The 222,823-nt window shown below is 68.5% G+C and carries 210 protein-coding genes, 2 tRNA genes and 1 other RNA gene (2 of these 213 cut by a window edge); 107 read left to right on the forward strand and 106 right to left on the reverse strand.

Annotation, left to right across the window (positions count from 1 at the left end):
• Positions 1-1,224, reverse strand: partial view of an indolepyruvate oxidoreductase subunit beta family protein gene (locus ACAM42_RS09715; protein WP_369631868.1) — the 5' portion only. It extends 399 nt beyond the left edge of the window; 1,224 of the gene's 1,623 nt are visible here — the first part of the coding sequence; the start codon lies at positions 1,222-1,224; its stop codon lies off the left edge, out of view.
• A gap of 17 nt (positions 1,225-1,241) precedes the next feature.
• Positions 1,242-3,401: a thiamine pyrophosphate-dependent enzyme gene (locus ACAM42_RS09720; RefSeq protein ID WP_369631869.1), complete on the reverse strand. Its 2,160-nt coding sequence runs from the start codon at positions 3,399-3,401 to the stop codon at positions 1,242-1,244.
• Between the two features lie 87 nt (positions 3,402-3,488).
• Here ACAM42_RS09720 and ACAM42_RS09725 point away from each other — a divergent pair, with 87 nt between their 5' ends.
• The 11 genes from ACAM42_RS09725 (at position 3,489) to ACAM42_RS09775 (ending at position 17,955) form a co-directional block, all read left to right on the forward strand.
• Complete coding sequence (locus tag ACAM42_RS09725) at positions 3,489-4,403, forward strand: LysR family transcriptional regulator (protein WP_095744196.1); 915 nt, start codon at positions 3,489-3,491, stop codon at positions 4,401-4,403.
• 271 nt (positions 4,404-4,674) lie between these two features.
• Entirely contained in the window at positions 4,675-5,454 is a 780-nt protein-coding gene (locus ACAM42_RS09730; protein ID WP_369631870.1) for a TSUP family transporter, read from the forward strand.
• Between the two features lie 187 nt (positions 5,455-5,641).
• Positions 5,642-7,255, forward strand: coding sequence for a xanthine dehydrogenase small subunit (gene xdhA / locus ACAM42_RS09735; protein WP_369631871.1), 1,614 nt, complete (start codon positions 5,642-5,644; stop codon positions 7,253-7,255).
• A gap of 2 nt (positions 7,256-7,257) precedes the next feature.
• Positions 7,258-9,717, forward strand: a complete 2,460-nt coding sequence (xdhB, locus tag ACAM42_RS09740) for a xanthine dehydrogenase molybdopterin binding subunit (protein ID WP_369631872.1) — start codon at positions 7,258-7,260, stop codon at positions 9,715-9,717.
• 94 nt (positions 9,718-9,811) lie between these two features.
• The gene (locus ACAM42_RS09745) at positions 9,812-10,807 is read left to right on the forward strand and encodes a LysR family transcriptional regulator (RefSeq protein ID WP_159274497.1); all 996 of its coding nucleotides are present in this window, start codon (positions 9,812-9,814) and stop codon (positions 10,805-10,807) included.
• Between the two features lie 76 nt (positions 10,808-10,883).
• On the forward strand, positions 10,884-12,281 hold the full coding sequence (locus ACAM42_RS09750) for an NCS2 family permease (RefSeq protein WP_062477503.1): 1,398 nt from the start codon (positions 10,884-10,886) through the stop codon (positions 12,279-12,281).
• 365 nt (positions 12,282-12,646) lie between these two features.
• Positions 12,647-14,197, forward strand: a complete 1,551-nt coding sequence (locus tag ACAM42_RS09755; RefSeq protein WP_095946760.1) for an ABC transporter ATP-binding protein — start codon at positions 12,647-12,649, stop codon at positions 14,195-14,197.
• Positions 14,184-15,347 (forward strand): ABC transporter permease, encoded by a 1,164-nt coding sequence (locus tag ACAM42_RS09760; protein ID WP_062477508.1) that lies wholly within the window; start codon positions 14,184-14,186, stop codon positions 15,345-15,347. The genes ACAM42_RS09755 and ACAM42_RS09760 overlap by 14 nt, the downstream gene beginning before the upstream one ends.
• Positions 15,348-15,350: 3 nt before the next feature.
• Positions 15,351-16,271 carry an ABC transporter permease gene (locus ACAM42_RS09765; RefSeq protein WP_062477512.1) on the forward strand — a complete coding sequence of 307 codons (921 nt, stop codon included), beginning with the start codon at positions 15,351-15,353 and terminating at the stop codon, positions 16,269-16,271.
• Positions 16,272-16,323: 52 nt separating this feature from the next.
• The gene (locus ACAM42_RS09770) at positions 16,324-17,493 is read left to right on the forward strand and encodes a BMP family ABC transporter substrate-binding protein (protein ID WP_062477516.1); all 1,170 of its coding nucleotides are present in this window, start codon (positions 16,324-16,326) and stop codon (positions 17,491-17,493) included.
• Between the two features lie 84 nt (positions 17,494-17,577).
• Positions 17,578-17,955: a hypothetical protein gene (locus tag ACAM42_RS09775; RefSeq protein WP_369631873.1), complete on the forward strand. Its 378-nt coding sequence runs from the start codon at positions 17,578-17,580 to the stop codon at positions 17,953-17,955.
• A gap of 6 nt (positions 17,956-17,961) precedes the next feature.
• Here ACAM42_RS09775 and ACAM42_RS09780 read toward each other — a convergent pair whose 3' ends face one another.
• From ACAM42_RS09780 to fabA, 3 genes are all read right to left on the reverse strand, one after another.
• Positions 17,962-18,354: a nuclear transport factor 2 family protein gene (locus ACAM42_RS09780; protein WP_369631874.1), complete on the reverse strand. Its 393-nt coding sequence runs from the start codon at positions 18,352-18,354 to the stop codon at positions 17,962-17,964.
• Positions 18,355-18,459: 105 nt separating this feature from the next.
• Positions 18,460-19,680 carry a beta-ketoacyl-ACP synthase I gene (gene fabB / locus ACAM42_RS09785; protein WP_369631875.1) on the reverse strand — a complete coding sequence of 407 codons (1,221 nt, stop codon included), beginning with the start codon at positions 19,678-19,680 and terminating at the stop codon, positions 18,460-18,462.
• 10 nt (positions 19,681-19,690) lie between these two features.
• Positions 19,691-20,206, reverse strand: a complete 516-nt coding sequence (gene fabA / locus ACAM42_RS09790; RefSeq protein WP_056574156.1) for a 3-hydroxyacyl-[acyl-carrier-protein] dehydratase FabA — start codon at positions 20,204-20,206, stop codon at positions 19,691-19,693.
• 234 nt (positions 20,207-20,440) lie between these two features.
• Here fabA and ACAM42_RS09795 point away from each other — a divergent pair, with 234 nt between their 5' ends.
• Positions 20,441-21,508, forward strand: a complete 1,068-nt coding sequence (locus tag ACAM42_RS09795; protein WP_369631876.1) for an adenosine deaminase — start codon at positions 20,441-20,443, stop codon at positions 21,506-21,508.
• Here the strand turns inward: ACAM42_RS09795 and ACAM42_RS09800 are convergent.
• Positions 21,469-22,779 carry an MFS transporter gene (locus ACAM42_RS09800; RefSeq protein WP_369631877.1) on the reverse strand — a complete coding sequence of 437 codons (1,311 nt, stop codon included), beginning with the start codon at positions 22,777-22,779 and terminating at the stop codon, positions 21,469-21,471. The genes ACAM42_RS09795 and ACAM42_RS09800 overlap by 40 nt on opposite strands.
• Positions 22,780-22,885: 106 nt before the next feature.
• Here ACAM42_RS09800 and ACAM42_RS09805 point away from each other — a divergent pair, with 106 nt between their 5' ends.
• From ACAM42_RS09805 to ACAM42_RS09815, 3 genes are all read left to right on the forward strand, one after another.
• Positions 22,886-23,839 carry a LysR substrate-binding domain-containing protein gene (locus ACAM42_RS09805; protein WP_062477531.1) on the forward strand — a complete coding sequence of 318 codons (954 nt, stop codon included), beginning with the start codon at positions 22,886-22,888 and terminating at the stop codon, positions 23,837-23,839.
• An 88-nt stretch (positions 23,840-23,927) separates the two neighbouring features.
• Positions 23,928-24,737, forward strand: a complete 810-nt coding sequence (locus tag ACAM42_RS09810) for a helix-turn-helix domain-containing protein (RefSeq protein WP_369631878.1) — start codon at positions 23,928-23,930, stop codon at positions 24,735-24,737.
• Between the two features lie 121 nt (positions 24,738-24,858).
• A complete protein-coding gene (locus ACAM42_RS09815) occupies positions 24,859-27,420 on the forward strand; it encodes a penicillin acylase family protein (RefSeq protein ID WP_369631879.1) in 2,562 nt (853 codons plus the stop codon).
• Position 27,421: 1 nt separating this feature from the next.
• Here the strand turns inward: ACAM42_RS09815 and ACAM42_RS09820 are convergent, their stop codons facing one another.
• Positions 27,422-28,600 (reverse strand): MFS transporter, encoded by a 1,179-nt coding sequence (locus ACAM42_RS09820; RefSeq protein ID WP_369631880.1) that lies wholly within the window; start codon positions 28,598-28,600, stop codon positions 27,422-27,424.
• 262 nt (positions 28,601-28,862) lie between these two features.
• On the opposite strand from ACAM42_RS09820, the gene ACAM42_RS09825 reads away from it, so the two are divergent.
• Together ACAM42_RS09825 and ACAM42_RS09830 are read left to right on the forward strand one after the other, a co-directional pair.
• The gene (locus tag ACAM42_RS09825) at positions 28,863-29,810 is read left to right on the forward strand and encodes a GlxA family transcriptional regulator (protein ID WP_062477569.1); all 948 of its coding nucleotides are present in this window, start codon (positions 28,863-28,865) and stop codon (positions 29,808-29,810) included.
• A gap of 104 nt (positions 29,811-29,914) precedes the next feature.
• On the forward strand, positions 29,915-30,742 hold the full coding sequence (locus ACAM42_RS09830) for an SDR family NAD(P)-dependent oxidoreductase (protein WP_369631881.1): 828 nt from the start codon (positions 29,915-29,917) through the stop codon (positions 30,740-30,742).
• Between the two features lie 89 nt (positions 30,743-30,831).
• Here ACAM42_RS09830 and ACAM42_RS09835 read toward each other — a convergent pair whose 3' ends face one another.
• A complete protein-coding gene (locus tag ACAM42_RS09835) occupies positions 30,832-31,770 on the reverse strand; it encodes a hypothetical protein (RefSeq protein WP_369631882.1) in 939 nt (312 codons plus the stop codon).
• Here ACAM42_RS09835 and ACAM42_RS09840 point away from each other — a divergent pair.
• Together ACAM42_RS09840 and guaD are read left to right on the forward strand one after the other, a co-directional pair.
• Positions 31,769-32,884 carry a BMP family ABC transporter substrate-binding protein gene (locus ACAM42_RS09840; RefSeq protein ID WP_369631883.1) on the forward strand — a complete coding sequence of 372 codons (1,116 nt, stop codon included), beginning with the start codon at positions 31,769-31,771 and terminating at the stop codon, positions 32,882-32,884. The two genes, ACAM42_RS09835 and ACAM42_RS09840, sit on opposite strands and share 2 nt — an antisense overlap.
• Before the next feature lie 102 nt (positions 32,885-32,986).
• Positions 32,987-34,273 carry a guanine deaminase gene (guaD, locus tag ACAM42_RS09845; protein ID WP_369631884.1) on the forward strand — a complete coding sequence of 429 codons (1,287 nt, stop codon included), beginning with the start codon at positions 32,987-32,989 and terminating at the stop codon, positions 34,271-34,273.
• A gap of 18 nt (positions 34,274-34,291) precedes the next feature.
• Here guaD and ACAM42_RS09850 read toward each other — a convergent pair whose 3' ends face one another.
• Positions 34,292-35,566 (reverse strand): hypothetical protein, encoded by a 1,275-nt coding sequence (locus tag ACAM42_RS09850; protein ID WP_369631885.1) that lies wholly within the window; start codon positions 35,564-35,566, stop codon positions 34,292-34,294.
• Positions 35,567-35,660: 94 nt separating this feature from the next.
• Between ACAM42_RS09850 and dcd the strand changes: the two genes are divergently transcribed.
• The 3 genes from dcd (at position 35,661) to ACAM42_RS09865 (ending at position 38,827) form a co-directional block, all read left to right on the forward strand.
• Positions 35,661-36,227, forward strand: coding sequence for a dCTP deaminase (gene dcd / locus ACAM42_RS09855; protein ID WP_062477547.1), 567 nt, complete (start codon positions 35,661-35,663; stop codon positions 36,225-36,227).
• A 112-nt stretch (positions 36,228-36,339) separates the two neighbouring features.
• Positions 36,340-37,227, forward strand: a complete 888-nt coding sequence (locus ACAM42_RS09860) for a neutral zinc metallopeptidase (protein WP_062477550.1) — start codon at positions 36,340-36,342, stop codon at positions 37,225-37,227.
• A gap of 130 nt (positions 37,228-37,357) precedes the next feature.
• On the forward strand, positions 37,358-38,827 hold the full coding sequence (locus ACAM42_RS09865; protein WP_062477554.1) for a DEAD/DEAH box helicase: 1,470 nt from the start codon (positions 37,358-37,360) through the stop codon (positions 38,825-38,827).
• Between the two features lie 73 nt (positions 38,828-38,900).
• On the opposite strand, the gene ACAM42_RS09870 is transcribed toward ACAM42_RS09865, so the two are convergent.
• From ACAM42_RS09870 to ACAM42_RS09885, 4 genes are read right to left on the reverse strand one after another with little or no spacing between them, the layout of a single operon-like run.
• Positions 38,901-40,538, reverse strand: coding sequence for a rhodanese-related sulfurtransferase (locus ACAM42_RS09870; protein WP_369631886.1), 1,638 nt, complete (start codon positions 40,536-40,538; stop codon positions 38,901-38,903).
• On the reverse strand, positions 40,535-41,134 hold the full coding sequence (locus ACAM42_RS09875) for a cysteine dioxygenase (protein WP_369631887.1): 600 nt from the start codon (positions 41,132-41,134) through the stop codon (positions 40,535-40,537). The genes ACAM42_RS09870 and ACAM42_RS09875 overlap by 4 nt, the downstream gene beginning before the upstream one ends.
• Positions 41,131-42,102 (reverse strand): ABC transporter substrate-binding protein, encoded by a 972-nt coding sequence (locus ACAM42_RS09880; RefSeq protein WP_369631888.1) that lies wholly within the window; start codon positions 42,100-42,102, stop codon positions 41,131-41,133. Before ACAM42_RS09880 ends, ACAM42_RS09875 begins: the two co-directional genes overlap by 4 nt.
• Positions 42,099-43,352, reverse strand: coding sequence for an acyl-CoA dehydrogenase family protein (locus tag ACAM42_RS09885; protein WP_369631889.1), 1,254 nt, complete (start codon positions 43,350-43,352; stop codon positions 42,099-42,101). The genes ACAM42_RS09880 and ACAM42_RS09885 overlap by 4 nt, the downstream gene beginning before the upstream one ends.
• A 147-nt stretch (positions 43,353-43,499) precedes the next feature.
• On the opposite strand from ACAM42_RS09885, the gene ACAM42_RS09890 reads away from it, so the two are divergent.
• Genes ACAM42_RS09890 through ACAM42_RS09925 form a run of 8 tightly spaced genes read left to right on the forward strand, consistent with a single transcriptional unit; the run spans position 43,500 to position 51,496 of the window.
• Positions 43,500-44,498 (forward strand): ABC transporter substrate-binding protein, encoded by a 999-nt coding sequence (locus ACAM42_RS09890; protein ID WP_369631890.1) that lies wholly within the window; start codon positions 43,500-43,502, stop codon positions 44,496-44,498.
• Between the two features lie 33 nt (positions 44,499-44,531).
• Positions 44,532-45,641 (forward strand): LLM class flavin-dependent oxidoreductase, encoded by a 1,110-nt coding sequence (locus ACAM42_RS09895; RefSeq protein ID WP_369631891.1) that lies wholly within the window; start codon positions 44,532-44,534, stop codon positions 45,639-45,641.
• Between the two features lie 3 nt (positions 45,642-45,644).
• Positions 45,645-46,469 carry a class II aldolase/adducin family protein gene (locus ACAM42_RS09900; RefSeq protein ID WP_369631892.1) on the forward strand — a complete coding sequence of 275 codons (825 nt, stop codon included), beginning with the start codon at positions 45,645-45,647 and terminating at the stop codon, positions 46,467-46,469.
• A gap of 32 nt (positions 46,470-46,501) precedes the next feature.
• Positions 46,502-47,503, forward strand: coding sequence for an ABC transporter substrate-binding protein (locus tag ACAM42_RS09905; protein ID WP_062482528.1), 1,002 nt, complete (start codon positions 46,502-46,504; stop codon positions 47,501-47,503).
• Positions 47,500-48,567, forward strand: a complete 1,068-nt coding sequence (locus ACAM42_RS09910; protein WP_369631893.1) for an ABC transporter permease — start codon at positions 47,500-47,502, stop codon at positions 48,565-48,567. Before ACAM42_RS09905 ends, ACAM42_RS09910 begins: the two co-directional genes overlap by 4 nt.
• Positions 48,561-49,355, forward strand: a complete 795-nt coding sequence (locus ACAM42_RS09915) for an ABC transporter ATP-binding protein (RefSeq protein WP_159277948.1) — start codon at positions 48,561-48,563, stop codon at positions 49,353-49,355. The genes ACAM42_RS09910 and ACAM42_RS09915 overlap by 7 nt, the downstream gene beginning before the upstream one ends.
• A gap of 1 nt (position 49,356) precedes the next feature.
• Positions 49,357-50,499, forward strand: a complete 1,143-nt coding sequence (locus ACAM42_RS09920) for a cytochrome c (protein ID WP_369631894.1) — start codon at positions 49,357-49,359, stop codon at positions 50,497-50,499.
• A gap of 34 nt (positions 50,500-50,533) precedes the next feature.
• The gene (locus ACAM42_RS09925) at positions 50,534-51,496 is read left to right on the forward strand and encodes an ABC transporter substrate-binding protein (RefSeq protein WP_139701952.1); all 963 of its coding nucleotides are present in this window, start codon (positions 50,534-50,536) and stop codon (positions 51,494-51,496) included.
• Here the strand turns inward: ACAM42_RS09925 and ACAM42_RS09930 are convergent.
• A complete protein-coding gene (locus ACAM42_RS09930) occupies positions 51,493-52,530 on the reverse strand; it encodes an AraC family transcriptional regulator (RefSeq protein ID WP_369631895.1) in 1,038 nt (345 codons plus the stop codon). The two genes, ACAM42_RS09925 and ACAM42_RS09930, sit on opposite strands and share 4 nt — an antisense overlap.
• 238 nt (positions 52,531-52,768) lie before the next feature.
• Between ACAM42_RS09930 and ACAM42_RS09935 the strand changes: the two genes are divergently transcribed.
• Positions 52,769-53,284 carry a response regulator transcription factor gene (locus tag ACAM42_RS09935; protein WP_369631896.1) on the forward strand — a complete coding sequence of 172 codons (516 nt, stop codon included), beginning with the start codon at positions 52,769-52,771 and terminating at the stop codon, positions 53,282-53,284.
• A 2-nt stretch (positions 53,285-53,286) separates the two neighbouring features.
• On the opposite strand, the gene ACAM42_RS09940 is transcribed toward ACAM42_RS09935, so the two are convergent.
• The gene (locus ACAM42_RS09940) at positions 53,287-54,231 is read right to left on the reverse strand and encodes a LysR family transcriptional regulator (protein ID WP_369631897.1); all 945 of its coding nucleotides are present in this window, start codon (positions 54,229-54,231) and stop codon (positions 53,287-53,289) included.
• 128 nt (positions 54,232-54,359) lie between these two features.
• On the opposite strand from ACAM42_RS09940, the gene ACAM42_RS09945 reads away from it, so the two are divergent.
• Entirely contained in the window at positions 54,360-55,913 is a 1,554-nt protein-coding gene (locus ACAM42_RS09945) for a M20/M25/M40 family metallo-hydrolase (protein ID WP_369631898.1), read from the forward strand.
• Between the two features lie 24 nt (positions 55,914-55,937).
• On the opposite strand, the gene ACAM42_RS09950 is transcribed toward ACAM42_RS09945, so the two are convergent.
• Positions 55,938-56,789: a symmetrical bis(5'-nucleosyl)-tetraphosphatase gene (locus ACAM42_RS09950; protein WP_139701948.1), complete on the reverse strand. Its 852-nt coding sequence runs from the start codon at positions 56,787-56,789 to the stop codon at positions 55,938-55,940.
• 23 nt (positions 56,790-56,812) lie between these two features.
• Between ACAM42_RS09950 and ACAM42_RS09955 the strand changes: the two genes are divergently transcribed.
• From ACAM42_RS09955 to ACAM42_RS09980, 6 genes are all read left to right on the forward strand, one after another.
• Positions 56,813-58,123 (forward strand): hemolysin family protein, encoded by a 1,311-nt coding sequence (locus ACAM42_RS09955; protein ID WP_369631899.1) that lies wholly within the window; start codon positions 56,813-56,815, stop codon positions 58,121-58,123.
• 16 nt (positions 58,124-58,139) lie between these two features.
• Entirely contained in the window at positions 58,140-59,081 is a 942-nt protein-coding gene (locus tag ACAM42_RS09960; RefSeq protein WP_369631900.1) for a protein kinase family protein, read from the forward strand.
• Positions 59,082-59,122: 41 nt separating this feature from the next.
• Positions 59,123-60,094, forward strand: a complete 972-nt coding sequence (locus tag ACAM42_RS09965; protein WP_369631901.1) for a VWA domain-containing protein — start codon at positions 59,123-59,125, stop codon at positions 60,092-60,094.
• Between the two features lie 10 nt (positions 60,095-60,104).
• Positions 60,105-61,433 carry an adenylosuccinate synthetase gene (locus tag ACAM42_RS09970; protein WP_369631902.1) on the forward strand — a complete coding sequence of 443 codons (1,329 nt, stop codon included), beginning with the start codon at positions 60,105-60,107 and terminating at the stop codon, positions 61,431-61,433.
• 18 nt (positions 61,434-61,451) lie between these two features.
• The gene (locus ACAM42_RS09975) at positions 61,452-61,877 is read left to right on the forward strand and encodes a hypothetical protein (protein WP_369631903.1); all 426 of its coding nucleotides are present in this window, start codon (positions 61,452-61,454) and stop codon (positions 61,875-61,877) included.
• Positions 61,878-61,954: 77 nt separating this feature from the next.
• Positions 61,955-62,584 (forward strand): FABP family protein, encoded by a 630-nt coding sequence (locus ACAM42_RS09980; protein WP_369631904.1) that lies wholly within the window; start codon positions 61,955-61,957, stop codon positions 62,582-62,584.
• 6 nt (positions 62,585-62,590) lie between these two features.
• Here ACAM42_RS09980 and ACAM42_RS09985 read toward each other — a convergent pair whose 3' ends face one another.
• Positions 62,591-62,956, reverse strand: a complete 366-nt coding sequence (locus tag ACAM42_RS09985; protein ID WP_369631905.1) for a hypothetical protein — start codon at positions 62,954-62,956, stop codon at positions 62,591-62,593.
• Between the two features lie 99 nt (positions 62,957-63,055).
• Between ACAM42_RS09985 and ACAM42_RS09990 the strand changes: the two genes are divergently transcribed.
• Together ACAM42_RS09990 and ACAM42_RS09995 are read left to right on the forward strand one after the other, a co-directional pair.
• Positions 63,056-63,541, forward strand: a complete 486-nt coding sequence (locus ACAM42_RS09990; protein WP_369631906.1) for a DUF2165 family protein — start codon at positions 63,056-63,058, stop codon at positions 63,539-63,541.
• Between the two features lie 76 nt (positions 63,542-63,617).
• Positions 63,618-63,962, forward strand: coding sequence for a hypothetical protein (locus ACAM42_RS09995; protein WP_307637332.1), 345 nt, complete (start codon positions 63,618-63,620; stop codon positions 63,960-63,962).
• A gap of 4 nt (positions 63,963-63,966) precedes the next feature.
• Here ACAM42_RS09995 and ACAM42_RS10000 read toward each other — a convergent pair whose 3' ends face one another.
• Together ACAM42_RS10000 and ACAM42_RS10005 are read right to left on the reverse strand one after the other, a co-directional pair.
• On the reverse strand, positions 63,967-64,431 hold the full coding sequence (locus tag ACAM42_RS10000; RefSeq protein ID WP_369631907.1) for an N-acetyltransferase family protein: 465 nt from the start codon (positions 64,429-64,431) through the stop codon (positions 63,967-63,969).
• A gap of 4 nt (positions 64,432-64,435) precedes the next feature.
• Entirely contained in the window at positions 64,436-65,422 is a 987-nt protein-coding gene (locus tag ACAM42_RS10005) for a LysR substrate-binding domain-containing protein (protein ID WP_369631908.1), read from the reverse strand.
• Between the two features lie 353 nt (positions 65,423-65,775).
• Between ACAM42_RS10005 and ACAM42_RS10010 the strand changes: the two genes are divergently transcribed.
• Entirely contained in the window at positions 65,776-66,048 is a 273-nt protein-coding gene (locus ACAM42_RS10010) for a hypothetical protein (RefSeq protein ID WP_369631909.1), read from the forward strand.
• Positions 66,049-66,052: 4 nt separating this feature from the next.
• Here ACAM42_RS10010 and ACAM42_RS10015 read toward each other — a convergent pair whose 3' ends face one another.
• Positions 66,053-66,340, reverse strand: a complete 288-nt coding sequence (locus ACAM42_RS10015) for a helix-turn-helix domain-containing protein (RefSeq protein WP_369631910.1) — start codon at positions 66,338-66,340, stop codon at positions 66,053-66,055.
• A 303-nt stretch (positions 66,341-66,643) separates the two neighbouring features.
• On the opposite strand from ACAM42_RS10015, the gene ACAM42_RS10020 reads away from it, so the two are divergent.
• The 6 genes from ACAM42_RS10020 (at position 66,644) to ACAM42_RS10045 (ending at position 70,853) form a co-directional block, all read left to right on the forward strand.
• The gene (locus ACAM42_RS10020) at positions 66,644-67,201 is read left to right on the forward strand and encodes a hypothetical protein (protein WP_369631911.1); all 558 of its coding nucleotides are present in this window, start codon (positions 66,644-66,646) and stop codon (positions 67,199-67,201) included.
• A complete protein-coding gene (locus ACAM42_RS10025; protein ID WP_369631912.1) occupies positions 67,198-67,572 on the forward strand; it encodes a hypothetical protein in 375 nt (124 codons plus the stop codon). The genes ACAM42_RS10020 and ACAM42_RS10025 overlap by 4 nt, the downstream gene beginning before the upstream one ends.
• Before the next feature lie 31 nt (positions 67,573-67,603).
• Positions 67,604-68,182 (forward strand): dihydrofolate reductase family protein, encoded by a 579-nt coding sequence (locus ACAM42_RS10030; protein ID WP_369631913.1) that lies wholly within the window; start codon positions 67,604-67,606, stop codon positions 68,180-68,182.
• A 41-nt stretch (positions 68,183-68,223) separates the two neighbouring features.
• Positions 68,224-69,384, forward strand: a complete 1,161-nt coding sequence (locus ACAM42_RS10035; RefSeq protein ID WP_369631914.1) for an ABC transporter substrate-binding protein — start codon at positions 68,224-68,226, stop codon at positions 69,382-69,384.
• Positions 69,385-69,495: 111 nt separating this feature from the next.
• Positions 69,496-70,389 (forward strand): DMT family transporter, encoded by an 894-nt coding sequence (locus tag ACAM42_RS10040; protein WP_095744248.1) that lies wholly within the window; start codon positions 69,496-69,498, stop codon positions 70,387-70,389.
• Between the two features lie 44 nt (positions 70,390-70,433).
• Positions 70,434-70,853 (forward strand): hypothetical protein, encoded by a 420-nt coding sequence (locus ACAM42_RS10045; protein ID WP_369631915.1) that lies wholly within the window; start codon positions 70,434-70,436, stop codon positions 70,851-70,853.
• Positions 70,854-71,232: 379 nt separating this feature from the next.
• Here the strand turns inward: ACAM42_RS10045 and ACAM42_RS10050 are convergent, their stop codons facing one another.
• From ACAM42_RS10050 to ACAM42_RS10070, 5 genes are all read right to left on the reverse strand, one after another.
• The gene (locus tag ACAM42_RS10050; protein ID WP_369631916.1) at positions 71,233-71,616 is read right to left on the reverse strand and encodes a GFA family protein; all 384 of its coding nucleotides are present in this window, start codon (positions 71,614-71,616) and stop codon (positions 71,233-71,235) included.
• 178 nt (positions 71,617-71,794) lie between these two features.
• Positions 71,795-72,745 carry a hypothetical protein gene (locus tag ACAM42_RS10055; RefSeq protein WP_369631917.1) on the reverse strand — a complete coding sequence of 317 codons (951 nt, stop codon included), beginning with the start codon at positions 72,743-72,745 and terminating at the stop codon, positions 71,795-71,797.
• 180 nt (positions 72,746-72,925) lie between these two features.
• Positions 72,926-73,897 carry a Bug family tripartite tricarboxylate transporter substrate binding protein gene (locus tag ACAM42_RS10060; protein WP_369631918.1) on the reverse strand — a complete coding sequence of 324 codons (972 nt, stop codon included), beginning with the start codon at positions 73,895-73,897 and terminating at the stop codon, positions 72,926-72,928.
• A 48-nt stretch (positions 73,898-73,945) separates the two neighbouring features.
• Complete coding sequence (locus tag ACAM42_RS10065; RefSeq protein WP_369631919.1) at positions 73,946-74,896, reverse strand: 2Fe-2S iron-sulfur cluster-binding protein; 951 nt, start codon at positions 74,894-74,896, stop codon at positions 73,946-73,948.
• 3 nt (positions 74,897-74,899) lie between these two features.
• Positions 74,900-75,976 (reverse strand): Rieske 2Fe-2S domain-containing protein, encoded by a 1,077-nt coding sequence (locus ACAM42_RS10070; protein ID WP_369631920.1) that lies wholly within the window; start codon positions 75,974-75,976, stop codon positions 74,900-74,902.
• 108 nt (positions 75,977-76,084) lie between these two features.
• On the opposite strand from ACAM42_RS10070, the gene ACAM42_RS10075 reads away from it, so the two are divergent.
• From ACAM42_RS10075 to ACAM42_RS10090, 4 genes are all read left to right on the forward strand, one after another.
• The gene (locus ACAM42_RS10075; RefSeq protein ID WP_369631921.1) at positions 76,085-77,053 is read left to right on the forward strand and encodes a LysR family transcriptional regulator; all 969 of its coding nucleotides are present in this window, start codon (positions 76,085-76,087) and stop codon (positions 77,051-77,053) included.
• A 106-nt stretch (positions 77,054-77,159) separates the two neighbouring features.
• Positions 77,160-77,630, forward strand: coding sequence for a DUF4124 domain-containing protein (locus tag ACAM42_RS10080; RefSeq protein ID WP_369631922.1), 471 nt, complete (start codon positions 77,160-77,162; stop codon positions 77,628-77,630).
• Between the two features lie 37 nt (positions 77,631-77,667).
• Entirely contained in the window at positions 77,668-78,132 is a 465-nt protein-coding gene (locus ACAM42_RS10085; RefSeq protein ID WP_369631923.1) for a ribonuclease HI family protein, read from the forward strand.
• Positions 78,133-78,197: 65 nt separating this feature from the next.
• Positions 78,198-78,452, forward strand: a complete 255-nt coding sequence (locus tag ACAM42_RS10090) for a DUF3297 family protein (protein ID WP_062468964.1) — start codon at positions 78,198-78,200, stop codon at positions 78,450-78,452.
• Between the two features lie 40 nt (positions 78,453-78,492).
• On the opposite strand, the gene ACAM42_RS10095 is transcribed toward ACAM42_RS10090, so the two are convergent.
• The gene (locus ACAM42_RS10095; RefSeq protein WP_369631924.1) at positions 78,493-79,545 is read right to left on the reverse strand and encodes a DUF2272 domain-containing protein; all 1,053 of its coding nucleotides are present in this window, start codon (positions 79,543-79,545) and stop codon (positions 78,493-78,495) included.
• A 90-nt stretch (positions 79,546-79,635) separates the two neighbouring features.
• Between ACAM42_RS10095 and ACAM42_RS10100 the strand changes: the two genes are divergently transcribed.
• Complete coding sequence (locus ACAM42_RS10100; RefSeq protein WP_369631925.1) at positions 79,636-80,637, forward strand: alpha/beta hydrolase; 1,002 nt, start codon at positions 79,636-79,638, stop codon at positions 80,635-80,637.
• Positions 80,638-80,642: 5 nt separating this feature from the next.
• Here ACAM42_RS10100 and ACAM42_RS10105 read toward each other — a convergent pair whose 3' ends face one another.
• Together ACAM42_RS10105 and ACAM42_RS10110 are read right to left on the reverse strand one after the other, a co-directional pair.
• On the reverse strand, positions 80,643-80,927 hold the full coding sequence (locus ACAM42_RS10105) for a hypothetical protein (protein ID WP_062468955.1): 285 nt from the start codon (positions 80,925-80,927) through the stop codon (positions 80,643-80,645).
• 124 nt (positions 80,928-81,051) lie between these two features.
• Positions 81,052-81,127: transfer RNA gene (locus ACAM42_RS10110), tRNA-Lys, on the reverse strand.
• Between the two features lie 151 nt (positions 81,128-81,278).
• On the opposite strand from ACAM42_RS10110, the gene ACAM42_RS10115 reads away from it, so the two are divergent.
• Complete coding sequence (locus tag ACAM42_RS10115) at positions 81,279-81,986, forward strand: SDR family NAD(P)-dependent oxidoreductase (protein WP_095946812.1); 708 nt, start codon at positions 81,279-81,281, stop codon at positions 81,984-81,986.
• Positions 81,987-82,061: 75 nt separating this feature from the next.
• On the opposite strand, the gene ACAM42_RS10120 is transcribed toward ACAM42_RS10115, so the two are convergent.
• A tRNA-Ala gene (locus tag ACAM42_RS10120) sits at positions 82,062-82,137 on the reverse strand.
• An 88-nt stretch (positions 82,138-82,225) separates the two neighbouring features.
• Here ACAM42_RS10120 and ACAM42_RS10125 point away from each other — a divergent pair.
• Positions 82,226-83,092, forward strand: coding sequence for an alpha/beta hydrolase (locus ACAM42_RS10125; RefSeq protein WP_369631926.1), 867 nt, complete (start codon positions 82,226-82,228; stop codon positions 83,090-83,092).
• 35 nt (positions 83,093-83,127) lie between these two features.
• Here the strand turns inward: ACAM42_RS10125 and ACAM42_RS10130 are convergent, their stop codons facing one another.
• Complete coding sequence (locus ACAM42_RS10130) at positions 83,128-84,105, reverse strand: GMP reductase (protein ID WP_101492602.1); 978 nt, start codon at positions 84,103-84,105, stop codon at positions 83,128-83,130.
• 220 nt (positions 84,106-84,325) lie between these two features.
• Positions 84,326-84,931: an OmpW family protein gene (locus ACAM42_RS10135; protein ID WP_369632751.1), complete on the reverse strand. Its 606-nt coding sequence runs from the start codon at positions 84,929-84,931 to the stop codon at positions 84,326-84,328.
• Positions 84,932-85,178: 247 nt separating this feature from the next.
• On the opposite strand from ACAM42_RS10135, the gene ACAM42_RS10140 reads away from it, so the two are divergent.
• The gene (locus ACAM42_RS10140) at positions 85,179-87,632 is read left to right on the forward strand and encodes a UvrD-helicase domain-containing protein (RefSeq protein WP_369631927.1); all 2,454 of its coding nucleotides are present in this window, start codon (positions 85,179-85,181) and stop codon (positions 87,630-87,632) included.
• 45 nt (positions 87,633-87,677) lie between these two features.
• Here the strand turns inward: ACAM42_RS10140 and ACAM42_RS10145 are convergent, their stop codons facing one another.
• The 3 genes from ACAM42_RS10145 to ACAM42_RS10155 form a co-directional block, all read right to left on the reverse strand.
• The gene (locus ACAM42_RS10145; protein WP_062468943.1) at positions 87,678-88,508 is read right to left on the reverse strand and encodes a BPSS1780 family membrane protein; all 831 of its coding nucleotides are present in this window, start codon (positions 88,506-88,508) and stop codon (positions 87,678-87,680) included.
• Between the two features lie 172 nt (positions 88,509-88,680).
• Positions 88,681-89,730, reverse strand: coding sequence for a homoserine kinase (locus tag ACAM42_RS10150; RefSeq protein ID WP_369631928.1), 1,050 nt, complete (start codon positions 89,728-89,730; stop codon positions 88,681-88,683).
• Positions 89,731-89,803: 73 nt separating this feature from the next.
• Entirely contained in the window at positions 89,804-90,178 is a 375-nt protein-coding gene (locus tag ACAM42_RS10155) for a hypothetical protein (RefSeq protein ID WP_062468938.1), read from the reverse strand.
• A gap of 97 nt (positions 90,179-90,275) precedes the next feature.
• Between ACAM42_RS10155 and polA the strand changes: the two genes are divergently transcribed.
• From polA to ACAM42_RS10185, 6 genes are all read left to right on the forward strand, one after another.
• Positions 90,276-93,092 (forward strand): DNA polymerase I, encoded by a 2,817-nt coding sequence (polA, locus tag ACAM42_RS10160; RefSeq protein ID WP_369631929.1) that lies wholly within the window; start codon positions 90,276-90,278, stop codon positions 93,090-93,092.
• Between the two features lie 53 nt (positions 93,093-93,145).
• Positions 93,146-94,432 (forward strand): M20/M25/M40 family metallo-hydrolase, encoded by a 1,287-nt coding sequence (locus ACAM42_RS10165; RefSeq protein WP_095744265.1) that lies wholly within the window; start codon positions 93,146-93,148, stop codon positions 94,430-94,432.
• Positions 94,433-94,454: 22 nt separating this feature from the next.
• Complete coding sequence (locus tag ACAM42_RS10170) at positions 94,455-95,357, forward strand: LysR family transcriptional regulator (protein WP_062468929.1); 903 nt, start codon at positions 94,455-94,457, stop codon at positions 95,355-95,357.
• Between the two features lie 41 nt (positions 95,358-95,398).
• Entirely contained in the window at positions 95,399-95,758 is a 360-nt protein-coding gene (locus ACAM42_RS10175) for a hypothetical protein (protein ID WP_095946820.1), read from the forward strand.
• A gap of 117 nt (positions 95,759-95,875) precedes the next feature.
• Positions 95,876-98,041, forward strand: coding sequence for a TonB-dependent receptor (locus tag ACAM42_RS10180; protein ID WP_369631930.1), 2,166 nt, complete (start codon positions 95,876-95,878; stop codon positions 98,039-98,041).
• Between the two features lie 17 nt (positions 98,042-98,058).
• Positions 98,059-99,633 (forward strand): PepSY domain-containing protein, encoded by a 1,575-nt coding sequence (locus tag ACAM42_RS10185; protein ID WP_369631931.1) that lies wholly within the window; start codon positions 98,059-98,061, stop codon positions 99,631-99,633.
• Here the strand turns inward: ACAM42_RS10185 and ACAM42_RS10190 are convergent.
• Entirely contained in the window at positions 99,566-100,792 is a 1,227-nt protein-coding gene (locus ACAM42_RS10190; RefSeq protein ID WP_369631932.1) for a D-amino acid dehydrogenase, read from the reverse strand. The two genes, ACAM42_RS10185 and ACAM42_RS10190, sit on opposite strands and share 68 nt — an antisense overlap.
• A 201-nt stretch (positions 100,793-100,993) precedes the next feature.
• Between ACAM42_RS10190 and ACAM42_RS10195 the strand changes: the two genes are divergently transcribed.
• The 5 genes from ACAM42_RS10195 (at position 100,994) to ACAM42_RS10215 (ending at position 105,195) form a co-directional block, all read left to right on the forward strand.
• Positions 100,994-101,884 (forward strand): transporter substrate-binding domain-containing protein, encoded by an 891-nt coding sequence (locus ACAM42_RS10195; RefSeq protein WP_062468917.1) that lies wholly within the window; start codon positions 100,994-100,996, stop codon positions 101,882-101,884.
• Between the two features lie 29 nt (positions 101,885-101,913).
• Positions 101,914-102,654, forward strand: a complete 741-nt coding sequence (locus tag ACAM42_RS10200; RefSeq protein ID WP_369631933.1) for an aspartate/glutamate racemase family protein — start codon at positions 101,914-101,916, stop codon at positions 102,652-102,654.
• Between the two features lie 127 nt (positions 102,655-102,781).
• Complete coding sequence (locus tag ACAM42_RS10205; RefSeq protein ID WP_159277905.1) at positions 102,782-103,681, forward strand: dienelactone hydrolase family protein; 900 nt, start codon at positions 102,782-102,784, stop codon at positions 103,679-103,681.
• 112 nt (positions 103,682-103,793) lie between these two features.
• Complete coding sequence (locus tag ACAM42_RS10210; protein WP_369631934.1) at positions 103,794-104,687, forward strand: ZIP family metal transporter; 894 nt, start codon at positions 103,794-103,796, stop codon at positions 104,685-104,687.
• Between the two features lie 289 nt (positions 104,688-104,976).
• Positions 104,977-105,195: a hypothetical protein gene (locus ACAM42_RS10215; protein ID WP_062468907.1), complete on the forward strand. Its 219-nt coding sequence runs from the start codon at positions 104,977-104,979 to the stop codon at positions 105,193-105,195.
• Between the two features lie 19 nt (positions 105,196-105,214).
• Here the strand turns inward: ACAM42_RS10215 and ACAM42_RS10220 are convergent, their stop codons facing one another.
• The 14 genes from ACAM42_RS10220 to ACAM42_RS10285 form a co-directional block, all read right to left on the reverse strand.
• Entirely contained in the window at positions 105,215-106,600 is a 1,386-nt protein-coding gene (locus ACAM42_RS10220; RefSeq protein WP_369631935.1) for an amidase, read from the reverse strand.
• 64 nt (positions 106,601-106,664) lie between these two features.
• Complete coding sequence (locus tag ACAM42_RS10225; protein ID WP_369631936.1) at positions 106,665-108,248, reverse strand: dipeptide ABC transporter ATP-binding protein; 1,584 nt, start codon at positions 108,246-108,248, stop codon at positions 106,665-106,667.
• 2 nt (positions 108,249-108,250) lie between these two features.
• Positions 108,251-109,201 carry an ABC transporter permease gene (locus ACAM42_RS10230; protein ID WP_070061793.1) on the reverse strand — a complete coding sequence of 317 codons (951 nt, stop codon included), beginning with the start codon at positions 109,199-109,201 and terminating at the stop codon, positions 108,251-108,253.
• 21 nt (positions 109,202-109,222) lie between these two features.
• Positions 109,223-110,164, reverse strand: a complete 942-nt coding sequence (locus tag ACAM42_RS10235) for an ABC transporter permease (RefSeq protein ID WP_307694464.1) — start codon at positions 110,162-110,164, stop codon at positions 109,223-109,225.
• Between the two features lie 142 nt (positions 110,165-110,306).
• Positions 110,307-111,905: an ABC transporter substrate-binding protein gene (locus tag ACAM42_RS10240; RefSeq protein WP_369631937.1), complete on the reverse strand. Its 1,599-nt coding sequence runs from the start codon at positions 111,903-111,905 to the stop codon at positions 110,307-110,309.
• Between the two features lie 6 nt (positions 111,906-111,911).
• Positions 111,912-112,451, reverse strand: coding sequence for a MarR family winged helix-turn-helix transcriptional regulator (locus ACAM42_RS10245; RefSeq protein WP_369631938.1), 540 nt, complete (start codon positions 112,449-112,451; stop codon positions 111,912-111,914).
• A gap of 234 nt (positions 112,452-112,685) precedes the next feature.
• Positions 112,686-114,143, reverse strand: coding sequence for a D-aminoacylase (locus tag ACAM42_RS10250; RefSeq protein WP_354347527.1), 1,458 nt, complete (start codon positions 114,141-114,143; stop codon positions 112,686-112,688).
• 13 nt (positions 114,144-114,156) lie between these two features.
• Complete coding sequence (locus ACAM42_RS10255; protein WP_354347526.1) at positions 114,157-115,158, reverse strand: oligopeptide/dipeptide ABC transporter ATP-binding protein; 1,002 nt, start codon at positions 115,156-115,158, stop codon at positions 114,157-114,159.
• A complete protein-coding gene (locus tag ACAM42_RS10260) occupies positions 115,155-116,189 on the reverse strand; it encodes an ABC transporter ATP-binding protein (protein WP_070095027.1) in 1,035 nt (344 codons plus the stop codon). The genes ACAM42_RS10255 and ACAM42_RS10260 overlap by 4 nt, the downstream gene beginning before the upstream one ends.
• Before the next feature lie 13 nt (positions 116,190-116,202).
• Positions 116,203-117,117 carry an ABC transporter permease gene (locus tag ACAM42_RS10265; protein ID WP_369631939.1) on the reverse strand — a complete coding sequence of 305 codons (915 nt, stop codon included), beginning with the start codon at positions 117,115-117,117 and terminating at the stop codon, positions 116,203-116,205.
• A gap of 25 nt (positions 117,118-117,142) precedes the next feature.
• Positions 117,143-118,078 (reverse strand): ABC transporter permease, encoded by a 936-nt coding sequence (locus ACAM42_RS10270; RefSeq protein WP_319359998.1) that lies wholly within the window; start codon positions 118,076-118,078, stop codon positions 117,143-117,145.
• A gap of 15 nt (positions 118,079-118,093) precedes the next feature.
• Positions 118,094-119,671 (reverse strand): ABC transporter substrate-binding protein, encoded by a 1,578-nt coding sequence (locus ACAM42_RS10275; RefSeq protein WP_369631940.1) that lies wholly within the window; start codon positions 119,669-119,671, stop codon positions 118,094-118,096.
• Positions 119,672-119,720: 49 nt separating this feature from the next.
• On the reverse strand, positions 119,721-121,172 hold the full coding sequence (locus tag ACAM42_RS10280; protein ID WP_369631941.1) for a M81 family metallopeptidase: 1,452 nt from the start codon (positions 121,170-121,172) through the stop codon (positions 119,721-119,723).
• Between the two features lie 43 nt (positions 121,173-121,215).
• Positions 121,216-122,370, reverse strand: a complete 1,155-nt coding sequence (locus ACAM42_RS10285) for an NAD(P)/FAD-dependent oxidoreductase (protein WP_369631942.1) — start codon at positions 122,368-122,370, stop codon at positions 121,216-121,218.
• A 204-nt stretch (positions 122,371-122,574) separates the two neighbouring features.
• On the opposite strand from ACAM42_RS10285, the gene ACAM42_RS10290 reads away from it, so the two are divergent.
• Genes ACAM42_RS10290 through ACAM42_RS10300 form a run of 3 tightly spaced genes read left to right on the forward strand, consistent with a single transcriptional unit; the run spans position 122,575 to position 124,010 of the window.
• On the forward strand, positions 122,575-123,288 hold the full coding sequence (locus tag ACAM42_RS10290; RefSeq protein WP_369631943.1) for a helix-turn-helix domain-containing protein: 714 nt from the start codon (positions 122,575-122,577) through the stop codon (positions 123,286-123,288).
• A complete protein-coding gene (locus tag ACAM42_RS10295) occupies positions 123,285-123,605 on the forward strand; it encodes a hypothetical protein (RefSeq protein ID WP_369631944.1) in 321 nt (106 codons plus the stop codon). The genes ACAM42_RS10290 and ACAM42_RS10295 overlap by 4 nt, the downstream gene beginning before the upstream one ends.
• A gap of 54 nt (positions 123,606-123,659) precedes the next feature.
• Positions 123,660-124,010, forward strand: a complete 351-nt coding sequence (locus ACAM42_RS10300) for a DUF2200 domain-containing protein (RefSeq protein ID WP_307637381.1) — start codon at positions 123,660-123,662, stop codon at positions 124,008-124,010.
• An 18-nt stretch (positions 124,011-124,028) separates the two neighbouring features.
• Here ACAM42_RS10300 and ACAM42_RS10305 read toward each other — a convergent pair whose 3' ends face one another.
• From ACAM42_RS10305 to ACAM42_RS10340, 8 genes are all read right to left on the reverse strand, one after another.
• Positions 124,029-124,844: a class I SAM-dependent methyltransferase gene (locus tag ACAM42_RS10305; protein ID WP_369631945.1), complete on the reverse strand. Its 816-nt coding sequence runs from the start codon at positions 124,842-124,844 to the stop codon at positions 124,029-124,031.
• A gap of 205 nt (positions 124,845-125,049) precedes the next feature.
• Complete coding sequence (locus ACAM42_RS10310) at positions 125,050-125,415, reverse strand: DUF2845 domain-containing protein (protein WP_369631946.1); 366 nt, start codon at positions 125,413-125,415, stop codon at positions 125,050-125,052.
• Between the two features lie 44 nt (positions 125,416-125,459).
• On the reverse strand, positions 125,460-125,756 hold the full coding sequence (locus tag ACAM42_RS10315) for a hypothetical protein (RefSeq protein ID WP_307694450.1): 297 nt from the start codon (positions 125,754-125,756) through the stop codon (positions 125,460-125,462).
• Positions 125,757-125,888: 132 nt separating this feature from the next.
• Positions 125,889-126,347, reverse strand: coding sequence for a chromate resistance protein ChrB domain-containing protein (locus ACAM42_RS10320; protein ID WP_369631947.1), 459 nt, complete (start codon positions 126,345-126,347; stop codon positions 125,889-125,891).
• Positions 126,344-127,270, reverse strand: coding sequence for a Fe-Mn family superoxide dismutase (locus ACAM42_RS10325; protein ID WP_369631948.1), 927 nt, complete (start codon positions 127,268-127,270; stop codon positions 126,344-126,346). Before ACAM42_RS10325 ends, ACAM42_RS10320 begins: the two co-directional genes overlap by 4 nt.
• A 10-nt stretch (positions 127,271-127,280) precedes the next feature.
• Positions 127,281-128,654 carry a chromate efflux transporter gene (chrA, locus tag ACAM42_RS10330; RefSeq protein WP_369631949.1) on the reverse strand — a complete coding sequence of 458 codons (1,374 nt, stop codon included), beginning with the start codon at positions 128,652-128,654 and terminating at the stop codon, positions 127,281-127,283.
• Positions 128,655-128,824: 170 nt separating this feature from the next.
• A complete protein-coding gene (locus ACAM42_RS10335) occupies positions 128,825-129,265 on the reverse strand; it encodes a surface-adhesin E family protein (RefSeq protein ID WP_369631950.1) in 441 nt (146 codons plus the stop codon).
• A 74-nt stretch (positions 129,266-129,339) separates the two neighbouring features.
• The gene (locus ACAM42_RS10340; protein WP_369631951.1) at positions 129,340-130,104 is read right to left on the reverse strand and encodes a helix-turn-helix domain-containing protein; all 765 of its coding nucleotides are present in this window, start codon (positions 130,102-130,104) and stop codon (positions 129,340-129,342) included.
• A gap of 102 nt (positions 130,105-130,206) precedes the next feature.
• Between ACAM42_RS10340 and ACAM42_RS10345 the strand changes: the two genes are divergently transcribed.
• On the forward strand, positions 130,207-131,034 hold the full coding sequence (locus ACAM42_RS10345) for a sulfite exporter TauE/SafE family protein (protein WP_369631952.1): 828 nt from the start codon (positions 130,207-130,209) through the stop codon (positions 131,032-131,034).
• 20 nt (positions 131,035-131,054) lie between these two features.
• Here the strand turns inward: ACAM42_RS10345 and ACAM42_RS10350 are convergent, their stop codons facing one another.
• Together ACAM42_RS10350 and ACAM42_RS10355 are read right to left on the reverse strand one after the other, a co-directional pair.
• Positions 131,055-132,707, reverse strand: a complete 1,653-nt coding sequence (locus tag ACAM42_RS10350; RefSeq protein ID WP_369631953.1) for a hypothetical protein — start codon at positions 132,705-132,707, stop codon at positions 131,055-131,057.
• Between the two features lie 176 nt (positions 132,708-132,883).
• Positions 132,884-133,522 carry a class I SAM-dependent methyltransferase gene (locus ACAM42_RS10355; protein ID WP_369631954.1) on the reverse strand — a complete coding sequence of 213 codons (639 nt, stop codon included), beginning with the start codon at positions 133,520-133,522 and terminating at the stop codon, positions 132,884-132,886.
• 136 nt (positions 133,523-133,658) lie between these two features.
• Here ACAM42_RS10355 and ACAM42_RS10360 point away from each other — a divergent pair, with 136 nt between their 5' ends.
• Positions 133,659-134,930 (forward strand): M20/M25/M40 family metallo-hydrolase, encoded by a 1,272-nt coding sequence (locus ACAM42_RS10360; RefSeq protein WP_369631955.1) that lies wholly within the window; start codon positions 133,659-133,661, stop codon positions 134,928-134,930.
• A 40-nt stretch (positions 134,931-134,970) separates the two neighbouring features.
• Here ACAM42_RS10360 and ACAM42_RS10365 read toward each other — a convergent pair whose 3' ends face one another.
• The 8 genes from ACAM42_RS10365 to ACAM42_RS10400 all read right to left on the reverse strand — a co-directional run bounded on the left by ACAM42_RS10365 (position 134,971) and on the right by ACAM42_RS10400 (position 143,739).
• Positions 134,971-137,229, reverse strand: coding sequence for a DUF3300 domain-containing protein (locus tag ACAM42_RS10365; protein ID WP_369631956.1), 2,259 nt, complete (start codon positions 137,227-137,229; stop codon positions 134,971-134,973).
• 186 nt (positions 137,230-137,415) lie between these two features.
• Positions 137,416-138,042 (reverse strand): DUF3299 domain-containing protein, encoded by a 627-nt coding sequence (locus tag ACAM42_RS10370; protein ID WP_070061814.1) that lies wholly within the window; start codon positions 138,040-138,042, stop codon positions 137,416-137,418.
• Between the two features lie 2 nt (positions 138,043-138,044).
• On the reverse strand, positions 138,045-139,307 hold the full coding sequence (locus tag ACAM42_RS10375) for an FtsX-like permease family protein (protein WP_070061815.1): 1,263 nt from the start codon (positions 139,305-139,307) through the stop codon (positions 138,045-138,047).
• On the reverse strand, positions 139,304-140,050 hold the full coding sequence (locus ACAM42_RS10380) for an ABC transporter ATP-binding protein (protein ID WP_369631957.1): 747 nt from the start codon (positions 140,048-140,050) through the stop codon (positions 139,304-139,306). Before ACAM42_RS10380 ends, ACAM42_RS10375 begins: the two co-directional genes overlap by 4 nt.
• Before the next feature lie 4 nt (positions 140,051-140,054).
• Positions 140,055-140,645 (reverse strand): DUF2796 domain-containing protein, encoded by a 591-nt coding sequence (locus ACAM42_RS10385; protein WP_369631958.1) that lies wholly within the window; start codon positions 140,643-140,645, stop codon positions 140,055-140,057.
• On the reverse strand, positions 140,642-141,550 hold the full coding sequence (locus ACAM42_RS10390; RefSeq protein WP_062468825.1) for a sulfurtransferase: 909 nt from the start codon (positions 141,548-141,550) through the stop codon (positions 140,642-140,644). The genes ACAM42_RS10385 and ACAM42_RS10390 overlap by 4 nt, the downstream gene beginning before the upstream one ends.
• Before the next feature lie 53 nt (positions 141,551-141,603).
• Entirely contained in the window at positions 141,604-142,536 is a 933-nt protein-coding gene (locus ACAM42_RS10395) for a DMT family transporter (RefSeq protein WP_070061818.1), read from the reverse strand.
• A gap of 57 nt (positions 142,537-142,593) precedes the next feature.
• Entirely contained in the window at positions 142,594-143,739 is a 1,146-nt protein-coding gene (locus ACAM42_RS10400) for an aromatic ring-hydroxylating dioxygenase subunit alpha (RefSeq protein ID WP_369631959.1), read from the reverse strand.
• 273 nt (positions 143,740-144,012) lie between these two features.
• Between ACAM42_RS10400 and xseB the strand changes: the two genes are divergently transcribed.
• From xseB to ACAM42_RS10420, 4 genes are all read left to right on the forward strand, one after another.
• Positions 144,013-144,279 carry an exodeoxyribonuclease VII small subunit gene (gene xseB, locus ACAM42_RS10405; protein ID WP_062468817.1) on the forward strand — a complete coding sequence of 89 codons (267 nt, stop codon included), beginning with the start codon at positions 144,013-144,015 and terminating at the stop codon, positions 144,277-144,279.
• 11 nt (positions 144,280-144,290) lie between these two features.
• Positions 144,291-145,205, forward strand: coding sequence for a polyprenyl synthetase family protein (locus ACAM42_RS10410; RefSeq protein WP_159277878.1), 915 nt, complete (start codon positions 144,291-144,293; stop codon positions 145,203-145,205).
• Between the two features lie 22 nt (positions 145,206-145,227).
• Positions 145,228-147,072, forward strand: a complete 1,845-nt coding sequence (gene dxs / locus ACAM42_RS10415; RefSeq protein ID WP_369631960.1) for a 1-deoxy-D-xylulose-5-phosphate synthase — start codon at positions 145,228-145,230, stop codon at positions 147,070-147,072.
• Between the two features lie 130 nt (positions 147,073-147,202).
• Entirely contained in the window at positions 147,203-148,282 is a 1,080-nt protein-coding gene (locus ACAM42_RS10420) for a TRAP transporter substrate-binding protein (RefSeq protein ID WP_062468808.1), read from the forward strand.
• Between the two features lie 73 nt (positions 148,283-148,355).
• Here the strand turns inward: ACAM42_RS10420 and ACAM42_RS10425 are convergent, their stop codons facing one another.
• The 3 genes from ACAM42_RS10425 to ACAM42_RS10435 form a co-directional block, all read right to left on the reverse strand.
• Positions 148,356-148,877, reverse strand: a complete 522-nt coding sequence (locus tag ACAM42_RS10425; protein ID WP_369631961.1) for a hypothetical protein — start codon at positions 148,875-148,877, stop codon at positions 148,356-148,358.
• Positions 148,874-150,412 (reverse strand): TRAP transporter large permease subunit, encoded by a 1,539-nt coding sequence (locus ACAM42_RS10430; protein WP_062468805.1) that lies wholly within the window; start codon positions 150,410-150,412, stop codon positions 148,874-148,876. The genes ACAM42_RS10425 and ACAM42_RS10430 overlap by 4 nt, the downstream gene beginning before the upstream one ends.
• Positions 150,413-150,476: 64 nt before the next feature.
• Complete coding sequence (locus ACAM42_RS10435; RefSeq protein ID WP_070061823.1) at positions 150,477-151,016, reverse strand: TRAP transporter small permease subunit; 540 nt, start codon at positions 151,014-151,016, stop codon at positions 150,477-150,479.
• Between the two features lie 167 nt (positions 151,017-151,183).
• Between ACAM42_RS10435 and ACAM42_RS10440 the strand changes: the two genes are divergently transcribed.
• Positions 151,184-152,476: an SUMF1/EgtB/PvdO family nonheme iron enzyme gene (locus ACAM42_RS10440; RefSeq protein WP_070061824.1), complete on the forward strand. Its 1,293-nt coding sequence runs from the start codon at positions 151,184-151,186 to the stop codon at positions 152,474-152,476.
• Positions 152,477-152,482: 6 nt separating this feature from the next.
• Here ACAM42_RS10440 and ACAM42_RS10445 read toward each other — a convergent pair whose 3' ends face one another.
• From ACAM42_RS10445 to ACAM42_RS10465, 5 genes are all read right to left on the reverse strand, one after another.
• Positions 152,483-153,925, reverse strand: a complete 1,443-nt coding sequence (locus tag ACAM42_RS10445) for an MFS transporter (RefSeq protein WP_369631962.1) — start codon at positions 153,923-153,925, stop codon at positions 152,483-152,485.
• Between the two features lie 77 nt (positions 153,926-154,002).
• On the reverse strand, positions 154,003-155,133 hold the full coding sequence (locus ACAM42_RS10450; protein ID WP_307584858.1) for a 2-aminoethylphosphonate--pyruvate transaminase: 1,131 nt from the start codon (positions 155,131-155,133) through the stop codon (positions 154,003-154,005).
• A gap of 51 nt (positions 155,134-155,184) precedes the next feature.
• A complete protein-coding gene (locus tag ACAM42_RS10455; protein ID WP_369631963.1) occupies positions 155,185-156,909 on the reverse strand; it encodes a putative 2-aminoethylphosphonate ABC transporter permease subunit in 1,725 nt (574 codons plus the stop codon).
• Positions 156,906-158,048, reverse strand: a complete 1,143-nt coding sequence (locus ACAM42_RS10460) for a putative 2-aminoethylphosphonate ABC transporter ATP-binding protein (RefSeq protein WP_070061828.1) — start codon at positions 158,046-158,048, stop codon at positions 156,906-156,908. Before ACAM42_RS10460 ends, ACAM42_RS10455 begins: the two co-directional genes overlap by 4 nt.
• A gap of 77 nt (positions 158,049-158,125) precedes the next feature.
• Positions 158,126-159,157, reverse strand: a complete 1,032-nt coding sequence (locus tag ACAM42_RS10465) for a putative 2-aminoethylphosphonate ABC transporter substrate-binding protein (RefSeq protein ID WP_174543616.1) — start codon at positions 159,155-159,157, stop codon at positions 158,126-158,128.
• A 166-nt stretch (positions 159,158-159,323) separates the two neighbouring features.
• Between ACAM42_RS10465 and ACAM42_RS10470 the strand changes: the two genes are divergently transcribed.
• From ACAM42_RS10470 to ACAM42_RS10490, 5 genes are read left to right on the forward strand one after another with little or no spacing between them, the layout of a single operon-like run.
• Positions 159,324-160,070: a phosphonate utilization associated transcriptional regulator gene (locus tag ACAM42_RS10470; protein ID WP_070061830.1), complete on the forward strand. Its 747-nt coding sequence runs from the start codon at positions 159,324-159,326 to the stop codon at positions 160,068-160,070.
• 1 nt (position 160,071) lies between these two features.
• Positions 160,072-161,298 carry a phosphonoacetate hydrolase gene (gene phnA / locus ACAM42_RS10475; RefSeq protein WP_369631964.1) on the forward strand — a complete coding sequence of 409 codons (1,227 nt, stop codon included), beginning with the start codon at positions 160,072-160,074 and terminating at the stop codon, positions 161,296-161,298.
• 21 nt (positions 161,299-161,319) lie between these two features.
• The gene (gene phnY, locus ACAM42_RS10480) at positions 161,320-162,768 is read left to right on the forward strand and encodes a phosphonoacetaldehyde dehydrogenase (protein ID WP_369631965.1); all 1,449 of its coding nucleotides are present in this window, start codon (positions 161,320-161,322) and stop codon (positions 162,766-162,768) included.
• Between the two features lie 2 nt (positions 162,769-162,770).
• Positions 162,771-163,343, forward strand: a complete 573-nt coding sequence (locus ACAM42_RS10485) for a phosphonate degradation HD-domain oxygenase (RefSeq protein ID WP_369631966.1) — start codon at positions 162,771-162,773, stop codon at positions 163,341-163,343.
• 9 nt (positions 163,344-163,352) lie between these two features.
• Positions 163,353-164,741, forward strand: coding sequence for an FAD-dependent oxidoreductase (locus ACAM42_RS10490; RefSeq protein ID WP_369631967.1), 1,389 nt, complete (start codon positions 163,353-163,355; stop codon positions 164,739-164,741).
• An 18-nt stretch (positions 164,742-164,759) separates the two neighbouring features.
• Here the strand turns inward: ACAM42_RS10490 and ACAM42_RS10495 are convergent, their stop codons facing one another.
• Both ACAM42_RS10495 and ACAM42_RS10500 read right to left on the reverse strand, forming a co-directional pair.
• Positions 164,760-166,277 (reverse strand): CoA-acylating methylmalonate-semialdehyde dehydrogenase, encoded by a 1,518-nt coding sequence (locus ACAM42_RS10495; protein WP_369631968.1) that lies wholly within the window; start codon positions 166,275-166,277, stop codon positions 164,760-164,762.
• Positions 166,278-166,299: 22 nt separating this feature from the next.
• The gene (locus ACAM42_RS10500; RefSeq protein ID WP_095744314.1) at positions 166,300-167,655 is read right to left on the reverse strand and encodes an aspartate aminotransferase family protein; all 1,356 of its coding nucleotides are present in this window, start codon (positions 167,653-167,655) and stop codon (positions 166,300-166,302) included.
• Between the two features lie 106 nt (positions 167,656-167,761).
• Here ACAM42_RS10500 and ACAM42_RS10505 point away from each other — a divergent pair, with 106 nt between their 5' ends.
• Both ACAM42_RS10505 and ACAM42_RS10510 read left to right on the forward strand, forming a co-directional pair.
• Positions 167,762-168,742 (forward strand): LysR family transcriptional regulator, encoded by a 981-nt coding sequence (locus tag ACAM42_RS10505; RefSeq protein ID WP_369631969.1) that lies wholly within the window; start codon positions 167,762-167,764, stop codon positions 168,740-168,742.
• A gap of 20 nt (positions 168,743-168,762) precedes the next feature.
• Positions 168,763-169,221 (forward strand): GNAT family N-acetyltransferase, encoded by a 459-nt coding sequence (locus tag ACAM42_RS10510; RefSeq protein ID WP_153286170.1) that lies wholly within the window; start codon positions 168,763-168,765, stop codon positions 169,219-169,221.
• A 12-nt stretch (positions 169,222-169,233) separates the two neighbouring features.
• Here ACAM42_RS10510 and ACAM42_RS10515 read toward each other — a convergent pair whose 3' ends face one another.
• A complete protein-coding gene (locus ACAM42_RS10515) occupies positions 169,234-169,998 on the reverse strand; it encodes a FadR/GntR family transcriptional regulator (RefSeq protein ID WP_354347481.1) in 765 nt (254 codons plus the stop codon).
• A gap of 214 nt (positions 169,999-170,212) precedes the next feature.
• On the opposite strand from ACAM42_RS10515, the gene ACAM42_RS10520 reads away from it, so the two are divergent.
• The 9 genes from ACAM42_RS10520 to ACAM42_RS10560 all read left to right on the forward strand — a co-directional run bounded on the left by ACAM42_RS10520 (position 170,213) and on the right by ACAM42_RS10560 (position 179,202).
• The gene (locus tag ACAM42_RS10520; RefSeq protein WP_369631970.1) at positions 170,213-171,418 is read left to right on the forward strand and encodes an ABC transporter substrate-binding protein; all 1,206 of its coding nucleotides are present in this window, start codon (positions 170,213-170,215) and stop codon (positions 171,416-171,418) included.
• A gap of 88 nt (positions 171,419-171,506) precedes the next feature.
• Positions 171,507-172,367, forward strand: a complete 861-nt coding sequence (locus tag ACAM42_RS10525) for a branched-chain amino acid ABC transporter permease (protein WP_369631971.1) — start codon at positions 171,507-171,509, stop codon at positions 172,365-172,367.
• Positions 172,368-172,374: 7 nt separating this feature from the next.
• A complete protein-coding gene (locus tag ACAM42_RS10530) occupies positions 172,375-173,334 on the forward strand; it encodes a branched-chain amino acid ABC transporter permease (protein ID WP_062468748.1) in 960 nt (319 codons plus the stop codon).
• Positions 173,331-174,098: an ABC transporter ATP-binding protein gene (locus ACAM42_RS10535; RefSeq protein ID WP_095946861.1), complete on the forward strand. Its 768-nt coding sequence runs from the start codon at positions 173,331-173,333 to the stop codon at positions 174,096-174,098. The genes ACAM42_RS10530 and ACAM42_RS10535 overlap by 4 nt, the downstream gene beginning before the upstream one ends.
• Entirely contained in the window at positions 174,095-174,802 is a 708-nt protein-coding gene (locus ACAM42_RS10540; RefSeq protein ID WP_369631972.1) for an ABC transporter ATP-binding protein, read from the forward strand. Before ACAM42_RS10535 ends, ACAM42_RS10540 begins: the two co-directional genes overlap by 4 nt.
• A gap of 27 nt (positions 174,803-174,829) precedes the next feature.
• Positions 174,830-176,110 carry a Zn-dependent hydrolase gene (locus tag ACAM42_RS10545; protein WP_369631973.1) on the forward strand — a complete coding sequence of 427 codons (1,281 nt, stop codon included), beginning with the start codon at positions 174,830-174,832 and terminating at the stop codon, positions 176,108-176,110.
• Entirely contained in the window at positions 176,107-177,243 is a 1,137-nt protein-coding gene (locus tag ACAM42_RS10550; protein ID WP_369631974.1) for an ABC transporter substrate-binding protein, read from the forward strand. Before ACAM42_RS10545 ends, ACAM42_RS10550 begins: the two co-directional genes overlap by 4 nt.
• Positions 177,240-178,733: a M81 family metallopeptidase gene (locus ACAM42_RS10555; RefSeq protein WP_369631975.1), complete on the forward strand. Its 1,494-nt coding sequence runs from the start codon at positions 177,240-177,242 to the stop codon at positions 178,731-178,733. Before ACAM42_RS10550 ends, ACAM42_RS10555 begins: the two co-directional genes overlap by 4 nt.
• 91 nt (positions 178,734-178,824) lie before the next feature.
• Entirely contained in the window at positions 178,825-179,202 is a 378-nt protein-coding gene (locus tag ACAM42_RS10560) for a nuclear transport factor 2 family protein (protein ID WP_369631976.1), read from the forward strand.
• 13 nt (positions 179,203-179,215) lie between these two features.
• On the opposite strand, the gene ACAM42_RS10565 is transcribed toward ACAM42_RS10560, so the two are convergent.
• Positions 179,216-180,355 carry a helix-turn-helix domain-containing protein gene (locus tag ACAM42_RS10565; RefSeq protein WP_369632752.1) on the reverse strand — a complete coding sequence of 380 codons (1,140 nt, stop codon included), beginning with the start codon at positions 180,353-180,355 and terminating at the stop codon, positions 179,216-179,218.
• Between the two features lie 187 nt (positions 180,356-180,542).
• Here ACAM42_RS10565 and ACAM42_RS10570 point away from each other — a divergent pair, with 187 nt between their 5' ends.
• From ACAM42_RS10570 to ACAM42_RS10600, 7 genes are all read left to right on the forward strand, one after another.
• Positions 180,543-181,049, forward strand: a complete 507-nt coding sequence (locus ACAM42_RS10570; RefSeq protein ID WP_062468730.1) for a (2Fe-2S)-binding protein — start codon at positions 180,543-180,545, stop codon at positions 181,047-181,049.
• A 10-nt stretch (positions 181,050-181,059) separates the two neighbouring features.
• Positions 181,060-183,444, forward strand: a complete 2,385-nt coding sequence (locus ACAM42_RS10575; protein WP_369631977.1) for a xanthine dehydrogenase family protein molybdopterin-binding subunit — start codon at positions 181,060-181,062, stop codon at positions 183,442-183,444.
• A gap of 34 nt (positions 183,445-183,478) precedes the next feature.
• Positions 183,479-184,270, forward strand: a complete 792-nt coding sequence (locus tag ACAM42_RS10580) for a xanthine dehydrogenase family protein subunit M (protein ID WP_369631978.1) — start codon at positions 183,479-183,481, stop codon at positions 184,268-184,270.
• Positions 184,271-184,334: 64 nt separating this feature from the next.
• The gene (locus ACAM42_RS10585; protein ID WP_070063989.1) at positions 184,335-185,237 is read left to right on the forward strand and encodes a MoxR family ATPase; all 903 of its coding nucleotides are present in this window, start codon (positions 184,335-184,337) and stop codon (positions 185,235-185,237) included.
• 19 nt (positions 185,238-185,256) lie between these two features.
• Positions 185,257-186,471 carry a VWA domain-containing protein gene (locus tag ACAM42_RS10590; RefSeq protein WP_369631979.1) on the forward strand — a complete coding sequence of 405 codons (1,215 nt, stop codon included), beginning with the start codon at positions 185,257-185,259 and terminating at the stop codon, positions 186,469-186,471.
• A 34-nt stretch (positions 186,472-186,505) separates the two neighbouring features.
• Positions 186,506-187,171 (forward strand): CoxG family protein, encoded by a 666-nt coding sequence (locus tag ACAM42_RS10595; RefSeq protein WP_369631980.1) that lies wholly within the window; start codon positions 186,506-186,508, stop codon positions 187,169-187,171.
• Positions 187,172-187,187: 16 nt separating this feature from the next.
• A complete protein-coding gene (locus ACAM42_RS10600; RefSeq protein ID WP_062468715.1) occupies positions 187,188-188,210 on the forward strand; it encodes an XdhC family protein in 1,023 nt (340 codons plus the stop codon).
• A 20-nt stretch (positions 188,211-188,230) separates the two neighbouring features.
• Here the strand turns inward: ACAM42_RS10600 and ACAM42_RS10605 are convergent, their stop codons facing one another.
• From ACAM42_RS10605 to ACAM42_RS10630, 6 genes are all read right to left on the reverse strand, one after another.
• Entirely contained in the window at positions 188,231-189,022 is a 792-nt protein-coding gene (locus ACAM42_RS10605) for an ABC transporter ATP-binding protein (protein WP_369631981.1), read from the reverse strand.
• Positions 189,019-190,086 (reverse strand): dihydrodipicolinate synthase family protein, encoded by a 1,068-nt coding sequence (locus tag ACAM42_RS10610; protein WP_369631982.1) that lies wholly within the window; start codon positions 190,084-190,086, stop codon positions 189,019-189,021. The genes ACAM42_RS10605 and ACAM42_RS10610 overlap by 4 nt, the downstream gene beginning before the upstream one ends.
• 12 nt (positions 190,087-190,098) lie before the next feature.
• Positions 190,099-190,935 carry a GNAT family N-acetyltransferase gene (locus ACAM42_RS10615; RefSeq protein ID WP_369631983.1) on the reverse strand — a complete coding sequence of 279 codons (837 nt, stop codon included), beginning with the start codon at positions 190,933-190,935 and terminating at the stop codon, positions 190,099-190,101.
• A gap of 4 nt (positions 190,936-190,939) precedes the next feature.
• On the reverse strand, positions 190,940-191,989 hold the full coding sequence (locus ACAM42_RS10620) for an NAD-dependent epimerase/dehydratase family protein (RefSeq protein ID WP_369631984.1): 1,050 nt from the start codon (positions 191,987-191,989) through the stop codon (positions 190,940-190,942).
• Positions 191,986-192,798, reverse strand: a complete 813-nt coding sequence (locus ACAM42_RS10625) for an ABC transporter permease (protein WP_095946875.1) — start codon at positions 192,796-192,798, stop codon at positions 191,986-191,988. The genes ACAM42_RS10620 and ACAM42_RS10625 overlap by 4 nt, the downstream gene beginning before the upstream one ends.
• Before the next feature lie 83 nt (positions 192,799-192,881).
• Positions 192,882-193,571 carry a TetR family transcriptional regulator gene (locus ACAM42_RS10630; RefSeq protein WP_159277844.1) on the reverse strand — a complete coding sequence of 230 codons (690 nt, stop codon included), beginning with the start codon at positions 193,569-193,571 and terminating at the stop codon, positions 192,882-192,884.
• A 120-nt stretch (positions 193,572-193,691) separates the two neighbouring features.
• Between ACAM42_RS10630 and ACAM42_RS10635 the strand changes: the two genes are divergently transcribed.
• On the forward strand, positions 193,692-194,687 hold the full coding sequence (locus ACAM42_RS10635; RefSeq protein WP_167394993.1) for an ABC transporter substrate-binding protein: 996 nt from the start codon (positions 193,692-193,694) through the stop codon (positions 194,685-194,687).
• 24 nt (positions 194,688-194,711) lie between these two features.
• On the opposite strand, the gene mnhG is transcribed toward ACAM42_RS10635, so the two are convergent.
• From mnhG to gyrA, 21 genes are all read right to left on the reverse strand, one after another.
• Positions 194,712-195,062, reverse strand: coding sequence for a monovalent cation/H(+) antiporter subunit G (gene mnhG / locus ACAM42_RS10640; RefSeq protein WP_369631985.1), 351 nt, complete (start codon positions 195,060-195,062; stop codon positions 194,712-194,714).
• Positions 195,059-195,337 carry a K+/H+ antiporter subunit F gene (locus tag ACAM42_RS10645; RefSeq protein WP_062468691.1) on the reverse strand — a complete coding sequence of 93 codons (279 nt, stop codon included), beginning with the start codon at positions 195,335-195,337 and terminating at the stop codon, positions 195,059-195,061. Before ACAM42_RS10645 ends, mnhG begins: the two co-directional genes overlap by 4 nt.
• On the reverse strand, positions 195,334-195,825 hold the full coding sequence (locus tag ACAM42_RS10650; protein WP_062468688.1) for a Na+/H+ antiporter subunit E: 492 nt from the start codon (positions 195,823-195,825) through the stop codon (positions 195,334-195,336). Before ACAM42_RS10650 ends, ACAM42_RS10645 begins: the two co-directional genes overlap by 4 nt.
• Positions 195,822-197,528, reverse strand: a complete 1,707-nt coding sequence (locus ACAM42_RS10655) for a monovalent cation/H+ antiporter subunit D (protein WP_307694412.1) — start codon at positions 197,526-197,528, stop codon at positions 195,822-195,824. The genes ACAM42_RS10650 and ACAM42_RS10655 overlap by 4 nt, the downstream gene beginning before the upstream one ends.
• Positions 197,525-197,875: a Na+/H+ antiporter subunit C gene (locus ACAM42_RS10660; protein WP_056582686.1), complete on the reverse strand. Its 351-nt coding sequence runs from the start codon at positions 197,873-197,875 to the stop codon at positions 197,525-197,527. Before ACAM42_RS10660 ends, ACAM42_RS10655 begins: the two co-directional genes overlap by 4 nt.
• Positions 197,875-200,841: a monovalent cation/H+ antiporter subunit A gene (locus tag ACAM42_RS10665; protein ID WP_369631986.1), complete on the reverse strand. Its 2,967-nt coding sequence runs from the start codon at positions 200,839-200,841 to the stop codon at positions 197,875-197,877. The genes ACAM42_RS10660 and ACAM42_RS10665 overlap by 1 nt, the downstream gene beginning before the upstream one ends.
• 77 nt (positions 200,842-200,918) lie before the next feature.
• Positions 200,919-201,305: a fluoride efflux transporter CrcB gene (gene crcB / locus ACAM42_RS10670; RefSeq protein ID WP_062468679.1), complete on the reverse strand. Its 387-nt coding sequence runs from the start codon at positions 201,303-201,305 to the stop codon at positions 200,919-200,921.
• A gap of 25 nt (positions 201,306-201,330) precedes the next feature.
• A complete protein-coding gene (locus tag ACAM42_RS10675) occupies positions 201,331-202,644 on the reverse strand; it encodes a TRAP transporter large permease (RefSeq protein WP_175497132.1) in 1,314 nt (437 codons plus the stop codon).
• A 21-nt stretch (positions 202,645-202,665) separates the two neighbouring features.
• Complete coding sequence (locus ACAM42_RS10680; protein WP_062468676.1) at positions 202,666-203,199, reverse strand: TRAP transporter small permease; 534 nt, start codon at positions 203,197-203,199, stop codon at positions 202,666-202,668.
• A 3-nt stretch (positions 203,200-203,202) separates the two neighbouring features.
• Positions 203,203-204,171 carry a TRAP transporter substrate-binding protein gene (locus tag ACAM42_RS10685; protein ID WP_369631987.1) on the reverse strand — a complete coding sequence of 323 codons (969 nt, stop codon included), beginning with the start codon at positions 204,169-204,171 and terminating at the stop codon, positions 203,203-203,205.
• Between the two features lie 162 nt (positions 204,172-204,333).
• Positions 204,334-204,666 (reverse strand): helix-hairpin-helix domain-containing protein, encoded by a 333-nt coding sequence (locus ACAM42_RS10690; protein ID WP_062468671.1) that lies wholly within the window; start codon positions 204,664-204,666, stop codon positions 204,334-204,336.
• 137 nt (positions 204,667-204,803) lie between these two features.
• The gene (gene lapB / locus ACAM42_RS10695; RefSeq protein WP_307584920.1) at positions 204,804-205,982 is read right to left on the reverse strand and encodes a lipopolysaccharide assembly protein LapB; all 1,179 of its coding nucleotides are present in this window, start codon (positions 205,980-205,982) and stop codon (positions 204,804-204,806) included.
• The gene (locus tag ACAM42_RS10700; RefSeq protein ID WP_095744339.1) at positions 205,972-206,307 is read right to left on the reverse strand and encodes a lipopolysaccharide assembly LapA domain-containing protein; all 336 of its coding nucleotides are present in this window, start codon (positions 206,305-206,307) and stop codon (positions 205,972-205,974) included. Before ACAM42_RS10700 ends, lapB begins: the two co-directional genes overlap by 11 nt.
• Before the next feature lie 46 nt (positions 206,308-206,353).
• Positions 206,354-206,680: an integration host factor subunit beta gene (locus ACAM42_RS10705; RefSeq protein ID WP_056582668.1), complete on the reverse strand. Its 327-nt coding sequence runs from the start codon at positions 206,678-206,680 to the stop codon at positions 206,354-206,356.
• 80 nt (positions 206,681-206,760) lie between these two features.
• A complete protein-coding gene (gene rpsA, locus ACAM42_RS10710) occupies positions 206,761-208,449 on the reverse strand; it encodes a 30S ribosomal protein S1 (RefSeq protein ID WP_062468664.1) in 1,689 nt (562 codons plus the stop codon).
• Positions 208,450-208,681: 232 nt separating this feature from the next.
• A complete protein-coding gene (locus ACAM42_RS10715) occupies positions 208,682-210,700 on the reverse strand; it encodes a bifunctional 3-phosphoshikimate 1-carboxyvinyltransferase/cytidylate kinase (protein WP_369631988.1) in 2,019 nt (672 codons plus the stop codon).
• A 1-nt stretch (position 210,701) separates the two neighbouring features.
• On the reverse strand, positions 210,702-211,595 hold the full coding sequence (locus tag ACAM42_RS10720; RefSeq protein ID WP_307584929.1) for a prephenate dehydrogenase/arogenate dehydrogenase family protein: 894 nt from the start codon (positions 211,593-211,595) through the stop codon (positions 210,702-210,704).
• A gap of 18 nt (positions 211,596-211,613) precedes the next feature.
• On the reverse strand, positions 211,614-212,735 hold the full coding sequence (gene pheA / locus ACAM42_RS10725) for a prephenate dehydratase (RefSeq protein ID WP_369631989.1): 1,122 nt from the start codon (positions 212,733-212,735) through the stop codon (positions 211,614-211,616).
• A 24-nt stretch (positions 212,736-212,759) separates the two neighbouring features.
• Entirely contained in the window at positions 212,760-213,890 is a 1,131-nt protein-coding gene (serC, locus tag ACAM42_RS10730; protein WP_307584932.1) for a 3-phosphoserine/phosphohydroxythreonine transaminase, read from the reverse strand.
• A 6-nt stretch (positions 213,891-213,896) separates the two neighbouring features.
• Complete coding sequence (locus ACAM42_RS10735) at positions 213,897-214,484, reverse strand: DUF2059 domain-containing protein (RefSeq protein ID WP_235926701.1); 588 nt, start codon at positions 214,482-214,484, stop codon at positions 213,897-213,899.
• Positions 214,481-217,126: a DNA gyrase subunit A gene (gene gyrA, locus ACAM42_RS10740; RefSeq protein ID WP_062468652.1), complete on the reverse strand. Its 2,646-nt coding sequence runs from the start codon at positions 217,124-217,126 to the stop codon at positions 214,481-214,483. The genes ACAM42_RS10735 and gyrA overlap by 4 nt, the downstream gene beginning before the upstream one ends.
• A 224-nt stretch (positions 217,127-217,350) precedes the next feature.
• Between gyrA and ompA the strand changes: the two genes are divergently transcribed.
• The 7 genes from ompA to istB all read left to right on the forward strand — a co-directional run.
• Positions 217,351-218,001, forward strand: a complete 651-nt coding sequence (gene ompA, locus ACAM42_RS10745; RefSeq protein ID WP_062468651.1) for an outer membrane protein OmpA — start codon at positions 217,351-217,353, stop codon at positions 217,999-218,001.
• Between the two features lie 129 nt (positions 218,002-218,130).
• Positions 218,131-218,859: a bifunctional 2-polyprenyl-6-hydroxyphenol methylase/3-demethylubiquinol 3-O-methyltransferase UbiG gene (ubiG, locus tag ACAM42_RS10750; RefSeq protein WP_369631990.1), complete on the forward strand. Its 729-nt coding sequence runs from the start codon at positions 218,131-218,133 to the stop codon at positions 218,857-218,859.
• Positions 218,859-219,533, forward strand: coding sequence for an HAD family hydrolase (locus ACAM42_RS10755; RefSeq protein WP_369631991.1), 675 nt, complete (start codon positions 218,859-218,861; stop codon positions 219,531-219,533). The genes ubiG and ACAM42_RS10755 overlap by 1 nt, the downstream gene beginning before the upstream one ends.
• Before the next feature lie 12 nt (positions 219,534-219,545).
• Positions 219,546-219,930, forward strand: a transfer-messenger RNA (tmRNA) gene (ssrA, locus tag ACAM42_RS10760).
• Between the two features lie 203 nt (positions 219,931-220,133).
• Positions 220,134-220,709: a tyrosine-type recombinase/integrase gene (locus ACAM42_RS10765; protein ID WP_369631992.1), complete on the forward strand. Its 576-nt coding sequence runs from the start codon at positions 220,134-220,136 to the stop codon at positions 220,707-220,709.
• A gap of 94 nt (positions 220,710-220,803) precedes the next feature.
• Complete coding sequence (gene istA, locus ACAM42_RS10770; RefSeq protein ID WP_119558755.1) at positions 220,804-222,315, forward strand: IS21 family transposase; 1,512 nt, start codon at positions 220,804-220,806, stop codon at positions 222,313-222,315.
• On the forward strand, positions 222,308-222,823 hold the 5' portion of the coding sequence (gene istB / locus ACAM42_RS10775) for an IS21-like element helper ATPase IstB (RefSeq protein ID WP_119558754.1). 294 nt of this gene lie beyond the right edge of the window; 516 of the gene's 810 nt are visible here — the first part of the coding sequence; the start codon lies at positions 222,308-222,310; the stop codon falls past the right edge of the window. The genes istA and istB overlap by 8 nt, the downstream gene beginning before the upstream one ends.

Genomic DNA, 222,823 nt, shown 5'->3' on the forward strand with positions numbered 1-222,823 from the left:
CAGCCGCAGCGAGGCCATGCCCAGCACCGAGTGGCTGCCCACCTGCAGCGGCAGCGCCCAGGGTGCAAGCCCGCGCGACTGGCGGGCGCGGTCCCAGGCGGTCACGCGGCGCGCGAGCGACGGCGGCAGCAGCGCCGCGAACTCGGGCGCGCCGGGCTTGAAGTGGTCGAAGACCTTCACGAGGTCGTCGTCGCCCGCGCGCACTTCCTGGCGCACGCGCTGCGCGCGGCTGGCGCGGCCCTTCAGCGCGGCCACGCGCACGATGTCGTCGAAGGCCATCCACAGCGCCAGCCAGCGCGCCATCTCGCGTGTGACCGCGAAGCCCTGCGCGCCCGACGGGTCGGCGGCGCGCTCGGCCTCGAGCACCCGCGCGAGGCGCTCGGCGTACAGCGCGGCGTAGGTGTTGTCCTGGTAGTCGCGCACCCGCGCATGCCCGAGCGCGAGCATGTCGTGCACGGCCGGCGGAAAGCGGCGCGCCACGTCGTCGGGCAGGGCCTGCGGCGGCGGGGGCGCGTCGCGCGTGTCGTCGCCGGCCAGCACGCCCTGCACGAAGGCGGCCTGGGCGCGCGGCGCGCGCACGGCCTCGAAGGCGGCGGCAAAGCCGCGCAGGCTGGCGGCGGCCATCTTGCCGAGCTTGTCGGGCGCGGCTTCGTCGCCGCCGCGCACCGCGCGTTCGTAGGCCTCGCGCGGGAACGGGAACAGGCCGCTGCCCGCGATCGCGCCCAGCATCACGGCGCTGACCACCGTGCCGGCCTCGCGCGCCATGGCGCCCATGTCGAGCACGTGGTGCTCGCGGCTGAAAGCCTTGACCACGTCCAGCAGGCGCTGCGCGTCGGCGCGGCCGTCGCCGGGCACCATGCGCTCGGCCGTGGTGAGCACGCGCGCCGACGAGCTGATGACCAGCGTGCGCAGCGGCGCGCTCATGCCGTTGCCGATCTGGCGCGTGGTCTCCAGCAGTTCCGACGAGACGATCGCGTCGAGCGCGCCCGGCACCGGGCCCAGGCTGAACACCGGGCGCCGGCCGCCCAGCTGCGCCATCGGCACCGGGAACACTTCGAGGTAGTAGGTGGTGGCACCGGTGCGTTGCGCCACGCCGGGGATCGACGTGCTCTGCGCCGCGTAGCCCGCATGCCGCGCGGCGTCAACCAGCCATTCGGTGAGCACGCCGCCGCCTTCGCCGCCGAGGGCGCACACGAGCAGGGTGGTGGGACGGTTCTGTTCCATGTCTCTGTTCTTTCTTCTCATGCCGGGCGCAGGGCGCCGACGATCGCGCTGCGCAGGCCGTGCAGCAGGCGTTCGTGCCATTTCGGGTTCTGCACCACCTCGGCGCGGTAGAAGCTCGGGCACAGCGTGGCCGCATGCGCGTTGGCGCCGCACAGGCCGCAGCCCACGCAGCCGTCGATGACGACGGCCACCGGGTCGACCTTCAGCGGATCGGGGTTGTCCTTGAGCGTGAGCGTGGGGCAGCCCGACAGGCGGATGCAGGCGTGGTCGCCGTTGCACACGTCCTCGTCGACGCCGTACTTCACGCGCACCACGCGCTTGCCTTTTTTCAGCAGGCCGGCGATCCACGGCTTGATGCGGCGTTGGCGCTCCAGCTGGCACTCGCCCTCGGCGATCACCACCTTCAGGCCGTTGAAGTCGCTCGTGAGCGCCTCGGTGAGCGTCTTGCGCATGCGCTCCACGTCGTAGGTGGTGACGGTGCGCATCCACTGTACGCCCAGGCCCTTCAGCGTGGCCTCGATGGTCTGGTTCTTGTCGACCAGGCTCTGCTGCTTGTCGACGGCGCGCTCCTTGATCTCGTCGTCGGGCGTGGAGATGATGTCCTGCGTGCCGGTGGCCGAGGTGTAGCCGTTCTTGAAGATCAGCAGCACCGCGTCGTCGTCGTTGAACAGCGCGCTCTGCACGCCCGTGAGCAGGCCGTTGTGCCAGAAACCGCCGTCGCCCATGATCGACAGCGTGCGCCGGTTCATCATCGGCGCCACGCCCGCGCGGCTGGCCAGGCTCATGCCGTAGCCGAGGATCGAGTGGCCCATCGAGAACGGCTCGAAGGTGCCGAAGGCATGGCAGCCGATATCGGCCGCGATGTGCACCGGCCCGGTCTCCTGCTGCGCGAGCTTGAGGGCCGAGAACACCGGCCGCTCGGGGCAGCCGACGCAGAAGCTCGGCGGGCGGTTGGGCAGCGGTGCATCGAGCCGGCGCGCCACCGCCTCGCGGCGTTCGCGGTTGCCGGCCAGCCAGGCCTGCGCCGAGGCGGCGGCTTCGCTCGCGCCGAGGTAGCGCTCGGCAAAGGCCGCGAGGCCGCCCGACAGCACCTCCACGCCGTACTCGCCGGCCTGCGGCAGCAGGTCCTTGCCGTGCAGCGGCGTCTGGATGTCGCGCCGGCGCAGCAGCGTGGCGATGTCCTGCTCGATGTACTCGGGCTGGCCTTCCTCCACCACCAGCACCGCGCGCTTGCCGATGCAGAAGTCGGCCACCTGCTCGGGCACCAGCGGGTAGGTCACGTTGAGCACCAGGATCGGGATGTCGGTGTCGCCGAAGGCATCGGCCAGGCCCTGCTGCTGCAGGCTGCGGATGAGCGCGTTGTACAGCCCGCCCTGCACCACGATGCCCAGGTCGGGGTGGCGCCGGCCGGGCATCAGCTCGTTGAGGCCGTTCGCCACGATGTGGCGGCGCGCGGCCGGCATGCGCTCGTCGCCCTTGAGTTTTTCGTGGCGGAAGGTGACGGGCGGGTGCGCCAGCCGCATGTAGTCGAAGCCCGCGGGCTCGTCCATGAGCGCGCGCGTGGACACGGCGGGCGCGATGTTGTCCTTGCAGTCGAAGCTGCCGCGCACGTGGCAGGTGCGGATGCGCAGCTCCATCAGGCAGGGCATGTTCGAGGCCTCCGACAGCTGGAAGCCCTGCTCGACCATGCGCACCATCACGCCCAGGTCGGGCCGCGGGTCGAGCAGGCACATGCTCGACTTGAGCGCGTAGGCGTGCGTGCGCTCCTGGATCACGCTGGCGCCTTCGCCGTAGTCTTCGCCCACCACGATCAGCACGCCGCCGGTCACGCCGGGCGACGACAGGTTGGACAGCGCGTCGGCCGCCACGTTGGTGCCGACGATCGACTTCCAGGTCACGGCGCCGCGCAGCGGGTAGTGGATGGACGCGCCGAGCATCGCCGCCGCCGAGGCCTCGTTGGAGCAGGCCTCGACGTGCACGCCCAGCTCGTCCATGTAGGCCTTGCCCTGCACCATCACGTCCAGCAGGTGCGACACCGGCGCGCCCTGGTAGCCGCCGACGTAGGCCACGCCCGACTGCAGCAGGCCCTTGGTGATCGCGAGGATGCCCTCGCCGTGGAAAGTGTCGCCCGCGCCCAGGCGCAGCATTTCCACTTCCTTGCTGAATGAAACTTCCATCGTGTCTCGTGCTTCTTGTCGTGGGGAGAACGCGGGAGTGTGGGCGGGCCTGCGTCATACTTCAATGCAATGAGCCAGCTATCGAATATGAATGGCGTGCATATTGATTCGGTCGACCTCAACCTGCTGCGGTTGTTCGACGCCGTCTACCGCACCCGCAACGTGAGCCGCGCCGCCGAGGCGCTGGGCCTCACGCAGCCGGCGGCCAGCCACGGCCTCACGCGGCTGCGCCTGCTGCTGGGCGACGCGCTCTTCACGCGCAGCCTCGGCGGCGTGGCGCCCACGCCGCGCGCCGAGCGGCTGGCGGTGCCCGTGCAGTCGGCGCTGGCGATGCTGCAGCAGGCGCTGGCCGAGCCCGAACGCTTCGACCCGGCGGCCTCGCGCAAGCTCTTTCGCATCCACATGAGCGACATCGGCGAGGGCCGCTTCCTGCCCGCGCTGATGGCGCGGCTGCGCGAGCTGGCGCCGGGCGTGCGCGTGGAGACCATGCCTCTCGCGCCGGGCGAGATCGCCACCGCGCTGGACAGCGGCAGGGTCGACTTCGCCTTCGGCTTTTTGCCGCACGTGGAGGACACCCAGCGCACCCAGCTGCTGAAAGACCGCTACATCGTGCTGCTGCGCCACGACCACCCCTTCGTGAAGCGCCGGCGCAGCGGCCAGGCGCTGCTCGCCGCGCTGCACGAGCTCGACTACGTGGCCGTGCGCACCCATGCCGACACCCTGCGCATCCTGCAACTGCTGAACCTCGAAGACCGCCTGCGCCTGACGACCGAGCATTTCATGGTGCTGCCGGCCATCGTGCGCGCCACCGACCTGGCGGTGGTGATGCCGCGCAACATCGCGCGCGGCTTTGCGGCCGAGGGCGGCTACGCCATCGTCGAGCCGCCGTTTCCGCTGCGCGACTTCACCGTGTCGCTGCACTGGAGCAAGCGCTTCGAGGCCGACCCGGGCAACCGGTGGTTGCGGCAGGTGATCGTGGCCCTGTTCTCGGAGCGCGGCTGACCGCGACCGCCGAACACCCGCAGCGTGCCCCGTGCACAGGGCACTGGGTGCTTCCCGCAGCGAAATCAAGGAGGAGGGCGAAGCCCGGGGGACATTCGCGGAGGGAAGTACCCGGTGGCCTGGGCACGCGCCCGGACACACGCGTTATTCTCAAGCGTTCCCGCCTCGCGCCCTCGTCCCCCGATCCCCGTCCGAATGTCCGTCCCGCATCCCCTTTCCCCCGTCTCCCTCCACAGTCCAGCAAGCTTCGGCGCGCGCTGACGACACCCCGGTGCAAGCGATTCTTTCCGGCGCCGTCCCGGTCCTGATCTTCATGGCCTGCGTGGGCCTGGCCACCTACGCGCAGAACCTCACGGGCTTTGCGTTCAGCCTCATCCTGCTGGGCCTCGTGTCGGTGCTCGACATCGCCAGCGTGAACGACGCGGCCAATGCCGCGACCGTGCTGAGCCTCATCAACGCCTGGACCTATTTCCGCGCGCGCCCCGGCCCCGTGCCCTGGCAGCTGATGAAGCCCGCGCTCAACGGCAGCACCGTCGGCGTCATCGTCGGGCTCATGCTGCTCGTGTGGCTCAGCGGCAGCGCCGTGTCGTGGCTGCGGGGCCTGCTGGGCGTGTCGATCCTGATCTGCGCCGTGCTGCTGTTGCTGCAGGGCAAGCCGCTGCCGGCCGTGTCGGGCCGCACCAGCTTCGCCCTCATCGGCGGGCTCTCGGGCGTGCTGGGCGGGCTGTTCTCGGCCTCGGGCCCGCCCATCGTCTTTCACATGTACCGCCAGCCGCTGGACCGCGAACTCGTGCGCCGCGCGCTGCTGCTGATGTTCGCCTTCAACTCGCTCGTGCGGCTCGTCATCGTGGTGCCCACCGGCCACTTCTCGTGGCACTCGGCGCTGCTGGCCGGCTGCGCCATGCCCGTGGTCTACGCCGCGACGCGGCTGCACCATCGCCTGCCCAACAAGCTGCAGCCGCGCACCTTGCAATGGCTGGTCGCCGGGCTGCTTTTCGTGGCCGGCGTGACGCTGCTCGCCACCGCCTGGAGCGCGATCGCGCACGGCTGAGAAAACAGCCGGAAACCCTCGGTTTCCGGCGTGGCCCGGGAATTGCAACGTCAATCCAAGGGTTTCCCCGGACGTGGCATACCGACCCTCACATACGCGTTATGGGCGTGCCCGTATGCAAGACCCCACGCAAGCCGCTAACGTCCATGACTGGCCCACGACGGGCCGCCCACGAGCCTGAAAAAGCATGAGCACCGAGAGCAGCAGCAATCCGATTCAACCGATCCGCTTCTTCCATCGCGGAAAGATCGTCGACGTCAGCGGGGTCCATCCGACCCGCTCCGTGCTCGACTGGCTGCGCGAAGACGCGCGCTGCACCGGCACCAAGGAAGGCTGCAACGAAGGCGACTGCGGCGCCTGCACCGTCGTCATCGGCGAGCTGGCCACCGACGCCCACGCGCCCGGCGCGGTCGACGGCCTGCAGCTGCAGACCGTCAACGCCTGCATCCAGTTTTTGCCCACGCTGCACGGCAAGGCGCTGTTCACGGTCGAAGACCTCAAGGGCCAGTGCGCGTCGCAGTGCAAGCCCAAGGCCGAGGCCCCGGCCAAGCACGCCGTTCACCCGCTGCACCCTGTGCAGCAGGCCATGGTCGACTGCCACGGCTCGCAGTGCGGCTTCTGCACGCCGGGCTTCGTGATGTCGCTGTGGGCCACCTACGAACACCACCAGGCCGAGGGCACGCAGCCCACGCGCCAGCAGCTGGCCGACGACCTGTCGGGCAACCTGTGCCGCTGCACCGGCTACCGCCCCATCCTCGACGCCGGCCAGCGCATGTTCGACCTGCCGGCCGTGCGCCTGGACACCGCCCCCGTGGTGGCCGCGCTCACCGCGCTGAAAAACGACGGCCTGGACTACGCGGCCCCGCTGGGCGCCCGCATCGATCACTTCCACGCCCCCAAGACCCTGGCCCAGCTCGCCGCACTGCGCGTGCAGAAGCCGCGCGCCCAGCTGCTGGCCGGCTCGACCGACGTCGGCCTGTGGGTCAACAAGCAGTTCCGCGACCTCGGCGACATCATCTATGTCGGCGACGTGGCCGAGATGAAGACGGTCGAAGAGCGCGCCGACGAGCTCTACATCGGCGCCGGCGCCTCGCTCGAAGCCGCCTTCGGCGCGCTGGTCGAACGCGTGCCCAGCCTGGCCGACGTGTGGCTGCGCTTTGCCTCGCCGCCGATCCGCCACGCCGGCACCATGGGCGGCAACGTCGCCAACGGCTCGCCCATCGGCGACTCGCCGCCGGTGCTGATGTCGCTGGATGCCGAGATCGAGCTGCGCCGCGGCGACGTCGTGCGCCGCATGCCGCTGCCCGCGTTCTATCTCGACTACATGAAGAACGAGCTGCAGCCCGGCGAGTTCGTGCAGGGCCTGGCCGTGCCGCTGGCCGCCATGCGCCGCCAGGTGCGCGCCTACAAGATCAGCAAGCGCTTCGACTGCGACATCTCTGCGCTGTGCGCGGGCTTCGCCATCGAGCTGGAAGCCGGCAGCGACACGGTGAAGGCCGTGCGCCTGGCCTTCGGCGGCATGGCCGCCACCGTCAAGCGCGCCGCCAACGCCGAGGCCGCGCTCGTGGGCAAGCCCTGGACGCAGGCCAGCGTGGCCACCGCCAAGCTGGCGCTGGCGCAAGATTTCAAGCCGCTCTCGGACATGCGGGCCTCGGCCGACTACCGCCTGCAGGTGGCGCAGAACCTGATCCAGCGCCTGTGGCTCGAAACCCGCACACAGGACGCGCTGTCCATCGAAGAAACCAGCGTCTGGAGCGTGATGCCCCATGTCGTTGCCAAGGTTGCGGCGGAAGGACTCTGACCATGAACAAACCCATCGACGCCCGCCTGCTGCAGCCCGCCGAGGCCTTTGCCGACTACCTGAAGAACACCGCCGCCCGCATCGACGTGGGCGCCGAAGCGCTGGCGCACGGGCGCGGCATGCGCGTGGGCATCAGCCGCCCGCACGAGTCGGCGCACCTGCACGTGGCCGGCGAGGCGACCTACATCGACGACATTCCCGAACTCGCCGGCACGCTGCACTGCGCGCTGGGCCTGTCGCCGGCCGCCAACGGCCGCGTCACGGTGCTGTCGCTCGACGCCATCCGCGCCATGCCTGGCGTGGTCACGGTGCTCACCGCCGACGACATTCCCGGCACCAACGACTGCGGCTCGATCATTCACGACGACCCGATCCTGCTGCCCGTGAACGACGGCGGCCAGATCCGCTACCTCGGCCAGCCCGTGTTCGCCGTGATCGCCGAAACGCGCGATGCCGCGCGCCGCGCCGCCGCCAAGGCCAAGGACGCGCTGACCATCGAGGCGCAGCCGCCCGTCATCACGCCGCAGGACGCGCATGCGCGCGGCCAGTACGTGGTGCCGCCGATGCACATCGTGCGCAGCGGCGGGGCCGCCAACGGAGGCGACGAGGCCGCCGTGCGCGCCGCCATCGCGAAGGCGCCGCACCGCCACACCGCCACGCTCGACGTGGGCGGGCAGGAACAGTTCTACCTCGAAGGCCAGATCAGCTACGCCATCCCGAAGGAGGGCGGCACGCTGCACATCCACTGCTCGACGCAGCACCCCAGCGAGATGCAGCACCTGGTGGCGCACGCGCTGCACCTGTCCTCGAACGAGGTGCATGTGGAATGCCGGCGCATGGGCGGCGGCTTCGGCGGCAAGGAATCGCAGTCGGCGCTGTTCGCCTGCGTGGCGGCCATCGCGGCGCGCCAGCTCCAGCGCCCCGTGAAGCTGCGCCTGGACCGCGACGACGACTTCATGATCACCGGCCGGCGCCACTGCTTCTGGTACGAGTACGACGTGGGCTACGACGACGAGGGCCGCATCCTCGGCGCCGAGATCACGATGGTGTCGCGCGCCGGCCATTCGGCCGACCTGTCGGGCCCGGTGATGACGCGCGCGCTGTGCCACTTCGACAACGCCTACTGGCTGCCCAACGTGAGCATGCACGGCTTCTCGGGCAAGACCAACACGCAGAGCAACACCGCGTTCCGCGGCTTCGGCGGCCCGCAGGGCGCCATCGCCATCGAGAACATCATGGACTCGGTGGCGCGCGAACTGAAGCGCGACCCGCTCGACGTGCGGCGCGTCAACTTCTACGGCAAGGGCGAGAACAACGTCACGCCGTACCGCCAGACCGTGACCGACAACATCGTCCACGAACTCGTGGCCGAGCTGGAAGAAACCAGCGACTACCGCCTGCGCCGTGAAGAGATCGCCGCCTTCAACGCGAAGAGCCCGGTGCTCAAGCGCGGGCTGGCGCTGGCGCCGCTGAAGTTCGGCATCTCGTTCAACGTGAAGCACTTCAACCAGGCCGGCGCGCTGGTGCACGTGTACACCGACGGCTCGATCCTCGTGAACCACGGCGGCACCGAGATGGGCCAGGGCCTGAACACCAAGGTGGCGCAGGTGGTGGCGCACGAGCTGGGCGTGAGCTTCGAGCGCGTGCGCGTCACCGCGACCGACACGACCAAGGTGGCCAACACCTCGGCCACGGCGGCCTCGACCGGCGCCGACCTGAACGGCAAGGCCGCGCAGGATGCCGCCCGCCAGATCCGCGAACGCCTGGCTGCCTGCGCCGCCGAGCGCCATGGCGGCAACGCCGCCGACGTGCGCTTTGCCAACGACCAGGTCGAAGTGAACGGCCGCACGCTGGCCTTCAGCACCGTGGTGGGCGAGGCGTACCTCGACCGCAAGCAGCTGTGGTCCGACGGCTTCTACGCCACGCCCGGCCTGAGCTGGGACAAGGACAAGATGCAGGGCCGCCCGTTCTACTACTACGCCTACGGCGCGGCGGTGAGCGAGGTGGTGGTCGACACCCTCACCGGCGAATGGAAGCTGCTGCGCGCCGACATCCTGCACGACGCGGGCAAGTCGCTGAACCCGGCCGTGGACATCGGCCAGGTCGAGGGCGCCTTCATCCAGGGCATGGGCTGGCTCACGACCGAAGAACTGGTGTGGCACCCGGCGAGCGGCAAGCTCACCACGCACGCGCCCAGCACCTACAAGATCCCGACGGCCAACGACTGCCCGCCGGTGTTCAACGTGCGCCTGTTCGAGGGCCAGAACTTCGAGGACTCGATTCACCGCAGCAAGGCCGTGGGCGAACCGCCGCTGTTGCTGCCGTTCTCGGTGTTCTTCGCCATCCGCGATGCCGTGTCGGCCGCGGGCGGGCACCGGGTCGATCCGCCGCTGAAGGCGCCGGCCACGAGCGAATCCATCCTCCGCGCCCTGACCGCGGTGCAGGCAGCCTCTGGCGAATGAGCACCGGCCGTGCTCGCACGGTCCGAGCGTCCTTCCGTTCTCCAAATGTTGCGCTGTATAACTGTTCGCACAGACAAGAAAGGTGTGAACAGCCATGAGAGACCAGGCGCTTTTCGACAAGATCGACCTTCATCTGATTCGGGTGCTTCACACCGTGTTGACCGACCGCAGCGTCTCGCGCGCCGCCATCCGCCTGGGCATGTACCAGCCGGCCGTCTCGGCCGCGCTGAAGCGCCTGCGCGAGCTGTCGGGCGACCCGCTCTTGGTGCGCTCGGGCTCGGGCATGGTGCCCACCGACGCGGGGCTGCGCATGATCGAGCCCGCGGCCAGCATCCTGCGGGCGGCCGAGATGCTGTTCTCGGATGCACGGGGATTCGAGCCGCAGTCGGCGGCCACCACCTTCCGCATCGCGGCCAGCGACTACATGGACCCGCTGTTCCTGCCGATGCTGGTGGCGCAGGTCAAGCGCGAGGCGCCGCTGTGCCAGATCGAGATCCATGCGCTCTCGCCCGATTCGGACTACCACGGGCACCTCGCGCTCGGGCAGGTCGACCTGGTGATCGGCAACTGGCTCAAGCCGCCGGAAGACCTGCACATGGCGCGCCTCTTTGGCGACGAGGTGGTGTCGCTGGTCAACCAGGACCATCCGGCGGTGCGCCGCGGCTGGGACCTGGAGACCTGGCTGGCGGCCGAGCACATCGCGCCCACGCCCATGCACCCGGGCGGGCGCGGCATCATCGACCAGATGCTCGACGAGCTGGGCCGGCAGCGCAACATCACGGCGCGCTGCGCGCACTTCAGCCTCATTCCGGACATGGTGGCCTCGAGCCTGCTCGTGCTCACCACCGGGCGCCAGTACTGCGAGCGCTTTGCCGCACGGCTGCCCGTGAAGATCCTCGAGTGCCCGGCCGCGCTGCCGCGCCTCATGTACTACCAGCTCTGGCACGAACGCACGCATTCGTCGAGTTCCGCGCGCTGGCTGCGCGAATGCATCAAGGGCGTGGCGGCGTCGCTGCGGCCCGGCTTCGATGCCGCGCCTGCCGCCACTGCCCGAGCCCTGCCGGCTGAGCCGCTTTCCGATCCTCCCTGAGCCCTCCGTCGCGCCGGCGTCGCGACCGAGGCAACGATGAACGAACCGCCATATACAACAGCTGGAGACAAGCGAAATGAACAGGTATGAAGAGGTGCCCAAGGCCACCACTCCCCGGGCCGCCGGGGCCACCGAGGCGGCGCCGTTGCGTGCGGCCACCGCACCGGCCAACGCCGGTCTGCTGGAACGCTTTTTCAAGCTGACCGAGCACAACACCACCGTGCGCACCGAAGTCATCGCAGGGCTGACCACCTTCCTGACGATGGCCTACATCATCTTCGTGAACCCCTCAATCCTCGGGGACGCGGGCATGCCCAAGGGCGCGGTCTTCGTCGCCACCTGCCTGATCGCGGCCATCGGCACGCTGATCATGGGCCTGTACGCCAACTACCCGATCGCCATGGCGCCGGGCATGGGCCTGAACGCCTACTTCGCCTACGTGGTCGTGCTCGGCATGGGCTACACGTGGCAGACCGCGCTGGGCGCGGTGTTCATCTCGGGCTGCCTGTTCCTGATCGTGACGGTCACCGGGTTGCGGGAGCTGTTCATCGCGGGCATACCGCAGTCCTTGCGAACGGCGATCACCGTGGGCATCGGCATGTTCCTGGCGCTCATCGCGCTCAAGAGCGCGGGCGTGGTCGCGGCTTCGCCGGCCACCTTCGTCACGCTGGGCGACCTGCACTCGGCTCCCGTGATCCTGGCGACCATCGGCTTTCTCATGATCGTGGCGCTCGACCGGCTCAAGGTGCGCGGCGCCATCCTGATCGGCATCCTGACGGTGACGGTGCTGTCGTTCTTCTTCGGCGGCAACAAGTTCCACGGCGTGTTCGACGCACCGCCGTCCATCGCGCCCACCTTCATGCAGCTGGACATCCTGAGCGCGCTCAAGGGCGGCATCCTGAACGTGGTGCTGGTGTTCTTCCTGGTCGAGATGTTCGACGCCACCGGCACGCTGATGGGCGTGGCCAAGCGCGCCGGCCTGCTGGTGCCGGGCAAGATGGAGCGCATGAACAAGGCGCTGCTGGCCGACAGCGGCGCGATCTTCGCGGGCTCGCTGCTGGGCACCTCGAGCACCACGGCCTACGTGGAAAGCGCGGCCGGCGTGCAAGCCGGCGGCCGCACCGGCCTCACGGCCGTGGTGGTGGCGGTGCTGTTCCTGGCCTGCCTGATGATCTCGCCGCTGGCGGGCTCGGTGCCGGCCTACGCCACCGCACCGGCGCTGCTGTTCGTGGGCTGCCTGATGCTGCGCGACCTGGTCGAGCTCGACTGGGAAGACACCACCGAGGTGATCCCGGCGGCCGTCACGGCGCTGGCCATGCCCTTCACCTACTCGATCGCCAACGGCCTGGCCTTCGGCTTCATCACCTACGCCGTGCTCAAGCTGTGCACCGGCCGGGCACGGGAAGTGCATGCGATGGTGTGGGTGATCGCGGCGATCTTCCTGTTCAAGTTCGCCTACATCGGCGGACACTGAAGAACGCGCCGTCGGGCGCCGATGGTCGCGGGGACGCCCGGGCCTGTAAACACTGTGTTTTGGTGCCGCGTTGGCCGGCAAAGGGGCTGGATGCAAGGCGCCCGCGCGCAGCAAGGCTTCTGCCTTGCAAGCGCGGGCAACGCCGCAGGCAGCCCCTTTGCCGGCCAACCCGGAGGGAAGGCCTGCCAGGGCGGGCCACTCGGCGTTGCGCTCCTTGCGTGTGCGCATGCACACGCGGCGTCGCGCGCCTTGATTGGCCCGCCCTGGCAGGCCTTCGCGGCACCAAAACACAGTGTTTACAGGCCCTAAACTTATAGCTGTCCCCGCTTGTTGATGTTGAACGAGACAAACCCACGAAACCCGGCATGACAACCCCCAGACTCCAGCTGGCGCACATCACCAAGCGGTATCCCGCGGTGGTGGCCAACAGCGACATCTCCCTGGCCGTGCAGCCCGGCGAAATCCATGCCGTGCTCGGAGAGAACGGCGCGGGCAAATCGACCCTGATGAAGATCATCTACGGCTCGGTCAAGCCCGATGAAGGCACCGTCACCTTCGACGGCCAGGCGGTGAACCTGCGCAACCCGCAGCAGGCGCGCGCGCTGGGCATCAGCATGGTGTTCCAGCACTTCAGCCTGTTCGACACGCTCACCGTGGCCGAGAACGTCTGGCTGGGCCTGGACAAGTCGCTCGCGCTGGCCGAGGTGGCCCGCAGCATCACGGCCAAGGCGAGCGAGTACGGGCTGGACATCGACCCCTCGCGCCCCGTGCACACGCTGTCGGTGGGCGAGATGCAGCGGGTGGAGATCATCCGCGCGCTGCTCACCAACCCCAAGCTGCTGATCCTGGACGAGCCGACCTCGGTGCTCACGCCGCAGGCCGTGATCCGCCTGTTCGGCGTGCTGAACAAGCTGGCCTCGGAAGGCTGCAGCATCCTGTACATCAGCCACAAGCTGCACGAGATCCAGGAGCTGTGCACCGCCTGCACCGTGCTGCGCGGCGGCAAGGTCACGGGTGTGTGCAACCCGCGCAACGAGAGCACCGAATCGCTCTCGCGCCTCATGATCGGCAGCGAGCCGCCGCCGCTGCAGCACCGCCCGCTGCATGCCGGCGCGGTGGCGCTGCGCGTGCAGGGCCTGAAGCTGGCGCGCGAAGACCAGTTCGGCGTCGACCTGGACGGCATCTCGTTCGACGTGCGCGCGGGCGAGGTCGTCGGCATCGCCGGCGTCTCGGGCAACGGCCAGAAGGAACTGCTGTACACGCTCTCGGGCGAGGACGTGCGCGCCGAGCCTGCCATGGTGCGCGTGTTCGACCAGCCGGCCGGCCGGCTGCGCCCGCGCGCGCGGCGTGCGCTGGGCCTGCATTTCGTGCCCGAGGAACGGCTGGGGCGCGGTGCCGTGCCTACGCTGGGCCTGGCGCACAACCTGCTGCTCACGCGCAGCAACGCGGTGGGCAAGGGCGGCTGGATCCGCACCGCCGAGCTCGACAAGCAGGCGCGTTCCATCATCGATCGCTTCAAGGTGAAGGCCGGCGGCCCGGGCGCGGCGGCGCGCTCGCTGTCGGGCGGCAACCTGCAGAAGTTCATCGTCGGTCGCGAGATCGACGCCAACCCCAAGCTCTTCATCGTCTCGCAACCCACCTGGGGCGTGGACGTGGGCGCGGCCGCGCTCATCCACGCCGAGATCCTGGCGCTGCGCGACGCCGGCTGCGCCGTGCTCGTGATCAGCGAGGAGCTGGACGAGCTGTTCAACATCTGCGACCGGCTGCACGTGATCGCCAAGGGGCGGCTGTCGCCCTCGATCGACCGCGCCGCGGCCACGCTGCCGCAGATCGGCGAATGGATGAGCGGCCTGTGGCCGCAGGCGCAGCCCCACCAGAACAACAACAAGAAGGAGGGCGCGCATGCTCAAGCTTGAACCCCGCCCGGAGCTGTCGCGCTTCTGGAGCTATGGCTCGCCGATCCTGGCGCTCTTGATCACCGTGCTCATCGGCGTGGCGCTGTTCGCCGCGCTCGGCAAGGACCCGGTCAAGGGCCTGCAGGTGTTCTTCTACGAGCCGATCAAGAGCGGCTACGCCATCGGCGAGCTGATGGTGAAGGCCACGCCGCTGCTCATCATTGCGCTCGGCCTGGCCGTGTGCTTTCGCTCCAACGTCTGGAACATCGGCGCCGAAGGGCAGTTCGTCTGCGGCGCCATCGCGGCGGGCGGCGTGGCGCTCCTGGCCGACAAGAGCACCGGCAGCTGGATCGTCGTGGCCATTCTGCTGGCGGGCATTCTGGGCGGCATGGTGTGGGCGGGCATCGTCGCGTTCCTGCGCGACAAGTTCAACGCCAACGAAATCCTCGTGAGCCTGATGCTGGTCTACGTGGCCACGCTGATGCTGAGCTACCTGGTCTTCGGCCCCTGGAAAGACCCGCAGGGCTACAACTTTCCGCAGACCAAGACCTTCGAGGCGGTGACGCAGATCCCGCGGCTCATGAAGGGCTCGCGCGTGTCGATCGGGCTGATCATTGCGCTGGTCGGCGCGGGCGCGCTGTGGGTGTTTTTGTTCCGCACGCGCGCGGGCTTCGCGCAGCAGGTCGGCGGGCTGGCGCCCGCGGCGGCGCGCTATGCCGGCTTCTCGGCACGCCGCGCCGTGTGGATCGCGCTGCTCACCTCGGGCGGCGCGGCCGGCCTGGCGGGCGCGCTCGAAGTGGCGGGCCCCATCGGCCAGCTCACGCCTTATGTGCCCGCAGGCTACGGCTTCGCGGCCATCATCGTGGCCTTCGTCGGGCGGCTGCACCCGGTGGGCATGATCTTCTCGGCCATCCTGATGAGCATGTTCTACATCGGCGGCGAACTCGCGCAGTCGCGCCTGGGCCTGCCCAAGTCGCTCACCGGCGTGTTCCAGGGCTTGCTGCTGTTCACGCTGCTGGCCTGCGACACGCTCATCGCCTACCGCATCCGCCGCAAGGCCGGCGCCAAGGCCGCGACGCTGACCACGAGTTCGCTGCAGGTCAGCACGCCGATCACCGCGCCGACCGCGCCCGTTGCGCCGACCGCGCGTGCCACCGAAGGAGGGCTCTGAACCATGGAAAGCTACGCACTCCTGCTGGGCTCGACCCTGAGCGCGGGCACCGTGCTCGCCATCGCGGCGCTGGGCCTGTTGATCAACGAGAAGGCCGGCGTCGTCAACCTCGGCGCCGAGGGCATGATGCTGTGCGCCGCCATCGCGGGCTTCGCGACGGTGGTCATCACGCACAACCCCTGGCTTGGCTTTCTGGCTGGCATGGCGGCCGGCGCGCTGCTCGCGGCCTTCTTCGGCGTGCTCGTGATCTGGCTCAACACCAACCAGTACGCGACGGGGCTGGCGCTGAGCCTGTTCGGCGTCGGCTTCTCGGCCTTCGCGGGCATCAGCTTCGTGCAGGCCAAGCTGCCCGAGAGCACGCCCTTCGCCATTCCCGTGCTGGCCGACATCCCGCTGGCGGGCCCGGCGCTGTTCCGGCACCACCCGATGGTGTACGTGGCCGTGCTGTTGACCATCGGGCTCATCTGGTTTTTGTACCGCACCCGCGCCGGCCTCGTGCTGCGCTCGGTGGGCGAGTCGCCCGAGTCGGCGCATGCGCTGGGCTACCCGGTGCGGCGCATCCGCTTCCTGGCGGTGATCGCGGGCGGCGCGCTGTGCGGGCTGGCGGGCGCGTACCTGTCGACCGTGTACACGCCGCTGTGGGTCGAGGGCATGGTCGCCGGCCGCGGCTGGATCGCGCTGGCGCTCACCACCTTCGCCACCTGGCGCCCGGTCCGCGTGCTGCTCGGCGCCTACCTGTTCGGCGGCGTCTCGATGCTGGGCTTCCACCTGCAAAGCAGCGGCGTCGACGTGCCCTCGCAGTTCCTCAGCATGGCCCAGTACATCGCGCCGATCGTGGTGCTGGCGCTGATCTCGCGCAACCCCGCCTTCATCCGCATCAACATGCCGGCTTCGATGGGGAAACCGTTCTACCCCGGCTCATAATCGCGTTCTCGTTTTTTTGCCAACCCGTCCTTTTCTTCCGAGGATTTCGACAATGAATGATCTGAACAAGCGTTCCCTTCTCAAGCTCGCCGCCCTCACCGCGGTGGCTTCGGCGGCCCTCATCGGCTGCGGCAAGAAGGAAGAGGCGGCCGCCCCCGCAGCATCGCCGGCACCGGCCCCCGCGGCCGCCCCGGCTCCCGCACCGGCGGCCCCGCTGAACATCGCATTCGCCTATGTCGGTCCCGTGGGCGACGGCGGCTGGTCCTTCGCGCACGACAACGCCCGCAAGGCGCTCGAGAAGGAATTCGGCGACAAGATCAAGACCACCTTCGTCGAAAGCGTGCCCGAGTCGGCCGACGCCGAGCGCGTGTTCCGCGACTTCGTGGGCCAGGGCAACAAGCTGATCTTCGGCACCACCTTCGGCTACATGGAGCCCATGCTCAAGGTCGCCAACGACAGCAAGGACGTGAAGTTCGAGCATGCCACCGGCTACAAGACCGCCGAGAACATGCGCACCTACGACAGCCGCACCTACGAAGGCGCGTACATGGCCGGCGTGATCGCCGGTTCGATGACCAAGAGCAACACGCTGGGCGTGGTCGGCTCGGTGCCGATCCCTGAAGTGCTGCGCAACATCAACAGCTTCACGCTGGGCGCGCAGTCGGTCAACCCGAAGATCACGACCAAGGTCGTGTGGGTGAACGAGTGGTTCAGCCCGCCCAAGGAAACCGAAGCCGCCACCGCCCTCATCAACGGCGGCGCCGACGTGCTGTTCCAGAACACCGACTCGCCGGCCGTGCTCAAGACCGCCCAAGAGAAGGGCAAGCGCGCCTTCGGCTGGGACTCCGACATGACCGCCTACGGCCCGAAGGCCCACCTGGGCTCGGCCATCATCAACTGGGCGCCGTACTACATCAAGACCACCCAAGACGCGCTGGACGGCAAGTGGGCCACCGGCCAGACCTGGTGGGGCGTGAAGGAAGGCGCGATCGACATCGTCTCGATCGCCGAAGACGTGCCGGCCGAAGCCAAGGCCAAGGTCGAGGAAATCAAGAAGGGCCTGAAGGACGGCAGCTTCTCGATCTGGAAGGGCCCGATCGTCGGCCAGGACGGCAAGGAGCTGATCGCCAAGGACGCGGTCGCCGACGACAAGTTCCTGTCGGGCGTGAACTTCTACGTCAAGGGCGTGGAAGGCAAGGTGCCGGGCGGCGACAAGAAGTAATCATTGATCGATCGCTTCGGCGATTGCCACGAGAAGGGTCGTCTGCGGACGGCCCTTTTTTCATTCAGGAAAAGGATTCACACCATGAAGCTGCAGAGGGTCATGGCGGCGGGTGCGGCACTGTTGGCCGTGTCGATGTCGTTCGCTGCACCGCCGGCGTTCTCGAAAGAAGAGCAGCGCCTGCGCAAAGCCGTGGACGACGCGGAAATGTGCTTTCACTTCGCCGGCGAATTCAACGGCGACGGGTCGGCGCACGACAAGGAAGTGGCGCGCCAGCAGCGCCAGCATTGCGGCAAGGAAGGCCAGCAGCTGGTGCTGCGCGCCTACCGCAAGAACCCGCAGGACACGCGCCTCTACCCGGCGGTGCTGCGGCTGGACGGGCTGATGCCGGGGCTCACGTTGCCCGCGGCCGAGAAGGCCCGGCTGTGTGCCGTGGCCAGGACGGAACTGGCCTGCCCCTGAGCCGGCTTACTGCGTCGCCGCCTGCAGCTGCGCCGCCATCTTCTGATGGATCAGGTTCACCGCCTTCAGCGGCCGCAGCATCACCTTGAACTCGGTGATCCGGCCTTCGGCGTTCCACTTCATCATGTCCACGCCGTTGATGGCGATGCCGTCCAGTTCGAGTTCGAACTCGAGCACGGCGTCGGTCGGGCCCTGGAGTTCGCGCACGTAGCGGAAGCTCTCGTTGAAGAAGACCTGGAAGGCCGCGGCCAGGTACTGCTTGGTGATCGCCTTGCCGACCTGCGGCCGGTGCACCACGGGCGAGAGGAAGACGGCGTCGTCGGCCAACAGGGCATCGAGGCCCGCCACGTCGCGTGTCTTGACGAGCCGGTGCCAGGTGGAAAGGGTGTCGATCGCCATGGGTCTCCTCGCGCGGTGGATGGATGGAAGAACGGAAAACCCAGTCTAGCGAAGCGCCTGCGGGCCCGTCGTCGCGGGCGCGACGGGGCCTGGCAGGCGGCCGGGCTACGCGCCCTGCCAGCGCTTGAGCACCAGCGTGGCGTTGGTGCCGCCGAAGCCGAAGCTGTTGCTCATCACGGTGTCGACGGTGGCGTTCTCGCGCGTCGCAGTGAGGATCGGCATATCGGCCACTTCGGGGTCGAGCGCCTCGATGTTGGCCGAGCCGGCCATGAAGTGGCCTTCCATCATCAGCAGGCAGTAGATCGCCTCGTGCACGCCGGCGGCGCCCAGCGAGTGGCCCGACAGGCTCTTGGTGGAGCTGATGGCCGGCGCCTTGTCGCCGAAGACTTCGCGCACGCCCTTCATTTCCATGACGTCGCCGACGGGCGTCGAGGTGCCGTGGGTGTTCAGGTAGTCGATGGGCGTGTCGACGGTCGACAGCGCCATCTGCATGCAGCGCACGGCGCCTTCGCCGCTGGGCGCAACCATGTCGTAGCCGTCGGAGGTGGCGCCGTAGCCGACGATCTCGGCGTAGATCTTGGCGCCACGCGCCAGTGCATGGTCGAGCGACTCGACCACGACCATGCCGCCGCCGCCCGCGATGACGAAGCCGTCGCGCTCGGCGTCATAGGCACGCGAGGCCTTCTCGGGCGTGTCGTTGTACTTGGTGGACAGCGCGCCCATGGCGTCGAACAGAAACGACTGGGTCCAGTGTTCTTCTTCACCGCCGCCGGCGAACAAGATGTCCTGCTTGCCCATCTGGATCTGCTCCATGGCGTTGCCGATGCAGTGCGCGCTGGTGGCGCAGGCCGAGGCGATGGAGTAGTTCAGGCCCTTGATCTTGAAGGGCGTGGCCAGGCAGGCCGACACGGTGCTGCTCATGGTGCGCGTCACGCGGTAGGGGCCCACGCGCTTGACACCCTTTTCGCGCAGCAGGTCGAGCGCTTCCATCTGGTTCAGCGTGGAGGCGCCGCCCGAGCCGGCGATGAGGCCGGTGCGCGGGTTCGACACCTGCTCCTCGGTCAGGCCGGCATCGGCAATGGCGTCCTTCATGGCCAGGTAGGCGTAGGCCGCCGCATGGCCGACGAAGCGATAGAGCTTGCGGTCGATGAGGTCTTCGAGGGGAAGGTCGATGGAGCCGGCCACCTGGCTGCGCAGGCCCATTTCGGCGTAGGCCGGCTGGAACCGGATGCCGGGGCGGCTGGCGCGCAGGTTGGCGGAGACGGTCTCCTTGTCGTTGCCCAGGCACGAAACAATGCCCAGACCGGTGATGACGACGCGTCGCATGGCGAAACCCTCAGAAGTTGTCGGTGGAAGTGAACACGCCGACCCGCAGGCCCTCGGCGGTGTAGATCTGGCGGCCGTCGACGCTCACCGAGCCGTCGGCGATGGCCAGGTTCAGCTTGCCCTTGAGCACGCGCTTGATCTGGATGCTGTAGGTGACGAGCTTGGCGGTCGGCAGGACCTGGCCCGTGAACTTCACTTCGCCCGAGCCCAGGGCCCGGCCACGGCCCGGCAGGCCCTGCCAGCCGAGGAAAAAGCCCACCAGCTGCCACATGGCGTCCAGGCCCAGGCAGCCGGGCATGACCGGGTCGCCTTCGAAGTGGCAGGCGAAAAACCACAGGTCGGGCGTGATGTCGAGTTCGGCCGTGAGTTCGCCCTTGCCGTAGGTACCGCCCTCGGCGCTGATGTGGGTGATGCGGTCCACCATCAGCATGTTCGGGGCGGGCAGCTGTGCGTTGCCGGGGCCGAACAGTTCGCCGCGGCTGCAGCGCAGCAGGTCTTCGCGGGTGAAGGCGTTTTGTAGGGTCATGCGAGTCGATCAAGGACGGCGCCAGGGGCACGAATGCACGCTGCGCGCGGATTGGAGGGAACACGCCCGATGCCGGGCCTGCCGGGGTCCAAGCCTAGCGCATCCGCCATGGCCCGATTTGACCCAGATCAGTTTGGGGGAAATGGGGCTGGCAGCGTATACGTTTTCGGGGATGCCGCGCAGGGTGTCTGCCCTTATGCTGTGCGCGATCACAACGTCGATTTCCCACGCCCCATGACCGATTCCAGCCGCCCCCTCTTCGACCCCAGCTTCGCGCAGCGCATTCCCGCCGAACGCCTGCCCGAGCTGCTGCGTGCCATGCCCAAGGCCGAGCTGCACATGCACATCGAAGGCTCGCTCGAGCCCGAGCTGATCTTCGCGCTCGCGCAGCGAAACGGTGTCTCGATCCCGTATGCCAGCGTGGAAGACCTGCGCAAGGCCTACGCCTTCACCAACCTGCAGACCTTTCTCGACATCTACTACGCCGGCGCCAGCGTGCTGCTGAAAGAGCAGGATTTCTACGACATGGCCTGGGCCTACCTGGAGCGCGCCGCGGCCGACCAGGTGGTGCACACCGAGATGTTCTTCGACCCGCAGACGCACACGGCGCGCGGCGTGGCCATGGAAACGGTGGTCAACGGCCTGCACCGCGCCTGCGTCGATGCACTGCCCAAGCTGGGCGTGAGCGCCTCGCTCATCCTGTGCTTCCTGCGCCACCTGAGCGAGGAAGAGGCCTTCGAGACGCTGGAGCAGGCGCTGCCGTACCGCGACAAGTTCATCGGCGTGGGGCTCGACTCGAGCGAGGTCGGCCACCCGCCCGAGAAGTTCGCGCGCGTGTTCGCGCGCTGCCGCGAGCTGGGCTTCCATCTCGTCGCGCACGCGGGCGAAGAAGGCCCGCCGGCCTACGTGTGGAGCGCGCTCGACGTGCTGAAGGTCGAGCGCGTCGACCACGGCGTGCAAAGCGCGAAAGACCCGGCACTGATGAAGCGGCTGGCGCAGGACCGCATTCCGCTCACCGTGTGCCCGCTGTCGAACCTCAAGCTGTGCGTGTTCCCCGACCTGTCGCAGCACAACCTGGGCGCGCTGCTCGACGCGGGGCTGGTCGCCACCGTCAACTCGGACGACCCGGCCTACTTCGGCGGCTACATGAACCAGAACTTCACGCAGACCTTCGCCGCCACCGGCCTGGGCGTGCAACAGGCCTGGCAGCTCGCGGCGAACAGCTTCGAGGGCAGCTTCATCGACGCGGCCGCCAAGCGCGCCTACGTCGACCGGCTCAACGCCGTCTTCGCGACCTTCTGAGCCAGCTCGGCCGTGCAGGCGCCGGGATCGGCCTTGCGCGGCACGAGCAGCGGCATCGCCACCAGCGCACAGGCGCTGGCCGCCAGCCACACGACCGGCCAGCCCTGCAGCGCCAGCAGGTGCGGAATCGAGAAGGGCGTGACGAAACACACGAGGAACACGCTGGTGTTCGCCATGCCCAGCGCGGTGCCGGCGCGCGCCGCGCCGGCCAGCGTGGCCAGCTCGGTGTACGCCACGCCGTGCCAGGCCGACACGCACACGCCACTCACCGCCAGCAGCGCGATCAGCGCCAAGCGTAAAGACATGGACGGCGGCTCGGTGCCCGCCGCCATCACCAGCGCAGCCAAGCCTGCGAACAGCAGCACGCTGAGCGCGCTGCAGGCCCGCAGGTAGGCCGGACGGTTGCGCCGGCGGTCGGTCCAGCGGCCGCTCCACACGCGCATCGCCATCGCGCCGACCTGCACGAAGACCATGGCGGCGGTGATCGTGCCCAGGCCCACGTGGCCGAAGTCGTGCAGGAACACCGTGCCGAAGGACAGCACCGCGAACTGCGGCGCGCACAGGATGCCGATGCCGGCCACGATGCGCCACACGCGCACGTCGCGCAGCGGGCCGGTCTTCGGCGCCGGCGCTTCCACGTTCGCGTGACGGGGCGCCACGGGCGGCTCGTGCACCCAGGCCCAGCTCATCGCCGCGCTCAACGCGCACAGCAACGCGAGCAGGCCGTACAGCGCGGCAAAGCCGTAGTGCAGCGCCACGAAGGGCAGCACCAGTGCGCCGATGCCGCCGCCCATCGGCACGGCGGTCTGGCGGATGCTCATGGCCAGGCCGCGCTCGCCGGCGTCGAACCAGGTCATCACCGCGCGCCCGCTGGCGCCGTTCACGCTGCCGCCGAGCAGGCCCACCAGCAGCAGCCCTGCACCGAGCACGCCGAGGCCCGGCACATGGCCGGCGCCCGGCGCGGCCCACAGCGCCATCGCGACCAGCGCGATCGCCGTGCTGCCCAGCCCGGCCAGCAGCACGGGGCGGTCGCCCCAGCGGTCGGTCAGCAGGCCCCAGGGCAGCTCGCTCACGGCAATGCCCAGGCCCATGAGGCCGAGCACCAGGCCGAGCGCGGCGTTGTCGAGCTGGTAGCCGGTGCGCATGAGCACGGCGGTCATGGGAATGCCGCTGAAGGCGACCGAGAAGGCCGCGTTGGCGGCCACGCCGGCGGCGAGCACCTTCCAGCGGTGGCGGGGCGACAGCGGGGGGGAGGAGGGCGATTGGGTCATGTTGCAGCGCAGTGTCCGCCGCTGCAAAGGTTTTGAAAATCAGAAAATAATGAGCGGATCGTCCTGAAATTCAGGATGATTGAGAGACCTCATGCAAGGACCCGCGATGACCCAGGTGATGTTCGATCTCGACGTGCTGCGCACCTTCTCCACCGGCATGGCGCTCGGCAGCTACGCGCGCGCGGCCGACAAGCTGGGCCGCTCGACCTCGGCCGTGAGCGCGCAGCTCAAGAAGCTGGAGTCGCAGGCCGGCACCGTGCTGTTCCGCAAGGAAGGCCGCGGCCTCGCGCTCACCGACGCGGGCGAGACGCTGCTGGCCTACGCGCACCGCATGCTCGAGCTCAACGACGAGGCCAGCGCCGCCCTGCGTGGCGCCGACCTGCAGGGCTGGGTGCGGCTGGGACTGCAGGAAGACTTCGGCGAGACGCTGCTGCCGGCCGTGCTCGGCCGCTTCGCGCGCGCCCACCCCAAGGTGCGCATCGAGGCCTGCGTGGCGCGCAGCGGCGAGCTGCGCGAGCGGCTCGAGCTGGGCCAGCTCGACCTGGCGCTGGCCTGGGACGCGGGCGACCAGCCGCTGTCGCCGCATGCCGAGCGCGTGGCGCGGATGCCGCTGCTGTGGATCGGCCCCACGGCGCCCGAGCGCGTCGATGCGCCCTGGTGGACCGAGCGCGAGCACCGCGCGGGCGTTCGCGCCGTGAAGAGCAAGGAGCCGCTGCCGCTCATCATGCTGGACGCCCCGTGCCCGCTGCGCGAGATCGTCATCACCGCGCTCGACCGCGCCGGCCTGCCGTGGCGCCGCGCCTTCGGCAGCGCCAGCCTGGCGGCGCTGTGGGCCGCGACCTCGGCCGGCCTGGGCCTGACCGTGCGCACGCCGTTCGGCTTGCCTGCGCATGTGCGCGCGCTCGACCGCGCGGTGCTCTCGCTGCCGGCGCTGCCGCAGATCTCGCTCGTGCTGTACCGCGCGCAGGCCCGCGCCGAGGCCCCGGCGAGCCGGCTGGCCACGCTGCTGCTGGAGGCCGTGCGCCAGCATCTGCAGGTCGAGACCGTGCAACCCCGCTGAGCGCAGGCCCTTGCGCGGGCCGCCGCCGCGATGCGTGAGAATCCGCCGCTGGAGACAAGTACAAGAGACAAGACCCAAGCGAGACGGCATGACCACCACGCGGCACAACTCCCTGCACCTGTGGGACGACAGGTTCCTCTACATCACACCGGCGATCCAGTCGGGGCTCACGGCCCGTTCGTCGGCCACGCTGCTGGCCTCGGTGAGCGGCCATCCCTTCACGCTGGAGGCGGTCGACGGCACGCGCGTGCGCTGCACCGCCGCGCTGGTGGGGCCGCATGTGTCGCGCCGGCTCGACGTCGACGGCTGCGGGCTGCTGTCGCTCAACCTCGACCCGGCCTCCAGCGCCTACCGCATGCTCTCGCGGCACCTGGGCGGCCACGGCATCCAGCCGCTCGACGCGCGCCGCTTCGGCCGCGCGCGCGACGACTTCGAACCGGCGCAGCACGGCGCGCTGTCCGACCGGCGCCTGCAGGTGCTGAGTTCGAAGCTGGTCACGTCGATCACCGAGTGCCCCGAGCTGCAGGCCGTCATCGACCCGCGCATCGACCGCGTGCTGCAGGCCATCCGCACGCATGCGGGGCAGATCCCGCTGCGCGAGCTGTCGGCGCTGGCCTTTCTCTCGCCCGACCGGCTCACGCACCTGTTCGCGCAGCAGGTGGGCGTGTCGATCAAGCGCTATGCGCTGTGGACCAAGGTGCGCCGCACGGTGCAGCAGTTCACCGCGCGCCGCCCGCTGACCGACGTGGCGCTGGTCAGCGGCTTCACCGACGCGGCGCACATGAGCCGCACCTTCCAGCGCTACTTCGGCCTGTCGCCGTCCTTCCTGTCGAACCAGGTGCGCGTGACGGCCGACGAGCAGGCCTCGCACGCGTGGGGGCGCGGCCTCGCGCACTGAGGCGCCTTCGAAGGTCTCCGGGCGTGGCGCAGGACAGCGGCTGCGTTCAAGCCCCGGCACGCCGGCGTGCCTAAGCTGTGCGGTGCTCCATCAAGAGAGCGCCCATCCAACTGGAGACAGCATGAGACCTCGGAATTTCCTGCGCGGCGCAACGCCGCGATCACTCTGGCTTGCGCTCGTGGCTGCAGCCGCACTGACCGCCTGCGGTGGCGGCGGAGGCGGTGGCAGCAGCAGCTTTCCCTTCTTCCCCGGCACGGGCGGCAATCCGCCCGCAGAGAACAACGCCTACAAGGCCGAGATCCGCCGCACCACGATGGGCGTGCCGCACATCAAGGCCGCCGACTGGCCCGACCTGGGCTACGGCTACGGCTACGCGCAGGCCGAGGACAACCTGTGCACCATGGCCGACTCGTTCCTCACCTACCGCGGCGAGCGCTCGCAGTACTTCGGTGCCGACGCGAAGCTCGTGGCCAGCAGCACCATCGGCCTGCCGAAGAACATCGACGCCGACTTCTTCCACCGCCACGTCATCTCGTCCGACGTGCTGCAGCAGATGATCGGCGCGCAGGCCGACTACATGCAGCGACTGGTGGAGGGCTTCGCCGCCGGCTACAACCGCTACCTGCGCGACGCGAAGGCCGGCGGCAGCGCGCACGCGGCCTGCCGCACCGAAGCCTGGGTGAAGCCGATCACCGCCGAGGACATCTACCGCCGCATGTACGCGACCAACCTGGCGGGCGGCTACAGCAACTTCCTGGCGCACATCGCGAACGCGACCCCGCCCGTGCCCGCGGCGCCGACGAAGGTCGCGGTACGCAGCACCAGCAACAGCAAGAAGACAGCGCCGCCGCTGCAGCTCGCCGCGCGCGACCTCGCCGTGCCCTTGCAGGTCGGCGGCGAGGAGGGCGTGGGCAGCAACATGATCGGCTTCGGCACCGCCGCCACCGGCGACGCGAGCCCGCTGCTGTTCGGCAATCCGCACTGGTACTGGCGCGGGCCCGACCGCTTCTACCAGGCGCAGCTCACCATTCCGGGCAAGCTCAACGTGAGCGGCACCTCGTTCCTGGGCATTCCGGTGACGCTGATCGGCTTCAACGACAACATCGCGTGGAGCCACACGGTCTCGACCGCCAAGCGCTTCGGCTTCTACGAACTGCAGCTGGCCTCGAGCGACCCCACCAGCTACATGCGCGACGGCAACGCGGTGAAGATGCAGGCCCGCGAGATCACCGTGCAGGTGAAGCAGGCCGACGGCAGCGTGGTGCCGGTGACGCGCACGCTCTACAAGTCCGAGTACGGGCCGATCGTCAACCTGCAGTACCTCAGCGACAAGCTGCCGCCGTGGACCACCACCATGGCCTACGCGATGCGCGACATCAACGACCAGAACTTCCGCACCTTCCGCAACTGGCTGCGCTGGAGCCAGGCGAAGTCACTCGACGAGTTCATTGCCATCCAGCGCGAAGAAGCGGCCATTCCGTGGGTCAATACCGTGGCCGTGGGCCGGGGCAGCGCCAAGGCCTGGTACGCCGACATCGGTGCGGTGCCCAACGTGTCGGTGGACCAGGTGGCGACCTGTTCGAGCAAGAGCCCGATCGGCGCGGCACTGCAGGCCGTGCCGGCGCTGGCCCGCGTGCCGGTGCTCGACGGCTCGCGCAGCGCCTGCGACTGGCAGACCGATGCCGACTCGGCGCAGAAGGGCGCGCTGGGCGCCGCCCGCATGCCCAGCCTGCTGCGTGACGATTACGTGGCCAACATGAACGACAGCTACTGGCTGGCGAACCCGAAGGCGCCGCTCACCGGCTTCCCGGAGATCATGGGCCCGGCCGGCACCGACCCCGTGAGCTTCCGCACGCGCCTGGGCCATCTGCTCGCGCAGGGCCGCATCGACGGCACCGACAGCCACGGCGCGCGGGGCGCCACGCCCGACAGCGTGAAGCGCATGGTGCTGGACAGCCGCGCGCTGACGGCCGAGCTCTTCAAGATGCAGGCGCTGCCGCTGGTGTGCGCGAAGGCCACCATCAACGTCGCCACCGATCCGCTGACCAGCGAGGCCATCGGCCGCGACATCGATGTCTCTGCGGCCTGCAGCGCGCTGCAGGACTGGAACGGCATTGGCGTTGCGGGTGCGCGCGGCGCGCATGTGTGGGACGAGTTCTGGAACCGCGCCTCGCGCATTCCGGCGGCCGACCTGTACAGCGTGCCCTTCAACCCGGCCGACCCGGTCCGCACCCCGCGCGACCTGAAGCCCGCCGCCGCCCTCGCGCTGCAGCAGGCCTTCGGTGCCGCCGTGGCGCGCGTGCAGGCCAGCGGCTTCGCCGAGAACGCGGCGCGCGGCGACTACCTGTTCGCCACCCGCGGCGGCCAGAAGATCCCGCTGTACGGCGGCTGCGGCGGCCCGGGCTACTTCACCATCGCCTGTTCCGAGAACCGGCTCGACAAGGGTGGCTACACGATGGACGCCAACCCGAACGGCAACAGCTACATGCACATCGTGCGTTTCCCTGAAGGCGGCGTGGAGGCCCACACCTTCCTGACGTTCTCGCTGTCGGACGACCCGGCTTCGGCGCACAACGCCGACTACACCCGGGCCTACAGCGCGGGGCAGTGGCTGAAGGTGCCGTTCTCCGAAGCGGAGATCAAGGGCGACGCGGCCTACCGCAGCGCGGTCGTCAGCGAGTAGATCAGCGAGTAACGGGCGCCGTGGTGGACGCGGCGCGCTGTGCGAGCCAGTTCCACCCGGCGCCTGCGGCCATGAGCACGCAGGTGCCGAGGAACACGGCGCGCATGCCGACGTGCCCGCCCACGAAGCCGCCCAGCAGCGGGCCCGCCACCTGGCCCGCGTACTGCGCCGACGTCGAGTAGCCCAGCATGTTGCCGGCCACGCGCTCGGGCGCGTTGTGGCGGATCACGCTGGCAATGCACGGCAGCAGCCCGCCGAGCGACAGCCCCATCAGGAAGCGCAGCACCACCAGCTGCCAGCCCGCCGTGACGAAGGCCTGCGGAATCAGCAGCAGCGCCGACACCGCGAGGCACCCGACGATCACGTTCCAGTGCCCCACGCGGTCGGCCAGCTTGCCCAGCCGCGAGGCCGAGAGGATGCTGCCGAGCGCGGCGGCCGACATCACGAGGCCGGCCATCATCGTCACGCGCTGCGGGTCGTCGAGCAGCGTGGCGACGTAGACCGTGATGATCGGCTCGATCGACATGTTGGCCAGCATCAGCAGCATGCCGGTGAAGAGCATCGCGACCAGCGGGCGCTTGTCGGGCACGGCGGCCCAGCCGGTGTCGTCGGACGTGCCGCGCTGCTTCGCTGCGGAAGGCGCCTTCTTCTCTTCACGGATGAGAAAGGCCGTCGCGAGAAAGGCGATGAAGATCATCGCGCCCGCCGCGAAGAAGGTGTTGCGGATGCCGACCAGCGGCGGCAGCACCCCGCCCACCAGCGGCCCCACGAGGTTGCCCGCCATGATGGCCGACGACATCGTGCCCAGCGCCCAGCCGGTGCGGTCCTTGGGCGTCTGCGTGGCGACCAGCACCATCGAGCCCGAGGCGTACCCGCCGAGCAGCCCCGCCAGCAGCCGCAGGCCCACGAGCTGCCACACGTTGGCCGCCAGGCCGATCAGCGCCATCGCCACCGCCATGCCGAGGCTCGCTCGGATCAGCATCGGCTTGCGCCCGTAGCGGTCGGCCAGCCGGCCCCACAGCGGCGCGACCAGCGCGGCGCTCAGGAAGGTGGCGCCATAGGCCGCGCCCGACCACTGCACGATGGCCGCGTGGCCCTTCACGCCAAGCTGCTCGACGTACAGCGGCAGGAAGGGCAGCAGCAGCGTCATCGCGATGATGGTCGTGAAGGAGCCGAACATGCAGACGGCGAGGTTGCGCTGCCAGTGTGCGTGGGCGCCCGGTTCGGCTGTGGGGGCGCCTGTTGTCGTTGTCGTCGGGTTCGTCATGGTGGGGAACGCCCATTGTGGGACGACCCGCGCGGGCTGGCGCTTGCCGATTGGTGGGGGCACCCATCGCCGTGCGGGAAGGGCGCAGGCCGTATCCCTTCCGCTGGCGCGGTGGGACGGGTTGGTCTAGCCTTGTGTCTGCTGCTTCAAACAACCCTCTTTTCAGGACATGGCCATGAAACGCATCGGCATGCTCGTCTTCCCCGGTTTCCAGATCCTCGACCTCGCTGCCATTGCCGCGTTCGAGCTCGCGAACCTCCATGCCGGCAAGCAGGTCTACCAGGTCGAGCTGCTGTCGGAAGAGGGCGGCCCCGTGACCAGCTCGTCGGGCGTGGTCACCGACAGCAAGCGCTTCGGCACGGGGAAGTTCGACACGCTGGTGATGAGCGGCGCGCTCTTCATCGCGCCCACGTCCGAGAAGATGTGCCGCTTCCTGCGCGCGGGGCTGCGCAACGCGCGCCGCGTGACCAGCATCTGCACTGGCGCCTTCGGGCTGGCGGATGCGGGCCTGCTCGACGGACGCCGGGCGACCACGCACTGGTCCTTTGCGGGCGAGCTGCAGAAGCGCCATCCCGCCGTCAAGGTGCAGCCCGACCGCATCTTCATCAACGACGGGCCGGTGTGGACCTCGGCCGGCATGACGGCGGGCATCGACCTCGTGCTGGCCCTGGTGGAGGAAGACCTCGGCGTGGAGGCGGCACGGTTCGCGGCGAGGAAGCTGGTCGTGTACCACCGCCGCGCGGGCGGGCAGTCGCAGCATTCCGCGCTGCTCGAGCTGGCACCCAAGTCGGACCGCATCCAGAAGGCGCTGGTGCATGCGCGCGCCAACCTGCGCGAGACGCTGTCGGTGGACGAACTGGCCGAGGTCGCGCACCTCAGCCCGCGCCAGTTCAGCCGCGCCTTCAAGGCCGAGACCGGGCAGTCGCCGGCGCATGCGGTCGAGAACCTGCGCGTGGAGGCGGCGCGCGCGCTGATCGACGAGGGCAGCCTCGCGCTCGGCGTGGTCGCGCGCGAAACCGGCTTCGGCGACCCCGAGCGCATGCGCCGCGCCTTCCTGCGCACGCTGGGGCATCCGCCGCAGAGCGTGCGCCGCGTGGCCCGTCGGGAAGCCGCGACGGCTTGAGCTGCGCATGTCCTGAAAGGTGGCTTATATGACATTTACGCCATCGCCTTGCAGGAAGAGACTTCTCCCCACGGCCACACACCCGTGGCGACGAAGGAAACTCCATGACTGCAACCCAAGCAAATCCGAACAAGGGCACGGCCCTCATCACCGGCGCGTCGTCGGGCATCGGCGCCGTGTACGCGGACCGTCTCGCGCGGCGCGGCTTCGACCTGATCCTGGTGGCGCGCAACCGCGAGCGCCTTGCCGCGCTGGCCACGAAGCTCTCGGACGAGACCGGGCGCAAGGTCGAGGTTCTCCCGGCCGACCTGTCCGACCGGAAGGACATCGCGTCCGTGGAAGCCGTGCTGCGCACCCGCGGCGACATCACCCTGCTGGTGAACAACGCCGGCTTCGGCGCCGCCGGGCCGCTGCTCGGCTCGGACATCGACAAGATGGCGGACATGATCGAGCTCAACGTGAGCGCGCTCACGCGGCTCACCTATGCGGCCGTGCCCGGTTTCGTTGAACGCGGTGCCGGCACGCTGGTGAACATCGCCTCCATCGTGGCGATCTCGCCCGAGACGCTCAACGGCGTGTACGGCGGCACCAAGGCCTTCGTGCTGGCACTGAGCCAGTCGTTGCAGCACGAGCTGAAGGACAAGGGCGTGCGCGTGCAGGCGGTGCTGCCCGGTGCGACAGCCACCGAGTTCTGGGGCGTCGCAGGCGTGCCGATGGCGCACCTGCCCAAGGAGATCGTGATGACGGCGCAGGACATGGTCGATGCCGCCCTTGCGGGGCTCGACCAGGGCGAGCAGGTCACGATTCCGGCGTTGCCTGATCTGGCCGAGTGGGAGGCGTTCGATGCGGCGCGGCGTGCGATGTCGGGCAGGTTGTCGAGCACGGCGCCGGCGGCGCGCTATGGCGTCGGTGCCACCGCGCTACTGGCATGACGCCTGCGTTCGGTGGGTGAGGCCGTCGGTCGTGCACGAAGAAGACGTGCCCCGGGAACTCCGCCAGCCTGGCTTCACTTCAGAGGCGGTCAGAGCGGCCGCACCTGCCATGCGGAGTCCGGTCCGAAAAGCGCCCGGCACTGGGGGCATTCCTCAGAGAAGTACGGAATCTCCGCATTGCATGAGGGGCACACGCCGAGGCGGGTCGCGGGGTCGAAGGTGTCCGGCGCCGGCATGTCATCGGTGGGGAAGCCGGCGGAAGGAAACGAGAGCGGCGCGGCCGACGCAGGCGGCACGATCGGCGTCAGCAACCTCGCTTTCAGCGCGTCGCGTGTCTGCGCGTCCAGTCCTTCGCTGTCGGCATAGGCATCCACGACCTTGCGTCGTTTCTCGAGCCATTCCGGCTGGTGCTGGCGCCAGACGGCGAAGGCCTCGGCCAGTGCCATGCGCAGCACGGTTGGCGGCATGCCGCGGTAGAACAGGTGCAGTTCGCCGAGATGCGTGACGAAGGAAATGAAGCTCTGCAGGGTCGGTTGCGTCGTGGCGGAGATGTGTTCCCGCCCCGCCAGGCCTTGCGTGGTCTCGCCCGTTGTCGCGACTTCGCGGTTCTCGATCGTGAGCTCGGCCAGCTCGAAGTAGGGCAAGGGGATCGGATCGCGGTTCTTGGCCTTCACCATCACGCATTTCGTGCCGAAGGCCAGGGTGACGGTCTCGTTGGTGAAGAGGTCGTAGCCCGCCGCGTTGGCGACGATGCATGGCTCGAGCACGGGCGTTCGTGGCAGCGGCGTGAAGTCGAAATGCATGCTGAGGGTCATGGCTGGCAGGTTGTCATGTGGAGGCACGGATCGTAGTGAGTGCACGGCATTCCTGGCCGCCGCATCCGATGCGTCTGTGCGGCCGGATGCGTTCGCGTTTTGCGGCGGCCATGGCTGGCGGGAGGCCTCGGCACTAAAATCCGAACCCCGCAGCAGGGCGTCCCGGCCTGCTGCGGGGTTTTGCTTTTCCGGGGCCATGTAGAGGAACACCATGTACAAAAACCTCGCGGGCCGCGCCGTTCTGGCGCTGGCAGCCGCTTGCTTTTTATCTCCCGCCCTGTCCCAGACCGCGCCGCCGAAGCCACCTCCCGCCAAGGACGCGCTGAAGGTCGGCTTTGTCTACGTCACGCCGGTCACCGATGCCGGCTGGGTGCGCCAGCATGAAGAAGGCCGCAAGGCTGTCGAAGCGGCGCTGGGCTCCCGCGTGAACACCGTCTTCGTCGAGAACGTGCCCGAAGGCGCCGACGCCGAGCGCGTGATCCGCGACCTTGCGCAGCAGGGCAGCCAGCTGATCTTCACGCCCAGCTTCGGCTACATGGAGCCGACGCTGAAGGTCGCGAAGGACTTTCCCGGCGTGAAGTTCGAATCGATCACCGGCTACAAGACCGCGCCCAATGTGGCGACCGCCAACGCCCGCTACTACGAAGGCCGCTACCTCGCGGGCATCGCGGCCGGGCGCATGACGAAGACCAACATCGCGGGCTATGTGGCGGGCTTTCCGATTCCCGAGGTGCTGCAGGGCATCAACGCCTTCACGCTCGGCATGCGCTCGGTGAACCCGAAGGCCAAGGTGATCGTGGTGTGGCTCAACGAGTGGTTCGATCCGCCGAAGGAGCGCGACGCGGCCATGGCGCTGTTCAACCAGAACGCCGACGTGCTCGCCTTCCACACGGGCTCGACCGCCGTGATGGCCGCCGCGCAGGAGCGCGGCAAGATGGCCGTGGCCTACCACTCCGACATGCGCAAGATCGCGCCCGACGCGCAGATCGTCGCGGTCACGCACCAGTGGGGCGGCTACTACACGCAGCGCGCGAAGGCCGTGCTCGACGGCACCTGGAAGAGCGGCAACCTCTGGGGCGGCGTGAAGGAAGGAATGATCCGCGTCGGCGACTTCGGTACCAAGGTGCCCAAGGCCGTGCAGGACGAGGTGCTGGCGCGGCAGAAGGACATCGCGGCGGGCAAGCTGCAGCCGTTCCGCTCGGTGGCGGCCGATGTGCGCGACAACGAAGGCCGCGTCGCGATCGCCAAGGGCGCGCAGCTGAGCGACGAGCAGATCCTGCAGATGAACTGGCTGGCCGAGGGCGTGCAGGGGCGGGTGACGCGCTGAGCGCGGCCTTTGGCCCCGCCTGAAGAGAGCGTTGCGCGTATAGCACTCATACGCGCAGGGCAATTCCCGCCGTCCGGGGCTGGATTACCCTCCGCATCCACGATGAAAAAAGCCTACCGCGCCTCCCTCCTGCGATTCGACGCCGCCGGCCTGCCTGTCTTCGACGAGGACGGCCTGCTGGTCGTCGCCCCCGACAGCACCGGCCGCCAGCGCGTGCTCGACGCCGGCAGCCATGCCGACGTGTCGCCGCGCCATGCCGGCGCCCACACCACCCACCTGCCGGGCCGCATCCTGGCGCCGGGCTTCGTGGACATGCACGTGCATTACCCGCAGACCGACATCATCGGCGCGCCCGCCGCCGGCCTGCTGCCCTGGCTCGAGAACTACACCTTCCCGGCGGAAGCCAAGTTCGCCGACCCCGCCCATTCGCGCGTGGTGGCCGACGTGTTCTTCGACGAGCTGCTGCGCAACGGCGTGACCACCTCGCTGACCTTCGCGACCTCGCACGTCGCCTCGGTCGACGCCTTCTTCGAGAGCGCGCAGCGCCGCCAGCTGCGCATGATCACCGGCAAGGTGCTGCAGGACCGCAACTCGCCCGACGGCGTGCGCGACGACACCGAGCAGAGCCTGGTCGACACGGAGGCGCTGATCCGCAAGTGGCACAACGTCGATCGCCTGGGCTACGCCATCACGCCGCGCTTTGCACCCACCAGCACCGACGCGCAGATGCGCGGTGCCGGCGAGCTGGCCGCCAAATACGGCGACACCTGGATCCAGTCGCACGTGGCCGAGAACCGCGACGAGGTGAAATGGGCGCGCGAGCTGTACCCCAAGTCGCGCTCCTACCTGGACGTGTACGCCGACTTCGGCCTGCTGCGCGAGCGCGCCGTGTACGCCCACTGCATCTACCTGGACGACACCGACCGTGCGCTCATGCACGAGACGAAGACGGCCGCCGCCGTGAGCCCCACGAGCAACCTGTTCCTGGGCAGCGGCTTCTTCGACTTCGGCGCGGCCGACCGCCTCGAGCAACCCTACGGCCTGGCCAGCGACGTGGGCGGCGGCACCAGCTTCAGCCCCTTCCACACCATGCTGGCCGCGTACTACGTGGGTCGCGAGGGCCAGACCAAGACCGGCCTGAGCATCGCGCCCTCGCGGCTGTGGTGGCACCACACCGGCGGCGCCGCGCGCTCGCTGGGGCTCGACGGCGTGGTCGGCAACCTGCAGCCAGGCTGCGAGGCCGACTTCCTGGTGCTCAACCCGTCCGCCACGCCGCTCCTGGCGCGCAAGACCTCGCTGGCCAACAACCTCGAAGAGCTGTTGTTCGCGATGATCGTGCTGGGCGACGACCGGCTGGTCGAGCGCACGGTGATTTCGCAGGCGGGCTGAGCACGTCGATCCCGGCGTCTAGAACGTTCCGCAGGTTTCGGCCAACGGTGGATCGGTCGTATCGGACCGCGTAGCCGCGATGCGGCCGGCCGCGCTCTTGCAGGAAGCCAGGGCCCCGGCCTGTGACGGCGCATTGCTGCGTGCGATTTCCAACAGGTAGGTGTTGGCCACACCACGCCATGCTTCTTGCGGCCAGGAGGCGATGGCCCGAAAGAGTGTCGCCTCACCGTCCTTCCATACCTGTCCATTGCTCGAAGGACGAATGGCGTTGACCATGGCCATCTCGCGCATGCCTGGGGAGCACCATTCGAAGCGTCCATTCACCTGCGCGGAAATCGTTTCGACGAGGTCCATGCGACGCTGCGCGAGCGCGCGAACGAAAAGGTGGTAAAGGGCCTCGTCGCCAGCCCGCAGCGGTGGGCCCCGGTGCTTGGCCAGCACCGTCAGCATCTCGATGGGAACCGGGCCTTGCGGTGGGGCAATCTCGCCGGTCTCGCGCAGCGCGGAAATCTTCGACTGATCTTGCACGGACATGAGCCAGGTGGCGTCGTCGTCGTGCTCTGCCAGGCCGACGAAGCAGGTGGCATAGGTAGCGTCGATGCGCCTGCCGTGCCATGCCTGTTTTCTTTTTACATACTGCTGCGTGCGGTCAAGCAGGTGATCGAGGATGCGCCACCGGTTGGCTTTAAACGCAGTGTGCAGCCGATCCGGGGAGTCCAACGGAGCTATCCCGCACGAAAACTCATTCATCTGAGCCGGGGGAATGGCATTGACGAATGCTTGGCAGGTCGTGTCTGCTGTTTCGAGTGCGGCGGGATCGTCCGCTTCGATGGCCTCACGGATCGCGGCAAGGTGCTTTTGATGAGAAGTCTTCCATCGGGCAAGAGCCGCCGCGGCTCTTTCTGTTTCGTGCATCGTGTCGTGTTCTTGGAGTCGGTTCGACACCGCGCTGAGGCCCATGAACAACGCCACCGCGCAGAAGTACACGAGGGCCAGTGTCAGGGTCCGTTCCAGCGCGGCTCCCAGCAGCAGCACGAGACCAAATCCGCATGTGACGAAGCCGATCCCGTTCCAGAACGACCAGCTGGACGATCCACCAGAAGACCCGCCGCCATGGCCGCCGCAGCACCCGCCCGCGATCGCGCCTCCGATCGCTGCAACCAACGGGATGCCCAAGATGACCATGCCGGTCAGCAGCACCACCACGCCGAGCAATGCCTGCGACTTGCGCGAACTGGGAGCCTTCGACAAGGATGGAGTGCCGGAAAGAGGGGGCTGGTCTTCTGTGTTCATAGGCTGCTGAGCAGGATAGTCGCGAGCCATGCGCTCCAACCGTCGTGCCACAATTCGCATCATTTCCCCGTAGCAGCAGCATCAGCGAGCGCATATGAGCATCAAGAGCGACAAATGGATCCGGCGCATGGCCGAGAACGAAGGAATGATCGATCCCTTCGAACCGGGCCAGGTGCGCGAGAACGACGGCCACAAGATCATCAGCTACGGCACCTCGAGCTACGGCTACGACATCCGGTGCGCGCCCGAGTTCAAGGTCTTCACCAACATCCACAGCACGGTGGTCGACCCGAAGAACTTCGACGAGAAGAGCTTCGTCGACATGCACGGCGACTACTGCATCATTCCGCCCAACAGCTTCGCGCTGGCGCGCACCGTGGAGTACTTCCGCATCCCGCGCAACGTGCTCACCATCTGCCTGGGCAAGAGCACCTACGCGCGCTGCGGCATCATCGTCAACGTGACCCCGTTCGAGCCCGAATGGGAAGGCTACGTGACGCTGGAGTTCAGCAACACCACGCCGCTGCCCGCCAAGATCTACGCGGGCGAAGGCTGCGCGCAGGTGCTGTTCTTCGAGAGCGACGAGGTCTGCGAGACCAGCTACAAGGACCGCGGCGGCAAGTACCAGGGCCAGCGCGGCGTCACGCTGCCCAAGACCTGACAGCCTGATACAGGCATCCTGACCGCCGGTTACGTTCCGGGCGGCCGGGCCAAGTACCATCCTGCGACGTTCCGGCAAATACGCCGTTCAGCAAGCCGGCAAGGAGACTGCGATGAGATGGGAAGGCAACGAACAATCCGACAACGTCGAAGACCGCCGTGATGGTGGGGGGGGCGGCGGAGGCGGCGGCTTCATCGGTGGGCGCGGCATTGGCATCGGCACCATCGCGGTCGCGCTCATCGCCGGCTGGATCTTCGGCATCAACCCGCTCACCGTGCTGAGCCTGCTCAGCGGCGGCGGCGACCCGGTCCAGGTGCAGCAACAGCAGCAAGGCCCCGCGCCCAAGCCGCCCACCGGCGACCGCGAGGCGGCCTTCGTCTCCACCGTGCTGAAGAACACCGAGGTGGTCTGGACCGATCTCTTCCGCAAGAGTGGCGGCAATTACCAGGCGCCCCGGCTCGTGCTGTTCCGCGGCGCCACGCCCACGGCCTGTGGCACCGGGCAATCGGCCATGGGGCCGTTCTACTGCCCGGGCGACAAGAAGGTCTACATCGACCTGGCGTTCTACGACACCCTCAAGAACCAGCTCGGCGCGCCTGGCGAGTTCGCGCAGGCGTACGTCATCGCGCACGAGGTGGGCCACCACGTGCAGGACGAACTCGGCATCACCGCCAAGGTCGACGGCATGCGCGGGCGCCTGAGCCAGTCGCAGAACAACGCCGTCAGCGTGCGCGTCGAGCTGCAGGCCGACTGCTTCGCGGGCGTGTGGGCGCACCACTCGCAGGAGTCGAAGAAGTGGCTCGATCCGGGCGACATCGAGGCCGCCATGAACGCCGCGCAGAAGATCGGCGACGACGCCCTGCAGCGTTCCGCGGGCCGCGCCGTGGTGCCCGACAGCTTCACCCACGGCTCCAGTGCACAGCGCCAACGCTGGTTCGGCACGGGCTACCAGACGGGTGAAATGAAGTCCTGCGACACTTTCAATGCGCGCAATCTGTAAAGATTGTCTCGCGAGAGCCCCGGATTCATTGAGGTCTTTGCTATTGAATAAATAGCAATTCGGCCTGCGCGGATGTTGTCGTTTCGTTGTCACTGCCGTTTTTTGCGGCAGTGCGACAATAGAAGGCTCAATGACAATGTCCTTCTCCAATCTTTCGCTGGCAGAACCGCTGGCCCGCGCCGTGGCCGAAATGGGCTACGAGACCATGACGCCCATCCAGGCACAGGCCATTCCGGTCGTGCTTTCAGGCCAGGACGTGATGGGCGCCGCGCAGACCGGCACCGGCAAGACGGCGGCGTTTTCGCTGCCGCTGCTGCAGCGCATGCTCAAGCACGAAAACGCCTCCACCTCGCCCGCGCGGCATCCGGTGCGTGCGCTGGTGCTGCTGCCCACGCGTGAACTGGCCGACCAGGTCGCGCAACAGGTCAAGCTGTACGCCAAGTACACCAACCTGCGCAGCACGGTGGTGTTCGGCGGCATCGACATGAAGCCCCAGACGCTGGAGCTGAAGAAGGGCGTCGAAGTGCTCGTGGCCACGCCGGGCCGGCTGCTCGACCACATCGAGGCCAAGAACGCGGTGCTCAACCAGGTCGAATACGTCGTGCTCGACGAGGCCGACCGCATGCTCGACATCGGCTTCCTGCCCGACCTGCAGCGCATCCTGAGCTACCTGCCCAAGCAGCGCACCACGCTGCTGTTCTCGGCCACCTTCTCGCCCGAGATCAAGCGGCTGGCCAGCAGCTACCTGCAGAACCCGGTGACCATCGAAGTGGCGCGGCCGAACGAAACGGCCTCCACCGTCGAACAGCATTTCTACAGCGTCTCCGACGATGACAAGCGCCGTGCGCTCAAGCAGATCGTCAAGCAACGCGGCATTACGCAGGCCTTCGTGTTCGTCAACAGCAAGCTCGGCTGCGCGCGCCTCGCACGCTCGCTGGAGCGCGACGGTCTGCGTACCACCGCACTGCACGGCGACAAGAGCCAGGACGAACGCCTGAAGGCGCTCGCCTCGTTCAAGGCCGGTGAAGTCGACCTCTTGGTGTGCACCGACGTCGCGGCCCGCGGCCTGGACATCAAGGACGTGCCCGCCGTCTTCAACTTCGACATCCCGTTCAACGCCGAAGACTACGTGCACCGCATCGGCCGCACGGGCCGTGCCGGCGCCTCCGGCCTGGCCGTGAGCTTCGCCAGCGGCGGCAACGATGCGCGCCTGGTGGCCGACATCGAGAAGCTGATCAAGAAGAAGATCGAGCTCGAGCCTGTCGAGTTCGAGGAAGACCGCCCGCGCGGCCGCATCAACGACGGACGCCGTCACTGGCGTGAAGAAGGCGAAGCCGGCGACGCACGCGACGTGCTCGACCAGCCGCGCGAACGCCGCGAAGCCGACACCCGCCGCAGCATGAGCGGTGGCGGCCGCCCGCACCGCGCGCCGTCCGCGCCGCGCGATCCGTTCTTCGACAAGCCCTACGAATCCGGCGAGCGCGAAGCCGCACCGGCCTGGGAAGCGTCGGCCAAGGCCGCGCCCGCACGCGGCATCTCGAGCAACATCAAGAGCAAGCGCAAGGTCGCGGCACTGTTCAAGGCGGCCGAGCCGGGTTGAGCCGGGGTTGAGCGACAGTGAAAGTTAGAAAAGCCGGGCATGCCCGGCTTTTTTTCGTCTGTGCTCTGCGCGCTCAGGCCACGCGGAAGTGATGCGTGCCGTCGCGCCCCAGCTGCTCCACCAGTCCGAACTCCCAGTCCAGGTAGGCCTGCATGGCCTCGGCGGGTGCGTCGGTGCCCTCGTAGGGCCGGCGGTAGCGGTCGGTGCGGGCGGTGGCCAGGCGGGTCTCGCCGGTTTCGGCGGGCAGCCCGGCGGCGAACCAGGCGGTGTTGCCGCCCGTGAGCACCTGTACTTCCACGTCGCGCTGGCCGCGCGCGTCGAGCAGGGCGCGCAGGTCGGCTGCGGCGTAGCGCGCGAGCAGGCTGCTGCCGCAGGTCAGCACGTAGCGCGGCGCGGACGGAAGGGCCTGGCGGTTGATCGCCTGGGCGAGTTGCGCGCGGATCGCGTACCAGGCGCCGGGAATGTGCCGCTTCACGTAGTTGGCGCTCGTGGTCACGTCGATCACGGCAGTGGCGGGTTGCTGCTTCAGCAACTCGGCCAAGGCTTGGGGTGCGATCTCGGCGACCGTGGCCGCGACGGGCGGGTAGGCCGACGTCGGCGTGCCGGTTTCGCTGAGCGCGGCGGCTGGCGGCACCGCATCGGGCACGTACACCTCCCAGCCCATCTGCGCGAGCCATGAGGCGCTCATCGACGCGCGCACGCCGTCGTCGTCGGCCAGCACGATGCGTGCGCCGCGCACCGGCACCTGGTGATCGGTTTCCTGCACGAGCTGCCCGCCGGGCGCGCTCGCGAAGCCGGGCAGGTGGCCGGCGGTGTATTCCTCGGGCGTACGCACGTCGAAGCGGTACACGGTGCGGCCCGGGGCTTCGAGCGTGCCGAGCGCGTCGAGCGCGATGCGGCGCACGCCCGCGGCGTCGGCCACGCGGCGTGCGTCGGCCTGCGCCTGCGCGCGGTTCGCGTCCGACACCGTCGCCGGCGCCTGCCGGCCCGCGCCGTGGTCGAGCTCCTGGCCCGCGAGCTTCCAGCCGATGGTGCCGTTGCGCAGCGCCGCGACCGGGTTCGGGATGCCCGCGTTCACGAGCGACTGCGTGCCGATGATGCTGCGCGTGCGGCCTGCGCAGTTCACGATCACGCGCGTGGCCGGGTCGGGCGCGAGCTCGCGCACGCGCAGCACCAGCTCCGCGCCGGGCACGCTGGTGGCCGAGGGGATGCTCATGGTCTGGTATTCGTCGAAGCGGCGCGCGTCGAGCACGACCACGTCGGCGCGGCTGTCGATGAGCGTCTTCACCTCGGGCGCCGACAGCGACGGCGTGTGCCGCTCGTGCTCGACCAGCTCGCCGAAGGACTTGCTCGGCACGTTCACGTCGCGGAACAGCTCACCGCCCGCCGCGCGCCAGCCTTCGAGGCCGCCGTCGAGCAGGTGCACGTTCGTGTAGCCGAGCGCGGCGAAGGTGCGTGCCGCCAGCGGCGCGAGGTCGACACCGTCGTGCGCGCCGTACAGCACGATGAAGGTGTCGCGCCGCGGAATGCGTCGCCACGCTTCGATCTCGATGCGCGACAGCGGCAGGTTGGCGGCCCACAGCGGGTGCTCTTGTGCAAACGGGTCTTCCTCGCGCAGGTCGAGCAGCGCGGTCTCCTTGCGCGCGATCAGCCGTTCGCGCAGCGCGGCGAAGGGCAGCAGGGGAAAGGAGTCGGTCGTTGTCGTCGTCATGCGGCAGTGTTTCGGAGTTCGGCGGAGCGGTCCCACAGGTTGGGCAGCAGCGTGTTGGAGTAGCCGGAGACGAAGGGCTTGCGCCCGCCTTCGGCCGGATAGGTGTGGCGGCGCACGGCGCCGATGTTGGCGCCGTACACGTGGATGCTGATCGACACGCGGTCGGCGTGCGCGTTGTGCACGCGGTGCAGGTCGCCCACGGTGGGCGACACGGCCTCGACATGGCCCGCATCGAGCCGCACCGGCTCACCCTGGGGCCGCGGGGTGCCGTCGGCGTCGAGCGCGTAGGGCTGGCTGTACTCGGCGCCGCGCAGCATGCCGATGAGGCCCCACACCGTGTGGTCGTGGATCGGCGTGGCCTGGCCCGGACCCCAGACGAAGCTCACGACCGAGAAGCGCTCGGTGCTGTCGGCGTGCAGCAGGAACTGCTGGTAGTAGGTCGGGTCGGCCACGGCGAAGGCGTCGGGCAGCCAGTCGTCGCGCGCCACCAGCGTGCGCAGCAGCGCGCCGCCGTCGGACAGGATGCGCGGCTCGTCGGGCCGGCTGTCGAGCAGCCGGCCGAAGGCGCCGACGAAATCGCGCAGCGGAGCAATCATGCGGGGCGTTTCCAGAGTTGGGTGTCGGTGATCGCGCGCACATCCACGCGTGTGGGAAGGATACCGTCACGCGCCGAGCGGTCAGCCACAGTTTGCAGCGCGGCGATGTCGGCCTCGCTCACGGGTCGCCCCGCCACCGAGGCGCGCGCCGTGATGAGGCGCGCCGACGCGATCGGCAGCCGCGTGAGCTGGCTGTAGGCCTGCGCATAGGCCTCGGGGTTGGCCAGCGCCCAGTCGCCCGCGCGGGCGAGCCGCTCGAGGAACTGCACGATGGCCGCGCGCCGGGCCGGGTCGGCCAGCGAATGCTCGCTCGCGGTGATGAAGCCCAGCGCCGTGTTGATGCCGCGCCCGTCGCGCAGGATGCGCCCGCCCTGCAGCAGCGCGATGGCGTAGTAGGGGTCGAAGATGGCCCAGGCGTCGATCTGCTTCGAGGCGAACGCGGCGGCCGCGTCGGTGGGCAGCACGAACTTCACCGTGACCTCGTCGCGCCGCACGCCGGCCTCTTCGAGCGCGCCGTAGAGCTGGTACTGCGAGATGCTGCCGCGCGCCGACGACACGACCACCGTCTGGCCGCGCAGGTCGGCCACGCGGCGCAGCGGCGAGTCGGGCTGCACCACGATGCCCAGCGACTCGGCCTTGCCCACGCGCGTGGCGACGATCTTCAGCGGCGTCTTGCCGACGGCCGCCGCGAGCACGGGCAGGTCGCCGGCCATCGCGGTGTCGACCGCAGCGCTGCGCTGCGCCTCGAACAGCGGCGCAGCGCCCTGGAAGTTGGCCCAGCGGTAGGCAAAGGGTGCGTCGTCGAGGGCCTTGGAGGCCTCGAACAGCGAGCGCAGGCCGCCGGCCTGGTCGCCGAGCACCAGCGTGGCCCGGGGTTGCGCCACCGCGCGCAACGGGCCGGCCACGGCCAGCGACAGCGCGGCGCCTTGCGCGAGCCAGGCGCGGCGAGAAATTGGCAGCGCGCTCATGCGGCACCTCCCGATGCCTGCAACGCCCGCTGGCCCGCCGCGACCAGGATCGCGTCGTTCTGCGGCGTGTGGATGCGGCTGCACAGCACGTCGCGGTAGTGGCGTTCGAGCGGGTTCTGGCGCGTGAGGCCGTGGTTGCCGCTCAGCTGCAGCGCCAGTTCGACCACGCGGATGGCGTGCGTGGTCACGGTGTGCTTGAGCAGGCCGCTGTCGGTGGCGGGCGGCGTGTGACCGCTGTCGACCGCGGCGGCGGCGTCGTCGAGCAGCACGCGGTTGGTGCGCAGCAGCGCCTCGATCTCGCCCACCTGCTCCTGCACGCGCGGCAGGCTGGCCAGCGGCGCGCCCAGGCTGCCGGGTGCGCGCCGGTTCAGGAAGTCGACCAGCCAGTCGCGCGCGGCGCGCGCCACGGCGTCGTAGAGGCTGCCCAGCAGCACGACCATCCAGGCCTGCTGCGCCGCATGGGCGTCGATGTCGGTCTGGCTGCCGGCGCCGGGCGCCCAGTCGGCGGGCGCGCGCAGGTCGACGGCGTGGTCGGCGGCAATGGCGACGTCCTCGAACACCACCTCGTGGCTGCCCGAGGCGCGCAGGCCCAGGTGGTCCCAGCTCGCGATCACGCGGATGCCGGGCGCGTCGCGCGGCACCAGGAACACGCCGGTGCGCGGCGCGGCCTCGTCGGTGCGCGCCGCGGCCTCGTCGGTGCGCGCCCAGACGGCGAGCCACGACAGGCCCTCGATGCCGGTCGTGTAGAGCTTGTGGCCGTCGATGCGCCAGCCCTCGGGCGTGCGCCGCGCCACGGTGCCGGGCAGGCCGCCGCGCGCCGGCGAGCCCAGCGCGGGCTCCACGCGCAGCGCGTTGATGAGCGCGCCGTGCGCCACCGCGTCGCGCGCCACGCGCTCGCGCAGGTGCGCGGGCCAGCGGCTCTCGCGGCGCGCGAGCGACTGGTGCTGCAGGTAGGTCATGGTGAGGATCAGCGCGGTGGCGGGCTCGCCGCGCGCCACCGCCGCGATCACGCGGCGCGCCGTGGCCAGCGTGGCACCGCCGCCGCCGTATGCGGCGGGCGCGACGAGGCCGATCAGGCCGTGCGCCTGCAGCGCCTCGAAGTTCTGGCGCGGAAAGGCGCCGCTGCGGTCGTGGTCGGCCGCCGTGGACGCGAACTGGTCCGACAGGCGGGCCAGCACGGCCGGGTCGACGGAGGGCGGGGTGTCTGTGTCGGGAACGGCCGGCGCGCGGCGCAAGGGGAGTGCACTCATGGTGCCCGCACGGTAAAGGCCCGCTGCCAGCGCGCGAAGGATGCATCGCGCATATCCAAATTCGTTTTTCTGCGTTCGTTTTCGGGGCCCGCCTCGGTACGGTCTCGCTTCTCCTCGTGAGTGAGTGAAGAAGAAAGAACACAAGGCATGACACCCGATTTCCCGCTGGACCGACGCCGCTTGCTGCAGGCCGCCGCCGCATGGGGCGCGACGGCTTCGGGCGTGGCGCAGGCCGCCGCGCCCTCGCGCGACCTGTCGGGCGTGACCCTGCGCGTGGGCACCTACAAGGGCCTGTGGCGGCCGCTGCTCACGGCCTCGGGCCAGGCCGACACGCCTTACAAGATCGACTGGCGCGAGCTCAACAACGGCGTGCTGCACATCGAGGCCATCAACGGCGACGCGCTCGACCTGGGCTCGGGCAGCGAGATCCCGCCGGTGTTCGCGGCGCGGCAGAAGTCGAGCGTGCGGCTCGTGGCCGTGACGCACGAAGACCTCAACAACCAGGCCACGCTGGCGCGCAAAGATGCGCCGATCCGCAGCATCGCCGACCTCAAGGGCAAGCGCGTGGGCTACGTGCGCGCCACCACCTCGCACTACTACCTGGCCAAGCAGCTGGCAGAGGCGGGCCTGTCGTTCGCCGACATCCAGCCCGTGAGCCTCACGCCGGCCGACGGCCTCTCGGCCTTTGCGCGCGGCGACCTCGATGCCTGGGCCATCTACGGCTACAACGGCCAACTCGCGCGCACCCAGTACGGCGCGCGCACGCTCAAGACCGGCGTGGGCTACCTGTCGGGCAACTTCCCCATCTACGCCAACCCGCGCGCGCTCGACGACACGCTGCGCCGCGCGGCACTGGGCGACCTGCTGCAGCGCCTGCAGCGCGCGTTCGCCTGGATCAACGGCAACTTCCTGGCCTACGCCCGTGCGCAGTCGGCCGAGACGCGCGTGCCCGTGGGTGACCTGGTCGAGCTGTTCAACGGCCGCAGCGGCGACTACAGCCTCGGCCCCGTCACCGACGCCGTGGTGCGCAGCCACCAGGACGTGGCCGACACCTTCCAGAAGATCGGCGTGCTCGACGGCCCCGCCGACGTGAAGCCGCTGTGGGACCGCCGCTTCGAAAACCTGCTGCGGCTTCCTGCCGCCTGACCCCTTCATTCCATCCGCATCCACGAGGACACCATGAGCCAGAACGACGTTGAATTCATCGGCATGATCCAGGGCCAGAAGGTCTCGGAGATCCATGCCGCCAAGGGCCCGGCCATCGACCGCGACTACGTGCGCGCCTTCGCGCAGGCGCACGAGAACGCTGGCTTCGACCGCGTGCTGGTGCCGCACCACTCCACCAGCCCCGACGCCACGCTCACCGTGGCCTACGCGGCCTCGGTGACCGAGCGCATCCACTTCATGCTCGCGCACCGCCCGGGCTTCGTGGCGCCCACACTCGCGGCGCGCCAGTTCGCCTCGCTCGACCAGTTCAGCGGCGGGCGGCTCGGCGTGCACTACATCTCGGGCGGCTCCGACGAGGAGCAGAAGCGCGACGGCGACTGGCTCGACCACGACCAGCGCTACGCCCGCACCGACGAATACCTCGAGGTGCTGCACAAGGTGTGGACGGCCGAGAAACCCTTCGACCACGAAGGCGCGCACTACCGTTTCCAGAACGCGTTCTCCGAAGTGAAGCCGGTGCAGACGCGCCACGGCAAGCCGCACGTGCCCGTGTACTTCGGCGGCGCGTCGGAGGCCGCGATCCCGGTCGCGGGCAAGTACGCCGACGTGTACGCGCTGTGGGGCGAATCGCTCGACCAGGCGCGCGAGCTCACGTCGCGCGTGCGCGCCGAGGCCGCCAAGCATGGGCGCAGCGTGCGCTTCTCGGTGTCGTTCCGCCCGATCCTGGCGGACACCGAAGAGGCCGCATGGGCGCGCGCCGAGAACATCCTGGCGGAGACGAAACGCCTGCGCGTGGTGCAGGGCTACAACCGCGGCGGCCCGCAGCAAAGCGAAGGCGCCAAGCGCCTGCTGGCTGCGGCCGAGAAGGGCTCGCGCCTGGACAAGCGCCTGTGGACCGCGGTCGCGCAGGAGATCGGCGGGCGCTCCAACAGCACCGCGCTGGTTGGCACGCCCGAGCAGGTGGCCGATGCGCTGCTCGACTACTACGACCTGGGCGTGACCACCTTCTTGATCCGCGGCTTCGATCCGCTCGAGGACGCGACGGATTACGGCCGCGCGCTGATTCCGCGCACGCGCGAACTGGTCGCGCAGCGCCTGCAGTCGCAGCGCAAGGCGGCCTGAGCCATGAGCGCCGTCCTGTCCATCGACCGCCACGCGGCCCAACCGCTGAAGCTGCACGCGAACCCGCAGCAGAAGCACTGGTTCGACCCCATCCCGCCGCGCCCCACCGTGCAGGCCGAGCGCCGCCACCGGCAGGAGCGCCTGGCGGGCGCCTTCCGCCTGTTCGCGCGCTTCGGCTTTGCGCAGGGCCTGGCCGGCCACATCACGGCCCGCGACCCCGAGCTGACCGACCACTTCTGGGTCAACCCGCTGGGCGTGCACTTCTCGCGCATCAAGGTGTCCGACCTGCTGCTGGTCAATTCGAAAGGCGAGACGGTCGTCGGCGACCGGCCGCTCAACAAGGCCGCCTTCGCCATCCACGCCGCGATCCACGAGCACAACCCGAACATTGTGGCCGCCGCCCACACGCACTCGACCTACGGCAAGGCCTGGTCCACGCTGGGCCGCAAGCTCGACACGCTCACGCAGGACGCCTGCGTGTTCCACGACGACGTGGCGCTGTTCGACGACTTCACCGGCATGGTGGTCGACACCAGCGAGGGCGATCGCATCGCCCGCGCGCTGGGCGACAGGAAGGGCGCCATCCTCAAGAACCACGGCATCCTGACGGCCGGCCCCACCGTGGAGGCCGCCGCGTGGTGGTACATCGCGCTGGACAACGCCTGCCACACGCAGCTGCTGGCCGAGGCGGCAGGCACGCCGCAGCCGATCGACGAGGCCACCGCGCGCCACACGCACGGCCAGATCGGGGGGCCCGAAGGCGCGATCCATTCCTTCGACAGCCTGTACGAAGGCCTGGTCGAGGCCGAACCCGAACTCCTGCTTTGACGATGACGACGAACCCCCGGAGCCTTTCCCCGATGAACGCATCCCTTTCCCGCCGCAGCGTGCTGCGCACCGGCGCCGCCGCCGCCGTGGTCGCCTCGGGCGGCCTCATTGCCTCGCAGGCCTTCTCGCAGCAGGCGCGCAAGCTCACCTTCGCCTGGAACGCCGCCGCCTTCTGCCTCTCGCCCGTGGTGGTGGCGCAGGAGCGCGGCTACTTCGAGCGCAACGGCCTGCAGGTGGACCTCATCAACTACACGGGCTCGACCGACCAGCTGCTGGAGTCGCTGGCCACCGCCAAGGCCGACGCGGCCGTGGGCATGATCCATCGCTGGCTCAAGCCGCTCGAATCGGGCTTCGACGTGAAGATCGTCGGCAGCTCGCACGGCGGCTGCGTGCGCCTCGTGGGCGCCAAGGACGCGGGCGCCACCAGCCTGGCCAGCCTCAAGGGCAAGATCATCGGCGTGTCGGACATCGCGAGCCCGGGCAAGAACTTCTTCTCGATCCTGCTGGCCAAGAACGGCATCGACGCCGACCGCGACGTGACCTGGCGCCAGTACCCGGCCGACCTGCTCGACATCGCGGTGAAGAAGGGCGAGATCCACGCCATCGCCGACGGCGACCCGAACGTGTACCTCATCGAGAAGCGCAACCAGGGCACCTTCGTCGAGCTCGCGAGCAACCTCTCGGGCGAGTACAAGGACAAGGTCTGCTGCATCGTTGGCGCGCGCGGCGAGCTGGTGCGCAAGGACAAGGCGACCGTCGCCTCGCTGGTGCGCGCCATCGCGCAGGCCTCCGACTACGTGGCCGAGAACCCGAACGAATCGGCCAAGCTCTTCGCCAAGTACTCGCCCAAGGTTCCGGTCGAAGACCTGCGCGCGCTGCTGGGCACGCTCACGCACAACCACCACCCGCTGGGCCGCAAGTTGCGCGACGAGGTGGAGTTCTACGCGCGCGACTTCCGCGGCGTCGGCGTGCTCAAGAAGACCACCGACCCGGTGCGCTTCGCGGAGCACGTGTCCTTCGATCCGTTGGCATGAGCGCCGTCATCGACCGGGTGCTCGAGGCACCGCCACCGGCGCCGGGCAGTTGGCGCCGCCCCGGCATCGAGAAGGCCGCGCCGGCCGCCGTGTTCGCGCGCCCCGCCGAAGGCTTCTGGCGCACCGGCGCGCTCGCGAGCGCGGGCTGGGTCGCGCTGGGCCTGCTCACCGTCTACTGGCCCAACAAGGCCGTGGGCTTCAGCGACTGGGCCTACACCGACGAATTCGGCATCGCCGCCATCGCCATCGGCGCGCTGCTGCTGCTCGTGGCGTTGCTCGGCACGCGCGCGGGCCGCGTGGCACGCACGCTGCGCCCGGCCGGGCCGTGGCTGGTGGCGCTGCCGGTGCTGTTCGCCCTCTGGGAGATCGCCACCGCGAAGCTCGCGCTGCTGCCCACGCCGTTCTTCGCGCCGCCGCAGAGCCTCATCGAAACCTACATCGACGATTGGCGCCGCCTCGGCGAAAGCCTGGCGCATTCGGCGCGGCTGCTCGCCCACGGCTTCGTGCTGGGCGCGCTGGCGGGCTTTCTCACGGGCGTGACCATCGGCTGGTCGCGCATCGCGGGCTACTGGGTGCATCCGGTGCTGCGCTTCGTGGGGCCGGTGCCGGCCTCGGCGCTGCTGCCGCTGGCGTTCTTCTTCTTTCCGTCGAGCTACGCGGCGGCCGTGTTCCTCATCGCGCTGGCCACGGGCTTTCCGGTGGCGGTGCTGACGTGGTCGGGCGTGGCGGGGGTCAACCGCAACTACTACGACGTGGCGCGCACCATGGGCGCGAGCGAGCGCTTCCTGGTGCTGCGCGTGGCGATTCCCGCCGCGCTGCCGCAGGTGTTCGTGGGGCTGTTCATGGGCCTGGGCGCCGCGTTCTCGGTGCTGGTCACGGCCGAGATGATGGGCGTGAAGGCCGGGCTGGGCTTCTACCTCTCGTGGGCGCAGGGCTGGGCCTCGTACTCGAACATGTACGCCGCGCTGATCGTGATGGCGCTGCTGTGCTCGGGCCTGATCACGCTGCTGTTCAAGGTGCGCGACCGCGTGCTGTCGTGGCAGAAGGGGACCGTCAAATGGTAGCCACCGCGCAAGCCGAAGCGGGTGTGCGCCAGGCCGGCGCGCAGATCGACATTCAGGGCGTGAGCCACTGGTTCGATGTGCCGGCGGGTCCGCTGCAGGTGCTCGACGACATCGACCTCACGGTGAAGCCTGGCGAGTTCGTCGCGCTGCTCGGGCCGAGCGGTTGCGGCAAGTCGACGCTGCTGCGCCTCGTGGCCGGGCTGGAGCCCGCCACGGCCGGTCGCATCACGCAGGACGGCGCACCCATCGCGCGGCCCGACCCGTCGCGCATCGTCGTCTTCCAGGACCCGACGCTCTACCCCTGGCGCAGCGTGTGGGACAACGTGGCGCTCGGCCTGCAGGCGCGCGGCGTGCTCAAGGCGCAACGCGGGCGCGTTGACGAGGCGCTGAAGCTCGTCGGCCTCACCGACTTCGCCAAGGCCTTTCCGCACCAGCTCTCGGGCGGCATGGCGCAGCGCGTGGCGCTGGCGCGCGCGCTGGTCAACGACCCGCAACTGCTGGTGCTCGACGAACCGCTCGGCAAGCTCGACTCGCTCACGCGCATCGCCATGCAGAGCGAGCTGGTCAACCTGTGGCAGCGCGCGGGCTTCTCGGCGCTGCTGGTGACGCACGACGTGGAAGAGGCGCTGTTCCTCGCCAACCGCGTGATCGTGCTGAGCGACCGGCCGGCGCGCATCGCGGCGGAACTCGTGGTCGACCTGCCGTACCCGCGCCATCGTGGCCATGCGCGTCTTGCCGAACTTCGTCACGAGGCACTGCGCCACTTGGGGCTCGACGCCACCTGGTGACATGAACAGCACGCCCGAGGCCGATTGGCTCAACCTGCTGATCGGCCTGCTTCAGGGCGCTCAACTGCAATTGCTGCGTGTGCTCGACGCGCTCGGCCTTGCGCGCCATGTGCACGGCCAGCCGGCGTGGCCGTGGGCGCACCGGCTGTCGGGCGAGAACCTGCTGATCGACCTGGGGCAAGCGCGCAGCCTCGCGTGGACGCTGGCGTGCGTCGGCGTGGCTTTGCTGCTGCTGTTGATCGCGTTGCTCTGGCGGCGCCCGCGCTGGTACCTGCTCGCGCTGGTGCCGATGCTGCTGATCGCCGCGCCCTGGCCCCATGCGAACGTCGTGCTGGTGCCTGCGACGCCGGCGAGCTTCCACGCGTCGCCGACCGGCTTCACGGCCACATCGATCGCGCAAGGCCGCGTGCTCTACGCGCAGCACTGCGTGAGCTGCCACGGCACCGACGGCAAGGGAGAAGGGCCGCTGGCCGCGTCGCTGGCCGTGTGGCCGCCGAACCTCACGGGCCCGCTGCTGTGGCGCCGCGCCGATGGTGACCTGCTGTGGCGCGTGCTTCACGGCACCGCCACCATGCCCGGCTTCGGCGGCCCGCTCGACGCGGCCGATGCCTGGGCGCTCATCGACTACATGAAGGCGCAAGGCGCGGGCCAGAGCCTGCGTGCGCTGGGCCACTGGCCGCAACCCGTCGGCCTGCCCGACATGGCGGTGCGCTGCGGCGCGCAGGCGCCCCGGTCGCTCGCGCAGTGGCGCGGGCAGCGCGTGCGCGTCGTGGCGGGCGCGGTCGCGCCCAGCGAAGACCCGCGCCTGGTGACGGTGCAGCTGCTGCCGCCCGGGGCGAAGGCGGCGGGCGTCACCGCCGATTGCGTCGCCGATTCACCGGCCGCGTGGGAGGCGCTGGCGCTCATCGCGGGCACCGACCAGCTCGCAGGCATGCAGCTCATTGCCGACCGCGACGGCTGGCTGCGCGTGCGCGGCCTGCCGGGGCAGGCCGGCTGGTCCGACGACGACCTGCTGTGCCGCAGCGACAGCCCGCCGGCCGCCTTGGCGAAAGGTACCGTGTTGCCGCTCGACGGCCTGGGCGCGCTCATCGCCCGCATGGACGCCGAGCCGGTGCGCTTCGTCAAGGGCGGCTTCATCCACTGATTTCCTTTTCACTGCTTCTACGGAGAACGAACCCATGACCTCACACCTCGACCGATCGCGCCGCCAGCTGCTTGCCGGCGGCCTTGCCGCTGCCACGACCGCCACCTTGCCCGCCTTCGTGCGTGCACAAGGCCGCCCGGTGCTCAAGGCCGGCGACCAGAAGGGCGGGCTGCGCGCGTTGCTCGAAGCGGCGGGCGGGCTCGAAGGCCTGGGCTACGACATCCAGTGGTCGGAATTCCCGGCCGCCGCGCCGCTGGCCGAGGCGCTCAACGCGGGCGCGGTCGATTCGGGCCCGATCGGCGATGCGCCGCTGATCTTCGCGCTCGCGGCCGGCACGCGCGTCAAGGCCATCGGTGCGAACCGCTCGGACGCCTACGGCACGGCGGTGCTGGTGCGGCCCGATTCGCCGCTCAAGAGCGCTGCCGAGCTCAAGGGCAAGAGCGTCGCCACCAACCGCGGCTCCATCGGCCACTACGTCACGCTCAAGGCGATCACGGCGGCGGGCCTGAAGCCCGAGGACGTGAACATCCGTTTTCTTGCACCGGCCGATGCCAAGCTCGCGCTCACCCAAGGCTCGGTCGATGCCTGGGCCACCTGGGAGCCCTACACCGCGCTCGCCGAAATCAGCCGCCATGCGCGCGTGCTGGTCAGCGGACGCGGCCTGCTGCCGGGGCTGAGCTACCTCGCCGCGACCGACGCCGCCATTGCCGCCAAGCGGCCGGTGCTGCAGGACTTTCTGCAGCGCGTGGTGAAGGCGCAGCGCTGGTCGTACCGCAACGTCGATGCGTTCTCGGCCACGCTCGCACGCATCATCGGCATTCCGCCCGAGGCGGCGAAGCTGCAGTTCGAGCGCCGCCAGCAGCAGTGGATTCCCATCGACGCGCAGGTCATCGCCGACCAGCAGGGCACGGCCGATTTCTACCGGCAGGTGGGGCTCATCAAGCAGCCGCTCGACGTGAAGGGCACGTTCGACACGGGCTTCGGCACGGCGGCCTAGAACCGTCGTTCGAGTGCCTGCACGCGGAAGTCCTGCGGCGCGATGCCGTAGGCGCGGCGAAAGGCGCGGCTGAAGTCCGAGGCGCTGCGAAAGCCGGCGCCGTAGGCGATGTCGGTCACCATCACATGCGGGTAGCGCGCCAGGTCGCTCGCCGCCTGGCGCAGCCGCAGGCTGCGGATGTAGCTGCCCAGCCCGCCCTCGTGCTGGAACATGCGGTACAGCGTGGGGCGCGGCAGCTGCAGCGCGGCCAGCACGCTCTCGGGCGTGAGGTCGGCGCGGTGCAGGTGCGTCTGCACGTGGCGGCGCACCCGGTCGAACATGGCGGCGCGTGCCGCCGCGCGCGCGTTGCCGTCGAAGCCGGCCTGCTTGCCGAAGGCCGACACCACCAGCTGCGCGCCCGTGCGCACCGCGCTCTGCGCCGCCGCCGGCGTCATGCCGCCGATGTGGCGCGCCAGCGAGATCGCGTGCCCCGCCGCCAGCCGCGCCAGCGGCGTGGTACAGGCCAGCGTGCGCCCGTGCAGGGCCTCGGGATCGGGGAAGCTCTCCTGCACCAGCGTGCCGGGCACGAAGAAGGTGTGGACGCGGCAGTCGTGGCGCCGCATGCGCACCGGCTGGTTCATGTCCAGCGCGAGGATCGTGGGCGTGCCGGCGGGGGCGGGCGGCGGTTCGCCCTTGCGGCGTGCACCCGGCGTGGCCCGCACCCGCAGGTCGTCCACGCCGCCTTCCTCGAACACATGGAACACGAAGTCGCGCACGCTGTCGGTCGACACGCGGGCCAGCGAGCGCTCCAGCACCAGCGTGTCGGAGCGGCATTCGGTGAAGACCAGGCCGCCCACGTCGTAGCGGTCGATCGCGGCGTGGAAGGGGCGCTCGAGCGCGTCGCGCGAGGGCAGGGCGTCCATCACATGGCCGACGCGCGCGCGCCAGGCCAGGAACTGCCGGTCGGGCGGCTCTGCGTGCACGTCGAAATGGCTGTGCGCCACGCCCGGGGGACAGAGGGGGCGTTCGGGGGCCGTGGCGGCGCTGAGCGTCATAGGGCGAGGTCGGAGCGGCGCCAAGGGGCTGGAGGGTCCATGCCCGCCAAATAGTACTAACTAAGCGTTAAAAAATCACATATTTTGCGAAATTCTCCCAAGAACTGAGACGGAAGGTCAAGGCTGTTTACAAAGCGACCTCAGGCTCGCGAGAGGCGTCCTTGCATTGCATTTCGTGGCAGAGGGACGCCGGGTTTACTTTTTTCCCCCAGCGTTGATCGACCGAGCGAGCATTGACATGTCCAAAGGAAGCGCCGAGCTGCGTGCCATTTCGGAACTGGACGACGCACCGCCCTTGAGCCCCGCCGTGGCCGCGAACGCCGCGGCGCGGCTCTTTGCCCAGGCCAACCAACTGGAGCTGGCCAACCTGATGACGGCGGTCGAGCGCGGCGACGTGTGGGCGGCCGCGCGCACGGCGCGGCAGATCCTGTGCGACATCGAGGAGGCGGCCCTGGCGGCGCACGGGCTCGACAGGGCGCACGAAGAAACCGGCGACGAGGGCCTGCTCTCGCCGCGCGAACTCAAGGTGCTGGAACTCGTGGCCCAGGGCTGGAGCAACCGGCGCGTGGCCGAGGCGCTGCACCGCTCCGACAGCACGGTCGCCAGCCAGATCAAGAGCATCTACCGCAAGCTGTCGGTCCATTCGCGCACGCAGGCCGTGCACGAGGCCACGCGGCGCGGGCTGCTGCGCCCCTCGGGCGCGACGCAGCGCCGGGTGATCAGTTTCCCGGGGGCCGGGCCCGCGCGCGGCTGAGCTCAGGCGGCCTTGCGCGTGCGTGGCCTGGGCGTGCCGCCGGCCGCCGGCAACTGCTCGCGCAGGTAGGCCAGGAAGGTGCGCACCACCTCCGGCAGCGTGCGGTCGGCCAGCGTCTGCAGCTCGACCGAGCGTCCGCGCATGCCGGGCTCGCGGATCTCGGCCGCCACCAGCTCGCCGCGCTGCACGCGGTCGCGCACCGTGATCTCGCCCGTGATGGCCAGCCCGCCGCCCTGCAGCACGAAGTTGGCGAGCGCCTCGAAACGGTTGCTCACCAGCACGGGCTCGAACACGAGGCCGCGGTTGCTGCAGCCCACGTCGAACAGCTGGCGCACCGTGTTCTCGGGGCTGCCCAGCGCGATGGGAAAGGGATGCATCTGCGCCAGCGTCACGCTGCGCGACTTCGCCAGCGCATGGTCGGGCCGCATGATCGCGAACACTGACGCCGCCTGGCGATGCTCGACCCGGATGCCGCGCACCGCCGCGCGGCTGTAGGTCAGGCCGATGTCCGCCTCGCCGAGCAGCACGGCATCGCTCACCTGCGTCGGGCCGGTGGCATCGAGCCGGAAGCGCACGCCCGGGTACTGTTCGCGGAACGCCGCGATGGTGCGCGGCAGGAACTCGTTGGCGAAGCCCGAGGAACAGGCGATGCGCACCCGACCGCTCAGCGGCCCCTGCAGCGCCTGGATGTCCGACAGCACGCGCTCGGCCTCCAGTGCGCCGCGCAGCGCGTGCGCCGCCAGCAGCTCGCCCGCGGCGCTGGGCACCATGCCGCGCGGGCGGCGCTCGAACAGCGGCGCACCCACCAGGGTTTCGAGCGCGGCCACCTGGCGGCTGACGGCCGAGATGCTGACGTTCAGCCGCGCGGCCGCCTCGGTGAGCGAGCCCGTGCGGGCCACTTCGAGGAAGTAGCGCAGCGAGGTTTCCTGCAGGCGGCGGCTGGGCATGGGGTGACGTGAGGTTTGCACTGAATGCAAAGGTAGCTCAAGAAAATAGCAATTGTTGAAAAGGTGCCCGCTTTTTATGCTGCGCAGATCCCCGGTTCGCCGTCCTGCTCCCTTCTGCGCTGCCATCCATGTCCACCCCTTCCCCCCGCTCATCCCGTCGCCTGTTGGCGCTGCTCCCCACGGCCGTCCTGCTGCTGGGCCACGGCCTCGCGCAGTCCGCCGAACTCTCGCCGGCCCAGGCCGAGCGCCATGCGCAGGCCACCTACCGCGAGTACTTCGAGCTGCTGGCGCTGCCCAACGACGCCACCGTGCCGGAGGACATCCGCAAGAACGTCGACTGGCTGGAGCAGGCCTTCCGCAAGCGCGGCTTCACGACGAAGCAGCTGCCCAACAACGGCAAGCCGATGCTCTTCGCCGAGTTCCCGGGCAGCGACCCGGCGCGCAAGACGGTGCTGTTCTACATGCACCTCGATGGCCAGCCGGTGATCCCCGCGCAGTGGGCGCAAAAGAGCCCGTGGACGCCCGTGCTCAAGCGCAAGACGGACAAGGGCGAGTGGGAGGAGATCGATGCGGCGCCGCTCTTCAGCGGCCCGCTGGACCCCGAGTGGCGCGTGTTCGGCCGGGCCTCGGCCGACGACAAGGGCCCGATCATGATGCTGCTGGCGGCCATCGACGCCCTGAAGGCCGGCGGCGGCCAGCCGGCGGTCAACGTGAAGGTGATCCTCGACAGCGAGGAAGAAAAAGGCTCGCCGTCCATCAGCCAGGTCATGCAGGCGCACCGCGAGCTGCTGCGCAGCGACGCCATCGTGATCCACGACGGCCCCATGCACGCCACCAACCGTCCCACGCTGGTGTTCGGCAACCGCGGCGCGGCCGATGCGCGGCTCACCGTGTACGGCGCCAAGGTACCGCTGCACAGCGGGCACTACGGCAACTACGCGCCCAACCCGGCGCAGCGCCTGGCCAGCCTGCTGGCCACGATGAAGGACGACACGGGTCGCGTGACCGTGCCCGGCTACTACGACCGCGTGAAGATCGGCGAGGCCGAGCGCAAGATCATGGCCGCCGTGCCCGACGACGAGGCCGCGCTCAAGCGCCGCCTGGGCATCGCGCGCACCGACCGGGTCGGCGCCAACTACCAGGAGGCGATGCAGTACCCCTCGCTGAACGTGCGCGGCATGGCCTCGGCGGCCGTGGGCGACAAGGTGGCGAACATCGTGCCCGACAAGGCCGAGGCCGAGATGGACCTGCGCACCACGCCCGACTCCGACGCGCCCTACCTGGGCAAGCTGATCGAGGCGCACATCGTCAAGCAGGGCTACCACCTCGTGAAGGGCGCGCCGACCGACGAGGAGCGCGCCCGCTACGACAAGCTCGCCAGCTTCAGCTACCGCAGCGAGGGAGCCGACGCGGCGGGCTCGCCGATCAACTCACCGATCGGCCAGTGGGCCTACAAGGCGCTGACCGACACCTTCGGCACCACGCCCGAGCCGGTGCGCATCCGCATGATGGGCGGCACCGTGCCGACGGCGGAAATCGTGCGCGTGCTGCAGGTGCCGTTCGCGATCATTCCGCTGGTGAACGCCGACAACAACCAGCACGCGGCGAACGAGAACCTGCGCATGGGCAACTACGTGACCGGCGTGCAGACGGTCTACGCGTTGATGACGCACGGGTTCTGAGCCCCCGAACGGGGCGGGTGCTCGTCAGGCCCCCTTGCCGGGCTTCTGCGCCTGCTCGCATTCCACCTGGACCAGCTCGCGCTGGTCCAGCGTCGCGCCGAAGCGCACCGCACTGAGGCAGCCGCCCCACACGCAGCCCGTGTCGGTCGACAGCAGGTCGGGTCGCGAGAGCCAGCCCAGCGTCGACCAGTGGCCGAAGGCGACGGTGGCCGCGGCTGTCTTGCGGCCCGGCACGTCGAACCACGGCAGGTAGCCCTCGGGGCCGGGAATGGCGCCGTCCTTGCTCTCGAACTCCATCACGCCCTCGGGCGTGCAATAGCGCAGGCGCGTGAGCGCGTTGACGATCACGCGCAGCCGTGCGTGGCCCGTGAGCGCGTCGTCCCAGTGGTCGGGCGTGTTGCCGTACATCTCGTGCAGGAAGTCGCCCAGCGCGGGGCCGCGCAGCACCGACTCGACCTCCGACGCCAGCGCCAGCGTGTCGCCCACCGTCCACTGCGGCAGCACGCCGGCATGCACCATCAGCAGGTCGCCGCCGCCGATCTGCATGTGCAGCGCCATGTGCTGCTGGCGCAGCCAGTCGAGCATCGCCGCGCTGTCGGGTGCGGCCAGCAGGCCGGCCACGGTGTCCTTGCGGCCGCCCTTGCGCACGCCGTGCGCCACGCCCAGCAGGTGCAGGTCGTGGTTGCCCAGCAGGCTGCGCGCCGAGGCGCCGTAGCCCTGCAGGCGGCGCAGCACCGCGGCCGAATCGGGGCCCCGGTTGACCAGGTCGCCGAGCACCACGAGGGTGTCGCGGCTGGGAGAGAAATCGATCTTGTCGAGCAGCCGGCCCAGGGGGACATCGCAGCCCTGGACGTCGCCGATACAGTAAAGTGACATTCCCTCATTCTCTCCCCCCGTTCATGGATGTCTTCCTGCTGGCCTTGCTGACCACCCTCAATGCGGTGTTCGCAATGTCCGAAATGGCCCTTTCCACCAGCCGCCGCGCACGCCTCGCGGCCTTGGCCGAAACGGGGGACACCGGGGCGGAGGCCGCGCTGAAGCTGATGGAATCGCCCACGCAATTCCTCTCGACCGTGCAGATCGGCATCACCTCGATCGGCATGCTCAGCGGCATCGTGGGCGAGGCCGCCTTCGCGGCGCCGCTCGCCGTGTGGATGGAAGGCCTGGGCATGGGCGCCGGCACCTCCAGCATCGTGTCGACCGCGGTGGTGGTGACCTGCATCACCTTCTTCACCATCATCTTCGGCGAGCTGGTGCCCAAGCGCATCGGCCAGCTGTACCCCGAGCCGGTGGCGCGCTTCGTGTCGCGCCCCATGCGCGGGCTGGCCAAGGGCGCCAAGCCCTTCGTGTGGCTGCTGGCCGGCGCCACCGCCACCACGCTGAAGCTGCTGCGCATCGACGCCAACGCCGCGCGCTCGGTCACTGAAGAAGAAATCTCGGCCAGCCTTGAAGAAGGCGTGGACGCCGGCGTGATCGAGCAGCACGAGCACCAGATGGTGCGCAACGTGTTCCACCTGGACGACCGCCGCCTGTCGTCGCTCATGATCCCGCGCGCCGACATCGAATGGCTCGACGCCTCCAACACCGTGGCGCAGGCGCTGCAGAAGGTGGCGGACGCCGCGGCGCTCAATCTCGTGCATTCGTGGTACCCCGTGTGCCGCAACTCGCTGGACGACGTGGTCGGCGTGATCAGCGTGGCGCACCTGCTGCGCCTGGGTTCCGCCCACAAGGGCGTGCTCGGCCAGGAGGCCACGCCGGCCGTGTTCGTGCCCGAGACGCTCACCGGCATGGAGCTGCTCGAGCAGTTCCGCACGCGCGCCGGCCGGCTCGTGTTCGTGGTCGACGAGTACGGCGTGGTGCAGGGCCTCATGACCCCGCGCGACCTGCTCGAAGCCATCACCGGCGAGCTGCAACCCGGCATGCAGGCCGACGCCTGGGCCCACCAGCGCGCCGACGGCATGTGGGAGCTCGACGGCCTCATGCCCGTGTCGGAGCTGCGCGCGCGCCTGGGCATCCGCGAGCTGCCCGACGAAGAGCGCGGGCGCTACAACACCGTGGCCGGGCTGCTCATGTCCGTGTCGGGCCACCTGCCCGCCGTGGGCGAGCACATCGACTGCGCGGGCTGGTGCTTCGAGGTCGTGGCGCTCGAAGGGCGCCGCATCGACCGCGTGCTGGCGTCGCCGGACCCGGCCGCGCCGCAAGAAGACTGAAGAGGAGGGCGCGGCCATGCTGTCGCTGCTTGCACTGAGTTGCCCCCAATGCTCGGCCCCGCTGCCGCGCGCGGCGCGCTGGCGCACCGTCAATTGCGGCTACTGCGGCGCCACCATCACGCGCGGCACCGAGACCGTCGAGCGCGAGAGCTTTCGCGCCGCCTGGCGCCGCGCCAACGCGCCACAGCTGTCGGACACCGGTCGCCTCCTGCAATGGCGCGGCGCGCACTACCGCGTGCTCGAGCCGCTGGGCCAGGGCGAACACAGCGAGGTGCTGCTGGCCGAACGGCTGGGCGCCGTGCCCGAGCGCGTGACGATCAAGCTCGCGCGCGACGCGGCGGGCGACGCCGTGCTGGCGCGCGAGGCCGCCGTGCTGCAGGCGCTGCAAGCCCTGTCGGTGCCCGGCGCGGCCTACTTCACGCGGCGGCTGCCGCAGCCGCTGGGCCTGGGCGTGGCGCAAGGCCTGGGCGACGGCGAACGGCAGGCGCTCGTGCTGCGCCACCCGACCGGTTTCTGGGGCAGCCTGCAGGAAGTGCAGCAGGCCAATCCGCAAGGCATCGATGCGCGCCATGCCGTCTGGCTGTGGCGGCGCATGCTCGAGGTGCTGGCCTTCGTGCACGGCGCCGGCTGGACGCACCGCGCGCTCGCGCCCGCGCATGCGCTCGTGCATCCGCGCGACCACGGCGTGTTGCTCATCGGCTGGTCGCAGGCCAGGCAGGACGTGTCGGGCGGCGCCATCGGGCGCGACCTGATGGCGTCGGCGCACAGCGTGCGCGCGTTGCTGTCGGATGGTGCTGTGCCCGCACCGCTCGCCGCCTTGCTGCGCGAGTGCAGCGACGACGCCGTTGCCTGCGAACGCCTGGGCGCGCAGGGCATCGAGCAGGCGCTGTCGGCCGCCTCGCGCGAGGCCTTCGGGCCGCCGCGCTTCGTTCACTTCGACCCCGCGCCGGCCGGCTAGCCGCCAGCCTTTCACTTTTTCCCGCACGAAGGAGCACGTCCATGGGTTACGGAAATTACTCGCATGCCGCCCACGCAGCCATCGTGGCTGATCGCGCCGCCAAGTCCGGCAGCGAGGTTTTCACGCAGACCGCCACGCACGCGCTCATGAACCCGCAGGGGCTCAAGGTGCGCGAGTCGCGCGACAACGCCGACCACCCGAACTCGCTGGGCATCGCCTTCGCGCTCGACGTCACCGGCTCGATGGGCGACATCCCGCAGACCCTGGCGCGCCGCGAGCTGCCCACCTTCATGAAGCTGCTGACGGACTGCGGCGTGGCCGACCCCCAGCTCATGTTCATGGCCATCGGCGACGCCACCTCCGACCAGGCGCCATTGCAGGTGGGCCAGTTCGAATCGACCGCCAACCTCATGGACCAGTGGCTCACCTGGAGCTACCTCGAAGGCGGCGGCGGGGGCAGCGGCGAAGAAAGCTACGAGCTGGCCTTCTACGTCATGGCGCAGCACACCGACATGGACTGCTGGGTCAAGCGCAAGAAGCGCGGCTACCTGTTCGTCACGGGCGACGAGCTGCCGTACCCGGCCGTGTCGCGCCACCAGGTCGAAGGGCTCATCGGCGAGAAGCTCGACGAGGACATTCCGATCGAGGAGGTCATCGCCGCCGCGGCCGAGACCACGCACCTGTTCTTCCTGATCCCCGACGCACAGCGTCGCCGCCGCTGCGAGCCGCGCTGGCGCGAGCTGCTGGGCGACCATGTGATCTGCATGGACTCGCCCGACGACGCCTGCGCCGTGGCCGCCGGCATCGTCGCGCTCACCGAGAAGGCCGTGCCCAGCCTCGACGCGCTGGCCGGCGTGATGGCCGCGACCGGCATGGCCAAGGAGCGCGTGGGCGGCGTGCTGCATGCGCTGGACGGCTACGCCGCGCTGCTCGATCCGAACGCACCGCGTCGCGCCACGCCGGCCGCCGGCAACGGGGCGCGCAGCTCGTGGTGGAAGCGACTCTTCGGCTGACGGCCTGCCGTTGACTTCGACGCGCTACGTCTCGCTGCTCGGCCTCGGTTTCGGCGACTGCGGCAAGGGCCGCTTCACCGACTTCCTGTGCGGCGCCTGGGGCGCGCACACCGTGGTGCGCTTCAACGGCGGCGCGCAGGCCGGCCACAACGTGGTGCTGGCCGACGGCCGCCACCACACCTTCTCGCAGTTCGGCGCGGGCAGCTTCCATGCCGGCGTGGCGACCGTGCTTGCGAGCCCGGTGGTGGTGCATCCGACGGCGTTGCGCGTCGAGGCCGAGGTGCTGCAGCGCGCGGGTGTGCCCGACGCTTTTGCTCGCCTGTTCATCGACGCGCGCTGCCGCGTGACCACGCCTTTTCATCAGGCTGCTGGCCGCCTGCGCGAATGGGTGCGCGGCGCGGCCGCGCATGGCAGCTGCGGCGTCGGCGTGGGCGAGACCGTGCGGCAGGCGCTGGCCGCGCCGGAAACGACGCTGCACTACGGCGACCTTGTTCACCCCGCGCGCACGCTCGACAAGCTCGAGGCCTTGCGCCTCGCGCTGCACCGCGAGTTCGCGAACGTGCTGCCTTCGTCGGCCGAGGCCGCGCAAGAGCTGTCCGTGCTCGCCGACGCTTCACTCGCACAACGCTGGCTCGACGCCGTGCAGCCCTGCCTGCGTCAGTCGCCACCCGCGAGCGCCGACACCATCGGCGAACGGCTCGTGCGCGCCGGCACCGTGCTGTTCGAAGGCGCGCAGGGCGTGCTGCTCGACGAGTGGCGTGGCTTTCATCCGCACACGACCTGGAGCACCGTCTCCACCGCCGCCGTCGAGGCGGTGCTGCGCGATGCGGGCATCGCGGCGCCCGTGCAGCACCTGGGCGTGCTGCGCAGCCACCTCACGCGGCACGGCGCCGGCCCGCTGCCCACGCACGACCGCGCGCTCGATGCGCGGCTGGCCGAGCCGCACAACGCCGACGACGGCTGGCAGGGCGCGTTCCGCCGCGGCCACCCCGACGCGGTGCTGCTGCGCTACGCGCTCGCTGCCGCCGGGCCACTCGACGGGCTGCTCGCCAGCCACCTCGATGCGCTCGCGCACGCGGACCTGCGCTGGTGCACCGGTTACCGCAGCGCCGACGGGCACACGCTGTCGTCGCTGCCCCTGAGCGATGCGACCGACCTGGACCACCAGCACGCGCTCACCCGCCTGCTGGAGGGCGCCCAACCTTTGTACGAATCGCAATCCGTCGCCCACGCCCCCGAGTGGGTGCGGCGCGTGGAAGCCCTCAGCGGCCTGCCCGTGCGCTTCGGCGCGTTCGGCCCGGTGCGCGAGGCCGTCCGCGCGCGCGACCTGCTGCGTTGACCTGATGAGAAAGCCTGCGTGACCCCCAACGTCTTCCTGATCGCCGGCGCCGTGCTGAGCGCCATCGCCGCGCTCTTGCACATCTGCGTCATCTTCGGCGGCCCGGCTTGGTACCGCTTCTTCGGTGCGGGCGAGCGCATGGCCGCGAGCGCCGAGGCCGGCCACCTGTACCCCGTGGCCGTCACGCTGGTCATCGCCGGCATGCTGGGCGTGTGGGCCGCCTACGCGCTGGCAGGCGCCGGCGTGCTGCAGCCACTGCCGCTGCAGGCGCTGGTGCTGCCTGCCATCACCGCCGTGTACCTGCTGCGCGGCCTTGTCGCTGTCGCGATGTGGCTGTTCGACCGGCGCCGTCTCAGCGCTTTCTGGGTGTGGAGCTCGCTCGTGTGCTTCGTGTACGGCGTGGTGCACCTCGTCGGGCTCGTGCAGGTCTGGGACACGCTCTGACCACGACCCGCCACCGCACTCAAGCAGAATCCGAATCGAAGCAACCTCGTCCTGTTTTCCCTCCCACGATCGACACCATGACCACTCCCGAAGACATTTACACCGAACCCTCCGCCGATCCCGACACGCTCGCCAACCTGGGCCCGCTGCGGCCGCTGGCCGGCATCTGGGAGGGCACGAAGGGCGTCGACGTCAAGCCGAAGAAAGAGGGCCCGAAGACGCAGGTGTACGTCGAGCACTACGAGCTGCAGCCCATCGACGCGCAGACCAACGGCCCGCAGCTGCTGTACGGCCTGCGCTACCACACCTACATCCACAAGCCCGGCCTCACCAAGATGTACCACGACCAGGTCGGCTACTGGCTGTGGGAGCCGGCCACCAGCACCGTGTTCCTCACGCTGGCCATTCCGCGCGGACAGGTGGCCATGGCCAGCGGCCACGTGAAGCCCGGCGACACCGAGTTCACGCTCAGCGCCGAGCACGGCAGCCTGGTGAACGGCATCGTGTCGAACCCGTTCCTGGAGCGCGCCTTCACCACGCTGGCGTGGAACATCACGGTGAAGATCAACGCCGACGGCACCTGGTCGTACGACCAGGACACCGTGATGCAGATCCTGGGCCAGGCCGAGCCCTTCCACCACACCGACCGCAACACGCTCACGCGCGTCGGCGAGCCGGGGCTCAATCCGCTCGCGAAGATGGGCTGAGGCCGCTCAGTCTGCAGGCGGCTTCGGCGTGCGCAGGCGCCGCAGCCGCACCGTGAGCTCCTTCACCAGCTGAAGCTCCCCGCGCCGCTGCGCCACCTCCAGCGCCTGCGCGAACGAGGCTTCGGCCTTCGCTGCGTCGCCGAGCGCCAGCGCGAGCAGGCCCTGCAGCCGCCACGCGGCGGTGAACTCGGGGTCGAAGGCCAGCGCCTTCTCGACATGCATCAGCGCCGTGGGCGCGTCGTCGCGCCGGTGGTGCGCCAGCGCCAGGCTCATGCGCAGCAGGGCGCCGTCGCGGCCGGCGGCCAGCAGGCGCTCGAGCGCCTCGGGGGAGGGGCCGGGTGGGGTGGTGGTGGTGGTGGTGGTGGTGTTCATGGCATTCGTTCGACCTTCCTTGAGGGACTTTGAGCGCCGGCCGGCGGTTGCGTAAATATCAAAGAATAATCTTTGATATTTAAAAACGCAGGTGCCCCGATGAATCTCCCTACTTCCGTCTGGCTGTTCCAGTCTCTCCACGCGCTGGGCATGGCGCTGTGGCTTTCGATTGCCGTGCGCAACAACTGGCGTGGCTTTGCGGGCTCAGCGTTCGCGGTCGGCGGCACGATGTCGATGGCGCCGTTGCGCGTCGACCCTGCCATCGACACGCCCTTGCTCACGCGCGCCATCCGCTCGGTGGCGCTGCACCGCGCGGCGCTGTGCGTGGTGCTGGCGTTGCAGTTCGGCGCGGCGCTGGCGTTCTGGGCCGGCAGCGCGATGCTGGTGGCCGGCGGCGACCTGGCCGCCGCCCGGCCATGGCTCAACCTGGGGCTGGCCGGCTTTGCCGCTTTCCTGTTCGCGATGCACCTGGGCGGCCTGTGGTTCGGCTACTGGATACGGCAGGAGGGCCTGCAGCTCACGCACCTCGTGCTGCTCTTGTGGGTGCTGGCGGCGTTCTTCCTGTTCAACCTGTCATGGCATTGATGCCGCCTTCGTCCTACGCGCGCGGTGAGGCCACGCCCACAGCCCGTGCGTCGCGCTGCATCCACCATCGGTCTCCATGAACAGAGTGATTCTTGCGTTCCTGGGTGGGGTTGCCTGCGCCGCCGCCGTGGCGGCCATCGCGGAGCCTGTGAGAGTGCCCGTCGACAGCGACGACAAGGGCACGGCCTACATCGCGCCCAATGTGAACTCCACCGAAACCTCCGCCCGAACGAACGGCGCCACGGTCGGCGTGCAGCGCCCCGACGGCAGCGCCCTCGAAGCCGGCACCGACACGTCTGGCAAGCGGCCCACCTATTCGGTCGGTGCCAAGACCGGCGGCGACGTCTCCTTCTCGGGCGGCGCGCACTCGGACGGCAAGGCCAACACCGGCGTGAAGGCCGGCGTCACCATCAAGTACTGATCGGTCAGACCATCGTCGCGTAGACGATGAAGCCCTCGTGCTTCGCGACCTTGTCGTAGAGCGTGCGCCCGGCCGCGTTGGTCGTGTGCGTCTGCCAGTACACGCGGTGTGCACCCGCGCGTCGCACCTGTTCGTACACGCCCTCGATCAACTGCCGGCCCACGCCCTGGCCGCGTTCGGACGATTGCGTGAACAGATCCTGCAGGTAGCAGTTGGGCTCGATGCGCGTCGTGCTGCGGTGGAACAGGTAGTGCACCAGCCCCACCAGCTGCCCCTCGCGCTCGGCCACCAGCGCATGCACCGGCTCGTACGGATCGAAGAAGCGCTGCCACGTGACCTGCGTGATTGCCTCGGGCAGGGCCGTGGGGCCCTCGCGGCCGTAGAAGGCGTTGTAGCCGTCCCAGAGCGGCTTCCATGCGGCGAAGTCGTCGGGCGTGGGCGGGCGGATCAGGAGCGCGGGCGTGGTCATGAGGTCAGGGGGCCTTTCCGTTGGGTACGAGGGTTTTGCTTGCCGCGATGGCGGCGTTGGCGGGACAGGCCGGCAGCGCCACCGGCACCGCCGCGGGCATGGGTTCGGGCACCGGCCCCATCGACTTCTCGAGAAAGTCGAGCATCGCGCGCATCGCCGCGCTGTTGTGGCGGCGCTGCGAATACGCGGCATACAGCCAGTGCTCGTGCGGCATGTGGTCGCGCAGCACCGGCACCAGCGCGCCGCGTTCCAGGTGCGACTGCGCCAGCGGCTCGGGCACGTAGGCCACGCCCACGCCGCGCAGCGCCAGCTCGATCAGCGCCACAGCGTCGTTGGCCTCCATGCGGCTGTGCACCGCCACGTCGTGCGGCTGGCCGTCGGTTTCGAACGGCAGGTGCGTGGTAGGCATCGGCGAATAGCTCAGCACGTCGTGCCGGGCCATATCCTCGGGCACCTGCGGAATGCCGCGCTGCGCCCAGTAGGCGGGCGACGCGCACACCACCATGTCGAAGCGCACCAGCCGGCGCACGATCAGGTTCATGTCGTCGATGCGCCCGCCCGTCAGGTGGATGTCGATGCCTTCCTCGATCAGGTCGATGTCGTGGTTGGTGAAATTCAGGCTCACGTACACGTCGGGATAGAGCTTGATGAACTCCGCGATCACGTCCGAAAGCCAACCTGCGATGAGGCCGTGCGGCGCGCTCATGCGCAGGCGCCCGCGCGGGTGCGAGCCGTGCGCCTGCAGGTCGTTGAGCGTGTTCTCGGCCATCGTCACCAGCTCGGTGCTGCGCTCCAACAGCACCTCGCCCGCGTCGGTGAGGCTCAGGGAGCGGGTCGAGCGGTTGAGCAGGCGCACGCCGCTGCGCGCTTCGAGCTCGGCCACATAGCGGCTGACCGTCGCCTTGGACATGCCCAGCGAGAGAGCCGCGCGGGAGAAGCTGCGCCGGAACGCGACTTCGCGGAACGTTTTGATGAGATCGAGACCATCCATAGATCGGCGCATTGTTCCAGCATCGGGGGAGGGGGCACGGGTCGTAGGGGCATCCCGGTTTTGCGCTGCGAAGGGGGTGGGGGTGCGTGGCTATACTGCGGCCGTCACGTCAAAAACAGGCGTGGCCGGGATTGGCGTCCCGTGTAACTGCTGCGACGAAAGCCGCAGATTTCTCCGCAGAGACTCTGTGGCTTTGTCGTTCGTGCCTCTTTTTTTTGGCGGCTCGAGCAGGGAGCCGCGAGGCTCGCCGGTTTGCGCAAGCAGTTCCCGGTACGCCAACCTGTTCGAGCTGCCGCCCTCAATTGGCGTTGGGTGCGACGGTTGTTGCAAACCGAACTGCCTGGAGGCCACGCATGGCTCTCGCCCCCTCCGTCACAGCCGAATCGCTCGTCTTGCAGGCCTGCGATGACCTCGACAGCTTTCACATGGTGCGCCGCGCGTATGCGTGCATCGAGAAACTCATCGTGCCGCAACACGTGAACGACACCGACGATGTGTACCCGACGCGCACCGAACTCGGCGCGCTGGTGCGGCTGGTCAACGAAGAACTGCAGCGGCGCATCGAAACGGCGGAGACCACGCTGCAGTCGCTGCGTGCTGCCGTGGGCGATGCCCAGCGGGGCTGACGGTTCAGGCGGGGCGCTCGCCGTTCTCCACCGGCGGTTGCGGCTGTCGCTGTTGCAGCGTCGTCGAGATGCCGTAGAGCGCCAGCATGCCGAGCACGTGCCCGATGGCAACGCCCGGCTCCCCCGATTCGATCCGCGCGATCGTCTGGACATGAACGCCTAGGCGCGTGGCAGCGGCAGCCTGGCCCTCGCCAGCCGTTGTGCGCGCCAGCTTGGCAGCAGCACCGAACGCCTTGATCGCTTCGATCGCGTCGTCTCCGATGTCGGAAGAAATTCGTTTTCCTTGGGCCATGGGGTGATTGTCTCTGGTTGCCGGGGGGCGTCCGACGTGGGTAGGTACCATCGGCCAGGCGCAGGCATTGAATCCCCTGCATGAGCATCAAGGCCACCCATGCACTCACGAGCGATCTCTTTCGGTTTCGCATGCACGCTACTGACCTTCGGCGCTTCGTCCTTCGCGTGCTCGCCCCCCAGCGACCCGACCCTTCGAGCCGAATTCTTCGAGAGTCTCAAGGGCCGCTACAGATTCTGGGCAGTCGTTCTCGGAGAAGAGTCCGTCACGACAAAGGCTGGGCCCTTTCGGCCTGCGGCGACGATGACAGGTCTGCGCGTTCGGATCGTGGAAAGTGCCTACGCGGCGCTTCCCGTATCGAGAGAATTTACCTTCGTCGAAGCGGCGATGGGATCGGCTTGTGAGCCGGACTACCGCTCTCTTTCGATCCTCAAATACCCCGTCGGAACTGAGGTGCAGCTGGGCTCTGAGGACCTCGTTGGCATCCGTGTGTTGGGCTTCTCGCGTGCAGCAGCTCAGCAGTGCCCTGAGGCTGCTCCGGCCATGAACACAAAGACTCGCATCGACGGTGAGATTGAATGGGTCGCGATGCCAAAAGCCATACCAACTGGTTACAGCGGCTGTCGGTATTCGTGGTCTCGCTTCAACGGCAGCCGGGCTCCCATGACATCTGACTCCACCAGTCATTTCCTGAATGGACGTCTGCAATGGCTTCGAACGCCGGAGATGTTGTGTACCTACGAAGCCGGCGCCCTTGTCGCAGCGAAGTCATTCAGCGCGCATATCTGTCCAACGTCGGAAGCCATTGCGTCAGAACGTTGGCGGCTTAATGGAGCCGCAGCAAGCCTGAACAGCCCATGATCCTGGACGTCATCTCCCTCAGTCGATCGCTTGTCGACGAAGCATGGAACAACCCCGAAAAATGGGAAGCGAACCTTGCCTCTGCGCAAGCGTTGCTCTCGAAGGCGCTCGTTGAATCCCCTGGCAATGTCCTTGCCCTGACATGCTTGGGCGCAGTGCTTTCCGATCAAGGCAAGCACGAAGAGGCTGCATCCGCTCTGAAGCGTGCGATCGAATTCGGCTCCACCGACCGGAACACGTTCTTCAACCTCGGCGTGGCAACGATGAACTTCGGCTCACGCGCGAAAGCCATGTCTGCATTCCGTGGGGCCGAAGGGCTCCAGGCTTCGCCGCTGTCGTGGCCGGCATACTTTGATGCGCAGGCCCATTGAGCGCCCTCCCACCCCAAGCACGGAGACCCGCATGAGAACGCTGAAAATCATGGAGCACATCTCGCTGGATGGCGTGATCCAGACCTCGGGCGAAGACGGTTTTCCCTACGCGGACTGGACCGCGCCCTACCGCAGCCCCGCCGGCCGGGATGAGGTGCTCGCCGCGCATGGCGGGCGTTTCGACCTGCTGCTCGGGCGTCGCACCTACGACATGTGGTCGGACTACTGGCCGAAGGCGCCGAGCAGCGCGATGGCGGACGGCCTGAATGCGGCGACCAAGCATGTCGTGACCCACCGCCCCGAAAGCCTGGCATGGGGCCCGTTCGAAAGCGTGGGGCCGGACGTCGTCGAGGGCGTTCGCCGCATCAAGTCGCAGGCGGGCCCGAACCTGATCCTCTGGGGCAGTTCCTCGCTGACATCGACGCTGCTCGAGCACGGCCTGGTGGATGACGTCGTGCTGCTCGTCTATCCGGTGCTGCTGGGCGCGGGAAAGCGCTTCTTCGCACAGGGCACTCCACCACGCGCCTTCGAGCTTGTCACCACGAAAGCAATGCCATCGGGCATCCTCCTCAGCGCCTACAGGGTCGTCGGCCCTTTGAAGGCCGGGTAGTCGAACCGCGAAACATCGCGAGCGAAATCACAAGGAACATCTTGATCCACCGCATCCGCACGGCCCTCGTGGCCTGCACCTTGGGCGCCGCGGCATTGGCCGCTTCCGCGCAGGTCAAAATCGGCTTCATCGGCACGCTCTCCGGACCCGGGGCTGCGCTCGGGCAGGAACAGTACGACGGCTTCATGCTGGCGGTCGAGCAACGCCAAGGCATGCTCGGCGGTGTTCTCGTGGCGGTCCTCAAGGAAGACGACCAGCACAACCCCGAGCGCGGGGCGCAGCTGGTGCAGAGCCTGATCGAGAAGGACAAGGTGAGCTTCATCACGGGCGTGACCTTCTCCGACGTGATGATGGCCATGGCCAAACCGATGGCCCGGGCGGGCATGCTGTTCGTCGGCTCGAATGCCGGCCCTGCGCCGATCGCTGGCAAGCAGTGCAACACCCGGTTCGTCTTCGCCTCGTACCAGGACGAGTACCAGGCCGGGATCGTGGGACGCTACGCCGTCGACAAGGGCTACTGGAAGACGCTGTTCATTGCGCCCGACAACGCGTCGGGCAAGGACCAGCTGCGGGGCTTCAAGCGCTACTACTCGGGCGAGGTGGTGAGCGAAATCAACGTCAAGACCGACCAGGTCGATTACGCGGCGGCGCTGGCGCAGATCCAGCGCGTGGCGCCCGATGCGGTGGTGGCGTTCCTGCCGGGCGACATGGGCGTGAACTTCATCCAGCAGATGAACCGCTCGGGCCTGCTGAGCAAGGTGCCCTTGCTGACCATGGGCACGGTCGATGGCACGACGCTGCCGCTGCTCAAGGATGCTGCGCTCCATGTGCTGGCCGGCGCGGTCTGGGGCCCCGATCTGCCGAGCCCGACGAGCAAGGCTTTCGTTGCCGCCTTCGAGAAGAAGCACGGGCGCATCCCCTCGCAATACGCCGCGCAAGGTTTCGATGCGGCGCTCCTGATCGACAGTGCGCTGAAGGAGACGAAGGGCTCCGTCGCCGATCGCGGTGCCTTGCGCAACGCACTCAGCGAGGCCGACTTTTCGTCGGTGCGCAGCGGCTTCAAGTTTCTGCGCAACGGTTTCCCGGTGCAGGACGGGCACATCTTCGTGGTCGCGAAGGACGCGCAGGGGCGCGTGTCGCTCAAGCGGGTCGCCACGCCGCTGGAGGCGAATCCGGACGGGTACTGGAACGAGTGTCGATAGGCAGGGGCCGGCGGCATCAGGCCAAGCCCTCGACGCTCGCAGCGCCTATGCTCGGCGTTCAAGAACAAACCCCGTCCGTCCCGGCCACCGCCGCGAGACCACAGCCTGACCATGCACCCGACCGGAACCCTGCGCGGCATCGCCGCGATGCTGTTGGCCTGCGCCTTCTTCGCCTGCATGGACGCGCTGCTCAAGACCCTGGCCGGGCACTACCCGCCGGTGCAGGTGATGGCGCTGCGCGGTCTCACGGCGCTGCCGCTGGTGTGCCTGTACATCGCGTGGCGGCGCGAGGCGGCCGGCGTTTTCAACCGCCGGCTGCGCTGGCGCCTGCACCTGCTGCGCACCGCGCTGAACATGACGATGCTGGTGCTCTTCGTCCACGGCCTGAAGACCCTGGGCCTGGCCGAGGCCTACACGCTCACGTTCATCGCGCCGTTGCTGATGGTGCTCATCGCCGTGCCGATGCTGGGCGAATCGGTGCAGCCGCGGCACTGGATCGCCATCGGGCTGGGCTTCGTCGGCGTGGTGGTCGCGCTGCGGCCCGAGCAGGGGGCCTTCCTTTCGACGGGCGCGCTGGCGATCCTGGTGGCCGCCGTCTGCTATGCGCTGTCGAACATGCTGGGCCGGCTCATCAGCCGCACCGAGCCGAGCGCCGCGCTGGTCTTCTGGACCACGGCGGGCATGGCCGTCGGTGGCAGCCTGCTCGCGGCGCCGCAATGGGTGCCGCTGCAGGCCGAGCACGCGTGGGCGCTGGCGGGCCTGGCCCTCAGCGGCTTCCTGGGTCAGCTGGCTATCGCCGAGGCCTTCCGTCACGGCCAGGCCGCGGCGATTGCGCCCTTCGAATACAGCGCGCTCGCGTGGGCGCTCGTGATGGACTGGGTGTTCTGGCAGGCCGCACCCGATGCATGGACGCTGGGCGGCGGGGCGTTGATCGTTGCGAGCGGACTGTGGCTGGCGCGAAGCGAGGCGCCGAGGTCCGTACAGAAAAAGCAGAAGGCCGCCTGAGCCGCTAGAGTCGGCCAGAAGCAGCCACGTGCACAAGACTTCCAATGCCTCGAACCACTTCCGAGATCGCCCACGACATCGCCAACTTCGAACCTCCGGAGGACGGCAGCTGGCGCCACCTGGACTCGCTTCTGGATGAACTCTGGCGGGCGGGCAGTCCGGAGCAAGCCATGCCCGAAATGCTGAGCGTTTTCGAGCGCTACCCCGAGGAAGACGGCTACGGGGTCATGTGGACCATCGTTCACGGATTGGAGAGCTTGCCCAACTACCAGCCGGAGCTTCTTCGCTCCCTCGCGCGACAGCCCAGCGAACTCGGCATCGCCATGGTCGGGCGCATCCTGAACGCCGGCACGACAGAGATCGGCGGCGTTTCATTGCTGCAGACGCTGCACGATCTGGCGAACACGGCGGCCTCTTCGTACATCAGGGAAGAGGCGCTCCGTGTGGCGTCGCGACCGCGCTGAACGTCCCGTCGTGAGGTGCATCGGATAGCCGCTTATTCGCATCGTGCGCCGCGATGCTCCCACGCTGCCCGGCTTAGCGATCCAAGCCCATGACCACAGAGCCTCTTCCAATCACCCGGCCCGCCATCCTCTTCGTCGCATGCGCCGCGGCGGCGGGGTTCTTCTGGTGGGCGTTCTATGAGCGGTACTACAGGCACAGGGACTGCATTGAAGTATCCGCATCCAGCTGTATCGCGCCCGACGGCGCCAATCTGATCGGCGGGGGCGCCGTCTGGTCCGTGGTCGCAGGCCTCTTCACGGGCGCCTCGGTCTACTACCTGGGGGTCGTGCTTCGCCGTCGTCGGGCGAATGGCCGCTGATGGCCGGCTGAAGCGAGAGTTCAGGCCCCGCCGTCTTGTCGAGCCAATACGGGCGCCTCATGCCGCGAGGCCACTTCCGGCTGGCCATCGAGCGTGGCCCGCGCCTTGGCAAAGCAATCCACGTCGGCCGGCAAGGCCACGCCGCTTTGGGCGGAGCGGGTCCAGATGTGGCTCGTGAGTTCGACCGCGTTGGGATCGTCGTAGCACCCGCGCGAGATGGCGCGCACATCGGGCCAACGCTCGAAGGTCAGGCCCATCGTCGTGCCGCACGAGGGGCAGAAATGAACGAAGACCTGCTTGTGGCTGCCGTCCGATCGGTGCACGTACTGCCGCAGTTCGCCTTCGTTGAACTGCACGGCGTCCATCGGAAAAAGCGACTCGGCGTAGAAGGACGTGCCGGTCATGCGCTGGCAGAACGTGCAATGGCACGCGAACGTGCGCAGCGGCGGCTGGGTCGTGCTGAATCGGACCTTGCCGCAGAGGCAACCCCCTTCAAGTACAGCTGGCATACGGCACCCGGAAAAAAGAGGGGATTCTGCCCCCTCGACCGACGGCGCTCGACGCAGCTGCGCCAACCGCCGCTCAGGCCAGCCCCAGCTCCTTGGCCTCGGCTTCGTAGTGGGGGTACGACGCCTTCATCGTCGCGCCATTGAGGATCATCTCGGCCACGAGCGTGCGCGACGGCATCTCGTAGACCTTGGTGCGCACCCACACGGACTCGGTGCGCGCGCTTTCGCTCAGCGCGATGATCTCGCGCTCCAGTTCGTAGTCCTGGTCGACGAAGAGCGGGCCCTTGATGAGGCGGATTTCCTGTCCGGCGAACAGGCCCACGGCCGGCTTGCGGCCACTCAGTTGCGCCTCGGCGCTGGTGGACCCGAGCAGCACGCTGATCATCTCGGTCGGGATGATGGCCCGCCCCCACGGCGAGCGTTTGCCGCCTTCGGCCGTGTACCAGTCGCAGGGCTCGGTGATGACCTTGAGCTTGTCGGCGAGCGTGAAGGGGTAGTGGTCGCCCATGTGCTGGTCGAAGCCCATGCGGATCTTCTCGACGACGGCGCCGCGCTGGCCCACGCGCAGGTCGCGGTTGATGACCAGGCCCTGCGGCGGGCGCAGCTTGGCGATGCGCTGCGGCAGTTCGTGCGGGTGTTGAGCGGCATCGCCCACGGACGCGGTGCCGGTCAGCACCGGCGTGCCGTCGACCTTCTCGGCGCGCAGGCGCACGAAGGTGGCGCCAGGCGCGGGCAGGTCGACAAAGGCGCGCACCGACTCGCCCTCGACCACCATGTTCTGGTAGTGGGCGCTGATGCAGCCGGTCTCGAACCAGGCCGGTCCGAACACATGGAACAGCAGGGGATCGAACTGGCTGAAGTGCGTCGGCCCTTCGATCGGCCCGGCGCGCAGGCCCAGCGTTTCCGCCGTCGCGTCGTCGTGGATCGATTTGTGGTCGTCGTAGGTCTGGTCGGCCAGCATCTGGCGCGGCTGGCGCAGCGGGCCGCACAGGCCCAGGGCGGTGGTGGTGAAAGGCGAGGTCATGAGGGAGGGCTCCGTGTAGCCGGCGGCGGGCGCCAGTCGAGTTCGCGATGATGGCAAAGTCTCCGCGCCGCGCCTGTCGCCTAGGGAACGCCTGATGCGGCCGGCCACGCAGTCACTGGCGGTCGGCGCACGGCAGATGCATCGGTCGTCCTTGCATGACGGTCCGGGTGGCCACCTGCCTCATTGCGCCTCGACGCCCAGCTCGCGCATCCGCCTGGTGATCACGTTGAACTCCTCCTTGTACGACACCGCGAACTGCTCGGGCGTGCTGTTCATCACCTCGAAGCCCCGGCCCACGAACAGCTGGCTGACGTCGGGCGAGCCGACGATGGCGCGCACTTCACGGGCCAGCTTGTCGACGATGGGCTGTGGCGTCTTCGCCGGTGCCAGCAGCCCGATCCAGACGTTGGTGTCGTAGAGCGGGTCCTTGAAGCCCAGCTCGTTCATGGTCGGAACCTGCGGGAGCGTGGTGGAGCGCTGTCGTCCCAGCACGGCCAGCGGCACGACCTTGCCCGTTGGCACATGCTGCATCGCACTGGGCACCGACGACAGGCCGACGTCGATGGTGCCCGACAGCAGGTCGGTCACCACCGGCCCTTCGCCGCGCTGCGGCACATGCACCATGCCGGCACTCAGTCCGCGGTTGAGGCTCTCGCCGGCCAGGTGGCCCAGCCCGCCGACGCCCCAGGACCCGTAGCTCAGTTTCGCGCCGCCCTTGGCCACCTTGGCCTTCAGGTCTTCGATGCTCTTGATGCCGGTGCCGGGGTGCGTGGAAATCAGCGCCGGGCTGCGCACCACCTGCGTGACGCCGACGAAGTCCTTCTGCGGGTCGTAGGCCAGGGTCTTGAACAGCGCCGTGTTGTTGATCTGCGAATCGGTGATGGTCATCAGCAGCGTGTAGCCGTCGGGCTTGGCGCGGCCGACTTCGCCGGCGCCGATGGCGCCTGCCGCACCCGCCTTGTTGTCCACCACCACCGGCTGCCCCATCGATTTCGACAGGCGATCGCCCAGGGTGCGCGCCACGAAGTCGGTCGCGCCGCCGGCGGCGTAGGGCACGACGAGGCGGATCGGCCGCGAGGGGTAGCTCTCCTGCGCGGCGATGGGCAGCGCCAGGGTGATCGCTGCGCATGCGGCAGTCATTTTCTTGAACATGGTTGTCTCCAGTGGTGGGGTTGGGTTGTTGGTGTTGTGGGGGGAACGTCAGAGGTCGAGGACGAGCACGGCGCTGCGTGCGCGGGACACGCAGGGCAGGATGCAGGTGTGGCTGTCGCGCTCCTCGTCGCTGAGCACGAAGTCGCGGTGATCCGCCTCGCCCTCGAGCAGCGGCACCTCGCAGCTGCGACACATGCCTTCGCGGCACGAGAAGGGAATGCTGACGTTGGCGTCTTCCAGTGCATCGAGCAGGCTCTGCCGCGGTGCGACCTCGATCCTCTGACCGCTGCGATGCAGCACCACGGTGAAGGCGCCGGCCGGCGCTGCGGGCGTGGCGGGTTCCGGTGGTGCGAAGCGTTCGAAATGGGTGGCCGCCTTGTCGATGCCGACAACGCCTGCGGCCGCGCCGACCGCGTTCATCAGCCCTTCGGGGCCGCAGCAGTAGAGGTGGGCGCCCGGGGCCGCACCGGCCAGCCAGCCCGCCAGGTCGGGTGGCGTGCCCGCCGCTTCCTGGTCCACGTGCAGCTGCACGCGGTCATGGTGGCGCGCCAGCGTCCACGCATAGGCGGCACGGGCCCGCGTGCGCACGCAGTACAACAGCTTCCAGGGCCTGGCGTTGGCCTCGCACCAGAGGATCATGCTCAGGATGGGCGTGATGCCGATGCCCCCGGCCACGAACAGATGCTCGGTGGCGGCCGGGTCGATGCCGAACAGGGCGCGCGGCGCGCCCACCTCGAGCACATCGCCCACGGCAAGGCGCTGGTGAACGAAGGCCGAGCCGCCGCGCGAAGCTGGCGCCAGGCCCACACCGAGCACGTAGCGGTGGCGCTCCAGCGGCGAGTTGGCCAGCGAGTACTGGCGGCGGATGTCGCCGGGCAGCAGCAGGTCCACATGGGCGCCCGAGGTGAAGGGCGGCAGCGCGGTGCCGTTCTGCGCACGCAATTCCAAGCCGAGCACATCCTGCGCCTCTTGCGTGAGGCGGGTGACGAGGAGCTTCATGGCTCAGGCCTTGACGGGTTCGGGCGCTGCTGTGGAGGCAGGGCGGGCCGCGGCTTCTTCGAGCGCCTCTTCTTCCAGCCGACGCGAGACCATCCAGCGGAACTGGTTCAGCGCGGCGTCGATGCCGAAGGCCATCATCTTGAAGTCGGGTGCCAGCGCCAGGCTCTTTTGCTGCGCGGTGATGATGTCGCGGTCTTCGTCGAAGGCATCCACCACGGCCTGGTGGATCGAGTGCGTGACTTCGGGTTGGTCGATGGCGAAGTTGTGGGGATGCGCGAAGAAGTAGTGGGTGGAGTTTTCCGTCTCGGGCGTGATGGCCTGGCAGCCACGAAATTCGATCGCACCGTCGCGGTTGCCTTCGGCAGCGCCCTGGCCGGTGGGCGCCATGCCGGAGTCCATCAGCAGGATGGCCGGGATGGTGAAGTTGTAGATGTTCCATCGATCGACCCTGCTGCCCCAGTCCTTGACAGCCTGGGCGAACGGCGGCGGCTCGGTGTCGAGGGCCCACCGGGTGATGCGCACGCCGTTGTCGATGCGTTCGACCTTGGGCTGGGCGGCGGCGTAGTCCGCACTGCCTCCCAGCGTGGTCGGATGCACGAAGGGCAGGTGGGAGAAGTCCAGCAGGTTGTCGCAGATCAGCAGGTAGTTGACGTCGTAGTGGATGTAGCCGTCCAGGCTGCGCCAGTGCGGGTCGTCCAGCCATGGCGTGTCGGGGATCAGCGCCGGGTCGGCCTTGTCGGGGGCGCCCATCCAGATCCAGACCCAGCGGTGGCGTTGCACCACCGGGAAGGTGCGCACCCTGGCCTGGATGGGAATGCGCTTCTGGGCCGGCGCCTCGATGCACTGGCCCGAGGCGTCGAACTTCAGGCCGTGGTACATGCAGCGCACGCAGTCGCCTTCTCGCCGTCCCACCGACAGGGGCGCACCGCGGTGGCAGCAGCGGTCTTCCATGGCGACGATCTCGCCGTCGTCCTTGCGGTACATGAGAACGGGCACGCCGATGATGGTGCGGGCGAACAGGCCCTGCGGCGTGAGCTCGTTGTCCCAGGCAGCCACGTACCAGGTGTTTTTGATGAACATGGGGCGTCTCCTTTGTTGTTCGCCGCGTTCGGGTCACGGCATGGGCAGAGCGTAGGACGAGGGTTCCCATGTATCAATGTCATTTCAGTCATTCCTAGAATGCACAGCATGCATGCGGAAAACCTCGACCTGAATTTGCTGACGGTCTTCGACGCGATGTTTCGCGAGGCCAGTGTCACGAAGGCCGCGCAGGGCCTCGGGCTGACGCAGAGCGCGATGAGCCATGCGCTCAACCGGCTGCGTGCTTTCTTCGACGACCCCTTGTTCGTCAAGGTCGGCAGCCGCATGGAGCCCACGCGCAAGGCCGAGGGCATGCGCGCTGCGGTGGTGGAGGTGATGACCACCGTGCGCCAGCAGATCCTGGCGGGCGCCCGGTTCGAGCCCGCGCTGGCGCGACGCACCTTCACCCTGTGCATGACCGACATGGGCGAACTGGTGTTCCTGCCGCCGCTGCTCGAGCGCTTCAAGAAGGAGGCGCCCGGGTGCTCGCTGCGCACGCTGCAGGTGCCGCTCGAGCAGGTCGAAGGGCTGCTTGCGTCAGGCGAGGCCGACCTGGCGGTGGGGTCCATCCGTGCGGCGCCCGAGGGGCTGTTTCATCAGCGCCTGTTCCTGCACTCCTTCGTGACCATCGCCAGCGCGCGGAACAAGGACATCGGCGCCACCCTCACGCGCGAGCGCTTCGAGGCGATGCGGCACATCGTGGTCTCGCTCACCGGCCACTCGGCGGAGAGCTACGACAAGGTGCTGGAAGACCAGGGCATCCGCCGCACCGTGGCCGTGATGACGCCCCACTTCCTGATGGTTCCGCTCCTGATGGACCGGCACGCCGATCTGCTCGCGACCGTGCCGCGCGAACTGGCGGAGGTCTTCGCCCGCATGGGCACGGTGCGCATGTTCGAGCCGCCGGTGCCCGTGCCCCAGTTTCAACTCAACCAGCACTGGCATCCGCGCTTTCACCACGACCCTGCCGTGGTCTGGCTGCGCGATGTGATGAAACATACCTTCGAGCACTACCCGCGCATCACCACGCAGGCCGAGCCTCCGGCCAGGAAAAGTGCGCGAGCCAAGTCGCGTTGACGCGCCGGCCGGCATCGACTTTCCCTCTGCTGCGAACCTCATCCCCCACCCGTTTCTCCGTGCCCGCTTGTTCGAGCGGCCGCGCACTGTTACAAAGGGCGTCTCCATGCGCTCGCCCACCTTTCTTTTCGTTTCGCTGCTCTGGCTTGTCGTGGCCGCTCCGGCCGCGCAGGCGGAGGTGGTGCGTTGCACCGACGCCGACGGGCGCATCGTCTACACCGACGGCGCCTGCCCGCCGGGCACCAGGCAGTCGCGGCAGCTGCGCATCGACGAGCCGCCGCCTGCGCCGCCGCGTGCCTCCAGCGAGGAAGACACGCCGCGCCGGCCGGAGTACGCGGCACCGTCCGCGCCCCCGCCGCAGCCCGCGCCCTCGGGGCCGGCCATCATTCCGCGCTACCCGGTGGGCGAGGCGCCCGCGGCCGACCCGGGGCCGACCTACATCTGGGGCGGCGATCCGTACTACGGCCCGCCGCGACCGGGGTATCACCCCCGGCCGCCGCGTCCGCCGCGCGACCCGGGGCCGCCACCCGGCCAGCGGCCGTGCAATCTCGCGGGCATCAAGCGCAGCAACTGCTGAGCGCGTTCGTTCTTCTTCCTCTGCTTCCTGCTTCTTCATGACCGTTGCCGCGCCCGAGCGCCTTCCTCCGTGGGTCGTCCACTGCGACGGCAGCGCCATGCCGAACCCCGGGCGCATGGGCGTCGGCGTCGTTATCACGCAGCCCGACGGCACCCGCCACACCTTCTCGCAGGCCACGCACACCACGGGCTGCAACAACGAGGCCGAGCTGTGGGCGCTCACGCTCGCGCTGCGCGAACTGCAGGCGCGCGGCGCCACGGCGGTGCAGGCCTTCAGCGACAACAGCACGCTGGTCGAACAGTTGAGCGGCGCTGCCGACGTGCGGCCGATCGTGCGCATGGCGCCGCTGTTCGAGGAGGCGCGCACGCTGCTGCAGGGCTTCGACGAGGCGCGCGTGCAATGGATTCCGCGCCACCGCAACGCCGAGGCCGACGCGCTCGCGCGGGCCGCGCTGGGCTTCGGGCCGAAGCCGTCGCCCAAGGCCTGGAAGAAGCGGCGCTAGCGGCGCCCGCGAAGGGGCATGCGGCAGGTTCTATCATTCGGGTCGATTCAGACACCCGTTTCCCCATGACCGAAGAAGCCACCTCCAAGCCCACGCTGCCCGACCATCTCTCGACCGATCCGCGCAGCCCGCACCACATTCCCGCCGTGTTCGAGCACCCGATCGGCATCCGCTTCAACGGCAAGGACCGCCTGGACGTCGAGGAATATTGCATCAGCGAAGGCTGGATCAAGGTGCCCGCCGGCCGCACGCTGGACCGCAAGGGCTATCCGCTGCTGATCAAGCTCAAGGGCGCTGTCGAGGTGTACTACCGCGACTGACAGCCCGGGGGCACACACCCCCACCGTTCCTGTTTTTCTTTCAGCGCCACTGCAGCAGCAGCGACCACGGCTGGCGGCTCATGTGGTGATCGACGCATGCGTTGCCGCCCGCCGTGCAGCCTTCGGGCAGGTAGCTCGGGTCCAGCAGCCGCGTGCCGGGCGCAAAGGCCAGGCGCCGCAAGGTGACCGACTGCAGCACGTTGCCACCCACGGCATCGAAGCCCGCACCGTCCACACCCACCACCACATCGCAGTGCATCGGCAACGGTGCGCCACCCGTGGGGCGCCCGGCGAGCCACTCGCCGATCTTGCCGAAGCCGTCGAGCGCGGCACCGCGCGGGCCGCGTGCATGGCAGACCAGGTCGCCCGGGCGCGGCGGCGTGCGCATCAGGTCGCAGGCGCGCAGGGCTTGCGGTGTCGCGCGGCCCGCCGCCTCGTCGATGCCGGCCTGCCACGCGGCGCCGGCGTAGTCGACGTGGGCCTCGGAAAAGACGAACTCGTTGGCACCGAGCCCGGCCTCGCGCGCGACCCAGCTGATGAACGCGGCGGACCACGGCGTGTCGATCACCGCGACGCGCTGCAGGGCCACTTCGAGGGCGCGCTGGTCCGACGCGTCCAGCCCCTGGCCGGGGCCGACGCCCAGGCCTTGCAGGCGCGCGGCGCTCGCCTGGTTCAACGCGTCGGTCAACCGCGTGCGGTCGGCCGCGTGCGGGGCACCGAAGCGAACGAGCGAGGGCAACCGCTCGCTCGCCGGATCGACCGCGCGCCAGTAGCGCAGCACGCGTTGCCATGCGGGCAGCGCGTCTATCGGATAGCGCGTGTCTTCTGCTTCTGAATAGCCAGACTCGGTGAGTCGGCCTTCGGCGTCCATCGTCTGGCTGCCGAAGGCAACGTGCTCTTGTCGGGCCAGCGCGGCCATCGCGAGGGCACGGGGCGGCGGCGGAATGTAGGAGGCCGTGGCAAGGCAGCCGGACGCGGCCGATGCGAAGGTGGGCGCCGCCGCGAACGTCAGGGCTGCGCACAGCGTGCGCGCGGCGTGGCGCAGCGGCTGTGTGAGCGCGGAGGAGGGCGCGATGACGGGCGGTGGCGGCATGTGAGGCGAGCATAGCGGGGCACTGCCCGTGGCAAGCAGAATGCAGGGCGCTCCCTGAAGCGCCGGGCCGTCCGGCGCAGGCGCTCCACCGTGAAGCTCAAGACCATCCTGCTGCGGATCCTCGGCCTCATCGCCGGCCTCGTCGTCGTGGGCTATGCCGCGTTCCAGTGGAGCCCGTGGCCTTCGGTGCTGATGATCCGCTACGCCTTCGGCAAGGGCTCGGACGCCGCGTCGCAGTCGCTGCAGAAGCACGTGCCGCCCGGCATCGCGGCGGTGCTCGATCAGCACTACGACGAGGCCGATCCGGATGCCTACCTCGACGTGTTCCGTCCGGCCTCGGCGGGCGCCCAGCCCTTGCCCACCATCGTGTGGGTGCACGGCGGCGCCTGGGTCTCGGGCCACCGGCGCGACGTGGCGAACTACGCGCGCGTGCTGGCGGGGCAGGGCTTCACCGTGGTGGCCGTCGGCTATTCGATCGCGCCGGGCCAGGGCTATCCGGTGCCGGTGCGGCAGGTGAACACGGCGCTGGGTTATCTGGTGCGCGAGGCGGCGCGGCTGGGCGTGGACCCCGCGCGGCTCGTGCTGGCCGGCGACTCGGCGGGCGCGCACATCGTCGCGCAGGTTGCGAACGCCGTGGCCGTGCCGGGTTACGCGAAGGCCGTCGGTCTCACGCCCGTCATCGCGCGCGAGCAGCTGCGTGGTTTGCTGCTGCACTGCGGGGCCTACGACGCGGCGCAGGCCAAACTCGACGGTGCCTTCGGCGGCTTCCTGCGGACCGTGTTCTGGTCGTACAGCGGCAGCAAGGATTTCCAGAACGCGCCGGCCTTCGAGACCGCGTCGGTGCGCCGTTATGTGACCGAGGCTTTTCCGCCGTCGTTCATCACCGCGGGCAACGGCGATCCGCTCGAAGGGCAGTCGCGGTCGATGGCCGAAACATTGGCGGCGAAGGGCGTGCAGGTCGACAGCCTGTTCTTCCCCGCCGATCAAACGCCGGCGTTGCCGCACGAGTACCAGTTCAACCTCGACGATGCGCCGGGGCGGCTGGCGCTGGAGCGCTCGCTGCAGTTCTTGCGGCGCGTCATGGCGCCGTAGCTAGGTCAGCCCTGGGGCTTGCTCGGCAGGTCGCCTTCGCGCAGCTTGCGGCCGACCCACATCAGGCCGGTTTCATAGTCGGCGCTGCCGACCTGCACGCCGCCCACGGTGCGCAGCGCACCGGTGCCGTCGTCGGTGGCAGGACCTTCGCCCGTGAGGTCGCCGGGGACCAGCAGGCGGCCGTCTTTCAGGAAGTCGGCGATGCGCAACTGGCGCATGCCGCGGCCCCAATGCCAGTGCTGCTTGAGGTCGAAGGATTTCGGCGATGGCGCGGGTTTGGATTTCTTCACGGGATGTCGGGGAGAGGCTTGCGAAGGGTCGCGTCGGCGCGATCAAACGTACAAGTGAACGCACCATGAAAAAAGCCTGCTACCTTGTGGGTAGCAGGCTTTCCAGCGTTGCCGCGATGTTGGTTGGTGGGCCCTGAGTGACTCGAACACTCGACCTACGGATTAAGAGTCCGCTGCTCTACCAACTGAGCTAAGAGCCCTTGCTTTGAAAACCGTTAGTGTTTTCTGGCAAGACCACGAGTATATACCAATCTTTTTGGGACTTCAAAATTTTTCTGCACATTTGTACGAGAGCGTTAGGATGCGCGACCGTCGGGGCCCGACCCCATCCCTGTCAGAGGAGAAATTTCGATGAGCGATGCAAGCAACACCCCCCATGTCCTGATCACCGGCGCCGCGGGCGCGCTGGGCCGGGCCGTGGCCCAGCACTTTCTTGACCAGGGCGCGCGGCTCGCGCTGGTCGATCACCACGCCGGTCGCCTGGCCGAAGTCTTTCCGGGCCTGGACAACTCGCAGCACCTGCTGCTGGCCGGCGATGTGACCTCGGCGCCCGACATGGCGGCGCTCACCGGCCAGGTGCTGCAGGCCTTCGGCCGCGTCGATGCGCTGGTGCACATTGCCGGCGGCTTCGAGATGGGCGAGGCGACGCACGCACTCACGCGTGCGAGCTGGGACCGGATGATGAACCTCAACGCCTGGTCGTTCGTCGCCGTGACGCAGGCCGTGCTGCCCTCGATGATCGAGCGCCGCGCGGGCCGCATCGTCGCGGTGACGGCCAAGGTGGCTGCGCGCGGCCTGCCGGCGATGGCGGCGTACATCGCGTCGAAGAGCGCGCTGCAGCGGCTGGTGGAATCGATGGCGGCCGAGGCCGCGCCGCACGGCGTGAACATCAACAGCGTCGCGCCCAGCGTGCTCGACACGCCGGCCAACCGCCAGGCGATGCCCGATGCGAACCCGGCCGAGTGGGTTTCCACCTCGGTCGCGGCGCAGACCATCGGCTTCCTGGCATCGCCCGGCGCCGCGGCGCTGCACGGCCAGCACCTGACGCTCGACGCCTGATATTTCCCGGCCGCAGCGCACAGCTGCAAATGAAAAAGGCCTTGGCGATTGCCAAGGCCTTTTTGCTGGGTCGGTTGGTGGAGAGGAGGAGGATCGAACTCCCGACCTCCGCATTGCGAACGCGGCGCTCTCCCAGCTGAGCTACCCCCCCAACACAGCCCACATTTTATCCAGCCGCGCATTTCCATGCACGCGGCCGTGCCAAGATGCGCCCCGGAAAAACATGGAGCAAACACCGCATGGAAGCGCACGACCCCGCCTGGCTGGAAGGCATGTACAACAACCTGGCGCGGGTGAAGGACCACCCCGCGTACTTCGCGCGCTGGGGGCGCGATTCCGCCGCGGCGCGCGACACGCTGCCGTGCCGCATCGACGTGCCCTACGGCACCGGCCCGAACGAAACGCTCGACGTCTTCCCGGCGCCCGTGCCCGATGCGCCGGTGCTGGTCTTCATCCACGGCGGCTACTGGCGCGCGATGGACAAGAAGGACCACTCGTTCATCAGTCCCGCGTTCCACGACCGCGGCATCTGCGTGGTGCAGCCCAACTACGCGCTGTGCCCGGGCTCGGTCGACCAGCCGGTGACGGTGCCGGGCATCCTGCTGCAGATGGTGCGGGCGCTGGAATGGACCTGGCGCCATGTGGCGGCGCATGGCGGCGACCCGTCGCGCATCACCGTCGCCGGGCATTCCGCGGGCGGCCACATGGCGGCGGCGCTGCTGGCCTGCGACTGGAAGGCGGTGGCGCCCGATCTGCCGGCGCAGCTGGTGCGCAATGCGCTGTCGGTCTCGGGCCTGTTCGACCTGCGGCCGCTGCAGCGCACGCCCTTCCTCGAGCACACGCTGAAGCTCACCGATGCCGACGCGCGGCGCGCGAGCCCGGCGCTGTGGCCCGCGCCGGCGCGCGGCCAGCTCTATGCGGCGGTGGGGGGCAACGAGAGCGCGGAGTTCATCCGCCACAACGCGATGATCCGCGAGGCCTGGGGCCGCCACACCGTGCCGGTGTGCGAGGTGCTGCCAGGGCTCGACCACTTCGGCGTGGTCGATGCGCTGGCCGATCCGGCGCATGCGCTGCACCGCTACGCAGTGCAGCTGCTCGAGGCCTGAAAGAAAAGAGACGGGCGGAGGGCCGCCCGTCGCGCTCACATCAGCAGGTGTTCGCCGGCGTTGTCGCCGCCCAGCGTGACGTAGTTGACCTTGCGGATGTCCATCAGCGTGCGGCCGCCCGCGTAGCTGATCGAGCTCTGCACGTCCTGCTCCATCTCGACCAGCGTGTCGGCCAGCTTGCCCTTGATGGGCTCGAGGATGCGCTTGCCTTCGACGTGCTTGTACTCGCCCTTGTTGAAGTCGCTGGCCGAGCCGTAGTACTCCTTGAAGAGCGCGCCGTCGACGTCGACCGTCTTGCCTGGCGATTCTTCGTGGCCCGCGAACAGCGAGCCGATCATGACCATCGACGCGCCGAAGCGGATGCTCTTGGCGATGTCGCCGTGGTCGCGGATGCCGCCGTCGGCAATGATCGGCTTGGTGGCCACGCGCGCGCACCACTTGAGCGCCGACAGCTGCCAGCCGCCCGTGCCGAAGCCGGTCTTGAGCTTGGTGATGCAGACCTTGCCTGGGCCGATGCCGACCTTGGTGGCGTCGGCGCCCCAGTTCTCCAGGTCGATCACGGCTTCGGGCGTGCCGACGTTGCCGGCGATCACGAACGACTTCGGCAGCTTGGCCTTGAGGTAGCCGATCATGTTCTTCACGCTGTCGGCATGGCCGTGCGCGATGTCGATCGTGATGTATTCGGGCACGAGGCCCTGGGCCACCATCTGGTCGACCGTGTCGTAGTCGGGCTTCTTCACGCCCAGCGAGATCGAGGCGAACACGCCCTTGCCCTGCATGTCTTTCACGAACTGGATGTTGTCCAGGTCGAAGCGGTGCATCACGTAGAAGTAACCGTTCTGCGCGAGCCACAGGCAGATCGACTCGTCGACCACCGTTTTCATGTTGGCAGGCACCACCGGCAGGCGGAAGGTGCGTTCGCCCAGCGTGACGCTGGCGTCGCATTCCGAGCGGCTTTCCACGCGGCATTTGCGCGGCAGCAGAAGGATGTTGTCGTAATCGAAGATTTGCATGACCAGGCTCCAGAAAGGAATCGTTGAGTGGAACGAATGAGCGCTTGGTCCGGCCGGTTCTCGTGGTCGCGTCATGGAAATGACGGCCAAAAAAAACCGGACGCAAGAAACTTGGGCCCGGTGATTGATTTTACGGCCATGGCGGTGATGCGCAAGTTGCCGGGCCGTATTGACCCTATGGGTTGCTGCGTATACCCGACGACCGTGGTGCGGTTCTTCGTCAGAACCGGTAGCCGATGCCCACGCCGAACAGCCACGGGTCGACCTTCACGGTCGACAGCTGCACGCCGTTCATGTTCACGGCGCTGCGGATGCGCAGCTTCTTCACGTCGAGGTTGAGGTAGGTGTTCTTCGCCACCTCGATGTCGACGCCGGCGCCCAGCGCGAGGCCGAAGCTCTCGTTCTGCAGCTGCAGGCGCCCGACCGTCGGCACCTGCAGGTTGACGCTGCTCAGTCGCGTGTAGTTCAGGCCCGCGCCGATGTAGGGCCGGATCTTCGCGGTGGGCATGAAGTGGTACTGCAGCATCAGCGAGGGCGGCAGGTGCTTGAAGCTGCCGATGTCCACGGGCCCGCCCAGTGCGCTCTGCTGCACGGTGACCGTCTGCTTCTGCGGCACCGTCAGCACCAGTTCGGCGGCGATGTTCGGCGTGAAGAAGTAGGTGACGTCCAGCTCGGGAATGGTCTTGCTGTTGACCGTGATGGCGTCGGCCGGAATCGACAGGTCGGCCACCGGGGCCGAGTGGTTCGCCGGCTTCAGGTACACGGCGCGGGCGCGCACCAGCCAGTTGCCCTGAGTGTCCTGCGCTGCGGCCGGCAGGGCGACCATGGCGCCGAGCAGGGCGGCGAGGCAGGCGGGGGCGAATTTCTTGGGCATGTGTTCTCCAGTGACGGCCGGCGCGCAGGGCCGGCAACTGGAAGGCAGTCTCCCGTCGGACAGCGCCGTGCCGCTTGATCTGCCGCAAGCGCGGCAGGCCTGCCCAGGCCAGCGGGCCCTGCCTTGATCCAGGTCATGCCCGCAGGGGCAAGCGCGCTCGGCGAGGCCCTGGGCGGGGCAGCTTTCTACAATGGAGCCCATGCTCCCTCACGACCTGTTTTCCGGCGCGTCCGCAGCCGATACGGGCGGCCCTGCCTCGCCGTTGCTGAACAACCTCAACGCCGAGCAGCTTGCTGCCGTCACGCTGCCCGCGGGCAATGCCCTCATCCTCGCCGGTGCCGGCTCCGGCAAGACGCGGGTGCTCACCACCCGCATCGCCTGGCTGCTGCAGACGGGGCAGGTGTCCGCCGGCGGCATTCTGGCCGTCACCTTCACCAACAAGGCGGCCAAGGAAATGATGACGCGGCTGACCGCGATGCTGCCGGTGAACGTGCGCGGCATGTGGATCGGCACCTTCCACGGCCTGTGCAACCGCCTGCTGCGCGCGCACTGGAAGCTGGCCAACCTGCCCTCGACCTTCCAGATCCTCGACACACAAGACCAGCTCTCGGCCATCAAGCGCCTGATGAAGCAGTTCAACGTCGACGACGAGCGCTTTCCGGCCAAGCAGACCCAGTGGTTCATCGCCGGCGCCAAGGAAGACGGCCTGCGCCCCGGCGACATCGAGGCCCGCAGCGACGACGACCGCAAGAAGGTCGAGCTCTACCAGCTGTACGAAGAGCAGTGCCAGCGCGAAGGCGTGGTCGACTTCGGCGAGCTGATGCTGCGCAGCTACGAGCTGCTGCGCGACAACGAGCCCGTGCGCGAGCACTACCAGCGGCGCTTCCGCCACATCCTGGTCGACGAGTTCCAGGACACCAACCGCTTGCAGTACGCGTGGCTGAAGATGCTCGCGGGCCACACGGCGGCCGGCGGCCACTTCACGCCGGGCGAGCACAACAGCGTGATCGCCGTGGGCGACGACGACCAGAGCATCTACGCCTTCCGCGGCGCGCGCGTGGGCAACATGACCGACTTCGTGCGCGAGTTCGACGTGCGCCGCCAGATCGTCCTGGAGCAGAACTACCGCAGTTACAGCAACATCCTCGATTCGGCCAACGAGCTCATCAGCCACAACAAGAAGCGCCTGGGCAAGAACCTGCGCACTGACCAGGGGCCAGGCGAGCCGGTGCGCGTGTACGAATCGCCCACCGACCTCGCCGAGGCGCAGTGGATGGTCGAGGAAATGCGCCAGCTGGCGCGCGACGGCTTCGACCGCAAGGAAATGGCCGTGCTCTACCGCAGCAATGCGCAGAGCCGGGTGATTGAAACGGCGTTGTTCAACGCCTCGGTACCGTACCGCGTGTACGGCGGCCTGCGCTTCTTCGAACGCGCCGAAATCAAGCACGCGCTGGCCTACCTGCGCCTGCTCGAGAACAAGGACGACGACACCAGCTTCCTGCGCGTCGTCAACTTTCCGCCGCGCGGCATCGGCGCACGCACGCTCGAAAGCCTGCAGGACGCGGCGCGCGCCGCCGGGCGCTCGCTGCACGACGCGGTGAGCGCGGTCGGCGGCAAGGCCGGCTCGAACCTCACGGCCTTCGTCGCCAAGATCGACGTGCTGCGCGAGCAGACCCAGGGCGTGAGCCTGCGCGAGATCATCGAGCTGGTGCTCGACCACAGCGGCCTTGTCGAACACTACAAGGCCGACCGCGAAGGCGCCGACCGCATCGAGAACTTGGACGAACTCGTGAACGCGGCCGAGAGCTTCGTCACGCAGGAAGGCTTCGGCCGCGACGCCGTGGCGCTGCCGGTCGACGAGCTGCGCCAGTCGCCTGCCAGCCAGGGGCTCGACCCCAGCCGGCCGGTGCTCGACGAGCCGCTGGCGCCCGACGCCGAAACCGGCGAAACGCTGAGCCCGCTCGCGGCCTTCCTGACGCATGCGGCCCTCGAGTCGGGCGACAACCAGGCACAGGCCGGCCAGGACGCGGTGCAGCTCATGACCGTGCACGCCGCCAAGGGCCTGGAGTTCGATTGCGTGTTCATCACCGGCATGGAAGAGGGCCTGTTCCCGCACGAGAACTCGATGAGCGATTTCGAGAGCCTCGAGGAAGAACGGCGCCTGATGTACGTGGCGATCACGCGCGCCCGCAAGCGCCTGTACCTGAGCCATTCGCAGACGCGCATGCTGCACGGCCAGACCCGCTACAACGTCAAGAGCCGCTTCTTCGACGAGCTGCCGGAAGGCGCACTCAAGTGGCTCACGCCGAAGAACCAGGGCTTTGCGCCTTCGGCCTTCGGTTATGGCGGCGGCTACGGCAGCACGCGCGGCGGTGCCGGTGGCTACGGTGGTGGGGGAGGCGGCGGCAACCGTTACGGCGGAGGCGGTGGCAGCGCGAGCAAGGACACCTTCGCCAGCCCGCCCGTGCCGCCGCAGAAGACCGCGCCGTCGCACGGCCTGCGCTCAGGCATGCAGGTGTTCCACAACAAGTTCGGCGAGGGCACGGTGACCGCGCTCGAAGGCACCGGCGACGATGCGCGGGCACAGGTGAAGTTCGCGCGCCACGGGGTGAAGTGGCTGGCGCTGTCGGTGGCGAAGCTCACGCCGGTCTGAGGCCGGTGGTCCCGCTTGCCCGAAAGGGCAGCGGGCGATGCCCGCTCAGTTCGCGTCGAAGCTGTCCCGGAACGTGAACCAGGTCGAGGCCAGCGACATGGCCGCCAGCACCAGCGCGGTGCCGATCATCAGGATGTTGCCGATCGCCAGGGCTGCGCCGTCGGAGCCCATGGCGCCGACGCCGATCAGCACGGTGGCGAGCAGGCCGATGGCGATGCCCGCGAGCATGAACACGCCGAACCACGCCAGGCCGAACAGCGCGTAGGCGCCGAAGTTGCGGAAGAGCGCGACGATGCTGAAGAAGACGCTCTTCACCGGCTCCACGCGGTGCCAGTGCACCAGCGCCGGCGCATGCCACATGGCCAGCGACAGCGGCAGGTTCAGGCACATCAGCAGCGTGCGCGCCGTGAGGAACTCGCTGCTCTTCATGACCTCGGGCGTCACCGCTTCGTCGAACAGGTAGGCGCGCATGAGCTGGCCGCCGTCGACCAGCGCCGTCAGGGTGACGGCCAGCACGAAGTACACGGCCGAGATCACGCCCAGCACGACCAGCGAGCGCCATTCGGTGCGCATGGCGTCGAACACCGCGATGAACATGGCCGAGCCCGTGGGGCGGCCCAGGTCGCCCGCGTTGCCCAGGCCATCGGCGTTGTCGGTTGCTGCCACCGAGGTCGCGACCATCAGGCCGAGCGTCATGAAGGGCAACAGGATCGGCGCGAGCACGCTGCCGAGCAGCGGCAGCATCGACACCGTCGAGATCATCGCCATCAGCAGGAAGAACAGCGAGATGAAGGCCAACGGCTGGCGCCAGAAGGTCTTGAGTCCGAGGCGGACCCAGTCGAAGCCGGTGCGCGCCGGCACGAGGTGGAGTTTCATGTGGGGGGGTCAGAAGGTGTGAATGAATCCGGCGTGGCCGAGCAGGCCGCCCAGACGCGCCCAATCAAGGCGCAAAGCGCAGCCATAGCTTGGGCTATGGCGAGCATTTGCAACGCAGAGTGGGTGTGTCTGGGCGGGATGAGCGGGCATGGCGGGTTCGGTCACACCTTCTTTAGGCTGCCAGCGCCGGCTCTAAGACGTGGGCGATGGCGTGCGGGTGGGTGGCGCGCTCGCGCAGCACGCGCTCGAAGTGCGTCGGGTCGTGGGGCTTGAGCATGCTGGCCTCGCGCGGCAGGTGGAAGTCCCACAGGCGCGAGATCCAGAAGCGCAGCGCGGCGGCGCGCAGCATCGCGGGCAGCAGGGCGCGCTCTGAGGCGTTCAGCCTGCGCACGCTTTCATACGCGGCGAGCAGGGCATCGGCGCGGGCGGCGTCGTGCCGGCCGCTGGCCAGGTCGATGGCCCAGTCGTTCAGGCACACGGCCAGGTCGAACAGCCAGGTGTCGGTGCCGGCGAAGTAGAAGTCGAACACGCCCGTGAGGCGCGGCGGCGCATCGGGCTCGCCGCCGGTCGCGAACATCACGTTGTCGCGGAACATGTCGGCATGCACCGGGCCGCGCGGCAGCGCCGCGTAGGCCGACGATTCGGCGACATGGTTCTGGTAGGCCAGCTCGGCGCGCAGCAGCGCAGCCTGCGCCTCGTCCATGTAGGGCAGAACCACCGGGGCGGTTTCGTTCCACCAGGGCAGGCCGCGCAGGTTGGGCTGGATGCGCGGGTAGTCGCGCCCGGCCAGGTGCATGCGGGCCAGCATGGCGCCCAGTTCGCCGCAGTGGGCGGCGGTGGGGGCCAGCTCGCTGCGGCCCGAAAGCTTCTGCACCAGCGCCGCCGGCTTGCCGGCCACGCGGTGCAGCAGCTCGCAGGGCGCCTGCGCGGGGATCGACAGCGCATGGCCGGTCGGCGGCGCCACGGCCGGATCGGCCACGGGCGCGGGCACCGGCAGGCCGGCACCGGCCAGGTGCTTCGTGAGGCAAAGGTAGTACGGCAGCTGCTCGGCGCTCAGGCGCTCGAACAGCGTCAGCACGAATTCGCCCGACTCGGTGGTGGCGAAGTAGTTGGTGTTCTCGATGCCGCCCTCGATGCCGCGCAGCTCGCGCAGGGCGCCCATGCCAAGGCGCTGGACGAGCGCGTCTGCCTCGCCGAACTGGACTTCGGTAAAAACTGCCATGGCGATGCTCAGCGCCGGACGGCGGCTGCGGGAGAAAAGAGGGTTGCCGGGAAGGAGAACGACAGCGTCACGGTCAGAACTTCAGCACGTTCCAGACACGCGGGCCGTTGCCGCCGCTGTTCGCGTCGCCGGTCGTGCCGGGGCGGGCGCTGCCGCCGTCGTTGGGCAGCACTTCGTAACCGGGCATGTTCGACTTGGGCTTGACGTTGATGCTCTGCGTGCGGCCGCCGTAGCGCACCTCGTCGACCGAGGCGCCGCTGTCTTCCGTGTGGATGTGCTCGACCTTCTGGTTGCGCCGGCCGTCGGCCTGCTCCTGATTTTGTAGCGGTTCCGCCGGGGCCGGCTTGGCGGCGGGCGCGGCCGGCGCCTGCGCGAGGGCGGCAACGGGGGTGGCGAAAGCCAGCGCCAGCAGGATGCGGCGGGCGACCAGGAGTGGGGAGCTAGGCATGCACAGATTGTAGGCGTGCACCCGCTGGCGGCGTGTCGGCCGCCAGCCGACCCTGGCGTCGTTCCGGACGCCGGTCCGGGCACGGCAAAATGCCCCGATGACCGACAAGAAAACGCTGCTGCTCGTCGATGGCTCGAGCTACCTGTACCGGGCCTTCCACGCGATGCCCGATCTGCGCGCCGTGCCCGGCGACCCCAAGAGCCCGGCCACCGGGGCGATCCGGGGCATGATCAACATGATGACCGCGCTGCGCCGCGAGGTGCGCGCCGACTACGCGGCCTGCATCTTCGACGCCCCCGGCAAGACCTTCCGCGACGACTGGTACCCCGAGTACAAGGCCAACCGCTCGCCGATGCCCGACGACCTGCGCAGCCAGATCGACCCCATCCACGAAGTGGTCAAGCTGCTGGGTTGGCCGGTGCTCACGGTGCCCGACGTCGAGGCCGACGACGTGATCGGCACGCTCGCCAAGGTGGCGGCCGCGCAGGGCGTCGAGGTGATCGTGTCCAGCGGCGACAAGGACCTGAGCCAGCTGGTCGATGAGCACATCACCATCATCGACACGATGAACGGCAAGAAGCGCGACATCGCCGGCGTGACGGCCGAGTTCGGCGTGCCGCCCAATCTCATGGTCGACTACCAGACGCTCATCGGCGACACGGTCGACAACGTGCCCGGCGTGCCCAAGGTCGGTCCCAAGACCGCCGCCAAATGGCTGCTCGAATACGGCTCGCTCGATGCACTGGTCGAACGCGCCGCCGAAGTGAAGGGCGCCGCCGGCGAGAACCTGCGCCAGGCGCTCGACAAGCTGCCGCTGAGCAAGCGCCTCGTCACCATCCGCACCGACTGCGACCTGAACGGCTTTGTCGAAGGCCTGCCCTCGCTCGAAGGCCTGCCCGTCGGCGCGCCGCAGACGGCCGAGCTGAAGCCCTTCTACGAGAAGTTCGGTTTCAAGAGCCTGGTGAAGTCGCTCGAAGCCCAAGAGGTGCCGCCTGAGCTGATCGAAGAGAACGCCAAGAAGAAGGCCGCTTCGAAGGCCGACCGCGACCAGGGCGGCCTGTTCGACGAGCCTTCCGAGCTGGACGCGCAAGAGGCCGCCGCGCCCGCGAGCAACCTCAAGTACGACACCATCATGGAATGGGCGCAGTTCGACGCCTGGCTCGCCAAACTCGAGGCCGCCGAACTCACGGCCATCGACACCGAGACCACCTCGCTCGACGAAATGGTCGCGCAGATCGTGGGCATCAGCTTCAGCGTCACGCCGGGCGAAGCGGCCTACATTCCGCTCACGCACAACTACCCCGACGCGCCCGCGCAGCTGCCCATCGACGAGGTGCTCGCCAGGCTCAAGCCCTGGCTCGAGAACGCCGACAAGAAAAAGCTCGGCCAGCACATCAAGTACGACCGCCACGTGTTCGCCAACCACGGCATCGAGGTGCAGGGCTACGCGCACGACACCATGCTGCAAAGCTACGTGCTCGAAGTGAACAAGCCGCACGGCCTGTCGTCCCTGGCCGAGCGCCATCTGGGGCGCAGCGGCATTTCCTATGAAGACCTGTGCGGCAAGGGCGCGCACCAGATCTCGTTCAGCCAGGTCGACATCGCCAAGGCCGCCGAATACTCGTGCGAGGACAGCGACCAGACGCTCGACGTGCATCGCACGCTCTGGCCCCTGCTGCAGAAGGAAGAAAAGCTGGCCTACATCTACCAGCTCGAAATGGATTCGAGCGAGGCGCTGTACCGCATCGAACGCAACGGCGTGCTGATCGACGCGCCCACGCTGGCCGCGCAGAGCCACGACCTGGGCACGCGCATCATGGCGCTGGAGCAGGAGGCCTACGACATCGCGGGCCAGCCCTTCAACCTGGGTTCGCCCAAGCAGATCGGCGAGATCTTCTTCACCAAGCTGGGCCTGCCCGTGGTCAAGAAGACGCCGAGCGGCGCGCCCAGCACCGACGAAGAAGTGCTGGAGAAGCTGGCCGAAGACTATCCGCTGCCCGCCAAGATCCTCGAGCACCGCGGCCTCTCGAAGCTCAAGGGCACCTACACCGACAAGCTGGGCCAGCTGGCCAACCCGCGCACCGGCCGCGTGCACACGCACTACGCGCAGGCGGTGGCCGTCACGGGCCGCCTGAGCAGCAACGACCCGAACCTGCAGAACATCCCGATCCGCACGCCCGAAGGCCGGCGCGTGCGCGAGGCCTTCGTGGCGCCGGCGGGCAGCGTGATCGCCAGCGCCGACTACTCGCAGATCGAGCTGCGCATCATGGCCCACATCAGCGGCGACGAGTCGCTGCTGCGTGCCTTCACCGACGGCGTCGACGTGCACCGTGCCACGGCCGCCGAGGTGTTCGGCACCACGCCCGACCAGGTGTCGAGTGAGCAGCGCCGCTACGCCAAGGTCATCAACTTCGGGCTCATCTACGGCATGAGCAGCTTCGGCCTGGCGAAGAACCTGGGCATCGAGACCAAGGCCGCGGCCTCGTACATCGATCGCTACTTTGCGCGCTACCCGGGCGTGAAGACCTACATGGACCAGATCGTGGAGTTCGCGCGCGACAAGGGCTATGTCGAGACCGTGTTCGGCCGGCGCCTCTACCTGAGCGAGATCAACGGCGGCAACGGCCCCCGCAAGAAGGCGGCCGAGCGCCAGGCCATCAATGCGCCGATGCAGGGCACGGCGGCCGACCTCATCAAGCTCAGCATGGTCAAGGTACAGAACGTGCTTGACGAAGAGAAGCGCGCCACCAGGATGATCATGCAGGTGCACGACGAACTGGTGTTCGAAGTGCCCGAGGCCGAGGTCGAATGGGTGCGCACCGAAATCCCGCGCCTGATGGCCGGCGTGGCGGCGCTCAAGGTGCCGCTGCTCGCCGAGATCGGCGTCGGTCCCAACTGGGACAAGGCCCACTGATCCACATTCGCACGATCCCCAAGAGACAAACGACAGAAAGAAGAAACACGCCCATGAAACTCCAGCCCCGCACCTTCCTGCTCGCCGCCGTCTGCGCGGCCTTCCTCGGCACCGCTTCAGCTGCCCCTGATGCCCGCATCGCCGCGCTCGCCGCCAAGGAAAAGCCCGCCCTGCTCGAGACGCTGAAGGAGCTGGTCTCCATCGAGTCGGGCAGCCGCGACATCGAAGGCCTCGAGAAAATCTCCGACCTCATCGCCGCGAAGTTCAAGGCGCTGGGCGGCGAGGTCGAGCTGATCGACCCGAGCGCCGACGCCTACCGCATGGAAGACACGCCCGAGAAGATCGGCCGCGTGGTGCGCGCCACCTTCAAGGGCACGGGCACCAAGAAGATCATGCTCATCGCGCACATGGACACGGTCTACACCGTGGGCATGCTCAACAAGCAGCCGTTCCGCGTCGACGGCGACAAGGCCTACGGCCTGGGCATTGCCGACGACAAGCAGGGCGTGGCCGTCATCACGCACCTGGTGTCGATGCTGCAGGCGCTGAAGTTCAAGGACTACGGCACGCTCACCGTGCTGATCAACGGCGACGAGGAAATCAGCTCGCCGGGTTCGCGCGCCTTGCTCACCAAGCTGGGCGGCGAGCACGACGCCGTGCTGTCGTTCGAGGGCGCCTCCATCAAGGACGACAAGCTCTCGCTGGCCACCGCGGGCATCGCCTCGGTCACGCTGAACGTGGCGGGCAAGGCCTCGCACGCGGGCTCCGCGCCCGAGCTGGGCGTGAATGCGCTGTACGAGCTGTCGCACCAGATCCTGCAGATGCGCGACCTGTCCGACCCGTCCACGGGCCTGAAGATGAACTGGACCATCTCCAAGTCGGGCACCAACCGCAACGTGATCCCGGCCAGCGCCACGGCGGGCGCCGACGTGCGCGTGCTCAAGGTGGCCGACTACGACCGCATCGAGCAGCAGGTGAACGAGCGCGTGAAGAAGCAGCTGGTGCCCGAGGCCAAGGTCGAGCTGAAGTTCGAACGCCGCCGTCCGCCGCTCGAGGCCACCGACGCGTCGCGCGCGCTGGCCAAGCATGCGCAGGCGATCTACAAGGACGAGCTGGGCCGCCCGCTGGGCGCCGACGACAAGGCGGCCGGTGGCGGCACCGACGCGGCGTTCGCCTCGCTCAAGACCAAGGCGCCGGTCATCGAGCGCTTTGGCCTGCAGGGCTTCGGCGCGCACACGGCCGACGCGGAGTACGTGCTGATCGATTCGATCGAGCCGCGCCTCTATCTGGGTGTGCGCATGGTGATGGACATCGCCACCGGCAAGACCACCGTCCGCTGACCGCCACCGACCGCTGTCGGCCATGCGGCTGCGCCACATCGAGGTCTTCAACGCGATCATGCTCGCGGGCAGCGTGAGCGCGGCCGCGCGGCTGATCAACATCACGCAGCCGGCCGTGAGCCGCACGCTGCAGCATGCCGAGCTGCAACTGGGCTTTCCGCTGTTCCAGCGCGCCAAGGGGCGGCTCACGCCGACCACCGAGGCGCTCACGCTGTACCCGCACATCGAGCGGCTGTTTGCGCAGCTCGACGAGGTGCAGCGGCTGGCGGCGAACCTGCGCGCGGGCAACGACACGGGCGAGCTGCGCATCCTCAGCGTGCTCGCACTGAGCTACGAAATTTTGCCGCGCGCGCTCAAGGCCTTCCGCGAGATGCATCCGGGCTACGCGATCACGGTCGAGTCGCTGCACTCGCCGCAGATCATGTCGGCGCTGCTCTTGCAGGAGGCCGACGTGGGCTTCGCCTTCAGCCCCGCGGTGCATCCCTCGCTCACGCAGGAGACGCTGGCCGACAGCCGCATGGTGTGCGTCGCGCCCAAGGGCATGCTGCCGCGCGCGCTGGTGCGCAACGGCTCGGTGGCGCTGCACGACCTCATCGACCGCCCGGTGATCGGCCTGGACGGCCGCGACCCGGTCGGCACCAGCCTGAGCCAGGCCTGCCGGCAGGCGGGCGTGGGCTTCCAGCAGGCCGTGGTCACGGTGCAGACCTACCATGCGGCGCTGGCCATGGCGCACCACGGGCTGGGCGTGGCGTTGGTCGACGGCTGCACGGCGCGCTCGGCCGACCGCGCCAAGGTCGACGTGCTGACGCTGGAGCCGCACATTCCGGTGCCGGTGCGCGCGCTGCGCTTCGCGGGCCGGCCCGACTCGGTGGCCGTGCGCGGCATCACGCGCTGCATGCGCGAAGCCATCGAGCAGACCGCCTGAGAAAGATGCGGGGCATTCGCCTCGCGCCATAATCCGCGCCCATGCACGCCCTTCGAACCTTCTGCGCAATGCACCGACTGGTGCTGGCGTGGTTCATGGCGTCGCTGCTGGTCGCGGGCGCGTCGCCGCTCGTGAACCCGCAGGCGATGGAACTCGTGTGTTCCGCCGCGGGCACCGTCAAGCTCATCGTGCAGGGCGACGACGGCGCCACCGAAGTCGGCATGGCGGCCATGGACTGCCCGCTGTGCATGGTCTCCGGCCCGCCGCCTGCCACCGTGCAGGTGACGCTGCCCACGCCGCTGCCGCTGGGCCGCGCGCTGCAATCGATTCCCGCTGCCCGCCTTGCGGCAGCCACGGCCTCGCCGCTGCCGGCGCGCGGGCCGCCCACGCATCTCTCCTGAGCTTCGTCGTTCCTGCACCTGACGCCGCCTGAACGGGCCGCGCGGTGCGTTCCCGGTCGTAGTGCGGCCGGCGCTGTGCGCCTTTGTTTTCGCCAGCGTCGTCGCAAGAGAGATGCCATGCCCACCCTTTCCCGTGCCCCCGCCCTGGGGCTGCTTGCCCTGTTCGGCGCCGTCCATGCGCCTGTCCAAGCCCAGACCACCGTGTCTTCACTGCCTTTGATCGAAGTGGCCGACGACGCCCCGCGCCCCAACGGCCGGCTCGACCTCGACACGCCCGCCGACACCGCGAGTCGCCTGGGCCTCACGCCGCGCGAGACGCCGGCCTCCGTCACGGTGGTGAACCGCGCGGTGCTCGATGCGCGCGGCGCGCAGAACACGCAGGAGGCGCTGCGCGCCGTGCCCGGCGTGACCGCGCACGACGCGCCCGGCAACGTCGGCGTGAGCTACCGGGGCTTCGGCAGCAGCTCGATCGCGCAGCTGTTCAACGGCATCAACCTGCAGTATTCGATCGCGGCGCGCCCGGTCGACAGCTGGATCTACGACCGCGTCGAGGCCATCGGCGGCCCGTCGAGCTTCCTGTTCGGCTCGGGTGCGCTGGGCGGCTCGATCAACTACATCACCAAGGCGCCCGAGCGCAGCGACTTCGCCGAAGCGCAGCTGCGCCTGGGCACGCAGAACCTGAAGGAGGCTTCGTTCGGCCTGAACCGCCGCATCGCCGGCGACGGCGGCGCAGGCAGTCACTACGCGCGCATCGACGTGAACCACCGTGACGCCCACGGCTGGACCGACGGCACCAAGAGCAAGTCGACGCAGCTCGCGGCCTCGCTGCTGTCGGACTTCGGCGGCGGCCTGAAGCACACGCTGGCCTACGAATACCAGGACGAAGACGTCACGCGGCCCTACTGGGGCACGCCGGTGCTGAACCCGGCGGGCGGCGAGATGCGCATCGACCGCGGCATGCGCTTCAAGAACTACAACAGCGCCGACGGCCTCTACGCGCAGCGCGTGCAGTGGCTGCGCTCGGTCACCGAATGGCAGGCCAGCGACGCGCTGCAGTTCAAGAACACCTTCTACGCCTACGGCGCGCTGCGCGACTACCGCAACGTCGAGAACTACCGCTACAACGCACGCAACACGGCCGTCATCCGTTCGGGCGCCTTGCTGCAGCGGCACGACCAGGACGTGTGGGGCAACCGCGTCGAAGGCCTCTACAGGGGGCAGCTCGGCAGGCTGAAGAGCGACTGGTCCTTCGGGTTGGACTTCAGCGTGAATCGGCAGACGCGCTTTCCCAACAGCCTGCCCGGCACCGTGAGCACGGTGAACCCGTATGTCTTCGCCACCGAGCGCTTCTTCGACGTGCCGGGCATGACGCCGGGCTTTCGGCCCGACCGCGACAACAAGGTGCGGACCACCGCGCTGTATCTGGAGAACCGCACCGCGCTGCAGCCGTCGCTGCACCTCGTGACGGCGCTGCGCCACGAGCGCATCGACCTCGAACTGGTCAACCGCCGTACCGTGGACGCGGCGAACCCGGCCACCTTCCATCGTGGCTACAAGCCCACCACCGGCCGCATCGGCCTGGTGTGGGACTTCGCGCCCGGTGCCAACCTGTACGCGCAGTACGCCACCGCGGCCGATCCGCCGTCGGGCGTGCTCTCGACCGCCTCGTTCGCCGACGTGCGCAACAACAGCGAGCTCACCACCGGCCGGCAGGTCGAGGTCGGCACCAAGCTCGACTTCTGGCAGGGCAAGGGCACGGCCACGCTCGCGGCCTACAGCATCCGCCGCACCAACATCGCGACGCAAGACCCGGCCAACAGCACGCTCACGGTGCTCGTCGGCGAGCAGTCGTCCAAGGGCGTGGAGCTGGCGCTCGGGCTGCAGCCCACGCCGCAGTGGTCGCTGCAGGGCAACCTCACGTACGTCGATGCGCGCTACGAGCAGTTCCGCCAGGGCGGCGTGTCGCTCGCGGGCCGCACGCCGACCAACACGCCGGCGGTGGTCGCGAACCTCTGGGTGTCGTATGCCATCACGCCGCGCCTGCAGGCCACGGCGGGCGTGCGGCATGTGGGCAAGGTGTACGCCGATGCGGCCAACACGATGCACTGGCCCGGCTACACGCTGCTCGACCTCGGGCTGAGCTGGCAGGTGAACCGCAACGTCACGCTGGTGGGGCGCGTGCGCAACGCGACCGACCGCGTGTACGCCGCGAACGTCGGCGCCGGCTTCGCCTACCTCGGCGCGCCGCGCACGGCCGATGTGTCGGTGCGCGTGAGCTTCTGAACCCAGGGAGCGCCGCCATGCATGCCAAACGCTGGTTGTTCCTGGTCCACCGCTGGCTCGGCGTGGTCGTCTGCGCCTTCTTCGCGATGTGGTTCGTCTCGGGCGTGGTGATGATGTACGTGGGCTACCCCAAGCTCACCGAGGCCGAGCGTTTGCAGCACCTGCCGCCGCTCGATGCGAAGGCACCCTTGCTGGGCCCGCGGCAGGCGCTCGATGCGGCCGGTATCGCGGGGCCCTTGCAGGACCTGCGGCTGGCCGTGGCCAGCGGCGGGCAGGCGGTGTACCTCGCGGTGCCGGCGAGCGCGGTAGAACCCGGCGCGCGCCGGTCGCCGCCGGGGCGCGGCGTGGTCGTCGTCGATGCGCACACCGGCGCCGTGCTGCGCCAGGTCGACCGCGCCCGCGCGCTCGTGAGTGCGCAGGCCTATGGGGGCGAGGCCGTGGTGCTCCAGTACCGGGGCACCATCGACGAAGACGCCTTCACCCATTCGCGCGGGCTCGACGCGCACCGCCCGCTGCACGTGGTCGACCTGGCCGATGCGCAGGCCACGCGGCTGTACATCTCGGGCCGCACCGGCGAGGTGGTGCGCGATGCGCCGCGCGCCGAGCGGCTGTGGAACTACGCCGGCGCGTGGATCCACTGGCTGTATCCGCTGCGCGGCACGGGCCTGGACCGCTACTGGGCCGACATCGTCAACTGGCTGTCGATCGTCGGCATCGCCGTCACGCTCACGGGCACGGTGGTGGGCGTGATGCGCTGGCGCTTCCGGCGCACCTACAAGAGCGGCTCGCATTCGCCGTACCAGGGCTTCATGATGCGCTGGCATCACATCAGCGGGCTGCTGTTCGCGCTCGTCACGCTGACGTGGATCTTCAGCGGGCTGATGTCGATGAACCCCTGGCGTGTGTTCGACAGCGGGGCGCCGGCATTGCGCATGGCGGCGATGCAGGGTGGGCCGCTCGTTGTAGGCATGGGCGACGCGACGCCCGCCGCATTGCTGGCTTCAACGCGTGGCGACATCCGCGAACTGCGTTGGGTGCGCGCGGCAGGGCAGACGCTGGTGCTGGCCAGCACCGCCAGCGGCCGGCCGCTGGTGCGCAATGCGGTCAGCGCGCAGCCGCAACAGATCGACCCTGCGGTGCTGCGCACCGCCGTCGCGCAACTGCTGCCTGATCCGGTCGCGCGCATCGACGTGCTCACCGCCTACGACAGCCACTACTACACGCGCGACGCGCACACCATGACCGGCGGCAGCGAGAAGCCGCTGCCCGTCTGGCGCGTGGTGTTCGCCGACGCGCACGCCACCTGGGTCCACGTCGATCCGCAGACCGGCGCCGTGCTCGGTCGCAGCGACAGCACGCGCCGGTGGAGCCGCTGGCTGTTCGCGATGCTGCACAGCTGGGACTGGCTGCCGCTGCTCGCGCACCGTCCGCTGTGGGACGTGCTGCTGGTCGCGCTCAGCGCGGGCGGTGCGCTGCTGAGCCTGACCGGCGTGGTGATCGGCTGGCGGCGCCTGGGCCGCAAGCTCAGGAGTGCGGCGGGGCCGCGTCCAGCGCCTGCGCGATCCGCTGCGCCGAGCCGAAGGCCAGCGTGAAACCCAGCGCGCCGTGGCCGGTGTTGAACAGCATGTTCGACGGCGCATGCGGCAGCCGCCCGATGATCGGCAGGCCCTTCGGCGTGGCCGGGCGCATGCCGGTCCAGGGATGCAGCTCGGCCAGCCGGCTGGCGCGCGGGAACACGGCGCGCGTGGCGTCGGCCAGTGTCTCGATGCGCGTGGCCGGAATGCTTGCGTCGTGCCCCACGAGCTCGGCCATGCCGGCCACGCGCAGGCGCGAGCCGATGCGCGCGAAGACGACCTTGCGCGCGCTGTCGGTCACGTTCACGCGCGGCGCCGCGCCGGGGGCGGGATCGACGTCGACCGTGATGCTGTAGCCCTTGAGCGGATACACCGGCAGGTAGGCGCCGAGCGCGCGACCCAACTTGTGTGAGGCCGAGCCCAGCGCCATCACGAAGGCGTCGGCTTCGATGTCGCCTTCACTGGTCTGCACCGCCGCCACGCGACCTTCGCTGCGCGCGAAGCCGTGCACGTCTGCACCGAGCATGAAGCGCACGCCGCGCGCGCTCAGTGCGCGCATCAGCTCGGCGCACACCTTGAGGCAGTCGGCCGCGCACTCGCTCGGCGTGTGGACCGCACCCGCCATCTGGCCGCGGTAGTCCGCGAGCGCGGGCTCGATGGCCACGCACTCGTCGGGCGTGACGATGCGCTGCTCGCTGCCCAGGGTGCGCTGCAGTTCGACCTGCGCGCGCGCACCGGCCAGCGAGGCGGCGCTGGCATAGAGCACCAGTTTGCCGGTGGCGGAGAAATCGCAGTCGGGCGCGATGTCGGCCTGCATGGCCTCGAAGCCGGTGCGGCTCGCAGCGGCCAGCGCCAGCAGCTGCGCGGTGGTGTCGCGCGAGGTCGCGGCGTTGCATGCGGCCAGGAAGGCCAGGCCCCAGCGCCATTGCAGCGGGTCGAGCTGCGGGCGCAGCTTCAGCGGCGAAGTGGGGGAGAACAGCAGCTTGGGCAGCTGCGTCCAGATCGACGGATCGGCCAGCGGCTGCACGTACGAGTAGCTCAGCTGCGCGCCGTTGCCGCCGCTGGCGCCCGCGCCGGGCGCCGCGCGGTCGATCACCGTGACCTGGTGGCCCTGGCGCTCGAGTTGCCAGGCGGTCGCCAGGCCCACGATGCCGGCGCCGAGCACGCACACATGCATGGAGGCAACTTTCCGGAAGTGAAGAAGAAAGGGAACAGAAGAGACAGCGTGCGACTGTAGAGGCCCCTCGCCGTGCCCGGAAATGCCAAAAGAACCCAGCCCATAACCTTTGGGCATGACCCCGGGGTTAATTGGAATTGTCCCGATGTGTCACTCCTTCTTACACTGGCTGTCTGTTCAATCCAACCGATGAAGGCTCGAATGAAACTCTCCGTTTTGATGGCGTCCCTGGCTGCCGCGGTCCTCTTCACTGCACCGGCCGCGCAGGCTGCCGACACGCTCGCCAAGATCGCCGAGTCCGGCAAGATCTCGCTCGCCTACCGCGAGTCGTCGGTGCCCTTCAGCTACCTGGACGGCCCCAACAAGCCGATCGGGTTCTCGGTGGAACTCTCCAACGCCGTGGTCGAGGCGGTGAAGAAGAAGTTGAACAAGCCCAACCTGCAGGTCTCGCTGATGGCGGTCACCTCGCAGAACCGCATCCCGCTGATCACCAACGGCACCATCGACCTGGAGTGCGGCTCCACCACCAACAACACCGCGCGTGGCAAGGACGTGGCCTTTGCGGTGAACCACTTCTACACGGGCACGCGCCTGCTGACGAAGAAGTCCTCCAAGATCAAGGACTACGCCGACCTGGCGAAGAAGACCGTGGCCAGCACCACCGGCACCACCAACGCGCTGGTCATGCGCAAGTACAACACCGAGAAGAACCTCGACATGAACATCGTGCTCGGCAAGGACCACGCCGACGCGTTCCTGCTGGTCGAGAGCGACCGCGCCGTGGCCTTCGCCATGGACGACATCCTGCTGTTCGGCCTCATCGCCAACTCGAAGAACCCGGCCGACTACGAAGTGGTGGGCGAGTCGCTGCAGGTCGAGCCCTACGCCTGCATGCTGCCCAAGGACGATCCGGCCTTCAAGAAGCTGGTGGACGACACCTTCACCGCCATGATGAAGAGCGGCGAGTTCGAGAAGCTCTACACCAAGTGGTTCATGCAGCCGATCCCGCCGAAGAACGTGCCGCTGAACCTGCCGATGAGCGACCAGCTGAAGGAAAACCTGAAGGCCTTTAGCGACAAGCCAGCGACCTGATCGCACAGAGAGAGCGAAAGAGAAAAGACATGGTCGCAGCCACACAGGTCGTCGGCATCCTCGGGGGCATGGGCCCCGCGGCGGGCGCCGACTTCGTCCGGCTCTTCGTGCAGGCCTGCGCGCAGCAGATGCGTGCGCGCGGCGAGCCGGTGCGCGACCAGTCCTTTCCCGAGCACTGGCTGGCGCAGGTGCCGGTGCCCGACCGCACCGGCGCACTGGCCTCCGATGCGCAGGGCGCGCACCAGCCGCTCGAACCGATGCTGCAGGCGTTGGGCCGGCTGGCCGCGCTGGGCAGCCGCGCCGTGGCCATCGCCTGCAACACCGCGCATGCGTGGCACGCCAACCTGCAGGAACGCTTTCCGCAGGTCGAGCTGCTGCACATGGCGCGCGAGACCGCGCAGCACCTGGCTGCGCAGGGCGCGAGCGAGGTGGCGCTGATGGCCACCGAAGGCACCTACCGCGTGCGGCTGTACGAGCAGGCACTGGCCGAGGCCGGCCTGGGCTGCCATGTGCCGTCGGCCGACGAGCGCCAGACGATCATGCGCGGCATCTTCGACGGCGTGAAGGCCGGCAACCTGCCGCTGGCCGAACGCTGCTTCTCCGAGGTCGCGCTGCGGCTGGCCGAACGGCACGGCCCGGTCACGATCATCATGGGCTGCACCGAGGTGCCGCTGGGCCTGCAGGGCTCGGCCGCGGTGGCGGGGCTGCGCCTCGTCGACCCGGCCCAGGTGCTGGCCGGGGCGCTGGCACGGCGGGCCTACGGCACCTGACCGCAGCCCGAGGCAGTCCGGCTGCTTTACGGTCCGGTCACACGGCCCGGACCGATTTCGCCTACATTGCGGCGTGCGTTTTTCTACGCCACACCCCCTTGTCAGACGATTCAACCGGAGCCCGTGCATGACCTCCTTCGACGACAACCGTTCCGAATTCGATTCGCTGCGCCCCGGCGACAGCACCGAGCAGGGGGCCACGCGCCGCACCGCGCTCAAGGCCGCCCTCGGTGTCGGCTACGCCGCCGCCGTGCTGCCGGTGGCCGCGCAGACGGCCATCACCACCCCGGCCGACGGCCTGAAGGCCGGCCCCATCAAGTACACCGTCAACGGTTTCGGGGTGCCCGCCTATGCCGCGGCGCCGGCCGGCAAGACCGGGCTGCCCGTGGTGCTGGTGATCCAGGAGATCTTCGGCGTGCACGAGTACATCGCCGACACCTGCCGCCGCTTCGCCGAACTGGGCTACCTGGCCATCGCGCCCGAGCTGTATGCGCGCCAGGGCGATCCGCGCGGCTACACCGACATTCCCAAGCTGCAGGCCGACATCGTCACCAAGGTGCCCGACGCGCAGGTCATGGCCGACCTCGACGGCGCCCTGGCCTGGGCCAAGGCCAACGGCGGCGACACGAGCAAGGCCGGCATCACCGGCTTCTGCTGGGGCGGGCGCATCGTGTGGCTGTATGCGGCCACCGGCAAGGTCAAGGCCGGCGTGGCCTGGTACGGCCGGCTGGTCGGGCAGGCCAGCGAATTGCAGCCCAAGCATCCCGTCGACATCGCCGCCAGCCTGCAGGCGCCGGTACTCGGCCTGTACGGCGGAAAAGACCAGGGCATCCCCCTTGACACGGTTGATAAGATGAAAGCTGCTCTGGCCGGTGGGACTCCGGCGGCCAAGGCATCGAGCTTCGTCGTGTACCCCGAAGCAGGCCACGCGTTCCACGCCGACTACCGCCCCAGCTACCTCAAGAGCGCCGCGGACGACGGCTGGCAGCGTGCCACGGCCTGGTTCAAAGCCAATGGTGTCGCCTGACCGAAGACGGCGCCCGTAGCCACCCGCCGCCGAAGGCCGTCCGAAGTGACGGCCTTTCTCTTTTTATGAACGGAACAAGGCCGTACCGGCCGTCCCTCTTGCGCAAGCAGCTATGAATTTGATAGTAATTCTCGTGGCGACCCTGGTCGCCGGCATCGGAAGCGTCTGGCTCGCGGCCCTGCTGCTGCGCGTGGGCGTGCGCAGCGGCGGCGGCGGCGTGAACCCGCAGCACCTGCTGAGCCTGGCGGCCGGCGCGCTGCTGGCCACCGCCTTCATGCACCTGCTGCCCGAGGCCTTCGAAAGCCGCATCGAGCCCGCGCTGCTGTTCGCGGTGCTGCTGTTCGGGTTGGTGTTCTTCTTTTTGCTCGACAAGGCCGAGTTGTGGCACCACGGGCATGAGCACCACCATGGCGACGTCGCACCCGCCAAGGGCGAAGCGCACGATCACCACGGCCACGATCACGGTCATTCACATGGACACGCCCACCACCACCCACCCACCACGGGCGGCGGCGGCTGGGCCGTGCTCACCGGCGACAGCGTGCACTGCTTCGGCGACGGCATCCTGATCGCCTCGGCCTTCGTGGCCGACATCCGCCTGGGCCTCGTGGCCGCGCTGGCCGTGCTCGCGCACGAAGTGCCGCACCACATCGGCGACCTCGTCGTGCTGCGACAGAGTTCGGCCAATTCGCGCGCGGCGCTGGTGAAGGTGTCGCTCGCGGGCACGATGACCATGCTCGGCGGCATCGCGGGCTGGTGGCTGGTCGACCAGCTGCATGGCTGGCTGCCGTACTTCCTGGTGCTGGCGGGCAGCAGCTTCGTCTACGTGGCGCTGGCCGACCTGATCCCGCAGTTGCAGAAGCGCCTGCCCGCGCGCCAGACCGCGGCGCAGATCGCGTGGCTCGCCGCGGGCATCCTGCTGGTCACGCTCGTGAGCCGGCTGGCGCACGGCGAGCACGGCCACGATGAAGGACACGGCGAGCACGGCCACGTCCACAAAGACTAGAAGGTGTGAACGAACCCGCCATGTCCGCTCATCCCGCCCAGACACGCCCCCTCGGCGTTGCAAATGCTCGCCATAGCCCGAGCTATGGCTGCGCTTTGCGCCTTGAGGGGACGCGCCTGCGCGGGCTGCTCGGCCACGCCGGATTCATTCACACCTTCTGAGCACGCGTGCGTGCGGCCTCGGGAGACGGGAAACTTTCCGACACCGACGTCAGCCCGGCGATCCACCGCAAGGGGCAAAACAGGCGCACCATAGAGGGCCGTTTACTCATCTGCCGAGGAATTCGATCATGACGCCCCAAGCCGATGCCACCGCGCGCTCCGCCTCGTCGTCCGAAGACGACGATGACGACAGCACGCCTGCCGACGACTTCGACGAACTCGAAGCCGATGCGTCCGACGACCTGTCGGACGAAACGGGCATCGACCTCACCGATGCCAGCGAGCTCGATGCCGACAACGTGCCGGCCGACGAAGAGTTCGACCGCGTGATGAACGCGCCGGACTGATTCGCCTGACCCAGCCCGGTCAGGCCGGTTCAGGCCAGCGCGCCTGTGCCGGACGCACCGATTCGTAGAAGCGCGCCATCTGCAGCACGCCCAGGTCGTCGAAGCGACGCCCCGCGATCTGCAGGCCGATCGGCAGGCCATTTTTCGCATGGCCGCAGTTGATCGACGCGGCCGGTTGTTCCGACTGGTTGAACACCGACGTGAAGTGCGAGTCCTTCAGCAGGTTTTCCGAGCCGCTGTTGATGGCGTCCGCCGCGAACGGCAGCACCGGCGACACCGGCGACAGCACGTAGTCGAAGGGCTGCGTGGCCGCCACGGTGGCTGCGCGCAGCGCCTGCATGCGCGTGAAGGCGCGGAAGGTGTCTTCGGGCGTGAGCGAGGCCGCGAACTCCGCCGCCTGGTGGATGTAGCCGGCCGCGAGCTTCGCGCGCTCCGGCGGCATCGCGGCCAGGTCGACGCGGCAGCGCATCGTGAAGAAGTGGGCCATGCCCATGCGCATTTCGAGCGTGGTCCAGTCGGCCAGCGGCTCGACGATGGCGCCGGCCTGCTCGAACAGGCGGGCCGCGGCCAGCACCGCTTCTTTCACTTCCGCATCGATGGGCCAGCCGCCCATGGTCTCGGTCCACAGGCCGATGCGCAGGCCCTTCACGTTGCGCTCGAGCCGCTGCCACGCGAAGTCGTTCGGCGGCAGGCTCATGTAGTCGCGCGCGTCGGGGCGCGTTACCACCTGCATCAGCAGTGCGGCGTCGGCCACGGTGCGCGTCATCGGGCCGATCACGCGCGCGGCGGCGGGCGGGTCGACCGGGATGCGGCCGTGGCTGGGCTTGAGGCCGAACACGCCGCAGAAGCTGGCCGGAATGCGCACCGAGCCGCCGATGTCGGTGCCCAGGTGCAGCGGGCCGTAGCCCGCGGCGGCGGCGGCGCCGGCGCCCGAGCTCGAGCCGCCGGTGTTGCGCCCCAGGTCCCACGGGTTGCGCGTGAGCGCGTGGAAGCTCGAGGGCGCCGCGCCGAGAAAGCCGAAGTCGGGCATCGTCGTCTTGGTCACGATCACCGCGCCGGCTTCGCGCAGGCGTGCGGCGGCGGGGGCGTCGGCCGCGGCGGGCGCCAGCACGGTGGCTGCGCTGCCGATCGGCGTGGGCGTGCCGCGCGTGGCGATGTTCTCCTTGAGCGTGACCGGCACGCCGTCGAGATCGCCCTGCGGCTTGCCCTGGGCCCAGCGTGCCTCGGAGGCGCGCGCCGATGCCAGCGCGGCTTCGGCGTCCAGCCCGTAGGTGGCGTGGATGTGCGGCTCCCAGCGCTCGATGCGCGCAAGCACGGCCTGCGTCACCTCGACCGGCGACAAGGCGCGGTCACGGTAGTGTTCGAGCAACTGAAGGGCACTGAGTTCGTACAGGGGTGTGGTCATGTCTTCGTTTCTTCTTTGGGTGGTGGGATGAAGGTGGGTTGAAAGATGGAGAAGAGGACGGCGCTCAGCCGCCTCCGAACGCATAGCCCTGGCCCGGCGCCGCGGCCAGCAGCGTGCGCGTGTAGGCCTCGCGCGGCGACAGCAGCACGTCGTGCGCGCTGCCTTGCTCGACGATGCGGCCCTTGTGCATCACGATCAGGCGGTCGCAGATCTGGCTGGCCACGCGCAGGTCGTGGGTGATGAACAGGATGCCGATCGACAGCCGCTGCTGGATCTCCGCGAGCAGCTTCAGGATCTGGTCCTGCACCGACACGTCGAGCGCCGACACGGCTTCGTCGGCGATCAGCACGCGCGGCTCGCAGGCCAGCGCGCGTGCAATGCACAGCCGCTGGCGCTGGCCGCCCGAGAACTCGCTCGGGTAGCGGTGCAGCACCTCGGGCTGCAGCCGCACCAGCGCCATCAGCTCCTCGGCGCGCTGCCAGGCCCGGGCGTGCGGCACGCCGAAATTCACCGGCCCCTCGACGATCGACTGGCCCACCGTGCGGCGCGGGTTGAGCGAACGGTTCGGGTCCTGGAACACGACCTGCACCATGCGCCGGAACGCCGAGCGCTGCGCGCCGCGCGAGCCCTCGATGCCCGGCACGCGGATGTCGCCGTCGGTGGGTTCGATCAGCCGCGCGATGCAGCGCGCCACGGTCGACTTGCCCGAGCCCGATTCGCCCACGATGCCGACGGTCTCGCCCGCATGCAGCTTCAGCGACACGTCGGCCGCCGCGTGCACCGTGCGGCGCTTGCCGGGCCAGCTGCCCGTGCGGTAGACCTTGCCCACGCCGCGCGCGTCGAGCAGCGGCGCCTGGGCGTCGATGGGCGCGCGCAGCACGGGCGCCAGCCGCGGCACGGCGTCGAGCAGCATGCGCGTGTAGGCCTCCTTCGGGCGGCGCAGCACCTCGTCCTTCGGGCCGCTCTCGACCTGCCGGCCCAACTGCAGCACCACCACCTGGTCGGCGATGTCCGCCACCACGCCGAAGTCGTGCGTGATGAACAGCACGGCCGTGCCGTTCTCCTGCTGCATCTCGCGGATGAGCGACAGAATCTCGGCCTGCGTGGTCACGTCGAGCGCGGTGGTGGGCTCGTCGCAGATCAGCAGGGCCGGGCGCAGGATCAGCGCGATGGCGATCACGATGCGCTGGGGCTCGGGCAGCCGCACGCGCTCGAAGATGGCCAGCACGCGCTCGCGGCGCGCGGCGGCGCCCAGCGTCGTGTGCTCGGCCAGGATCTCGTCGACCTGCGCGCCGCAGCGCATCACGGGGTTGAGCGCGGTCATCGGCTCCTGGAACACCATCGCCATGCGCGCGCCGCGCAGGGCGCGCAGCCGCGCCGGGCTGGCCGCGAGCACGTCCTCGCCCTGCACCTCGATGCGCCCGGCCGAGGGCCGCAGCGACGCGGGCAGCAGGCCCATCGCGGCCTGCGCGATGACCGACTTGCCGGAGCCCGACTCGCCCAGCAGGCACACGACCTGGCCGGGCATGACGTCGAACGAGATGCCGTGCACCGCGTGTGCGCGGTCGGCGCCGGCGGGCAGGTCGATGGCAAGGTCGCGCACCACGAGGCAGGGCGCGGCGGAGGTTGTGGAAGAGGTGGATGTCATGCTCAGCCTCCGCGTGCCTTGAACTTGGGATCGAGCGCGTCGCGCAGGCCGTCGCCGAGCATGTTCACGGCCAGCACCGTGAGCGCCAGGAAGAGGCCGGGCAGCAGCACGGTCGAGGGGTGCGAGGTGAAGTGCGTGCGGCCTTCGGACATGATGTTCCCCCAGGTCGGCACCTCGGACGGCAGGCCGATGCCCAGGAAGGACATCACGGCCTCCACCAGCATCGCCGCCGCGCAGATGAAGGTGCCCTGCACGATCAGCGGCGCCACCGTGTTGGGCAGGATGTGGCGCAACATCAGCTTCCAGGTCGGCGTGTCGAGCGCGACGGCCGCTTCCACGTACGGCTCTTCGCGCACCGACAGCACCACCGAGCGCACCAGCCGCGCCACGCGCGGCGTCTCGGGCACCACGATGGCCAGGATCACCGTGAGCAGGCTGGGCCGCCACACGGCCACCAGCACGATCGCGAACAGGATGCCGGGGATGGCCATCATCCCGTCCATCACCCGCATGATCACGCCGTCCAGGCGCCGGAAGTAGCCCGCCACCATGCCCACCACGAGGCCGAACGCGACCGAGCCCAGCGCCACCGCCACGCCCACCGACAGCGAGATGCGCGCCCCGTAGGCCGTGCGGCTCCACAGGTCGCGGCCCATGCTGTCGGTGCCCAGCGGAAAGAAGCGATCGAAGCTGTCGCCCGCCAGCGTGGTGAACTCGGCGCGTGCGCCGGGCGGCAGGTGCGAGTTCGCGGGGTCCATCGCGTTGGGGTCGATGGTGCCGAGCCAGGGCGCGGCCACCGCCAGCAGCAGCATCGCGGCCAGCAGGACGCCGCCGATGCGCACGCCGCCGTTGGCGAGCAGGCGGCGCAGCAGCGAGCGGGCCGGGGCCCGGGGTGCGGCGGGAGGAACCGCGGCAGAGGCAGGCGCGTCGTCGCGCAGGGAGATCGAAGTCATGGCGGGGCTTTCGAAGGAAGGTCAGTACCGGATGCGCGGATCGAGCAGCAGGTAGCTCAGGTCCACCAGCAGGTTGACCACCACGTACACGAGCGAGAAGAAGAGGGTGATCGCCTGGATCAGCGGGTAGTCGCGCGAGAGCACGGCGTCCACCGTGAGCTGGCCCAGGCCGGGGATCGCGTAGATCGTCTCGGTGACCACCACGCCGCCGATCAGGCCCGCCACGCTCAGGCCGATGACGGTGGCGATCGGCACGGCCGCGTTGGCCAGCGCGTGGCGCAGCAGCATGCGCCACTCGGCGATGCCCTTGGCGCGCGCGGTGCGCACGTAGTCTTCGGTGAGCGCCTCCGACACCGCCGCGCGCGTGACCCGCGCGATGAGTGCCGCGTACATCACGGCCAGCGTGATGCAGGGCAGCGCCAGGTGGCGCAGCCACGGGCCCACGCCGTCGCCGATGCGCTGGTAGCCCTGTGAGGGCAGCCAGCCGAGCTGCATCGAGAACAGCCAGATCATCACGTAGCCGGCCACGAACACCGGCACCGAGAAGCCGAGCACCGAGGCGCCCATGATGAAGCGGTCGAGCCGGCCGCCGCGCCGCGAGGCCGCGAGCACGCCCAGCGGCACGGCGATCAGCACCGTGAGCACCACCGTCACCGCCGCCACCGAGAGCGTGGGTTCCAGGCGCTGGCCGATCAGGTCGGTCACGCGCATCCGGTAGAAGAACGAGTAGCCGAGGTCGCCGCGCAGCACCTGGCCGAGCCAGTGCACGAACTGCGTCACGATCGATGCGTCCAGGCCCAGCTGGGCGCGGATGCGTGCGATGTCCTGCGCGCTGGCCGCGTCGCCCGCGATGGCCGCCGCGGGGTCGCCGGGCGTCATGCGCAGCAGCAGGAAGACGATGACGGCCACGATCAGGAGCACGGGCGCGGTGGCCAGTCCGCGGCGCAACAGGAAGTGGAGCATGTGAATCAGGTCCTTGACGAGGGGCCGGGCGTGTGGCGCGGGCAAAGGAAGTCCCGCCCGGCTGCCGCGCAAGGCGCAGCCGGTCAGGGGTGGCGATCAGAAAGGGGAGAGGGGCGGGTGCGCGGGCCGGCCTATGTCGCGGTCATGGCGATGGCGCGGACGTCTTGCGCACGTTCCAGTACAGCACCGCCGGCGACGGCAGCAGGCCGGTGATGGTGCCGCGGCGCACGGCCGTGGGCGCCTTGCCTTCGCCGAGCGGGGCGAGCACGCCGTGTTCGAGCACGACCTGCTGGATCTGCGTGGCGATCTCCTTGCGCTGCGCGAGGTCGGCGGTGGCGATGAACTTCGTCTTCAGCGCCTCGAGCTCGGGCACCACGGGCCAGCCGAAGTAGCCCTGGTCGCCGTTGCCGGTCAGCGGGCTGTAGCCGATGGGGCTGCTCGCGTCCACGCCGCCCCAGAAGGTGATGAAGGCGTTCCAGCCGCCGTTCTCGGGCAGGTCTTTCTTGGCGCGCCGGGTCACGAGCGTGGCCCAGTCGGTGGTCTGCACGTCGACGTTGAAGCCCACCTGCTTGAGCAGCTGGCCGTACACCGCGGGCAGCTTGTTCAGCGCGGGCGCGTCGCCCGGCAGCAGGATCACCACGGGCTTGCCGTCGTAGCCCGATTCCTTGAGCAGCTTGCGCGCCTCTTCGAACTGCGGCTTGCCGGTGTAGAAGCCCGTCTTGTCGCTCGCGTAGAGCGAGCCGCACAGGTAGATCGACGCGCAGGGCTTGTAGAAATCGCGGAAGGTGACCTGCGCGCGCAGCATCGCCTCCTGGTTGATGGCCAGCATCGCGGCCTTCAGCGCCTTCGGGTTGTTGAAGGGCGGCACCTTGTGGTTGTAGAGCACGGTGAAGGGGCCCGCCGGCATCACGTCGACCAGCTCGATCTTGTCGTTGGTGCGCATGCCCGTGTAGCCCGACGAGGGCACGGTCTCGAGCATGTCGACCTCGCCGTTGAGCAGCGCATTGGCCTGCGTCTGCGGATCGCGCAGCATCACCCATTCGACGCGGTCCACGTGCACCACCTTGCCGCCGGCCAGGCCCGAGGCGGGTTCCTTGCGCGGCACGTAGGCGGTGTTCTTGCGGTAGATGACGCGGTCGCCCGGGCGGAAGTCTTCCTTGGCGAGCGTGAAGGGGCCGGAGCCCACCAGCTCGTCGATCTGCTTGTCGGCGGGCGTGTCGGCCACGCGCTTGGGCATGATGAACGGCACCAGCGGGTTGGGCTTGCCGAGCGCGTCGAGCACCACGCCGAAGGGCTGCCTGAACGTCATGCGAAAGCCGTTGGGACCGTCGGCGGCGATGCTGTCCATCGCCTCGTACATCTTCTGGCCCAGCGTGTCGCGCTTGGCCCAGCGCGCCAGCGAGGCGATCACGTCCTGCGAGGTGACCGGTGCGCCGTCGTGGAACTTCAGGCCCGGGCGCAGCGTGAAGCTCCACACCTTGTTGTCGGCGCTCGCGCTGTACTTGTCGACCATCTGCGGCTTGATGACGCCCTTCTCGTCCATCGCGAAGAGGGTGTCGTAGATCATCAGGCCGTGGTTGCGCGTGATGTTGGCGGTGGTCCAGATCGGGTCGACGATCTTCAAGTCCGACGAGGGCACGGTGCGAAGCACGGTCTGCGCGGACGCGGTGGCGGCCAAGCACAAAGCGAGCGCCGACAGGGAAGCCGCCGCGACGCGGCGCGGTGAAAAGTGGATTGCCATGGAGCCTTACTTCTTTCGGGAGGGAGCGGAAGACGCGGGAGAGGAGGACGGGGGCGATTCCTTGCTTTCGCGCAGCTGCACCAGCAGGAATTCGAAGATGTCGCGCGAGCCTTCTTCCGCGTCGATGAGCTTGTGCATGATGCGGCGCAGGTTCTCGATGTCGGCGACGCTCAGGCAGTCGAGAAAGCGCGCTTCCATCTCGTGCCCGATGGGCTCGGCGCGCAGCACCATGTCGATGCCGGCCGGGCTCAGGCACAGGCGGATCTGCCGCGCGTCCTCGGCGCCGATCTGGCGCTCGACCAGCTCGCGCTGCACCAGCGAACTCACCAGCTTGGAGACCAGCGTCTTCTCGATGGCGCAGGTCTGCACCAGCTGGCCCATGGTGATGCCGGGCGCGCCGCCGATCATCCGCAAGAGGCGCACGTCGCGGATCGACAGGCCGAGCTCGATCTCGTAGATGCGCGAGCCGCGGTCGCGCGTGCGCTGCGAGGCCAGGTCGAGCAGGACGTTGAGGTAGTCGTCTTTCAGGCGAAGCGGGGCGTGCATGGCGGGTTGGTAGAAGTCTTCAATAGTTGAAATGTTCAACTATGTGGACGAACTACGCAAGCTCCGGGCCAGCTGTCGAGGGAAATCCCCTAGGCACGCTCTGCCAGAGGGGAAAAGCGCAAGGGAGAAAGAAAAACCGGGCCTGCGAGGCCCGGCGTGTTCACCGATCCGGTGCTGCGCATGCACCAGGATGCGAAGGCGGGCGCCATGCAGGCGCCGCCGAGGTGCAACGTGTCAGGCCGCGTCCTGGCGCACGATCACCTGGCCGTTGCGCGCACCGCTGTGCACGCCGTGGCGCCACGTCACGGCGCCGTTCACGATCACCGCGTCGATGCCTTCGGCCGGCTCGGTCGGCGTTTCGTAGTTCGCGGTGTCGCGCACGGTGGCGGCATTGAAGACCACCACGTCGGCGTGGTGCCCGACCTTGAGCGCGCCGCGCTCGTGCAGGCCGAAGTTGCGCGCCGTGAGCCCCGTCATCTTCCACACCGCCGTCTCCAGCGGGAACAGGCCCACGTCGCGGCTGTAGTGCCCCAGCACGCGCGGGAAGGTGCCCCACAGGCGCGGGTGCGGCTTGTCGCCCAGCGGAATGCCGTCGGAGCCGATCATGGTTTCGTCGAAGGCGAGCACGCGTTGCACGTCGTCCTCGTCCATCATGAAATAGATGGCGCTGCCGGGCGACAGGCGCAGCGCGGCCTCTTCGCCCGACACGCCCCATTCGGCCGCGATGTCCTTCAGGTCGCGGCCCGCGCATTCGGGGTGCGGCACGCTGGAGGCGATGAGCACGCGGCCGTCCATCATTCCGCGGTCGGTGCGGATCATGGTGGAACCGGCCGTGTACGGGTAGCAGTCCAGGCCGATGCACTGGTGCTTCATCGCTTCCTGGATGAAGGGCAGCGTGACCTTGGTCTTGCCGAAGTTCTGCGTGTTCTGCACCTTGTGGTGCGACACCACCACGGGAATGTCGAGCGCGCGGCCGATGTGGAAGGTTTCTTCGAGCGACTCCATCACGCGGTCGCTCTCGTCGCGCATGTGCGTCACGTACAGCGCCTTGCGCGATGTGAGTGGGCGGCCGACCTCGATGATCTCCTCGGTCGTGGCCTTCACGGCCGGCGGGTAGAAGGTGCCTGTCGACAGGCCGATGGCGCCGGCCTGCATGGCTTCTTCGACCAGCGCCTGCATGGCGGCGATCTCCTTGTCGGTCGCGGGCCGGTCGAGGTCGGACATGGTCACGGCGCGCAGGGTCGAGTGGCCGACCATCGCCGCCACGTTGACCGACGAGGGCGTGGCGCGCAGCGCGTCGAGGTAGGCCGCAAACGTCGTGAAGCGGTCTTCCGGCGGCGTCTCGAGCAGGCTCAGCGGCATCGGCAGGTCCATGTCGGCGCGCAGCGGCGCGGCGCTGATGCCGCAGTTGCCCGCCACCACCGTGGTCACGCCCTGCGACACCTTGAAGGGCATCTGCGCGTGCGACAGCACGGCCTGGTCGTCGTGCGTGTGCGAGTCGATGAAGCCCGGCGCGACGATGCGGCCGGTGGCGTCGAGCGTCTGGTCGGCCGTGTGGCCCGCGAGCTTGCCGATGGCGGCGATGCGGCCATTGACGATGCCCACGTCGGCGTCGAAGCGCGGGGCCTTGGTGCCGTCGATCACGGTGCCGCCGTGGATCAAGAGGTCGTAGTGGGGTGTCTTGTCGGTCATGAGGGCAGTGCTTTCAACGGAAGTGGCAGGCGACCCAATGGCCGCCCTGGGAAGACGAAGGGCGCTCCGTCAGTTCGGGCGTCTTCTCCTTGCACACGGCCTGCGCCATCGGGCAGCGCGTGTGAAAGCGGCAGCCCGAGGGCGGGTTGGCCGGGCTCGGCGGATCGCCCTGCAGCAGCAGGCGGCGCGCCGGCGTGCGCGGGTTGGGCACGGGCACGGCCGACAGCAGGATCTCGGTGTATGGATGGCGAGGCGCCGAGAACAGCGTGTCGCGGTCGGCGATCTCCACGATGTGGCCGAGGTACATCACGGCCACGCGGTGGCTGATGTGGCGCACCACGGCGAGGTCGTGCGCCACGAACAGGTAGGCGATGCCGAACTCGGCCTGCAGGTCCATCAGCAGGTTGACCACTTGGGCCTGCACCGACACGTCGAGCGCTGACACCGGTTCGTCGCAGACGATGAGCTTGGGGTTCAGCGCCAGCGCGCGCGCAATGCCCAGGCGCTGCCGTTGGCCGCCCGAGAACTCGTGCGGAAACTTCTTCGCCGCCTCGGGCCGCAGGCCCACGCGCGAGAACAGCCACTGCACGCGCTCGCGCCGCTCGGCCACCGACACGTCGCCGAAGTTGCGCAGCGGCTCGGCCACGATGTCGCCGGCCGTGAGGCGCGGGTTCAGCGAGGCGTAGGGGTCCTGGAAGATGATCTGCAGGTCGCGCCGGCGCTGGCGCATCGCGTTCGCGGGCAGGGTCAGCAGCTCTTCGCCGTTCAGGCGCACCGAGCCCGAGGTGGGCTCGACCAGCCGCATCACCGACTTGGCCGTGGTGGTCTTGCCGCAGCCCGACTCGCCGACCAGCGACAGCGTCTCGCCGTGCCCGACGTTGAACGACACGCCGTCGACCGCCTGGATCGCCGGCTTGGCCGGGCGCAGCCAGCGTCGCGGCGAGGTGTAGTGCTTGCGCAGCTCGCGCACCTGCAGCAGCGGCGCCTTGGTGGATGGGGTCGTCGTTGTCGTCATGCGCTCACCTCGGCAGCCTCGTCGGTCCATTGTTCCTGCACCGCGAAGCAGGCGACCACATGTCCGTCGCCCTGCGTCGAGAGCGGCGGTGTCTCGCGGCGGCAGCGTTCGCGCGCCTGCGCGCAGCGCGCGGCGAAGGCGCAGCCGCGCCCCAGCTCGTGCGCGGCGGGCACCATGCCCGGAATCTCGTGCAGCCGCGCGCTCGACGTGCTCATGGCGGGCATCGAGGCCATCAGCGCGCGGGTGTAGGGGTGCAGCGGGCGGTCGAAGAGGTCGACCACGTCGGCTTCTTCCACCTTCTTGCCGGCGTACATGACGACGACGCGGTCGCAGCTCTCGGCCACCACGCCCAGGTCGTGCGTGATCATCACCACGCCCATGCCCAGCTCCTTCTGCAGCCGCTTGATGAGGTCGAGGATCTGCGCCTGGATGGTCACGTCGAGCGCGGTGGTGGGCTCGTCGGCGATCAGCACCTCGGGGTTGCAGGCCAGGGCCAGCGCGATCATCACGCGCTGGCGCATGCCGCCCGAGAGCTGGTGCGGGTACTCGTTCACGCGCCGCTCGGGCTCGGGGATCTGCACCAGGCGCAGCATCTCGACCGCGCGCTGCAGCGCCTCGGCGCGGCTGGCCTTCTGGTGCAGCTGCACCGTCTCGGCGATCTGCCGGCCCACGGTGAGCACCGGATTCAGCGAGGTCATCGGTTCCTGGAAGATCATCGAGATGCGGTTGCCGCGGATCTGCCGCATCTCGCGCTCGCTGAGCTGCATCAGGTCGGTGCCGCGCAGGCGCACCGCGCCCATGTGGCGACCGGGCGGCGTGGGCACCAGCCGCAGGATCGAGAGCGCCGTCACGCTCTTGCCGCAACCCGATTCGCCGACCACGCCGAGCGTGCGGCCCGCGCGCACGGTGTACGACACGCCGTCGACCGAGCGCACCGTGCCGGCGAGCGTGCTGAAGTAGGTGCGCAGGTTGTCGACCTCGAGCAAGGGCTCGCCGGGGGCGAGGGTGGCCTGGGACATGGGGATGGTCATGGCGCGTTCCTCTTCACAGCTGCCGCGCCAGGCGCGGGTCGAGCGCATCGCGCAGGCCGTCGCCGAGCAGGTTGATCGCCAGCACCGTGGCCGCCAGCAGCAGGCCCGGGTACAGGATGATGTGGAACGCCACGGTCACGAAGTTGCGGCCCTCGGCCATCATGTTGCCCCAGCTCGGCGTCTGCGAAGGCACGCCCACGCCGAGGAAGGACAGCGCGGCCTCGGTGAGCACGGCGGCGGCGGCCACGAAGGTGGCCTGCACCACCAGCGGCGCCACGATGTTCGGCAGCACGTGCCGCACGAGGATCACCGGCAGCCGCGTGCCGACCGCGTGCGCGGCCTCCACGAACAGCTGCTCGCGCAGCGTGAGCGCCAGCGAGCGCACCAGCCGCACCACGCGCGGAATCTCGGGCACGGTGATGGCGATGATCACCGTGGTGAGGCTGGCGCGCGTCACCGCCATGAGCGCGATCGCCAGCAGGATGCCGGGGATGGCCATGAGACCGTCCATCACCCGCATGATCGGGCCGTCGGCCCAGCGCACGAAGCCCGACACCAGGCCCAGCGCGATGCCGAAGAAGGTGGCGAGCACCGCCACCGAGGCGCCGACGATCATCGACACGCGACCGCCCCACACGGCGCGGCTGAACACGTCGCGGCCCAGCGCGTCGGTGCCGAACCAGTGCTCGGCCGAGGCCGGCTGCATGCGCGCCAGCGGGTCGATGTCCTGCGGGTCGTGGGTGGCGATCCAGGGGGCGCCGATGGACAGCGCGGCCACCGCGAGGAGCAGCAGCGCGCCGACGATCAGCGTCGGGTGCTTGCGCACCCAGCGCCAGCGTGGCGGTACGAAAGGGGCGTCTTCGGCGGAAGCGGCGGCATCGGCAGGCACCGGCGCATCGACCTCGCGCAAGGGCAGGGCAGTGGACATGGCGTCGTGGGGCTCGTTCTTTGTTCTAGTACTGGATGCGCGGATCGAACAGGCGGTAGCTCAGGTCGATCAGGAGGTTGATCAGCACGTACACGCCCGCCGACAGCAGCAGCACGCTCTGGATCACCGGGTAGTCGTGGCGCTGCACCGAATCGATCACCAGCCGGCCCACGCCCGGAATGGCGAACACCGTCTCGGTGACCACCACGCCGCCGATCAGGAGCGCAATGCCCGCGCCGATCGTCGTGGCGATGGGAATGGCCGCGTTGCGCAGCGCGTGGCCCAGCACCGGCAGCACGCCCAGGCCCTTGGCGCGCGCGGTGCGGATGTAGTCCTCGTGCAGCACCTCGAGCACGGTGGCGCGCGTCATGCGCGTCACCAGCGCGATGTACACCAGCGCCAGGTTCACACAGGGCAGCACCAGCGCGCGCAGCCAGGCGCCGGGGCCTTCGGAGAAGTTCACGTAGCCCTGCACCGGAAACCACGGCAGCTGCACCGCGAAGGTGTAGACCAGCAGGTAGCCGATGAGGAACACCGGCACCGAGAAGGCCAGCACCGCGAACAGCATCACGAGGCGGTCGATCCAGGTGCCCGCGCAGTAGGCCGCGAGCGTGCCCAGCGGCACGGCCGTCACCAGCGTGATGAGCATGGTCAGCGCCGCGATCGACACCGTGGGCTCCAGCCGCTGGCCGAGCAGCTGCGTCACCGGCACCTGCGTGAAGATCGAGGTGCCCAGGTCGCCCGTGAAGATCTTGCCGATCCACAGCCCGAACTGCTGCCACAGCGGCAGGTTCAGGCCGAGCGCGGCGCGCAGCTTGTCGATGTCCTCGGTGGTGGCGAGGTCGCCCGCGATGAGCGCGGCCGGGTCGCCGGGCGACAGGTGGATCAGCAGGAACACCACCACGGCCACCACCGCCATCACCGGCAGCGTGGAAAGAAAGCGTCGAACGATGTAGCCCATGGCGGTGCGCGTGGCTTACTTGTCGAGCATCCAGACGGTGGGCAGGCCGGCCCACATCTTGTCCAGCCCCTTGATGCTGGCGCGCGCCGCGAACGCGGCCGAGTACTGGCCCGCGTTGATGTACGGCACGGCTTCGTAGGCACGCGACTGGAAGGCGTCGAGCAGTTCCTTGCGCTTGGCCGGCACGGTTTCCTTCAGCCAGGCGGTGCGCAGCTCGTCGAGTTTCTTGTCGCAGGGCCAGCCGGGCAGCGTGTTGCCGCAGGCCGCGCCCAGGTAGGCGTTGCTGATGGGCGAATTCACGTCGAACTCGCCGGCCACCGTGACGTACATGTTCCAGCCGCCGGCGTCGGACGCATCGCGCTTGGCGCGACGCGCGCCGATCGAGGCCCAGTCCATGGTCTGCGCATCGACGTTCAGGCCGATGCTCTTCATGGTCTGCGCGGCCATCAGCGCCTCGGCATTGAGGTAGGGCACGTCGCTGGGCACCATCAGCACCACCTTCTCGCCCTTGTAGCCGGCGTCGGCGAGCATCTTCTTCGCCTTGGCGACGTCGGCCTTGCGGAAGGGTTCCGCGCCGGCCGAGGTGTCGTTGGGGCTGCCGCAGATGAACCAGGTGGCGCAGTAGGCCATGCGCATGTCCAGCGGGAAGCCCATGGCCGCGACGAAGCGTTCCTGGTTCACGGCCTGCAGCAGCGCCTGGCGCACCTTCGGGTTGTCGAAGGGCGGGTGCAGCTGGTTCATCACCAGGAAGCCCTGGTAGGCACCGCCGGAGCCGATCTTGATGTTGCTGTCGGTACGCAGCGGTGCGATGTAGTCGGGCGCCAGCTGCTCGATGTAGTCGACTTCGCCGCGCTTGAGCGCCGAGATCGCGCTGTTGGCGTCGGGCAGGTAGAGCCATTCGACGCGGTCGAGGCTGGTCTTCTTGCTGCCGGCCAGGCCGCTCGGCGGCTCGCTGCGCGCCACGTAGTTCGGGTTGCGCACGAACACCGTCTTGTTGCCCGGCACCCATTCGTCACGCTTGAAGATGAAGGGCCCCGAGCCGACGACCTCGGTGAGAGGCGCGGTGGCCGGCAGCTTGGCGATGCGCTCGGGCAGGATCACCGGCGGAAAGCCCGAGGGCTTGGCCAGCGCGTCGAGCACCATGCCGAAGGGCTCGTTGAGCGTGAGCGTGAAGTTGCGCGCGTCGGTGGCCTTCCACTCGGCACCCACGGCCGTCATGGCACGGCCCAGGCTGTCGCGCGCCGCCCAGCGCTGCAGCGAGGCCACGGCGTCGGCCGAGGTCACGGCGGCGCCGTCGGAGAACTTCAGGCCGGGGCGCAGCGTGAAGCTCCACTGCTTGCCGTCCTTGGAGGTCGTGTACTTCTCGACCATCTGCGGCTGCGGCTTGCCGGTGGCGTCCTGCGCGAACAGCGTGTCGTACACCATGTGGCCGAAGTTGCGCGAGATGTAGGCCGTGGTGAAGGTCGGGTCGAGGATCTTCAGGTCGGCATGCGCCACCACCTTGAGTGTCTTGGGCGGCGTCTGGGCGAGCGCGGGAAGGCTGGCGGCCGAAAGGGCCAGGGCAGCGAGGGCAGCAAGCGTTCGTCGGGTCATCGTCGGTTCTCCGGTCGGTGGGGCGAAACAAAAAAGAAGAAGAGGGAGTTCAGGCGGCGACGCCGATGGGCCACTTCGGCAGGCGAGCCTTGCGGTACGGCAGGGTGGTGAGGTCGAGCGTCACGGCGCCCGGTGCGCCGGCGTAGATCACGTGCTTGGCCACCTGCGAGTACGACGCGTAGAAGTGCTGCGACGACTTGACCACGACGATCTTCTTGGCCGCCAGGTCGCAGCCCAGCTGCGTGAACAGGTCGGTGCCCATGGCCTGGTTGCGCCGTGTGATCAGCACGATCTCGATGCCGTTCACCTCGACGAGCGCGCAGTCGCCCATGGCGGTGGGCGTGTTCGAAAGGCCCGTCATCACCAGGTCTTCCTTCAGCGCCTTCACGGTGCATTCAAGGTCGAGCGGATCGCCCGACAGCGGGCTGATCTTGCCGCCGATGCGCATCTGCAGTTTCGCGCCCACGCCGGCGTCGAAGGCGATGCGCACGGCGATCGGGTCCCACATCGGGCCCAGCGCGGCGTTGGTGATGCCGCGCTCCAGCATGCGGCGCAGGATGAAGGTGGAATCGCTCGCCGCGCCGCCGCCGGGGTTGTCGGCGCCGTCGGCCAGCACCACGGGGCCGCCGTCGAAGGCCAGGGCCTCGTCGAGCGAGTCGTCGATGCTGGGGTAGTTGACGGTGAGGCCGTCGCGCATGGCGATGACTTCGTCGGCCAGCTGCCGTGCGAGTGCATTCGCCTTCGCTTGGTCGCCGTCGGTGTAGACCAGCACCTTGGTGCCCATCTCGGGCACGTCGCCCCACGAGAAGCCGTGCGTGAGCGAGACCGAGAGCACGCCGTCCTTGCCTTCGAGCGCCTGCATGCGCTGCACGAAGCTGCGCGCCGGTTCGCGCGAGGTGTGCACGGTGACGATGATGTCGCAGTCGACCATCGCGACCACCGGCTTGACCTTGCCTTCGACGGCCGCGGCGCAGATGTCGACCAGCTCCAGCCCGCGTTCGAGCACGTCGGTGTGCGGGTACTCCTTGAAGGAGACCATCACGTTGGCGTTGTCCACCATGGCGGGCGTGAGGTGGTTGTGCGGGTCGAGTTCGGCGCCGATCACCACATCAGGGCCGACGATCTGGCGCACGCGCACCAGCATGTCGCCTTCGCAGTCGTCGTAGCCGTCGGCCACCATCGCGCCGTGCAGGCCGAGCAGCACCATGTCGACCGGCAGTGCGGCGCGCAGGTCGTTCAGCATCTCGTCGCGCAGGGTTTCGTAGGCGTGGCGCGTGGTGATGCCGCTGGGCTGCGCGCCCGCCACCATGCCTTCGAGCAGGGTCCAACCCTTTTCCTTGCCGCGGATGCGCGCGGCCCACAGCGGGCCCGAGTAGATCGTCAGCGCATCGGGATGCTGGCCGGCGGGAAAGTAGCCGCGGTCCTTGAAGGAAGCGATGCCGGTCGGCATCGGGCCGAAGGTGTTGGTTTCGGTCGCGAGGGAGGCACTGAAGACACGCATGGTGATTTCTCGTGGGGAGGATTTGTCGTGGGGAAGGAACGGATCAGCCGGCCGTGCGCAGGCGCTGCGGGCCGAGCATCTCGGCCGTGAGCCCGAAGCCCGCGATGCGCTCGGGCAGCGGCAGGCCGCGTGCCAGCGCGGCGCAGGCCTCGCCCATGGCGGCCGAGGTCTGGATGCCGTAGCCGCCTTGCGCCGCGACCCAGAAGAAGCCGGGCGCGTCGGGCGCGAAGCCGCCCACCAGGTCGCCGTCGGCCACGAAGGAGCGCAGGCCGGCCCAGGTGCGCGTGGGCCGGCGGATGGCGAGCGTGGTTGCCTCCTCGATGCGGTGCATGGCGATGGCGATGTCCATCTCTTCGGGCTGCACGTCCTGCGGCTCGACCGGGTCGGCGTTGGCCGGCGAGCCCAGCAACATGCCGGCGTCGGGCTTGATGTACCAGCCCTCGTCGGCGGCGAACACCATCGGCCAGTGCGCCACGCTCTGGCCCTCGGGCGGCGCGAAGATGAAGGCCGAGCGGCGGCGCGGCTCGATGCCCAGCGGACGCACGCCCGCCAGCTGCGCGATCGTGTCGACCCAGGCGCCCGCTGCGTTGAGCACCACGGGCGCTTCGTACACCGCGTTGCCGGCCGTCACGCACCAGCGGTCGCCCACGCGCTCCATGGCCGTGACGTCGGCGTCGCACACCAGCTTGCCGCCGGCCTGGCGCATGCCGCGCAGGTAGCCCTGGTGGATGGCGTGCACGTCCATGTCGGAGGCGTCGGGTTCGTACACCGCGCCGGCCACCTGCTCGGGGCGCAGCGCCGGCACCATCTCGCGCGCCTGCTCGCCGTCGAGGCGCTGGGCGCCGACGTTCATGGCGCGCAGCAGCTCCCAGTGCGCCTCGAGTTCGTGCAGGTGCTCGGTGCCCGCGACCATCATCGCGCCGCGCGGCGTGAGCAGCGGGTGCTCGGCAAAGCCTTCGGGCGGGTGCTCGAGGAAGGCGCGGCTGGCCATGGTGAGGGCACGCACCTGCGGCGTGCCGTAGCTCTCCATGAAGAGCGCGGCCGAACGGCCGGTGGAGTGGTAGCCCGGCTGGGCTTCGCGTTCGAGCAGGATCACGCGGGCATGCGGGGCGAGCCAGTGGGCCACCGAGGCCCCGGCGATGCCGCCGCCGATCACGAGGTAGTCGGCCGCGACGGGAGTGGTTGTGCTTGTTGTCATCGCCGAAAAGTGTAGGTAGAAATTTGCGGATACGCAAATTGATTTGCGCCAACCAAGGGGAAACCATGGGTGCACCACCGAGGTGAAATTTGCGTACACGCAATTTGCGCATACGCAAAACGCATGCCGGGGCTGTCGCGCCGTGCGTGGCCGGCCGGGCGCGGGGCTGGCAGAATCGCCCGGCATACCTAGAGAAAGCCAAGCGTGACTCCACACACAGGGAACCGGGGCGGGGCGAAGCCGAAGGAAGAGCCGCCCACGCTGGACCGCACCACTTTCGGCCATCGCCTGCGCACTGCGCGCAAGCGTTTCGGCTGGACGCTGGCGCAACTGGCCGAGCGCTCCGGCGTGTCGATCACCACCATCTCGCGCGCCGAGCGCGGCCAGCTTGCGCTCGGCTACGAGAACTTCACCGCGCTGGGCCGCGCGCTCGAGATGGACATGAACGCCATGTTCGCGGGCGCGGGCGTCAAGCCCGAGCAACTCGACGGCCCGGTTGTCACGCGCGCGGGCAAGGGCGTGGTCTACAAGGGGCTGGCCATCGCCTACGAGTTCCTCGGCACCACCGCCGCCGGCAAGCAGATGAGCCCCATCGTCGGCACCGTGCACGCGCGCCGCATCAACGGCCCCGAGGACTTCGTGCGCCACACGGGCGAAGAGTTCGCGTACGTGCTGTCGGGCGAGATCGACGTGTACTTCGACAACGGCGAAGTGGTGCGCCTGGCGCGCGGCGATTCGCTGTACTTCGACAGCCGCCTCGGCCATGCCTACGTGAGCGTGAGCCGCCAGCTCGCGAAGATCGTGGGCATGACCTCGGGGGAGAGCGGGCACATGAAGTCGGCGCGCGAGGCGCCTGCGATGAAGCCGGCGCGCAAGGCTGTGGTGGCGAAGAAGACCGGACGGGGCGGGAAGGGGTGAGCTCGTCGCCGGCCGGCATGGTCCGGGTCTATGTCTACGGCGCCGAAGCGACCTACAGCGGCGTCTGCGATTTCGAGTGGGGTGCACCGGCCGTGGGTGGCAGGCACAAGCTCATGCTCTTCCTGGCGCAAAGTGAAGATGTCCCTCGCGAAGAGGATGCTGCGTCGGAACTTGCGAAATTTGGATTCGTCGACCTTCGCCTCTGGGAAGGGCGCCCGGTGGATGTCGAGGCGCTGAACGATCCTCGGATGCACGCGTTCAGGAAACACTACGAAGGCGCATTCGAGGAGGGGTGCTCGGTCGTCTGGTATCCGTAGCCACGAGCACCCGGCCAGAATCGACCATCCGGCCGACATGAAGGAGCAATGACGATGCCTGAGCACAAGATTTTCGCGATGCCGTTCGCGAAGGTGTACCCCATGTACGTCCAGAAAGCGGAACGCAAGCAGCGCACGAAGGAAGAGGTCGACGAGGTCATCTGCTGGCTCACCGGTTACGACGCGGCGGGGCTGCAGCAGCAGATCGACCAGCAGAACGATTTCAGGACCTTCTTCGCTCAGGCCCCGGCGCTGCACCCGAACCGCGCGTTGATCAAGGGCGTCGTGTGCGGCGTGCGCGTCGAAGAAGTCGAAGACCCTCTGATGCAGAAGATTCGCTACATGGACAAGCTGGTCGACGAGCTGGCCAACGGCAAGGCGATCGAGAAGATCCTGCGGACGTAGCCCGCGCGTTGCGCGTGTCTAGCCCGTCGCCACGATGACATGCGCCTGGATCTTCCCAGCCACCGGCCCCGCGCCATGCCGGCTGGCAATCGCCTCCTCCGCGCGGTCGGTCGCGAGTTGAAGCAGGCTCGCGTCGCGCGCTTCGATCTCGTTGCGCAGCGGCGTGCCCTGGCAGTAGGCCACCGCCACCTCGCGTGCCGAGGGTGAGCGGCTCAGCTTCTCGTGCGTCTGGATCTCGATGTCGGTGAACCCCGCGCGGTGCAGGTCGTCGCGGATCTGCGCGACGTCGTGGTAGCCGTGCGGCGTGCGTGCGAGAAAGCGCGGCGGGTCGTCCGGGAACACGGTGGCGACGGCGCGGGTGACGTCGTCGGCGAAGGCGTTGTCTTCGATGCGGTCCCAGACGCTGAACACGAAGCGCCCGCCGGGCTTGAGCACGCGGCGTGCCTCGCTGTAGCCGGCGACCCGGTCCGGGAAGAACATGGCGCCGAACTGGCACAGGACCACATCGAACGAGGCGTTCTCGAACGGGAGGGCGAGGGCGTCGGCCTGCCGCCATTCGATGCGGTTGTCCCTCGCCTGCCGGGTGACGGCGTAGTCGAGCATGGCGGGGTTGAGGTCGGTCACCACGTAGCGCGCACCGGCGCCAAGCTGGGGTGCCAGCATCCGCGTGACCGCGCCGCTGCCGGCCGCCGTTTCCAGCACCGCGCCGGGCGAGAACGCAGCGACCAGGGCGGCCGCGTCGACGGCGTAGCCCTCGAAGATCAGGGGGACCATCAGCGTGTCGTAGAACGTCGGGATCGAGCCCGCGAACACCTTGTCGCTTTCGTCGGTCATGGGAACTCCTTGAAAGCTCTGAACAGAGCGGGCCTGCTCCCTTGCTCCAACGAGTCCGTTGCCTGTTTGGGCATGCGTGACGGGGACGATGGGCCATGGTGGCCCTGCCAGGCATCGTCGTCAACGCCGTTGCGCGGGCGTCCTCCCCTGTAGTGGGTACCGGAGATGTTGCCGGGCGTTTCGGGCGCGCTGATCGGTCGACCCCCTAACGGCCGCGGTCCCCATCGCGCACCGATTCGATCGTGCCGTTGTAGATGCGCACGATGCCGAAGAAGGTGCCCGGACCCCGGTCGTAGGTCCACTCTTCCATCGGTACGCATTGATTGGCGAGCACGGCCTCGGGGCTGCCTGGCCGATACGGCGCGAGGACCCAGCCGAGCTGCACCATCGGCACGCAGACCATCTGCCGGTAGACCGGCTCGCCGCAGGTCTGGAGCAAGGTCGCGGGCGACGCTCCTTTTCCGACGAGGTAGCCGTTGCAGGCAAGGGACTGTGCTGACGCGGAACTGGCGATCAGCAAGGCGGCCGCTGCGATCGAAACCCCGGTGGGCAGGTGTGCGAGACGAGTCATGCTCGGCATCGTTGACCCTCTTGAATGCTTCGTGCGTTCATCACTCACTCACGAACCAGCTGGGCATACCGCCAGAGGCCCCAGATCGCGCCGACGGTGATGCCGATGCCCACGCTCCAGCCCGCCGGCACATCGAATCCGAGCGCCAGGATCAACATCAAGCCGACGCTGACCAGCGCGATGAAAGTCAGTGTGAAGAAATCGAAGCGCGCGACCTCGATGGTGTCTTCCGCCACGCTGCGGTTGCGCTGGCCGTGCTTGCGGCGCAGGCCGCGGAACAGCAGGACATCGAGAACGAAATCGAAGATGCCGACGACAAGGTCGGCCAGGATGCTCCACATCGGGACGCTCCATTTGCGGTGACACCCTGGGTTGTCGCTGTGCGCTTGAGGGTCCGACCCGGGTGGTGCGGCGGAGCCGGGCGAAATGTTAGCGTGCTTCCGGCAAGGCAGGCCATCGTCCTCCGACCCGCTTCACGCCGGCATCTTCGGCGGCCAGTGGTGCGTCTCGCCGCGGCCCTCGCTGCACCAGGCATAGAGCGCGTCGTACATCACGAGCCCGTGCCGCAGCATGGCGTGGTCGTCGGCGAACACGCGCGACAGGCCCAGCGATATCGCGTAGAGCCCCGCCGACTGCGGCGTGAGGTCGAGCCGCGAGGTGTCCGCACCGCGCACGATGTCGGCCAGCTGGTGCAGTGCAGGCTCGGTGAGCCGGTACTTCGCGAGGAAGGCGTCGAAGCTGCAGCGCTCACCGACGTGGCTCATCTCCACGCCCGGAATGTCGTAGGGCGTGGCGCCGGTGCTTTGCGCCATCGTCAGCACGTCGGCCGGCGGCACGTAGAGAAACTCGGCCTCGCGGTCGATGAAGCGCAGGATCAACCACGGGCAGGCGATGCGGTCGATCTTCGGGCGTTCGCGGGTGATCCATTTCATGGCGTGGCTCCTGGGTCGGCAGGCTTGGGCTGGAGCGGCCGGCCGGCGGCCTGCCAGCCGTCGATGCCGCCGCGCAGATAACGGGCATCCAGGCCCGCGGCGCGCAGCCGCAGGGCCGTGCTGCGTCCGACCTCGTGGCCGTACACGCAGTAGACGACCAGCGCGCGGTCGGCCGGGAGCTCGACGGCCCAGTGCTCGACCGCCGCCGGGTCGCGCCAGCGGGCACCGGGGAGCATCGACGCGGCCTGCGCGAACACGCCGGCACGGCGCACGTCGAGCAGCATCGAGCCGGCCACATCGTCCTGCGCCGCGCCGAAGGGTTCGCTGGCGGCGTGCACGGCCTGCTGGTAGCGTGCGTACACCGGGGCCCAGTCGATGTTGGCCATGAAGGCATCGACGTACACGCCGGCGGCGGCGCCGTGGTCCAGGTGGTAGGCGTGCTCGTACATGTCCAGCGCCAGCAGGGGCGTGCCGCCCGCCAGCGCGTGGGTGTGGTCAGCAGCCCATTGGTTGACCAGCGTGCCCTCGCGCGGCTGGAAGGTGAGCAGCACCCAGCCCGAACCGCCGCCGAGCGCCTTGCCCATCGCTGCGAATTCCTCGCGCCATCGGTCGACGCTGCCGAAATTTGCAGCCAATGCGAGTGCCATGGCGGGCTCCATCGTCTGGCCGTCGCCGCCGAGCGAGGCGAAGTACAGCTCGTGCAGCAGCATCGAGTTGCTGGCGATGAGCTCTTCGCGCTTGAGGCCGTTGAGCGCGAAGCCGGGCATGGCGGTGAACGATGCCGTGGCGAGCTGCGCGCGGATGGCGTTGAGGCGCCTGACGGCACCGCCATAGTTGTTCTGGTGGTGGCTGTTCAGAAGTTGCGCCGACAGGCCGCGCAGCGCGGCGGGATCGAAGGGCAAGGCTTGAGTTCGGGCGTCCATGACGACTCCTTCAGCGCAGCAGCGGAAGCAACAGGGTGACTGCCAGCCCGATGGCCGCGCAGGCACCGAGCAGTGGCATCACGCCGACCTTGAAGCGGAACAGGGCGAGCGTCGCGGCCACGGCAATCACCGCCGACACCGCATCGAAGCGGCCTGCGAAGCCATGCGGCCAGAGCACGTGGTACGCGAAGAACAGCGCCAGGTTCAGGATCACGCCCACTACCGCCGCGGTGATCGCCGACAGCGGCGCCGTGAAGCCCAGCCGGCCGTGCGTGGCCTCGATGGCGGGCCCGCCGGCCAGGATGAAGATGAACGAGGGCAGGAAGGTAAAGAAGGTGACGACCGTCGCGGCCAGCGCGCCGCCGAGGAACAGCGAGTCGGGCCCCAGCACCTGCGTCAGCCAGCCGCCGACGAAGCCGACGAAGGCCACGACCATGATGAGCGGCCCCGGCGTGGTTTCTCCCAGCGCCAGCCTGTCGATCATCTGCGCGCCGGAGAGCCAGTGGTATTGCTCGACGGCCCCCTGGTACACGTAGGGCAGCACGGCATAGGCGCCGCCGAAGGTCAAGAGCGCGGCCTTGGTGAAGAACCCGCCCATCTGCGTGAGCGTGCCGTGCAGGCCCTGGGTCGCCACGAGCACGCCCATGGCCAGCAGCCACAGGCCCAGGCCGATGCCCAGGATCTTCAGCAGGTGCGCGCGGGAAAAGCGCGCGTGCGCCGGCGTGGGCGTGTCGTCGTCGATCAGCGCCGGGCCGTAGTGCTGCTGCGCGCTGCCATGGCCGCCGCCGAGCGCGAACACCTCGGGCGCCCGTCGCGCGCCGAAGTGGCCGATGAGGCCGGCCGCCAGCACGATCGCCGGAAACGGCGCGTCGAACGCGAAGATGGCGACGAAGGCCGCGGCGGCGATGCCCCACATCCACCGGTTCTTCAACGCGCGGCTGCCGATGCGGTGCGCCGCATGCAGCACCAGCGCGGTCACCGCCGGCTTGATGCCGTAGAAGATGCCCGCCACCACCGGCACGTTGCCGAAGCGCAGGTAGACCCACGACAGCGCGATGAGGATGAACAACGAGGGCAGCACGAACAGGGCGCCGGCCACGATGCCGCCGCGCGTGCGGTGCATGAGCCAGCCGATGTAGGTGGCCAGCTGCTGCGCCTCGGGGCCGGGCAGCAGCATGCAGAAGTTCAGCGCATGCAGGAAGCGCTTCTCGCTGATCCAGCGCCGCTGCTCGACCAGCTCCGCATGCATGATCGCGATCTGCCCGGCGGGCCCGCCGAAACTGATGAAGCCGAGCTTGAGCCAGAAGCGAAGCGCTTCGGCAAAGGAAATGGGCGTGGGGGGCGCAGGAAGCGCAGAGGGGGCGTCAGGCAAGGCGGTGTCCACGGAAAACTCCGTTGAGGGTCACCAGCGCTTGGACGGGACACCGTCTTGCTTTGCAGCGCGGGAGGCTGTTTTCCCGCGGAAGGGCATCGTAGCAGTGGCCGTTCCTGCTGGCAACGCAGGGCCCTCAGGCCCTCTTCACGTTGCTGGAAAGCGCCCGTGCGTCTTTTCGGTCAGCGCGCCTTCGCGCACACGTGCTTGAACACGATCCCGCTCACCGTGGTCGGGCCGCCCACGGCTTTCCACTCGCTGCGCCGGGCGAGGTCGATGTCGTGCACTTCCAGCGGCCCGTTGTGGCTCACGACGCGGCGCATCTTCTCGCGCCGGCCCTTGCAGTCGTAGTCGTAGAGATAGCGCGAGGTGCGAAACGGGGTCTTGCCCACGTCGGTCTGCAGCTCGTCGTAGCGGTAGAGCGTCCACGCCTCCACGACATCGCCATGCGGCTTGACCGAATCGCGTTGCAGCAGCACCTGCTTGCGCGGGGTGGTGGCGATCTCGGTCCAGGTGTCGGCGGCGTGTGTGGCAACTGCAGTCAGCAAGGTCGCTGCAGCGCAGGCGGATGCAACGAGATGGCATGCCAGCACGGCGCGGTGCTTGGGCAGACGAGGCTTCATTGGTTTCACTCCCTGTGAATCGGTGGCAAGCAGGCGAAGAATGCCATGCATCGCCTCGGGCGAGAAACTGCGCCTCAGGCCGCGATGAACGCCGAAGGCTTCTGCCCGAGCCGCTTGCGGAACATGGTGGAGAAGGCGCCCGGGCTGTCGTAGCCCAGCTGAAGCGCCACCGCGGTCACCGGCCGGCCCATTGCCAGCTGGGCCATGGCCGAGAGCAGGCAGGCCTGGCTGCGCCATTCGGCGAACGCCATCCCGGTGTGCAGGCGGAAGAACCGGCTGAAGGTGCGTTCGCTCTGGTGCAGCTGCCGTGCCCAGGCCAGGGGCGACGTGCGCACGTCGGGCGCGTGCAGGAAGGCGATGCACAGCGCCGCCAGCCGCGGCTCGCCCGGCAGCGGCGCAAAGAAGGGCAGGGCCGCCGCGCGGCCGACTTCCTTCAGCACCAGCGACATCAACAGGCCGTCGCGGCCGCGTTCGTCGTACAGCGCCGGCACGCCGATGGCCTCGATCAGCAGCTGCCGCAGCAGCGGCGACACGGCCAGCACTTCGCACTGCGGACCGCCGCGCGGCGCGGCGGCCGGCTCGATGTAGAGGCTGCGCGTGCTGACGCCCACCATCCGCACCCGGTGCGGCTTGCCGGCCGGAATCCAGACACCGCTGTGCGGCGGCACGACCCAGGCGCCGTCGTCCGTGCCCACCTCCATCAGCCCGGTCGCGCCGTAGAGAAACTGGGCGCGGCGGTGGCTGTGCATTTCGAGCAGGGTGCCGGGCGCGTAGTCGGTGCCGATGGCCAGCACGGCGCGGGGCGTGGGGTCGAGGGTGTCGAGAGGCTGGTTGCGCACGGTAGCGGATTTAGGGGTTGGCCGGAACGCAAATATTGTTGACCGAACATCGCAAGCGCGCCAGGCCCTCGGACTCTAGCCTCGAGGCTTCTTTCCGTGTCGATGGAGTGCCTTGTGTCGTTGTATGTGATGTTGGTGGTGTGCGGATGCCTGACGGGCGTCACCACCGTGCTGTTCGGTTTCGGCGGTGGATTCGTCGTGGTCCCGTTGCTCTACCAGCTGCTGTCTCAATTGAACGCGGCCGACAGCGCCGTCGGGCAGTCGGCCATGCAGATCGCGGTGGCCACGTCCACCTGCGTGATGGTCTTCAGCGCGCTGCTGGCCACGTGGCGGCATCAGCGCGCCGGAACGCTGGACTGGTCGCACATCAGGCCGCTGCTGGGCGTCATCGGAGCCGGTGCGGTGCTGGGGGCGCTGGCCGCCAGCGCGGTCCACGGGGAATGGCTGCGCTGGGCGTTTGCCGCCTACCTGGCGCTGACCATCGTGGACTGCTGGCTGCGGCCCGGCTTTCTTTCGCCGGCCGTGGCGAGCAAGGCGGCGCCCTCTCTCGCGGCCACGACGCTGTCGGGCCTGGCGATCGGCTGGATTGCTGCGTTCCTCGGCGTCGGCGGCAGCGTGATGACGGTGCCGCTCATGCGCCGTCGCGGCATCGAGATGAGCCGCGCGACGGCCATGGCCAACCCGCTGTCGCTGCCGGTCGCGCTGGCGGGCACGGCCACCTACGTGGCCCTGTCCGCCACCTCGACGCCGGCGTTCGGGCCGTGGCATGTGGGGTATGTCGATGTGCGCGCGGCGGCGGCGCTCGTGGTGGGCTCGTGGATCGGCATCCGCGTCGCCGCGCTGTGGATCGGGCGCATTCCGGACCGCATCCACGCCAAGGTCTACCTGGCCTTGCTGATCGTGGTGTTCGGTGCGATGGTGGTGCGCTGAGCACACGGCACCGTCCCGCTTCACGCCATCGATGCGCCCAGCAGGAAGTCCGTGACCTCGTCCGAGAACACGCTGCGCCGCGCACCGATGAGCACGCCGTTCGCACTCTCCGGGGCGGGCCGCGCGGGAGGCATGCCGTGCGTCACCAGGGCCTGGGCGCAGCCGACCCAGTCGCCGCCTTCGACGGGCTCGTTGAGCGAGGCCCACGACAAGGTGCCGCAGGCGTTGTCGCCGAAGCCGTGCGGCGCCTGCCAGTCGGCACCGTGGTCGAGCAGGAACCGGGTGAGCGCCGCATCGCCGCGGAACACGGCGTGGTTGAGCGCCGAGGCGTCCCAGTCGCCGCCACGGACTTCGAGTGGCCAGCCGAGCGTGACCATCGCCTTCACCGCGTCGCTGCAGCCCTGGGCGGCGAGCTCGGGCAGCAGGCGAAGCTGCGTGGTGTCGAGCGAGCCGAGGAGGCCGGGGTGCCGCGCCTGCAGCTCGCGCGCCGTGGCTTCGTCGCCGCGCGCGCAGGCTGCGATGAAGGCCTCGCTGGTGGAGAGCGGTGCCTCTTCTTCGCCCGCTGCCAGCAGCAGCTGCGCGACCTCGGTCAGCCCGAAGCGCAGGGCGATGATGCGCGCGGACGTGCCATCGGGCGTGCACGCGTCCGGTCGCGCGCCGGCGGCCAGCAAGGCCTCGACGTGTGCGGGCGAGCGGCGGCGGCGAAGGGCCCACAGCAGTGGCGAACCCCAGTCCGAGATGGGCGGGCCCTGCGGCGGCTCGTTCGCGTCGCCGCCGTGTGCGAGCAGGAGGCGCAACGTCCCGACGTCGTCCAGGTCGAGCACCCGGTACAGCGCGTTCGAACCCGTCACGCGCGCACCGGCTTCCAGCAGCAGCTTCGTGCAGGCGGGCTGGTCCAGCGAGTGATACAGCGATTCGCCGTCGTTCGGGTCAGCCCCGGCGTCGAGCAGCAGCTTGGTCAGTTCGGGGTCGTGGTTCTGGCCGGCCGCACCGTACAGCGCGGACAACCGCTCGGTGTCGGCAGGCGCTTCGAGCGATGCGGGAGGCCAGCGGTTGCCGGCCGATTGATCGGGGGACGCGCCGGCGTCGAGCAGGAACTTCGCGCACGCGTGCAGGCGTTCGCGATGGCCCGGCAGTCGCATCAGGCCGGAATGCGTGACGGCGACCAGCGGTGGCAGTTGCAGCGGGCCGCCCGCGCGATGGACCCACTCCGGGTCTTGCGCGGTGGCGTGGCGCAGTGCGGCTTCATCGCCGATGGCGCAGGCCACCCAAGGGTCGCCAGCCGCCGTAAGGGCAGGGTTCTCGTCGCGCATGCGCAAGGCCGCCGCAGGCCGTGCGCGGTTCGTGCCGCCGGCGATGTCGCCCGCGTACACGAGGCGCAGCCAATGGAGCACTGCTTGGGCCGGGTCATCGGCCTGCGCCCTGCGGGCCAGGACAAAGCCCTGCAGGTCGGCCCACGAGGCGAAGCCGTACTCGCGCGCCACGCACGATTGGGCATCGTGCAGGCGCAACGCCTGGGCGGCCAGGGCGGCATCGGTCTTGCCCGATGCGGCCGGCAGAGCGCTGCGAAATCGGTGAAAGGCCGTGGGATCGTTGCTGCGGTAGAGCGCCAGCAGTTCCTTGGCTTGCTTCTTCAGGTGGCCGATGTCGGGCCGGGCGGGAATGCGCTTCATGGAAACCTCCGTGCATCAGGCGCCGATGACCCGCAAATCCGGCTGCACAAAAGGCTGTGGATCGTCATGAAGAAGGCAAGTGGGTTCAACCCTTCCCGCGGGCCCGGGCGCGGCTTGCACCGCGGCCCGGATGGTAGCGGATCGGGGCGGGGCGACGCCGCGCGCCGAAGTGCAGGTCACCGCTTGCGCGCCACGATGAAGGGGCGGTTCTCGCCACCCTTCGTCGCGTGGTTCTCGCTCGCAAGCACCTCGAAGCCGGCAGCCTGCAGATGCGTCCCGAGCTCCGCCGCCCGGAACACGACGGCATGCGGCGCCAGCCCGATCGCACGCATCGCGGGCAGCAAGGCCAGCCGCAGCAGCGGGGTCATGTCGCCGAGGCACGGCGTCTTGGAAACGAACAGGCCCTGCGGGGCGAGCAGGGCGTGGATGCGGCGCAGCGTGCCGGGCAGGTCGCGCACCAGGTGGAGGTAGTTGAAGCCCAGGGCGACGTCGAAGGGGCCGTCGTCCGGTGCCAGCGTCTCGGCGGTCGCCACGCGGAACGCCAGGCCGGGGACCGGGGCGGCGGCGTGTTTCTCTTCGGCGATGGCGATCATGCCTTCGGCGATGTCCGTCGCCAGGTACGTGCGGACATGGCCCGCGAGGCGCAGGGCCGTCGTGCTGGTTCCGCAGCCCAGTTCTAGCACGCGCGCGTCCGGCTTGAAGAGGGCGCGGGTCCGCTCCAGCGTGCGCGCGTAGCCGGCCTCGTCCGCGATGGCGCTCTTCGCGTAGCGGCGCGAGCTGCGGTCCCAGAATCTGGCATCGTTCGCGAGGCTCATGGTCTTGGAGAGGCGGCGTGTGGAAGGATGCGGCGCACTGTAAACCGCAGCCCGGGCGCTGTCGCCGATTTGCGCCGCTTCGCCCGCCATGTCGCTATGCTGGCGCCCGCCAATCACTCCAGGAAAAGAGACTCTCATGACCATGCGTACCTCGTCTTTCTTCTCCCTGCGTTCCGTCGCCCTGGCCTGCGGCCTGGCGATCGGCGCCGTGGCCACCGCGCAGGCGGCGCCCGATGCGAAGCTGCTCGCCGCTGCCGAGAAGGCGCAGCCCGCCGTCATCGACAACCTGAAGGAGATGGTGTCCATCGAGTCGGGCAGCCTGAACGTCGAGGGCCTGATGAAGATGGCCGACGTGATCGAAGGGCGCCTGAAGGCGGCCGGCTTCAAGACCGAGCGCCGCAAGGCCTCGGCCGGCGCGGGGGCCGACATCGTCATCGGCACGATCAAGGGCACGGGCAAGCGCAAGATCATGCTGCAGGGCCACATGGACACGGTGTACGCGCCGGGCATCCTGAACAGCCAGCCTTACAAGGTGGACGGCAACCGCATCTACGGCCCCGGCATCGCCGACGACAAGGGCGGCCTCGCGGTGATGATGGCGTCGCTCAAGATCCTGGCCGACGCGGGCTGGCGCGACTACGACACGCTCACCGTGCTCGTGAACCCCGACGAAGAGGTGGGCTCGGTGGGCTCGGGCGAACTCATCGCCACCACGGCCGACCTGCACGACACGGTGTTGTCCTTCGAGCCGACGGCCGCCAAGGCCGTGGCCAAGGGCGAGTCGCTGCTGCTCGGCGCGGCCGGCATCGCGCAGGCCACGCTCGAGGTGAAGGGCCGCGCGGCGCACGCCGGCGCCGCGCCCGAGCTGGGCCGCAACGCGCTGTACGAGCTGTCGTACCAGATGCTGCAGACCAAGGACCTCGCCAAGGACATCCCCGGCGTGACGCTGAACTGGACCGTGGCGCGCGCCACCGGCCCGATCAACCAGATCACCGAGAAGGCGCAGGCGCTGGGCGACATCCGCATCACGCAGCCCGGTGCCGAGAAGAAACTCACCGAGGCGCTGCAGGCCAAGATCGCCAGCGGCAAGCTGATTCCCGACACCGAGACCACGGTGAAGGTCGAGGTGGGCCGCCCCGCCTTCGTCGCGGGCGCCAAGGGCCGCGCGCTGGCCGAGAAGGCGCAGGCGATCTACAAGGAGCTCGACCGCGAACTGGCGCTGACGCCGATGACCGGCGGCGGCACCGACGCGGGCTTCGCGGGCCGCTCGGGCAAGGCCACGGTGGTCGAGAGCTTCGGCCTCGCGGGCTTCGGCTACCACGCGCGCGACGAGTACATCGAGGTCGACTCGATCGTGCCGCGCCTGTACCTCGTGACGCGGCTGCTGACCGAGATCGGCAAGAACTGAGCTTGTAGCGCGCAGTGCGCCCGCGGCAGGGGCCGCGGGTTCACTGCGGTGCGTTGGGATCGCCCGGGCGGCGGCGATGGGCGGCAGCTGCCGCCGCGGCGGCCTGAGCCTGCGCCTGCTGCTGTTGCGCCTGCTGGCGTTGCATCTGTTCCTGCTGGTGCTGCTGCTGGCGGGCCTGGTTCTGCGCGGCCTGCTGTTGTTGCTGCATCTGCTGGCGCTGCATCTGCTCCTGTTGCTGGCGTTGCTGGGCCTGGGCGGCTTGCTGCTGTTGCATCTGCATCTGGCGCGCCTGTTCCATCTGGGCCTGGCGTTGCTGTTGTGCGGCCTGGGCCTGCGCCTGTTGTTGCTGTTGCAGCTGCTGCTGGCGACGGGCCTGCTCCTGTTGAGCCTGTTGCTGCATCTGCTGCGCTCGCTGGGCCTGTTCCTGCTGCGCCTGCCGTTGCTGTTGCTGGGCGGCCTGGGCCTGCTGCTGATCCTGCTGGCGACGTAGCTGCTCCTGTTGCGCCTGTTGCTGCTGCATCTGTTGGCGGCGGCCCTGCTCCTGCTGGTCCTGGCGTTGTTGGCGCAACGTCTGTTCCTGTTGCTGCGCCTGCTGCTGGCGACGCGCCTGCTCTTGCTGGGCCTGTTGTTGGCGCTGCTGGTCTTGCGCGGCCTGTTGTTGCTGCTGCATCTGCTGGCGACGGGCTTGGTCCTGCGGGTCCTGGCGTTGACGCAGTGCCTGCTCCTGTTGCGCTTGCTGCTGGCGCCGTGCCTGTTCCTGTTGGGCCTGTTGTTGACGTTGCTGGTCTTGCGCGGCCTGCTGTTGCTGCATCTGTTGTCGACGGGCTTGCTCTTGCGGGTCTTGCCGCTGACGCAGGGCTTGTTCCTGTTGCGCTTGCTGCTGGCGACGGGCTTGTTCCTGCTGATCCTGGCGTTGGCGCAGGGCCTGGTCCTGCTGCATCTGCTGCTGACGCCGTGCCTGCTCCTGCTGCGCCTGTTGTTGACGTTGCTGGTTCTGCGCCGCTTGTTGCTGCTGCATCTGCTGTCGACGGGCCTGCTCCTGCTGGTCCTGGCGCTGGCGCAAGGCCTGTTCCTGCTGCACCTGTTGCTGGCGCCGTGCCTGTTCCTGTTGCGCCTGCTGTTGTTCGCGCAACTGGTTCTGGGTCGTCTGCTGCTGCATCAGCGCTTGTTGTTGCTGCTGTTGCTGGGCACGCGCCTGTTGCTGCAGCTGCTCTTGCTGCTGCGCCGCCTGCCATGCCGCCGCACCGGTCGGCGGGCCGTTGCGATCGCCTGCGTAGTTGTTGTTGTAGACGTTGCGCACGTTGTTGACGACCGTGGTCGAGCGCGAGACATACGTGCTGTTGTTGTAGACCACCGCAGGCCGGTAGGCCGGTGGCGGCGGTGCCGCGCGGTCGCGCCAGCGCGGCGCGCCCCAGTTCATGTTCCAGGCGTTCCAGCCCCAGCCGTGGCGCTCCAGCGCCGAGCCGACGATCACGCCGCTGCCGAAGGCCAGCGCGCCCACCGCGGCCACCTGGCCACGGCTGTAGCCAGGCTCGACCACCACCGGCGGCGGTGCATAGGCATAGCCGGGGTAGACGGCCACGGGCATGTCGTACACGACCTGCGGGTCGTAGCGCGGCACGTACACCACGTCGGGCTGCACGGGCTCGATGGTGATGAGCTCCTCGGGAGGTTCGATCACCGTGGGGCCCGCGTACACGGGCTGCATGTCGGGCGCGGGCGTGTAGTTGGGCGGCGTCGCGGCGCGCGCCACGCGCAGCTTGTCGTTGTTCTTGAGGCGGCCGGCCTTCGATGCGCGCTGGCGCATCACCTGGATCGCGTTCATCACGTCGGCCGGGTCGTTGTAGTAGGCCTTGCCCAGCGAGGTGGTCCACGCGATGTTGCCGGCCATCTGGTCCATCACAGGCCGGAACGCGGTGAGCGACTTCACGCTCGGGTCCCACGGCTGCTGGTTGGCGGCGTCGGCGAGCGGGCCGGCCTTGAGCGTGGGGTTCTGCTGCAGCCAGCCGTGGGCCGCGGTGATCTGATCGGGGTAGGTGGCGCCGGCCAGGATCTGCGCGACGAGCTTGTCGGGGTACAGCGCAATCGGCGCGACCAGCTGGTAGAGCTGTTCGGCCGAAGGCGGCGTGTAGGCGGCCGGCACCGGCGCGGCGACGGGCGCTGGTGCCTGGGTGGCCGGTGCTTCAGCGGCGGGAGGCGGTGGTGCGGGCTTGTCGCAGCCTGCAACGAACAACGCTGCGACGCACAGCGAAGCCATGAGGCGCCGCTGAAGGAGGGGGCGGTGGGGAGAGGGTGTCATCTGGCATGTCCTGAAGACGCCGGCAGGGTGCCCGGAACTCCTTCAACGGCGGGCCAGAGCAGGCGATGACACAGCCTGCGCCCCGGATGCAACGGTCTGTGTCGGCGGTGCGCCGCCTGTGCTGTCGGCGCAGGACCACGAGACCACCGGGCGACGTGGCGATCGCCCGGGGAAGAACCTCTGCCGTTACTTGGCGCCGCCCGAATACTTGGTGACGCTGCTGGCCTTCACGTGGTACCCGCTCACGCCCATCATGGAGTCGTTGCGCAGCGTCTGCAGCTTGCCGGTGACCCACACGGTGTCCATGGCGCGGAACTTGGCGCCCTTTTGCGGAATGACGTGCAGGATCTGGTTGGCCGGCGGTGGCGGCGTGTGGATGCAGGCGCCGAAGTAGGGCACGAGCAGGAACTCGGTGACCTCGCCCTTGGCCTCTTCGAGCGGCACGATGAAGCCGGGGATCTTCACTTCCACGCCGTTGAGCGCGGGGTTGGTGGGCGCGTTGTTCGACACTTCCTGCATCTTCATCAGCAGCTCGTTGGCGCGCGGGTCGCCGTCGTCGAGCGTGCTCAGGTCGATGCCCTTGAAGGCCTTGGCCGGGTCCCAGTCCTTGGGCACCAGTTCTTCCCAGCTGATCTGGCGCGGCTGGCCCGCCGCGGCCTGCGGCGCGGTGGCGGCCGGCTTGCCGCCCAGCGGGTTGGTCGCGGTGGTGTCCTTCGGTGCGGGCTCGGCGGCCCAGGCGGCGGCTGCGAGGCCGGCGCCGGCCAGCAGCATCGACAGGGCGGTGAGCACACGGGGTGTGGAGGTCTTCGTCATGGTCAGATTCTCGGAGAAAGGCCGTCGGCCAGCGACAGTCGATAGGCCCGGATGCCGGGCAGCAGGCTCGCGAGCCAGCCGGCGACCAGCAGGCTCGCCGTCAGCAGCCATTCGTTCAGTGTAGGTTCGGACAGGCTCAGCGTCAGCCCGAACTGCGCCTGCAGCCATGGCGAGAGCAGGGCGATGCCGAGCACCGCCATGGTCACGCCCAGCAGCACGCCCAGCACGGTGACCAGTGCGCCTTCGAGCGCCAGCAGCGCCAGCACATGGCGCAGGCCCGCGCCCACGGCGCGCAGCACGGCGAGCTCGCGGCGGCGTTCGTTCAGGCCCGCCATCACCACCGACACCAGCCCCGCCAGGCTCACGAGCGCGACCAGTGCCGACATCAGCAGCAACGCGTTCTCGCCGATGCCGATCACGCTCCACAGCTCGTCGAGTGCCACGCCGGGCAGGATGGCCATCAGCGGCTCGCCGGTGTAGGTGGAAATCCAGCGCTGCACGCCGAACACGGCGGCGCGGTTCTTCAGGCCCACCAGTGCGGCCGTCACGTTCTTGGGCGTGAGGTCGAACTTGCGCACCTGCTCGGCCGGGATCTTCACGCCCGGCATCGGCGCGCCGCCCACCCATTCGAGGTGGATGGCTTCCATGGCCGCCAGGCCGATGTGCACCGTGCGGTCGACCGGCGTGCCGGTGCGCGCAAGCACGCCCACCACGGTGAAGGGCTTGTCGGCATGCTCGGCCACGTTGAGTTCGCCGCTGCCGTGCGCCAGCGTGATCTTCTGGCCCACGTGGTAGCCCAGCTTGTCGGCCACCTCGGCGCCGACCACGGCATCGAACAGCGCATCGAAGGGCTTGCCTTCGCGCAGCTTCAAGGTCTGGCGGTCGCCGTAGCGGAAGTGCGTGAAGTACTCGGGCGTGGTGGCGAGCACCGAGAAGCCGCGGTGCGAATCGCCCAGCGACAGCGGCACCACCCAGTCGACGCCGGGGTGCGCCTGCAGCGCCTGCACGCTCTTCCACGAGATGTTGTTGGTGGCCGCGCCGATGCGGAACACCGAGTACAGCAAGAGCTGCGTGGAGCCGGTGCGCGCGCCCACGATGAGGTCGGTGCCCGAGACCGACGACGCGAAGTTCTCGCGCAGCTCGGTGCGGATGCGCTCCACGCCCAGCAGCAGGAAGGTCGACAGCGCGATCGAGAACACGGTCAGCGCGAGCGTGAAGCGGCGGTTCCAGGCGCTGCGCCAGGCAATCGAAAAGAGCGCTCTCATGCGTCCACCGCCATCGCGCTCGACGCCGCACGGTTGATCTCCGGCAGCAGCACGTGCCGCGCGAAGCGTGGCGCGATGCGCTGGTCATGGCTCACGAACACGAGCGCGCTGTGGTTCACGGCACAGGCCGTGAGCAGCACGTCGAGAAAGGCTTCGCGCCGGTCTTCGTCGAGCGCGGAGGTGGGCTCGTCGGCGATCACGACCTCGGGCTGGCCGATGAGCGCGCGCGCCGCGGCCACGCGCTGCTGCTGGCCCACCGAGAGCTGCAGCGCCTGGCGCTTCCACAGTGCGCGGTCCAGGCCCATCTGGTCGAGCAGGTGCTCGGCTTCGTCGCGCGAGCTGCCGTTGCGTGCGGCCTGCGCCTCGCGCCGCGCCGAGAAGCGGCAGGGCAGCAGCACGTTGTCGAGCACGCTCAGGTAGGGCAGCAGGTTGAACTGCTGGAAGATGTAGCCCACGTGCGCCACGCGGGCGCGGTCGCGCTGCGTGCCCGAGAGCTTGGCCCAGTCGTGGCCCAGCAGCGTGACGCGGCCTTCGTCGGCCACCAGCACGCCGGCCAAGAGCGACAGCAGCGTGCTCTTGCCGCAGCCGCTCGGGCCGTGCAGGAACACGGATTCACCCGCCGTGATGCGCAGGGCCTCGATGTCGATGCAGGGTGTCTTCACGCCGGGCCAGGTGAAGCGCAGGGCTTCGGCGGCGAGCACGATGCGCAAGTGCGTGGTCTCGGCCTGCGGGAGGGTGCTCACGCTGTCACTTGCCCAGCGTCAGGCGGGAAGGCTGCGCCGCCTGCGCGCCGCTCGGGCGCTTCAGCTGGCGCTTGAACTGGCCTTGCGCGGTGGCGATCTGCACGTCGATCTGGCGTGCGCCCTTGAACGCCGAGAACAGGTTCACGTCGATGAACTTCGCGGCGGCGGCCTGGGTGCAGTTGAAGGAGAAAGAGGCGTCGAGGTCCGCGTGCCCGCTCGATTCGGCGGGGTCGGGGTTGCCCAGGCCGAGCGCGCCGGAGCGCAGGTCGACGGGGCCGAGCTTGCAGTTGGCGGCGGGGTCGATGGTGAAGAGCTTGTCGGCCGCGCGCAACTGGGCGATGGCGGCTTCGACGGTCTTCTTCTCGGCGTCGGTCTTGGGCGCGCGCTCGAAGCCGACGATGTTGTCCAGCGGCGATTCCATGGCGATCACGATGGTGGGCCCGTCGATGGCCACGTCGAGCTTGAGCTGGCCGTGCACATGCGCGTGCTGTTGTTGCGCTTGTGCGGGAAGGATGGCGGCCGCGAACAGCGCGGCGGCGGTCAGTGCGAAGCCGGAGGACGTGCGTCGAAGTCGGGTGTGCAGGGTGTGCATCATGGTTCTGCGCCTTGCCGGGTCGGCAGCCCCGGCGTGTTGCTCCATTCGCTCCAGCTGCCGGCATAGAGCGCGGTCGTCCCGAACCCCGCGATCTGCATCGCGAGCAGGTTGGGCACGGCGCTCACGCCGCTGCCGCACTGGTGGACGACGGTCGCCGCATCGCGCCCCGCGAGCAATGCTTCGAACTCGGCGCGCAGTTGCGCGGCGGGCTTGAACTTGCCGTCGGGACCGATGTTGTCGGCGAAGGGCCGGTTCAGGGCCCCGGGGATGTGACCCGCGATCGGGTCCAGAGGTTCCACCTCGCCGCGGTAACGTGCACCGGCACGCGCGTCGATCAGGTTCTGGTCAGGCTGGCCGAGCCGGCGCACCACGGTGTCGGTGGTCACGAGCCTGGCGATCGGCTCGCCCTGTACGAAATTCGACTGGAAGCGCGCGGGCTCCTCGCGGTCGGTCACTTCGCCGCCCGCGGCCTGCCAGGCCTGCAGGCCGCCGTCGAGCACGGCCACGGCGTCGTGGCCCATCCACTTGAGCATCCACCACAGGCGTCCGCAGTAGTTGGCGCCGTTGCGGTCGTACACCACGGCCTGCATCGTGTTGGAGAAACCCACGGACGACAGCCAGGCCGCGAACTTCTCGCGGCTGGGCAGCGGATGGCGCCCGCCCGAGGCAGGCACGCCGTCGTCCTGCGCCACCACCACGTCGCCGCGCGCGCCGGGCAGGCCGTGCTTGGCGCTGAGGTCGGTGTCGAGGTTGGCGTACTGCGCGCCCGGGATGTGCGCGGCGGCATACAGCTGCGCGCCGGCCTCGGGCTTCATGAGGTCGAAGCTGCAATCGAACACCATGAGGGGCGAGTCGCCCTCGCGCAGCTGCCTGAGTTGTTCGACGGAGATGAGGGTGGTGTACATGGCGGGAGCTCCTTCGAAAAATGGTTCGGCGATGGGTGCCGTGGCTGCTGCGTTCAGTGTTCCTCGGCCGGCGCCTTCGGCACGGCCCGCTGCCGCAGCACGGTGGCCGCGATGCCGCTGGCGATGATCAGCGCCATGCCGGCCCAGCCGGCCGCGTCGATGCGGTCGTCGAACAGCACCACGCTGTAGAAGGCCGCGAACACGATGCCCGAATATTGCAGATTCGCCACCACCAGTGTGCCGGCCTGGGTCTTGGCGGTGGCGTAGGCGCGGGTCATGCACAGCTGTCCGAGGGCGGCCAAGAGGCCGATCGGCAGCAGCCACAGCGCATGCTGCCACGTCCACGAACTGCCGCCCGAAAACCCGGTCGCGGCCGTGGCGAAGGCGCCGGCCACCGCCGAGCCGACCGCGAAATAGAAGACCGTGCGCAGCTCGGGCTCGCCGATGCGCGACAGCGCCACCACCTGCATGTAGGCAAAGGCGGCCGTGACGCCCGACAGCAGGCCCAGCATGCCCGCGAAGCCGTCGCCGCCGCCCACCGTGGGCTTGAGCATGAGCACCACGCCGGCAAAGCCCGCGAGCACGGTCATCACCAGCGGGCCCTGCAGCGGCGGGCGCTCGATGCGGCCGTCGCGCCCGGGCACCGGCACCCAGGCCAGCAGCGCGCCGCCGACCAGGAAGGCCGCGACCCACACGCTGCTCATGTAGTTGAGCGTGACGGCCGTGGCCAGCGGCATGTGGGCGATGGCGTAGAACCATGCGCCCAGCGACACCACGCCGATGGTGCTGCGCCAGGCGTGCATGCCGGGGTATTTGGTGGCGAGCGAGGTGCCGCGGTTGCGCGCCAGCAGCCAGAGAAACACGATGCCGATGAGGCCGCGCCCCAGGACCATCTCACCGCTGTTGAACCATTGCGAGGCCACCTTCACGACCACGCTCATGGTGGCGAACAGAAAGGCCCCGAGCACCATCCACAGCGCTTGCATCGATTGAATCCAGATCAGAAAAAAGAAAGCCCCGGCGGGTGCGGGGCGGGGCGGCGTTCAGGCGCGTGGTTGTTGCATCGCGTTGCGGTACCACTCGTGGAACTGCTGCATGCCGTCTTCCATGGGGCTCTGGTAGGGGCCGGTCTCGTTGTCGCCGCGCAGCATGAGCGCGCGGCGGCCGGCGTCCATGCGCTCGGCGATCTCGTCGTCCTCCACGCAGGTCTCCATGTAGGCGGCCTGCTGGGCCTCGACGAACTCGCGCTCGAAGGCGACGATTTCCTCGGGGTAGAAGAACTCGACCATGTTGAGCGTCTTGGTCGGGCTCACCGGGTGCAGCGTCGACACGGTGAGCACGTGCGGGTACCACTCGATCATCACGTGCGGGTAGTAGGTGAGCCAGATCGCGCCGTACTTCGGCGGCTTGCCGTCGCGGTACTTGAGCAACTGCTCCTGCCACTTCTGGTAGACCGGGCTGCCCGCGCGGCCCAGGCGGTTGGCCACGCCCACCGTCTGCACCGAGAACTCGGGCTTGAACTCCCAGCGCAGGTCGTCGCAGGTGACGAAGCTGCCCAGGCCGGGATGGAACGGGCCGACGTGGTAGTCCTCGAGGTAGACCTCGATGAAGGTCTTCCAGTTGTAGTTGCACTCGTGCAGCTCGACGCGGTCGAGCGCGTAGCCCGAGAAGTCGAGGTCGGCCTGCGGGCCCAGGCCCGCCATGTCGGCCGTCACGTCACGGCCGCTGCCGTCGGCGTTCTTCTCGAACAGAAGACCGTTCCATTCGGTGAGCGGGTAGTTGTGCAGGTTGAGGCACGGGTCCTGGTCGAAATGCGGGGCGCCGATCAGCGTGCCGGTGGTGCGCGCATCTTTCGCGGCGTAGGTCCAGCGGTGCAGCGGGCAGACGATGTTGCCGCCGGTCTGGGTGTCGAGCTGGCCCCGGCCCTGCAGGATCAGGGCTTGGCGGTGGCGGCAGACGTTCGAGATGAGCTCCACGCCCTTGGGCGTGTGGACCAGCGCGCGGCCCTGGTGTTCTTGCGGCAGGGTGTGGAAGTCACCCGGCTCGGGCACGGCCAGTCGGTGCCCGACGTAGCGGGGCCCTCGCGCGAAAAGGTTCTGCATTTCGCGGGCGTACAAGGCCTCGTCGAAATACGCGGTAACTGGAAGTTGGCTCGCGGCCTGCTGCAGTTGAAGACTTAAATCAGACATGGAGGACCTGACCAAGCTCCCCACAGGGAGAAAAAAAGAAAAAAACGGAAGGCGCCGTCTGCAAGGGTGACGGCCCGAAGAGGTGTGCCGGTGCGACCGGCGGGGGAAGCGGGGATTGTACCCGGGGGGCATTTTTGCGCCCGCCGGGTTTTTGCCTCGCATGGCCGGGCGTCATACAGGGTGTTGCAAAGGGTCGCGCGCGCGTGCGCGGGCTGCCCGGCGGTTCGTTGCGCCCCCGCCCTAAAATGTTCCGTTTCATCCACGATTCGTTGCATGCCCAAGGTGCCTTCTCCTTCCACGACCAGCCCGGCGGCGACGCCCGACACCGGGCCGCTGCCCGCCAGCTACGAAGCCGGGCTCCAGGAACTGGAACAACTGGTTGCAGAACTCGAATCGGGCCAGTTGCCGCTGGACCAGCTGCTGGGCAGCTACCAGCGCGGCGCCGCACTGCTCGGTTTCTGCCGCGACAAGCTGCAGGCGGTCGAGGACCAGATCAAGGTGCTCGACGCAGGCAGCCTCAAGCCCTGGACGGCCGAATGAGCGCCGTCCCGATGACTTCCACCGCCACCACCCCCTGGGACGCGAAGACGCTGGCCGGCTGGGCCGAGCCCCACCTGGCCACCGTCGAAGCGGCGCTGTCGCGCTGGGTCGGCGTCGATGCGCCGGTGCTGCTGGGCGACGCCATGCGCTATGCCGTGCTCGACGGCGGCAAGCGGCTGCGGCCGCTGCTGGTGCTCGCGGCCAATGAAGCGGTCGGCGGCAACGCCCACGCCGCGCTGCGTGCGGCCTGCGCCACCGAACTCATCCACGCCTATTCGCTGGTGCACGACGACCTGCCGTGCATGGACAACGACGTGCTGCGCCGCGGCAAGCCTACCGTGCACGTGAAGTTCGGCGAAGCCGACGCGCTGCTCGCGGGCGACGCGCTGCAGGCGCTGGCCTTCGAGTTGCTCGCCCCCGAGGGCGACGAGGTGCCCGCGGCCATGCAGGCCCTGCTGTGCCGCCTGCTGGCGCGCGCGGCCGGCAGCCAGGGCATGGCCGGCGGCCAGGCCATCGACCTGGCCAGCGTCGGCATCGCACTGAACGAAACCCAGCTGCGCGAAATGCACCGCCTGAAGACCGGCGCGCTGCTGCAGGGCAGCGTCGAGATGGGCGCCGCCTGCGGCTCCGTGTCGCCCGCCGCGCTGGCGGCGCTGCGCGACTACGGCGCCGCCATCGGCCTGGCGTTCCAGGTGGTCGACGACATCCTCGACGTCACCGCCGACTCGCAAACCCTGGGCAAGACCGCCGGCAAGGACGCCGCGGCCGACAAGCCCACCTACGTGTCGCTGCTCGGCCTGGACGGCGCGCGCGCGCAGGCGAGCCAGCTGCTCGCCGACGCCATCGCCGCGCTGAACAAGAGCGGCCTGGCGGACACCTCGGCACTGCGCGCCCTGGCCCACATGGTGGTCGACCGCGACCGCTGAGAAGAACAAAGAACCCACCTCCATGGCTCCGCTGCTTCCAACTCTCCACGACCCTTCGCCGATCCGCCAGTACGACCGGGCCCAGCTCAAGCAGCTGTCCGACGAGGTGCGCGCCTGCGTGCTCGACAACGTCTCGCGCACCGGCGGCCACCTGAGCTCCAACCTCGGCACGGTCGAGCTGACGGTGGCGCTGCACCATGTGTTCAACACGCCGCACGACCGGCTGGTGTGGGACGTGGGCCACCAGACCTACCCGCACAAGATCCTCACGGGCCGGCGCGAGCGCATGCCCACGCTGCGCCAGCTCGGCGGCATCTCGGGCTTTCCGCAGCGCACCGAGAGCGAGTACGACACCTTCGGCACCGCCCACTCGTCGACCAGCATCTCGGCCGCGCTCGGCATGGCCATGGCCGCCAAGCAGAAGGGCGAGAAGCGCCATGCCGTGGCCATCATCGGCGACGGCGCGCTCACGGCCGGCATGGCCTTCGAGGCGCTGAACAACGCGGGCGTGTGCGACTGCAAGCTGCTGGTCATCCTGAACGACAACGACATGTCGATCAGCCCGCCGGTGGGCGCGCTCAACCGCTACCTCGCGCAGCTCATGAGCGGCAACTTCTACGCCGCCGCCAAGAGCGTCGGCAAGAGCGTGCTGCGCAATGCGCCGCCGTTGTTCGAGCTGGCCAAGCGGCTGGAGCAGCATGCCAAGGGCATGGTCGTGCCGGCCACGCTGTTCGAGCAGTTCGGCTTCAACTACGTCGGGCCCATCGACGGCCACGACATCGACTCGCTGGTGCCCACGCTCGAGAACCTCAAGCACCTGGACGGCCCGCAGTTCCTGCACGTGGTCACGAAAAAAGGGCAGGGCTACAAGCTCGCAGAGGCCGACCCGGTGGCCTACCACGGCCCGGGCAAATTCGATCCGCAGGTCGGGCTGGTCAAGTCGACCACGGCGGCCAAGCAGACCTTCACGCAGGTCTTCGGCCAGTGGCTGTGCGACACGGCCGCGCACGACGGCCGCCTCGTGGGCATCACGCCCGCGATGCGCGAAGGCTCGGGGCTCGTGGAGTTCGAGAAGCGCTTTCCCGACCGCTACTACGACGTCGGCATCGCCGAGCAGCACGCGGTCACCTTCGCGGCCGGCCTGGCCTGCGAGGGCCTCAAGCCCGTGGTCGCGATCTACTCGACCTTCCTGCAGCGCGCCTACGACCAGCTGATCCACGACGTGGCGATCCAGAACCTGCCCGTGGTGTTCGCGCTCGATCGCGCGGGCCTCGTGGGCGCCGACGGTGCCACGCACGCGGGCGCGTACGACATCCCGTTCCTGCGCTGCGTTCCCAACATGAGCATCGCCTGCCCGGCCGACGAGCGCGAGTGCCGCCAGCTGCTGACGAGCGCCTACGAACAGAACCACCCGGTGGCCGTGCGCTACCCGCGCGGTGCGGGCGCCGGCACCACGCCGCACCTCACGCTCGACGCGCTGCCCTTCGGCAAGGGCGAGGTCCGCCGCGAAGGCCAGCGTATCGCCATCCTCGCGTTCGGCACCTTGCTGTACCCGGCGCTCACGGCGGCCGAGTCGCTCGATGCCACCGTGGTCAACATGCGCTGGGCCAAGCCGCTCGACGTCGAGTTGCTGCTGCAGGTGGCGGGCACGCACGACGCGCTCGTCACGCTCGAAGAGGGCGCCATCATGGGCGGCGCGGGCAGTGCGGTGGTCGAGGCCCTGCAGGCCGCGGGCGTGCAGAAGCCGGTGCTGCAACTGGGCCTGCCCGACCGCTTCATCGAGCACGGCGATCCGGCCAAGCTGCTCGCATCGATCAGCCTCGATGCCGACGGCATTGCCGCCGCGATCAAGAAACGCTTCGTTTGACAAGAGGTCGCAGGGTAAACCCCCGCCGGCCACCTGTAAGCGCGTTTTTACAATCAAAAGGACTCACAAAAGTCCCTGACGCGGTCACAAGCCGCGTTTTGTTTTTTCCAAAGCACTCGGAGTGAATTCAATGGATCGTCGTTCCCTCATCAAAAACGCCGGCATCGCGGGCGTTCTGGCTGCCGGCATCGCGCCCGCGGTTCACGCGCAAGCCACCGTTCGCTGGCGTCTCGCATCGAGCTTTCCCAAGTCGCTGGACACCATCTTCGGCACCGCCGAGGTGTTCTCGAAGAGCGTGAGCGACATGACGGGCGGCAAGTTCCAGATCTCCGTGCACGCGGGCGGCGAGCTGATGCCCGCCTTCGGCGTGGTCGACGGCATCCAGAGCGGCGCGGTCGAAATGGCGCACACGGCGCCTTACTACTTCTACGGCAAGGACCCGACCTTCTGCCTGGGTTGCGCCGTGCCCTTCGGCATGAACACCCGCCAGCAGAACGCCTGGATGTACGAAGGCAACGGCCTGAAGCTGATGCGCGCCTTCTACGCCAAGTACAACATCATCAACCTGCCGGGCGGCAACACGGGCGCGCAGATGGGCGGCTGGTTCCGCAAGGAAATCAAGTCGGTCGCCGACCTGAAGGGCTTGAAGTTCCGCACCAACCCGTTCGCTGGCAAGGTGCTCGAGCCCTTCGGCGTGATCCCGCAATCGATCCCCGGCGCCGACCTGTACCCCGCGCTCGAAAAGGGCACGCTCGACGGCCTGGAATGGGTCGGCCCGTACGACGACCAGAAGCTGGGCTTCAACAAGATCGCCCCGTTCTACTACTACCCCGGCTGGTGGGAAGGCGGCCCCGAGCTCGACTTCTACATCAACACCAAGGCATGGGAAAGCCTGTCGGCCGATTTCAAGGCCGTGGTCGAAGCGGCTGCCGCGCACGCCAACATCACGATGACGGCCAAGTACGACGCCAAGAACCCGATCGCGCTCAAGCAGCTCGTGGGCTCGGGCACCAAGCTGCGTCCGTTCTCGCAGGACGTGATGAACGCCGCCTTCAAGTCGGCCCAGCAGATCTACTCGGACCTGAACAACAGCAACCCCGAGTGGAAGAAGATCTACAGCGACTGGTCCAAGTTCCTGGCCGACCAGAACGCCTGGTTCCGCTACACCGAAGGCACCTTCGACCGCTTCATGCAACAGCAGAAGCTGTAAGGCACGCGGCGCCGCAACCCGGCGCTTCGCACCTCACAAGTAAAAAGCCCCGCCGGTTTCGGCGGGGCTTTTTTCATTTGGACGCGGGGTCGGGTTCGGGGGAGGGCGGTGGCGCGGAGGGCAGCGTGCGCATCGCCACCTGCTCGCCGAACGCGATCAGCACCTGCGGGTCGTAGGCATGGAACCAGGTGATGCCGCCGAAGCGCCGGCGCACCAGCAGGCGCGGTGCGATCACGCGCTCGAGCATGCGGATGTGCACCAGCTTGAGCTGCGCCACGTCCTGCGCACTCACGCGCTTGTTCCACAGCCAGGTCTGCGTCAGCACGTCGCCTTCGAGGCGGGTGCGGCTGTAGACGATCCAGTAGCCGACCCAGATCACGCACAGGCCCGCCACGCCGAAGACGAACAGGCTGGTGGCCGACCAGCTGGTGGTGCGCAGCGACGGCAGGCTCCACAGCGCGAAGGCGAAGAGATCGACCACCAGCACCACCGCCAGCGTGCGCAGCAGCGGCGGGAAGGCGGCGCTTTCGAGCGGGCCGCCTTCGGTCGTCGCGGGGTGGTCGTTCGGGGCGTCGCCGGGGCGGGCGTCGCTCACGGCTTGGAAGCTTCGCCCGCCGCCGGGGCTGCCGGCGCCGGCGTTTCCTCGGGCGTCTTCTGGTTGCCGAACGGGTCTTCCATGTTCACGCCGTTGTCGGTGGCGGGCGGCGCGTTCGGGTCGACCGGCATGTCGAGGTTGACCTTGTCGATGTCGACGACCTTTTCCTTCTCGAGGAACACGGTCACCGTCTGCGGGAAGAAGATCACGATGGCCACCAGCAGCAGCTGCATCACGACCCAGGGCACGGCGCCCAGGTAGATGTCGCGCGACTCCACCTTCTTGGGCAGCGCCCCGTTCTTGAACAGGGTGTCGGCGATGCCCCGCAAGTAGAACAGCGCAAAGCCGAAGGGCGGGTGCATGAACGAGGTCTGCATGTTCACGCACAGCAGCACGCCGAACCACACCATGTCGATGCCCAGCTTGTGAGCCACGGGGCCCAGCAGCGGCAGGATGATGAAGGCGATCTCGAAGAAGTCGAGGAAGAACGCCAGGAAGAACACGAAGATGTTGACCGCGATCAGGAAGCCGATCTGGCCGCCCGGCAGGCCCGAGAGCATGTGCTCGATCCATTTGGCGCCGTCCACGCCCTGGAACACCAGCGAGAACACGCGCGAGCCGATCAGGATGAACACCACCATCGCCGTGAGGCGCATGGTGCCTTCCATCGCGTCCTTCATCAGCGCCCAGTTCAGGCGCCGGTGAATGAGCGCCAGCACCAGCGCGCCCACCGCGCCCATCGCGCCGGCCTCGGTCGGCGTGGCGATGGCCTTGTCCATGAAGGGCAGGCCGCCCATCGAACCGAGCACCGCGAAGATCAGGATGGCCGAGGGGATGATGCCGCGCAGGCACTTGCCCCACAGCGCCCAGCCGTGCAGCGTGCGCGCCGTGGCGGGCAGGCCGGGCACGTAGTGCGGGCGGATGCGCGAGACCAGGAAGGTGTAGATCGCGAAGATCACCACCTGCAGGATCGACGGACCCCAGGCGCCCTTGTACATCTGGCCGACGTCGGTGCCGAGCTGGTCGGCCATGACGATCAGCACCAGCGAGGGCGGCACCAGCTGCGTGATGGTTCCCGAGGCGGCGAGCACGCCGGTCGAGTAACGCATGTTGTAGCCGTAGCGCATCATGACCGGCAGCGAGATCATCGCCATCGCGATCACCTGGCCGGCCACCGTGCCGGTGATGGCGCCGAGGATGAAGCCCACGATGATCACCGAGTAGCCCAGGCCGCCGCGGATCGGGCCGAAGAGCTGGCCCATCGAGTCGAGCATGTCCTCGGCGAGCCCGCATTTCTCTAACACCGCCCCCATGAGCGTGAAGAACGGAATGGCCAGCAGCGTCTCGTTCGACAAAATGCCGAACACGTTGAGCGGCAGGTTGGCCATGAAGCCGGCCGGGAACCAGCCCATCTCGATGGCGAAGAAGCCGCAGATCAGGCCGAGGGCCGAGAGCGAAAACGCGACCGGAAACCCGATCAGCATGATCACCACGAGCCCCGCGAACATGATCGGGGCGAAATTTTCCATGTGCATGATGTCTACGTGTCCTGCTGTGCGGGAAAGGTCGGGGCGGTCTGGCGAAGCGCGACGAACGCCATCACTGCACCGGCTTCTCGTAGTGCGTGTTCATCTCGATCAGTCCGCGCAGGTAGGCGATGCGCTTGATGATCTCGGCGACACCTTGCAGGAACATCGTGCAGAAACCCACGGGCATCAGCAGCGCGGCGGGCCAGCGGATCAGCCCGCCGATGTTGCCCGACATCTCGCCCGACACCCAGGTGTTCCAGAAGAACGGCCAGGTGAGGTAGGTCAGCAGGCCCATCACCGGCAGCAGGAAGAAGGTCAGGCCGAACAGGTCGACATACACCGGCCCGTGGCCCTTGAGCTTGCCGTAGATGATGTCCACGCGCACATGCTCGTTGAAGCGCAGCACCACCGGCGCACCGAGCATCACGGTGGCGGCGAACAGGTACCACTGGATCTCGAGGAAGGCGTTGTTGCTGAAGTCGAAGCCGTACCGGACGAAGGCGTTGGCGGCCGAGATGAGCGACGCGGCCAGAACCGCATAGCCGGCAAATTTGCCGAGTTTTTCGCTGACCCAGTCCATGACGGCCGCGAATTTGAGGAATACAGACAAGGGGTGTCTCCCGCGAAGCCCAAGGTGAAGCGCCGGCCCCTGGTGGGGGCTGCGCGCAAAGCCCGCAATGGTATCTCGGTGAACCTTAGTATTGCCTTGACACAAACTCGGGTTTACCCGGAATCCGCGTCGCCAGAGGGCCTGTCGGGCGGTCGCCATAATGGCCCATGTCTTCGAGCCCGCCGCCTTCGACGCCCTTCGGTGCGGCGAGCCCGCCCCTGTCGATCGACTCCCCCGACATGCGCCGCGCCGGCCGCGACCTGCTCTCGCTGGCCCTCATCGATGCGCGCAACCACACGCTGCACTTGCTGTCCCTGTTCGAGCAGGCGCTGGGCGAAGCCATGCGCGTGCCGCCGCAGCCGGGCGTGGTGCCGCCGGTCTGGCTGGCGGGCCACATCGGCTGGTTCGCCGAATGGTGGATCGGGCGCAACACCCAGCGCGCCTTCGGCATCGACTGCCCCGTGCGCCCCACGCGGCTGGCCGCCATCGACCCCGACGCCGACGACTGGTGGAACCCCGCCCAGGGCGCGGCCGATCGCTGCTGGTCGCCCGACCTGCCGGGCCTGGGCCAGACCAAGGCCTACCTGCTCGAAACCCTCGAAAGCACGCTCGAGCTGCTCGAGAACGCCGCTGAGACCGATGCGGGCCTGTACTTCTACCGGCTCGCGCTCTTCCATGAAGACCTGCGCGGCGAGCAGCTCGTGGTGCTGGCGCAGACGCTGGGCCTGCCGCTGAACATCGAGCAGCCGCCCACCGCCGTCACGCGCGAGCCGCTGCTGCTGCCGGCCACGCGCTGGGAGCTCGGCCTGCCCGAGCACAGCGGCTTCCTGTTCGCGCAAGAGGGCGCGGCGCACCGCGTCGACGTGCCCGAGTTCGAGATCGACGCCCAGCCCGTCACCTGGGACCAGTACATCGAGTTCGTCGACGACGGCGGCTACGACCGCGAGGAGCTGTGGCACAGCGACGGCTGGCGCTGGCTCGCCGCACAGACCGAAGGCCGGCGCGGGCCGCGCCACGTGGAGCAGATCGGCGTGTCGCGCAACGGCACGGGCGGCTCGGTGCTGCAGCAGCGCTTCGGCGTCACCGTGCGCGCGGCCGGGCACCACAGCGCCGTGCACCTGAGCTGGTGGGAGGCCGACGCCTGGGCGCGCTGGGCCGGTCGGCGCATCGCGACCGAGGTCGAATGGGAAATCGCCGCCCACACGGCCGCACGGCGGGGCTTTCGCTGGGCCGACGTGCACGAGTGGACGGCGGGCACGCTGCAGCCCTGGCCGGGCTTCAGGGCCGATCCGTGGAGCGCCGGCGGCGAGTTCGACCCGGTGGCCGCCTTCGGCCGGGCGCGTGTGCTGCGCGGCGCCTCGTTCGCGACCCGCGCGCGCCTGCGCTCGCCGCGTCGCCGTGGCTTTGCGCTGCCCGACAGCGACGACGGCTTCTTCGGCTTTCGCACCTGCGCGCTGTAGCCGCCTTCAGGGCCGCTCGCCGCCGGCTTCCGACGACAGCGGCGGCGCCACTTCCTCCAGCGGCTTGCGCTCCGCATCGGCTGCGTAGCGCAACGCCAGCAGCCCCGCGACGATGACCAGCACGGCGCCGATGACATAGCCCACCATCACCGCGCCGCGGCTGCCGGTCTCGATCAGCATCCCGAACAGCACCGGCGCCGCGAAGCCGCCCGCGCCCATGCCGATGGCATAGAAGATCGCGATGGCCATGGCGCGCATCTCCAGCGGGAACACCTCGCTCACGGTCAGGTAGGCCGAGCTGGCCGCCGCCGACGCAAGAAAGAACACCGCCGACCAGCACAGCGCCTGGCTGCGCGCGTCGAGCCAGCCTTGCATGAAGGCCCAGCCCGTGAGCGCCAGGCCCACGCCGGCCAGCACATAGGTCAGCGCGATCATCCGGCGCCGGCCCACGCTGTCGAACAGCGGGCCCAGCAGCAGCGGCCCGAGCACGTTGCCCAGTGCGAACGGAAAGATGTACAGCGCCACGCGGCCTTCGGCCACGCCGTAGAAGCGCGTGAGCACCAGCGCGTAGGTGAAGAAGATCGCGTTGTAGAAGAAGGCCAGCGACACCATCAGCGCCGTCGCCACCACGCTGCGCGCCGGGTAGCGCCGCAGCAGCACGCGCGCCACTTCGCGCATCGACGGGCTGTTGGGGCGCGCGGCGGTGTACATCACGTGGCCGTGCGCGGCGGGCAGTGGCCCGTGCTGCGCCGCCACCTCGGCCTCGATGCCCGCGACGATGCGCTCGGCCTCATCCGCGCGTCCGTGCGCGATGAGCCAGCGCGGGCTCTCGGGCACATGGCGCCGCACCAGCAGGATGGCTACCGCCAGCACCGCGCCCAGCGCGAAGCCCGCGCGCCAGCCCCACACGGGGCCGATCACGCGCGCATCGAGCAGCACGAGGCTCAGCGCCGCACCGAGCGCCGCACCGATCCAGAAGCTGCCGTTGATCGCGAGGTTGACGCGCCCGCGCACGCGCGCCGGAATGAGTTCGTCGATGGCCGAATTGATGGCCGCGTACTCGCCGCCGATGCCCAGCCCCGTGACGAAGCGGCACAGCGCGAAGAAGGCGAAGTTGGGAGAGAAGGCCGTGGCCAGCGTGCCCAGCGTGTAGACCACGAGCGTGAGCAGGAAGAGTTTCTTGCGCCCGAGCCGGTCGGTGAGCCGGCCGAAGACCAGCGCGCCGATCACCGCGCCCGCGATGTAGATCGAGCCCGACCAGCCGATTTCTGCGGCCGTGAGCCCGAGCGTGTCGGGCCGCTCCAGCACCGCGCCGATGGAGCCCACCAGCGTGACCTCGAGGCCGTCGAGGATCCAGGCCACGCCCAGCGCGATCACCACGCGCCAATGCCAGCGCGACCACGGCAGGCGGTCCAGGCGGGCAGGGATGTCGCTGCGCAGAACCGTCATGCGGGGCATTATGCGAAGCGCATCACCCCCGCGTTGTAGGACCGGCGCTGCAATGCGCCGGTCTGCTCAGAGCTTCTTCAGGCCGCGACGGCCGCCGTCACCTGCCGGATGCCCATGGCTTTCAGCGTGTCGGCAATGGCCGCCACCGCGCCCGGGATGCCTGCGTCGCCGAAGTGCCCCATGCAACCCACGCGGAAGGTCTCGACCTGCGTCAGCTTGCCGGGGTAGAGGATGTAGCCGCGCTTCTTCACCTCCTGGTAGAAGGTCTTGAAGTTGTAGTTGGCATCGTCCGGCGCATGGAAGGTGACGATGATCGGGGCCTGGATGGCCGGGTCGAGAAAAGGCCGAAAGCCCAGCGTGGCAAGGCCGTCGACCAGCGCCTTGCAGTTGCGCGTGTAGCGCCCGCCGCGCGCGGGCAGGCCGCCTTCCTCGATGTACTGCGCGATGGCGGTGTCGAGCGCGGCCACCACGTGCGTGGGCGGCGTGAAGCGCCACTGCGTGGTCTTTTCCATGTAGACCCACTGGTCGTACAGGTCCATGCTCAGCGAGTGGCAGTTGCCTTCGCACTTTTCCAGCGTGCTGCGCTTGATGACCACGAAGCCCATGCCCGGCACGCCTTCGAGGCACTTGCCCGAGGCGGCGACCACGGCGTCGAAGGGCGTCTTGCGCGCGTCGATCTCCAGCGCGCCGAAGGAGCTCATGGCATCGATGATCAGGCCGCGTCCGTGCTTGGCGACCACCAGCGCGATCTCGTGCAGCGGGTTGAGCACGCCGGCGCCGGTTTCGCAGTGCACCACCGCGACGTGCGTGATGGACGGGTCGGCCGCGAGCGCGCGGTCGACGTCGGCGGGCGAGACCTGCTTCTCTTCGGTGTAGTCGATGGTGGTGAGCTTGCGGCCCAGCACCTTGCAGATCTTGGCCAGGCGCTGGCAGTAGGCGCCGTTGCTCGGCACCAGCACGTGGCCGTTGCGCGGCACGATCGTGCCGATGGCCGCTTCGACCGAGAAGGTGCCGCTGCCTTGCAACGGAACGCATTCGTGCGTGCCCGTGCCGTGCACGATATTGAGCACTTCCTTGCGGATGCGCGCCGTGATCTGGTTGAAGTCGGCGTCCCATGAACCCCAGTCGCGCAGCATCGCTTGGCGGGTGCGGTCCGAGGTGGTCAGGGGGCCGGGCGTGAGCAGGATGGGGTGGGCGGCTTGACTCATGGTGTCTCCAGGCAGGGAAAGGGAATGAGGGGCGAAAGGTGAGGAGGTCGTTCAGCCGCGGCCGAGGTTGCGCCAGGCCTGCGTGCGTGCGAGCAGCACGCGCGTGAGCAGTGCGTAGGCGATGCACACCAGCGTCGAGGTGACGACGATCAGGCTGGCCAGCGCGGCGGCCGGGCCGATGTCGCCGGCGTCGTCCAGGTGCATGATCGCGACCGACGCGAGGATGGTCTCCGGCGTGTACAGGAAGATGGCGCACGACAGGCTGGCCATCGACACCACGAAGAAGTAGCGCCCGATGTCCAGGATGGCCGGCAGGCACACCGGCACCGTCACGCGCAGGAAGGTCTTGAAGAACGGCACCTTGAGCGACGCCGACACGGCCTCGAACTCGTTGTCGATCTGCTTGAGCGCCGTCACCGCCGTGAGGTGGCTCGAGGTGTAGTAGTGCACCACCATCGAGATGACCAGGATCGCCATCGTCTGGTACAAAAAGTTCAGCGGGTTGGACGGATGGTTGAAGAACATCACGTAGCCCAGGCCCAGCACCAGGCCCGGCACCGCCATCGACAGCACCGCCATCAGGTGCATGCCCTTGCGCATGAGGCCCAGGTTGCGCGTCTTCTCGATCAGGTAGGCGCCCACGAACACGATGAGCGAGCCCGCCACCGCGGTGACCATGGCCACCAGCAGGCTGTTGCCGTAGGCGGCGGCCATGTCGCTTTCCACCAGCACGAAGTGGTAGTGCTTGAGCGTGAACGACAGGTCGTAGGGCCACAGCGAGATCGCCGAGGTGTAGATCGCCATGCCGATGGTGGCCAGCAGCAGGCTGCAGACCACGGTGCAGAACAGCGTGAGCAGCGCATCGGCCAGCTTGCGGGGCTTGGGCGTGTAGGGCACCGAGCGGGCCGTGAGCTGCGCCTTCAGCTTGCGCCGCACCACGTAGTCGATCACGAAGGAAATGATCGACGGAATGAGCAGCAGCATGCCCACCACCGCACCGATGGAGAAGTTGTGCTGGCCCACCACCTGCTTGAACACGTCGACCGACAGCACGTTGAAGTTGCCGCCGATGACCTTGGGCGCGCCGAAGTCGCTCACCACGTAGGTGAAGACCACGGTGGCCGCGCTGATCAGGCCGTACTTGCACGAGGGCAGGGTGATCGTCATGAACTGGCGCAGGGGCCGCGTGCGCAGGGCGGTGGCCGCCTCGTACAGCCGGCCGTCGGCCAGCGACAGCGCGGTGACCAGGATCATCAGCGCATGCGGGAAGGTGTTGTAGACCTCGGCCAGGATGATCCCGGGCGCGCCGTAGATCGAGGCGCCGCCCAGCAGGAACTTGAGCGCGCCCTGGTTGCCGAACCACTGCACGAACGAGATGGCCGACAGCAGCGAGGGCGCGAGCAGCGGAATGAGCGCGATGAGGCGGAACACCGCCTTCAGCGGCGCCGGCATGCGGCTGCGCGTGAGCGCGTAGGCGAACACGAAGGCCGTGGGCACCGAGATCATCACCACCGCGGCCGACACCCACACCGAATTCCAGGCCGCGCGCAGCAGGCTCGGCGTCTGGAAGTAGGTGATGAAGTGGGCCAGGCCGACGAATCGGCCGTTCTTGTCCTGCACCGCGTGGGCCAGGATGGTCAGCAGCGGCGCGATGAGGAACACGAACAGCATCGCCATCACCACGAACAGGATGGCGCGCGCGATGGTCTCGTCGCGGCTCCAGCGCAGGGCGGGGCGTGCAGCGAGCACGGGGCGGGGATGTGCCAGCGTGTTCATGGCTTGGCGGTGCGCGCGGCAAAGGCGCGGATGCGGTTGGCACGCAGGGCGATGTCGATCGTGTTGCCCTCGCGGATGTCCAGGTCGTGCAGCTGGTTCAGCGAGAAGTGCAGGCCCAGTGTCTGGCCGTGCAGTGCGTCGGCCGTCACTTCGGCAATGCACAGGCCGCCCAGGAACTCGACCTTCGTGACCTTGGCCTGCAGGCGGTTGGGCGTGTCCTCGCGCAGGTGCTCCACCGCGCGGTCTTCGGGCCGCAGGTAGAGGTTGACCGCGTCGCCGGGCTCGAAGGCGCCGTCGCAGGCGTCGCACTGCAGTTCCATGTCGCCGACCTGGAAGCGCTGGTTGCCCAGCGCCATCGCGCGCAGCACATTGACCTTGCCCACGAAGTCGGCCACGAAGGGCGTGGCCGGCTGCTCGTAGATTTCCATCGGCGTGCCGACCTGCTCGATCACGCCGTGGTTCATCACCACGATGCGATCGGCCATCGACAGCGCTTCTTCCTGGTCGTGCGTGACCATGATGGTCGTGATGCCGACCTGCTTCTGCAGCCGGCGGATCTCGCCGCGCAGGCGGATCCGCTCGAGCGCGTCGAGCGCCGACAGCGGCTCGTCCAGCAGCAGCAGGCCGGGCCGCGTGGCGAGCGCGCGGGCCAGGGCCACGCGCTGTTGCTGGCCGCCCGAGAGCTGGCTCGGGTACTTGGCGCCCGAGGTCGGCAGGCCGACCAGCTTCAGCAGCTCGTCGACGCGTGCCTTGATCTCGCCCCGCTTCGCGCGGCTGTTGACGAGGCCGTAGCCCACGTTCTCGGCGATCGACAGGTTGGGAAAGAGCGCGTACGACTGGAACACGATGCCGTAGTCGCGCTTGTCCGGCGAGAGCCACGAGACGTCCTTGCCGTTCTGCAGGATCTGTCCGGCGGTCTGCGTCTCCAGGCCCGCGATGATGCGCAGCAGCGTGGTCTTGCCGCAGCCCGAGGGGCCGAGAAAGCACAGCATCTCGCCCGGGTTCACGCGCAGGTGCACGTCGCGCAGCGCGCTGAAGGTCTCGAAGTCCTTGCGAACACCGACGATCTCGAGGGCCGCGGGCGGGGCCGAGGTGGGAGTCAACTGGCTGGCGATGAAGCGGGTGTCGGTCATGTCCATTTTTCGCACTCGTCGTTGGAGGGCGTCACCAGCTGCGGCGGCACCCTTGAATTGAAAACCGGGGGATGCCGTCGGGCTTACTTGGGTTCGGCCTTGCCTTCGTAGCGCTTGCTCCACTCCGCGAGGATGCGTTCGCGGTTCTTGGCGGCCCAGTTCAGGTCGTTCTTGGCCAGCAGCTTCTCGTAGTTGTCCGGAATGCCTTCCAGCTTGGAGACCACGCCCGGGTAGGCCACCACGGCCCACCAGCGCGCGCTGATCTGGTTGGCTTCCTTGCTCGCCATCCAGTCGGCAAAGCGCTTGCCTTGCGCCAGCTTCGTGCTGGTCTTCATGAGGCTGGTGGCCTCGATGTCCCAGCCCAGGCCTTCCTTCGGAAAGATCAGGTCGACCGGCGCGCCCGATTTCTTCACCTGGTGCGCGCGGAACTCGAACGAGATGCCGATGGGGAACTCGCCCGCGCCCGCCTGCTTGCAGGGCTTGGAGCCCGAGTGCACGTACTGCGCGATGTTCTGGTGCAGCGCGTCCATGTACTTCCAGCCTTCGGCGTCGCCCATGTTCTGCAGCCAGTACGACACGTCGAGGTAGCCCGTGCCGCTGGAGGCGGGGTGCGGCATCGAGATCGTGCCCTTGTAGACGGGCTTGGTCAGGTCCTTCCAGCTCTCGGGCTTGGGCAGGCCGAGCTTCTTGGCCTCGACCGTGTTGAAGCAGATGGTGGCGGCCCACACGTCCATGCCGACCCAGGCGGGCGGGCGCGCGGCGTCGGAGTACGCGGGGTTCAGCTCCTTGAAGCCCTTGGGCTCATAAGGAAGCAGCATGCCTTCCTGCTGCAGCAGCGCCAGGCTGCTGGCGGCCAGGCCGGCCACCACGTCGGCCTGCGGGTTGGCTTTTTCGGCCAGCAGCTTGGCGGTGACGATGCCGGTGGAGTCGCGCACCCACTTCACCTCGATGTCGGGGTTGGCCTTCTCGAACGCGTCCTTGTAGAGCTTCATGGCGTCGGTCTCGAGCGCCGTGTAGACCAGGAGCGGCGTTTTTTGCGCCCACGCACTGCCGGACACGAGGCCGAGGGCCGCAACACACAGGGCGGCCGTGAGACGGCGCGTGCTTTGTTTCATCGTCATCTGTTTCTCCTGAAAGGCTGGCTGTCACTGAAGAAGGGTGAGGGCTGGCGCCGGCGCGAGGGTGGGCAACGCCATCCGGTGTTTGCAATGTAGGTTGCTGATTGATGACTGTCAATAAAAAATTGTTGACAGTTGACGATCCTTCGGGAAAATACGCCCCATGGTCACCAGCAATCACTCCGCCGCCCTCGCGTTCCTCCAGTCCAGCTCGCTGCCGATGCTGATGCAGGAAGAAATCGAGCGTTTGATCATGACGGGCGAGCTCCCCGTGGGCAGCCGCATCAACGAGAGCGAGCTCTCGCAGCGCTTCAACACCAGCCGCGGGCCGATCCGCGAGGCGCTGCGCGCACTGGAAGAGGCGGGCCTCGTGCGCAACGAGAAGAACCGCGGCGTCTTCGTGCGCGAGATCGCGTTCGAGGAGGCCGACGAGATCTACGAACTGCGCGAGGCGCTGGAAGAAATCATCGGCCGGCGCGTGGCGCTGGCCATCCAGCCCGACGCGGTGGAGCGCCTGCGCGCCATGGTCGACGCCATGCGCTCGGCGGCCCAGGCGCAGGACGTGGAGCAGTACGCGCAGCTCAACCTGCAGTTCCACGAGATCCTGCTCGACACCGCCGGCAGCAAGAAGCTCACCGAAACCTACAAGCGGCTCGTCAAGGAGCTGCACCTTTTCAGAATGCGCGCGCTCGACAGCGGCGGCGGCCTGCGGGTCTCGGCCGACGAGCACAGCCACATCGTCGACGCCATTGCCAGCGGCAACCCCGACACGGCAGGGCGCGCGCTGCGCGAACACGTGGCCGGCAGCCGCGCACGCATGCACAAGGCCTTCGGCCGCATCGACGCCGATGCGGCCACTTCCAGCAACACCACCGCTACCCCGAACCACCCACCCCAAAAGGAAGTCTGAAATGACACCGGAGACACTTGAAGTCAATGCCAGGAGCTATCGCTGGATGGCGCGTCCGATCGTGGTCGTGTGCGTGGACGGCTGCGAGCCGGCGTACCTCGACGCGGCCATCGAAGCCGGTGTGGCGCCCTACATCGCCCGCATGCGCAAGGACGGTGCCGATCTGCTCGCCGACTGCGTCGTGCCCTCGTTCACCAACCCCAACAACCTGTCGATCGTGACCGGCGCGCCGCCCGCGGTGCACGGCATCTGCGGCAACTACTTCTTCGACCGCGAGCTGGGGCAGGAAGTGATGATGAACGACCCCAAGTACCTGCGCGCCGGCACCGTGCTGGCTGCGTTTGCCGATGCGGGCGCCAAGCTCGCGGTGGTCACGGCCAAGGACAAGCTGCGCAAGCTGCTGGGCCACAAGATGAAGGGCATCTGCTTCTCGTCCGAGAAGTCGGACCAGGTGACGATGGAAGAAAACGGCATCGACAACGTGCTCGACATGGTCGGCATGCCGGTGCCTTCGGTCTACAGCGCCGAACTCTCGGAGTTCGTGTTTGCCGCCGGCGTGAAGCTCATGGAATCGCGCCGCCCCGACCTGATGTACCTGTCGACCACCGACTACGTGCAGCACAAGGCCGCGCCAGGCAGCCCCGCCGCCAACGCCTTCTACAAGATGATGGACGGCTACCTCGCGCAACTCGATGCGCTGGGCGCGACCATCGTGCTCACGGCCGACCACGGCATGAACGACAAGCATGGTGCCGACGGCTCGCCCAACGTCATCTACCTGCAGGACGTGCTCGACGGCTGGTACGGCGCCGAAAAGGCCCGCGTGATCCTGCCGATCACCGACCCCTACGTGGTGCACCACGGAGCGCTCGGCTCCTTCGCCACGGTGTACGCACCCGACGAAGCCAGCGTGCCGGGCTGGATCGAACGCATCAAGGGCATTCCGGGCATGGAGCTCGTGCTCTCGCGCGCCGAAGCCGCCAAGCGCTTCGAGCTGCCGCCGGACCGCATCGGCGACATCGTGGTGGTGAGCGAGCAGAGCACCGTCATCGGCACCGCCGCCAGCCGCCATGACCTCTCGGCGCTCGAAGTGCCGCTGCGCTCGCACGGCGGGGTGTCGGAGCAGAAGGTGCCGCTGATCTGCAACCGCCCGGTCGAAGGCATTGCCCCCGGGCGCCGGCTGCGCAACTTCGATGCGCTCGACCTCGCCCTGAACCACGCACGCTGAAGCCACACGGAGCAAGCACTCATGAGCCAAGCCATCCTGAAGCCAGGCACCGTCCACCGCGAAGCGTTGCGCATCGCGGGCGAGAAAGTCCACCGCGACCGCACCATCGAGGTCACCTACCCGTACACCGGCGAGGTGATCGCCACCGTGCCCAAGGCCACGCTGGACGACGTGCGCCATGCCCTGCGCATCGCCCGCGACTACAAGCCCACGCTCACGCGCTACGAGCGCTACAAGATCCTCATGCGCGCCGGCGAGATCATCGCCTCGCGCCTCGATGAGATGTCGCGCACCATCACGCTCGAGTCGGGCCTGTCGCGCAAGGACTCGCTGTACGAAGTGGGCCGCGCCTCCGACGTGCTGCTGTTCGCCGCCAACCAGGCGCTGGTGGACGACGGCCAGGTGTTCTCCTGCGACCTCACGCACCACGGCAAGAGCCGCAAGGTCTACACGATGCGCGAGCCGCTGCTGGGCGCCATCACCGCCATCACGCCGTTCAACCACCCGCTGAACCAGGTGATCCACAAGGTGGCGCCGGCCATCGCGACCAACAACCGCATCGTGCTCAAGCCCAGCGAGAAGACGCCACTCACGGCCTTCCTGCTGGCCGACATCCTGTACGAGGCGGGCCTGCCGCCTCAGATGCTGTCGGTGCTCACGGGCGACCCGAAGGAGATCGCCGACGAGCTGCTGACCAATGCCGACGTCGACCTCGTCACCTTCACCGGCGGCGTGCCCATCGGCAAGTACATCGCGGGCAAGGCCACCTACAAGCGCCAGATCCTGGAGCTGGGTGGCAACGACCCGATCATCGTGATGGAAGACGCGGACATCGAGGAGGCGGCCACGCTGGCTGCCAACGGGTCGTACAAGAACTCGGGGCAGCGCTGCACGGCCGTGAAGCGCATGCTGGTGCACGAAGCTGTCGCCGATCGCTTCGTCGAGCTGCTGGTGCAGAAGACCAAAGCGCTGAAGTACGGCGACCCGATGGACCCCGACACCGACATGGGCACCGTGATCGACGAAGCGGCTGCGAAGCAGTTCGAAGCCGTCGTCAACGAAGCCATCGCGGCCGGCGCCAAGCTCCTGTACGGCAACGAACGCCGCGGCGCGCTGTACTCGCCCACCGTGCTCGACCACGTCGACCCCGAGATGACCGTCGCCAAGCACGAGACCTTCGGCCCCGTGTCGCCGGTGATCCGCTTCAAGAACATCGACGAGGCGATCGGCATCTCCAACGGCACGGCCTACGGCCTGTCGTCCTCGATCTGCACCAACCGGCTGGACTACATCACGCGCTTCATCCGCGAGCTGAACGTGGGCAGTGTCAATGTGCGCGAGGTGCCGGGTTACCGCCTGGAGCTCACGCCTTTCGGCGGCATCAAGGACTCGGGCCTGGGCTACAAGGAAGGCGTGCTCGAGGCGATGAAGAGCTTCACCAACACCAAGACCTACTCGCTGCCCTGGTAACCATGAGCCTCAGCATCCCCGACATCGTCGGCCTCTTCGAAACCAAGGGCCACGCGCAGTACGACGGCGAGCCGGTCACGCAGCTCGAACATGCGCTGCAGTCGGCGCACCTGGCCGAGCAGGAGGGGGCGGACAGCGCGCTGATCGCCGCCGCCCTGCTGCACGACCTGGGCCACCTGCTGCACGACTTCGGCGGCACGCCGACGCAGCAGGGCCTGGACGACCTGCACCAGTACCGCTGCCTGCCGTTCCTGCGCGCGCTGTTCGGCCCGGCCACGCTGGAACCGATCCGGTTGCACGTGGACGCCAAGCGATTCCTGTGCGCGCGCGTGCCGGGCTACCTGGAGGCGCTGTCGCCCGATTCGAAGCGCAGCCTGCAACTGCAGGGCGGCGTCTTCGACGAGGCACAGGCCAAGGCTTTCGAGACGCTGCCGTATGCAATGGACGCAGTGCGCCTGCGGCAGTGGGACGACACGGCCAAGCTGGCCGATGCCGACAAGCCCCGCCTCGCGCACTTCGTGCGCCACCTCGAGATCAGTTCCGCCGAACACCGGCAAGCCCTCACCACCGCTTAAGGCACACGGATGCGCCCCTTCTGGATCGAACAAGCGCTCTTCAACGATGGCGATCTGGCCCCGGCGCTGCAAGGTGAAGCCACCGCCGACGTCTGCATCGTCGGCGGCGGATTCACCGGCCTGTGGACAGCGATCCAGGCCAAGCTGCAGGCGCCCGCGCTCGACATCGTCATCCTCGAAAGCGACCTGTGCGGCGCCGGCGCCAGCGGGCGCAACGGCGGTTGCCTGCTCACCTGGTCGGCCAAGTTCCTGACCCTGCGGCGGCTGTTCGGCGAAGACGAGGCGGTGCGCCTCGTGAAGGCGTCGGAAGCGGCGGTGGGGCACATTGCCGACTTCTGCGCGGCGCACGGCATCGACGCCGAACTGCGGCGCGACGGCACGCTCTACACCGCGACCTCGCAGGCGCAGATCGGCACGCTCGATCCGATGATGCAGGCGCTGGAGGCGCGCGGCATCCACTCGTACCACGCGCTGCCGCCCGACGAAGTGGCGCGGCGCTCGGGCTCGGCGCGCAACCTGGCCGGCGTGTACTCGCCGATCGCCGCCACCGTGCACCCGGGCAAGCTGGTGCGCGGGCTGCGGCGCGTGGCACTGGCCATGGGCATCCGCATCCACGAGCGCACGCCGATGCTCGACTTCAGCACCGACCAGCCCGTGCTGGTGCACACGCCCACCGGCAGCGTGCGCGCGAAGAAACTGGTGCTCGCGATGAACGCGTGGATGGCCAGCCGCTTCCCGCAGTTCGAGCGGACCATCGCGATCGTGTCGAGCGACATGATCATCACCGAGCGCTGCCCCGAGCTGCTGCAGCAGATCGGCCTGACCGACGGCGTGTCGGTGCTCGACTCGCGCACCTTCGTGTACTACTACCGCAGCACGGTCGACGGCCGCATCATGCTGGGCAAGGGCGGCAACACCTTCGCCTGGGGCGGCCGCATGGCCAAGGTGTTCGACGAGCGCTCACCCTACGAGGGCGAGCTCACGCAGGCCCTGCATTCGTTCTTCCCGGCATTGCGCGACACGCCGATCACCGCGAGCTGGAACGGCCCGTCCGACCGCTCGGTGACAGGCTTTCCGTTCTTCGGCAAGCTCGATGGCGCGCCGCACATCTACTACGGCTTCGGCTACTCGGGCAACGGGGTGGGGCCGACCTACATGGGCGGGCAGATCCTGTCGTCGCTGGTGCTCGACCAGGACAACGCATGGACGCGCAGCCCGATCACGGGCGGGCCGCTGGGCTACTTTCCGCCGGAGCCGATGCGCTATGTGGGCTCGATCGTCGTGCGCAACGCGATCCGCCGCAAGGAACGCGCTGAGGATGAGGACCGCCAGCCATGGCTGGTGGACCGCATGCTCAGCAAGCTCGCGAACGCCGCAGGCAAGGCCGACAAGGCCTGACCTGCGGGTGCCGCGATATCAGCGGTTCGAGGGGAACGAGAACATCGTGCCTTCACGCACGCCGGCCGAGGGCCAGCGCTGCGTGACGGTCTTGCGCTTGGTGTAGAAGCGCACGGCGTCGGGGCCGTAGGCGTGCAGGTCGCCGAACAGCGAGCGCTTCCAGCCGCCGAACGAGTGGTACGCCACGGGCACCGGCAGCGGCACGTTGATGCCGACCATGCCGACCTGGATGTTGTCGCTGAACCAGCGCGCGGCCTCGCCGTCGCGCGTGAAGATGCAGGTGCCGTTGCCGTACTCGTGCGCGTCGATCAGGTCCATGGCTTCCTGCAGCGTCTTCACGCGCACCACGCCGAGCACCGGGCCGAAGATCTCTTCCTGGTAGATCGTCATGCCGGGCTTGACGTGGTCGAACAGGCAGGCGCCCAGGTAGTAGCCGCCTTCGTGGCCTTCGACCTGGATGCCGCGGCCGTCGACCACCAGCTTGGCGCCGGCGGCCACGCCCGCGTCGACGAAGGCCTTGACCTTCTCGAAGTGCGGCTGGGTCACCAGCGGGCCCATGTCGTTGCCGTTGTCGGTGCCGGGGCCGACCTTCATCTTGGCGATCTCGACCTTCAGGCCTTCGACCACCGCGTCGGCTGTGGCGTCGCCCACGGCCACCACCAGCGGGATCGCCATGCAGCGCTCGCCGCACGAGCCGTAGGCCGCGCCCATGAGCGCGCTCACTGCGTTGCCGATGTCGGCGTCAGGCATCACCACCGCGTGGTTCTTGGCACCGCCCAGCGCCTGCACGCGCTTGCCGTGGGCCGTGCCCGTGGTGTAGATGTGTTCGGCGATGGGCGTGGAGCCCACGAAGCTCACGGCCTTCACGCGGCGGTCGGTCAGCAGCGTGTCGACCGCTTCCTTGTCGCCGTTGACCACGTTCAGCACGCCCGGCGGCAGGCCGGCCTGCAGCGCGAGTTCGGCCATGAACAGCGTGGAGGAGGGCGTGCGCTCCGAGGGCTTGAGCACGAAGGTGTTGCCGCAGGCCACGGCCATCGGCCACATCCACAGCGGCACCATGACCGGGAAGTTGAACGGCGTGATGCCGGCGGCGACGCCCATCGCCTGGAACTCGCTCCACGAGTCGATCGACGGGCCGACGTTCTTGCTGTGCTCGCCCTTGAGCAGCTCGGGCACGTAGCTGGCGTACTCGACGTTCTCGATGCCGCGCTGCAGCTCGCCGTGCGCGTCGGCCAGCACCTTGCCGTGCTCGGCGGTGATGAGCGCGGCGATGGTGTCGGCGTTTTCCTCGAGCAGCGTCTTCAGGCGGCTCATCACGCGGGCGCGCTTGAGCGGCGGCGTGTTGCGCCAGGCCGGGAAGGCGGCCTGCGCCGAGGCGATGGCCTGCTCGACCGTGAGCTTGTCGGCGAGCGCCACGCTCTTGGCCGACAGGCCGGTGGCGGGGTCGAACACCGGCTGCACGCGGCTGCCGCCGCCGACGTGCTTGCCGTCGATGAAGTGGCCGATGGTGGCGGTGACGTTCTTGTCGTGTTGCATGTCTTGATGTCTCGAAAGGGGATCAGTTGGTCTCTGCGAGGGCGTCTGCGAGCGCATTGACCATGCGGTCGATCTCGGCCTTCTCGGCGATGAACGGCGGTGCGAGCTGGATCGTGTCGCCGCCGTAGCGCACGTAGAAGCCCTTCTTCCAGCAGTTCATCGCGATCTCGTAGGGGCGGCGTGCGGGCTCGCCCGGCAGCGCGGCGATGGTGATGCCGGCGGCCAGGCCGTAGTTGCGGATGTCGGCGACGTGCTTGCTGCCCTTGAGGCTGTGCACGGCGTTCTCGAAGTGCGGGGCCAGCGTCTGCACGCGGCCGATCATGTCTTCCTTCTGCAGCACGTCGAGCGCCGCGATGCCGGCGGCGCAGGCCACGGGGTGCGCGCCGTAGGTGTAGCCGTGCGGGAACTCGAGCATGTACTCGGGGCCGCCGGCGGCCATGAAGGTGTCGTAGATGTCCTTGCTGGCCACCACGGCGCCCAGCGGCTGCGCGCCGTTGGTGACCTGCTTGGCGATGTTCATGATGTCGGGCGTGACGCCGAAGGCATCGGCGCCCGTGAGCGCGCCGCAGCGGCCGAACCCGGTGATCACTTCGTCGAAGATCAGCAGGATGTTGTTGGCCGTGCAGATGTCGCGCAGACGCTTCAGGTAGCCCTTGGGCGGAATCACCACGCCGGCTGAACCCGCGAAGGGCTCCACGATCACGGCCGCGATGGTCGAGGCGTCGTGCAGCGCAATGAGGTCGAGCAGGCGGTCGGCCAGCTCGGCGCCGCTTTCGGGCATGCCGCGCGAGAAGGCATTGCTGGCCAGCTGCGTGTGCGGCAGGTGGTCGGCCTCGACGCCCTGGCCGAACAGCTTGCGGTTGGCCGCGATGCCGCCCACCGAGATGCCGCCGTAGTTCACGCCGTGGTAGCCCTTCTCGCGGCCGATCAGGCGCGTCTTGCCGGCCTGGCCCTTGGTGCGCCAGTAGGCGCGCGCCATCTTCAGCGAGGTGTCGGCGGCTTCGGAGCCCGAGCCGGTGAAGAACACGTAGTCCAGGCCGGCGGGCGTCAGTTCCTTGATCTTGTTGGCCAGCTCGAAGGAGAGCGGGTGGCCGAACTGGAAGGCGGGCGAGTAGTCGAGCTTGGCGATCTGGCGGCTCACCGCCTCGGTGATCTCGGGGCGGCCGTGGCCCAGGCCCGAGCACCACAGGCCCGACAGGCCGTCGAAGATCTTGCGGCCGTCGTTGTCGGTGAAGTAGGCGCCCTTGGCCTCCACGATGATCCGCGGATCGGCCTTGAAGTTGCGGTTGCCGGTGTAAGGCATCCAGTGCGCCTCGAGCCAGGCGGCGTCGGTGCGCGCGGTGGGCGTGGGTTCGATGGCGGGTGTGGCGAGGGTCATGGCGCATCCCGCGCAGGGCGGGCTCCGGGGGTGAAGGGATGCGCCGATTGTTCGCAACGCCTTCAGTGTGGAGAATGGCGCAATATCAATGTTCACTTGACGATCCATGCAAGTAAAGGCCAAGGCCTCGCCCGCCGACGAAACCGCTGCCCAGGGCACCCGCAACCGCGCCGTGCTGGGGCAGCTCAGCGACATGGACCTGCGCCTGCTCAAGGTGTTCAAGAGCGTGGTCGACTGCGGCGGCATGGCGGCCGCCGAGCTGGAGCTGAACATCGGCACCTCCACCGTGAGCCGCCACGTGAAAGACCTGGAAACCCGCCTGGGCCTCGTGCTGTGCCGGCGCGGCCGGGCGGGCTTTGCGCTCACGGCCGAGGGCCAGCGCGTGTACGACGAGACGCTGCGCCTGCTGGCCTCGGTCGACGCCTTTCGCGGCAGCATCGACGACATCCACAACCGCATGGGCGGGCAGCTGGACGTGGCGCTGTTCGACAAGACCGCGACCAACCCGAAGGCGCGCATCGGCGAGGCCATTGCCCGCTTCACCGAGATCGCGCCCGAGGTGAATCTGGCGGTGCACGTGGGCTCCATCAACGCCATCGAGCAGGGCGTGCTGGAGGGCAACTTCCAGATCGGCATCATCCCGGCGCACCGCAGCTCGAAGAGCCTGGTGTATGCCGACCTGTTCGACGAGACCATGCTGCTGTACTGCGGCCAGGGGCACCCGCTGTTCGAGAGCCCGCACGGCAAGCTCACGTGGTCGAAACTGGGCGAACACCATTTCGCGGGGCTGGGGTATCACTCGCCGAACATGGAGCTGAGCCACCGAGCAAGGCTGTCGCGCAAGGCGACGGGGTTCGACCAGGAGGCGATTGCGACGCTGATCCTGTCGGGGCGCTTCCTGGGTTTCTTGCCCGACCACTACGCGCAGGTGTTCGAGCAGCGCGGGCTGATGAAGGCGGTGCTGCCGGCGCGCTTCAACTATGCGTGCCGGTTCGTGAGCCTGCTGCGGCGGTCGCCGAAGCCTTCACGGGCGGTGTTGGCGTTTCAGGCGTGCCTGGAGCAGGCGCATGGCGATGCGAAGATCTGAAGGCAACGAAACCACCCCAGATGACCGAAACACCACTGCGTATTCGCCCTGCACTTGCGTCGGAACACCGGGCACTCGAAGACTTGCAGCGGCGCGCATCGCTCGCGAACCCTGGCGATCGCGAGGCGATTCAGTCCGACCCGGACGCCATCGAACTGCCTCTGGCCCAGATCGTCGATGGCCGGGTGTTCGTGGCAGAGATTCATGGCGTGACGGCGGGATTCGCTGTCGTGCTGCCCAACGATGACGGCAGCGCCGAACTCGATGGATTGTTCGTCGAGCCCGAGGCATGGCGTCGCGGCATCGGCAAGGCATTGGTCGCGCACTGTGTCGAGCTTTCCCGGCGCCAGGGTGCGTCGGCACTCCACGTCACCGGCAATCCACACGCCGGGTCGTTCTACCTTCGATGCGGATTCGAGGCGAACGGCACTGTCGCCGTGCGTTTCGGCAGGGCTGAGCGGTTCCGCAAGGTCTTCTAGACCTTTGTGGTGCTATCGCTGCCCGCTGGGCAGCAACAAATGCTTAGCGCCAATGTGCGCTTCCATCTCATGCATGTGGTGCTCCGCATCCACCATGTGCTCCGCCATCAGCCGCCGCACCTCGTCTGCATCTTCCTTGCGATACGCCGCCAGCAGCTGCGTGTGGTAGTCCACGTTGGTCTCGCCGAAGTGGTGGTGGTCCAGCGCCTTCTTGTAGACGACGAGGTCGCGCAGCAGGTCGTTGAGAAAGCGGCACATGAAGGACAGCACCGGATTGGGGCAGGCCTCGGCCAGCATCGTGTGGAAGGCCAGCTCGGCTTCGCGCTGTGTGCGCAGCTCGTCCTCGTTGGTCGGCTCGACGGTGCACAGGCGCACGTTGTCTTCGAGCCGTGCGAACTGCTCGGGCGTGAGCCGCCCGACCACGCTCACGGCCAGTTCGGGCTCCAGCGCCTTGCGCAGCTGGTAGATGTGGTGGCCGTCCAGGTGATGAAAGTGCAGGAAGTTGCGCAGCGGCTCCGACGCATGGTCGACCGACACCTGCTGCAGGTAGGCGCCGCCGCCCGGGCCGGTGCGGATCGAGATCAGCCCGCGCACCTCGAGCGCCTTCAGCGCCTCGCGCACCGTGCTCTTCGAATAGCCGAAGAGCTCGATCAGTTCCTTCTCGTTCGGTAGCCGGTCGCCGGGCTGCTTGCGCTCGGCAACGATCCATCGCTTGACGTCTTCGACGATGACGTCCGAGAGCTTTTGCCGCTTCGGAGGGTTGTGCCCCACTCTCATCAAAACGCTCCATCCATGCACATCGGGAGATGCGCGGGATGCGCAACAGCGCGCGATCTTAACGGCGTCATCGGCAGGGTCGGGTTGGGTTTGGGCACGGGGCTTGCTAACGGGTTTTTACCAACATATTAATCCTATTTATCCGCTTAAATTGCCGGCGATCGCAGGCACTGTGTTTTCTTCCCCACTTCCCACACCACGACCGGAGAACCCCATGCAACGCAGACAACTCCTTCAGCTCGCCGCCCTGTCGGCCGCCCCGGCCTCGCTCCTGATGAGCCGCTCGGCCATCGCCCAGGCCACCGACGCGATCCGATTCGGTGCGCCGGTGCCCATGTCGGGTGCCTTCGCGGCCAACGGCAAGTTCGCCGACCTAGGCACCAAGCTGGCGATCGAGCAGTACGGCAAGGTGCTGAACCGGCCGTTGGCCTACACGGTGCTCGACACCGAGGGCAAGCCGGCCACGGCCGTGCGCAAGGTGCAGGAGGCTTCGCAGCAGCAGGGCGCGAAGTTCTTCGTCGGCGGCATCCTCTCGTCCGAGGCGCTGGCCATGGGCAAGGAGGCCGAGAAGGCCGGCGGCCTGTTCATCACCACCGCGGGCGCCGACGAAATCACTGGCAAGGACTGCAACCCCGCCACCTTCCGCTGGTCGGTGCCCACCTTCGGTGCGATCGAGCAGACGGTGCGCCCGCTGATCGCGTCGATGCCCAAGGCCAAGCGCTGGTACACGATCACGCCGCAGTACGTCTTCGGCGACGGCCTGCTGAGCGCGGCCAAGACCATCTTCCAGGAGAAGGGCATCGAGCACGTGGGCAACAGCTACCACTCGCTCAACGACAAGGAGTTCAGCGGCTACCTCACCAACGCGATGGCCGCCAAGCCCGACGTGCTGTTGCTACTGAACTTCGGCGCGCAGTCGTCCGCCGCGCTGCGCCAGGCGGTGAGCTTCGGCATGCACAAGAACATGACGATCCTCATGGCCTGGGCCTCGGGCCTGGAGCAGTTCGACGAGCTGGGCGCCGACCTGTGCGACGGCGTCTACTTCGGTGCGCAGTACTGGCACACGGTCGACACGCCGCTCAACAAGGACCTGGTGAAGCGCACCGCCGACAAGCTCAAGATCGTGCCCAACTACAGCCTGGCCGGCTCGTACATCTGCACCAAGATCCTCATCGACGGCATCGTGAAGGCCGGCACGGTCGACCCGAAGGCGGTGGTCGCGGCGCTCGAAGGCATGAAGTTCGACGGCCTCACGGGCGTGGAAGAAATCCGCAAGGCCGACCACCAGGTCATCAAGGACTACTACCTGCTCAAGGGCAAGGCGAAGTCGAAGATGGCCAACCCGGCCGACTACGTGGACGTCGTCAGCTCCGGCAAGTCGTTCCTGCCGATCGACAAGACCGGCTGCAAGCTGGCCTGACGCCGCCCGGCTTCGCGCCGCGCCCGCGCCGTTTTTGGGCGCGGGCAGGGCGCGTGCCGCCTGCACGTTTGCCACCCCCACGACACCTATGTCCGTCTACCTGCTCCAGACCATCAACGGAATCGGCATCGGCATGCTGTATTTCCTGCTGGCCGTTGGCTTGTCCATCGTGTTCGGCCTGCTGCGCTTCGTGAACTTCGCGCACGGCGCTTTCTACCTGCTGGGCGCCTACCTGTGCTTCCAGGCCATGCAGTGGGGGCTCAATTTCTGGGCCGCGCTCGTGCTGGTGCCGCTGTTCGTCGGCGCGCTCGGCTGGCTGGCCGAGAAGCTGCTGCTGCGCCGCGTGTACGCCAAGGCGCACGAGTTCCACATTCTTGTGACCGTGGGCCTGGCGCTCGCGGTGCAGGAGATCGTCATCGTGTTCTGGGGCCCGCTGGGCAACAGCGTGCCCACGCCCGACCTGCTGCAGGGCGTGGTGATGTGGGGCAGCTTCATCTACCCGAAGTACCGGCTCTTCGTGATCGGCTTCACCGCCGTGCTCGCGGTGTTGCTGTGGTGGGTGCTCGAAGGCACGCGCCTGGGCAGTGCGGTGCGTGCGGGCAGCGAATCGACCGAGATGGTCTCGCTGCTGGGCATCAACGTGTTCCGCGTGTTCAGCCTGGTGTTCGCGCTCGGCGCGGCCACGGCGGCGCTGGCGGGCGTGCTGGCCGCACCCATCCGCGGGGCCGAGCCCTTCATGGGCGTCGAGGCGCTGGGCGTGGCCTTCGTGGTAGTGGTGATCGGCGGGCTCGGCAGCTTCAGCGGGGCGCTGGTCGGCGGCGTGCTGATCGGCATCGTGCAAAGCCTCATGAGCACGATCTGGCCGCCGGGGGCGAGCCTGATGATCTACATCGCGATGGGCGCCGTGCTGCTGCTGCGCCCGCATGGCCTGCTCGGCCGCAGAGGATGAACGCGCCATGCCAAAGAAATACACCTTCCTTCTGGCGCTGATCGTCGCGCTCGCGCTGCCGCTGTTCATGCGCTCGGGTTCGCTCGCGAGCGAAGTGCTCATCTACGCGCTCGCCGCGCTGGGCTGCAACCTGCTGCTGGGCTACACGGGGCTGCTCTCGTTCGGCCAGGGCATCTTCTTCGGGCTGGGCAGCTACACCATCGCGATCCTGCTCACGCGGCTGCAACTGCCGATGCCGCTCGCCTTGCTCGCCGCCATCGGCATGGGCGCGCTGGGCGCGGCGGTGGTCGGCTGGGTCGCCATCCGCCAGCGCGGCACCTACTTCGTGATGCTCACGCTGGCCTTCGCGCAGATGTTCTATTTCATCGCCTACACGGCCTCGGGGCTCACGGGCGGCGACAACGGCCTGCTCGATGTGCCGCGCCCGGCCTTCATGGACACGCCGTGGAAGTACTACGCCTTCGTGGCGGTGATCTTCCTGGCCGCGTTCGCGCTGCTGCTCAAGGTGACCGACTCGGTCTTCGGCCGCACGCTGCTCGCCATCCGCGACAACGAGGACCGCGCCGCCGCCGTGGGCTACGACCTGAAGCGCTTCAAGCTGCTGGCCTTCGTGATCTCGGGCGCCGTCACCGGCCTGGCCGGCGGCCTGCACGCCATGATGACCGGCATCGCGCCGCTGTCGAACGCCGAGTACCACACGAGCGAGATGATCCTGGTCATCACCGTGATCGGCGGCACCGGCAACCTCTTTGCCTCGGTGCTCGGCTCGGCCTTCTACGTGCTGCTGGCCGACTGGCTCTCCACGCTGTGGCCGCGCTGGCTGCTGCTGCTGGGCCTGCTGCTGATCGGCGTGAGCATCGGCATGCAACGCGGCTTGTGGGGCCTGGGCGAAAGCGCCTGGCGCCGGGTGTTCCGCAAGACGGCGGCCGAGGCCAAGGCGCCGGCCGTGCAAGGAGAACAGGCATGAGCGACATCCTCATCGAAGCCATCGGCGTCACCAAGCACTACGGCAAGTTCGCCGCACTCGGCGGCGTCGACCTGAAGATCAAGCGCAACACCGTGCACTCGGTGATCGGGCCCAACGGCGCGGGCAAGACCACGCTCTTTCACATGCTCACGGGCACCGGCACCACCACGGGCGGGCGCATCCTGTTCGACGGCCACGACGTGACGCGCGAGCCCGACCACCAGCGCGTGCAGCGCGGCATGGCGCGCTCGTTCCAGGTCACGAGCCTGTTCCCCAGCCTGTCGGTGCGCGAGAACCTGCGCGTGGCGGCGCAGGGCGTTGCGCCGCGCCAGGCCATGAACTGCTGGCGCGCACCCATCGGCGAGCGCGCCTGCGCCGACACGGTGGCCGAGGTGCTCGCGCGCGTCGGCCTCGAACGGCTGGCCGACACGCCCGCCAGCGTGCTCTCGCACGGCCAGCAGCGCCGCCTCGAAGTGGGCATGGCACTGGCGGCCAAACCCAAGGCCATCTTCCTGGACGAGCCGACCTCGGGCATGGGCATCGACGACCTCGACGACATGAAGCAGCTCATTCGCGGCCTGCGCGACGCGCACACCGTGGTGCTGATCGAGCACAACATGAACATCGTGATGGACATCTCCGACACCGTGACCGTCATGCAACTGGGCCGCGTGCTGGCCGAGGGGCTGCCGGGCGACATCCGGTCCGACGCGCGCGTGCGCACGGCCTACCTGGGCAACATGATCACCGGAGGCAAGGCATGAGCAACATCCTCGAAGTCGAAGGCCTGCACGCGCACTACGGCAAGAGCCATGTGCTGCAGGGCGTGTCGCTCAGGGTGGGCGAGGCCGAACTCGTCACGCTGCTGGGCCGCAACGGCGCGGGCAAGTCGACCACGCTCAAGAGCATTGCCGGCGCCGTCACGCCCACGAAAGGGCGCGTGCGCTTCCAGGGCGCGGACATCGCGGGCCAGCCGCCGCACCGCATCGCCACGCGCGGCGTGTGCCTGGTGCCTGAGCACCGCGGCATCTTCAAGCTGCTCACGGTGGAAGAGAACCTGCTGCTCGGCCTGCGGCGCGATTCGCCCTGGCAGCTGGCCGACATCTACCGCATCTTTCCACGTCTGAAGGAGCGCCGGCGCAACGGCGGCGGGCAGCTGTCGGGCGGCGAGCAGCAGATGCTGGCCATCGGTCGCGCGCTCATGAACCACCCGCGCCTGCTGATCCTGGACGAGCCTGTGGAAGGCCTGGCGCCGGTGATCGTGGAAGAGATCGTCGCGCAGCTCAAGACCATCAAGGCCGCGGGCGTGGCCATCCTGCTGGTCGAACAGAACCTCGAGGTCTGCGTGCAGCTGGCCGACCGCCACTACATCGTGGAGCAGGGCGTGATCGTGCACGAGGCCGGCAACGCCGCCTTCATGGCCGACCACGACGTGAAAGACAGATACCTCGGCGTCGGGCTCGCCTGACCCCGCCATCCATTCGTCGCAAAAACCATGAACACAACGAACGAACTTTCCACCGCAACGGACGTGCGCGCCCTGCGCGTGAACGGCCAGCGCCTCTGGGACTCGCTGATGCAGCTCGCGCAGCTCGGCGCCACCGAGAAGGGCGGCGTGTGCCGCATCGCGCTCACCGACCTGGACCGCCAGGGCCGCGATCTCTTCACGCGCTGGGCGCGCGAGGCCGGCTGCGAGGTGCGCGTGGACGCCATCGGCAACATCTTTGCGCGCCGCCCGGGCCGCAACAACGCGCTGCCACCGATAACCACCGGCAGCCACATCGACACGCAGCCCACGGGCGGCAAGTTCGACGGCAACTACGGCGTGCTCGCGGGGCTCGAAGTGATCCGCAGCCTGAACGACGCCGGTATCGCCACCGAAGCACCGGTCGAGGTGGCGGTGTGGACCAACGAGGAAGGCTCGCGCTTCGTGCCCGTGATGATGGGCTCGGGCGTGTTCGCCGGCGCCTTCACGCTGGAGCATGCGCTTGCGCAGCGCGACACCGAGGGCGTGAGCGTGGCCGAGGCACTGTCGGCCATCGGCTACGCCGGCGCCGTGCCCGCCTCGGCGGCGGCGTCGCCGGTCGGCGCCTACTTCGAGGCGCACATCGAACAGGGGCCGGTGCTCGAAGCCAACGAACGCGTCATCGGCGTGGTCGAGGGCGCGCTGGGCCAGCGCTGGTACGACGTGGTGGTGCAGGGCATGGAAGCCCACGCCGGCCCCACGCCGATGGAGCTGCGCAAGGACGCGCTGCTGGCCGCCGCCGAACTCGTGGTCGAGGTGAACCGCATCGCGCTCGCGCATGCGCCGCACGGGCGCGGCACGGTCGGCTGGATCGACAACTACCCGAACTCGCGCAACGTGATCCCGGGCCGCGTGAAGCTCAGCGTCGACCTGCGCGCGGCCGACGACGTGGTGCTGTCGGCCATGGACGCGGCGCTGAAAGAAGCCGTGCAGCGCATCGCCACCAAAGGCAAGGTCGAGGCGACGGCCGAGCAGGTCGTGTACTTCCCGCCGCAGCCGTTCACGCCCGCACTGGTCTCGGCCGTGCGCGAGGCCGCGCAGGACCAGGGCATGACGTGGATGAACGTGATCAGCGGCGCCGGCCACGACGCGGTGTACCTCGCGCGCGTGTGCCCCGCGGCGATGATCTTCGTGCCCTGCCTGGACGGCATCAGCCACAACGAGATCGAGGACGCGCAGCCCGACCACCTCGAAGCCGGTTGCAACGTGCTGCTGCAGGCGATGCTGCAGAGCGCGGGAGTGGCCGCGTGAAGGCGGCGCTTCGCCGCATCGGCCTTCACTGCGTGATGGCGATGGGCATGGTCGCGACGTCGGGGGCGGCCCTGGCGGCTGGAGAGCCGATCCTGGTCGGCCAGTCCGCGGTGCTCACCGGCCCGTTCACGCCGAACAGCCTCGCGTTCATGGAAGGCCAGACGCTGTTCCTCGACCAGTTGAACAAGGCGGGCGGCGTCGGTGGCCGGCCCGTCAAGATGATCACCTACGACGACGCCTACATCCCCGAGAAGGCCGCGGCCAATGCCGAGAAGCTGCTCGGCACGGACCGCGTCGTCTGCCTGTTCGGAACCATGGGCACGGGCATCGGCGCGGCCATGGTGCCGGTGGCGGCGAAGCACGACAGCTTCATCTTCGGCGGGTTGACCGGCGCGGCGGTGTTGCGCGGGCCGAAGGTGCCGATTTATCACGTGCGGGAGTCGTATGCCGACGAGGTCTCGCGTGTGATGAACCACCTGACGACCGTGGGCCTGACGCGCATCGCCATCGTCTCCAGCGATGACGCCTACGGCAAGGGGATCGAGAAGGATGCGTTGGCCGCGCTTGAGAAAAGCAAGCAGCCTGCGCTGCTGTCGCTGCGCTTCGATCCGAAGGAAAAGGACCATCCCGCCATCGCGCAGCAGGTCATCGCGAGCGGGGCGCAGGCGGTGTACGTCATCGCGGCCGGCACGCCGGCGATCAACATCATCCGCTCGCTGGTGGCCGCGCCCATTCATCCGCAGATCTACACGAACTCGGTGGCGAGCTCGTTCCTTCTGTACAAGGAACTCGGCGACAAGAGCCGCGGCATCGTGCTGTCGCAGGTGGTGCCGCCGTTCTGGAAGACGCGCTTTCCCATCGTCGACGAATACCAGCGCGCGCGGAAGGCCGCGGGCAGCGAAGGCGAAGGCTCCTACCTGGGGCTGGAGGGCTACATCACGGCCAAGGCCTTTGCGGAATCGCTGCAGCGCGTGAAGGGGCCGATCACCACCGAATCGCTGCGCCGCAGCATCGAGAACTCGCCGCCCATGAACCTGAACGGCTTCACGGTCGCGTTCCGTCCCGACAACCGCAACGGCTCCAGCTTCGGCGACATCACCATGCTGGGCAGCGCCGGAAAGTTTGCCCAATGAAAGTCCTGATCGCACGTCTCAACCACGAGACCAACACCTTCTCGCCCGTGCCCACGCCGCTCGCGGCCTTCGGGCCCGACGGCCCGACCTTCGGCGCGCAGGCTTACACCGACAACAAGGGCATGCGCACCGCGATGTCGGCCTTCATCGACCTGGCCGAAGCGGCAGGCGCGCAACTCGTCACGCCGGTGTCGGCCTCGGCCAACCCGAGCGGGCCGGTCGATGCGCAGGCCTACACCACGCTCACGCAATGCATCGTCGATGCGGCGCCGGGCTGCGACGCGATCCTGCTCGACCTGCACGGCGCGATGGTGGCGCAGAACAGCACCGACGGCGAAGGCGACCTGCTGGTGCGCCTGCGCGCCGCGGCGCCCGGCGTGCCGATCGGCGTGGCGTTGGACCTGCATGCCAACGTGACGCCCGCGATGGTGGACAACGCCGACGTGATCGTCGGCTTCAAGACCTACCCGCACGTCGACATGTACGAGACCGGCGAACACGCCGGCCGCCTGCTGTTCGACCTGCTGGCCGGGCGCAGCCAGCCGCACATGCGCTGGCGCCAGCTGCCGCTCATGGCGCACACGCTGCGCAGCGCCTCGTTCACCGGCGCGATGCAGCGGGCCATCGAGGCGGCGCGCGCGGCGGAGGAATCCGAGTCGCTGGCGGTGTCGATCCTGGCGGGCTTCTCACTGTCGGACATCACGGCGCCGTGCATGAGCGTGATCGTGGTCGATGCCCAATCGCCCGCGCGCGCACAGGCCACGGCCGACCGCATCGCGGCGCAGATGTGGGCCGAGCGCGAGGCCTTCATCTACCGCAGCGAGCCGCTGGCCGAATCGGTGGCGCGCGCGAAACTCATCGCCGGCGGTGCCACGCGCCCGGTGCTGCTGCTCGACCATGGCGACAACTGCATGTCGGGCGGCAGCTGCGACACCATGGACGTGCTGCAGGAAGCGCTGGCGCAGGGCCTGGACGGCATCGGCGTCGGACCGCTGTGCGATCCCGAGGCGGTGGCCGCGCTGGTCGCGGCGGGCGAGGGCGCCGAAGTGACGGTGGCGCTGGGCAACAAGGTGTCGCTGGAAGGCATCGGCCTCGCGAAGACGCCCGTCCAGCTGACCGGCGTCGTGCGAACGGTCAGCGACGGCGAGTACGTGATCACCGGCCCCACCTACACCGGCCAGCGCAGCAGCATGGGGCGCACCGTGCTGTTCGACATCGGCGCGGCGCGCATCGTCGTCACCGAGCGCACGCAGGAGCCGTGGGACATCGGCGTGTTCGAATGCGCCGGGCTCGATCCGCGCACCGAGCGCTTCCTGCTGCTGAAGTCGCGCATGTACTGCCGGCCGGTGTTCGAGCCGCTGTCGGCGGCGCTGGTGGAGTGCGACAGCCCGGGCGTGACCAGCTCGGACTACAGCCTGTTCCCGTTCAGCCTGGTGCGCCGGCCGGTGTTTCCGCTCGATGCGAACGCGGCGATGGACGCGCCGGCATAACCTGCCACGTCATCGACGCGCGGCGCGTGCCCCGCGACCATTCCTTCACCCCGCGCTGTTGCGGGTCGAACCCTCGAAAGGAACAGTCGCCATGAACACCGCCGCCCACGACGCCCATGCCATCGCCACGGGCTACATCGCCGTCTGGAACGAGACCGACGCCGCGCGCCGCGCCGCGCTCATCGACGCCGGCTGGACCGCCGACGCCCGCTATGTCGACCCGATGGCGCAGGCCAGCGGCCGCGAGCAGATCAACGCGCTGGTCGGCGCGGTGCACCAGCGCTATCCGGGCTTTCGCTTCCACCTGCTGGGCAAGGCCGAGGCGCACGGCGACAACCTGCGCTTCTCGTGGACCCTGGGCCCGAGCGGCGCCGACGACCTGATCCAGGGCACCGACTTCGCCCAGCTCGACGCGGGCAAGCTGCGCGCGGTGACGGGTTTTCTCGACCGCGTGCCCGCGGGCGCGTGATGAAGCAGGCGGGTCAGTCGCCCGCCGGCCGGCCGCGCCAGAGCTTGCGGTAGACGGTGGCGCGGCTGATGCCCAGCGTGCGCGCCGCCTCGGCGACGTTGCCGCGTGCGTCGCTCACCGCCTTGCGGATCAGCGCGGTTTCCACGTCGCGCAGGCGGGGGCGGCCGTCGGTGGCAGCGCCCGGCACGCCGCCATGCTCGCTGCCGCCGCGCTGGGCCCGCACCTGCACCCGCAGGCCCGACCACAGCGGCACCTCGAGCATGGCGTCGCCGCGCCGGGCGGCGTCGAACATCATGTGCAGTGGCAGCGCGAACAGGTCGTTGAAATGCAGGCCGCCGGCATGGCAGACCAGCGGCTGGTGCAGCATCTGCCGCGCCGCCGCGTTGGCGCCGGTGACATGGCCCGCGGCGTCGATGCACAGCAGGCCCTCGGTGGTCTCGCTGCTCGGGCAGCCGGGCCAGAGCAGGCGCAGCAGCAGCTCGCAGGGCTCGCGCTGCACCAGCAGGTTCTCGATGCTGCGCGCCGACAGGGTGGCCAGATGGCGCAGCTCGGGCCGCTCGACCACCTGCACGCCCGTGAGGTCGAGCATGCCGATGCAGTCGCCCCGGGGCCCGAAGAGCGGGGCGCCGGCGCAGCTGTACACACTGGTGTCGTCAAAGAAGTGTTCACCCCGGTGCAGCCACACCGACTCCTGCTCGGCCAGCGCCGTGCCGATCGCGCTGGTGCCGATGGCGTTTTCGGACAGGTCGACGCCGATGCGCCCGATGTCGCGCGCATAGCGGGCGGCGGGGTCGGTGCCGTCGGGCAAGGTACCCACGTCGACCACGATGCCGCGGGCGTCGGTCAGGATGGCGAAATAGCGGGTGTCGGCGATGGCGCGCGAGAGCCGTTCGATCACCGGCCGCGCCGCCGTGACCAGGGCCCGGTTGCATTCCGTGACCTCGCGGCTGGCGGTGCGACTCACGGGCTCGAAGCTCACGCGCTGCTGGGGCCGGCGGCCGGCCTCCAGGCAGCGCTGCCAGGAGCGCGTGATGCCCGGGTCGACCCGCACGCTGCCGCGCGGGCGGGGGCCGTCGCCGTCGATCAGCTCGCGGCGCGCCTGCGCAATGGCCAGCGAGCGCTCAGCAGGAGGGGGGACGGCGGAAGCGGACATCATCGTGAAAGTTCTTCTTCGCGCGGGGAGGGCTGCTTTTGCGGGCCGGCCGGTTGGCAAGCTGTTTCATTTTGAGAATTTCCCGCGCTCTGTGCAAGTGTCAAGGGTTTTTGCCTAGGATAGTGCGAAAGGGCGGCATCCAAGATGCCTCGCTGAACCAGCCATCACCTTTCACGGAGACAGCCACATGCAGGTCGCTTTCAAGGTCAACGGCCGGCCGGTCACGGTCGACGCCCCACCCAACACCTTCCTTGTGCACGCGATCCGCGAGCACCTTCACCTCACCGGCACCCACGTCGGCTGCGACACCGCCCAGTGCGGCGCCTGCACGGTCCACCTGAACGGCCGCGCGGTCAAGTCGTGCAACATCCTGGTCGCGCAGGCGGCCGGCGCCGACGTCACCACCATCGAGGGCGTGGCCGCCGCCGACGGCACCATGCACCCCATGCAGGCGGCCTTCAAGGAATGCCACGGCCTGCAGTGCGGTTTCTGCACCCCGGGCATGGTCATGAGCGCCATCGACCTGTGCACCCACCACCCCAAATCGAGCGAATCGGAGATCCGCGAGCTGCTCGAGGGCAACCTGTGCCGGTGCACGGGCTACCAGAACATCGTCAAGGCCGTGAAGATGGGCGGCGAGGCCATGGCATCGGGCAATCCGGTGCCGACCCAGCAAACCACGGTCACGGCCTGAGGAGAGCGACATGGGCGCTTCCGACTTCTCCAACCTGCCGCACATCGGCGAGGCATTGCGGCGCAAGGAAGACTATCGCTTCCTGACCGGCGCGGGCAACTACACCGACGACATCACGCTGGCCAACCAGAGCCATGCGGTCTTCGTGCGTTCGCCGCACGCGCATGCCGTCATCAAGTCGATCGACATCGCCGAGGCCTCGAAGATGCCCGGCGTGGTCGGCATCTTCAGCGGCAAGGACATCGAAGGCAAGATGGGCGGGCTGCCCTGCGGCTGGCTCATCAACAACCCCGACGGCACCCCGATGAAGGAGCCGATGCACCCGATCCTGGCGATCAACAAGGTGCGCTACGTGGGCGACCACGTGGCCATGGTGGTGGCCGAGACGGTCGAGCAGGCCAAGAACGCGGCCGAGGCCGTGGTGGTCGACTACGACGTGCTGCCCGCCCTGGTGAGCGTGGCCGACGCGGCCAAGAAGGCCAGCGGCGTCACCCTGCACGACGAGGCGCCCGACAACCAGTGCTACAAGTGGGCGCTGGGCGACAAGGCGGCGGTCGATGCGGTGTTTGCCACCGCCGCGCACGTCACCCAGCTCGATCTGGTCAACAACCGGCTCGTGCCCAACCCGATCGAGCCGCGCGTGGCCATCGGCAGCTACGCCCGTGGCACCGACGACTACACGCTCTACGTGTCGAACCAGAACCCGCACGTCGAGCGCCTGCTGATGACGGCCTTCGTGCTGGGCCTGCCCGAGCACAAGGTGCGCGTGATCGCGCCCGACGTGGGCGGCGGCTTCGGCTCCAAGATCTTCCTGTACGCCGAAGACGTGTGCCTGACCTGGGCCGCCAAGCAGCTCAACCGCAACATCAAGTGGACGGCGGAGCGCTCGGAATGTTTCCTGTCCGATGCGCACGGCCGCGACCATGTGAGCCACGCCGAAATGGCGATGGACAAGGACGGCAAGTTCCTCGCGATGCGCGTGCACACCGACGCCAACCTGGGCGCCTACCTGTCGACCTTCTCGACGGCAGTGCCGACCATCTTGTACGCCACGCTGCTGGCGGGCCAGTACACCACGCCGCAGATCTACGTCGAGGTCGATGCCTGGTTCACCAACACCTCGCCGGTCGATGCGTACCGCGGGGCCGGGCGGCCCGAAGCCACCTACCTGCTGGAGCGCCTGGTGTCGCGCTGCGCCTGGGAAATGAACCTGGGCCAGGACGAGATCCGCAAGCGCAACTTCATCACCAGCTTCCCGTACCAGACGCCTGTGGCGCTGCAGTACGACACCGGCGACTTCCATGCCTGCATGGACAAGGCGCGGGTGCTGGCCGAGGTCGACGGCTACGCCGCGCGCAAGGCGGCGACCGAGGCCAAGGGCAAGCTGCGCGGCATGGGCTATTCGAGCTACATCGAGGCCTGCGGCATCGCGCCGTCGAACATCGCGGGGGCACTCGGCGCGCGCGCGGGCCTGTTCGAATGCGGCGAGATCCGCGTGCACCCGACCGGCAGCGTGACGGTGTTCACCGGCTCGCACAGCCACGGGCAGGGCCATGAAACCACCTTCGCGCAGGTCGTGGCCGCGCGCCTGGGCATTCCGGTCGACAACGTCGACGTGGTGCACGGCGACACCGGCCGCGTGCCCTTCGGCATGGGCACCTACGGCTCGCGCTCCATCTCGGTGGGCGGCGCGGCCATCATGAAGGCGCTCGACAAGATCGAGACCAAGGCCAAGAAGATCGCCGCGCACCTCATGGAGGCGAGCGACGCCGACATCGAGTTCGCCAACGGCGAGTTCACGGTCAAGGGCACCGACAAGAAGATCCCGTTCGGCCAGGTGGCGCTCACGGCCTACGTGCCGCACAACTACCCGCTCGACAAGCTCGAGCCCGGCCTGAACGAGACCGCCTTCTACGACCCGACCAACTTCACCTTCCCGGGCGGCACCTACATCTGCGAGGTCGAGATCGACAAAGAGACCGGCGAAGTGAAGGTCGACCGCTTCACCGCGGTGGACGACTTCGGCACCATCATCAACCCGATGATCGTCGAGGGCCAGGTGCACGGCGGGCTGGTGCAGGGCATCGGCCAGGCGCTGCTCGAGAACTGCGTGTACGACAACGAAACCGGCCAGCTGCTCACCGGCAGCTTCATGGACTACGCCATGCCGCGCGCTGGCGACTTCCCGCAGTTCAAGCTCGACACCGTCTGCACCCCCTGCACCCACAACCCGCTGGGCACCAAGGGCTGCGGCGAGGCGGGCGCCATCGGGTCGCCGCCGGCCGTCATCAACGCCGTGCTCGATGCGCTGGCACCGCTGGGCGTCAAGGATTTCGACATGCCCGCTTCGTCCAGCCGCGTCTGGGAAGCGATGCAAGCCGCCGCCAAGCCCTGAACGACACAAGAAATAACAGAGAAGGAATCACCCCATGTATGCCTTCACACTCGAACGGCCCGCCAGCGTGGCAGATGCCACCCGGTTGATCGCCGCGGGCGGCAAGCCACTGGCCGGCGGACAGACCCTGCTGGCCTCGATGAAGCTGCGGCTGTCGGCGCCTGAACAGCTCGTCGACCTCAGCGGCATCAAGGAACTGACCGGCATCAAGAAGGATGGCGGCGCGATCACCATCGGCGCCATGTCGCGCCACCTCGACGTGGCGAACAATGCCGACGTGAAGGCCGCGTACCCCGCGCTGGCCGACCTCGCGTCGCGCATCGGCGACCGGCAGGTGCGCGCGATGGGCACGGTCGGCGGCTCGGTGGCCAACAACGACCCGGCGGCGTGCTACCCGAGCGCGGTGCTGGCCTCGGGCGCGACCATCGTCACCTCGAAGCGCGAGATTGCGGCCGACGACTTCTTCCAGGGCCTGTTCACCACGGCACTTGAAGAAGACGAGCTGATCGTCGCCATCCGCTTCCCGATTCCGAAGCGTGCGGTGTACGAGAAACTGCGCCAGAAGGCCTCCAACTTCCCACTGGTCGGCATCTTCCTGGCGCAGTACGACAGCGGCGTGCGCGTGGCCGTCACCGGCGCGGGCAACGGCGTGTTCCGCCATGCCGGGCTCGAAGACGCGCTCAACAAGAGCTTCACCGCCGCGGCAGCTGCCGCCGTGAAGATCGACGCGAGCGAACTGAACAGCGACCTGCATGCCTCGGCCGCCTACCGCGCGAACCTGATCAGCGTGCTGACGCAGCGCGCCGTGACCAAAGCACTCGGCTGAAGCAGCCCAGCGCCGCCGATCACCGGAAGGCGCGACAGCCTCGCGTCTTCCGCTACGCTTGCCCATGATCTTCCCGACCATCGACGCCCTTTCCGACGGCTTGCGACAGGCCGGCTACTTTGCCGACCGCCGCCTGGCCACCGCGGTGTTCCTCGCCCTCAAGCTGCAGCGTCCGCTGCTGCTCGAAGGCGAGCCCGGCGTCGGCAAGACCGAGCTGGCCAAGGCGCTGTCGACGGCCCTGAACCGCGAGCTGCTGCGCCTGCAGTGCTACGACGGCATGGAGCAGCGCGAAGCGCTCTATGAATGGAACTACGCCGCGCAGCTGCTGCACATGCGCGCCGCCGAAGCCACCGGGGCTGCACGCGACGTGGAGGCCGAGGTCTACCAGCCGCACTACCTGATCCGCCGCCCGCTGCTGCAGGCACTGCAGACGCCGGCGCCCGGCTCGGTGCTGCTGATCGACGAGGTCGACCGCGCCGACGAGCCCTTCGAAGCCTTCCTGCTCGAGTACCTGGGCGAGTACCAGGTCAGCATTCCCGAGCTGGGCACCGTGCGCGCCGTGGTGCCGCCAGTGACGCTGCTCACCAGCAACCGCACGCGCGAACTCAACGACGCCGTGAAGCGGCGCTGCCTCTACCACTGGCTCGACTACCCCGAGCGCGAGCGCGAACTCGCCATCGTGCGCGCGCAGGTGCCGCAGGCCGGCGAGGTACTGTCGGCGCAGGTGGCGGCCTTTGTCGCGCGGCTGCGTTCGGCGCCGTTCGTCAACGCCTTCCAGCGCGCGCCCGGCATCGCCGAAAGCGTGGAGTGGGCGCGGGCGCTCATCGCGCTCGACACCGTCGAACTCGACCCCGAGGTGGTCGTCGACACCGCCGGCATCCTGTTCAAGCAGCGCGACGACGTGGCGGCGCTGACGCACGAGCTGGCCTCCGATCTGCTGAGGCCCGAGGAACCGCTCGCGAGCTGAGCGAGGCCGAGGCACCTACATGGCCGGCATCCAGCAACTCGGCGACGTCCGCAGCGGCAAGCTGGCAGGCAACATCGCCGCCTTCGGCCGCGCACTGCGCCGCGCCGGCGTGCGCACCGACGCCATGCGCATCGCACTCGCGACCGAGGCGGTCACGCTGGTCGGCGTGGAAGACAAGCTCGACCTGAGCGCCGCGATGGAAGCCGTGATGGTCAGCCGCGAGCAGGACCGGCTGGTGTTCCGTGAACTCTTTGATGCCTGGTTCCGCGACCCCGAGCTCGCCAACAAGCTGCTCGCCCAGATGCTGCCCAGCGCCGAGGGCAAGGCCGAGCCCTCCAAGCGTCGGCCGCGCGTGCGCGAGGCGCTGAGCCCGCCGCGCGACGCCGTGAAGCCCGCGGCACCGACCAAGCCCGACGAGGAAATCAAGTTCGACGCCGCCATGACGGCCAGCGACCGCCAGCGGCTGCAGCATGCGGACTTCAATGCGCTCGGCGCGGCCGAGTACCGGCTGGTCGAGCGGCTGGCGCGCGACATCCGCTTGCCGGTGCCCGAACTGCCCACGCGCCGCCTGCGCCCGGCGGGCGACGCCGGCCGTGCGCACGCCCGCATGCACTGGCCCGGCGTGCTGCACGAGGCGGCCCGCACCGGCGGCGAGATCCTGCGCCTGCCCCGGCTGGCGCGGCGCGAGCAGCCCTTGCCGCTGCTGGTGCTGGTCGACGTGTCGGGCTCGATGGAGCGCTACGCACGCCTGCTGCTGGCCTTTCTGCATGCCGCCACGCGGCGCGCCGGCCGGCGCGACGTGTTCGCCTTCGGCACGCGGCTGACCGACCTCACGCCGGCCTTCCGGCTGGCCGACACCGACGCCATGCTGGGAGCCGCCAGCCTGGCCATCGACGATTTCGCGGGCGGCACGCGGCTGGGCGGCTCGCTGGCCGAGCTGCGCCAGTCGCATGCGCGCCGGCTCATCGGCCGCCGCACGCTGGTGCTGGTGATCAGCGACGGCCTCGACACGGGCGAGCCCGCGCAGCTCGAGACCGAGCTGCAGTGGCTCAAGCGGCATTCGCGTCGGCTGCTGTGGCTCAACCCGCTGCTGCGCTTCGAGGGCTACGCCCCTCTGGCGCGTGGGGCCGCCGTGCTGCACCGCCATGCGGACGCGATGCTGGCGGTCCACAATCTGAATGCACTCGAACAGCTGGCCGCCAGCCTGGCCGCGCTGATGCGCGCCAGTCGCTAGGGCCGGACTCAGGAAGGAACAAAGGAAACCCACCATGGAAATGCTCGGAAACCGCCGCCTCGGCGTCACCCAACAACAGGCCTGGGACGCGCTCAACGACCCCGAGACGCTCAAGAAGTGCATCCCCGGCTGCGACAAGTTCGAGCTCACGGGCGACAACACCTACAGCGTGGCGCTGGCCGTGAAGATCGGCCCGGTGTCGGCCAAGTTCAGCGGCAAGGTGATGCTGTCGGACATCGTCGCGCCCGACGGCTACAAGCTCACCTTCGAGGGGCAGGGCGGCGTGGCGGGGTTTGCCAAGGGCTCGTCGAGCGTGTCGCTCAAGCCGGTGGCCGGCGCATCGGAAGCGGCACCCGTCGTGGCCGCGACCGACGGCGCACCTGCCGCCGAGGCCGCCCCCGTGGCTGCGGCGCCCGCCGGCTGCGAACTCGACTACACCGTGCAGGCCCAGGTCGGCGGCAAGATCGCCCAGCTCGGCCAGCGCCTGATCGACGGTGCGGCCAAGTCCACCGCCGACGATTTCTTCAAGCGCTTCGAGGCCGAGATGCAAAGCCGCTACGGCCCGCCGCCCGCACCGCCCGCGGAAGCGGCGACCGAGGCGCCTGCCGAGAAGGCCGGCGTGATGTCGGGCCTCATGAAGAAGATGGGCTTCGGCAAGAAGGACGGCGAAGACGCCGCCACCCCGGGCGACGCCGCCTGACGCACAAGGTCCTGCCATGGAAAACCTCGACGTCATGGTGCTGCGCACGCTGCGCGACTGGCGGCGTGCCGGCAAGCGCGCGCTGCTGACCACCGTGGTGCGCACCTGGGGCTCGTCGCCGCGGCCCGTGGGCTCGATCATGGCGCTGGCCGAGGACGGCGCCGTGGTCGGCTCGGTCTCGGGCGGCTGCATCGAGGACGATCTCATCGCGCGCTACAGCCACGCCCACGGCAAGGGCGAAGACGTGCCGCTGGGCGCGCCGCCCGCGCTCGTCAAGTACGGCATCACGGCCGACGAGGCGCACCGCTTCGGGCTGCCCTGCGGCGGCACGCTCGAGCTGCTGCTCGAATACGCGCCCGACGCCGACGCGCTCGACACGCTGGTCGCCGAGCTCGAACGCGGCAAGCTCATGCGCCGCACGGTGACGCTGGCCACCGGCGCGGTGCGGCTGGCCGAGGCGACCGCGCCCGACGAGCTCACGGTGAACGACACCGAGCTCACCAACACCTTCGGCCCCGAGTACCGCATGCTGCTGATCGGTGCCGGCCAGCTCGCCGAGTACCTGGCGACCATGGCCAAGTTCAGCGGCTTCGCCGTGACGCTGTGCGACCCGCGTGCCGAGTACCGCACCGCGTGGACGCTGTCCGGCGTGACGATCACCACCGAAATGCCCGACGACGCCGTGCTGGCCTTCAAGCCCGACCGCCGCAGCTGCGTGGTCGCGCTCACGCACGACCCCAAGCTGGACGACCTCGCGCTGCTCGAAGCGCTGCAGAGCGAGGCCTTCTATGTGGGCGCCATCGGCTCGCGCCGCAACGCCGATGCGCGGCGCGACCGCATGATCGAGCACTTCGACCAGACGGCCGAGTCGCTCGCGCGCCTGCGCGGGCCCATCGGCATCTTCATCGGCAGCAAGACGCCGCCCGAGATCGCGGTGAGCGTGATGGCGGAGATCCTGGCGGTGAAGAACGCGGTGACGCTGCCGCGCGAAGTCGAAGTGGCGCGCGCCAAGGAAATCCAGCAGCTGCAACCGAGCTGAACTGAAGGACGAGGCGCGGCTCAGTCCACGCCCAGCAGGTCGTAGATGCGGCGCACGTACTCGCCGAACTCCGGGCTGGTCTTCACGTGCAGTTTGCGCGGCTCGGGCAGGTCGATGCGGAAGAAGTCGGCCATGCGCGCCGGCCCGGCCGTGAGCACGGCGCAGTGCGAACCCAGGAACACCGCCTCCTGGATGCTGTGAGTGACCACGATGAAGGTCTTGCGGCTGCGCTCCCAGATGCGCAGCATCTCCAGGTTCATCTTCTCGCGCGTGAGCGCATCGAGTGCGCCGAAGGGCTCGTCCATGAGCACCAGCTTCGGGTCGTGGATGAGCGCGCGTGCAATGGCGGCGCGCTGCTGCATGCCGCCCGAGAGTTCGTAGGGCAGCTTGTCGGCGAAGCCCGTGAGGCCGACCATGTCGAGCAGCTCGTGCGCGCGCGCCTTGGCGGCCTTGCGGTCCAGCCCGAGGATGTCGGCGGGCAGCAGCACGTTCTCCAGAATCGTGCGCCACTTCAGCAGCAGCGGCTGCTGGAACACCATGCCGACGTCGCGGCCCGGGTTGAAGCCCGTGCCGCCAGGGCCGCCGATTTCGAGCGTGCCGCCGTCGTGGCCGTGCAGGCCCGACAGGATCTTCAGCAGCGTCGACTTGCCGCAGCCCGAGGGGCCGACCAGCGAGATCATGTCGCCCGCATGCACGTCCATCGTGACGTCGGAGACGGCGAGGAACTCCTCGTTGCGCTTGCGGTAGACCTTGCGCAGCTGCCGCATGCGGATCAGCGGTGCCGACTCCTGCGGTTGCAGCACGGCGCTCATGCCAGCCACCGTGCCAGGTTGTCGCGCACGAAGGCGTCGTCGGACAGGTCGCCGTGCTGGCGGTAGACGCGATCGATCTCCGCCGATTGGCCCTGGCCCAGGCCTTCTTCGGGATCGAGGCACCAGATGCCTTCGAGCAGGCCCTGGCGCCGCAGCACCTCGTGGCAGCCCGCGATGCAGCCGTGGAAGTTGTTCGCCACGTCGAAGAAGGCGGCGTTGCAGTCGGTCACGCGCGAATCGAGCGCGAGCAGGGCGGGGCTCAGCGCGCCGCCGCTGGCGGCCAGCTCGGCCTTGATCTGCTGCAGCTGGTGCACCGCGCTCGACGTCCACACCGACCAGTGGCCCAGCAGGCCGCCACGAAAGCGCACCTGCACGGGCGCGCCGTCGCGCATCGCGGCAAAGGGCAGCGCCAGGTCGAGCACGATGTGGTCGTCGTTGCCTGTGTAGAGGAACACGCGCTCCTCGGCGCGCGCATCGACCAGCCCGCGCACCACGTCGATGCTGCGGTAGCGGTTGAAGGGCGCGACCTTGATCGCTAGCGCGTTGGGAATGAGCGCGAAGCGGCGCCAGAAGTCGCTCGACAGGATCGGGCCGCCGACCACGGTCTGCAGGTAGAAGCCGATCAGCGGAATCTCCTGCGCCACCGCCTCGCAGTGGGCGATGAGTGCATCTTCCGACGCACCGGCCAGCGCCGCGAGGCTCAGCAGCCCCGCGTGATAGCCCAGGGAGACGGCGGTGCGAGCCTCGGCCTGCGCCTGAGCGGTCGGGCCGCACAGGCCGGCGATCATCGCCATCGGGCGGTCGCTCCAGGCCAGGCGGTCCTGCATCGCAGCCTCGAGCACGGTCGCGTACAGGCCGCGCTCGCGGATCGCGAACTGCGTGGTGTGCACGCCCACCGCGAGGCCGCCGACGCCGGCATCGACGTAGTAGCGCGTGAGCGCGCGCTGGCGCCTGCGGTCGAACTGGCGGTCGGGGTCGAGCGCGAGCGGATGCGCCGGGATGACGGTGCCTTGCGACAGCAGCGCAAGCACGTCGGCGGGAAGGTCGGAGCGGTTCAGTGGCATGGGCGAAGGTCCTCAGGCGAACTCGGGGCCGGCGATGGCGTGGATGAAGGCGGGGTGTCCGGTGGGCGGCTGCGCGCCCTCGCGCGTGGCCAGCGCCATGCGTGCGAAGCTGCGCTGCGGTGTGAAGCCGGCGGCGCGCAGCGCGGCGGTCATGGTCTTACGGTCGTCGGGCACGTCGACGTAGATGCGGCCGTTGATGCCGCGTGCGGCCTGCCTCAGCAGCGCGGCGGCGACGGCTTCGTCGGACGACAGCAGCGGCCCGATGTGGTGTGCGGTGCGGCCTGCGCGCACGAGGCCGAAGCCCAGGCCGTTGCGCACGCAGCGGCTGTCGTCGCGGCCGAGCAGGTCGGCGAGCACGGCGGGGCGCGCGAAGCCCAGCGCCTGCGCGTCGAGCGCCGCCAGGTTGCCGAGAGCGGGCTTGTCGGTGGCGAGCGATGCAGTGGCGGGCGCGGCCTCGCGCTGCCAGCGCGTGAGCCGCCACAGCGGCGTGAAGCCGAAGCTCGCATAGAGCGGCTCGCCCTGCGGCGTGGCGTCGAGCATCGCGACGAGGCCGGCGGTCTTCACCTGGTCGAGGCAGCGTGCGAACACCGCGCGGCCCAGGCCTTGTCCGCGCGCGGCCGGCATCACGAGGATCATGCTGATCCAGGCTACGCCTTCCATCGGCAGCACTGCGCCGCTGGCGATGAGCTGGCCCTTGTCGTCACGCATGCCATGCAGCGTGCCGAGCCGCTCGAACAGCCGCCAGTCGAGCGCGGTCTGGTTCCAGCCGCTCGCGGCAACCAGCGCGTCGAGCATCGGGGCGATGCCGGGCGTGATCGACGACAGGGCTTCGACGGCGGGCATGGTCATGGGCTCAGTACTTACCGTCGCGCGATTCGAATTTGGTCGGTTTGCCGTACTGACGCTGCTCGCGCGAGATCCAGTCAGCCACCCAGCGGATCTGCTGCGCCAGCGGCACGCGCGGGTAACCGAACAGGCGCTCGGCCTCGCCGGTGTTCATGAGCCACGCGGTCGGGGCCTCTTGCCCGTTGATCGTCACGGGCTTGTCGAACTGGCGCGCGAACTCTTCCGCGAGCCAGCGGATCGACGTCGTCTCGGGCCCGCTCACGTTCAGCGGCGAGGTCGGCACCGTGGCCGCCGCGAGGCAGCGCAGCGCCTGCGCGTTCGCGTCGCCCTGCCAGATCACGTTGACGTGGCCCATGGTCACGTCGACCGGCTCGCCGCGCCACACCTTGAGCGCCACGTCGGCCAGCACGCCGTAGCGCAGGTCGATGGCGTAGCTCAGGCGGAACAGGCGGCCCGGTGTGCCGTGGCGCTGCGAGAAGTACTCGAACATGCGCTCGCGGCCCACGCACGAGTTGGCGTACTCGCCGGGCGGGTTGGGTGCGTCGCTCTCGCTCGCGCCCTGGCTGGTCACCGGTACGAAGGGGTACACGCAAGCGGTCGAGAAGGCGACGATGCGCGAGGCATGGAAGTGCTCGGCCACCAGCGCCGGCACGTGCGCGTTCATGGCCCAGGTCAGCGGGTTGTCGGCGTCGGCGCCGAACTTGCGCCCGGCCATGAAGACCACGTTGGCGCACGGCGGCAGCGCGGCGATGGCGGCGCGGTCGAGCAGGTCGCAGGCGATGGTCTCGATGCCGTGCGCTTCGAGCGCTTCGCGCACGCCGGCTTCGCTGAAGCGAGCGACGGCGATCACGCGACGCCCGGGCATGGCGTTCTTCGCAAGGCGGGCCAGCGTGGGGCCCATCTTGCCGCCCACGCCGAGGATCATCAGGTCGCCGTCGAGGCGGGCCATGTCGCGCACGAGGTCGCGCGAGGGCGTGGCCAGGTAGTCTTCAAGCGCGGCTTCGCTCTCGAAGCGCTCGGGAAAGGGCAGGTCGTCGAGGACAGGCGTGGAGGTCATTGGATTCTTGCGTCCTGGGTGATGAAGAGGCGCTCCAGCAGAAGCACCAGCAGATAGAGCAGCACGCCCAGGCCCGTGATGAGCAGCACGGCCATGAAGACCGCGGGCGTGTCCAGCGAGGCCTGGACCTGGATCATCAGATAGCCCAGGCCGCGTTCCGAGGCGATGAACTCGCCCACCACCGCGCCCGCCACGGCGAGGATGGTGGCGACCTTCATGCCCGAGAACACGTACGGCAGCGAGCCCGGCAGCTGGATGTAGCGAAACAGCTGCCAGCGCGAACCCTTGAGCGCGCGCACCAGGTCGAGCAGCTCGGGCTCGGTCTCGTTCAGGCCGCGGATGGTGGTCAGCAGGATGGGGAAGAAGCACAGGCTGAAGGTGATGAGGATGTTCGGCCCGATGCCGTAGCTGAACCACACGATCACCAGCGGCCCCATCGCCACCTTCGGAATCATGTTGAGCGTGACCAGCAGCGGGAACACCAGCAGCATCAGCCGCTTGCTGGTGATGAAGAGCAGCGCGCAAAGAATGCCGAGCACCAGCCCCAGCGCGTAGCCGCCGAACACTTCGAGCGCGGTGACGCCGGTGTTCTTGAGCCAGCTGTAGTTCGGGTTGGCCAGCGTGGCCAGCACCTTCGAGGGCGCCGGCAGGATGAAGGGCTGGATCGCGAAGACCCGCACCGCGAGCTCCCACAGCGCGATGCCCGCCAGATGCACCGCGACCACGAGGGCCCAGCGCTGCCATTCGGGGCGCTCGCCCGACAAGGGCGTGGAAGCGAGGGGCGCCAGCGCGCCGTCGGGTGCCGTCATGTCTGTTCCTGGGTCAGGGAAGAAGCAATGCGGCGAATCATAGGAGTCGCCACGACCCGAGTCAACCAACTAGTTGATAATTTTCATGCGGCGGCCTTGTCGGGCCGCAAGGCGTTGAGCGCGAACTCGATCACATGCCGGCGCCGCTGCAGCAGCGCGCCGCGCGCATCGAGCGGTTTGCCGAAGATGGCCGACAGCGTGTGGTTGTTGGAGAAGAAGAAGTACGAGATGCCGGCGATCGAGATGTATAGGTTGATCGCATCGAAGTCGGGCCGGAACACGCCGGCCGCCACACCGCGCTCGAGCGTGGCTTCGAGCATCTCGATGAAGGGCGAGTGCATCTTCTGCAGCCGCTCCGACTCGCGCAGGTGCGCGCCGTGGTTGCGGTTCTCGTCGGCCAGCAGCGCGATGAACTCGGGGTGCTCGGCCAGGTAGTCGAACGAGAAGGCCACCAGCTGTTTCATGGCCTCCAGCGGTTCGAGCGCGTCGAGCGTGAGCTTCTGTTCCTTCTCGCGGATCTCGGCATAGACCGACTCGAGCGCCACCAGGTACAGCCCCTGCTTGCTGTCGAAGTAGTGGTACACGAGCTGCTTGTTGACGCCGGCGTTGGCGGCGATCTCGTCGACGCGCGCGCCTGCGAAGCCCTTGGTGGCGAACTCGGCCACCGCGGCGGCGATGAGGGCTTGCTTGGCGGCGACGGGGTCGCGCTCGCGTTTCGTGGCGACGGCGGTGCGGGCGGGGGTGGCGGGGCTCGCGGGCTTGGTGGCGGTCATGGTGTTTTTGATTCTCCCGGCAGGGGCAACGCAGTCTGGATGATCTGGATTGCCTGTCAACCAAACAGTTGGTAATATGAATTTCAGGACCTGTTTTTACCTTCTTTTGGAGTGTTCCGCATGAAAAAGCTGTTGTCGGCCGCCGGCGCCACCGCCTTGCTCATGGCCTCGGCCCCCGCCGCGTTCGCGGCCGATGCCATGAGCCTGATGCTCAACTGGACACCCACGGCCGATCATGCGCCGATCTATTTCGCGAAGGCCAAGGGCTGGTACACCGAGGCGGGCATCGACCTGAACATCGAGGCCGGCAAGGGCTCGGCCGTGTCGGCGCAGCGCGTGGGCACCGGCGGCAGCGACCTGGGCATTTCCGACCTGCCCACCACGATCCAGGCCAAGGGCAAGGGCGCCGACGTGAAGGCCGTGATGGTCATCTACGCCAACAGCCCGCAGGGCTTCTACTGGCTCAAGTCCTCGGGCATCAATGGGCCGAAAGATTTCGCGGGCCGCAAGATCGGCAACCCGCCGGGCGATGCCGCGCGCCTCATGTGGCCGGCCTTCGCCAAGAAGGTGGGGCTCGACCCGGCCAGCGTGACCTTCGTCAACGTGAGCCCGCAGGCCAAGGTGGCGGCGCTGAAGAGCAAGTCGGTCGACATCATCAGCGACTTCTACAACGAGCACGACCTGAAGGCGCGCGAGTTCGGCGCCGACCTGGGCTTTCAGCCGTGGCGCGACGCGGGCGTGAACGTGTACGGCAACTCGCTGATCGTGAACGGCCCGTACCTCGCGAAGAACCCCGGCCAGGTGAAGAAGTTCGTGGCCGTGACGCAGCGTGCCTACGACGCCTGCGTGAAGAGCTTCGAGCCCTGCCTGCAGGCGCTGCAGGCCAGCGTGAGCGGCCTCACGCCCGACAACCAGCGCGACCAGTGGAATCGCATCAAGCAGCTGATGCGTGACGACACGACGACCAAGGTGGCGCTCGGCGCCTTCGACGGTGCGCGCGTGAAGGCCGACTACGAGCTCGTGTCTTCGCTGATCGGCATCGACAAGGCCTACGACCCCGCGACGCTCTTCACCAACGAGTTCCTCGACAAGGGCGTGCGCATGGCGCCCAACTGAGGCAAGGAGAAGGAGGGAGCCGCTTCAGCGCGACTCGGAGGAAGGCGGCACCTTCGTGTTGCCCTTCTGCCGTTCGCGGAAGAGGGCGGCACGCATCAGGAAGATGGTGGTGATCGGTGCCGTCAGCACGATGAACAGCACGATCAGCACCGCGTGCAGGAACAGGCTGAAGCCCTGCACCGAGAAGTAGGCGATGGTGGCCACCGTCAGGCACCAGGCGCCCACCGTGGCGCCCAGCGTGGGCGCATGGATGCGGCGGAAGAAGGTGGGCATGCGCACCAGGCCGAAGGAGCCGATGGCCGCGAAGGCCGCGCCCAGCACCGCGAACACGGCGGTGATGATCTCGGCCCAAAGAGGAAGTGCGGTGGTGCTCATTCGATGACCTCCCCGCGCAGCAAGAACTTGGCGATCGAGGTCGACCCTACGAAGCCGAACAGCGCCACCAGCATCGCCGCCTCGAAGTACACGCTGCTCGCGTAGTTGATGCCGAGCACCAGCATCATCAGCATGCCGTTGATGTACAGGCAGTCGAGCGCCATCACGCGGTCCTGCGCGGACGGGCCGGCCAGCAGGCGAAAGAGCGCGCACAGCATCGCCACGGCCAGCAGGAAGAGCGCGGCCTTCAGGGCCCAGAAGAGAACAGGCGTCATGATTCGAAAATCTCCATCAGCGGACGTTCGTAGCGGGTCTTGATCAGGGCGATGAAGGCCGCCTCGTCCTCGAGGTCGAACACGTGGATCAGCAGCGTGGTGCGGTCGAACGACACCTCGCCCCAGGCCGTGCCGGGCGTGAGGCACATGATCATCGCGAGCACGGCGAGGCCGTTGGGGTCGCGCATGTCCAGCGGAATCTGCACGAAGCGCGCCGAGATGTCGGCGGTGCGGCGCGTGAGCAGCAGCCGCGCCACGTCGTACGCCGACTTCAGCATGTCGAAGGTGACGAGGAACGACAGCCGCAGCGCCACGCCGGGCCGGCGCATGCGCACGGTGGCGGGGCGCAGGCCCTTGGTGATCAGCGGCACGGCAATGGCGAGCAGCGCGGCCGACAGCAGCGTGGCCGCTTCGAGCGATTGGTTGAGCAGCAGCCAGATGACGAACAGCGCGAACGACAGCGGCGGGGAAGGCATCAAGCGCTTCATGGCTTGGCCTCCTCTTTCTTCGCGGGCACCGGGTTGGGCTTCTGCTTGGCACCGAGCACGGCCTCGCGGTACGCAGTGGGCGTGCGCAGGCCGCCGGCGGTGGCCTGCGCGTGCTGCATCACGGGCTCGGCCCAGACGGTGAGCGCCACGCAGGCCGCGAGCAGGGCGGCCACCGGCAGCACCTCCAGCGCGGGCAGCGAGGGCATGGTGGCGTGGGGCTGCGTCCAGAAATGGCGGATACCGGTGCGGCTCAGGGCGATCAGCGAGAGAAAGCCCGAGACGATCAGCAGGCCTAGGAAGGTCCAGCCGGCCGAGGCCACGGCCCTGCCGTCGAGCAGGCCCGAGAGCATCGCGAACTTGCCGACAAAGCCCGACAGCGGCGGCAGGCCCGCCAGCAGCAGCGTGCACAGCATGAAGCTCAGGCCCAGGAAGGCCACGCCGGCCGGAATGGCGCGGCCGTAGAGCGCCTGGGCATCGTCGTCGAGGTTCACGTCGTCGAGCGCGCGCAGGTCTTCGGCCAGGAAGGGCGCGTTGCCCGCCGCCTCGTGCGGCGCGACGCTCATGCCCGCGTTGCGCCAGCGCTCGATCATGTCGATCAGCAGGAAGAAGGCCGCCACTGCGAGCGTCGAGCTCAGCATGTAGTACAGCGCGCCCGCCCACACGGCCGGATCGCCCAGCCCGACGGCGGCCAGCAACGTGCCCGCCGACACCAGCACGCTGAAGCCCGCGAGGTTTGACAGCCGCTGCGTGCCGACGATGCCGATGGCGCCCACGAACAGCGTCGCCAGCCCCACGCCCACCAGCGCGGCCTGCCCGAAGGCGGCCGAGGCGCCGGTGTCGGGCGCGAACAGCACGGTCCACAGGCGCAGCACGGTGTACACGCCGAGCTTGGTGAGCAGCGCAAACACCGCGCCCACCGGCGACACGGCCGCGCTGTAGGCCGGCACCAGCCAGAAGTTGAGCGGCCACGCGCCCGCTTTGGCGAAGAACGCGGTGGCCAGGATGGCTGCCGCCGCATGCACGAGGCCGCGGTCGCCCGGTGCCAGCTCGGCGATGCGCGCGCCCAGGTCGGCCATGTTGAGCGTGCCGGTCACGCCGTACAGGATGGCCGCGCCGATCAGGAACAGCGACGAGGCCGCGAGGTTGATCGCGATGTAGTGCAGCCCGGCGCGCACGCGCAGCCGGCCCGAGCCGTGCAGCAGCAGGCCGTACGAGGCTGCCAGCATCACTTCGAAGAATACGAACAGGTTGAACAGGTCGCCCGTGAGGAAGGCGCCGTTCAGGCCCATGAGTTGCAGCTGCAGCAGCGGATGAAAGTGCACGCCCGCGCGGTCCCAGCGCGAGGTGGAATAGATCGAGGCCGCGAAGGCGACCACGCCCGTGAGCGCGACCATCATGGTCGAGAGCCGGTCGGCCACCAGCGTGATGCCGAAGGGCGCGCGCCAGTTGCCCGGCAGGTACACGCCGATGGAGCCCGGGCCGCCGCCGGTGTCGGCCGCGTTCACCCAGCGCAGCAGCGCGAGCGCGGCCAGCAGGCCGACCAGGCCCGAGACCACGCTGAGGAACGACTTGGTGCGCCGGTGGTTCTCGTTCATCAGCAGCATCAGCGCCGCCGTGAGCATGGGCACGAGGATGGGCACTGCCACCAGGTGCGGCATGCTGAACTCGAGGAAGCGGTCGAGCAGGTGCAAGAGGTCGTTCATTCGACGGCCTCCCGCTCTTCACCGTCCACGTGGTCGGTGCCCGACAGGCCGCGCGAGGCGAGCATGACCACGAGGAACAGGGCGGTCATCGCGAAGCCGATCACGATGGCCGTGAGCACCAGCGCCTGCGGCATCGGGTCGGCCGTGTTGGCCAGCGTGGCCTTGAAGCCTTCGACCAGCACCGGCTCGCTGTCGACCTTGAGCCGGCCCATGCTGAAGATGAACAGGTTGACCGCGTACGAGATGAGCGTCAGGCCCATGATGACCTGGAAGGTGCGCGGGCGCAGTAGCAGGTACACGCCCGACCCGGTGAGCACGCCGATGGCGATGGCCAGCACGATTTCCATCAGCGGGCCCCTCCGGTGGCGGCAGCCGCTTCTTCGGCTTCGGCGGCCGCGCGGGCCTGCGCTTCTTTCTCTTCTTGTTCGTCGGCCCAGCGGTGGCTTCGGATGGACTGGTGGGCCAGCGCGGTCAGGATCAGCATGGTGGCGCCGAGCACCAGCGCGAACACGCCGATGTCGAAGAAGAGGGCGCTGGGCACGTGCATGTCGCCCAGCAGCGGCACGTGCACGTGCGCAGTGTGCGTGGTCAGGAACGGGTAGCCGAACACGATCGCGCCGCCGCCGGTGGCCAGCGCGAACAGCAGGCCGATGGCGATCCAGCGGCGCGGGTAGATGCGCAGGTGTTCTTCCACCCACTCGGTGCCCGAGACGATGAACTGCAGCACCAGCGCCACCGACATCACCAGCCCCGCGACGAAGCCGCCGCCGGGCGCGTTGTGGCCGCGCATGAAGAAATACACCGATACCAGCACGGCCACCGGCAGCACGAGGCGCACCAGCACGGCCGGCACCATCAGGTAGCCGATGGCGGAGTCGGTGGCGCGGCGCGGGTTCAGCAGGTCGCTGCTGCCGTCGTCGACCTGCAGCCGTTGCTGAATGGGCAGCGCCATCGATTCGATGGCCGGGCGGAAGCGCCGCAGCAGCGCATACACGGTGAGCGCCACGATGCCCAGCACCGTGATCTCGCCGAAGGTGTCGAAGCCGCGGAAGTCGACCAGCATCACGTTGACCACGTTGGTGCCGCCGCCTTCGGTGAGCGCGCGTTCGAGGAAGAAGGGCGAGATGCTCTGCGGGAAGGTGCGTGTCATCATCGCCCAGGCCAGCGCCGCCATGCCGCAGCCGGCGATGGTGGCCACCAGCAGGTCGCGCCCGCGTCGACCCCAGGGGCGCAGCCGCATGCGCGCGGGCTGCACCACGTCCTTGCTGCGCATCGGCAGCCAGCGCAGGCCCAGCAGGATGAGCACGGTGGTCACGGCCTCGACCACCAGCTGCGTCAGCGCCAGATCGGGTGCCGAGAACCAGATGTAGGTGACGCACGAGACCAGCCCGGCGCCCGCGGCCAGCATCAGCGCCGCGAGCCGGTGGAACTTGGCCTGCCAGGCGGCGGCCACGGCGCAGGTGCAGCCGATGAGCCAGGTCATCGCGAACATCGGCGAGAAGGGCAGCAGCTCGCGCGTGCCGCGATCGGCCGGCGTGGTCCACAGCGAGGCCGCGGCGCCGGCCACGGCCACCACCACCAGCCACAGCAGCTGCCATTGCAGGCGGCGCGTGCCGAAGAGGCGGCGGCTGCGCCGGCCGGCTTCGCTCAGCAGCGCGATCAGGTGTTCGAAGATGAGCTGCCCGTCGAAGTGGTGCAGCAGCGGCGTGTGCTCCAGGCGGCCACTGCCCAGCGGACGGCGCAGCAGCAGGTAGAGCACGGCGCCGCCCGCGAGCGCGACGAAGCTCATCATCAGCGGCAGGTTGAAGCCGTGCCACACGGCCAGGCTGTAGACGGGCAGCGTGCCGCCGACCACCGGCGTGGCCGCGGCCGCGAGCATCGGGCCGACCGACCAGGCCGGCGCCACGCCCACCACCAGGCACACCAGCACCAGCAACTCGACCGGCACGCGCATCCAGTGCGGCGGCTCGTGCGGGGGCTTGGGCACGTCGGGGCCACACGGAGGGCCGAAGAACACGTCGAACACGAAGCGCGCCGAGTACGCCACGCTGAAGATGCCCGCGAGGGTGGCGATGACCGGCAGGCTGAGGTCGATCCAGGGCGTGGCCTGGATGAAGACGGTCTCGGCGAAGAACATCTCCTTCGAGAGAAAACCGTTGAGCAGCGGCACGCCGGCCATCGAGGCGCTGGCGATGATGGCCAGCGTGCCCGTGATGGGCATCAGCCGCATCAGGCCGCTGAGCTTGCGGATGTCGCGCGTGCCGGTCTCGTGGTCGATGATGCCGGCCGCCATGAACAGCGAGGCCTTGAAGGTCGCGTGGTTCATCACGTGGAAGACCGCCGCGACGGCCGCCAGCGGGCTGTTCAGGCCCAGCAGCAGCGTGATGAGGCCCAGGTGCGAGATGGTCGAGTAGGCCAGCAGCGCCTTCAGATCGCGCTGGAACATGGCCGCGAAGCCGCCCAGCAGCAGCGTGATCGCGCCCGCGCCGCCCACCATCCAGAACCATTGCTCGGTGCCCGAGAGCACGGGCCACAGCCGCGCCATGAGAAACACGCCGAGCTTCACCATGGTGGCCGAGTGCAGGTAGGCCGACACCGGCGTGGGCGCGGCCATGGCGCGCGGCAGCCAGAAGTGGAACGGGAACTGCGCGCTCTTGGTGAACGCGCCGAGCAGGATCAGCACCAGCGCCACCGGGTACAGCGCGTGCGCGCGGATGATGTCGCCCGAGGCCAGCACGATGTCGAGCTCGTAGCTGCCGACGATGCGGCCCAGCACGAGCACGCCGGCCAAAAGGCACAGCCCGCCCGCGCCGGTGACGGTGAGCGCCATGCGCGCACCGCGCCGCGCGTCGCGCCGGTGGTGCCAGTAGCCGATGAGCAGGAAGGAGAACAGGCTGGTGAGCTCCCAGAACAGCACCATCTGGATCAGGTTGCCCGAGAGCACCACGCCCATCATCGCGCCCATGAACGCGAGGAAGAACGAGAAGAAGCGCGGCACCGGGTCGGAGGCCGACATGTAGTAGCGCGCATAGAGCACCACCAGCGCGCCGATGCCCAGCACCAGCATGCAGAACAGCCACGCGAAGCCGTCGAGGCGGAACACGAGGTTCAGGCCGAGGGCGGGCAGCCACTCGATCTCCTGGCGCAGCACGTTGCCGTGCGCGATCTGCGGAAAGAGCCAGGCGACCTGGATCGCGCAGCCCAATGCGACGAGCCCTGCAAGGGTCGACTCCCGGTTGCGCGCGTTGGACGGCATCAACGCGGCCAGCACGCTGGCAAGAAAGGGGAGTGCGACGAGAAGGGCGAGGGGCATCGGGGGTCGATTCTATCGACCGACCCTCTGGAGAGCCCCTGTCTATAACCGCAGGAGCACGGGCAGTTTTTTCGCTGTCACGAAGCCAGCACGAGCTGCACGCTGCGGATGCCCAGCCAGGTCAGCACCAGCGAGCCGCACAGGTGCAGCAGGCCGGTGCCCAGCGCCAGCAAGGGGCGTCCGCCGAGCAGCAGCGCGACCACTTCGGCCGAGAAGCTCGAGAAGGTCGTGAGCCCGCCGAGGAAACCGGTGATGAGCAGCAGCCGCCACACCGGGTCGAGCTGCGGCAGCGCCTGGAACACGGCCACGGCCACGCCGACGAGGTAGCCGCCGACGAGGTTGGCGGCCAGCGTGCCATAGGGCACGGGGCCGCCGGTGTTGAGCCACAGGCCCAGGCCCCAGCGGGCGAGGGCGCCGCACGAGGCGCCCACGCAGATCGCTAGAACCGGCAATAGAGGAGGCATCCGTTCCCTTGTTGTCGTCGCACTGTCATTTCTCCTTGCCCATCACCAGGTCGGGCAGGATCGTGACGATACCCGGGAACAGCGTGATCAGCGCGATGCACAGCACGAGGCAGAAGAAGAACGGAATGGCCGCCCTGGCGATCACGTTGCTGTCTTTTCCGGTCATGTTCTGCAGCACGAACAGGTTGAAGCCCACCGGCGGCGTGACCTCGGCGATCTCGACCAGCAGCACCACGAAGATGCCGAACCACACGAGGTCGAAGCCCGCCTTCTGGATCATCGGCAGCACCACCGCGCTGGTCAGCACGATCATCGAGATGCCGTCCAGCGCCGTGCCCAGCACCAGGTACACCACCACCAGCGCACCGATCAGCGCGTAAGGCGACAGGTGCATGCTGTCGACCCACTCGGCCAGCTCGCGCGGGATGCCGGTGAAGGCCATGGTCTTGGTCAGGAACGCGGCCCCGGCCAGGATGAACATGATCATGCAGCTGGTGCGCGTGGCGCCCATGATCCCGTCCTTGAAGTTCTGCCAGGTCAGGCTCTTGCCATAGGCCGCGATGGCCAGCGAGCCCAGCACGCCGAAGGCCGCGCACTCGGTGGCGGTGGCCCAGCCGGCCACCAGCACCCAGACGATGAACACGATCAGCAGCGCGCAGGGAATGAGGTTGCCTGAGAGCCTGATCTTCTCCATGAAGGTGGTGGGCGGGTCGGCCGGCGGCACCTGGTCGGGGTGGCGCAGGCTCCACCAGCCGATGTAGCCCGAGAACAGCAGCATCAGCAAAAAGCCCGGCAGGAAGCCGGCCAGGAAGATACGGATGATCGAGGCGTCGGCGGCCACCGCGTACACCACCATGGTGATCGAGGGCGGGATCAGGATGCCCAGCGTGCCGGCCGTGGCCAGCGAGCCGATGGCCAGCTTCTCGTTGTAGCCGCGGCGCTTGAGTTCGGGCAGCGCCACCTTGGCGATGGTCGCGCAGGTCGCGGCCGAGGAGCCCGAGACCGAGCCGAACACGCCGCAGCCGAGGATGGTGGTGTGCATGAGCCGGCCGGGCACGCGGTTGAGCCACGGGCGCAGGCCCTCGAACATCTCCTCGCTGAGCTTGGTTCTGAAGAGGATCTCGCCCATCCAGATGAACAGGGGCAGCGCCGCCAGCTCCCAGCTCGCATTGCTTTCCCAGAAGGCCGAGAACAGGTTCTTGCCGGGCAGCGTGTTGGTGAAGAAGGCCTGGCCGACCCAGCCGACGATGGCCAGGGTCATGGCGATCCAGACGCCGCCGGCGAGCAGCAACAGCATGATGCCGAGCAGCAGCGCGCCCATCAGAAGGGTTTCGAGCATCGGTGTCTTTGTTGTTGTCGTTCAGACGTCGGAAGAGAAGTCGCCCGCAGCATGGCGCTCTTCGACGGCGCGCTGGTAGCTGGGCTTCTCGCCGCGCACCACGCCGACGAGTTCGTCGACCATGGCGATCAAGAGCAGCCAACAGCCGATCACGAAGCTCGACTGCGGAATCCAGATCGGGATCACGAGCAGGCCCGTGGCCATTTCCTTGAACTCGTAGCTCTCGTACGTGAAGCTGGTGGCCCAGTACGTCAGGTAGGCCACCGACACGGCGGCGACCAGCAGGCAGGCCACGTCGAGCACGCGGCGCACCTTCGGCGGCACGGCGTCGAGCAGCAGCGTGACCCGCACGAAGTCGCCGTGGCGAAAGGCGTGTGCCATCGCGAAGAAGGCTGCCGCCGCGCACAGCCAGGCCACCGCGTCGTTGAGCCCGCTCACGTGCCAGTTCATCTGCCGGCCCACGCCGGCCACGATCATCAGCACGAAGATCAGGAACACGCAGAAAGCGCCGAGCGCGCCTGCACCGTTGTACAGGCGGTCGAGGAAGCGGCGCACGGCTTACTTCTTCTTGTAGGCGTCGACGATCGCCGCGCCATCCGCACCGGCCGCCTTGAGCCAGTCGGCCTGCATGATGCCGCCGACCTGGCGCATATCGTTGTCCAGCTTGGGCGAGGGCTTGTGGATCTTCATGCCGCGCTCGGCCAGCAGGCGCTTGTACTCGTCGTTCTTCTCCTGCGCGACCTTCCAGCCGCGTGCCTCGGCATCGGCCGCGGCCTTGGTGACGGCGGCCTTGCCGGCGGCGTCGAGTGCATCGAAGGCCTTGGCGTTCACGAGGATCGCGTTCTTCGGAATCCACGCCTGCGTGTCGTAGAAGTTCTTGATGTGCTCGAAGGTCTTGGTGTCGTAGCCGGTAGAGCCCGAGCTCATGTAGCTCTCGATCACGCCGGTGGCCATGGCGGCGCTCAGTTCAGCCTGCTGGATCTGCACCGGCTGCGCGCCGATGAGTTCAGCGATCTTGGCCGTGGCCGGGCTGTAGGCGCGCCACTTGATGCCGCGCAGGTCGGCCACCGAGCCGATCTCCTTCTTGGTGTAGATGCCCTGCGGTGCCCACGGCACCACGAACAGCACCTTGATGCCTTGCGCGGCGAGCAGCTTGTCCATCGCGGGCTTGGAGGCGTCGTAGAGCTTGCGGGCCTCGGGATAGGTCGTCGCCAGGAAGGGCACGCCGTCCAGCGCGTAGATCGGGTTCTCGTTGGCGTAGTTGGCCAGCAGGATCTCGCCGGCCTGGGCCTGGCCGCTTTGCACGGCGCGCTTGATCTCGGGTGCCTTGAACAGCGACGCGTTGGCATGCACCGTGATCTTCAGCTTGCCGCCGGTGGCCGCGTCCACGTCTTTCGCGAACTGCGTGATGTTCTCGGTGTGGTAGTTGGTCGCGGGGTAGGCGGTGGGCAGGTCCCACTTGGTTTGCGCGAAGGCGGCGGCGCCAAGGGTGAGGCCCGCCAGGGCAATGCCGAACTTGTGATTCATGGACGCGCTCCGGAATGTAGTCAAAGCTGAATGAAAGAAAAGCATACGTGCAAATTCCGGGCCATTCGCTGAGGCATTTCCCTGCCATGTGGTGTCGATGCGGCACCAGGCGCGGGCATGAAAAAACCGCCTCGGGGGCGGTTTCTTCGGTTCAGGTCGGCGTCACTGCTTGGCGGGTTTCGCTTCGGCCACCTTGGCGGCCTTGCTTGCCTTGGCCGGTGCCGCCGCGCCGTTGAAGCTCTGGCCGTTGACCGTCAGGCCTTCGGCCGACAGCTTGGCCGCGCTCTTTTCCTTCACGCCCTTCACGCGCTGCATGAGGTCGGGCCAGTCCTTGAACTCGCCTTCCTTGCGGGCGTCGAGGATGCGCTTGGACAGCGAGGGGCCGACGCCCTTGAGGCCGTCGAGGTCGGCGGCACTGCCCTTGTTGGCGTCGACGGCGGCAAACGAGACGGCCGCGAAGCACATGGCGAGCGTGGCGATGACTTTCTTGAACATGGTGAAAACTCCCTCTTCAATCGTTGGTATAGCTATGCCGACAGGAATATCGGCTTCGGCTCAACGAGAGGGCGCGCGCGGCAGTTGACGTGAAAACGGGGCCAGAGGCCCCGTGTGACGATTGTTCTGAACCGTGGTCAGAGTTCTTCCACGCGCCGCGGCGGGTAGCTGTCCCAGGCCTGGCAGCCGGGGCAGTGCCAGAAGTACTGGTGCGCCTCGAAGCCGCAGGCTGCGCAGCGGTAGCGCATGAGCGGACGGGTCGCCTGGTCGAGTGCGCGTTGCACCTGCGGGTGGAACTGCTCGTGCTCGAAGCGCTCGCCGGCGAGCCAGCGCGACGCCGCGACCAGCGAGGGCTGGTGCGCGAGGTGGGCGATGTAGCTGTCGCGCGGCGTGGGGGCTTCGGTGGGCGTGTCCGATGGCGTGGCGTCGGGTGTGCCGCCGAGCGCGATCATCGCTTCGAGCACGTCGATCGACGGCGACTCGGCATAGCGCCGCTGCAGCAGCGCGAGCGCCTCGCCTTCGCGCTGCGCGGCCACGGCGGCTTTCTGCAGCGACGCGGCATACAGCGGCAGCGCCAGCGGTGCCGTGTCGCTGAGCCCTTCGAGCGTGTCGAAGGCCGCGGCGGCTTCGCCGTTGCGCAGCTGCAAGGTGGCGGTGTCGATGGCCGGGCGCGGTGCCTGCGGTGCCAGGGCGCGGGCTTGCGTGAGCAGGTCGCCGGCGCCCTGCAGGTCGCCGGCCGCGACGCGTTCGTTGGCCTGCTCGCACAGGTGGTGGGCGCGGCGCGTGCTGTAGCTGGCCTGGTCGGACTCGTCGAGCTTCTGTGCCACGTCGGCGGCCTGCGCCCATTCGCGCGAGCGTTCGTAGATGGCCAGCAGCGCGAGCCGGGCCTCGTTCTCGTATCGCGTGCCTTCGAGCTTCTGCAGCGCCGCTTCGGCGCGGTCGAGCAGGCCGGCGCGCAGGAAGTCTTGCGCCAGCGCGTGCTGCGCGCGCTCGCGGTCGGCACGGCTCAGGTCGCCGCGGCCCAGCAGGTGCTCGTGCACGCGCACCGCGCGCTGGTACTCGCCGCGGCGGCGGAACAGGTTGCCGAGCGCGAAGTGCAGCTCCTGCGTGTCGGGGTCGTTCTGCACGGCCTCGATGAAGGCGTCGATGGCCTGGTCCTGCTGCTCGTTGAGCAGGAAGTTCAGGCCGCGAAAGTAGGCCTTGGGCGCCTGCCGGTTCTCGAGCTTGAGCTGGCGGATGTCGAAGCGCGATGCGAGCCAGCCCAGCACGAAGGCGACGGGCAGGCCGATCAGCAGCCAGCTGGGATCAAAGTCCATGTTGACGTACGGCGGGAAGGTCGGTGGCGGAGATGGACGGCGTTGCCGCGGAGGCGGTCGCAGTGGCCAGCGGTGCGGGCGAGGGGGCTTCGGAAACCGCAGGCACCTGGGCGGCGGCGGCGCGGTGTTTCCACCAGCCGGGCAGCATGCCCAGCGCGCCGACCACGAGCCCGCCGGCAAAGGCCGCGAGCACGACGAGCACCAGCGGCGCGCGCCAGTGGGTTCCGAAGAAGAAGTAGACGGTCGCGTCGTGCTGGTTGTTCAGCGCGAAGGCGAAGAGCGTAAAAAAAATGGCTGCCTTGAGCAGCCACAGGAGGTATTTCATAGCTGTTCCCGTTGCCGGGAGCATTCTACGTTTGCATTCATTTGCATCAGGCCTTGCGGCCGGCGGCTTCCTTGCCTGCATCGAGCTCGGCGGTCTTCGCGTCGACGGCTTCGCGCAGCGCCTTGCCCGGCTTGAAGTGCGGCACGCGCTTCTCGGGAATCTGCACGCTCTCACCCGAACGCGGGTTGCGGCCGATGCGCGGCGGACGGCGGTTGACCGAGAAGCTGCCGAAGCCACGGATCTCGATGCGATGGCCGCGCACCAGCGCGTCGCTCATGGCGTCCAGGATGGTCTTGACGGCGTATTCGGCATCGCGGTGCGTGAGCTGCGCGAAACGGGCTGCGAGTTCTTCGACGAGGTCTGAGCGGGTCATAGGCCAAACATAAACGAAAAACGTGGACGAAAAAAAAGACAGAGCGGCCCCGGGGGCCTGCCTCTGTCTTCGGACTCAGCTTACTTGTTGTCGCTGTTGTCGAGCTTGGCGCGCAGCAGGGCGCCCAGGCTGGTCGTGCCCGCGTTTTCGCGTGCCGACTGCTGGCTCAGGCTGGCCATGGCGCCTTGTTCGTCGACCATGTCCTTCTGCTTGATCGACAGCTGGATGTTGCGGGTCTTGCGATCCACATTCACCACGATGGCCGTGACTTCGTCGCCTTCCTTGAGCACGTTGCGGGCATCTTCGACGCGGTCGCGCGAGATTTCCGAAGCACGCAGGTAGCCGATGATGTCTTCGCCGAGGTCGATTTCAGCGCCGCGGGCGTCCACGGTCTTGACCTTGCCGGTCACGATCTGGCCCTTGTCGTTCACGGTGGTGAACGTGGTGAACGGATCGCTGTCGAGCTGCTTGATGCCCAGCGAGATGCGTTCGCGGTCGACGTCGACAGCCAGCACGATCGCTTCGACTTCCTGGCCCTTCTTGTAGTTGCGAACGGCGGTTTCGCCGGTTTCGTTCCACGAGAGGTCCGAGAGGTGCACCAGGCCGTCGATGCCGGCAGCCAGACCCACGAACACGCCGAAGTCGGTGATCGACTTGATCGGGCCCTTGACGCGGTCGCCACGCTTCGTGTTCTGAGCGAACTCTTGCCACGGGTTGGCCTTGCACTGCTTCATGCCCAGGCTGATGCGGCGCTTGTCTTCGTCGATTTCCAGGACCATGACTTCGACTTCGTCGCCCAGCGAGACGATCTTGTTCGGAGCGATGTTCTTGTTGGTCCAGTCCATTTCGGAGACGTGCACCAGGCCTTCGATGCCGGGTTCGAGTTCGACGAACGCGCCGTAGTCGGCAATGTTCGTGACCTTGCCGAACAGGCGGGTCGATTGCGGGTAGCGGCGCGAAACGCCCATCCACGGGTCGTCACCCATTTGCTTGAGACCCAGCGAGACACGGTTCTTTTCGGTGTCGAACTTGAGGATCTTGGCGGTGATTTCCTGGCCGGCCTGAACGACTTCGCTCGGGTGGCGAACACGGCGCCATGCCATGTCGGTGATGTGCAGCAGGCCGTCGATGCCGCCGAGGTCCACGAACGCACCGTATTCGGTGATGTTCTTGACCACGCCGCGGACAACAGCGCCTTCCTTCAGGGTTTCCATCAGCTTGGCGCGCTCTTCGCCCATGCTGGCTTCGACCACGGCACGACGCGACAGCACGACGTTGTTGCGCTTGCGATCGAGCTTGATGACCTTGAATTCGAGGGTCTTGTTTTCGTACGGGGTCAGGTCCTTGATCGGACGCGTGTCGATCAGCGAGCCCGGCAGGAATGCGCGGATGCCGTTGACCAGAACGGTCAGGCCGCCCTTGACCTTGCCGCTGGTGGTGCCGGTGACGAAGTCGCCCGATTCCAGGGCCTTCTCCAGGGCGAGCCACGAAGCCAGACGCTTGGCGGTGTCGCGCGAGAGGATGGTGTCGCCGTAGCCGTTTTCAACGCTGCCGATGGCAACGGAAACGAAATCGCCGGCCTGGACTTCGAGTTCGCCCTTGTCGTTCTTGAACTCTTCGATCGGCACATACGCTTCGGACTTCAGACCGGCGTTGACGACGACGTGGTTGTGTTCGACACGCACGACTTCGGCGGTGATGACCTCGCCGCTGCGCATTTCGGAACGCTTCAGGGACTCTTCGAATAGGTCGGCAAAAGATTCAGACATTTATGGTTCCTTCCGTCAGGCAGGGTTGGCAGGCGCTCTTGCGAAATTGCGTGCGGCTGCTGTGGGTCTGTAGACGGCGGTTAGGTTGTGGGCGTGAGCCCGGTTGGTTGAACAACCAGCAGGCCGGTGCGCTGTCGCGCGGAAGGAGCCTGCTGGAGCGGTAGGCGCCACCCGGAACACCCGGGAGACGCAAGTCTTTCAAGCGGACTTGAAAGGCTGCACTTCAATCCGCTCAAGCGGACTTGAACGGTTGAATTTCTTGCCACCAGTTCAACACCGTGTCGATCGAGCGTTCGATGGACAGCTGGGAGTTGTCGAGGTGGCGAGCGTCCTGCGCCGGCTTCAAAGGTGCAACGCTGCGGGAAGAGTCCCGGGCGTCACGTGCTTCCAAGTCGGAGCGAAGACTGTCGAGTGTAGTCGAAATACCCTTTGAAATCAACTGCTTATGCCGCCGTTCGGCGCGCTGGGCGGCACCCGCCGTGAGGAACACCTTGAGCGCCGCGTCGGGGAAGATCACGGTGCCCATGTCGCGCCCGTCGGCCACGAGGCCGGGCAGGCGGCGAAAGCGGTGCTGCAGGTCTTGCAGCGCCTCGCGCACGGCGGGCAGCGCGGAGACGCGCGAGGCATCCATGCCGGCGGCTTCGGTGCGGATGTCGTCGCTCACGTCTTCGCCGGCCAGCAGCACCTTGCCCTCGGTGAACTGAAGGGGCAGGGCGGCGGCGAGGGCGGCGATCTGCGCTTCGTTCGCGGCGTTGGCCTCCAGGCCGGCACGGCGCGCGGCAAGCCCGGTCACGCGGTAGAGCGAGCCCGAATCGAGGTAGTGGTAGCCCAGCAGGCGCCCCACCTCGGCGGCCAGCGTGCCCTTGCCCGAGGCGGTCGGGCCGTCGATGCAGATCACGGGCACTTCGGCGGCCTCGGCCACCGAGAACAGGGTCTCGAAGTAGTCGGGGAAGGTCTTGGCGACGCAGTGCGGCTCGAGGATGCGCACCGGCACGCCGGCCGGGTTGAAGGCCGCGAGCGAGAAGCACATGGCGACCCGGTGGTCGTCGTAGGTGCGGATGCTGGCGGGCCGCCAGCCGGCGGCGGGGAGGGGGTGGACGCGGATGAAATCGGGCCCGGCCTCGACCGTCGCGCCGAGCTTTTGCAGCTCGTTCGCCATGGCGTCGATGCGGTCGGTTTCCTTCACGCGCCAGCTCGCGATGTTGCGCAGCGTGGTGGGACCGTCGGCGTACAACGCCATGACGGCCAGCGTCATGGCGGCGTCGGGGATGTGGTTCGCATCGAGGTCGATGGCTTTCAGGGGCCAGGCGCCGCGGCGGATTTCGAGCCAGTTCGGGCCGCTGTCGACCTGCGCGCCCATCTGTTGGGCGGCGTCGATGAAGCGGATGTCGCCCTGGATCGAGGCCGCGCCGACGCCTTCGATGCGGATGCCGTTCTGGCCTGAAATGCCCGTTGCGATGGCACCAAGTGCTATGAAATAGCTAGCAGACGAGGCGTCCGCCTCGACGTGGATCTCGCCCGGCGAGCTGTAGCGGCTGCCGGCGGGAATGGTGAAGCGCTCCCAGCCGTCGCGTTGCACCGTGATGCCGAAGCGCGCCAGCAGGTTCAGCGTGATCTCGATGTAGGGCTTGGAGATCAGCTCGCCGACGACCTCGATCACGATGTCGTCGGCCGCCGCCAGCGGCAGTGCCAGCAGCAGGGCGGTGAGGAACTGGCTCGACACGTCGCCGCGCACCCGGATCGGGGCACCCAGCGCCAACTCGTCGTGCGACACCGGATGGATGCGCAGCGGCGGGTAGCCGGGGTTGCCGAGGTAGTCGATGCGGCAGCCGAGTTGCGTGAGGGCGTCGACCAAGTCGCCGATCGGGCGCTCGTGCATGCGCGGCACGCCGCTGAGTTCGAATTCGCCGCCGAGCAGCGACAGCGCCGCCGTCAGCGGACGCATGGCCGTGCCGGCGTTGCCCAGGAAGAGCGGCAGCAGCGTCGCGCCCAGCGACGGCGGCAGCTGGCCGCCCAGGCCCGTGATGCGCAGCGAGGCGCCGGCCGGCTCGATGCCGCAGCCCAGCGCGCGCAGGGCGTCGAGCATCACGCGCGTGTCGTCGGAATCGAGCAGGTCGTGGATCGTGGTGGTGCCGCTGGCGAGCGCAGCCAGCAGCAGCACTCGGTTGGAGATGCTCTTGGAGCCCGGCAGCCGGACCGTGCCGGCGGCGCCCGCGAGGGGGGGGAGGTCGAGGAAGGCGGTCGAGAACATGTCAGCTGTCCTGCTGGGCCAAGGCGTCGGTGCTCGAGTTCGGCTTCCAGGCGGCGCGCGCCTTGCTGGCGGCGGCGATGGATTGCTCCAGGCCCTGCAGGTCGCCGGCGGTCATCAGTGCTTCGAGGTCTTCCAGCGCCTTGCGGAAGGCCTGCGACTGCTGCAGCACCTGCTCGCGGTTGGCGAGTAGCACGTCGCGCCACATGACGGGGTCGCTGGCGGCGATGCGCGAGAAGTCGCGAAAGCCCGGTCCCGCGAGGCTCAGGAAGCGGTCGCCCTGCGGCTGGCCGATGAGGGCGTTGGTGTAGGCAAAGGCCAGCAGGTGCGGCAGGTGGCTCACGGCGGCGAAGGCGGCGTCGTGCTCTTCGTGCGTCATGGTGACGACGTTGGCGCCGATGCCGCTCCACACCTGCGAGGCGCGCTGCACGTTGGAGCGCAGCGTGGTCTTGACGGGGGTCAGCACGACCTGGCGGCCGGTGAAGAGCGAGGCTTCGGCATGCTCGATGCCGGAGACTTCCTTGCCGGCGATCGGATGCGCCGGCACGAAGTTCGCGAACTGCTTTTGCAGGCCGTTGCGCGCGGCCTCGATCACGTCGCCCTTGGTCGAGCCCACGTCCATCACCAGCGTGTCGGCAGAGATGCCGTGGCGGATGGCCTTGAAGGTGGCTTCCGAGGCGGCCACCGGCACGGCCAGCAGCACGATGTCGGCACCCGACACCGCCAACAGCGCCGAGGGCGCCGCCACGTCGATCACGCCGAGCTGGCGCGCCCGCTCGGTGGTGGAGGGCGACTTGCTGTAGCCCACCACGCGTTTCACCAGCTTCGCGCGCTTGAGCGCGAGCGCAAAGGAGCCGCCCATGAGGCCGCAGCCGATCAATCCCAGTTGCTCGAACATCGCGTCGGTCCGTTCGGCTCAGGCTTTGATCGGGTAGGCGCCGAGCACCTTGTAGAAGGCGCAGAGCCCGCGCAGTTCGGCCAGCGCCGCCGCCACGTTGGGCTGCGAGGGGTGGCCGTCGAGGTCGATGTAGAAGTAGTACTCCCACTGGCCGGTGCGCGCGGGGCGCGACTCGAAGCGCGTCATCGACACGTTGTTGGCCTTCAGCGGCACCAGCAGGTCGTGCACCGCGCCGGGGCGGTTGGGCACCGAGACGATCAGGCTCGTGCAGTCCTTGCCCGAGGCCGGCGGCATGGCCAGCGTCTGCGGCAGGCAGATCACCGAGAAGCGGGTGCGGTTGTACGAATCGTCCTGGATGGCGTGCGCCACGATGTGCAGGCCGAAGCGGGTGGCGGCGCGTTCGCCGGCCAGCGCGGCCCAGGCCGGGTTGGTGGCCGCGAGGCGTGCGCCTTCGGCGTTGCTCGACACGGCGCGTCGCTCGGCGTTGGGCAGGTGCTTGGACAACCAGGTCTGGCACTGCGCCAGTGCCTGCGGATGGGCCAGCACGGCCTCGACGCCTTCGAGCGAATTGCTGCTGCGCATCAGGTGGTGGCGCACCAGCAGGCTGACTTCGCCGACGACATGGGTGGGCGAGTGCAGGAACAGGTCGAGCGAGCGCGTGACCACGCCTTCGGTCGAGTTCTCGACGCCGACCACGCCGTACTGGGCGCTGCCTGCGGCGGTGGCGTGGAACACCTCGTCGAAGCTGGCGCAGTAGATCAGGTCGGCGGCGCCGCCGAAGTACTCGATGGCGGCCTGTTCGCAGAAGGTGCCTTCGGGGCCGAGCACGGCCACGCGTTGGGGCGATTCGAGAGCCAGGCAGGCCGACATGATCTCGCGCCAGATGGCCGCAACATGGAGGTCCTTGAGCGGACCGCCATTGCTGCTTTGCATCTTGTCGATGACCGCGGCGACGCGGTCGGGACGGAAGAACGGCGTGCCTTCGCGCTTCTTGACCTCGCCGACCAGCTCGGCCACATGGGCGCGCTCATTGAGCAGGCTCAGCAGCCGTTGGTCGAGGGAGTCGATCTGCACGCGCAGACCGGCCAGGCTTTCGGAATTGTCGGGGGTGGTGGGTGGTGTGGGGGCAGAGGCGGTCATCGGTGCGAGCAACAGGGCATGCGCCTACGCATGCGATCGCTCGAATTCTCTCATGTAGGCCACCAAGGCCTGCACCCCTGCCAACGGCATGGCGTTGTAGATGCTCGCGCGCATGCCACCGACCGACTTGTGGCCCTTGAGTTGCAGCAGCCCGGCTTCGCGCGCGCCGGCCAGGAAGGCCTCGTTGCGCCCTTCGTCGGCCAGGAAGAACGGCACGTTCATGCGCGAACGGCAGTTGGCGTCGATGCGGTTGGCGTAGAAGTCGGAGCCGTCGATGAAGTCGTACAGCAGCTTCGCCTTCTCGACATTGCGCTGCTCCATGGCGGCGATGCCGGTGAGCGCGCCCTCGGTCTGCTGCAGCAGCCACTGGAACGTGAGCCCCGCCATGTAGATGCCCCAGGTCGGCGGGGTGTTGTACATGGAGTGGTTGTCGGCCACGGTCTTGTAGTTGAACGCGCTCGGGCAGATCTCGAGCGCGTGGCCCAGCAGGTCGTCGCGCACGACCACGATGGTCAGGCCGGCGGGGCCGAGGTTCTTCTGGGCGCCGCCGAAGGCCAGGCCGACGCGGCTCCAGTCGACGCTGCGCGAGGCGACGTGGGAAGAAAAATCGATGACCAGCGGTGCCTTGCTGCCGAGCGCGGCCAGGTCGGGCAGTTGCTGGAACTCGATGCCGTTGATGGTCTCGTTGCTGCACACGTGCACATACGAGGCTTCGGCGGACAGCTGCCAGCTGGCGGGATCGGGCAGCTGCGTGTGCTGGTTGTCGGCGTTGCTGGCCGCCACGCGGGCGGTGCAGTAGCGCTGCGCTTCCTTGTGCGACTTGGCGCTCCAGCTGCCGGTGACGACGAAGTCGGCAACACCGCCGCGCGACAGGTTCAGCGGCACGATGGCGTTTTCGCCGAGGCCGCCACCCTGCATGAACAGGATGTGAAAGTGCGAGGGGATGGCCAGCAGCGTGCGGATGTCGGCTTCGGCCTGGGTGCAGATGGCACCGAATTCCTTGCCGCGATGGCTCATCTCCATCACGCTCATGCCGCTGCCCTGCCAATCGAGCATCTCGGAAGCGGCGCGTTGCAGCACCGCCTCCGGCATGGCAGCCGGACCGGCCGAAAAGTTGTAGGGGCGCTTGCCGGCCGGCGTCTGCTGCTGGGTCACGTTGCTTTACTTCTTGGCGGGAGCCTTGGCGGCGGGCGCCTTGGCGGGAGCTGCTGCACCGTCGGTCGGAGCACCGAGGGCCTTGGCGACGTTGGTGTCGAGTGCGCGCATCTTGGGTTCGATGGTGGCGCGGGTTTCGGTCACCAGCTTTTCCGTCAGAGCGGTCTGCATCTTCGGGTTCAGTTCCTGGTACTTCTTGCTCAGGGGCGAGTTGATCCAGGCCAGCAGCTGCTTGAGTTCGTCTTCGCTGAAGTTCTGCTCGAGGATGGGCGTGAGGGCGCCAGGGGCGATCTGCACGGCCTTGTCGCGCACCAGCGGGTAGGCGTCGTCGAAGTACTTCTTCAGCTCGGCGTCGGCGGCCTTGGCGGCGGATTCGCGCTTGGCTTCGGGCACCTGGGTCTGCAGGTACTGCGAACCGGCTTGCGCGATGGGGGCGCTCGACTGCTCGATCAGGCCGCGTGCCAGCGACTCGATGCCAGGGCGCTGGATCTCGATGAACTGCTTGATCAGCGTGGCCTTGTCCTGGGCCATGGCGGCCATGGACGAGCCGGCGAGGGCAGCGGTCAGGAGTGCGAGCTTGAGTTGTTTTTTCACTGAGGATTCTCCGTTGAAGATGTGGAAGTGTCGTCTGCGTCCGGCTCACCTTCGCCGTTCGCGTCGTTTTCGACGATGCGTTGAAGCCCGCTGAGTTTGGCGCCTTCGTCGAGCCCGATCAGCGTGACGCCTTGCGTCGCCCGACCCAGTTCGCGAATCTCGGCCACACGGGTGCGCACGAGCACACCCTTGTCGGTGATGAGCATGATCTCATCGTCCGCATGAACGAGCGTGGCGGCAACGACCTTGCCGTTGCGCTCACTCTGTTGAATCGCGATCATGCCTTTGGTTCCGCGGCCATGACGCGTGTATTCGGTAATGCTTGTGCGTTTTCCGTAACCATTTTCCGTGGCGGTGAGCACGCTCTGCTGCTCGTCCTCGGCCACCAGCATGGCGATCACGCCCTGGCCCGGCTCCAGTGACATGCCGCGCACGCCGCGGGCGTTGCGGCCCAGCGGGCGGACGTCTTCCTCGTCGAAGCGCACGGCCTTGCCGTTGTCGCTGAAGAGCATCACGTCGTGCTTGCCGTCGGTGAGCGCCGCGCCGATGAGGTAGTCGCCTTCATCGAGGTTCACGGCAATGATGCCGCCCTTGCGCGGGTTGCTGAATTCGTCGAGCGCCGTCTTCTTGACCGTGCCCATCGAGGTCGCCATGAACACGTACTGGTCGGCCGGGAAGTTGCGCTTCTCGCCGGTGAGGGCGAGGGCGACGTTGATCTTCTCGCCTTCCTGCAGCGGGAACATGTTGACGATGGGACGTCCGCGCGAGCCGCGCGAACCCGCCGGCACTTCCCACACCTTGAGCCAGTACAGCCGGCCGCGGTTGGAGAAGCACAGGATGTAGTCGTGCGTGTTGGCGATGAAGAGCTGATCGATCCAGTCGTCGTCCTTGGTGGACGTGGCCTGCTTGCCGCGCCCGCCGCGCTTTTGCGCGCGGTACTCGCCCAGCGGCTGGCTCTTGATGTAGCCGCTGTGCGAGAGCGTGACCACCATGTCGGTCGGCGTGATCAGGTCTTCGGTCGAGAGGTCGTAGGCACTGTGCTCGACCAGGCTGCGGCGGGCGCCGATCTTCGATTGGCCGAACTCCTGCTTGATCTCGCCGAGTTCGTCGCCAATGATGATCGAGACGCGCTCGGGCTTGGCCAGGATGTCGAGCAGGTCGTCGATCTCGGCCATGACGTCCTTGTACTCGGCGACGATCTTGTCCTGCTCGAGGCCGGTCAGGCGCTGCAGACGCATCTGCAGGATTTCCTGCGCTTGCGTTTCCGACAGGCGGTACAGGCCGTCGCCGCCCATGCCGTATTCACGCTCGAGGCCTTCGGGGCGGTAGTCGTCGGCGTTGATCACGCCGCCGTCGGCGCGCGAACGCGTGAGCATTTCGCGCACCAGCTTGCTGTCCCAGCTGCGGGTCATGAGCTCGGCCTTGGCGACCGGCGGGGTGGGCGACTCGCGGATGATGCGGATGAACTCGTCGATGTTGGCCAGCGCCACCGCCAGGCCTTCGAGCACGTGGCCGCGTTCGCGGGCCTTGCGCAGCGTGAAGACGGTGCGGCGCGTGACCACTTCGCGGCGGTGCTGCAAGAAGACCTCGATCAGGTCCTTCAGGTTGCACAGCTTGGGCTGGCCGTCGACCAGCGCCACCATGTTGATGCCGAAGGTGTCCTGCAGCTGCGTCTGCTTGTAGAGGTTGTTGAGCACCACCTCGGGCACTTCGCCGCGCTTGAGCTCGATGACCAGGCGCATGCCCGACTTGTCGGATTCGTCCTGGATGTGGCTGATGCCTTCGATCTTCTTCTCGTGCACCAGCTCGGCCATGCGCTCCTGCAGCGTCTTCTTGTTGACCTGGTAGGGGAGCTCGTCGACGATGATCGCCTGGCGCTGGCCTCGGTCGATGTCCTCGAAGTGGCACTTGGCGCGCATCACGACCTTGCCGCGGCCGGTGCGGTAGCCGTCCTTCACGCCGTTGATGCCGTAGATGATGCCGGCGGTGGGGAAGTCGGGCGCCGGCACGATTTCCATCAGTTCGTCGATGCTCGCCTGCGGATTGCGCAGCAGATACAGGCAGGCATCCACCACTTCATTCAGGTTGTGCGGCGGGATATTGGTGGCCATGCCGACCGCAATACCGCCGGAGCCATTGACCAGCAAATTCGGCAGCTGGCTGGGCAAAACTTTCGGTTCTTTTTCGGAGCCGTCGTAATTGTCCTGAAAGTCGACAGTTTCCTTGTCGATATCGGCCAGCATTTCATGCGCAATTTTGGCCAGCCGGATTTCCGTATAACGCATTGCGGCGGCGTTGTCGCCGTCGACCGACCCGAAGTTGCCCTGGCCGTCGACCAGCATGTGGCGCATCGAGAAGTCCTGGGCCAGCCGGACGATGGTGTCGTAGACCGACTGGTCGCCGTGCGGGTGGTATTTACCGATCACGTCACCGACGATACGGGCCGACTTCTTGTACGGCCGGTTCCAGTCGTTGTTGAGCTCGTGCATCGCGTACAGCACGCGCCGGTGCACCGGCTTGAGGCCATCGCGGGCGTCGGGAAGCGCCCGGCCGACGATCACGCTCATGGCGTAATCGAGGTAGCTGCTGCGCATTTCCTCTTCGAGACTGATGGGCAGGGTTTCTTTGGCGAAGGAGGTCATGAGCAAGAGGCTGGCGGCAGGAAGGCGAAATTTTACGCTGTGAGGGGTGTCGCACCGCCGCAACACAAGGGCTCTATTCCGCCTCCGTCCTACGCTTCAGGGGCGTCCAGCGGCCTGTTTGCCAAAGACCCTATGGCACAATCGTCTCAACGTTTTGGGTGGTGGTCACTTAAAGCGTCCTTGATTCGCAGCGCGGCTGCGGCTTTTTCCCCAAGAGGAGAACCATGAAGAAACTGAATAAAGTGGCGATGATGTTTGCAGTCGCTGCGCTCGCCACTGCCGCCGGCGCGCAGACCCGTGTCACCGCTGCGAACGGCGGTCCTACGATCGACAACTGGCAAAACGGCACCGGCGAACTGGTCTGGAAGAACGGCACGAACGAACTGTGCTGGCGCGATGCCAACTGGACGCCCGCAACGGCTGCCGCCGGTTGCGACGGCGCTCTGGTTCCGGCTGCTCCGGCTGCTGTGGCTCCCACGCCTGGCGCTCCGGTCGCTCCGCCTGCCGCACAAGTCGCTGCTTCGAAGGTCACCTTCGCTGCTGACGCCTTCTTCGACTTCGACAAGTCGGTGCTGAAGCCCGAAGGTCGCGCCAAGCTGACCGACCTGGTCGAGAAGATCCGTGGCGTGAACCTCGAAGTCATCATCGCTGTGGGTCACACCGACTCCATCGGTACCGACGCCTACAACCAGCGTCTGTCGGTGCGTCGCGCCGAAGCCGTCAAGGCCTTCCTGGTCTCGAAGGGCATCGAACGCAACCGCGTCTACACCGAAGGCAAGGGCGAGAAGCAGCCTGTGGCTGACAACCGCACCAAGGAAGGCCGCGCCAAGAACCGTCGCGTGGAAATCGAAGTGGTTGGCACCCGCGCCAACTGATCGATCGATTCCATCGACGAATGAAAACCCCGCCTCGGCGGGGTTTTTTTATGCCTGCCGTATTTGCGGCGCCGCCTGATGCAAGCCCATTGCTTTCGAGCCGGGCTTTGCTCGCTTCATAATTGCCCCATGACAGAAAACGTGAATGCAGACCCGGCCGAACTGGCCAAGTTTTCGGAACTCGCACACCGGTGGTGGGATTTGGAGAGCGAATTCCGCCCGCTGCACGAAATCAATCCATTGCGGTTGGAATGGATTGACGGTATTGCGCCTATTTCGGGCCAGCGCGTGGTCGATATCGGCTGCGGCGGCGGCATCTTGGCCGATTCGATGGCGCGCAAGGGCGCCGACGTGCTGGGCGTCGACCTCGCGACCAAGGCGCTCAAGGTCGCTCAACTGCACGCCCTCGAAGCCGGGACGCGCGGCGTCAAGTACCGCGAAGTCAGTGCCGAGGCGCTGGCAGCCGAGCAGCCCGGCAGCTTCGATGTGGTCACCTGCATGGAAATGCTGGAGCACGTGCCCGATCCGGCGTCGGTGATCCAGGCCTGCGCCACGCTGGTGAAGCCGGGCGGTTGGGTGTTCTTCTCGACCATCAACCGCAACCTGAAGTCCTTCATGCTGGCGATCGTGGGCGCCGAGTACGTCCTGGGCATGCTGCCACGCGGCACGCACGAGTACCCCAAGCTGATCCGCCCCAGCGAACTGGCCGGCTACTGCCGCGCTGCCCGCCTGGACCTGCGCCACACCCGGGGAATGGAATACAACCCGCTGACCCGCCGCTACTGGCTCAGCGCCGACACCAGCGTCAACTACCTCTTCGCGACCCAGAAGCCGGCGCCGCCGGAGGCGCAGGGGTGATGAAGATCGGGAGCACGACCACACAGGCCATCCTGTTCGACCTTGACGGCACGCTGATCGACAGCGCGCCCGACCTGGGCGCGGCGGCCGACAAGATGCGCACGGACCGTGGCCTGGCGCCTTATCCACTGGAGCGCTACCGCCCGATGGCCGGCGCCGGCGCACGCGGCATGCTCGGCATCGCCTTCGGCATCACGCCCGATGCGCCGGAGTTCGATGCGCTGCGCGAGGAGTTCTACGTCGGCTACGAGCGCCGCATGCTGCTCAACACCCTCGTGTTCGACGGTGTGGCGCCGCTGATCGAGGCGATCCGCGAGCGCGGCCTGCGCTGGGGCGTGGTCACCAACAAGTCGGCCCGCTTCACCGAACCGCTGACCGCCGCGATGCCGCTCTTCGCGAGCGCCGGCGCGATCGTGAGCGGCGACACCACGCCGTTCGCCAAGCCGCACCCCGAGCCGTTGCACGAGGCGGCGCGCCGTCTTGGCGTGGCGCCAGAGGCCTGCATCTACGTGGGGGACGACGAGCGCGACATCATCGCGGGCCGCGCCGCGGGCATGGGAACCGTGGCGGCCACCTACGGTTACATGGGTTCGCAGGCCGATGCGGTGCTGTGGAAAGCCGATGCCTCAATCTCTTCGCCCCTGGAGCTCTTGAAGTTACTCAATAGCGCCTAAAATGAGTCGCTTGGGGCTGCACTGGTTTCGACGTGGGTTCGGAGTCGCAGCGGGGCATGTCGAGCTGAATGCGCTCGTAAAACAGATTCAAACAAACTAACTGCAAACGACGAACGTTTCGCACTCGCTGCTTAATTGCCAGTGAGCCTTGCAACAGTTGGCCGATGGGCTGGGCAAGGGGGTCTGGAGCAATCCTGACCTCCCGGCTGCAAGGATAATTACATGGGCTGGCTCCGATCCGGGTACCTTGGGTCGGGGCGAGAAAATAGGGTGCTGGCGTCCGGTTTAGCGTGTGACTGCGCGACTCCGGAAGCGAGACTTAAATCAGATCACTACACATGTAGAACTGCGCGATGAAGGCTTGCGGACGGGGGTTCAAATCCCCCCAGCTCCACCAACATAACGTCCGAGGGCGTTCACTGAAGTCCAGTGAACGCCCTTTTTCATTGGGGAATCGCCTGCTGGCAGTCCAGTGATATCCGATGGAGTCCACTTGTAGCCGACTCAAAACCGGGGAACGGGCCGGGGAACAATCGGGCAGAATCCAGTTTTTCCGGGCGCTTGTTCCCCGGTTTTTCTGCTTTTCGGACTGCCCCGCCCATGTTGACCGACAAACACTGCAAGAACGCCGCCTGTCCTCCCGACAAGAAGCGAGCGCGATTCACCGATTCCTCTGGCTTGTATCTGGAGGTGAGCCCCGCCGGCTCGAAGCGGTGGTTCTGGAAGACCTATGCGGATGGGAAAGAGGGGCGCATGGCATTGGGCAGCTACCCGGCGATGAGCTTGGCGGAGGCGCGCAAGGCTCGAGACACTGCCAAGCTTCAGAAGGCTGATGGCATCGATCCGGTCCAGGCGCGCAAGGTGCAGAAGCTCAAGGCGAGCAACCCCGCTGGCGACACCTTCAGCGTGGTGGCCATGGAGTGGTACGGGAAGCAGAAGGATCAATGGAGCGCTGGCCACGCGGAGCGCGCGCTACGTCAGTTCGAGCGCGACCTGTTCCCCTGGCTGGGCGAGCGTCGATTGGCTGAGATCGAACCTGTGGAGCTTCTGGCCACACTCCGCAAGGTGGAGGAGCGTGGTGCGATCGAAACGGCTGATCGAGGCCTGATGCTGGCCCGCCAAGTGTGGCGGTATGGAGTCGCTACCGGCAGGATGTTGGCGCCGACCGGAAACTGAGCCAGTTTTGTACGTAGTGCCGAAGTAAAAGTGAGCCAGGTGTTCAACCTACCCTGCTGTTTATTTAAGCGGCGGGGTTCGAGGAGTGATCACCATGGACATGATTGGCAAGATCCGACGGCTGCACGCGAGGGACAAGCTGTCGGAGCGAGAGATTGCGCGCAGGACGGGGCTGTCTCGCAACACGGTGTCGAAGTGGCTGCGCGCACCAGTGAAGGAGGCGCCGAAGTACCGGCGCGAGCCGCGCCCGAACAAGCTCAGCCCGTTTGAGGAAGCACTCAAGCAGGCATTGACAGCCGATGCCAGGCGGCCCAAGCACGAACGACGCACGGCACGCGCGTTGCACGCCGAGATCAAGGCTGCGGGCTACAACGGCGGCTACTCAGCCATCACTGACTTCGTGCGGACGTGGCGCCAGGGTGAGGGGCAGACAGTCAACGTCACGGCGTTCGTACCGCTGAACTTCGAGCTGGGCGAAGCCTTCCAGTTCGATTGGAGCGAAGAAGGCCTGGTTGTCGGCGGCATCTATTACCGCATGCAGGTGTCGCACCTGAAGCTGTGTGCGAGCCGTGCGTTCTGGCTGGTGGCGTACCCGAGCCAAGGCCACGAGATGCTGTTCGACGCCCATACGAGATCGTTCGCAGCGCTGGGCGGTGTGGCGCGCCGCGGGATCTACGACAACATGCGCACCGCAGTGGACAAGGTTCACAAGGGCAAGGGCCGCACCGTCAATGCCCGCTTCGCCGTGATGTGCGCGCACTACCTGTACGACCCCGACTTCTGCAACGTGGCCTCGGGCTGGGAGAAGGGGCGTGTGGAGAAGAACGTGCAGGACAGCCGTCGGCGCATCTGGATCGAGGCGGCCCGGCGTCGCTTCGGCTCCTTCGTCGAACTCAATGCCTGGCTGGCGGAGCGCTGCCGGGCGCTGTGGAACGAGGTCCGGCATCCCGAGCACAGCCAGTTCAGCGTGGCCGAGATGCTCGAGCACGAGCGTCCCCACCTGATGCCCATGCCTGAGCCCTTCGATGGCTACGTAGAGAAGCCAGCGCGGGTGTCGAGCACCTGCCTGGTGTCGGTGGCACGCAATCGCTACTCGGTGCCATGCGAGCTGGCCGGGCAGATGGTCAGCACGCGGCTGTACCCGGGCAACGTCGTGGTGGTCGCAGAAGACGCGGCGGTGGCGCGCCACGAGCGCCTGAGCGCCTCTGGGGGCACTCGCTACGACTGGCAGCACTACATTCCGCTCATCCAGCGCAAGCCTGGTGCATTGAGGAACGGTGCGCCCTTCGCAGACATGCCCGAAGCGCTGCAGCAACTGCGCCGCGGCTTGCTGCGCCAGGCCGGTGGAGATCGCGTGATGGCCCAGGTGTTGGCCATCGTGCCGACGGCGGGGCTGGACGCGGTGATCGTGGCGGTCGAGTTGGCGCTGGAGAGCGGTCCGCCGTCAGGACGGGTCAGCGTGGAGCACGTCGTCAATGTGCTCGGCCGGCTCACCGCGCCGGCAACACCGCAGAGTGCCGAGACAGCGCTGCAGATCGTCACGCCGCCGCTGGCCAACACGGCACGCTACGACAGCCTGCGTGGACAGGAGGTGGACCATGCGTGATGTGACCGTCGAACTCAAGGCACTGCGCCTGCACGGCATGGCCAGTGCCTGGTGCGATCTGGCGGAGCAAGGAACTGCGTCCGGCCTGGATGCCTCGCGCTGGCTGGTCGAACATCTGCTGCAGGCTGAGACCACGGACCGGTCGATGCGTTCAGTGCAGCACCAGATGAGCTCGGCGCGCTTCCCCGTGCACCGGGATCTGGCGGGCTTCGACTTCGACGCGTCGGTGGTCGACCAGAAGCTGGTTCACCTGCTCGCAATGCTGGAGTTCACCGAGGCCGCGCACAACGTTGTCTTGGTCGGTGGTCCGGGCACAGGCAAGACCCATCTGGCAACGGCTCTGGGCGTGTCGGGCATCACGCGCCACGGCAAGCGCGTGCGGTTCTACTCGACGGTCGATCTGGTCAATGCACTGGAGCAGGAGAAGGCCCAAGGCAAGGCCGGTCGTATCGCGCTGAGCCTGCTGCGAATGGATCTGGTGATCCTGGACGAGCTGGGCTACCTGCCG

The organism is Variovorax sp. V35 (assembly GCF_041154465.1).
Taxonomy (GTDB): domain Bacteria; phylum Pseudomonadota; class Gammaproteobacteria; order Burkholderiales; family Burkholderiaceae_C; genus Variovorax; species Variovorax boronicumulans.

Excerpts from the sequence above, each read along its gene's own strand:
- ACAM42_RS09720 (WP_369631869.1), bottom strand. The coding sequence starts at position 3,401 with ATGGAAGTTTCATTCAGCAAGGAAGTGGAAATGCTGCGCCTGGGCGCG.
- ACAM42_RS09725 (WP_095744196.1), top strand. The coding sequence starts at position 3,489 with ATGAATGGCGTGCATATTGATTCGGTCGACCTCAACCTGCTGCGGTTG.
- xdhA (WP_369631871.1), top strand. The coding sequence starts at position 5,642 with ATGAGCACCGAGAGCAGCAGCAATCCGATTCAACCGATCCGCTTCTTC.
- xdhB (WP_369631872.1), top strand. The coding sequence starts at position 7,258 with ATGAACAAACCCATCGACGCCCGCCTGCTGCAGCCCGCCGAGGCCTTT.
- ACAM42_RS09745 (WP_159274497.1), top strand. The coding sequence starts at position 9,812 with ATGAGAGACCAGGCGCTTTTCGACAAGATCGACCTTCATCTGATTCGG.
- ACAM42_RS09750 (WP_062477503.1), top strand. The coding sequence starts at position 10,884 with ATGAACAGGTATGAAGAGGTGCCCAAGGCCACCACTCCCCGGGCCGCC.
- ACAM42_RS09755 (WP_095946760.1), top strand. The coding sequence starts at position 12,647 with ATGACAACCCCCAGACTCCAGCTGGCGCACATCACCAAGCGGTATCCC.
- ACAM42_RS09760 (WP_062477508.1), top strand. The coding sequence starts at position 14,184 with ATGCTCAAGCTTGAACCCCGCCCGGAGCTGTCGCGCTTCTGGAGCTAT.
- ACAM42_RS09765 (WP_062477512.1), top strand. The coding sequence starts at position 15,351 with ATGGAAAGCTACGCACTCCTGCTGGGCTCGACCCTGAGCGCGGGCACC.
- ACAM42_RS09770 (WP_062477516.1), top strand. The coding sequence starts at position 16,324 with ATGAATGATCTGAACAAGCGTTCCCTTCTCAAGCTCGCCGCCCTCACC.
- ACAM42_RS09775 (WP_369631873.1), top strand. The coding sequence starts at position 17,578 with ATGAAGCTGCAGAGGGTCATGGCGGCGGGTGCGGCACTGTTGGCCGTG.
- ACAM42_RS09780 (WP_369631874.1), bottom strand. The coding sequence starts at position 18,354 with ATGGCGATCGACACCCTTTCCACCTGGCACCGGCTCGTCAAGACACGC.
- fabB (WP_369631875.1), bottom strand. The coding sequence starts at position 19,680 with ATGCGACGCGTCGTCATCACCGGTCTGGGCATTGTTTCGTGCCTGGGC.
- fabA (WP_056574156.1), bottom strand. The coding sequence starts at position 20,206 with ATGACCCTACAAAACGCCTTCACCCGCGAAGACCTGCTGCGCTGCAGC.
- ACAM42_RS09795 (WP_369631876.1), top strand. The coding sequence starts at position 20,441 with ATGACCGATTCCAGCCGCCCCCTCTTCGACCCCAGCTTCGCGCAGCGC.
- ACAM42_RS09800 (WP_369631877.1), bottom strand. The coding sequence starts at position 22,779 with ATGACCCAATCGCCCTCCTCCCCCCCGCTGTCGCCCCGCCACCGCTGG.
- ACAM42_RS09805 (WP_062477531.1), top strand. The coding sequence starts at position 22,886 with ATGACCCAGGTGATGTTCGATCTCGACGTGCTGCGCACCTTCTCCACC.
- ACAM42_RS09810 (WP_369631878.1), top strand. The coding sequence starts at position 23,928 with ATGACCACCACGCGGCACAACTCCCTGCACCTGTGGGACGACAGGTTC.
- ACAM42_RS09815 (WP_369631879.1), top strand. The coding sequence starts at position 24,859 with ATGAGACCTCGGAATTTCCTGCGCGGCGCAACGCCGCGATCACTCTGG.
- ACAM42_RS09820 (WP_369631880.1), bottom strand. The coding sequence starts at position 28,600 with ATGTTCGGCTCCTTCACGACCATCATCGCGATGACGCTGCTGCTGCCC.
- ACAM42_RS09825 (WP_062477569.1), top strand. The coding sequence starts at position 28,863 with ATGAAACGCATCGGCATGCTCGTCTTCCCCGGTTTCCAGATCCTCGAC.
- ACAM42_RS09830 (WP_369631881.1), top strand. The coding sequence starts at position 29,915 with ATGACTGCAACCCAAGCAAATCCGAACAAGGGCACGGCCCTCATCACC.
- ACAM42_RS09840 (WP_369631883.1), top strand. The coding sequence starts at position 31,769 with ATGTACAAAAACCTCGCGGGCCGCGCCGTTCTGGCGCTGGCAGCCGCT.
- ACAM42_RS09835 (WP_369631882.1), bottom strand. The coding sequence starts at position 31,770 with ATGGTGTTCCTCTACATGGCCCCGGAAAAGCAAAACCCCGCAGCAGGC.
- guaD (WP_369631884.1), top strand. The coding sequence starts at position 32,987 with ATGAAAAAAGCCTACCGCGCCTCCCTCCTGCGATTCGACGCCGCCGGC.
- ACAM42_RS09850 (WP_369631885.1), bottom strand. The coding sequence starts at position 35,566 with ATGAACACAGAAGACCAGCCCCCTCTTTCCGGCACTCCATCCTTGTCG.
- dcd (WP_062477547.1), top strand. The coding sequence starts at position 35,661 with ATGAGCATCAAGAGCGACAAATGGATCCGGCGCATGGCCGAGAACGAA.
- ACAM42_RS09860 (WP_062477550.1), top strand. The coding sequence starts at position 36,340 with ATGAGATGGGAAGGCAACGAACAATCCGACAACGTCGAAGACCGCCGT.
- ACAM42_RS09865 (WP_062477554.1), top strand. The coding sequence starts at position 37,358 with ATGACAATGTCCTTCTCCAATCTTTCGCTGGCAGAACCGCTGGCCCGC.
- ACAM42_RS09870 (WP_369631886.1), bottom strand. The coding sequence starts at position 40,538 with ATGACGACGACAACGACCGACTCCTTTCCCCTGCTGCCCTTCGCCGCG.
- ACAM42_RS09875 (WP_369631887.1), bottom strand. The coding sequence starts at position 41,134 with ATGATTGCTCCGCTGCGCGATTTCGTCGGCGCCTTCGGCCGGCTGCTC.
- ACAM42_RS09880 (WP_369631888.1), bottom strand. The coding sequence starts at position 42,102 with ATGAGCGCGCTGCCAATTTCTCGCCGCGCCTGGCTCGCGCAAGGCGCC.
- ACAM42_RS09885 (WP_369631889.1), bottom strand. The coding sequence starts at position 43,352 with ATGAGTGCACTCCCCTTGCGCCGCGCGCCGGCCGTTCCCGACACAGAC.
- ACAM42_RS09890 (WP_369631890.1), top strand. The coding sequence starts at position 43,500 with ATGACACCCGATTTCCCGCTGGACCGACGCCGCTTGCTGCAGGCCGCC.
- ACAM42_RS09895 (WP_369631891.1), top strand. The coding sequence starts at position 44,532 with ATGAGCCAGAACGACGTTGAATTCATCGGCATGATCCAGGGCCAGAAG.
- ACAM42_RS09900 (WP_369631892.1), top strand. The coding sequence starts at position 45,645 with ATGAGCGCCGTCCTGTCCATCGACCGCCACGCGGCCCAACCGCTGAAG.
- ACAM42_RS09905 (WP_062482528.1), top strand. The coding sequence starts at position 46,502 with ATGAACGCATCCCTTTCCCGCCGCAGCGTGCTGCGCACCGGCGCCGCC.
- ACAM42_RS09910 (WP_369631893.1), top strand. The coding sequence starts at position 47,500 with ATGAGCGCCGTCATCGACCGGGTGCTCGAGGCACCGCCACCGGCGCCG.
- ACAM42_RS09915 (WP_159277948.1), top strand. The coding sequence starts at position 48,561 with ATGGTAGCCACCGCGCAAGCCGAAGCGGGTGTGCGCCAGGCCGGCGCG.
- ACAM42_RS09920 (WP_369631894.1), top strand. The coding sequence starts at position 49,357 with ATGAACAGCACGCCCGAGGCCGATTGGCTCAACCTGCTGATCGGCCTG.
- ACAM42_RS09925 (WP_139701952.1), top strand. The coding sequence starts at position 50,534 with ATGACCTCACACCTCGACCGATCGCGCCGCCAGCTGCTTGCCGGCGGC.
- ACAM42_RS09930 (WP_369631895.1), bottom strand. The coding sequence starts at position 52,530 with ATGACGCTCAGCGCCGCCACGGCCCCCGAACGCCCCCTCTGTCCCCCG.
- ACAM42_RS09935 (WP_369631896.1), top strand. The coding sequence starts at position 52,769 with ATGTCCAAAGGAAGCGCCGAGCTGCGTGCCATTTCGGAACTGGACGAC.
- ACAM42_RS09940 (WP_369631897.1), bottom strand. The coding sequence starts at position 54,231 with ATGCCCAGCCGCCGCCTGCAGGAAACCTCGCTGCGCTACTTCCTCGAA.
- ACAM42_RS09945 (WP_369631898.1), top strand. The coding sequence starts at position 54,360 with ATGTCCACCCCTTCCCCCCGCTCATCCCGTCGCCTGTTGGCGCTGCTC.
- ACAM42_RS09950 (WP_139701948.1), bottom strand. The coding sequence starts at position 56,789 with ATGTCACTTTACTGTATCGGCGACGTCCAGGGCTGCGATGTCCCCCTG.
- ACAM42_RS09955 (WP_369631899.1), top strand. The coding sequence starts at position 56,813 with ATGGATGTCTTCCTGCTGGCCTTGCTGACCACCCTCAATGCGGTGTTC.
- ACAM42_RS09960 (WP_369631900.1), top strand. The coding sequence starts at position 58,140 with ATGCTGTCGCTGCTTGCACTGAGTTGCCCCCAATGCTCGGCCCCGCTG.
- ACAM42_RS09965 (WP_369631901.1), top strand. The coding sequence starts at position 59,123 with ATGGGTTACGGAAATTACTCGCATGCCGCCCACGCAGCCATCGTGGCT.
- ACAM42_RS09980 (WP_369631904.1), top strand. The coding sequence starts at position 61,955 with ATGACCACTCCCGAAGACATTTACACCGAACCCTCCGCCGATCCCGAC.
- ACAM42_RS09985 (WP_369631905.1), bottom strand. The coding sequence starts at position 62,956 with ATGAACACCACCACCACCACCACCACCACCCCACCCGGCCCCTCCCCC.
- ACAM42_RS09990 (WP_369631906.1), top strand. The coding sequence starts at position 63,056 with ATGAATCTCCCTACTTCCGTCTGGCTGTTCCAGTCTCTCCACGCGCTG.
- ACAM42_RS09995 (WP_307637332.1), top strand. The coding sequence starts at position 63,618 with ATGAACAGAGTGATTCTTGCGTTCCTGGGTGGGGTTGCCTGCGCCGCC.
- ACAM42_RS10000 (WP_369631907.1), bottom strand. The coding sequence starts at position 64,431 with ATGACCACGCCCGCGCTCCTGATCCGCCCGCCCACGCCCGACGACTTC.
- ACAM42_RS10005 (WP_369631908.1), bottom strand. The coding sequence starts at position 65,422 with ATGGATGGTCTCGATCTCATCAAAACGTTCCGCGAAGTCGCGTTCCGG.
- ACAM42_RS10010 (WP_369631909.1), top strand. The coding sequence starts at position 65,776 with ATGGCTCTCGCCCCCTCCGTCACAGCCGAATCGCTCGTCTTGCAGGCC.
- ACAM42_RS10015 (WP_369631910.1), bottom strand. The coding sequence starts at position 66,340 with ATGGCCCAAGGAAAACGAATTTCTTCCGACATCGGAGACGACGCGATC.
- ACAM42_RS10020 (WP_369631911.1), top strand. The coding sequence starts at position 66,644 with ATGACAGGTCTGCGCGTTCGGATCGTGGAAAGTGCCTACGCGGCGCTT.
- ACAM42_RS10025 (WP_369631912.1), top strand. The coding sequence starts at position 67,198 with ATGATCCTGGACGTCATCTCCCTCAGTCGATCGCTTGTCGACGAAGCA.
- ACAM42_RS10030 (WP_369631913.1), top strand. The coding sequence starts at position 67,604 with ATGAGAACGCTGAAAATCATGGAGCACATCTCGCTGGATGGCGTGATC.
- ACAM42_RS10040 (WP_095744248.1), top strand. The coding sequence starts at position 69,496 with ATGCACCCGACCGGAACCCTGCGCGGCATCGCCGCGATGCTGTTGGCC.
- ACAM42_RS10045 (WP_369631915.1), top strand. The coding sequence starts at position 70,434 with ATGCCTCGAACCACTTCCGAGATCGCCCACGACATCGCCAACTTCGAA.
- ACAM42_RS10050 (WP_369631916.1), bottom strand. The coding sequence starts at position 71,616 with ATGACCGGCACGTCCTTCTACGCCGAGTCGCTTTTTCCGATGGACGCC.
- ACAM42_RS10055 (WP_369631917.1), bottom strand. The coding sequence starts at position 72,745 with ATGACCTCGCCTTTCACCACCACCGCCCTGGGCCTGTGCGGCCCGCTG.
- ACAM42_RS10060 (WP_369631918.1), bottom strand. The coding sequence starts at position 73,897 with ATGTTCAAGAAAATGACTGCCGCATGCGCAGCGATCACCCTGGCGCTG.
- ACAM42_RS10065 (WP_369631919.1), bottom strand. The coding sequence starts at position 74,896 with ATGAAGCTCCTCGTCACCCGCCTCACGCAAGAGGCGCAGGATGTGCTC.
- ACAM42_RS10070 (WP_369631920.1), bottom strand. The coding sequence starts at position 75,976 with ATGTTCATCAAAAACACCTGGTACGTGGCTGCCTGGGACAACGAGCTC.
- ACAM42_RS10075 (WP_369631921.1), top strand. The coding sequence starts at position 76,085 with ATGCATGCGGAAAACCTCGACCTGAATTTGCTGACGGTCTTCGACGCG.
- ACAM42_RS10080 (WP_369631922.1), top strand. The coding sequence starts at position 77,160 with ATGCGCTCGCCCACCTTTCTTTTCGTTTCGCTGCTCTGGCTTGTCGTG.
- ACAM42_RS10085 (WP_369631923.1), top strand. The coding sequence starts at position 77,668 with ATGACCGTTGCCGCGCCCGAGCGCCTTCCTCCGTGGGTCGTCCACTGC.
- ACAM42_RS10090 (WP_062468964.1), top strand. The coding sequence starts at position 78,198 with ATGACCGAAGAAGCCACCTCCAAGCCCACGCTGCCCGACCATCTCTCG.
- ACAM42_RS10095 (WP_369631924.1), bottom strand. The coding sequence starts at position 79,545 with ATGCCGCCACCGCCCGTCATCGCGCCCTCCTCCGCGCTCACACAGCCG.
- ACAM42_RS10115 (WP_095946812.1), top strand. The coding sequence starts at position 81,279 with ATGAGCGATGCAAGCAACACCCCCCATGTCCTGATCACCGGCGCCGCG.
- ACAM42_RS10125 (WP_369631926.1), top strand. The coding sequence starts at position 82,226 with ATGGAAGCGCACGACCCCGCCTGGCTGGAAGGCATGTACAACAACCTG.
- ACAM42_RS10130 (WP_101492602.1), bottom strand. The coding sequence starts at position 84,105 with ATGCAAATCTTCGATTACGACAACATCCTTCTGCTGCCGCGCAAATGC.
- ACAM42_RS10135 (WP_369632751.1), bottom strand. The coding sequence starts at position 84,931 with ATGGTCGCCCTGCCGGCCGCAGCGCAGGACACTCAGGGCAACTGGCTG.
- ACAM42_RS10140 (WP_369631927.1), top strand. The coding sequence starts at position 85,179 with ATGCTCCCTCACGACCTGTTTTCCGGCGCGTCCGCAGCCGATACGGGC.
- ACAM42_RS10145 (WP_062468943.1), bottom strand. The coding sequence starts at position 88,508 with ATGAAACTCCACCTCGTGCCGGCGCGCACCGGCTTCGACTGGGTCCGC.
- ACAM42_RS10150 (WP_369631928.1), bottom strand. The coding sequence starts at position 89,730 with ATGGCAGTTTTTACCGAAGTCCAGTTCGGCGAGGCAGACGCGCTCGTC.
- ACAM42_RS10155 (WP_062468938.1), bottom strand. The coding sequence starts at position 90,178 with ATGCCTAGCTCCCCACTCCTGGTCGCCCGCCGCATCCTGCTGGCGCTG.
- polA (WP_369631929.1), top strand. The coding sequence starts at position 90,276 with ATGACCGACAAGAAAACGCTGCTGCTCGTCGATGGCTCGAGCTACCTG.
- ACAM42_RS10165 (WP_095744265.1), top strand. The coding sequence starts at position 93,146 with ATGAAACTCCAGCCCCGCACCTTCCTGCTCGCCGCCGTCTGCGCGGCC.
- ACAM42_RS10170 (WP_062468929.1), top strand. The coding sequence starts at position 94,455 with ATGCGGCTGCGCCACATCGAGGTCTTCAACGCGATCATGCTCGCGGGC.
- ACAM42_RS10175 (WP_095946820.1), top strand. The coding sequence starts at position 95,399 with ATGCACGCCCTTCGAACCTTCTGCGCAATGCACCGACTGGTGCTGGCG.
- ACAM42_RS10180 (WP_369631930.1), top strand. The coding sequence starts at position 95,876 with ATGCCCACCCTTTCCCGTGCCCCCGCCCTGGGGCTGCTTGCCCTGTTC.
- ACAM42_RS10185 (WP_369631931.1), top strand. The coding sequence starts at position 98,059 with ATGCATGCCAAACGCTGGTTGTTCCTGGTCCACCGCTGGCTCGGCGTG.
- ACAM42_RS10190 (WP_369631932.1), bottom strand. The coding sequence starts at position 100,792 with ATGCATGTGTGCGTGCTCGGCGCCGGCATCGTGGGCCTGGCGACCGCC.
- ACAM42_RS10195 (WP_062468917.1), top strand. The coding sequence starts at position 100,994 with ATGAAACTCTCCGTTTTGATGGCGTCCCTGGCTGCCGCGGTCCTCTTC.
- ACAM42_RS10200 (WP_369631933.1), top strand. The coding sequence starts at position 101,914 with ATGGTCGCAGCCACACAGGTCGTCGGCATCCTCGGGGGCATGGGCCCC.
- ACAM42_RS10205 (WP_159277905.1), top strand. The coding sequence starts at position 102,782 with ATGACCTCCTTCGACGACAACCGTTCCGAATTCGATTCGCTGCGCCCC.
- ACAM42_RS10210 (WP_369631934.1), top strand. The coding sequence starts at position 103,794 with ATGAATTTGATAGTAATTCTCGTGGCGACCCTGGTCGCCGGCATCGGA.
- ACAM42_RS10215 (WP_062468907.1), top strand. The coding sequence starts at position 104,977 with ATGACGCCCCAAGCCGATGCCACCGCGCGCTCCGCCTCGTCGTCCGAA.
- ACAM42_RS10220 (WP_369631935.1), bottom strand. The coding sequence starts at position 106,600 with ATGACCACACCCCTGTACGAACTCAGTGCCCTTCAGTTGCTCGAACAC.
- ACAM42_RS10225 (WP_369631936.1), bottom strand. The coding sequence starts at position 108,248 with ATGACATCCACCTCTTCCACAACCTCCGCCGCGCCCTGCCTCGTGGTG.
- ACAM42_RS10230 (WP_070061793.1), bottom strand. The coding sequence starts at position 109,201 with ATGACTTCGATCTCCCTGCGCGACGACGCGCCTGCCTCTGCCGCGGTT.
- ACAM42_RS10235 (WP_307694464.1), bottom strand. The coding sequence starts at position 110,164 with ATGCTCCACTTCCTGTTGCGCCGCGGACTGGCCACCGCGCCCGTGCTC.
- ACAM42_RS10240 (WP_369631937.1), bottom strand. The coding sequence starts at position 111,905 with ATGGCAATCCACTTTTCACCGCGCCGCGTCGCGGCGGCTTCCCTGTCG.
- ACAM42_RS10245 (WP_369631938.1), bottom strand. The coding sequence starts at position 112,451 with ATGCACGCCCCGCTTCGCCTGAAAGACGACTACCTCAACGTCCTGCTC.
- ACAM42_RS10250 (WP_354347527.1), bottom strand. The coding sequence starts at position 114,143 with ATGACCGACAAGACACCCCACTACGACCTCTTGATCCACGGCGGCACC.
- ACAM42_RS10255 (WP_354347526.1), bottom strand. The coding sequence starts at position 115,158 with ATGACGACAACGACGACCCCATCCACCAAGGCGCCGCTGCTGCAGGTG.
- ACAM42_RS10260 (WP_070095027.1), bottom strand. The coding sequence starts at position 116,189 with ATGACCATCCCCATGTCCCAGGCCACCCTCGCCCCCGGCGAGCCCTTG.
- ACAM42_RS10265 (WP_369631939.1), bottom strand. The coding sequence starts at position 117,117 with ATGTCCACTGCCCTGCCCTTGCGCGAGGTCGATGCGCCGGTGCCTGCC.
- ACAM42_RS10270 (WP_319359998.1), bottom strand. The coding sequence starts at position 118,078 with ATGGGCTACATCGTTCGACGCTTTCTTTCCACGCTGCCGGTGATGGCG.
- ACAM42_RS10275 (WP_369631940.1), bottom strand. The coding sequence starts at position 119,671 with ATGACCCGACGAACGCTTGCTGCCCTCGCTGCCCTGGCCCTTTCGGCC.
- ACAM42_RS10280 (WP_369631941.1), bottom strand. The coding sequence starts at position 121,172 with ATGCGTGTCTTCAGTGCCTCCCTCGCGACCGAAACCAACACCTTCGGC.
- ACAM42_RS10285 (WP_369631942.1), bottom strand. The coding sequence starts at position 122,370 with ATGACAACAAGCACAACCACTCCCGTCGCGGCCGACTACCTCGTGATC.
- ACAM42_RS10300 (WP_307637381.1), top strand. The coding sequence starts at position 123,660 with ATGCCTGAGCACAAGATTTTCGCGATGCCGTTCGCGAAGGTGTACCCC.
- ACAM42_RS10305 (WP_369631945.1), bottom strand. The coding sequence starts at position 124,844 with ATGACCGACGAAAGCGACAAGGTGTTCGCGGGCTCGATCCCGACGTTC.
- ACAM42_RS10310 (WP_369631946.1), bottom strand. The coding sequence starts at position 125,415 with ATGACTCGTCTCGCACACCTGCCCACCGGGGTTTCGATCGCAGCGGCC.
- ACAM42_RS10315 (WP_307694450.1), bottom strand. The coding sequence starts at position 125,756 with ATGTGGAGCATCCTGGCCGACCTTGTCGTCGGCATCTTCGATTTCGTT.
- ACAM42_RS10320 (WP_369631947.1), bottom strand. The coding sequence starts at position 126,347 with ATGAAATGGATCACCCGCGAACGCCCGAAGATCGACCGCATCGCCTGC.
- ACAM42_RS10325 (WP_369631948.1), bottom strand. The coding sequence starts at position 127,270 with ATGGACGCCCGAACTCAAGCCTTGCCCTTCGATCCCGCCGCGCTGCGC.
- ACAM42_RS10335 (WP_369631950.1), bottom strand. The coding sequence starts at position 129,265 with ATGAAGCCTCGTCTGCCCAAGCACCGCGCCGTGCTGGCATGCCATCTC.
- ACAM42_RS10345 (WP_369631952.1), top strand. The coding sequence starts at position 130,207 with ATGGAGTGCCTTGTGTCGTTGTATGTGATGTTGGTGGTGTGCGGATGC.
- ACAM42_RS10350 (WP_369631953.1), bottom strand. The coding sequence starts at position 132,707 with ATGAAGCGCATTCCCGCCCGGCCCGACATCGGCCACCTGAAGAAGCAA.
- ACAM42_RS10355 (WP_369631954.1), bottom strand. The coding sequence starts at position 133,522 with ATGAGCCTCGCGAACGATGCCAGATTCTGGGACCGCAGCTCGCGCCGC.
- ACAM42_RS10360 (WP_369631955.1), top strand. The coding sequence starts at position 133,659 with ATGACCATGCGTACCTCGTCTTTCTTCTCCCTGCGTTCCGTCGCCCTG.
- ACAM42_RS10365 (WP_369631956.1), bottom strand. The coding sequence starts at position 137,229 with ATGACACCCTCTCCCCACCGCCCCCTCCTTCAGCGGCGCCTCATGGCT.
- ACAM42_RS10370 (WP_070061814.1), bottom strand. The coding sequence starts at position 138,042 with ATGACGAAGACCTCCACACCCCGTGTGCTCACCGCCCTGTCGATGCTG.
- ACAM42_RS10375 (WP_070061815.1), bottom strand. The coding sequence starts at position 139,307 with ATGAGAGCGCTCTTTTCGATTGCCTGGCGCAGCGCCTGGAACCGCCGC.
- ACAM42_RS10385 (WP_369631958.1), bottom strand. The coding sequence starts at position 140,645 with ATGATGCACACCCTGCACACCCGACTTCGACGCACGTCCTCCGGCTTC.
- ACAM42_RS10390 (WP_062468825.1), bottom strand. The coding sequence starts at position 141,550 with ATGTACACCACCCTCATCTCCGTCGAACAACTCAGGCAGCTGCGCGAG.
- ACAM42_RS10395 (WP_070061818.1), bottom strand. The coding sequence starts at position 142,536 with ATGCAAGCGCTGTGGATGGTGCTCGGGGCCTTTCTGTTCGCCACCATG.
- ACAM42_RS10400 (WP_369631959.1), bottom strand. The coding sequence starts at position 143,739 with ATGTCTGATTTAAGTCTTCAACTGCAGCAGGCCGCGAGCCAACTTCCA.
- xseB (WP_062468817.1), top strand. The coding sequence starts at position 144,013 with ATGCCCAAGGTGCCTTCTCCTTCCACGACCAGCCCGGCGGCGACGCCC.
- ACAM42_RS10410 (WP_159277878.1), top strand. The coding sequence starts at position 144,291 with ATGACTTCCACCGCCACCACCCCCTGGGACGCGAAGACGCTGGCCGGC.
- dxs (WP_369631960.1), top strand. The coding sequence starts at position 145,228 with ATGGCTCCGCTGCTTCCAACTCTCCACGACCCTTCGCCGATCCGCCAG.
- ACAM42_RS10420 (WP_062468808.1), top strand. The coding sequence starts at position 147,203 with ATGGATCGTCGTTCCCTCATCAAAAACGCCGGCATCGCGGGCGTTCTG.
- ACAM42_RS10430 (WP_062468805.1), bottom strand. The coding sequence starts at position 150,412 with ATGCACATGGAAAATTTCGCCCCGATCATGTTCGCGGGGCTCGTGGTG.
- ACAM42_RS10440 (WP_070061824.1), top strand. The coding sequence starts at position 151,184 with ATGTCTTCGAGCCCGCCGCCTTCGACGCCCTTCGGTGCGGCGAGCCCG.
- ACAM42_RS10445 (WP_369631962.1), bottom strand. The coding sequence starts at position 153,925 with ATGACGGTTCTGCGCAGCGACATCCCTGCCCGCCTGGACCGCCTGCCG.
- ACAM42_RS10450 (WP_307584858.1), bottom strand. The coding sequence starts at position 155,133 with ATGAGTCAAGCCGCCCACCCCATCCTGCTCACGCCCGGCCCCCTGACC.
- ACAM42_RS10455 (WP_369631963.1), bottom strand. The coding sequence starts at position 156,909 with ATGAACACGCTGGCACATCCCCGCCCCGTGCTCGCTGCACGCCCCGCC.
- ACAM42_RS10460 (WP_070061828.1), bottom strand. The coding sequence starts at position 158,048 with ATGGACATGACCGACACCCGCTTCATCGCCAGCCAGTTGACTCCCACC.
- ACAM42_RS10465 (WP_174543616.1), bottom strand. The coding sequence starts at position 159,157 with ATGAAACAAAGCACGCGCCGTCTCACGGCCGCCCTGTGTGTTGCGGCC.
- ACAM42_RS10470 (WP_070061830.1), top strand. The coding sequence starts at position 159,324 with ATGGTCACCAGCAATCACTCCGCCGCCCTCGCGTTCCTCCAGTCCAGC.
- phnA (WP_369631964.1), top strand. The coding sequence starts at position 160,072 with ATGACACCGGAGACACTTGAAGTCAATGCCAGGAGCTATCGCTGGATG.
- phnY (WP_369631965.1), top strand. The coding sequence starts at position 161,320 with ATGAGCCAAGCCATCCTGAAGCCAGGCACCGTCCACCGCGAAGCGTTG.
- ACAM42_RS10485 (WP_369631966.1), top strand. The coding sequence starts at position 162,771 with ATGAGCCTCAGCATCCCCGACATCGTCGGCCTCTTCGAAACCAAGGGC.
- ACAM42_RS10490 (WP_369631967.1), top strand. The coding sequence starts at position 163,353 with ATGCGCCCCTTCTGGATCGAACAAGCGCTCTTCAACGATGGCGATCTG.
- ACAM42_RS10495 (WP_369631968.1), bottom strand. The coding sequence starts at position 166,277 with ATGCAACACGACAAGAACGTCACCGCCACCATCGGCCACTTCATCGAC.
- ACAM42_RS10500 (WP_095744314.1), bottom strand. The coding sequence starts at position 167,655 with ATGACCCTCGCCACACCCGCCATCGAACCCACGCCCACCGCGCGCACC.
- ACAM42_RS10505 (WP_369631969.1), top strand. The coding sequence starts at position 167,762 with ATGCAAGTAAAGGCCAAGGCCTCGCCCGCCGACGAAACCGCTGCCCAG.
- ACAM42_RS10510 (WP_153286170.1), top strand. The coding sequence starts at position 168,763 with ATGACCGAAACACCACTGCGTATTCGCCCTGCACTTGCGTCGGAACAC.
- ACAM42_RS10515 (WP_354347481.1), bottom strand. The coding sequence starts at position 169,998 with ATGAGAGTGGGGCACAACCCTCCGAAGCGGCAAAAGCTCTCGGACGTC.
- ACAM42_RS10520 (WP_369631970.1), top strand. The coding sequence starts at position 170,213 with ATGCAACGCAGACAACTCCTTCAGCTCGCCGCCCTGTCGGCCGCCCCG.
- ACAM42_RS10525 (WP_369631971.1), top strand. The coding sequence starts at position 171,507 with ATGTCCGTCTACCTGCTCCAGACCATCAACGGAATCGGCATCGGCATG.
- ACAM42_RS10530 (WP_062468748.1), top strand. The coding sequence starts at position 172,375 with ATGCCAAAGAAATACACCTTCCTTCTGGCGCTGATCGTCGCGCTCGCG.
- ACAM42_RS10535 (WP_095946861.1), top strand. The coding sequence starts at position 173,331 with ATGAGCGACATCCTCATCGAAGCCATCGGCGTCACCAAGCACTACGGC.
- ACAM42_RS10540 (WP_369631972.1), top strand. The coding sequence starts at position 174,095 with ATGAGCAACATCCTCGAAGTCGAAGGCCTGCACGCGCACTACGGCAAG.
- ACAM42_RS10545 (WP_369631973.1), top strand. The coding sequence starts at position 174,830 with ATGAACACAACGAACGAACTTTCCACCGCAACGGACGTGCGCGCCCTG.
- ACAM42_RS10555 (WP_369631975.1), top strand. The coding sequence starts at position 177,240 with ATGAAAGTCCTGATCGCACGTCTCAACCACGAGACCAACACCTTCTCG.
- ACAM42_RS10560 (WP_369631976.1), top strand. The coding sequence starts at position 178,825 with ATGAACACCGCCGCCCACGACGCCCATGCCATCGCCACGGGCTACATC.
- ACAM42_RS10565 (WP_369632752.1), bottom strand. The coding sequence starts at position 180,355 with ATGTCCGCTTCCGCCGTCCCCCCTCCTGCTGAGCGCTCGCTGGCCATT.
- ACAM42_RS10570 (WP_062468730.1), top strand. The coding sequence starts at position 180,543 with ATGCAGGTCGCTTTCAAGGTCAACGGCCGGCCGGTCACGGTCGACGCC.
- ACAM42_RS10575 (WP_369631977.1), top strand. The coding sequence starts at position 181,060 with ATGGGCGCTTCCGACTTCTCCAACCTGCCGCACATCGGCGAGGCATTG.
- ACAM42_RS10580 (WP_369631978.1), top strand. The coding sequence starts at position 183,479 with ATGTATGCCTTCACACTCGAACGGCCCGCCAGCGTGGCAGATGCCACC.
- ACAM42_RS10585 (WP_070063989.1), top strand. The coding sequence starts at position 184,335 with ATGATCTTCCCGACCATCGACGCCCTTTCCGACGGCTTGCGACAGGCC.
- ACAM42_RS10590 (WP_369631979.1), top strand. The coding sequence starts at position 185,257 with ATGGCCGGCATCCAGCAACTCGGCGACGTCCGCAGCGGCAAGCTGGCA.
- ACAM42_RS10595 (WP_369631980.1), top strand. The coding sequence starts at position 186,506 with ATGGAAATGCTCGGAAACCGCCGCCTCGGCGTCACCCAACAACAGGCC.
- ACAM42_RS10600 (WP_062468715.1), top strand. The coding sequence starts at position 187,188 with ATGGAAAACCTCGACGTCATGGTGCTGCGCACGCTGCGCGACTGGCGG.
- ACAM42_RS10605 (WP_369631981.1), bottom strand. The coding sequence starts at position 189,022 with ATGAGCGCCGTGCTGCAACCGCAGGAGTCGGCACCGCTGATCCGCATG.
- ACAM42_RS10610 (WP_369631982.1), bottom strand. The coding sequence starts at position 190,086 with ATGCCACTGAACCGCTCCGACCTTCCCGCCGACGTGCTTGCGCTGCTG.
- ACAM42_RS10615 (WP_369631983.1), bottom strand. The coding sequence starts at position 190,935 with ATGACCATGCCCGCCGTCGAAGCCCTGTCGTCGATCACGCCCGGCATC.
- ACAM42_RS10620 (WP_369631984.1), bottom strand. The coding sequence starts at position 191,989 with ATGACCTCCACGCCTGTCCTCGACGACCTGCCCTTTCCCGAGCGCTTC.
- ACAM42_RS10625 (WP_095946875.1), bottom strand. The coding sequence starts at position 192,798 with ATGACGGCACCCGACGGCGCGCTGGCGCCCCTCGCTTCCACGCCCTTG.
- ACAM42_RS10630 (WP_159277844.1), bottom strand. The coding sequence starts at position 193,571 with ATGACCGCCACCAAGCCCGCGAGCCCCGCCACCCCCGCCCGCACCGCC.
- ACAM42_RS10635 (WP_167394993.1), top strand. The coding sequence starts at position 193,692 with ATGAAAAAGCTGTTGTCGGCCGCCGGCGCCACCGCCTTGCTCATGGCC.
- mnhG (WP_369631985.1), bottom strand. The coding sequence starts at position 195,062 with ATGAGCACCACCGCACTTCCTCTTTGGGCCGAGATCATCACCGCCGTG.
- ACAM42_RS10645 (WP_062468691.1), bottom strand. The coding sequence starts at position 195,337 with ATGACGCCTGTTCTCTTCTGGGCCCTGAAGGCCGCGCTCTTCCTGCTG.
- ACAM42_RS10650 (WP_062468688.1), bottom strand. The coding sequence starts at position 195,825 with ATGAAGCGCTTGATGCCTTCCCCGCCGCTGTCGTTCGCGCTGTTCGTC.
- ACAM42_RS10655 (WP_307694412.1), bottom strand. The coding sequence starts at position 197,528 with ATGAACGACCTCTTGCACCTGCTCGACCGCTTCCTCGAGTTCAGCATG.
- ACAM42_RS10660 (WP_056582686.1), bottom strand. The coding sequence starts at position 197,875 with ATGGAAATCGTGCTGGCCATCGCCATCGGCGTGCTCACCGGGTCGGGC.
- ACAM42_RS10665 (WP_369631986.1), bottom strand. The coding sequence starts at position 200,841 with ATGCCCCTCGCCCTTCTCGTCGCACTCCCCTTTCTTGCCAGCGTGCTG.
- crcB (WP_062468679.1), bottom strand. The coding sequence starts at position 201,305 with ATGCCTCCTCTATTGCCGGTTCTAGCGATCTGCGTGGGCGCCTCGTGC.
- ACAM42_RS10675 (WP_175497132.1), bottom strand. The coding sequence starts at position 202,644 with ATGCTCGAAACCCTTCTGATGGGCGCGCTGCTGCTCGGCATCATGCTG.
- ACAM42_RS10685 (WP_369631987.1), bottom strand. The coding sequence starts at position 204,171 with ATGAATCACAAGTTCGGCATTGCCCTGGCGGGCCTCACCCTTGGCGCC.
- ACAM42_RS10690 (WP_062468671.1), bottom strand. The coding sequence starts at position 204,666 with ATGTTCAAGAAAGTCATCGCCACGCTCGCCATGTGCTTCGCGGCCGTC.
- lapB (WP_307584920.1), bottom strand. The coding sequence starts at position 205,982 with ATGGACTTTGATCCCAGCTGGCTGCTGATCGGCCTGCCCGTCGCCTTC.
- ACAM42_RS10700 (WP_095744339.1), bottom strand. The coding sequence starts at position 206,307 with ATGAAATACCTCCTGTGGCTGCTCAAGGCAGCCATTTTTTTTACGCTC.
- ACAM42_RS10705 (WP_056582668.1), bottom strand. The coding sequence starts at position 206,680 with ATGACCCGCTCAGACCTCGTCGAAGAACTCGCAGCCCGTTTCGCGCAG.
- rpsA (WP_062468664.1), bottom strand. The coding sequence starts at position 208,449 with ATGTCTGAATCTTTTGCCGACCTATTCGAAGAGTCCCTGAAGCGTTCC.
- ACAM42_RS10715 (WP_369631988.1), bottom strand. The coding sequence starts at position 210,700 with ATGTTCTCGACCGCCTTCCTCGACCTCCCCCCCCTCGCGGGCGCCGCC.
- ACAM42_RS10720 (WP_307584929.1), bottom strand. The coding sequence starts at position 211,595 with ATGTTCGAGCAACTGGGATTGATCGGCTGCGGCCTCATGGGCGGCTCC.
- pheA (WP_369631989.1), bottom strand. The coding sequence starts at position 212,735 with ATGACCGCCTCTGCCCCCACACCACCCACCACCCCCGACAATTCCGAA.
- gyrA (WP_062468652.1), bottom strand. The coding sequence starts at position 217,126 with ATGACCTCCTTCGCCAAAGAAACCCTGCCCATCAGTCTCGAAGAGGAA.
- ompA (WP_062468651.1), top strand. The coding sequence starts at position 217,351 with ATGAAGAAACTGAATAAAGTGGCGATGATGTTTGCAGTCGCTGCGCTC.
- ubiG (WP_369631990.1), top strand. The coding sequence starts at position 218,131 with ATGACAGAAAACGTGAATGCAGACCCGGCCGAACTGGCCAAGTTTTCG.
- ACAM42_RS10755 (WP_369631991.1), top strand. The coding sequence starts at position 218,859 with ATGAAGATCGGGAGCACGACCACACAGGCCATCCTGTTCGACCTTGAC.
- ACAM42_RS10765 (WP_369631992.1), top strand. The coding sequence starts at position 220,134 with ATGTTGACCGACAAACACTGCAAGAACGCCGCCTGTCCTCCCGACAAG.
- istA (WP_119558755.1), top strand. The coding sequence starts at position 220,804 with ATGGACATGATTGGCAAGATCCGACGGCTGCACGCGAGGGACAAGCTG.